This window comes from Paenibacillus sp. GYB006, from assembly GCF_036577645.1.
Classification (GTDB): domain Bacteria; phylum Bacillota; class Bacilli; order Paenibacillales; family Paenibacillaceae; genus Paenibacillus.
Window position 1 is genome coordinate 1 of sequence record NZ_JARBDA010000003.1, and the last position, 230686, is coordinate 230686.

A 230686-nucleotide genomic window follows, 5' to 3' on the forward strand; every position below is an offset into this window, starting at 1 on the left:
GCTCGACTTGCATGTATTAGGCACGCCGCCAGCGTTCGTCCTGAGCCAGGATCAAACTCTCCAATAAAGTTATTGAAAAGAGCGATAAGCTCATTTAGAAAATGCTGACGAGAACTTAAAGTTCTCTTTTAGTTTATCGTCCTTCTATTAAGAAAGACGTTCATCATCCATTTGTTCAGTTTTCAAAGAACTTGTTGTTCCAGTCATTTATTCGCAACTGGATATTCATGATAACATGTCGATCATTTCGTTGTCAACTACTTTTTTCGACATTTTGTTTTAACATGTTACTCAGTTAACTTCTCTACCTCGTAACAGTATCGCTCGGAGCGACAAGAAATAATATATCATGTTAAAATAATTTTGACAAGCTTTTTTCAAAAAAATTATAAAAGTTAAATTCCTACTTTAAAACTTACTTAATAGGTACTTATATATAACTAAAACAGGAGCCGTATCTAATAAAATACGACTCCTGTTCTTCTGTTACTTTACCTATAACTGAAGCAGTCTAATAAGCTCATCTTCATCTTCAATTGTATCAATCCCCAGCTGTTGAGCTTTAGCAAGCTTACTGCCTGCTTTTTCACCCGCAATTACGAGATCCGTTTTCTTAGATACACTTCCCGTTACTTTGGCCCCAAGTGCTTCAAGCCGTTCTGTAGCCTCATCACGTGTCAGTTTATGAAGCGTACCTGTGAGAACGACTGTTTTACCGCTGAAGAAAGAATCGGTGACAACTACTTGTGGTTCTTCCGGTGCTTTGGCTTCTACGCCAAGCGACAGCATTTTTTCTATACTAGCTCTAACGAAAGGATCCTGAAAGAAAGACACGATACTCTCTGCAACAATCTGCCCAACATCAGGGAGCTCTACTAGCTCGTCTACAGAAGCATCCATAATACGATGGAGATCACGGTAATGCTCTGCCAGCATTCTAGTTGTCGATTTTCCTGTGTTCGGTATTCCAAGTGCATAGAGGAAAGAAGCCAGATCTCTGCCCTTGCTGTCTTCAATGGCTTGAAGCAGGTTGTTTGCTTTTTTCTCCCCAAAGCGAGAAAGTCCAATGATATCCTCATAAGTGAGAGAGTATAGATCTGCCGGTTCTTTTAGTCCGACCTCGTCATATAGTTGAATTGCCGTTTTATCGCTAAATGTCTCAATGTCCATGGCATCCCGTGAAGCAAAATGAGAGATACGAGCGACAATCTGCGGCTTACAGTTCGATTTGTTATTACAAAATAGATGTGCCCCCCGCTCTTCAAGCGGATATCCGCAGGCTGGGCATTCTACCGGGTACACGATTTCTTCTCCGTCTGCTTCATCCGTAACTTTTCCAAGAATCTCAGGAATGACATCATTTGATCTGCGGATAAAGACACGGGTGCCGAGTGCATACTTCAAGTTCTTCCGCTCAATATCCCCCACATTGTTAAGTGTACAGTTCGAAACGGTTACCCCTGCTAGTTCAACAGGTTCAACGCGGGCAAGCGGAGTGACCTTTCCAGTTCGACCGACATTCCAGCTTACAGAGTTAAGCACTGTTGTAGTCTCTTCCGCCTCAAATTTATAGGCAACTGCCCATCTAGGGAACTTATCCGTATAACCTAAAACTTCCCGCATCCGCATATTCGTCAGCTTAATGACAGCTCCATCAATCAGATAATCCAGCTTATCTCTGTTTTCCTGAATTTCGGCCAGACGCTCCATGACATCATCAAATTCAGTGAAATAGCTGATATATGGATTCACTTTGAAATGATTATCTCTAAGAAATTGCATCATCTCTTCATGGCTGGAGAAACGGATCTCATCCGAGTATCCAACATTATAAAAGAAGGCGCTTAGTTTGCGTTCTGAAGTCACTTTAGGATTAAGATTGCGCAGGGCACCTGCTGCCGCATTTCGGGCATTTTTGAGCGGTTCAGCTGCTGTTTCGTTATATTTACTCAGCACTGATAAGTTCATAATACCTTCGCCTTGAACTTCTATTGTGCCGTCTGTATAAGGAATGGTTAGTGGAACAGATTTGATTGTCTTAACCTGCGCTAAGATTCCTTCTCCTGTCACACCATTACCACGCGTTGAAGCCTGAACTAACTTACCGTCCGTATAAGTAAGGTTAAGCGTAAGTCCATCAAATTTAAGTTCGATCGCATATTCTGGAGTCGGAAGCGGATTGTCTGGATTCTTTGTATTATAGTCCTGCACCAGACGCTGTACTCTTCCGTTCCAGCTTCGCAGCTGTTCTATATTTTGGGCTTTATCCAAACTCCACAAAGGAGATAGGTGCTTATGAGGTTTAAATCCTTTGAGGATCTCCCCGCCCACACGCTGAGTCGGCGAATCAGGGAGGATGATTCCCCCTTCTTGTTCGAGAGTAACAAGCTCATCATACAGCACATCATATTCTTTATCGCTGATTAGCGGATTGTCGAGCGTATAGTAGTGATAGTTATAGTGATTCAGCTCTTTTACGAGCTCTTCTAATCGATGCATCGGATCCATGCAGGGCAATCCCTCCGTGAATTAATATGTAAGACCGCCAGCAAAAATGAAACGGAACAAGGTTTATAACATGTTAATGTTGAACCTATCCTTTTCACTCATGCCGGCTGTGGCCTTGATCAAAATAAAAGCGTGTATATTTATGTTTACCTTAACTGTATTTCATGATTTGAACACCATCGTACTGTAGATACTTTGAAATCTTTTTCTAACATTAAGACTCCACTTTCGTAATAGGTGCAAATCCTGCAAGCAAACGTTTGAGTCCAACAGGTGCAGGGAATGCAATCTGAAGCTCCGTGTCATTGCCTGTACCTTTAATAGAAACAATCGTTCCTGTCCCCCACTTACCATGCTGCACCTTATCGCCTGCCGCAAAATCCTTGGATGCTCCTGCAGCAGATGTCTGAGAACCTCCTGAACCCGTTGTAACTGTTACACGTGAAGTTGCAGAAGCGGTTGATCCTCCAAGACTAAGGTCCTTACGTGCTCCGCCCCCAAAGTTACTTCCTGTTCCTGTGCTGCTAAACCCTCTGCCGCTGTAGGAACCACCTGTATTGTTCCCAGTTCCGCGGCGATAGCGGTCACGTGCAATCTTGGTATCCTCTTTGAGTTCTTCCGGAATTTCATCAAGGAAGCGGGAAGGCGGGTTAGCTGTCGTACGACCAAATAAAGTACGCATCCGAGCACAGCTCAAGAATAACTGCTGCTCTGCGCGTGTAATCCCTACATAAGCCAAACGACGTTCTTCCTCTAGTTCCTCTTCGTCCATAAAGGCTCTGCTATGCGGGAATACCCCTTCTTCCATACCGATGACAAATACAACGGGGAATTCAAGACCTTTCGCACTGTGCATTGTCATCAGAACAACCGCATCCGCCTGTTCCTCTTCATCATCGTTCATGCTGTCAATATCCGCAATGAGAGCAAGGTCTGTCAGGAAAGAGACAAGGGACTTGTCCTCATTATTTTTCTCAAATTCCATCGTTACAGACAGGAACTCATCAATATTTTCGAGACGTGCTTTGGATTCAAGTGTATTCTCGTTCTGGAACTCAAGGCGATACTGGCTCATCTCGAGAATTTTCTCTGTAAGTTCGGTAACCGAAAGATACTCAACCATCTGGTGCAAGGCAGCAATCATATCATAGAATTCTACTAATGCATTACGTGTACGGCCTGCAAAGCCAAGATCGTCAACAATCTCAAGCACACGGAAAATGGAAATCCCCCGTTCTCCTGCTGCAGCAGCAAGCTTCGCTACCGTCGTATCACCAATTCCCCTCTTCGGTACATTAATAATCCGCGTCAAGCTGATATCATCGTCCGGGTTAGAGAGAAGTTTGAGGTACGCAAGAATGTCCTTAATTTCTTTTCGATCATAGAACTTAATCCCGCCGACAATTTGGTATGGAATATCGGACTTAATGAGAATTTCCTCTATTACCCGGGACTGAGCATTGGTACGATATAAAATAGCATGAGCTTGATAGGATTTCCCATTCTTCACATTTTTACTGATTTCCGAAGCTACAAAATAACCTTCATCATGTTCGGAATCCGCACGGTAGACTTTAATCTTCTCGCCGCCTGTTTTGTCCGTCCAAAGTTTCTTCGGTTTACGGCCAGTATTCAGATTAATCACCGCATTTGCTGCATCTAGGATATTGGAAGTGGAACGGTAGTTCTGCTCCAGCATGATGGTGCTAGCTTCTGGATAATCTTTTTCAAAGTTAAGAATGTTCGTGATATCTGCACCGCGCCAGCGGTAAATCGACTGGTCACTATCCCCTACGACGCAAATCCGGTGATGCTTGTCAGCGAGCATACGGGTGAGCATATACTGCGCACGGTTTGTATCCTGATACTCGTCCACGTGGATGTACTGGAATTTTTTCTGGTAAAAGTCGAGAACCTCTGGTACTTCTTTAAAAAGCTGAATCGTGGTCATGATCAAATCGTCAAAATCAAGCGAATTGTTTGCTCTAAGACGTTGTTGGTACTTGGTGTATACTTTCGCCACAATTCCTTCAAAATAATCGCCTATCTGTGCTTCATATTGTGCCGGTGTGATTAGTTCATTCTTCGCGGCGCTCATTGCAGCCTGAACAGCTTTGGGTTCAAATTTCTTAGTATCAATATTCAGGTCTTTCATACAGTTACGAATGACTGACAATTGATCCGATGAATCCAAAATGCTGAAATTTGAGGTAAAACCGATGCGATCAATATCTTTGCGCAAAATTCGTACACACATAGAGTGGAATGTAGAAACCCAGATATCCCGACCTTGAGAGCCGCCAACGAGCTTCGACACACGATCCTGCATTTCACGTGCTGCTTTATTTGTAAACGTAATAGCTAGAATGCTCCAAGGTGCTGCCTTCTTGGTGGCTACAAGATAAGCAATCCGGTGAGTAAGCACTCGGGTCTTCCCACTTCCTGCTCCAGCCATAATCAGCAGCGGTCCTTCGGTAGTCACTACAGCTTCTCGCTGCGGGGGGTTAAGGCGCGAGATCGCGTCTTGTATGTCAATGGATTGCATAAATGCAAGCCCCTTTCTTCTATTAATATGGTGTTGATATAAGGAAGAACATGCTAGTCAAAAGAAATGACCCACCGACGTTCATGGTTATGCACCGGCTGCTATAAAACAGCCGTGAAATCAGTGAAGTCAAATGGGCAAGATGGACTGGCCTAAAGACCAAATTTGTTTAATTCGAGAAGATGATAGATAAAGATATCATCTTAAGATCTATTTTGGCAGATAAAAAATCAGTTCCTGAGGTATTCATTGTACCCTTAGCTCGTATTCAGACTCAACTTGTAAAGTCTAGACAAATATACTCATTATTCCGGCTCTACTCAGACTTTACGGCTGATACGGTAGAGAGCGCAGCCTTCAGATCACTGTATAAAATATTGCCAACGACAATCGTATCTGAAACCCGGGCAGCTTCCCTCGCTGTCTCCGCATTACAAATTCCGCCGCCATAAAATAACTGTGCACTAGATATCGCTTGGTGGGCTTCTTTCACGGTAGTCATATCACCAAATGTACCGCTGTACTCTACATAAACAATAGGAAGATTCATCAGTTTGTCCGCAACCTGCGCATAGGCCGTAACACTGCTCTCATCGAGATCCGTATGTGCTTCAGTCAGTTTCGCTACAGTGGAGTCGGGATTCAGCACAATGTATCCTTCCGGAACCAACAGTTCCCAGGGAATCATATAGCCGTACTCTTCAATCGCTGCCTGATGAAGTCCCGTGATCCAGCGTGAATGATCTGTATTCAGCACCATGGGGATCATATAAAGGTCGAAGCCTGGCACCACCGCGGATAAATCTGACACCTCTTGCACACAAGGAAGCTCATACCGGCGTACACGGGATAGTAAATCGACTGTGTTCTCATAGGTAATACCAGAGGAACCTCCGATCATAATCGCATCCGTTCCAGACATACATACGGCTTCGAGCGTATTATCTGTCATCTCCCGGTCCGGGTCCAGCTTGAAAATATGCTTCCAATCCTTGATCATTTCCTTCAACAGTTCATTCCTCCATGCTGCATGTTTATACTTAAGATTAGGTGAGTAAATCTAAGATTTATATCATACGAAAAACCTCTACTGCTAAGTCTAAGTCAGGGGGAAGTGAGTGTCAATTTATGTTCGCATTTTAGGGGAACAAAGTTAATTGTTGGAGTTATTGAAGTAATGTGATACAGATTGAATTTTAAATCAATAGTCATATAGAGAACCTTGATTAGAATAATTAGAATACTAGCGTAGAACAGCAATTAACATAAGAAAACCCGCCTGAAAGAAACTAGGTACGGATGAAAAATGTACAAAGTAATCTACAAGCGGGCTTATGTCTTCTCCCTTTAACATTCTCTGATAAGCTGCAGTAGATAGGCACGAGGGAAGACATTCTATCAATTAATAAGCATTTTTGAAACCATTACGTATCGTTTTAAAAATTATTTTAATATCGAATAATAAAGACCAATTCTCAATATAGAAAATATCTTGCTCGATGCGGTCTTCGATCGAAGTATCTCCTCGAAGTCCTTGGCTTTGAGCAAGCCCTGTAATCCCCGGTCTGACGTGGTGCTTGATCATGTACTTTGGAACCTCTTCTTTAAATTGATTTACAAAGTGCGGACGCTCGGGGCGCGGTCCAACCACACTCATGTGACCAAACAGTACATTAAAAAATTGCGGCAATTCATCAAGACTTGTTGCTCTAAGAAAAGAGCCAAACTTTGTTCGTCTTGGATCGTTTTTTGTTGTCCATCCATTGTCTACCGTACCTTCCGGCAATATTTTCATTGAACGGAATTTGTACATATAGAAAGTGCGCCTGTTCAGTCCCACTCGTTCTTGTTTGAAAATGACTGGACCTGGAGAGGTTAACCTCACTCCTACCATGATACATAACATGAGCGGTGAAGTGATGAAAATAGCTGCTAATGAAAAAGAAATATCGAACATTCGCTTGGCAAGGCGATTAACAGAAAGATCAAGCGGAATATCCCTTACATTGATAAGCGGCATCCCTGCAAAGTAATCAAACATTGGTCTTGCTGGTAAATAGTCAAAGAAGTCGGGGATAATCAGCGTACGTACTCCGGCTTTTTCACATGTGTTAATAATCTGAGGATACTTGTCATGGGCATCTAGCGGAAGTGCAAGAACGACCTCATCGATCATTTGTTTTGCAAGGATCGTTTCCAGCTCATTCATAACGCCCATAATCGGTTTATACTGCTTCGCTTCCTCAGCATCCCATTTACGGTAATCATCTAGAAAACCGATTACTTCATATCCCATATCGGCATGCTGCTGTAAATTGTTATAGAATCTCTTACCTAATGAACCCGCCCCAAGAACAAGAACAAACTGACGGTTATAACCTTTTTCTCGTAAAGATTTTAGTAACCTTTTTAGCGCATACCGATAGGTTACTGTGAAAATGATATTTCCCGCCATATAAATGGCTAAGTAAGAACGAGAAATATTAACTTCTTTGAAAAAGAACATTAAGCTTAAAAGTATAAACATACTTACGATGTGGATCTCAATGATTTTCCAAAAGTCATCCGCAAACCGTTTCTTACGCTTCGGTGTATATACGGAGAAAAGGAAACCAGTTAAAATAGCGACCAAACCGTAAACAAGACTCCATAATGTATAAGTCTCTAAAGGAAGCGGGTTCTCATAAGGAATCCAACCACTCTCGAATTTTAGCCACCAAGCGAGTAAAAACGATAATTGGATGATCAGAAAATCAACACATACATAAAGCTGTGTCAGGATTTGCTGATTTCTGCGAATCATGATTTCACCTCGCTTGAAGAATCTTTTATTTGGTTCGTACTAGGGTGTGAGGCGGCTCGTTTAGCTGGGAGCATGTTTTTTATCAGAGATAGGGTTAACTTGAGACCAATTCCCGTGTATACAGCTGCATTTGTAAAAAAGTTGTATTGCTTATGGTAGTGCTTGCGATGAAAGACCCACATCGCTCGGTGAAATTCATAAATAATTTTGCGTGGTCTGCGTTTAGCGCTTCCGCCTTTGTAGTGAACAATATATGTATAAGGGTAATAGTAAATGCCCCATCCTGCTTGCTTGATTCGGTAACACCAGTCAATGTCTTCGCCGTACATAAAGAACGTCTCGTCCAGTCCACCAATCTCCTGAATCACCTCAGATCTGAGCAGCAAAAATGCTCCTACTAGACAATCAACAGGATACGATTCATCGGGATCGAGGTGTCCCAGTTGGTATTGGTTAAATCTTGGATTTTTCGGGAAAAGCTTTGAAATACCAAACGCATAATAGAACGATGCCGAAGGTGTTGGAAAACCTCTCTTGCAAGCCTTATCTAAGGAACCGTCCGGTAAAATGACTTTGCAGCCAGATGCACCTGTCTCAGGATGCTCATCCATATATCGGAGCATCGTTTGAAAAGTATCTGGCTGTACAATGGTATCCGAATTAAGGAGCAGAATGTAACGACCGAATGCGATCTGCATTCCTTGATTATTCGCTTTTGCGAACCCTGTGTTGGTGAGATTGCGTATGATTTTCACATTAGGAAACTGCTGTTCCACGGCTTCTACGGTTGCATCGGATGAATGATTATCTACCATAATAATTTCATAGCTATAGATGGTACTAGAAGCATAGACGGATGCGATACAATCTAGTGTCAGCTGCTTCGTATTATAATTGACGATGATAATGCTGAGATCCATATGAAAACTCCTGACAGAATATACTAATCTATTCGACAATTATAGCATAATCTGATTGATAATCCCCAAAATATCCTGACTTTTACTCTCTAGAACATTAATAGCTTTTTCATCATTCTACTTCATAAAGTAAAAGACGAAAAAGCTATATCTTCCTTTAAAGATTTTCAGTTTGTTTTAAACTGTACAAAAAGCTACGCATTCCCTCTCTCCATGATCTTAAATCTGACAACCCGTTTGTTTGAATAGAAATATGCTTCATTACTGAATTTCTAGGGCGCGGTGCTGGTCTAGGGAATCGCGAAGTATCACATGGTTCTAAAGAAGCTGTAACCTGAATACCTAAGATGTCTATCGCATCCTCTAAAATTGCTTTTGTGAATTCATACCATGTACATTCCCCACTGTTTGAAGCATGATAAATACCGTATTTTTCTGTTTTGATCAACTCAAACAGAAAATATGCTAGATCGACTGTATACGTTGGAGAGCCTTTCTGATCATTTACAACTTGTAAAAGCTCTTTTTCTTGACTTAACCTGAGCATTGTCTTCACAAAATTATTACCGTGCATGCCGTATACCCAAGAAGTACGGACGATAAAATAGCGGGTAGACAATGTCTGAGTTAAGATCTCTCCCGCTCTTTTGGACTTACCATAAATACTCTGCGGGTCCGTATTATCATATTCATGATAAGGTTCCTGAGACTGCCCATTAAAAACATAATCGGTACTAATATAAACTAATTTACATTGAACTCTTTCAGCTGCCACCGCTAGATTACGACTGCCTGTTGCATTGACTTTATAAGCACCTTCTACATCACTCTCAGCGGCATCTACTGCTGTATAAGCAGCTGAATGAATAATTACATCAGGCATAAATTCAGAAACAACCGCCTGACACTGTTCTTCATCTGTAATATCCAAGATGTTTCGATCACAAGCAAGAACTTTACAGTCCTTATTTTGCAGCAATAAAACGATGTCTTTTCCTAGCTGACCTGCTGCGCCGGTAACGAGTACTCTCATTTAATCGTCCCCCAGACGGCTCCCATATTGTTGGGTGTAGTATTCTTGGTAAGCGCCGGACTGAATTCGTGTCCACCAGTCCTTATTTGTTAAATACCACTGGATTGTTTCTTTAATTCCAGTTTCAAACGAGTGTTTTGGTTTCCATCCGAGTTCCTGCATCGTCTTGGTCGGGTCTATTCCATACCTGCGATCATGTCCCGGTCGATCCTGCACATACGTAATCAGTGACTTTGGTTTACCAAGTTCAGCGAGAATGGTCTCAACAATGTGTACATTGGTCCGTTCATTATTGCCTCCAATGTTATATACTTCTCCATTTCGCCCTTGATGAATAACCAGGTCTATTGCACTGCAATGGTCCTCTACATAAAGCCAGTCTCTGACGTTTAGTCCATCTCCATACACAGGAAGAGCTTTATCAGATAAGGCGTGAGAGATCATAAGAGGAATTAGTTTCTCTGGGAACTGGTAAGGACCATAGTTATTAGAGCATCTCGTAATGTTTACGGATAGACCAAAAGTCTCGTGATACGCTCTTACAAGCAAATCTCCACCTGCTTTACTCGCAGAATAAGGACTGTTTGGGGCAAGAGGTGTCTCTTCCGTAAATAATCCTGTTGCTCCAAGGGAACCATATACCTCATCTGTAGAAACCTGTACAAACTTGCCAACGTTATATTTCTTCGCTGCATCTAGTAATACCTGCGTTCCTAGCACGTTTGTTTTAACGAATACGTCGGGTTCCAGGATACTACGATCTACGTGTGATTCTGCTGCGAAATTCACAACCACATCTATATCTTGTTGCATCAGTTGTTCTATCGCTTGTGCATCTGTAATATCTACCTTAACGAAGGTGTGTTTAGGGTTGTGTTCAATGGATTTTAAGTTCTCGAGATTTCCTGCGTAAGTGAGTGCATCGACGTTGATAATTTCATAGTCAGGATGCTGTTGCAGCATGAAGAGAACAAAGTTGCTTCCGATGAATCCGGCTCCCCCGGTGACGAGTAATTTCATATTGGCCTCCTACTCAAAGTTATACTCAGCATTAGCTAATATTGGGTGTTTTTGATCTTTATCTGAAAGAATAGGCTGACTTGTTGGCCAATCAATATTCAGTGCAGGGTCATTCCACAGTATCCCTCTGTCGTTTTCCGGTGAATAATATTCATCTACTTTATAGAGAACTTCTGTATTGGGAACTAGAGTACAGAATCCGTGTGCGAAGCCCTTAGGGACAAGCAGCTGACGTTTGTTATGCTCACTAAGAATGACTCCTACCCACTGTCCGAAAGTGGATGAGTTAGTGCGAATATCTAAGATCACATCATAAATAGCACCCGATATGACACGCACGAGTTTAGTTTGCGCTTTTGGATTTAATTGATAGTGTAATCCACGTATAACTCCCGGCTCTGCAGAGAGCGATTGGTTATCTTGGATAAATTTATAATTAATTCCGCTCTGCTGAAAAATATCTTCATTGTAGCTCTCCATAAAAAAACCTCGGTTGTCCCCATGGACTATGGGTTCAATGATATTTGCACCTTCAAGTTGTAAAGAACTAACCTTCAATGTTAATCCTCCTTTCTATAACTTTAATTTTCCGAATTCTTCACTAAAAACAAGATCTTTCGCCAAGTCGTTAGCTTTTGCTAGTGAGGCATGCGTTCCCGCATCTGTCCACCAGCCTTTGAGTATATCGAACGATAATTCACCTAACTCAATATATGCATTGTTAACGTCTGTGATTTCCAATTCGCCTCGTGCAGAAGGTTTTAACGTTTTCACTATATTAAACACACGATGATCGAACATATAAATGCCTGTTACTGCATAATTACTCTTCGGATTTTTCGGTTTTTCTTCTATGGATATAATGCGATTATTTTCGAGTTCAGCAACACCAAATCGTTGCGGATCAGATACTTCTTGAAGTAGTATTCTGGCTCCAAACTTTTGTTCACGAAAATTATCAACGTATAATCTAATATCATCTTCGAACACGTTGTCACCTAGAATAACAACCATCTGGTCTTCTCCTACGAAATGCTCAGCTAGATCTAGCGCTTGTGCAATACCCCCAGCTTCGTCTTGTACTTTATATGTAAATGAGACATCCATCTCACGACCACTGCCTAAAAGACTTACTACGTCACCCATGTGTTCTTTACCTGTTACGATAAGAATATCTGTAATATCTGATTCTTTAAGTTTGTTAATGCTATAAAAAATCATTGGATACTTACCTACAGGCAATAAATGTTTATTAGTTACTTTAGTTAAAGGATAAAGTCTTGATCCTGTACCTCCAGCTAATATGATGCCTTTCAATGCGAACCCTCCAATATCAATTAAATAAATAATTTTTGCTATACTCTTTTCCAAATAATAAGTCATATTGTATTAATTTATAGTCTTCTTCTGTGATACTATCTATCTCTCGCTTGTTCTCTCCTTCAGCATTAATGTTGATGGTTTTAGAAATTGCAGAGTACTTATTATTTATACTAGATAGGAATTCATAATACTTAGGCTTTTCTAACCCAGTTAGTTCGTATATATAAGGCAATAAAAAAGTGGGGCTAATACCGTTTATATTAATATCTTGATTAACTTCGAGTCCAAAATTTCTCCATATTAGTAGAGGGGTGCTTTTATGCAACCTCTCATTTTCCAAAGAGTCCTCAGCACCAAAATCGAGCTGATTATAAACGTTTGCACCTAAATTCGGTAAATGATCACCGAAATATACCACTAGAGAAGGTTCCTCCAAATTATCCAATAAATATTTAAGTGAATCCTCTGCTTCTTTTATACCTTGAGAATAAATCTCGAGTGCTTCTTTTGCATCTACCCCAATTTCACCCTGAACATTAAAACTAGAATCATATTTTGCATCATAGTTATATGGTGAATGATTTTGCATAGTTATTGCATAGACAAAAGCCGGTTCTTTGCTTTCTTCTATCTCATTAAGTATTTTCCTTGAAACGTCTTTATCAGAAATATATAGTCCTCTTCGTTCAGGCTCTTTGAAATCACCTTCAGAAATAAATTTGTCAAACTGAAAATGACTATAAACATTTTTTCTATTCCAAAACCATTCAACATATGAATGTATTGCTAAAGTTTTATAACCATACTTTTTCAAGTTTGATGGTAAAGAGGGGAAATCTCTATTTATATACTGTTGATAAGGCATAGAACCTTCTGGAAGGTATTTCATTGATAATCCAGTTAAAGCTTCAAATTCTACGTTTGATGTACCACCTCCGAATTGGGGTGAAATAAGCCAACCGGAAAAGTAATTCGTTTTTGAAGAAACAGAGTGAATAAAAGGCAGAGGATCTTGAGAAAATTTTATGTTTTTTATAATAGTTGGATCCCAGAAAGCTTCGTTCATAACATAAATTATATTAGGAGTTATTTTTTCATTATCTATATTGGCATTTTCACTCTGTTGTGGGTTTATCTTATCTACAATACTTAATATTTTTTCTCTATTATAATTCTCTGGTGCCAAAACGATTGAATTAGGTACATTTAAAGTAAAACTCAAAAGAACTCCATTTTTTTCGTAATTTGAAGATTGATCCCAAACCATATTTTCTATTCCTAGATCACTTAAAAGATTTTTCGAAAAATTAAATTTAGTATTAAAGCTTATTGTAAGAATTACAAAACTAGATATGATAATGGTAATTGCTCTAAATATCATTGATAATCTAATCTTCGGAACTAGTTTTATTATAAAAAAGACTGCTAAAAAAAAGATAACCATCATGAAAAATAATAAGGTAACATTAATCTCCTTTATCATGGCTGGGAGCAAATTAGTTAATTGCTTAGCAAATAATAAATCCCAAGGAAAAAAAGGCTCGTTTAGAAACTCTAATTTGTAAAAGTGTATTGAAGTAAAGATTAAAATAAATGGAACATATATTACTATCCCAATTTTGAAAGATGAGATTGATATAATAAATAAGAACAAAGATAAGTGAATTACATAGTTCATAGCTAGTGAAGTTTTGTTTTCAGTCATCCAAGAGAAAAATTCAGCTAGAGTTCCTTTAACTGACCATTCCATTAATAAAAGCGACAAGAACGGAATGATTAACATCACTATAAAAATTATAGCCTTTCCTTTGTTAATTGATCTTATTTTATTGGTGTTAGACATTTGTGTAAACTCCTCTACGATGTTGTATTACCAAAATTTTTTAACGTAGTAAGTAAACAAAATATTATCATTTACTTACAAAAGGATCTTTACATTTTCTCTACAATTTCTTTCACTTTTTGTGATGTTCCCTTTTTAGCAATAAGAAGAGCATCAGAAGTATCGACGATAATTAGATCGTTGATATTAACAGTAGCTATTGTCCTTGATTCAGATAGAATCAAGTTTCCATACGAGTTCAGACCAACATGTTTATCTGATATCGTATTGAGATGCTCGTCCTTAGGCAGTTCTTCATACAGCGCTTCAAAACTGCCTAAGTCAGACCAACCTATATCAGAAGGTACCATCTTCACATTATAGCTATTTTCCATAACTGCATAGTCAATACTATTAGAAGGAATAAGCTCCATGAATTCTCTATTGATCCTTATTGTTTCATGATGCTGATGAGATTCTTCAAAAGCTTTTACCGAACTATTATAGATATCTGCTGCGTGTAGTTTTAATTCGCTGAGGAAGACCCCTGCTTTAAACATAAACATCCCACTGTTCCAATAATAGTTACCTCTACTTAAATACGTTTCCGCAGTACTCTTATCTGGTTTTTCTTTAAAAGAGATAACATCGTTTCCATTAGCCTCAATATATCCATACCCTGTTTCAGGATAATGAGGAGTTATACCAAATGTAACTAGATCACCCTTCTGCGCTAGCGATTTAGCTCTAAGTACACATTTTGAATATTCTATTTCATTTTTAACAATATGGTCAGAAGGTGTTATTAAGACTAATTCATTCTCATCGATTGAAAGACACGCAAGTGCTATAGCAGGTGCAGTATTTCTACCAATAGGCTCTAATATAAATTTTTCTACAGTTACATTGATTTCTCTCATGTGATCTAAAGCCAGAAAATAATGATCCTCGTTTGAGACAACTAAAGTCTTATCACAATGACTTTGGTTTCGTTGTATTGTCTTTTGAAATAATGAGTAATTCGAAGTAATTTTTGTAAATTGCTTCGGGTATGACGCTCGTGACAAGGGCCATAATCTTGTACCATTTCCTCCACATAAAACTACATTTATCATATATTTATCTCCTATTTTCCCATATCAAGTTCAAGAACCCCTTGAGCCGCCTTCACCGTAAAATATTTCTTAATGTATTCTCCCGAGGAAACAGAGTAGGCTCTCCAACTTGACTCATTATTATAAATATCAACAACTGCCTTTCTGAAATCTTCGGAAGATTCAGCGATCGCCATTGTCTCCTTATAATCAAAGAGTCCTTCAGCTCCGATTAAAGTTGTAACCACAGGAACTTGATAATTTAATGCTTCAACTACTTTACCTTTCACCCCTGCACCAAAACGAAGGGGCACTATAACTACGCGACACAACTCGTAGTATCTTTCTAGCTCTTCATCGGAAATATAACCGGTCACAAGTATACTCTCTGAGCTTCTCTGTTTTATATCATCAGGAGGGTTTGAGCCGACAATATGGAGTCTAATATCCGGAATATTTTCTTTTATTTGAGGGAATATCTCATCTATAAACCAGTTGACCGCATCATAGTTTGGCTTATGATTAAACCCTCCTACAAAGAGAAGATCCTTCCTATCTTTATATTCTGGTATCGAGTGACTTTCTCCATACAATTCTTCATACGGATATAGTGGTATATTTCTAATTGTTTTCTCAGGAAATTGTCTTGCTAAAACTTCTTGTTCATAAGAACCAACAACATGTATAACATCTGCTAATTTAAATAATTTGAACTCCATTTCTTTCCATTCCTCTGAAGACCTTAGAAGAGCTGGATTTTGCGTTAATTCATAATTTCTTAGCTCTCGAAGGTAATGAAGGTCATGTCCAAAGTAGATAACTTTGGCTTTAGTATATTTCTTAAATATCTCCATGTATTTAATAGAAATATGAGGACGATTTAAATAAACATAATCAAAATACTTTCCATTTTCTTTAATCCATTGGTTGATATTTTTTGCGTAGAGGTCACCATATATAACCTCTACTCCGAGTTGTTGAAGTGTACAAGTGTACGGCTCATGCCGATAAAAGTTGTCCCCTATAAAAATGACATTATATCCCATCGATACCATTAATTTAATGTAGAAATAAGTACATCTGCCTCCAGCATCTTTATCATAGTGAGGTACATAGTGATCTACCATAACGACAGTTTTCTTGTATCTACTTCGATCTCTGGCCCAAAACACGTGCTCAGAGTTAGAGAAGTTTTCTTGTGTCAGAGTGTTTTTCCATTTGTCCAGGAACTTCTTTTTGTTTTCCACTTGGTACATTTTCACTCCACTATTTGTGTCCGTTCCATGAGAAACACCTTCAAAATGAACGATCACAGATTGTGGTTGAAATATCACTCTATATCCTAATCTCCTTATCTCAAATGCCAAATCTGTATCTTCAAAATAAGCAGGTACATATCGTTCATCAAAACCACCTAGCTGTTCCCATAGGTTCCTCCGAATTAGAATCGCAGCTCCAGAAATATAATCGACTTCTTTCACATAATTAAATTCAGATTGATCAGGATCACCCAATCGTCCATAATTCCAACCACTCGCATCATTCCAAATAATTCCCCCAGCTTCTTGCTGGCGTCCGTCTGGATAAACTAACTTTGATCCCACCATACCAACTGTTTCATCTGTTTCAATTATTCTAAGAAGAGAGTCAAGCCAACCAACTTGTACATTAGTATCATTATTAAGAAAGAAAATGTATTTCCCTTTAGCATGTTTAGCAGCATTATTACAATTCAATAAAAAACCTCTGTTTTCCCCGTCTCGTACTACCCTAATATTAGATATATAATTGTTTACCTTCGTTGTTTCATCCGTCGACATATCATCAGCTATAATTATTTCAAATGGAATATTCTCTGTATTCTCTTTTATGGAAGCTAAACAGGAATAGGTATAATCCCATTGGTTATACACTGGAATAATTATGCTTACTAACGGGTCTTCGGAACTTTCGAATTCTATATGATTAAACTCTTTGTTTTTATACAGTTTCAACTCGGTAGCTTCACCTTCAGAGTGTCTTTCCATATAATTATTAATTCTGTTCTCCAACTGTTTTGAATCTTCTGATTTCATGTAATATTCAAGTTTTTTCACGTTCTCTTTATTTAACTTACTAAACATTAATTTTGGATTTCTTACTGTGTTTGCCAACAATTTAAATAAAACTTTACGTTTACTATTTTCTGGAATTAATTTATCTCTAAAACTATAATAAACTCTTAATAACTTCCATCCCTCTGAATTATAAATTTGATTTAGTCTTCTTTCTTGCTCTAGGAGAAGTTGAACATGTCCATTCAGATTTTGAATTTCCTTTGTATAGGAAAAAATCAAATTTTTGTTTTCATTGATTTCATGCTCACTCTCTTTATTAAATCTTAAGGATTTCTCCTTTTCAGCCTCTAACTTTTGTTTATATAATTTCACCTCGTGTTCTGATTTATCCAAAGATGCTCCCAATCTTTCTAGCTCGGAGTATTTATACCGAAGAAATTTCAACTCCTTATCAAGAACTTTAATATGTTCATTTCTTTCTTGTATCTCATCTTGTAATTTATTGATCCTATCATTCATGAATGTATATTTTCCTGTGTTTGTTTTTATTGAGAAAAGTGTTGGTATACTCGTCTGATCCGTATCAGAGCAAACAGCAATCATATATTTTTCTTGGAGAATATCATTTCCTAAATTCAAATTTATATAGTTATCCTGTGAAACAGAATCAATTATTGAAGCTACTTCAAATCTCTGTGAGTAAACTATCGTATTAATAAAATGTCTATCTAGTAAATTCACGAACTGTTCTTTGTATAACTCATTTTTGTGAAATGGATTAATATAATTATATAGATCACTGTAATAAAGCTTGTTAGGTGTTGAAATAACTAAAATCCCCTCGTCTTTTAACACCCTTTTTATTTCTTTTATAAAGATCTGTTGGGTATCCGCGTCTACATGCTCTAATGTTTCAAACGAGACAACCACATCCATTGATTTATCTTCAAAAGGAAGGTTTTCAATAGAAGATGTAATAAACTTAACCTTCTCATTCCCATACTTATCTACAGCATGCTTTATTGATTTATTATCAATATCAACTCCGACTACAGTTGTTGCTGTCGAGGATAACATATGCGTACCATAACCTTCGCCACAAGCTGCATCTAACACTATCTTATCTTTTACAAGTTCTAAAACAGCTTGATATCTTTGAGTATGTTCTAGTTCGAGTTCTCTATCATCAAAACCTGGTATAAACCTCTCTCCTGTAAATTCCACAATTCTCCCCTACTTTCTATCTAAGGCTGAAAATGTTACGCCCTCGAGACAAATAACACCGCTTAATGTTTCATAACTTTTAGGAAGTACCTCCACTATTAAAGCATCATGCACCCAACTGTGTTGTTTATGATCTTCTTGTGATCCAGAAGCTATTGCCGGTGATATTGTATATTGACCATGATTAAGGCTTGGAAAATCAAATTCGAAACCAAATACATAACCTGATCCTATCTGAATAGTGTCTAATTGCTCACCCAACACAAAACTATTAGTCTGAGTAATAATAGTCCCTAATCTATCTTTAATTGTAAACCCAATTATTGGACTGTTTATTGATTGAAACACATTAAGACGAATTAACACTCTGATCTTATCCCCAGCCTCAACAATGCTTACCTTTCTATTAAATAAAACATCTATGATGGACATTCCTGTTATTAAGGCTGAATCATCTCCCATAATATCTAATTCGGTAGATAGCTCATCAATATCATTTCCATAATTCATATCATTTTCTTTACTGAGAGACTCGTTATAATCATAACTTTTAAAATTAGCACCTATCATAAATGCTTGATATCTCTTGGAAATTTCTTTTGGTGTACCTTCACCGACCAGTCTACCTTCATTAATCCAAATAACTCTGTCGCAATATTTATTAATTACAGACATATCATGAGATACAACAATGATTGTTTTGCTTTTTTTTAATTCATCAATCTTCCGATAACATTTTTGTTGAAATCTTAAATCACCCACACTCAGTGCTTCATCTACTATTAAAATATCCGGTTCTACATTTATTGCTACTGAAAAAGCAAGTCTTACAAACATGCCACTTGAATATGTTTTAACAGGTTGGTGTATAAAATCACCAATGTCCGCAAATTCTAATATTTCTTCTAATCGGGATTCCATCTCTTTATGAGAAAATCCCATAATTGTCCCATTCAAATATATATTCTCTAAGCCAGTTAGATCCGGATTGAATCCTGCACCTAATTCTAGTAAAGCAGATATTTTTCCGTTTATTAGGATATGTCCAGAAGTTGGCGTTAATACACCAGTTATAATTTTTAATAAGGTTGATTTTCCAGATCCATTTTTACCAACGATACCAATGCATTCGTTCTTGCTGACAGAAAATGAGACTCCATTTAACGCATTGAACGAATCATGCAACTTTTTTCTAGTTATCGCTTCCTTAAGACGATCTGTAGGCTTTTTATATAACTTATATTCTTTTGAGATCTGGTCTGCTATTACAGCTAACTTATGATCCATATCAACTACTCCTTATAATACATCCGCGAAATGTGGCTTCAGCTTCTTAAATATTAAATATCCAATAAAACAAGTGAGTAAAGTAACAACCCAAAAGTATATCGTTAACGTCGGTTCCTCCCAGAACCATTGCTTGTATATGAACGCGTTTCTATAACCATTTGTGATATAAAACATTGGGTTCAACTTAAATAGGAAATGTAAGTTTTCCGGAATCATGTCTAAAGAATAAAAAATAGGTGTTAGCCAGAAACCAAATTGCATGAACATAGAGACTATTTGAGATACATCTTTAAGAAACAAAACAAGTGCACTGGTAATCCAAGATATCCCAATTATTAAAACGATACTAGCAAAAAGATAATATATAAACTGTAGATGATATAGACTAAAATCAAAGCCATAAAATGAAAACATAACAAACAGAAAAATTATAAAAAACAAATGAACAAATAAAGCCGAAGCTATCTTCACTAGAGGAAGAATTTCTAGCTTAAATACTATTTTTTTAACTATAAAACTATTTTCTATGATCGAATTAGTAGATGACTGTACACCATCAGAGAAGAAATTCCACGGTATTATTGCACACGAAAGCCATAATATAAAAGGCACGTCACTTACAGGTGTACTCCGAAAACCCACTTGAAAAACAAACCAAAAAAGTAAAAGTGAAATTAATGGTTGAATGAATGCCCATATAATCCCTAAATAAGAACCCAAGTATCTTTTTTTGATATCATTCTTAGTTAGGTCAACAAACAGGCTGTATTTATGTTTGAATTCTATCAGCATAATCTTCCTCAAATCTCTTATATAATATATGAATCTCTGAAGAGTAAGTTTGCAATAACCAAAGTACAAGTTTCAACTGACTGGGTGATATGCTAAAATAATGTCGTATCTACTAGAAAAGGAGAATTCTACCTTGTCAAATCCAGTATACGGCAATACTACTAAAACAAAAGGTAGTATTAAGCCGAAGAATCAACGATCTATGCTTGAATGGCTCCTTGTTGGAGGCCTTGTTTTGTTCCTGATCTGGGCACCGTTCCAGATTGCTTTGTTTAACGGTCAGATGTTGAATTTCGAAAAGCCTCTCTATTGGGCTGTCCTTATCTCCACCCTGCTCATGTTCCTATGGATCGCAAACTATTACAAAGTGATTAAGCTAGAAACGCAGAGAGATTGGCTTCTTGTAGCTGTCTTACTGTTACCTCTGACTTATGTACTTTCTCTTATCTCAGCAGCATCCGAATATCTAGCAATGAATATGATACTTATCCAGTGCATTTATACGGTGATTTTTGCCATTGCAGTGGTTATTCTCCAAAACAAACAAATTAATCATATCATACATTTGGCAATTTTGGGGATTTCGTATGTTATTGTCGGATTTGGTCTAATGAACTGGCTGGGTGCATCCCATTTAGCCGCAAATTTAGTCGGATGGTTTACGGGTGCTGTCCAGAATGGAATATATGTAGATGCTGTTATGGTCGATTCCAACGGACCGCGGCTTACATCGGTATTTCAATACGCAAATACATATGCAGCTTTCCTTATGGCTCTGCTATTTGCATCCATCTTTAGTTTGGTGAAATCAAAGAAATGGATTGGCCAGTTAACTCACAGCTTCATGCTTGTGTCCATTATTATCTCGTTACTACTTACGTTATCGAGAACAGGACTTGTCTTGTTGCCAGTTGTTTTTGTAGTACTTTTGCTCTTCTTAAAACCAGCAAAACAAATTTTATGGATTATATATTGCCTTATAGCTGGAGGGGCTACGATTGCCGTACTTAATCCAATTACGACAGCGGGTCTGAAGCTACACGAAGAATATTCTACCTCCGTTGCTTTAGACGGTTGGATGCGCCTTTTAGTTGCATCTATTATTACAGCGGTCCTTGCGTGGGTTATCCAAAAGTATCTGGCACCTCGCCTGACGAATGGTGTGCAGTACTGGGCAAACCGAAAATATTCAAATTTATGGATTCCGGTAGGTTCTTCTGTAATTGCAGGAGTTGTTGGAGGTTTACTTTTAGGAACTGGAATGAAGAGTATTTTGCCGCAAAGTATTCAGATTAGACTTGAGAACATTAACTTTAACCAGCATAGTGTGCTTGAACGTTTTACTTTTTATAAAGATGCGATGAAACTACTCGGTGATTATCCGATCATTGGTGCGGGCGGGGGAGCTTGGGCTACGCTGTATGAAACATATCAGAATAACCCATACACGAGCCGTCAGGCTCATAACTTTTTCATGCAATATCTTGTGGAAGTCGGTATTATAGGTTTCATCATTTTTATGAGCTTTATGATTTTCATTATTTATAAGTATGTCAAAGGATATATCCGGTCCTCGGAAGAGAATAGAGAGTCACATTTCCTATATTTCATTATTACTTTCTCTATTCTTACTCACAGTATTTTGGACTTTAATATGAGTTATGTATTTATGGGAATCCTCGTATTCCTAGGTTTAGGCGGAATGGCTACGGTTATGGATAATAAACCGGTGAAAAAACTCCGTTTTACAGGTGGTGGATCGCGGTATATGTACCTTGGTGTTGTAGGGGTCTTGTCTATCATCGTAATGTTTACCTCGGTACGTTACTTGCAGTCTAGCTATGCTGCATTAGAAGCACAACAAGTTGCACAAAACAGCCAATCTTTCGAAGAAATTAAATCAGCTTTGGATAAAGATTTATCTATACGTAAAACACATCCTGATTCATTGCAACTTATGGCCGAAATTTATCAGCAAGTCTATATTCAAACTCAAGACGAACAATTTTACAATGAGGGCATAGCTTGGCTGGAACGCGGAATTGCTGCAGAGCCTTATAACAAAAATATGTTGAAGCAACAGATTTCCCTTTATCAGGCTAATGGAGAAAATGAGAAAGCTTTTGCCATTCAAAACGAAAAAGCCAAAAATTTCAACTGGGATATCACCTGGTATGAAACACTGATTAGCCAAGCTCACGATTTTGGATATCAGGCACTCGGGAATCAAGATAATGAGAAAAAGGAAAAGTATTTCAAAGCAGGGCTAGATGCATACGAACATGTGAAACAAGGAATTGAACATTTAAAAACATTGCCTGAAGGACAGTTACAAGGTAGAGCATTTGAAATCACGCCTTCCATCGCCCTAAGTGCAGGTAAAATTGAATTTATGCAGAATCAGCCTGCTGAAGCTGCATCAACACTGAAACAAGGACTCAAAGAAGATATGAGCGACCCAACCAATCAAGAAGTTGCTAGATGGTATCTCGCTTCCTTACAAAAAGCAGGGCAGACAGACGAAGAGATAATGAATCAACTCATTGCTGTTCAGCCCGAAGCAAAACAACAAGTGGATCAATTGGCTAATGTCAATTTCTAAGGAAAATAATTTTATCCTTATATCATCAAAAAGGACGATCTCAGTCAGTAAATGACTATAGATCGTCCTTTTTTAGTTTCTGTAGCAGACGGAGACTTCTCCTCACTTACATGAGAGTCCTCACCTCTGTTTATTAGAGATAACTTATTTATTTCACCAACTGACCGCGAGTTACACCCAGCTGATTCGTTGCTTTAAGTGTCTTCCATACCTGTGTACCGCTGATCTCTCCACACAGGGCACGGTTATATAGATCAATGACTTCGCGTACTTGCTCTGGAGTTTCTTCCAGGAACTCGACACGGTAACGGGATACGCCCAGATCCATGAAGTTGGTCAGGTATTCAGCACCGGACTGTTCAATTGCATTATACACCGTGTTACGGCAGCCTTCATCAACACGAACCGGATGGGACATGCCGATACGGTCTTGCAATGACACACTGTGATCTTCACAAGGACGACCGCAGTTTGTATAGTCTGTTCCTTCACTAAGGAATGTGCAATATACACAATGTTCCGTGTGGAACATTGGCAAATGCTGATGAATAACGACTTCCATTTTATCTGTCTGCGAACGTTCAAGCAGATCGACCATTTGCTGAATATTCAGGTCATAAGATGGTGTAACATAATCGCATCCTGACTCTACGAATAGCTCAACTGCTTTGTGGTTGGCAATGTTCAAAGAGAAATCACCAATCAGTTCCGGATGCTCTGCATCTGGATTCTCCATCCGATGACGAAGGTAGAAGTATAGCGCACCTGTATTACGAACCAGCACAGCATCAGGCTTCAGACGCAGGATATTGTTATGGTACCCATTCTCGCCTGGCATATGAATACGCGGTGTAGCGAGTGCAATTTTTTTACCAGCTGCGTGAACCATCTCAACTGCTGCAGGGAATTGCTTGATGAACTCGAAATCGGCATAAATCATGCCAACGCCTGCTTCAATCGCTGCTTCCACTTGTGGAAGACTGCGGCAAAGTGCGGTAAGTTCCGCCTCGCCACGTTTTACAGGTGCTGCAGGAGTAGCCGCATCGCCATACACTTCCACTTCCCGTTTCACGTAGACAGGAGGTTTCGGACGTTCGCCAACGAGTAAATCCACCGCACGGCGGCGAATACTGTTTAGCTCACGCATGGGTACGATAACGTCTCCGTGAAGCTCTACATCAAGTTTCTCCAGTTGGTACACGGTACCGCCAAGACGTCCAAATTGCTCTTCGAGCAATTCACGGTTCATCGGGCGCTTCTTAGCAATCTCCAGTTCGAGTTCGGAGTTCACATGAACGGTTGTACCTTTCTGCACATCGGTCCAAGTCGTCTCAAGCAAACCACCTGGGCGTCCGACAACACTGACATGTACAGGGAAGACCCGATATGGTTTTTCCGTCTCATAGCTTTGACGCAGACGCTTGTCCAGCGCTGGATCGTTGGTTTTCCAGATCCGATCCCCTTCATGCAAACGACGCAAATCTACATCACTGCGGCCAGGTACGATATCAATAATCCAACCTTCGCCAGCTTCGCCTTCAATCTTCACACCTTGTCTACGGATATCGTATACACGTCCGCCTTCTTCACGTTGTGTTGGATCTCCTGCATCAAATACAATTCCGTCTCCACGTTTCAGCGGAGCTTCAATCTTACATACAACACCATCACGCAAAATCTTCTCTACACGCCCAAGATATACACCGCGGCTTTTTGGGAAGGTACCATCAACCAATTTCTTATTGTTCGTTCCTTCCAGGAAACCATGGGTAAATCCACGAGAGAAACTTTGCTGAAGTTCACGAATTTCTTCTTTACTTACGGGATTCTCAATTCCGTCAAAATATCCATCAATCGCTTTACGGTATTTGCTGACTACGTTTGCCACATATTCAGGCGTCTTGAGTCGTCCTTCGATTTTGAAAGAAGTTACTCCTGCTTCAATCAGTTCAGGCATAATATCAATCGCAGCAAGATCCTTAGGAGATAGCAGATAAGCTACGTCGCCCATCGGTTTTTGCTCTCCATCTACCATCAGATCATAAGGAAGACGGCAAGCCTGGGCACATTCCCCACGGTTGGCGGAACGTCCGCCCCACATCTCAGAAGTCAAACATTGACCTGAGTAGGAGACACAGAGCGCACCATGCACGAATACTTCCATCGGCAAACGCGCTTGCTCCCCAATTTTTTGAATTTGCTTGAGGTTATTTTCCCGTCCAAGTACGACACGTTCTATATCAAAAGGTTTCGTGAATTCAACCGCTTCAGGCGAGGTAATGGTCATCTGTGTTGACCCATGAATCGGGAAGTCCGGAGAAATCTCACGGATCAATTTTACAAGACCGAGATCCTGAACGATAACCGCATCTACCCCTGCATCTACACAAGCGTCCACGAGTTCCTTCGCATCACGAAGTTCATTCTCAAATACCAATATATTAAATGTCAAAAATCCTTTTACGCCGTAGCTGTGCAAATACGCCATAATTTCAGGCAGCTCTTCCATACGGAAGTTATTCGCTCTTGCCCGGGCATTAAATTTCTCAACACCAAAAAATATCGCATCCGCACCATTCGCAACCGCGGAACGCATACAATCCCAATCACCGGCAGGAGCAAGCAGCTCCACATCTTCTCTTCTTAATGCTTTAATATCCATATATCCTCCTAAACCCGTATAAGCCACGGGTTGCAATATAAAACCGAAACCTTGTATTCGTCCTTACTCCATACGATTAGTGTAGCCAATCTATGAAACAACTATAATAGTGTATCAAATCCACTCTCTTTCCTCTACCACTTCCTGAAAAAACCGATAAATAAAATAACTTTTAAAGTCTCATATGGTGCACATAAAAAAAGCAGTAAACAGATTTCTCCGCCTACTGCTCATTCACGAAACAACTTATCTTTATTCGTTAAAAGAGAATGATTTCAGTGCATGATCCAGCGCATTCTTTTGAACCTCTGTACGATTGGCATCATTCATGACGCTTGTTATGGTATACGTAACTCCTTTATGTTCGAACAGAATTTGTTTCCCTTGATGCGGAACTCCATTCTCTACCTCATGATAGGTAAATGATGTGGCGGGTTGTCCTGCAAAGGTGATGCTTTCGGTTCCCACTAAGCGAAAATCCTTCCGGCTTTTCCCTGCCTCTGCATAGGATTCCTTCATCTGACTTACAGCCAGTTCCACTGAGATCTCTTCGTTTGTCTGAATAGAAAAATATCCACCCGTGAATTGATAAGATATTTTAGATTTCTCATATTGGTCTTGAAGCGGTGTCCAAAAGCGTGGAATGTCCAGTGAGTATCCATATTTTTTGGAAGAGCGTGTTACGGACTTGGTTTTATCGATTAAATAAGGATCTTCACCCAATCGTCCAAAATTCTCAGTCACGGTCTCAAAATCAATCTCAAGAGACTTCAAAATCGAATCAAACCGTTCCATCTCTTCTTCTGCTTTTTTCGGGACCGCGTATTCTAGATAATACCGATACCCTTTTTCCTGAATCAGCACGTTATATTCTGTCGTCCATCCATCTCCGAAGTTATACTCAAACTTGTTAATTTGTGCATCTTTCCCTGCCACTTTCACTGTATAGGAATCAATCTCACGGTAAGCATCGGTAACAAACACATCTTTCATCCATTTCGCCAGCTGATCGCTCCAATCTTTGACCGAAGCACCCTGCGGGGCAGAAGTGACTTGCAAAGAAAGATGGGTTCCCTTTTTGCTCTCATACACCATGCTTTGATTATCCTTACTCCACTCAGCAGGCACCGTGAGTCCAATACCATAATCTTGGTTATAGGCTGTTGTCATCCCGTCTTCTACCGTCGATAAATCTTTTACCGAACGATCTGACGTGTTAAATGATGTTTTGAATGAGTTCAGCAAAGGGGCATATTTTTGGAGATCTTTATAGTTGCTTGCTTCGTTATCTGAAAAATATATTTCATATAAGCGCCCATTATCATAGTATTGTCTAACTTCCCAGAATACACCCTCTGTATCCTTTGTAACGATACGGGCATAAGGAGTAGGTGCGTTCGGATAAGCTTCCCGGTCCATGACCGTCTCGCCCATGCTTTTGGCTTCCTGAACCAGCTGCTGCAGCATATCGTCTGCATCAAGCTTCACTTCTTCCGCATTCACAAGAATTTCAAAATAATAGGCACCTTCGGCATCCATAAAGTTGATATAATCTTCACTTTCATCATAAGAACTGCCGACAACAAGTCCAGTTGGGTAATTCATAGACCATCCATAGTAACTGTTTCCTATTTTCGTTTTCCCTACATCAGCGTCAATCCCATCTTCTGATGTTTCTTGATTGGCATCCTCATTATCATTTCCTTTGAGACGAACAACAAGCTCACCGCTTTCGTTCTTCTGAATACTCGCTCCAAGACCTTGCGCAACAGGACGCAGCGGCACCATGAGTACCCCTTGCTTCATTTCCGGAGCAGCGCTCATCTCTACCTTCTTACCATCAATCCAGGCTGTAGAACTGCCAATAGTTAACGCTACGGTATGAGGTCCATCCATAATCTTAACGACATCAGTACCGCTCAGCTTAATTTGACTGTTGAACGTCTTTTTAAAAACACCCAGTGGCACCATCAACGTGCCTTTTTGAATATAAGGTTTGTTAATGCTCTGTTTCTCTCCATTTATAGCCGCAACCGTGCTACCTACTTTTACTCTAAGCTCTTCCGTATGATTAGCTTCAGCAAGCATGGGAACAGCTCCGCCAAAAGCAAGCATCCCTGTAAGCAAAAAGGTAGCCACGATCTGTGCCGATCTTGAATTATTCAATCTATCTTCTCCCCATTCTTCGGTTAAAAATCAGATTCCTCTTCTTCGTTATATACTTCCGTTTCACCTTGGGTAAGAACGACCTGCCTTGACACAATATCTCCGCCCGACTGCATGAGCAGCTTCACTTTTTGCCCGGGTAGGTAACCTTTGAGCAGTTCGTTAATGTCGACCACCGAAGTAACACGTTTACCGGCAATACTGTAGAGTTCATCCCCCTCTTTAATTCCTGCTTTCTTCGCTTCCTTGGTGAGAACACTTGTAATCGTAAGCGGATCTTCTGTCGGGAGGCCCACTATAGCAGACCAGCTTTCTTCGAGTTCTACTCCCAAGCTGGCGCGTTTAACCTCTCCATATGTGAAATAATGTTTAATTACATAATTAACGGTTTCTGCTGGTATAGAGAAACCTGTATTCTCTACGCCCAAAGCTGCAAATTTCATGGAATTAATGCCGACCACTTCACCTTTTAGATTCACGAGCGGACCGCCGCTGTTTCCTGGATTAATCGCCGTGTCACTTTGAATTAGCCGGTACGAACCATTTACTGCTCGGTTTAACCCGCTTACTACTCCGACCGTAGCCGAATTTCGCAATGAAAAAGATACCGGAGTTCCAATCGCAATAACGGTCTCTCCTACACGAGTCTGTTCTGAGGAACTTATGAATTTTGCTGCTTTCAGGGATTTCGCATTGATTTTGATCATAGCGATGTCACTTACAGGATCACTGTAGCTTTTGACAATCTTATAAGACTTCCCGTCTGACGTAACGACTACCGCTTCTGTCAGCCCATCGATCACGTGAGCGTTGGTTACAATCCATCCATTCGATTTAATAATCACGCCTGTCCCATGAGCTAGGTTATAACGTTCAGATCCCCCTGTCTCTCCGCCCTCTACAGCACGACCTATAATTCCCACTACAGAAGGGGATACGTTATCAATGACATCTGGCACCTGATCTTTCGCAGTATATATGTACTTTCCCGTTTTGCTATCGTATTTGCCAGTACCGCCTATTTTGGCAAGAACCTCTTTCGAATTAATATAAATTTGACCACCTTCTTGCTTCGCATCGAATGATACGCTCGCTGCGTTTACTTCTGATGTAAATACAAAGGTGGACGCCAGTAGGCATGCAGCTGCTGCCATACCAGCTGATCTGTATACGGGTTTCAATTCTTTCACCTGTTCCTCTCTCACTTCACTTATTTCTCTATCGACCTCTAGTTCAATGTATGTATGGTAAATCAGAAATCTATCCTTCTATGAAACTACTGAATTGCTGGATTCTATTTAAAATATGGGAATAAAAAACACCTTCCTTATAATTCAACGGAAAGTGTTCTTGAAATAATAAGGCTTTATTTAACTGAATCAATTTCATAACTCATTAAAACGATAAGTTTGTAACTATATATAGACAAATAGAACCATTTTGATCTATATATACTCCTGATTAAAGCAACTAAAGGTACTATGAAATTGATTCAACTAAGCCAATGCTTAATCATGGCATAATCTGTAATCAAAAAGACAAGCAGGCTGACGATCGTAAATCCAATGGCAAATAGGTTTTTCTTAGGTGCTTTTACCAAACGAACCAAGCCAATAAATATAATGATAGTAAACAAGATGACAAAAATATCAAAACCATTAAATTTCGTAGTTGCACCTGCAGCTTCTGCTAACAGCATAAATGCACCTCCTCTAGGTCGATTATCGTACACCGTACAAGCGTTTACACCTTCTTATATGTTATCTTCATAATCCAGGTTACGCAAGCCTTTTCATCCAAATAATTCAAAATAATCCAGTTTTCCATTTTCTCTACTTGCCCCCTGTCTTCTGAATGCACAAAAAAAGCAGAAAAGACGAATGTCTTTCCTGCTAGTTCCTATTATTTACGTGTGATGAAGTTCAAGCTTTTTACTGCGCTCTGTATCCCGTTCAAGAACCGGTTTGAGGTATTTCCCTGTGTACGATTCTTTGATATTCACGATCTCTTCAGGAGTTCCTGTACCAAGCAGCGTTCCTCCACCGCTTCCTCCCTCAGGTCCTAGATCAATAATGTGGTCAACGGTCTTGATTACATCCAGATTATGCTCGATCACAAGGACCGACTCTCCTGAATCCACAAGACGTTGCAACACTTTCAGCAAGCGATCAATATCATCGACATGAAGTCCTGTCGTAGGTTCATCCAAAATGTACATTGTTTTTCCTGTACTGCGGCGATAGAGTTCGGAAGCAAGCTTCACGCGCTGTGCCTCTCCTCCAGACAAGGTGGTAGCTGGTTGACCCAGCTTAACATAACCAAGACCTACATCCATGAGGGTTTGCATCTTCCGATGAATCTTCGGAATGTTTTGGAAAAACTCTGTTGCATCTTCCACTGTCATCTCAAGCACTTCAGAGATGTTCTTTGATTTATATTTTACTTCGAGCGTCTCACGGTTATATCGTTTCCCTTTACATACTTCACATGGGACGTAAACATCTGGCAAGAAGTGCATTTCAATCTTAATAATCCCGTCCCCGCGGCAAGCCTCACAGCGTCCCCCTTTAATGTTAAAGCTGAACCGGCCCTTTTTATATCCACGAAGTTTCGCTTCATTGGTCTGCGAGAACAGATCACGGATATCATCAAATACACCGGTATACGTGGCAGGGTTCGAACGCGGTGTGCGTCCAATCGGTGACTGGTCAATATCAATGACTTTATCAATATGCTCTAGTCCACGAATTTCTTTGTGTTGACCCGGACGTACCTTAGCCCGGTTCAGATCACGCGCTAGTGTCTTATACAGAATTTCATTAACAAGCGTAGACTTACCAGAACCGGATACACCTGTAACTGCCGTAAATACACCAAGTGGTATTTTTACATTAATGTTCTTCAGGTTATTCTCCTTCGCACCGCGGATCTCTAGAAAGCGATTATCGCCTTTGCGTCTCTCTGCTGGAACTGGAATGAACTTGCGTCCACTCAAATAACTGCCTGTCAGGGAGTTAGGATCTTCCATAATTTCTTGCGGTGTTCCTTGAGACATGACTTGTCCACCATGAATCCCGGCACCTGGGCCGATATCAATGATATGGTCGGCTGCCATCATGGTGTCCTCATCATGTTCTACAACGATGAGCGTATTACCAAGGTCACGCATATGAGCGAGTGTAGAAATGAGTCGATCGTTATCTCTTTGGTGCAAACCGATGCTCGGCTCATCAAGAATGTATAGTACGCCCATGAGACTTGAACCGATCTGAGTTGCAAGACGAATCCGCTGCGCTTCTCCGCCGGATAAAGTTCCCGCAGCACGGCTCATTGTCAGGTAGTCGAGACCTACATTGACAAGGAAGCCGAGACGGCTGTTGATTTCTTTTAGAATCAACTTAGCAATGGATTGTTCTTTCTCTGACAACGTTAATGAACCAAAAAAGTTCACTGCCTCTCCAATCGAGAGTTCCGTAACGTAAGCCATGTTGTGATCGTTAATTGTGACAGCCAAAATTTCTTTCTTGAGCCGATGACCTTTACATGTTCCACAAGGCTTTGCACTCATGTAGCCTTCTATAAATTCCCGAACCCCTTCGGAGGCTGTATCCCGATATCGGCGTTCCAGATTTGGAATAATGCCTTCAAATGCGACATGGGCCTCTTTTCGTTGACCAAAATCATTCTCATAACGGAAGCGAATCTTCTCTCCATTCGTTCCATGCAGCAGCTTGTTCATCTGATCAGCGGGAAGCTCGCTGACTGGAACATCCATAGGGATCTTATAATGCTCACATACAGAGCGTAAGAACTGAGGATAATAATTGGAAGTTCCTCCTGCCCAGGCATCAAAAGCTCCTTTTTCAATGGTTTTACTTGGATCAGGAACGAGCAGTTCCGGGTCAACAATCATTTTGACTCCGAGTCCATCACAGTCTGGGCAAGCACCAAACGGACTGTTAAACGAGAACATCCGTGGTGACAACTCTTCCATACTGAAACCACAAATCGGGCAGGCAAAATTCGAACTGAAACGAAGCTCCTCCTGTCCAATAATATCAACCAACAATTGGCCGCCAGAAATTTTGAGAGCTGTTTCTATTGAATCTGCAAGCCGTGCTTGTACATCTTCTTTTACAACAATTCGGTCAACAACCACTTCAATGGTATGCTTTTTGTTTTTCTCCAGCTCAATCGTCTCCGAGAGATCTCTCATCTCTCCATCAATTCTCACACGAACAAAACCTTGTTTTGATATGTCGGCTAAAATATTTTTGTGTTCACCTTTACGGCCTGAAATCACAGGTGCCAAAATTTGAAGTCTGGTTTTCTCTGGATAATTCATAATCCGGTCAACCATTTGCTCCACCGTTTGAGAAGTAATCTCAATCCCGTGTTCCGGACAATGCGGATGGCCAATCCTTGCAAAAAGAAGACGCAAATAGTCGTAAATTTCCGTTACGGTACCTACCGTAGAACGAGGGTTTCTACTCGTCGTTTTCTGGTCAATAGAGATCGCAGGCGATAGACCTTCAATAGAGTCTAGATCCGGTTTTTCCATCTGCCCAAGAAATTGACGCGCATAAGCAGACAACGACTCTACATATCGGCGCTGTCCTTCTGCATAGATGGTATCAAAAGCAAGTGAAGATTTACCGGAACCGCTAAGCCCGGTCAGTACGATAAACTTGTCACGCGGAATGGTGACATCTATATTTTTCAAGTTATGCGCTCTAGCGCCTTTAATTACAATATTCTCGCTTGCCACATGCTCATCTCCTTAGGGGAACTACACCCACCTAAATCCTCCCTGACAGGGAGGACCCCAGAGGACTTCCCTCTGGACTCCCAAACTGGCTGTATGGAATAGGTTGGCGTTGTTATAGTGCTACTTTGGTATAATGGGGGCGCATCCCCCTGATCTATAACACTCCCATCGGAGTGTTATAGATCAGGGATGCTTGCAGGCGCTGGATTGCTGGAGGCTTCGCTCCTCCAGCAGCGGACCATTGCCCTCTGGGCTCGGTCCTTCAAGGGACTTTGGCTGGTGGGCGCTTCGCTCCTCCAGCAGCGGACCATTGCCCTCTGGGCTCGGTCCTTGAAAGGACTGTGGCTGGTGGGCGCTTCGCTCCTCCAGCAGCGGACCATTGCCCTCTGGGCTCGGTCCTTGAAAGACTGTGGCTGGTGGGCGCTTTGCTCCTCCAGCGGCGGACCATTGCCCCCTGGGCTCGGTCCTTGAAGGGACTGTAGCTGGAGGGCGCTTTGCTCCTCCAGCGACGGACCATTGCGCTCTGCGCTCGGTCCTTGAAGGGACTGTAGCTGGTGGACGCTTTGCTCCTCCAGCGGTGGACCATTGCCCTCTGGGCTCGGTCCTTCAAGGGACTATGGCTGGAGGGCGCTTTGCTCCTCCAGCGACGGACCATTGCGCTCTGCGCTCGGTCCTTGAAGGGACTGTGGCTGGAGGGCGCTTGGCTTCTCCAGCGGCGGACCATTGCGCTCTGCGCTCGGTCCTTGAAGGGACGGTGACTGGAGGGCGCTTGGCTTCTCCAGCAAGCGGACCATTGCCCTCTGGGCTCGGTCCTCATTTATATTATTTAAACAGTATATCTACAAGTATAGCCTGTGAACTTTATTTTCAAGCGATATAATTTTATAAGAAAACAAAGAAGAGTACATAAAGATCAAACTCTATATGTACTCTTGAAGAAGAGAACGACCATAAGGCCGTTCTCTACATTATTAATCTGCCTTTAATTCGAGTAGCGCATCACGGAGTTCTGCGGCTCGCTCAAACTGTAGATTCTTAGCTGCATCTTTCATTTCTGCCTCTAGACGCTGAATGAGAGACTGGCGCTCGCGCTTCGACATTTTCTCTGCGCCGCTAACCAGGTAATCACTCTTCGATTCAGCAACTTTCGTCGCTTCAATCACTTCACGTATTTTTTTACGTATCGTCTGAGGTGTGATTCCATGCTTCTCATTATATGCAATTTGTGTAACCCTACGGCGTTCCGTTTCTTTGATCGCTTTATCCATCGAATCGGTAATACGATCACCGTACATAATAACCCGGCCCTCACTATTACGTGCGGCTCGGCCAATCGTCTGGATCAGTGAACGTTCTGAACGTAGGAATCCTTCTTTATCTGCATCAAGGATGGCGACGAGAGAAACTTCTGGTAAATCAAGACCCTCTCTCAGCAAGTTAATCCCAATAAGTACATGGAAGGTACCTAACCGAAGATCCCTGAGAATAGCCATACGTTCCAGTGTCTTGATATCAGAGTGCATATATCTAACCTTAATTCCTACTTCTTTGAAGTAATCAGTGAGATCCTCTGACATCTTCTTCGTCAGCGTGGTAACAAGCACCCTTTCATCCTTCTCAACCCGGTCACGAATCTCATTAATGAGATCATCAATCTGTCCTTTGGTTGGTCTAACTTCAATAATTGGATCAAGGAGTCCTGTTGGACGAATAATCTGCTCTACCATTTCGCCTTCGGTATGCTCCAGTTCATAAGGACCTGGCGTTGCAGATACATAAATAATCTGTTTTGCCTTCTCTTCGAACTCTTCAAACTTGAGCGGCCTATTGTCGAGTGCAGAAGGTAACCGGAACCCGTGCTCTACCAAGACTGTTTTTCTTGCTTGGTCACCATTATACATGGCGCGAATCTGCGGAAGTGTTACATGAGACTCATCGACAACAATTAACATATCATCTGGAAAATAATCGAGTAACGTATAAGGCGTCGCTCCTCTTTCCCGGAAAGTTAAAGGTCCTGAATAGTTCTCAATTCCAGAACAGAAACCTACTTCTTTCATCATCTCTATATCATAACGCGTACGCTGCTCAAGACGCTGTGCTTCGAGAAGTTTCCCCTGCTCTTTGAGCACTGCAAGACGTTCTTCCAGTTCACGTTCTATATTAACGAGCGCAACCTTCATCGTATCCTCATGCGTAACAAAGTGAGATGCCGGGAAGATCGCGACATGATCGCGTTCACCAATCAGTTCGCCAGTAAGCACATCAATCTCTGTAATCCGTTCGATCTCATCTCCAAACAGTTCAACACGAATGGCATGCTCATCTTTGGAGGCTGGGAAAATCTCAACGACATCCCCGCGAACACGAAAAGTACCCCGAACAAAATTAAGATCATTCCGTTGGTACTGAATATCTACAAGCCGAGCTAGAATCTCATTACGCGGCTTCTCCATCCCTACCCGAAGAGATAATAGTAAATTCGAATACTCCATCGGAGAACCGAGACCATATATACAGGATACACTTGCTACGATGATGACATCCCGTCGTTCAAACAAGGAACTCGTCGCCGAGTGTCTTAGTTTATCTATTTCTTCATTTATACTTGAATCCTTCTCGATATACGTATCAGAAGAAGGAATATATGCCTCTGGTTGATAATAATCGTAGTAACTTACAAAGTAATCCACCGAGTTACTCGGGAAAAACTCTTTAAACTCGCTTGCCAGCTGTGCTGCAAGCGTCTTGTTATGTGCAATAACAAGCGTCGGTCTATTCAGTTTCGCTATGGTCTGAGCAATCGTAAACGTCTTACCCGTACCCGTAGCACCAAGCAAAGTCTGGTGCCTCTTGCCTGCACGCACACCTGCGACCAGCTCTTCAATTGCTGCAGGCTGATCTCCCTGGGGCTGAAATTCCGACTCGAGTTGAAACGTCTTCGTGCTCATGACTATATCACTCATTGCCCAACCTCACCCTCATCGTCTAAAATAGATCTTACATTTATGTCGATATTTGCCGAGAAAACTTGTATCGGAAATATTCTTTGAATAGGAATATTTGTTCCCGTTTATTATACTCGGTTCAGATCATGGATGCAAATGTAAGTAACGAACGAGGAGGCGAAATCATTCATGGATATCGCGACCCTAATCGGTCTCATTGCCGGAGCAGTCGCCATTATCGGAGGTTTTTTATGGGAAGGAGGGCAAATTACAGGATTATTTCAGTCTACAGCAGCACTTATTGTATTTGGCGGAACCATAGCAGCAATTCTGATTAGTTACCCCATGTATCGTATTCGGACGATACCTGCAGCTTTACGTATGGCATTTCGTAAGTCTAATCATGAAGCAAGCGAGTGGATAGATGACATTGTGGAAATGTCGATGCTTGCCCGAAGAGAAGGGGTTCTCGCCCTTGAGCATAAAGTAATGGAACACTCTAATGATTTTTTGAAAAATGGAATTCAAATGGTCGTTGACGGAACTGACCAACCCGTGGTCCAGCAAATTATGGAGCTCGAAATTGATGCCATCGAACAGAAGCATGATCATTACGCCAAAATTTTTGAATCTGCCGGTGCTTATGCTCCAACGATGGGAATCATCGGAACCGTAATGGGATTGGTTCAGGTTCTTGGAAGCCTGACAGATCCTACTGAGCTAGGTCCATCCATTGCTGTTGCTTTTATCGCTACTTTATATGGCGTCGCAAGTGCCAATCTTATCTTTCTGCCGATTGCATCAAAAATCAGAGCAAAAAGCGAAGAAGAAACCTCTACTCTGGAAATGCTCTTAGAAGGCATACTATCCGTTCAGAATGGGGAGAATGCTTTACTTGTTCGTAAGAAACTCGAAACTTATGCCCTAAAACACGAGATCCCGGAAATGAACAGAAAGGAAAAAAGTCATGAGACAGCGGAATAAACGCAGTCGCCTCATACGAACAAGACAGGCGCGAGCAAGTAACTCCGGTGCTTCCCATGACCGCTGGATGATTACCTATGCCGATCTAATCACTCTTTTACTTATTTTCTTCATCATGTTATATGCAATGAGCAGACTTGATGCCAATAAATACGAAGATATTACGAGCTCGCTGCAAACTACTTTCCAAAATTCGAATCATATTCTAGAAGGCAATAAAGGGATCACAGGAGACAAACCTTCTCCTGAACAACAGAATCCAGGCGGCGATGCAGCGCAGTCCAATGATAATAAAAACGAAAACCCTGAATCTGAAAAAACAGAATCTGCTCATGAAGTAGCTTTTCGAGCTCAAGAGAAAGAACTCCAGCAATTACTCAGCCAGATTGAGGGATACATAGAAGATCACAATCTGACAGAACTGATTTTTGTAGAGGACAAGCCACAAGGCATATCGATTACGCTGAGTGAACGTTTTTTATTCCGCAGCGGTAATGCTAGACTGATGGATGGATCTTCTCCCGTACTACACCAGTTAGCCAGCTTGTTCAGAGATTTAGGCATGAATATTTCCATTGAAGGTCATACGGATAACATGCCCATTGTTAATAGCTCCACTTATAAAGACAACTGGGAATTATCCGGTGCAAGAGCCCTGTCCGTATTACGTTATTTTATGGATGAAGAAGGTCTGGAATCGGATCATTTCCAGTATGCAGGTTATGCCGATACTCGTCCTGCCGAGGACAACAGCACGAAAGAAGGCAGACAAAAGAACCGCCGGGTTGAAATTACCGTACTACGGCAGCTTCAAGAATAAGGCAGTCCCTTTCATGAGTTACTCGTTACTTTAAACAAAAAGACCTCCAATCTGCATACTGTAGATTTGGAGGTCTTTCACTTATTAAATCATCTTATTATGACGGCTTATGATGACGATTAGCTGTCTTGCTGAAAAGCATCAGCAAATCCTTCGTTCGGATTTACCTTACGCTGTGTCTGAAGCTTCATACCAAATATCTGATAGATTGACGCAGGACTCTCCTTAATTGCTGAACCCGTATCTGGGTCAGGAGCTAGTAAGGCACCGAGCTGATGATGTTCGCCCTCGTAGAGAGCACGCTGCAGAAATTTACTTTCGCCGTTAATATTCCGTATTTCCAGCTTACAAAAAGCCGCGTTCATCCGAAGACAACGATGTAAATCTGCCTCTGAATGAACCATTTGTCCATTCACTTTGTAGATGACTTCACCAGGCATAAATCCAAGTTCGTCTGCCGGGCTTCCCGGAAGAACCGCTAGAATCTGTAAGCCTTGCTTTGGATGAACATAGATCGGGCTTCGATTCTCCTCTTCGTATGAACTAATCCAACTGAGTGCTTCGTGCCCAAGAAATGCGATTAGTACCGCAACAATCGTAGCAGGACTCCACCACATCGACAACAGTCCCAGTATAAGCAGTACGGCACCATATAATAACATCCGCTTTGAGGTTAGGGAAACTTTCTCCTCTGGAAGCATCGTCTTCGTCATCTCACCAAAACCGATAAGTAGCGGAAGTCCGAATAATAAATACGTTCCTGATTCTTGTAAGAATACAGGATTCCAAGGAAGATCGGCCCCAGCTCCTAAACCAGCAGGAACCAGCATCATGAGTGGAATGGGAGTTAAATACTGCAACTGATAACCCCCAACCAATTTCCCTCGTTTCCCCTCAAAATAAACCGGAGATGCAGCTTGTCCCCGCTGCAAGCGAATGACTATAGCATGCATCAGATGGAGCACCGCACAGAGTACAAGAAGGGAAGGGATATTAAGCTGCTCAATCTGAAGAATGATACTCCCCATAAAGCCGCTCGGCTGCCACTGCTCAAAGAACCCTAAGATCCACTGGATGAGTCCAAGAATACTTATCGCATACACCGCATTCAAATAGCGTACGCGGAATAACATGAGAACGAAAGAGGTTACCCAGATCAGCACTACCCCTTGAATTGAAAGCTGAATTCCCAGGAATACATATAGAATAGAGACGATTACTCCGAGCGTTACACCGGTAATCACGGTTCGAGTCGTTAATAACGGCCAAGCGTTAAGACGCACATGCATTAATTTTCGTTCCAGCATCCCTTGCCTGCGAAACCACAGAGCGATGATAACAATGGCAATATAATAAAATGGCTGGCTTAATAGGTCAATCACTGCATCCAATATCAGCCAAAGCCATGAGATGACTTCATTCAAATAGGTTCACGCTCCTTTTTTATGCATTTCTTTTTATAAAGTAACTAAAGTTATTATAAAATTGTTTAATCATTAATCCAATAAAAAAAGAAGGCTGAACAGCAGCCTTCTTCTTGAAATCAGACAGTTATTCAACTATCTGCATTCCTGATTTCAGTTAAGAAAAACTTTTCTGAACGTTACATGTCCACCCTTGTTTTTCTTGTATTAATTCGACGCAGCCGAAGTTATTTCCTTCTTCATTTCAGATACGGCTTTTTTAAGCTGGGTATCATACTGCGGATCACTGATTTTTTCAATGAGCGCCGCTTCCAGTGCTCCTGCCGTTTTCTCATCTAAGATGCCGCTGGCTGTAAGTCCTTTGGAAGCCTGGAATGCCTTAATCGCAGTTTGTGTCTTAGCATCGAAATATCCATCTTTACGGTCCGTTTTAAATCCAAGTCCCTCCAGCATCGTTTGTGCATTCTTCACATCCGTGCTGTTTGAATCAAGTTTAAGCGGTAAGTTATCCTTGGTAATCGGAGCTACTGAGAAGTATTCAGGCTGACTGACCGTAAGATCAGGTTCAATCCCTTTCTCATGAATCCAATCTCCATTCGGTGTAAGCCATTTTGCTATCGTAATCTTCACTAGGCTTCCATCGCCAAGCTGACGTTCAAAACTTGTCTGAACCGTTCCTTTACCAAAAGAGTTCTCTCCGAGCAGGGTTGCTCCTGCGGATTGCTGCAAAGCACCCGCCAGAATCTCGGAAGCACTCGCACTACCTTTATTCATAAGTAGACTTACAGGGTAAGGTTTCGCAGAACCCTTAGATTCATTCTTCTCCCGTTTACCGTTCTTATCTTCTACCTGAACAATGAGCTCGCCTTTTGGAACAAATTGTTCTGCAATATCAATGACAACCGATAACACACCACCGGGGTTGTTCCTTACATCAATGATAAGGCCTTTCATATTCTGGGCTTCGAGCTTGGCTAGCTCTTCTTCAAAACGTTCTGCAGTATTCAGCGAGAATTGGGTAATAGTAATGATACCAACCCCATCTTCCTGCATTTCTGCGTATACTGTTTCCAGGTCGATGTCATCTCTTACAATCGTAAATTCGAGTGGATCCGTGGAACCTGCCCGCTGAACAGAAACCTTAGCTTCGCTGCCCTTTGGACCACGGATTTTGTTAACGGCCTCATTCAGGTCAAGTCCTTGAAGAGATTCTCCATTCACCGATAAAATGACGTCCTTGGATCGTATACCTGCTTTTTCTGCTGGTGACCCTTTAATTGGCGAGACTACAATGACATTTCCATCCTGAGAGGAAACCTCAGCACCAATTCCTGTAAAGGATCCTTCGATCGATTCTTCAAACTGTGCTGCTGTCTCCTGTCCCATATAACTGGAATAAGGATCACCTAGTGCTCCCATCATTCCGTTAATCGCACCATCAATCAGTTCGGTACGATCAATATCCTGATAGTAGTTCTCTTCAATTAGATCAAGCGTTGTTTCGATTTTCGAAAGATCATTCTTCTGACTGCTTCCGGTTACACTCGCAAGTAAACCTTCTCCACCCTGAGTATTCAGAGATTGAAAGTTTACAAATGCCAGTGTCAGCAAACACCCGCCTAGTAGGCCAATGATAACCAGCATGAAAGCAGAACGCTTCTTCATCATGAGCGTCACCGCCCTTTCTATTCCGTCTGACTTACAATTCACCCTGATCTACCAGCAAGAGTATATGATAAGCTTGTACGGAATATGCCCTAAGTATGCCGAATTTTACAAATAATTCATTGGATTCGTATGACTACCGTTCACCCGTACTTCAAAGTGCAAGTGATTTCCCGTTGAGTTACCTGTTGAACCGACTTCTGCTATTTTCTGACCGCGTGTTACACTGTCACCTTCTTTAACCTTGATTCCACCATTACGAATATGTCCATATAACGTCCACAGACCGTCTCCATGATCAACTATGACGGTATTCCCGTAACCGCTTGTCCATTCAGCCACAATGACTACTCCACTCTCAGCTGCCGTAATCGTCGTACCTTCTGGTGCTGCAAAGTCGACTCCAGCATGCATTTTACCTACTACACCGGTAATGGGGTGAACCCTCGGTCCATAACCGGATGAAATATAGGCACCTGAAATTGGCATCGCGAAAACTCCACTGCCGCTGGAAGTGCTGCTGCTCGAAGAACTACTGGAACTTGAGCTAGAACTCGAGCTAGAGCTGGAAGAAGAAACTTTCTGTTGTGCTTTTTTACGAGCTGCTTCTTCTGCTGCTGCTTTGGCTCTCGCTGCTGCCGCAGCTTGTTCTGCTTGCAGTTTATTCTTCTCTTGAAGCAGAGATGAACGTTTGCTTGCAATCTCAACTAGCATGCGGTCTTGTTCTTCACTCAGTTCTTCCTGAGATTCGATCTCCCCATCATACTGAGCGATAAGCTGCTGCTTTTCTACCTCTTTTGCATCAAGTTCCGCTTTGCGCTCTTTCTTATCTGCATATAACTGCTTATGTTCTTTGTATTGTTCTTCAAGCTCTTGCTTCTTCTGAACAACCAATTCTTTGTCTTTCTTATGTTCTTCTAGTAGATTCTGATCTTGATCGACAATCATCTTGAGTGAATCTGCACGTTGAAGGAAATCCGCAAAACTAGTAGATGAAAGTAATACATCAAGGTAAGATACCGATCCATCGGTATACATCAAACGCACACGCGATTCTAGCAATTCTTCACGGGCTGCAATCCGTTCTTCCGCTTCTTTCAACTCTTTTTTGGTAAGTCGTAAATTTTCTTCTGTTAACTCAATCTTATAAGAAATATTAATGAGTTCATTACTTACAATATTAATCTGTTCGATTATTTTATTCAAATAATCTTCCGTTTTTTGCTTGTTATGTTCAGCTTCTTCTTTTTTCTTAGCTGCCTCTTCCCGTTTTGTTTTGGCAGACTGTGATTGTTCCTCGAGCTGTTTAATTTCATTATCGATATCATTCAAGCTGGAAGCAGCATAACCATAACTAGGTGATAGGATTGCAGCGGTGAGTAAACTCATCGCAAGTGCAGTAGCTGTCTTTTTCAAGTTCTCTTCCCCATCCTTCATTTAAAATAAATATATATATCAGTGCAAATTATTTTCTTATTGTGATGAGCAGCTGCCCCTAAACCGGGACAGCCGTCAAATTCAATTATCAATTAGACTTTCAGTGACTTACGAATAGACAATGTGCTGCCTAGAACGCCAACGAGTACTCCCATGATGAGAAGTGAACCTCCGAGCCAAGCCCATAGACTGGATAAAGGTACCAGGTTCAGCATTTTAATAATAATATCTTCCTGTACGGTAATAAGCAGCTGGTTGTAACCAGCAAATAAAATTCCGATCGTAATAAGTGAACCGATAAGACCGATAAGTGCACCTTCCACAAAAAATGGCCAACGAATGAATGCATTCGTGGCACCAACTAGCTTCATAATCCCAATCTCCCGGCGTCTTGCCAGGATCGTCACGCGAATCGTGTTGGAAATCAGGAACATAGACATTAGTGCAAGTCCGGCAACAAATACAAAACCTATTGTTCGGATCAGACGTGTAATCTTGAACAACGTCTCCACCGTCTCTTCACCAAAATTAACTTTCATAATAGGCTTCTCAGTATATTTCTCATTCAGAGCTTCAATCTTCTCCGCTACAAAATCAACGGTACTCGGATCAATAAGCTCAACTCGAATGGTGTCTGGAAGCGGGTTGTTATCTACATCAAAGCCTTCCAAAAGTTCCTGTTGATCTTCACCAAGCTTTTCTTTAAATTCAGCCAATCCTTGATCTTTAGGAACAAACGCGATCGAACTTACCTCTGGCATCGCTGCAATTTCTTCTTGCAATGTTGTACGAAGCTCCTCATCTACATTCAGCTGCAGGTACGTACTGATCTCTACCTGGCTGTCCGCATTATCGGCTATCGAATTGACATTCACGACCAAGAGAACGAACACTCCTAAAATCAATAGAGAAACAACAATAGACGTTATGGAGGCAATAGACATCCAACCGTTGCGGAAAATACTCTTGAATCCTTCCCGCAGATGGCGCAAGAAGGTACTAAAATTCATAGCCGTATTCCCCTCTCAGCTCGTCTCTAACGATATGGCCTTTTTCGATCGCAATAACCCGTTTTCTCATCTTGTTCACGATGTCACGGTTATGCGTAGCCATAACAATGGTCGTTCCCCGGAAATTAATTTCATCAAGAAGCTGCATAATTCCCCAGGATGTCTCGGGATCCAGGTTGCCGGTAGGCTCATCCGCAATAATGACGGAAGGATTGTTTACAATGGCTCTTGCAATCGCAATCCGCTGCTGCTCGCCTCCGGAGAGTTGTGCCGGCTCGCGGTCTGCCTTTTCCTTAAGACCTACCAGATCGAGAACTTCCATTACACGTTTCTTGATATGCTTCTTAGGGGCTTCAATAACCTCCATAGCAAAAGCAACATTCTCATATGCCGTCATCTTGGGCAGCAGTCTGAAATCTTGAAAGACAACCCCGATATTTCGTCTGACATAAGGAATCTTACGATGTTTCAACTTTCCAATATTAAATCCGTTCACTGATATTTGACCTTTAGTCGGTACTTCTTCTCTGTAAATCAATTTCATAAAAGTCGATTTGCCCGCTCCAGAGGGGCCGACGATATAAACAAATTCATTGCGGTCGATCTTCACCGAAACGCCTTGAAGCGCATGCGCACCATTCGGATAGGTCTTCCACACGTCTTGTAACTCAATCACATCATCACTTCCCGTTGCATTAGTAGCTTCTTTTGCTCATTTCGACACTTTCCAATGATTTCCTTTAAAATCTCTCGATTTTCATCAAGATGTCTCTCATTGTAACAAATTTGTTACCTTTTGAGTAGCCGAAAGATTTCCTCTCCTTCCGCATATATTGAAAGAGTGTTCCTAACACCGGGAAAACAGAAGTCTGAGAGGAGTTCTATATGAAAAAAGTTCACATTTCGTTCATTGTTTTCGTGTTTCTTTCTCTCCTATTCGCTTTTATCTTTGGCTGGCTATACATGTACGCTCACCAGTCCAAAATCCCCCCAGGAGTTCATTTGTCCGGGTGGTCTGTAGGAGGGCAGAATAAGGATACGGTGTTGAAGGAGTTAGAACAGAAACTCACAGCACTTGAAAACCTTCCGCTGGGAGTAAAGTCCGAGAACACTCTTATTTCCGAAACGAAACTAACACTGGCTGATGTTGGAGTGACGTACAAAGCCGATCAATTTAAACAAGCCTTACGTACTCTTTCGGAAGGCGGACTCGTTCAAAGAGTAGTAAGTCGCTGGCATTTCGCTGAGGAATGGAAGCTAGAAGTCAACCTAGAGCGTGACCAGCTCAAACAAAAACTCACTCCAGAATGGGAAGAAAAGCATTTCGGAAATCCCGTAAATGCAGTTCGGGAAATTACACCAAACGACGAAGTCGTTTATACACCGGAACAAAATGTACAGCGGATTAAGTGGGATCAAATGGATGCGATTATATCTCAAGTCATACCTGACCATTTTTCATTACTTAATAAGAAAGATAAAGAGCCGCCTAGTATAGTTATCGACCTTCCCCTCCAAGAGTTGAAGCCCTCCGTTACCATTGCTTCTCTAAAAGAAGAAGGGATTGAAAGGAAGATCATTGAAGTGGTGACGTCTCTTGGATCAAGTGGAGAAGGAAGAGCACATAATGTCAGCGCTGCAGCCAGCGCGTTAAACGGGCTTATTTTAAAACCAGGGGACATTTTTGATTATGGCAGTATCGTGGAAAAAGCAGAAAAGGAGAGTGGATTTCAGGAAGCGCCGGTCATAGTAAAAGGTCAGTTAGTACCCGGTGTCGGGGGAGGTATATGCCAGGTATCCAGCACACTATATAATGCAGCCCTGCGAACAGGACTAGAGATTGTCGAGAGAAGAAATCATTCGCTTCCCGTCAGTTATCTTCCTAAGGGTCTTGATGCAACCTTTGCATCGGGGTACATTAATTTCCGTTTTAAAAACACGTCAGATAAATACCTTCTTATTAAAGCAGAGGTAAAAGACCGCGAACTAAATGTCTCCTTCTTCGGAACTTTTCCGGAGAATGTAAGTTACGAACTCGATACCGAACTTCTCGAAACACTATCAGCTCCGCTCACCTATGTATCAGATCATTCTCTTTCCCCAGGAAGCGAGATGGTGCGTCAGGCCGGTTCAACCGGATATGTCGTTGCTTCTTATCAAATCAAGAAGGTAAACGGAGAAGTCGTCTCTCGTAAATTGATATCTAAAGACACCTATCGGCCGCAAGACCGAGTTCTTGCTGTAAACCGAGCTGCTCAGGAGGAAGAACCGCCTCCATCGCCGCCCTCTTCGGAGACCACTCCCGTGGAAGATGGAGTTCGTACGGAAGACGCTGGCTAAATTGCAATAGAAAAAGAGCCCTGCATCAATGCGCGCACAATAATAACCCGGGCTAGTATGGTGCATACGTCCGGGTTTCTTTATTTTCTAAAACCGATTCATGGTGTATTACACCTGCTCATTCATCTATAACGAGCCAATCTGGTTGCAAACCTCTGTCACTGCGTCTGAATGCTTCTTGCAGGACTCACTATATTCGACAAGCCCAATTCGGCACCCAGGACCAATATAAACCTTACGTCCCCTTACTACTTTAGCTTCTGTATGCTCTAGATGCAGCACATCACCTTCTATCGTATCCGCGATCAGATCACTTTGGCGCTTAGGGTTAAACATGTGGAAGAGAGAAGACATCAGCGTTCGTTTAATCTCAATCTTGTGACCGCCGATCTCGGCAACTTTACAGAGCCCATACAATCCAATATCGATATGTTCAGCATTCAGCATCCCCTCTGTCTGAATTGCCCCTTTAATCCTCAATTGTTCTGCACTGCAATCGCCATGAAGGCGAACCGAGCCAAATGCTTTAAAATGCTCACTATGAATGGAACGTTTAACGACCGTATCTCCGTTTAGCTTCACATGCCGGACTTCCAGTTTCCCACCCACTTCGAACTGTCCGCTCGTTTTAATGGAATCTCCGTATACATCGCCCTGGACATGAAGACTCCCCGTAAGCTTAATCTGATTACTCCGGAGATGGCCATTTACCGCCGCTGTACCCGTACATTTAAAATACTGGCTCTCCACATCACTATGAATCACACCTTCTCCTACAACCTTTACGTTTCGAACGGTGCCTCCATTAGAACTTCCGGTGCCTGTTATCTTAATGTCTTTATCCATGTATTCGCTCCTGTATCCTGTTATCATCTATGTTTCCTCCCCACTTCCGCCTTACACCTGGATCTGCCGCCCTACTTGAGATTCTGGATCTTGCTCGTAAGATACGCTATATTCCACTACACCAATCTCGCAACCCGGACCGATGATAATCCGGCTTCCTCTGACTGTACCCGCATGCGTATGTTCTAGATAGATATCGTCCCCTTCTATAATGTGGGTCTTCAGTCTAGGTGTCATAGCAGGTACGAATTGATCCAGTAATCTTACCTTCGATTTACGGCGTACCTGAATTTGTTCCCCGCCAATCTCTTCTACCTCACAACGATGATGAAGCATAATATCCACGGTTCCTGCGTTCAGCATACCCTTGATTTTGAAACCGCCCTGTACTTCGATGGTCTCACATTCCACGTCTTTCCCTACTGTAATCCCACCTGCTACCTCTACACAGCTTCCGATCAATTTCCCATCAATCGTCGCTTTCCCGTTTACAATCAATTTATCGGTTTCCAGATGTTCTTTAATGGATGATACTCCATCAATTCGGGTCTGTTTTGTTTTAACACCGCCTTCAACCTTGCTGCTGCCATTGACTTGATATTCATCCGCAACGACAGTTCCCTGAATATTGGCTGAACCATTCACAACATACCGCTCACAGCGAAGATTTCCTTGCAATCCCGATGTACCATTTACTTCGTAACTCACACAATCGATATCACCAGAAAATTTACCAACCCCATCTACACGAACATGACGATAGGTACCACCCGATGCTTTGCCAACACCTGAAATATTTATGTCTGGTCTGGACTGCTCGTTCCTCATAAGAACCCCTCCGATTCACTCAATTTGACTTTCAACTGCTCCAAATAAGTACCTAGAGATAAACGCAGAACTTCCTTAACACCTGTGTCAAAATATACTTCGCTTCCCGTAGTCAGCATCGTAAATAGGGGGATTCCCATTTTTCGGGTCAAAATGATGTCACAACCTTTATCTTGAAACTTGCTGTAATACGTCTGGAACGTCTGTACAAGTAAAATTCCTTCTTCCCGGTTCATCTGTCCACTGGCAAGAGCCTGATCCAAAACATAGATACACAGCATTTCCTCAAAAGAAAAAGTTTGTTTCTCCTTTTCACTTCCACTTTCTAAAAAAAGATGTATTGAAATCGGTGTTACCAGATGTTTTTGCTCCATTTCTACACGGGTAAGCACCTTGTTACTCACCGAAGGGGAGAACACATCGGCCAATTCATCCAAAGAAAGTTCATCTTTCATGTTTTTTATTCGGTCAATTCGTGTTAAGATGCTTTCCCTAGGAAAAAAAGTCTCCTGTCCTGTAAAAGAAGATTTACGTATAAACCAATCCTCTGGTATTAGGTTTTTTCGCTTCCAACGATAGAGTTGACCATATGATATTCCCGTCTGTTCCAAAAGTTCTTTCTTAGATATTAAGTCTTCAGTCATGTAATTCTAACCCCCTGAAGACAATGTAACATAACATTGTTACGCTGTAAATGTACGTTTCGTTCATTTCTCTGTTTTTATTGATGGGACGCTTGTTTTCTCTTTATTTAAAGAAATTTATGTAGAAAAATATATTTATTATTTAGTTACCAACCTGTTGATAACTTTTTGAAAATCCATTGTTTTTTTGTTTTCTATTCACAAATTGGTATTGGATTCGTGGAAAAACAGGATTGACTGTGGGTAATGTGCATAGAATTGTGCATAAACACGAAATTACTAATATCATTTTGCGATGAGTCTGTGAATAACACAATGTTATGCACAAAATGGGTATAACATTGTGAATGACTTTCTTTTTACTTCTCCATTCTTCCATTCACACCTGTGGATGAAGTCTCTTCGGTGCTTTATTTAGTGGCGATGATCCACCGACTTTCGTTATACTAGATGAGTATCAATGATGCTTTATCTTACATAGGGAGGGATTTGGGATTATGGCACTTATGCAATGTCATTTCTATTCAGAAGTACTCGGTATGAATACGACGATGCACGTTATTTTACCTCAGCAAACCGCTACACAGATTGGTGTCGATACCAAACAAAGCAATGGACTTCATCAAACACTTTATCTTCTTCATGGTCTATCTGACGATGACTCAATTTGGCTTCGCCGTACTTCCATTGAACGATATGCATCGGCTTACGGAATTGCTGTCGTTATGCCTAATGCACATCGCAGCTACTATACAGATATGGCAGAAGGAAGCGCTTATTTTAAGCACATATCCGAAGAACTTCCCAATCTTGCCCGTTCTTTCTTCCCTCTATCTGCAGCACGAGAAGATAACTTTGTAGCTGGCTTGTCCATGGGCGGTTATGGCGCAATGAAGATCGCTTTAAGTAAGCCGGAATCTTATGCAGCAGCGGCAAGCCTGTCAGGAGCACTCGACATGGCAAATCTTCAGGATCGGATGAATGAATCTGCGCAAGCGAATACTGAATTTAGACGAGTTTTTGGTGACCATGTGACAGATACCGAGAATGATTTGATGTGGCTATTAAAACAATGTGAACAAAAGGATGGCCCTAAACCGAAGCTGTTCCAATGTTGCGGAACAGAAGACTTTTTATATGAGGACAATCTTCGTTTCCGCTCAGCCGCGGAACAAACACGACTGGATTTCACTTATATAGAAGGCCCCGGTGAACATGAATGGGGTTATTGGGATGCCCGCATTCAGGATGTGCTGAAGTGGCTTCCTCTCTAATTCTTCTTTATAATTTAATGGACAAACTAGCTTTCTTTTAGTTGTAATTTAGTTATCTCTTAGTAGTTATCTGATAGCTATATTTTTAGCTATCCATAGTGATGTATAAAAAAGAGCAGCCACCGGGCTGCTCTTTATCTTTAGTATTTGTCTATAGCTTACTCTAATGAAATAGTCAGTGAGTTAGATCTATTTTTCGAGAGAGTTAGGTTTACATCACTTATACTTAAGCTTCTGCATGCTCAACAAGCCACTGATCCGTGAGCCGCATGATTGCTTCACTCCGTTTGATCGCATCGCATACTTGTTCAGTGGCAGTTCCCCCGTAAACATTCCGTGCATTCACGACCGCTTCCGGCTGAAGTACGGCGTAAATCTCCTCATCAAACAGCTCTGAAAATTGGGTGAATTCATCTAGAGTCAGATCCAGCAAGTATTTGCCGTTCTGAATACAATAAAGAACCGTTTTGCCAATAACTTCGTGTGCCTGGCGGAAAGGCAGTCCTTTGTTCACCAGAAAATCTGCGATATCTGTAGCATTAGAAAAATCTTTATTCACCGCTTCACGCATACGATCTTTGTTCACCTTCATAGTAGCAATCATTGGAGCAAACAACTGCAATGCCCCTTCGAGTGTCGCTACCGTATCGAACATGCCTTCCTTATCCTCCTGCATATCTTTGTTATAAGCAAGCGGCAAGGATTTAAGAACAGTAAGCAGACCTATGAGATTTCCATAGACACGGCCTGTTTTACCGCGAACCAGTTCCGGTACATCCGGATTTTTCTTCTGCGGCATAATGCTGCTTCCCGTACAGAAGGCATCATCCAGTTCTACGAAACTAAACTCCGTACTGCTCCACAGCACGAGTTCTTCACTAAGACGGGACAAGTGCATCATGATCAGGGAGGCATCTGCAAGGAATTCTACGATAAAATCACGATCACTTACGGCATCAAGACTATTCTCGTATACACGATCAAATTGCAGCTGTTCTGCTACAAAATGACGATCAATGGGAAACGTTGTCCCTGCAAGCGCTCCTGCACCAAGCGGAAGAACATTAATTCGTTTGTAACTGTCCATCAGTCTCTCTGCATCCCGCTGGAACATCGACACATAGGCCATTAGATGATGAGCAAACAGGATCGGCTGCGCTCTTTGCAAATGGGTATAACCTGGCACAATGGTATCCACGTTATCTCTCGCCTGCCCAATAAGTGCTTCTTGCAGCGTATGGAGCATTCCGACAATTTCAATTACCCGGGCACGCAAGTATAAATGCATATCTGTTGCTACCTGATCGTTCCGACTACGACCTGTATGTAATTTGCCGCCTACTGGACCAATCTGATCAATTAAGTTCTTCTCAATATTCATGTGGATATCTTCATCCGATACGGAAAATTCAATCTCACCTGCACGAATTTTACCAAGTACCGTCTGCAACCCTTCTTTAATCGTCTCCACATCTTCCTGAGGTAAAATACCGCACTTTCCTAGCATACTCACATGAGCCAGACTGCCCTGAATGTCCTCTTCTGCTAGTGCTTTGTCAAAGTTAATCGATGCTGTATATTCTTCTACCAGATGATTCGTTTGTTTCGTGAAACGCCCGCCCCATAGTTTACTCATGTCGCTGCCTCCCTTTCACCTCTCATGGACAAAGACCGTCCCTATTACTTATCAAGGAACGGCCTTTCGTCTCCTTACCCTTTATAGCTGCTTTTATTGATTCTGAGCTACTCCAGAACCTACTTTTAGTCTCAACGCGTTCAGACGGATAAAACCTGTAGCATCTCCTTGATCGTACGCTTGTGTTGGATCTGCTTCCATCGTAGCAATGTCAGGATTATATAAGCTGACCGGGCTTTTCACTCCCGCGCCAATCACGTTTCCTTTGTATAACTTCACACGAACCGTTCCGGTTACGTTCTTCTGACTCTCTGTAACAAGCGCTTGAAGAGCAAGACGCTCTGGAGCAAACCAGAAGCCGTTATATACAAGCGTGCTGTAACGAGTAATCAGGCTGTCGCGCAGGTTCATCACTTCACGGTCCATTGTGATGGACTCCATTTTGCGATGTGCTGTAAATAGAATGGTTCCTCCTGGTGTTTCATACACGCCGCGGCTCTTCATTCCGACAAAACGGTTCTCTACCATATCCACACGGCCAATTCCATGTTTGCCGCCCAGTTCATTTAATTTCTCCATCACTTCCAGCGGGCTAAGTTTCTCACCATTCAAAGCAACACAGTCACCTTTATAAAATTCTAGCTCCAAATATTCTGCTTCATTCGGTGCATCCTCAGGATCATTACTCAGTAAGTACATTTCTTTGTTCTCAGGAGTCGTTGCATCAAACCAAGGATCTTCAAGGACGCCACTTTCATAACTGATATGTAGTAAGTTACGGTCTGTAGAGTATGGTTTTGCTGCTGATGCTGTTACAGGAATTCCATGTTTTTCGGCATAGGCAATCATCTCTGCACGTCCAGGGAACTGATTCCGGAACTCTTCTAGACGCCATGGAGCAATAACTGCAATATCCGGTGTAAGTGCAGCCGCGTTCAGCTCAAACCGAACTTGGTCATTACCTTTACCCGTTGCTCCGTGAGCAATGGCGGTTGCTCCTTCAGCAATAGCGATATCCACCATACGTTTTGCAATCAGGGGACGAGCAATACTGGTACCAAGCAGATATTGTCCTTCATACATTGCCCCTGCCTGGAACATCGGGTAGATGAAATCTTTAGCAAACTCTTCGCGAAGATCGTCAATGTATACTTTGGATGCCCCTGTAGCAAGTGCTTTTTCTTCTAGACCATCGAGTTCATCTTTTTGCCCGATATCTGCGGTAAAGGCGATGATTTCTGCGTCATATGTTTCTTTCAGCCATTTCAGAATGACGGATGTATCTAGTCCGCCGGAATAGGCTAATACTATTTTCTCTTTTGCCATGTTGTTTCCTCCTCGTTATACGGTGGCTGGGGGATCTTTAATGTAGTGCGGTGAGCGGGATCGTTATTGGCGGGATCGTTATTGACTGATTCTCTCCGGTTGTTTTGCTTCGCAAAGCCAAAAGTCGTTCATCATCCAATAACTTCACCCTGAGCAGTAGTGCATAACCTCCGACATTAAAAACCGAACCCCTAAGCACAGGCTGCTTTGTTATCACTCGCTCACTGTGCTAAAACCCTGGAACGAATCTCTCTATCAGCTACTCTGTCATGTCTATTCCATATTCTAACATCAAACGCGATTTATTTTGTCATTTTATAAGAAAAAAGTAAGTTACTGTATTCATTAGTGGAAGCATCGCTTACTCGAAGCGTTTTATCCCATTAGTGCGGCCATTAATGCTTTTTGTGCATGCAGGCGATTCTCTGCTTGATCAAAAATGGCGGAGTTCGGACCGTCAATAACTCCCTCACTCACTTCTTCTCCACGGTGCGCTGGTAGGCAGTGCAAGAAGATATAATCTGGTTTTGCACCTTTTACAAGTTCCTCATTTACCTGATAATCAGCAAAAGCCGCTTCACGCTCTTTTTGCTCCTCTTCAAATCCCATACTTGCCCACACATCGGTGTAAATAATATCTGCATCTTGTACTGCTTCTTGCGCGCTGTTTGTTACCACAACCTCAGCACCTGTTTCTGTAGCAATGCTCTTTGCCTGATCCACAATAGCTGCAGACGGTTCATATCCTTTCGGACTTGCCACGGATACGTGAACACCCAGCTTCGCTGCTCCGAGCATTAATGAATGCGCCATGTTGTTGCCATCACCGACATACGCCATCTTTAGACCTTTCAGTTTGCCCTTATGCTCAAGTACGGTCTGGAAGTCAGCGAGTACCTGACAAGGATGTGCATCATCGCTCAGTCCATTAATGACAGGGATATCCGCATACTTCGCCAGCTCCGTTATATTGCTGTGTGCAAAAGTACGAATCATAATTCCATCGAGGTAGCGGGATAGCACCTGAGCCGTATCACCGATCGTCTCGCCGCGACCGAGCTGGATATCATTTTTACTAAGAAACAGCGCATGCCCACCGAGCTGAAACATCCCCACTTCAAAGGATACACGAGTACGTGTGGAAGACTTCTCAAAAATAAGTCCAATGGTTTTGCCCTTCAGCGGCTGATAAACCTCACCATTTTTCTGCTTCTTCTTGATATCAATGGCCAGATCTAGAAGATACTCGATCTCTTCCTTCGTGTAATCTGTAAATTCGATAAAATCCCGTCCGTGCAGATTTAGTTTTGTAATTGCCATACTATTCTCCTCCTAAGGGTCCTTTGGCAGCGACATGTTCTTCAATTAATATTGCAATCAGCGATACCGCAGTATCGATTTCTTCTTTGGTCACATATAAATTCGGAAGGAAACGGATGACGTTTGGTCCTGCTGTCACAAACAAGAATCCTTTTTTCTGTCCCGCAAGAACGATGTCACCTACAGCTTCTTTACACTCAATGCCGACAATCAATCCTTGTCCCCGAATTTCAGTAACAAAATCTTGATCTATCAGCTTCGTCCGCAGTGACTCGATTAAATAATCACCCATCTCCGCCGCGCGAGCAGGGAGATTATCTTCAAGAATGGTCTCCACCGTGGCAAGAACGGCAGACATGGCAAGCGGAGTTCCTCCAAAGGTCGTAGCATGACTGCCCGCTGTGAACGCTTCACGCAGGTATCCTTTACCAAGCATCGCTCCCACAGGGAAGCCGCTCGCAATCCCTTTTGCTACGGTGAAAATATCCGGTTCAATACCGTAATGTTCATGCCCGAACAATTTTCCTGTCCGGCCCATTCCCGTCTGTACTTCATCCATAATAAGCAGCAGTCCATGTTCCTCACACAATGCTTTGACCTCTGCCAAGAAAGCAGGTTCTACGATGTGAATGCCGCCTTCTGCCTGAATCATCTCAAGCATAATGGCTGCTGTATGCGGCCCAATCGCTTCTTTCAGCGCCGGAATATCGTGTAGAGGTACGTGAACAAACCCTTCAGGAAGAGGAAGAAATCCTTCTTTTACCTTGTCTTGGCCCGTTGCCGTCAGCGTAGCCAGTGTGCGTCCGTGGAAAGACTGCTTGAAAGTAACAATTTCATAACGATCGTTACCTAGCACTTTTTGCTGATATCTTCTCGCCAGTTTAATAGCCGCTTCGTTCGCCTCAGCACCGCTGTTGCAGAAAAACACAGCATCTGCACAAGTGTTCGCCGTAAGCAGCGCAGCCGCTTTCTCTTGAGCAGGGATATGAAACAGATTCGATACATGCCACAATTCATCCAGCTGATCTTTTACTTTGGCAATAACTCGATCTGGCGCATGACCGAGATTCGTAACGGCGAGTCCGCTCATGAAATCAAGATATTGATTCCCCTTATCATCCCACAAATAACTTCCTTTTCCTTTCACAAGGCTTATCGGATAACGAGCATAGGTTGGAAAAAGGGAACTCTCTGTATTCGCTGTCTCTATCGTCTGCTGTTCCGTGTGTGATTCCTTTACAGGCTGCTGAGATGAATTGGTAATCGTCAATTATTTCACTCTCCTATCCATGAATACGCGTATACTGCGTCCACTTACTTATTTAGAAGTTCTATGAATTACATCCGTACAATTCGAGTGCCGATCACTTCACCTTGAAGTACTCTGCTGAGCACGCTTGGCTCACTTCCATCGACGATAATAACTTCCTTCACTTTCCCCTGAATACATTCAATGGCTGCTTTTACTTTGGGAATCATGCCTCCATAAATTTCGCCGGTCTGAATCATATCCTGTATCTCTTGCACCGCTACGGTACCTAGCACTTTTTTCACACCATTCACATTCTTCATAATTCCCGGCACATCGGTTACCACAATTAATCGGCTCGCCCCAAGGTGTGAAGCTACTGCTCCTGCTGCTGTATCTGCGTTGATGTTATAGCGCTGTCCATCCCCATCTATTCCAATCGGAGCAATAATCGGCATATATCCCATATCTAGCACCCCTTGAATAATTGATGCTTCTATTCGGGTGACATCTCCTACATGACCTACTTCTGCATGGTTACTGACGGGTTTCGCCTGAATGAGTCCTCCATCCACACCGGAGAGGCCCAGCGCTTTACCACCAGAAGACTGGATTCGCCGTACGATCTGCTTGTTAATGCTGCCGGCAAGTACCATCTCTACAACATCAAGAACGGGTTCAGTCGTTTTACGAAGTCCATTCACAAATTCGGTCTCAATCCCCAGCTTTGCCAGGTTCTCAGATATTGCAGGTCCGCCGCCATGAACAATGACAGGCTGCATCCCTTCTGCTTGGAGCTTCTGCAGGTCTTCAAAAAAAGCATCCGGAAGCGCAGCAAGTGTGCTGCCTCCGCATTTCATAACAAAGGTGCGGATATCTTTTTGCGCCTCGTTCTTCTTTTTCAAAGTGTCTTGTGTTATCGTCATGCCTCTATCCCCTTCCTCGTAACAAACGTAGCGGACAGCCCTCTCTTACGTCCGGTAGGCCGCATTAATTCGAACATAATCGTAAGTCAGATCACAGCCCCACGCGGTTGCGTTCCCGCTTCCTCCATGCAGATCCACATGGATCTGAACTGAATCTCCTTGCAGATAACGCAGAGCTTCTTCTTCATCAAAAGCAACCGGACGTGATCCCGATAACACTAAAATAGATCCAAGCTTCACATCCACCTGATCGGGCTGAACGGGTTCTCCTGCACGACCTACAGCTGCAATGATCCGTCCCCAGTTCGCATCCGCTCCAAACATCGCCGATTTTACGAGACTCGAACCAATGACCGTCTTAGCTATCGCTCTTGCTGAATCATCCGATACCGCACCCGCAATATTTACTTCAACGAGTTTGGTTGCTCCTTCTCCGTCTCTTGCAATCGCCTTAGCAAGCACTTCACACACATAATTGAATGCTGCTGCGAAGTTCTCCCAATCCTTATGTCCCGGGTGTAAAGTTTCATTACCTGCAAGACCGCTTGCCATCGCAATAAGCATGTCATTTGTACTTGTATCACCATCTACAGTGATCATGTTAAATGTAGCATCAGTTGATTTTCCGAGCAGACCTTGAAGCGCAGCCTGATCCACCTGTGCATCGCATGTCACAAAGGCCAGCATCGTCGCCATATTCGGATGAATCATCCCGGAACCTTTTGCAGCCCCTGCAATCATCACTTCTTTTCCATCTATATAAGTACGGACGCAGATTTCCTTCTTCACTAGATCCGTTGTCAGTATCGCTTGGGAAAAATCACTTGCTTCTTGTTTCCCTGAACCTACTCTTGCAGGTAATCCCTTAATCCCTGCATGCACCTTTTCCATATTAAGCAGCTCACCGATCACGCCTGTCGATGCCACGGCTACATTCTCTACTGCAATACCTAGCTCTTTTGCCGTAGCGAACCGCATGGCATAAGCGTCTTTTTCACCTTGCTGACCTGTTACTGCATTGGCATTCCCGCTGTTTATGACAATCGCCTGCAGCTTACCGTTCTGCATACTCTCTCTGGTAACTTGAAGCGGTGCGGCTTGAAATACATTCGTCGTATACACTGCCGCTGCATCTGCTAGAACTTCACAGGTAATGACACCGAGATCATTACGATCTGTCTTTTTGAGTCCACAATGCAGTCCCCCTGCTGCGAAACCTTGCGGTGATACGATTGATCCTTCGGGTATAACTTGAAACGCTTGATATGCAACCTGTGCCATAACCTCTCCCCACTTCCATCCAGGTAAATAAAATCGACTGCAATACGGCTATCTCATTCGAATTACGGGTATACTGGTAAAAAATTCAGTCCGGTCTGTTCATCCCAGCCCATCATCAAGTTCAAATTCTGTATCGCTTGGCCTGCAGCACCTTTTACGATGTTGTCAATGACGGATATAATCGTAACTCGGCCTGTTCGTTCATCCACTGCAAAACCAATATCGCAATAATTAGATGCGAATACTTCCTTTGTAGCCGGCCAAATCCCCTTTTCACGGATTCTTACAAAAGACCGGTTCTCATAATACTGCTTATAAACATCTATAAAATCTTGATCAGTATATTCGCCCTTTAGCGGAGCGTACATTGTACTCATAATTCCTCTTGTCATCGGAACCAGATGCGTCGTAAACGTAACGGTAACCGGCTCTCCTGCTTGGTCGCTGAGGACCTGTTCAATCTCAGGAATATGCTGATGCTTATTCACTTTGTAGGCTTTAAAATTCTCATTCATCTCTGCGTAATGGGAAGATAGACTCGTTCCTCTCCCAGCACCGGATACTCCCGACTTCGCATCAATGATAATACCGCGGTGATCGATCAGCCCTGCCTTGATTGCGGGAATTAGTCCAAGCAGCGTCGCTGTTGGATAACATCCTGGATTGGATATAAAGGAAGCACCTGCCGCGTTCTCTCCATAGATTTCGCTTAGACCATATACCGCCTGATCCAAATAGATATCTTCTGCCGGACTATGTTTATACCACGCTTCGTATTCCGCGCCATCGGTCAGTCTAAAGTCACCCGAAAGATCAATCACTTTTAAACCTGCATCAATTAATTGAGGAACTAGCTTCGTACTTACTCCCGATGGAGTTGCTGTGAATACGAGATCGACCTCTTCTGCCATCTTCACGATATCAATCCCATCCAGCTTCTGATCCACAATCCCTGTCAGATGAGGAAACCCATCAGCGATCGACACACCGCTTGTCGAAGACGAAATTACAGAATTAATCTCTACATGGGGATGAAGATATAAAAATCGAATGAGTTCCACACCGCCATATCCAGTGGAACCTACGATTGCAACTTTGCATTTCTGAGTCATTGGGGTTGCCTCCATCTCATGAATAGTCTATTTTCTATGTATGTAATCCATTTATAGGTTGATCATGCTAAAATATACTTTTTTATTCATCGATGTGCATTATTATACATTGATGTTTATATAAATACAACACTTTATACATTATTCTATACAAATCAAATCATTCATTATTATTTAGCACCCAGGGATTCAGTGAAAAATGAAATATCTATTTCCGATGTTTCCAACAGAGTGTTATGATGCATAATAGGGTTTAAATAAATCTATATATCATATTTAAAGGAGCTATCGCTTTGGATATTAATCACATCAGCTCTATTATCATCCTGGTGATCAATATGCTGCTCGCGGCAGCTGTTGTTTTCCTGGAACGAAAGGACGCTACCTCAACGTGGGCTTGGCTGCTTGTGCTCACCTTCATTCCGATTCTCGGATTTGTTCTCTACCTGCTGCTTGGTCAGAACCTCACTCGCTATCGCCTCTTTCAATGGAAGGAACGTGCTAAACTTAATATCGACCAGATGGTCATTGATCAAGTTCATCTTTTGCAGGAAAAAGATTTCCCGTTTCGCAAACCAGACACTTTAGAGTACAAAGACTTCATCTATATGCATCTTATACAAAATGGAGCTCTATTCACCGAAGATAACAAGGTTGATATCTTTGTAGACGGTCATCAGAAGTTTGATAAACTGCTTGAAGATATTAATAACGCGAAAGACCATATTCACATTCAGTACTACATCTATCGTTCTGATGGACTTGGGAAACAAATTCGGGATGCACTGATCAAGAAGGCTAAGGAAGGCATTTATGTACGAGTTCTATATGATGCGCTTGGTTCTAGAACGCTGAGAAAACGTTTCTTTAAGGAACTGACTGCAGCTGGAGGAAAAGTAGAAGTGTTTTTCCCATCCAAACTAAGTCCCATTAACCTTCGACTGAACTACCGAAATCACCGAAAACTCGTCATTATTGATGGACAGATTGGATATACGGGTGGATTTAATGTAGGAGATGAGTATCTCGGACTCGACAAAAAGTTTGGGTACTGGCGTGACACGCATCTGCGAATTCAAGGCACCGCGGTTGCGACCCTTCAAGCTCGCTTTATCATGGACTGGAACGAAGCTTCTCGGTATCATGACATCACGTTTGTACCTGCACATTTCCCTGAACCAGAAAAGACGGGCCATGTAGGGATGCAGATCGTTACCAGCGGACCTGATGCAGAAATCGAACATATCAAGAACGGGTACATAAAAATGATATCGGCGGCCAAAAAATCAATCCTGATTCAAACCCCGTATTTTATTCCGGATGCTAGTATGCTCGATGCAGTTCGTATCGCTTGTTTGTCGGGAATTGATGTACGTATCATGATTCCGAATAAGCCGGACCATATGTTTGTATACTGGGCAACCACTTCCTATGTTGGTGAACTGATTAAAGTGGGCGCAAAAATCTTTGTTTATGACAATGGCTTCCTCCATACCAAAATGATTGTCGTCGATAATAAAATAGCAACCATCGGGTCAGCTAATTTCGATGTGCGCAGCTCCCGTCTGAACTTTGAAATCAATGCTTTTATCTATGATTCTGATATTGCACAGCAGCTGACCGATGCTTTCGAAAAAGACTTACAGCTCTCAGCCGAGCTGACAGAAGAACATTACAAGCAGCGTTCCCTCTGGATTCGCTTTAAGGAATCCATCTCCAGATTACTTTCACCTATCTTGTAAGCTAATACTTAAAGGTATAAATACAAAAATGGACAGACCGATGAAGGTCTGTCCATTTTTGTATTGTTTACGATCTAGTTAGCCGTTTTCTACCCCTGACCTACCATATGCTCAGCAGTTTAAGCTCTACTAAATCCTTCACCTAATACTTCGTGTGCATTCGTAATCGTCACAAAGGCATTCGGGTCAACCGAACGTACGAGGGCTTTTAAACGGGTAATTTCATTTTGTGCAACGACGACCATCAGCACCGTCCGATCATCATCTGTGTAACCGCCTTGTGCAGAGAGTTTCGTTAGACCGCGGTCCAGATCATCGAGAATTGCTTTTGAGATCGATTCCGTCTGCTCAGAGATAATATAAGCAACTTTTGAGGTACCAAAGCCCATTTCAACCGAATCAATTACTTTTCCGGTGACATACAAACTGATTAAAGCGAACAAAGAGTTCTCCAGTGACAGTACCCATCCCGCAAGAATAATGACGGTTCCATCAAGCAGCATGACGCACAAAGAAAGACGCAAACCGCTAAATTTCTGAATAATCTGTGCAAGAATCGTAAGACCACCTGTTGAACCGCGGCCCCGATATACAATCCCAATTCCTAGACCTACTCCGATCCCGCCGAAAATGGATGCCAAAAGCGGATTGCTTGTCGGAACTGCCCAGGTATCCGTCAGATAAACAAAGAAGGGAAGCATAAAACTTCCGAGCAGCGAACGAATTCCATATTGCCTGCCGAGAATGAGATAACCGGCAATAAATAGAGGGATATTCAGCGCCCACTGGGTATACGCAGGTTCCACGCCCCACGCTTCCTGCACGAGGATTGATATTCCCGATACACCCCCTGATGCAATCTGATTGGGAACTAGAAATAAATTAAAGGCAATCGCCATAACAAACGATCCAAATATAATCAGAAATGTATCTAGTGCAATCCTTAGCGGTCCATCAATCGGAATGATGGAGTTCCATCTTTTGTTTTTGGGTTGTTGTGCTTGCTGCATTACGTTCTAATCTCCCCTTAAAATAATATCGCTATATATTTATTTCATAATTCACGCCACAAGGATGAAACTGACTTAAGCATGAAAGATGTATCCAATATTTCAACCAGCAAAAAAATTCCTACATGGTTATACTTCCCCTTTACCATGTAGGAATTCCCTATAAATTATTCAGACTCCACCTTAATTTGCTTGCGGAGATATCCGTCAATAAACGGATCCAGGTCGCCATCCATGACAGCACCTACGTTCCCTGACTCCACACTTGTACGGTGATCCTTTACCATACTATAGGGATGGAACACGTAGGAGCGAATCTGGCTGCCCCATGCAATATCCGACTGTTCTCCTCGGATTTCATCCAGTTGCTTTCTTTGTTCTTCTATTTTACGTTCATAGAGTTTAGAACGAAGCATTGTCATCGCACGCTCACGGTTCTTGATCTGAGAACGTTCATTCTGACACGTTACGACTACACCTGAAGGTAAATGGGTAATACGAACTGCAGAATCCGTCGTATTGATATGCTGACCACCGGCGCCACTTGCCCGGTACGTATCAATCTTCAAATCTTCCGTCCGGATATCAACTTCTACATCTTCCGTAATTTCCGGTACCACATCGCAAGATACAAAAGAAGTGTGTCTACGGCCAGAAGAATCAAAAGGTGAGATCCGAACAAGTCGGTGTACTCCTTTTTCCGCTTTTAGATACCCGTAGGCATTATATCCTTTGATGGAGAGGGTTACACTTTTAATGCCCGCCTCATCTCCCGCTAGATAGTCGAGCACTTCCACTTTAAAGCCATGTTTCTCGGCCCAGCGGGTATACATACGAAGCAGCATCTCGCCCCAATCTTGGGATTCCGTTCCGCCTGCCCCTGGGTGAAGTTCAAGAATTGCATTCATTTTGTCATAAGGCTGATCAAGAAGTAACTGCAATTCGAACTCATCCAGCTTATTCACAAGCGATTTGATGGTCTCTCCTACTTCAGCAGCGACATCTTCATCGCCCTCTTCATCGGCAAGTTCGATCATCATCGTGGCATCATCATATTCTCGTTGTAACTTCAAATAATCATCCACAGATCCTTTTACCGCGTTCATCTCGGCAATAATTGCCTGTGCTTTATCACTATCGTCCCAAAAATCAGGAGCAGACATTTTCTCTTCAAAGTTAGCAATCATTTCATTCTTGAGGTCTAAGTCAAAGAGACCCCCTAAGGTTGGTTAATTTCTTGCTAATTTCGCGCAAATCTTGTTTTACGGACGGATCGATCATACTGCAAATTCCTCTCTTTACTGTAGATAAAGCCCCATCAGAGCCTGCCAGGTATACTAGCAAGCTCCAAGGAGCCGTATAGGTTGTTACATGTTTAAATTATTGTATGGCTGGATGATTAATTTTGTCCATGGCATTGTTTATATTTCTTGCCGCTGCCGCATGGACAAGGATCGTTACGTCCGATCTGGTCATCCACTTTCACAGGACGTTTCTCCGCAGGTTCGCCGCTGGTAGAAATCTTGTTCTCATCGACTACCGCTTGACGTTCCTGGTTGCTCTCGATTTGAGCTCTCATGACATAGGTAGCAACTTCTTCCTGGATGGTAGCGATCATCTCATGGAACATCGCAAACCCTTCAAACTGGTATTCACGAAGCGGATCAGTACCGCCGTATGCTCTAAGGTGAATCCCTTGACGGAGTTGATCCATTGCGTCGATGTGATCCATCCATTTACTGTCCACAGAACGAAGCACGATAACTTTCTCGAATTCACGAACCATATCTTCCCCGATTCGTTCTTCTCGCTCGTCATATTTCTTCTGAACTTTAGCGAAAATAAATTCGACAATCTCTTCGATTTCTTTGCCCCATAGATCGTCGCGTGTAATGGCGCCTTCTTCAAGCATTTTGCTGTTGATATAGTCTGCCACTTCTTGCAGTTCCCAGTTCTCAGGAATGTCATCTACACAGTGTGCTTCCACATTACGCTGAATGGTTCCGCGAATCATCTCCATAACAATGGTTTTGATGTTCTCGGACTCGAGCACTTCACGACGCTGTTTATAGATAACTTCACGCTGCTGATTCATAACATCATCGTACTGGAGTACGACTTTACGCATATCAAAGTTATTGCCCTCTACCCGTTTCTGAGCAGATTCTACAGCACGTGTAATCATTTTGCTCTCAATGGGTTGATCTTCTTCAAATCCAAGGCGCTCCATCATGTTCAGTACATTATCTGCACCAAAACGCTTCATCAGCTCATCTCCAAGAGAGAGATAGAACTGTGTTGAACCTGGATCACCTTGACGTCCTGCACGGCCGCGCAGCTGGTTATCAATCCGGCGGGATTCGTGACGTTCCGTACCAATGATATGAAGGCCGCCTAATTCAGCTACGCCATCACCCAAAATAATATCTGTACCCCGTCCAGCCATGTTCGTTGCAATCGTAACTGCACCCGCTTGGCCAGCACCGGAGATAATCTGTGCTTCTTCTGCATGGTACTTCGCATTCAGTACCTGATGCTTCACACCTTTGCGTTTGAGCATTTCGGAGAGAAGTTCAGAGTTCTCGATGGAAATCGTACCTACGAGTACCGGCTGGTTCTTCGCATGACGTTCTACGATCTCATTCACAACTGCTTTAAACTTACCTTCCACACTCTTGTACACAATATCCGCCATATCATCACGCTGATTCGGACGGTTGGTTGGTACTTGGAGTACTTCAAGTCCATAAATTTTCTTGAACTCTTCTTCCTCTGTCTTCGCCGTACCTGTCATACCTGCCAGCTTCTTGTACATCCGGAAATAGTTCTGGAATGTAATCGTAGCAAGTGTCATGCTCTCGTTCTGAACCTCAATTGCCTCTTTTGCTTCAATCGCTTGGTGAAGACCATCACTATAACGACGTCCGGCCATAAGGCGTCCGGTAAATTCATCAACAATCACAACTTCATCATCGGTTACTACATAATCCACGTCACGGCGCATGATCACATTTGCTTTGAGGGCCTGTACGACATGGTGATTCAGTGTAACGTTCGCTTGGTCATACAAGTTCTCAATGCCAAAAGCACGTTCTGCTTTTGCAACCCCTGCTTCGGTAAGGGCCACGGATTTCACTTTAATATCTACCGTGTAATCTTCTTCTGCAACCAGACGTTTTACAAAACGATCTGCTGCAAAATAAAGTTCGGTCGATTTTTGAGCTTGTCCTGAGATGATTAGCGGTGTACGAGCTTCATCGACCAAGATTGAATCGACTTCATCAATAATACAGTAGTAAAGCGGACGCTGTACCATTTGCTCTTTATAAAGGACCATGTTATCGCGGAGATAATCAAATCCGAATTCATTGTTTGTACCGTACGTAATATCGCAAGCATAAGCTGCCTGTTTTGCCGCATGATCCATACCGTTCAAGTTAATCCCAACGCTCATGCCGAGGAATTCATAGATCTGTCCCATCTCCTGGCTATCCCGCTGAGCAAGATAATCGTTGACGGTAACGACATGGACTCCTTTACCTAATAATGCATTCAGATACACAGGAAGGGTACCTACGAGGGTCTTACCTTCACCTGTCTTCATCTCTGCAATACGGCCTTCATGAAGGGCAATACCACCGATCAGCTGTACATCATAATGACGTTTGTTCAGGACACGTTTAGATGCTTCCCGCACCGTAGCAAAAGCTTCAGGCAATAGATCGTCGAGCGTAGCTCCCTTTTCAATACGAGAACGGAATTCCTCCGTTTTACCTTGCAGCTGAGCGTCGGAAAGCGCGGTAAATTCCGGTTCCATTTTATTAATTACATCGACCGTCTTCATCAGACGTTTGACATCACGCTCATTGGTGTCGCCGAAGATCTTCTTCACTAGTCCTAGCATGGTTAACCCCTTTCGTGCAAACAGATAATATAATCAAGCTCGGCATACTAAGGGTAGTGTTAGAAAACTCCAATGTGAAATACATTAACAGTTCTTACATGCACAAGCTGACGTTATTAAAATCATATATATATAGAAACATATCCATTATAAATTAAACCCAAACTCGGGCTTCAATTGAAAAATGGTTTTGCCTAAATTGTAACAGTTTGTAAAGACTGCCGCAACACGGAGAACCCTTTATTTTACTTGATTTACCATCGATCTTATAAGTTTTATGGCAAAAAGCTGACTCTCACCCCGTGTATATATTAGACGCAGGTCCTACCCGATAAGTTTCGCTTCATCTGTATGCAATTAATGGAAATCAAAAAGGACCCCCTTTTCCGCAGAAGTGGGGGCCCTTCACTATCATCATATAATAATATTCTCATTCAACACTTAAGTAATTCATAAAGAAAATATCAGATATCCTTCGCTTCCGAGTGGAAGGTTCCTATTCTTTCTCAATTAAACCATATTTACCGTCTTTACGTTTGTAAACGACGTTAACTTCATTATTCTCAATGTTGGAGAATACGAAGAAATTATGGCCGATCATGTTCATCTGCAGAATCGCTTCTTCAACATCCATCGGTTTGAGTAAGAAACGTTTCGTACGCACCACTTCAAAATCATCATTCTCCATATCCAGTTCATCATCGGTTGTAGGAGATGCACTAGCAGGCACATTTTCTACAAAGAGAGTCTTCAGATTGCCTTCTTGGCGGAATTTACGATTGATCTTTGTTTTGTGCTTGCGAATCTGACGTTCAAGCTTGTCTACTACAGCATCGATGGAGCCATACATATCATTGCTTTCATCTTCTGCGCGGAGTACTAGACCTTTCATAGGAATGGTTACCTCTACGGTGTGCAGGCCTCGATTAACACTTAGCGTAACATTGCCATCAGAGGTAAGAGGTTCGTCGAAATACTTTTCCAGTTTATTCAGCTTCTTATCTACGTAATCTTTCAAAGCATCAGTAACCTCGATTTGTTGTCCTCGAATACTCAAATTCATAGGGCAGTCCTCCTTTTCCTTTACACCTCGATTATAGCATGAATGTTATGGGAAAGTAAAAAAATAAAGCGGTTACTTCGTTCGTACGAAAAGAGATGTGACAATTTTATTAAGTCCGTTTGAAAAGGGTTGCATTAGGTTAATACTAGAGTTAATTCTTCCTAATAAAACATAAAAAACCTCGAGACCGAAGTCTCAAGGTTTGAAGCTAACTACTATACAATTGTTAACCATCTAACCGTATATGTAGGTCGGACTATGCCGGATGATTATAATTTGATTACGTTAGCTGCTTGTGGTCCACGCGCGCCTTCAACGATCTCGAATTCTACGGATTGACCTTCTTCCAAAGTTTTGAATCCTTCGGATTGAATTGCGGAAAAGTGAACGAATACATCGCCGCCATCCTCAGTTTCGATAAAACCATAACCTTTTTCTGCGTTAAACCATTTAACTTTACCTTGCATGCACGAACATTCCCTTCGTCTTCAAATGAAGTGAGCCTAGCTCACAATTCAGACTATAACATCCAAACTTATCCATTGTCAATTGGAAAAGAAAATGATTACCTGCAAATATCTAACATATGAATGTTAATAATTTGAGAGTTGAAATTGTTCTAATATTAGATGGTTATTCGAGATAAGGTAACCCTATACCTAAAGAACTATGATAAATACGGGGTCTTCTCCAGCTGCACTACTTCATTTATATTACTTTCCTCATGAATATAATAAATAAAAGCTTCGGAAGTCATAAACTGTACCCTTTGTAAAGGATACTTTAAAAAAAGCTAAGCCACTTGAAGGAGATGCTGTCTGTATTTTGCAGGCGGCATCTTCTTTAGGTTCCACTGTCCACGATAATGATTGTAATAGAGCATATAACTTCTCACTTCACGTTTCACATCGTGTAAGGTCTCACAGGTCTTTAAATCGATCTCATCTTTTAAATGTCCAAAGAAAGATTCTTGTGGTGCATTATCCCAACAGTTTCCCCGGCGTGACATAGATTGTCCTAATTTCATTTTCTTTACCAACTTTTGAAACTGGGGATTTGTGTAGTGGAATCCTTGATCTGAATGAATAAATGCATCTTTCACAAAGTGCGAATGATTGCGTTTTAATTGGCGTAGCGTATTTAAAGCAATATCTAGAGTGATCTTATCAGATACTTCATAGGCTAAAATCTCATTCGTTTCGGCATCTTTTATCGTCGACAAATACGCACGTTTACCGTGAGCGTAGGATAAGTAAGTGATGTCCGTTAATAATACCTTGCCTGCAATACCTTGTTTAAACTGGCGCTGCAAGAGGTTTGGACATGTACGATGTTCGTGCGTCGCTTTCGCCATCCGACGATAAGGATTCGCTTTTCGGATCGGACAAAATATATTGAACTTCTTCATGATGCGACGAATTCGTTTTAAGTTGTAAATGATATGATATTGATTTTTTAATGTCATTTTAATTTGACGAGCACCTTTCTTTCTTCGACGGAAATGATAGGCTTTTAAAATAATATCTCTTACTTTTTCATCTGCTATATTGCGTACTGTACGCTTTCGTACTGATTTTTGGTGGAAATAATTATAGTAGCCAGAACGAGACACACCGATCGTTTCACACAAATAGTGTACCAAGCGATTTAGCTGATATTTTTCAATGGTCTGACGAATTAATTCAAACTTCTGTTTTGTTACGAGTTTAATTTCTTCTTCAACATCTGCCTTTCGAGTAGATCGAGCTTTTTTAAAAGTTCATTCTCAGCCTGTAATAATCGATTTTTTGCTTCTAGTCGTAAAACCTTTTCTTCTAAACTTAATTCTCGCTCTAAGGGGCGACCAGAGTTTGTTTTTCTTGTATCCTGTAGTCCTTCATCTCCATGTTCACGATAAGCTCCACGCCAACGCTTTCCTGCAGAATGGATGCGTTTTATGCCAATTAGCTCAGCGTCTAAGCCAGCTTCTTCAAAAATAGTTCTGGGTAACTTTCCTTTCTTATTTTCATTAATAAATAGTCGTTTAAACTCATCTGTATATGTGATCGCTTTGTTGCTAACAGATCGGACATGAGGATTACGCTTTAGTTGGGCTTGTTCTTTTTCCGTAAATAATCGTTTGGTCATCTTTATTCGCTCCGATGTTTTTTTCTTATTATAAACAAAAGTACCCCACAGGATAGACTTTTTTCAAAGTGTCTACTCTGTAGGGTACAGTTTATCACCCTCCAAAACTTTTATTTTCATTTCTTATAGTCCATCAAAATACTTTCCCCATAGAAGCTATTCTCGTAAGCGCCACGCTGTACCTTCGAGTTTTGACGCTGATTCAGCCAGTCACTTGCCTCTTGCTTAAGGAATATCATTTTCTTCTCGATTAAATCATCCGCTTTTACTACTTCTCTCAAACGCTCTATATCCTGATGACTTAAAGCATTGGTGTGGGATAGCTCAGTAATAGCATCCACAAGGAATTGACGCTGTTCGACAAAAGCAGAAAGCTCACTATAATCACTTGCTTCCAGTTCCTGAATCATATTATAGGTTAACTGCTCTAAAGAACATATGAGTTCATCCATACTAACTTCCACTGGCTGCGCTCAACCTGCTTGCCTGCTCCCAAGTAGCTCTTAAATCTTGTAAGTATACGAGTGCTTCTTTTGCAGGAGCTTCATCTTTATTGATATTTGATTGCGTCAGCAGGTGTGTAACATACTCATAGATTGCTTCCAAATTAGCGGAGACAGGAATGGAACGATTCAACGTTGAATTCAGCTCGCTGACAATAGATTGTGCTTTTCCTAAATTCAGATTCGCCTTCTGATAATCGGAAGAAGTGATCCCCTCAATCCCTGCCAAGACAAATCGAATCGCACCATCATATAACATCATAAGAAGTTTAGATGGGGAAGCGGTCTGAACGGCGGAGTTTCTGTATTGATTATGAGCTGTTGTATACATAGTGATCTCCTTTTACTTTTTAGCTGCCTGAGCTAAATAGGTTTGCTAAACTGTTGGACTGATTATTTAGTTGGCTGAGTGCCTTCTCCATAGCTGTGAACTGATTATAGTAACGTTCTTCCAGATTATTGAGTTTTGTCGTCATAGCTGAAATCCGCTTATCGTAATCTTTTAGCGTTTTATACATCGTGTTGGTCGTGTTAAAAGCTGCAGTTACGTCAGCCGAATATTTAGATGTACCTGCTTTGGTTGCAAGTTTATCCAAGGAATCTCCAAGCTTGTCATACATCTTATCGAACAAGCCTTTGTCGCTAGAGTCGACAGCCGAGCCTTGAAATAGCTGCAGAACTCCTTCTGGGTTAGAAAGTACAGCCGCTTTTAACTTCGCTTCATCCAGATAGAGCTTTCCACCTTCACTGTAGGTTCCGGTTGTGATTCCGAGGCTTCCTAAACTCACGGAAGAACCAGTTCCTAAATATTCGGTAATCACACTTCTCATCGATGAGACTGTAGATTTTAGAATATCATCATTTTTAAGCAGACCGCTTTTTGCCTTTTCCGTCCACTTTTCGATATCATCTTCGCTCATTGCTTCCTTTTGGTCATCGGTCAAAGGCTGAAAAGTTCTGTATTTCTCTTCGGATGTTTTTGAGTTGAGTAAACTAAGCAGGTCATTATATTGCTGTATGAATGCTTTTACTGTGTCAAGCACATTAGAACTATTTACTTCAGTTGTAATAACGGTTGGATTAATTGAACCAGTTGAGTCCTTTGAAATCCCATTAAACGTCAACTGTACACCATTCACTTCAACTGTGTTTGAATCATACTCTTTATCTACACCATTGATTTTCACAAGTGCCTTCTGACCTTTCACTTCTGTTGAATGAGTTAATTTCATAAAGTTGGAACTATCTGAATCAACACTAATACCCTTTCCAAACTCGCTAGACGTAATAGATAGCCTACCTGTCACTTCATCGAAAATAGCGGTTGCTTTAGCATCTTTATTACCGTTAATTTTACTTACCACAGAAGCAATTGTATCCGTGCCGCTAAACTCAAACTTTTGTTGGTTAATCTCTATTGTATAAGTACTTGATGAATTCCCAGATTCTAATGAGCCAAGCGTAGTTTTAGAGTTTGCTACCCCTGTTGATGTTTTCAATTCACCCTCAATACCACTTTTAGTAGCAAGCCGTTCTACAACTACATTCATGGAAATACCATTAGCATTATTTTTGGCTACAGCGGTTACTGCGTTAGTATTACCTGAGACGACTGCTGTTTGGGTGTTCATCGTTTGAGCTAACCGATAGTTACTTAGTTTGTTGTTACGAAAATCAACGAGTTTACTATTCACTTCCCGATACGATTCCCGCTGCCACTCTACAATTTGTTTTTTCTGATTCAGTGTATTCAGTGGCGTTTTCGCAGCTGTCATTAACGCTTTTACCATTGAATCTGTATCAATGCCTGAAGCTAGTCCACTAATTCTCAAGAATGAAGCCCTCCTATCTAATTACATTTTTTTATCTACGATAATTCCTGATATCTCCATCATTGTCGCTACTAGATCAACTAACTTTTCCGGAGGAACTTCTCGTATAACTTTGCCGGTTTCTTTATCTAAAACTTTGACCATTATTCGATGTGTCTTTTCATGAACATTAATATCTAGAATTGTTTCTGGTCCTGCTAATGTTTTAAAGACCTTCTCTAACTTTTCCTTTTCGAATTGATTAGAGAGATTTAACACATCTTCTTCTGCAGATTGGATTTCTTTATATATACTCGGCTGATTACTTCCCTGATTTAGGACGGTTTTCTGATAATTATTTCCTGATAAAGAGAACTGGATATTCATCGAACAGAATCCTCCATCCTTCAATCTATGTTACTAGTTATATCGGTAGCTTCCCTACTCTATTGAAGATATATTTATGAAATTAGAACTAAAGAATCATTCAAAAAGAGCACTTCTTTGTATTTGCATAAAAAAACTAGCCATCAAAGATGATGGCTAGTCAGAGTTATAAACTATAAATTAACGAAGCAATTGAAGAACTGCTTGTGGTTGTTGGTTAGCTTGTGCAAGCATAGCTTGAGCAGCTTGAGAAAGGATAGAATTCTTCGTTTGTTCAACCATTTCTTTCGCCATATCCACATCACGCACACGGGACTCAGCTGCAGTGAGGTTCTCAGAAGAAGTTCCCAGGTTGTTAATTGTATGCTCTAGACGGTTTTGATTAGCACCGAGCTTAGAACGTTCAGCAGATACTTTTTCAATTGCTGAGTTAATTGTTTCAATAGCTTTTGTAGCTGTCGCTGAATCCTTGCTAATATCAAGTCCGCCTGAAGTTGTAGCTGCTGTACCGGCAACATCATCAGCTGTTCCTAATACTCCATCAGCACCAGCTGCTGGGGCAGTTGCTGCTGCATTATCAGTTGCTGTAGTTGTTGTTGCTGCTACTCCAAGTGATTTTGCATCCATTGGGCCGATACCAATTTCTACAGTTTGGCCATTATTAGCACCAATTTGGAAAGTTAATTTTTTTGCGCCTTGACCATCAAGTAATTTCTGAGTATTGAACTCAGTTGTGTTAGCAATACGAGTGATTTCTTTTGCTAACTCATCTACTTCTTTTTGAAGTTCCCCACGGTCAGTTGCTGTATTCGTATCGTTACCAGATTGAACAGCAAGTTCACGCATACGTTGCAAAATGCTATGTGTTTCGCTCAGTGCACCTTCAGCAGTTTGGATCAATGAGATACCGTCTTGAGCGTTACGAGAAGCCTGATCAAGACCACGAATTTGTCCACGCATTTTTTCGGAGATTGCAAGACCTGCTGCGTCATCACCAGCCCGGTTGATCCTAAGACCAGAAGACAATTTCTCCATAGATTTACCTTGTGCGTTAGATGCAGAGTTCAGTGAACGAGAAGTATTAATTGCCGCAATATTGTGATTGATAATCATGTTAACATTTCCTCCCTGAAATAAGTAGATATCCACGTCCTTGTGGAACGCCTCAGGCGAAAGGTCGGCCGCCCTTGCCTTCAGCGCCTACAACATATATCGACCACAATCACTTCAATATTTATAGCAAAACCAAAAAGTTTTTCTATTATTTTTCATTTTTTACTGACTGTTGATATTGCGCCATTAAGGCTTGGATATGGTCCTTCGTTGAAGCGGCAGATTGTTTATTTGCTTCCTGTATCGCGAGATGAACCTCTTTACGGAAAATATCAACTTCCGCAGGCGCGGAAATGCCAATTCGGACCGTCTCTCCTTCGACGCCGAGCACGGTAATCTCAATATGATCATCGATCACGATGGACTCTCCCTTTTTCCTGGATAGTACTAGCATCTTTATTCACCATCCTTTGCAAAAAGGGTTCTCGCTGCAGATAGTTCCTTGATGGCATGCCGTGTCTGGTAACCGGATTGTTGCAGCACGATCTGTTTCGCCGCAGCATTCTCTGGATTCATGACAATGGGGGCTAACAAATTGATACTTGATTCTTCTATAGATGCCTGAAGGGTTACGATACAGCGTACGAGCACCTTCTCTTTAATCCCTAGTTCCATGGTATCGTGATCTGGTAATTCAAATTCATAACCCGGCTCAAATAGAAATGGGTCGGCTAAGAGAAAGGATAGGCTTGGCTCACATAGCGATTGCATCATACTAAATGGACTATCCTCATAAGGAAGAATGGCAAACTCTTTCTCTTCTTCAAATCCAGGAATTCCTCTATTAAAATGAAATATTTGATCGTCCTCTACTTCCACACTGCCCCAAGAGGCGGTTTCAATGATCAATGTAATCTCTCCTTTATACTTGTGAGTCTACTATTCTATATAAAAAAAGCTACAGATTTGGCGATTGCCTCTCTATAGCTTCTATGTTACACCGTCTGATCTACTTCAGGGGGAATAAATTGTATGGACGGATACTGCATCATATAGATCTGCAGCTTACCCCGCTGATAGTCAATCTCCGGCTTGTTTACTTTTACATCGATATCTACGGAACCTCTTTCAATCTCGATGTCCGTCTTTCGAACATTAAAGTGGATATCTACATTATCTATGGAGGCTTCGCCTCTATGTTCCCCTATAGTCGGGAGAGCTTGCTCTTTCCCATATACCTCAGCAATTGTATTCCCCGGCTTATGAAAATCCGTCATCCGGTTACCTTGCTCAACTCGTTTGGCAATCCCCTCAAGGAAAATTTGCTTAACGTTTGAATACAACCGCTGTGTCATTTCTAGCTGAGGACCTCCTGTAATTGCCGCATTCGCACGCGACGAATCGACAACAAGCTCAGGCTGATGCTGATCGATTTGAAGGGTTGCTGGGTTACTCTTGATCTGAAGATCTGCTTTCGGTTGTCTTATGGAATACTGCCCTACATCTGCATCAATGCCAATACGTCCATTCTGTTGCCTGATCTGAAGCATAGGAATCGTGCTCATGATAATAAAAGCCTCCTCTCGTCTTACTTATCTAAGAAAGTCAACTAAGGAAGAGGAGATGATTTTCGCACCAACAGATAACGTTGCGTTATAGATATTTTCTTGAATCTGCGAACGAACAGCTAGCTCAGCGTAATCCGCATCTTCTGTTTTCGCTTGCAGACTCGTTAAGTTATATTCCATATCACCGAGTCTATTTTGCATTAGTTCAATCCTATTCATTTTTGCGCCAATACCAGCCTGTGCAGCCGTTAGTTTCTCTACACGAGTGTCCATCTGAGCCAGTTCAGCAGAGATCGCATCTAAATCTCCAGCTTTCAGTGCTTCACTCAAACGATCCGCTATCGCAAATACATTGTCCTTATCATCTGCGGAGCCCATTACATCGTTACCGCTCACATTAATAGCTAACTGTATTCCGCTGCCGACAGCATAATTTACATTTCCAGTATCAATCATGTCTTTTGTAAATCCGGTAGTATCTGATACATTCTCAGCGTTTTTCGCAAAATCATATGGCTTCTGGTTATAATTCTCACCGTTAAAGACATATTTCCCATTAAGCTGACTATTGCCGATATCAATAAACTGTTCTTTCAGCTGATTCACTTCAAGACGAATACTCTCCAGGGCACTTTGTGGGTTGGTTCCGCTTGATGCAGTAACCGTTAGTTCCCTCATTCTCTGCAAAACTTCATTGGTCTGTGATACAACGGTATCTGAATAATCCAGCCAAGAAATGGCCGAATCCACATTGCTCTGATATTCCGCATTTGAATTGAGTTCTGTACGGTATCGTAAGGCATATGTAATACCTACTGGGTCATCTGAAGGCTTGTTAATCTTCATTCCCGTGGACATTTGAAGCTGCGTATCATTTAACTGCTTCGCGTTACGGTTAATGTTCATCATGAGCTGGTTGCTCATCATATTCGAGGTTACTCGGATCATCGTATTACCCTCCTACTACCTTATCTTCCTACAGTCCCGGTTCCATTAATTAATTTCTCTAATAGCTCATCAAACGTCGTCATAAATCTAGCAGCTGCGCTATAGGCATGCTGGAACTTAATCATGTTGCTCATCTCTTCATCCAGCGAAACTCCGCTGACGGATTGCCGAGAGTTCTCCACCTGAGTCACCAAAGAGGCAGAGTTCGTCATTTTACGATAAGCTTCCTGTGTCTGAACCCCAAGTTCTCCAACCATCGATTTATATAAATCATTAAGTGTCGTCTTATCTGTTCCACCTGGTGTAGTAAAGGAAGTGCCTTTCAGACTTCCCATGAGTGAGGCTAGGGTATTATTCCCCTTCACTGCATTACCTGAACCATCAAGGCGTAAGGAAGAAGCGATCTTATTGGGATCGAGTTGGATCTCTTTATTAAGCGTAATGTTACCTGCGGTAATCGTTCCGCCATCTGCTCCTGTGAAAAAAGGAATGCCGGCACTTGCAGAGCCATCTAATGAAAAACCAAGCTCATGAAGTCCGTTGAGGCCCTTCACCGTTAAAGGCGTCTCATTCTTGAGAACAGCTCCCGCGGGAAATGCTTGTCCTGCCAGAACGGTAGACGCCACACCATTTACCGTAATATCGGTATCTTGATCTGCCACCGTACCTTCACGAACAGAGGAACCGGCAGGTAACGTAATGGTTACATCACCATTCGCAATGGTATTTGCCAGCTGATTCAGATCATTCTGAAAGCTCGTTACAAAGCTGTCTCTCGAAATGACCATTCCATAAACTTCGCCGCCCGTAAGATCTCCAGATGCATAAGCGTCCGTAAGGAGAGCACTCGTCACTTCTGTAACTGCCGTACCATTCACCAGATTCGTTCCACCAATGGAAATATTGTATCCTTGTTCATTTTCCGTAACAGTTACGTTCGCAATTCTGGATAACTTATCGGTAAGGAGATCACGCTGATCACGAAGATCATTTGCGTTGTCGCCCAAAGATTCAATTCTTGAGATCGTATTATTCAAATCGGCAATAGACGTAAGATACGTTTGCATCTCTTGTGCCTTAACACCGATATTTGCGGTAAGGTCCTGATTTAATCCATCTAGCTGCTTACTCATAAGGTTCATAGCATCTGTCAGAGCAAGAGCGGATTCTTTTACAATATTACGGGCTGTGAGATTCTCTGGATCTTTACTTAAATCAGACCAGGAGGACCAGAAATTATCTAATACGGTCTGTAGACCGGTATCGGAAGGTTCAGTCATGATCCCCTGAATTTTATCCAGTGCATCATATTGAATCTCCCAATTTCCGAGACTCGAATTCTCACTGCGGAACTGACTGTCGAGGAACCCTTGTCGGATTCGTTCAATGGCTGAGAACTCCACCCCCGAACCGAGTTGGCCCGGGTTAGTAGATCTTAAGTAAGCAAGCGGATCCATGGGAGAAGAAGCGGTCATTTTTACCGTTTGTCTCGTGTAACCCTCTGTATTGGCATTTGATATGTTGTGACCTGTTGTATTGAGTGCTGCCGTTTGTGTAAACAAACTGCGCTTCGCAGTCTCTATCGAATGAAAAGTGGAAACCATCGTATTACTCCTCCTAACTTAAGCTCGTGAGTCGAAATATCCGAATTGACCTACCGCTCCCTGGCGTTGATCTGGATGTTTATACACCGGCTCCATTGTTGGCTTATCGATCAGCACGTCCAATGAATAATCAATAAATGCGAGTGAATGTTCCAGCAATTTTTGATTGATTTCATTCATTTCTTTGAGCTGCAATAAGGTAGTGCTTAGCGCCATTTGAGCCTGTTGCAATCTTTCCTTATCCTCTACATCAAATACGAGACGAGAGATTTCCGTAATGGTCAGATTTAATTTGGACTTAATTCCACGCTCGAGTAAGAAGGAGACAATCGCTTCATTTTTCATAACTTCCTGACTTTGAATGCGCTTCAATATAACTGACTCTTGGTTTAACAAACGGATTAATGTATCCGTATCGTTCTTAATAATGGATTCTTTTTTCACTTCTGCTGTACGAAGCATCTCACGATGCGTTGTCTCAAGTTCATACATGGCATCAATTAATTGATTTAGGGACATAACTCTCTCCTACTTCTCGGAACTTGATTTAAAATACGGCATCATCTTCTCGGCAAGTTTATCTGTATCGACTCTATAGGTGCCTGAAGCAACTTGTTGTTTCAGTTCCTGAATACGCTGTGTGCGTTCACTGTTATGGACTTGTTCTTGTTTTTGAAGCATTTCCATCGCTTCTGGTGAGATCGTAATCTCATCCTTGCGGTTTGTTTTCTTTCCTTCGGTCTGCTGAGCAGACTCTATGTTTTTGGAATAAGAATGAATTGCTCCAATGCGTCCAGATTCATTAATTTTCATATACGAAGCACCTGCCCTTTCCCTTATATCGGAATGATCTATTGTATCATCAAGTCATCTAAAATAAAAAAACCGATAATCTTTACTAAAGTTATCGGTAGAGGTTGAAACATTGTTTATAGTGTTACAGCGAATTAAGCCCTGTCTCCTAGGAACGTCCTGATTTGTCGATTGCACGATAGGCACCAGCTCCTAGAGAACGTCCTTCCCCCTGACTAACCTCCCGGGCTGCACTGCTCAAATCCTTGGACAAACGCGAACGACAGCTTTCGCACATATGTCCTTCACGAATGAAAGTTCCGCAAACTTCACAAGGCAACATCAGATTCGGCGCATCCACTACAGAGATCCGGCCTTCCTTAATAAAACGTGTAATCTGCTTAATGGATACACCAGTCTCATCGGACAGTTCTTGGACGTTCGCGCCCCTATGTTTACGTAAATATTCGGCACAGTCAACATACTGCTGTTCGATTTCTCTGAGACAAGTTGGACAACAGCCCATTACGTTAAGCGCGTAAAGCTTGCCGCAGTGAGGACAGTTACCTACATTCATCCTCTTCAGCCTCCTTCTGGGATCATTTCCGAATGCTTTTCCTCATTATACCTACGATATTTAGCCTTGTCATGTTTGGTAGTTATGAGAAACAGTGGAAAGCCAGTGCTTGCATAACTGTGAAAAATAGAGCTCTCATCCGCTTATTCTCACACGATGATTTGACTCGTTTATTTCTATATCGGAGAAACGCCACCGAAATCTTACTAGGATCTGGCCCAAGTGAGCGTATAAATTTTAAAAAGGATGCCGCGCTCTTCTCCCCACCGCTTCATTGCCTGGCTGCAAGCTTCGAGTGTACTGCCCGTTGTATAAACATCATCTACCAGAATGAGGTGAATCGGTTGATGCTTTTCATTTTGTGGCAGATTCATTAGTAACTTCTTCATATAAATGGGAGCTTCCTCGTGAACAGCAAAAATGTTTCGCATCGATTCTACACGCTCTTTACGAGACTTATAACTTTGTTTCTCCGTGTGCTGTGTACGCATCAGCATGGGAATGACCGGAAGACGCACCTCATGACTAAGTACTTCAGCAAGTCTCTCGGCTTGATTAAACCCCCGCTCTATATATCGCTCCCTGCTCACCGGAACAAACGTAACCGCCTGTGCCTGCCAGATCATATGAGGAGAAAGCGTCATCTCACGCCGTAAAGCACGGTAAGCTGTGCCCAGCATGATCCCGAGAAGCGGAGCCATCCTTTCTTTGCCCCGATATTTATATACCGCCAGCCACTCTCGCATGAGAGGATCATACCTTACCGCACTTCGATTCATCTCAAAAGAACGGCCGAGGTTCTCAGCTCTTGCACAGTCTGGACAGCCGATCGCTCTACCGCAGCGATGGCAGCGGATGTTCCGAATCCACGGAATACTAGAAACACAGCGTGGGCATAGCCCCGGAAGCGCAGTAGATAGAGCGCCCCGGTTACCACAAGCAACGCAGATTTGTCCCGGCGGTGCAGCCAGCCCATGCAAAAAGGATCGTACCCAATCAAGCCTAATCACCTGCAGTCTCCTTTCCCACCAAGTACCCTTGACGCCTTGCGATTGTATTCATGCGTTTGATTTGCTTTACGGCTTCTTTCTGACCGAGACTGCGCTCGGGTGCTGCAAAAACGACGTTTCCGGCAGGATCATCTTTCGACCTTCCTGCTCGTCCTGCCATCTGCACAAGGGAGGCAGCATCGAATAGCCGGTTGTTGGCATCAAGAATATACACATCACTTTTGGGTACGGTGACTCCGCGTTCGAGAATCGTGGTGGTAACGAGTAAACGAATGGTCCGGTCCCGAAAAGCCATGACCTTCTCAGCACGCAGCGGGTCCTCAGATGAAGTTCCTTCGATTCTTAGATCAGGCAATGTACGCCTGAGCAAATGTAATAAGGCATCAATCTGAGCGATCCGAGTGACAAACATAAAGATTTGCGCTCCTCGCTCTATGGAAAACGTGAGTCTTCTGAGTAATTCTACAGGCAACTTATGTTGCTTCAATAACTGCTGGACAGAAGGGACTTTTAGCAGCAGCGGTACGGGCAGAGGATGCCGATGAAAACGAACCGGCACTCTCGCATGGGCAAGCTTGCCGCTGGCTGCTTGCTTCTGCAGTTCCCTTGGCGGGGTGGCAGATAAATAGATAAAGCTGCCGCCCGGCTTACAACATACTTCCGCTGCATAAGCGAGCATGGGATCGTTGTGGTATGGGAAGGCATCGAGCTCATCGATGATGACCAGGTCAAAAGCGTGGCGGAAGCGAAGCAGCTGGTGCGTTGTGGCGAGCGTAAGCTCGCCTCGCCGCCAGCGGTCACTGCTTCCGCCATAGAGGGTGGCGCACGTCACCTCAGGAAACGCGCGGGCCACCCGGGGAGCGAGCTCCAGCACCACATCGCGCCGCGGTGTGGCTACGAGCACGCTCCCTCCGCTGCTGAGTATCGCATCCAGCAGCGGGAAGGTCATCTCGGTCTTGCCGGCGCCGGTTACGGCCCATAGCAAGAACCGGCCTTTGGCCGCAGCGGAGCTGGCATGGCGCTGCTCCGCCAAGTACGCAAGCGCCGCGCCTGTGGCTGCGCTTTGCGCTGGGCTAAGTCCCCACCGGCTGTCTGCCGCGGTGGGGAATCCTCCGGCCGCTCCCTTTACGGCCGGAGGCGCTGCACCTTGCAACAACAGCGCACAAGCCCGGCTGCGCCCGAGCGCGAGGCAAGCCTCGCAGTAAGCGCATGCCGAACTGCCGCATGCCGCGCACGGACTTTGCTCGGCTGCAACACTACCACACCGCCGGCAGTGCAGATGCGCACCCCGGCCAAGAAGCCAATGCCCCAAACGGTGCCGCTGCTTATGAATCGGCTGTTCAGCTACGGCTGCTTCATAAGTAATCCGTCCCGCCAAATATCCAAGCTGCACTGCGGCTTTATATTCGGTTTGCATACTCGGAACGTTCTCCACTAGCAGTGCTTCCGCTTCCGGGAGCAGCAGCTGTCTGCCTGTCAGCTGCCCCGCGGCCTCTACTGCATCATCATATAGGGAATGAATCACCTCCTCTGCATGGCTAATTCCCCTGAGCGGCACGATTTTAATATCTAAACAATCACGAAGTAACTTCATGCCATCCTTATCCGGCTCCCTTGATACCTTCTCTTGTAAAATAGACTCCGTCCATCTTCTCCAGCCCTGAATCGATGTCTTCTCTCTAATCATTGCATTCTGCTTACGGAAATTTTCTCTCAGATGACATGCCCAAGAAAAAGGCATTTGGGATGAAATCCAGATGATAGACCAAGGCTCATTAATCTTTTGCCTTCTAGCTTCCCACCATAACTGGTCGGCTTCTGGACAGATCGATATATATAAATTCAGCTCATCTGATTTTGTATGATCTCCTTCTTCTTCCCTTGCCAAATATACAGCTACTTTCACAGCCTTCCCTCCTGAATCACGCAAAAAAGCACATACCTCGGTAAATCTACCGAAGTATGTGCTTCATACTCAATGATAATATAGAAAAAAATAACATATAAGTTCTATATATACAATATTAATGACAATACCGCAACTTTTTCAAAGCTCATTCGTTTTATAATATATCTACAGTTTGCTTACGAATGGAATTCCTTGAAGCGTGCCTTCTTGACGAAGATCGATATATTTCGTATCATCCCATTCCTGTATACCGCTTACGTTAATATAAGACAAGGATTCGTCGCCAGCCATAATATCTAGTTCGATTCCAGCTATGTCAAACAGCCGATTTAGCAAAAGCAGGGTTTCATCGCTTGAGCCATAATCCACTACGGTAACATGATGGGTTTTCCCTCGTAAAGATGCATCTAAAGACAGTGCTCGGATAATCCACTCCAGTATAAATCCATGGTTACTTGTAATCAAAACATAACGTGTTTGCTCGGCTTGTTTCTGATTTGATTGCAGCGTTCGATAAACAAAACGTACGGTTGCAGCAGATAGGCCATAAACAAGCGCAATCCATAACAAATGTTCGATCATGGCGACTGCACCTCCCTTTACGACAATATATGCCGTAAATATGGACGTTGACACAATGAACGTTTATAAAAATTTTATTTATTTAGCTGCTGATTCGCATCAAAAAACTCCGAATAGCACAAACCCTAGTCATATTTTATACTTCATCACAAGAAACCGACTTGCGCCATATGTATGCCTATGGGGCGGCAAAAGGCTGCTTACGATAGCTTGTACGTTCTAACTTCAGCATTTCCCCCGAAAAGTTACACCCCTATTTTCCTTCTCATGCTAAAGTTTATCCTACGTTATAGAGTAACCCAACCATATTTAATGGAATTAATTACGGCTTGTGTCCGGTCATCAACTTCCATCTTCTGCAAAATACTGCTGACATGGTTCTTCACTGTTTTCTCACTGATGAACAAGAACTCACCAATCATTTTGTTGCTCTTACCTTCTGCCATAAGACGAAGTACTTCTGCTTCACGGCGAGTCAGTGGATTATTATCTCCAGCAACAAACTTCACGCCTGCTTCTTTTACGCCGCCTTCACTCATGGTACCTGTTTCATTCAGATAAGTCATCCGGCGGAGCTGCATAATCAGTTTCCCTGTAACTTTTGGATGAATAAATGCGTACCCTTCGTGCACGGAACGAATGGCATTGATCAGAGACTCTGCCTCCATATCCTTCAGCAAATATCCACTTGCTCCTTTACGAAGCGTTTCAAATACATAACTTTCGTCATCATGAATAGACAAAATAATAACTTTCACATCTGGGAACATTTCTCTCAGCTTTTCTGTCGCTTCCACACCGTTTTCAATCGGCATGTTGATGTCCATAAGAACGATATCTGGCTTGATCTGATTACAGAATTCAAGTACCTGGATTCCATCGCCGCATTCGCCGATGACCTCAATATCGTCCTCCATGTTCAGTATGCGTTTCAATCCTTCACGAAACAGCTGATGGTCATCAGCTAGTAATACTTTGATATCTGCCTTATTCATGTTCTGGTTTTCCATCCTGTTACTCCTTTCCCTTCTCCACGTTTGTCGGGATATGAATCACGATCTTAGTGCCTTGATTTTCTCCTGATTCAATCTCCATTCGGCCTTCGAGCAGTTCTACCCTTTCCCGCATACCTATGAGTCCAAAATGAGAGTGATCCTTACTTTTCTCCTCTAATTTCTCCGGTTTAAATCCAAGGCCGTTATCCTGCACAACAATCTTGACCAGCTGAGCCTGGAAAGTAATCTCGACCACCACATAAGTTGGATAAGCATGCTTGGCTGCATTCGACAAACCTTCTTGCACTAATCGATAAATCGCTGCCTCCATAGCGGAAGACAAACGGTGTTCTTTCCCTCTAGTTTCAAACAGTGAACGAATTTTGGTTTTTTCCTCAAAATCCTGCACGTATTTACGAAGTGTGGGAATTAAGCCCAGGTCATCCAGGGCCATTGGACGCAAATTGAAAATAACTTTTCGCATTTCCCCAAGGCTAGAACGAACTTGTTTTTTCAAATCTACTATTTCGGCCTGTACCATCTTAAAATCCTGCTTGGCCAGCATTCTTTCTACAATTTCCGTCCTAAGCACTAGGTTGGCAAGCATTTGTGCGGGTCCATCGTGAATTTCACGAGCGATTCTTTTCCGCTCTTCCTCCTGGGCCAAGATGATCTTGAGACCGATCATTTGTCGATTTTTGGCGGACTCAATAATCCGTGTAACCTGACCCAATTCACCAGACAGATACTCCATGACAACATTCATCTGTGAACCAATGGTCTCGGCTCTTTCCACAGATGCCTCGATACTGCGCGCACGTTTCTGCAAATCATCACGGCGAGCTTTGAGGTACATTTCTTTTTCTCTGTAAATCATCAAATCCAGCTGCAACTGCGTAGCCTTTTCATAGGCTTGCTTGATATCATGTTCAGAGAAACGGACAAAATCGCGGCTGACTTCAGTCAGCCGGATTCGAGACCTGCGGAAATTGAGTTCCAGTTGATCTACCTTTTCAATCGTTTCGGCCGTCTCTTTCAGGATGGATTGAACCTCCTGATTCAGTGCTTTAAGCTCGGTACGAGACGAGTCCATGATTTCAAAAATTTGATATTTACTACTTTCCATGACCTGCATGGCGTTTTTTATAACGCGATCGAGAGCATCTGCTTGAAAGTCCACGTATTTTCGACTCCATTCCTAACGTTTCCAGGATATATCATACCATATCACGAGTCGATGGTGACGGTCTTCGTTTTCTGTTCCCATTTTACAGTCAGTCCAAGCTGTTCAGAAACAAGCCTTAGAGGGACTAAAGTCCTACCACCTGATATATAAGGTGCCACGCTCGCGTTTTGACGTAGCCCATTGATTACAAATTCCTTCTGACCAACCGTCAAATCTATTAACTTACCACCGCGTAGTATGGTCACTCGCTGGTTTTTACTATCCCAGGTTGCCTGTCCTCCAAACACATCAAGCACATGCTTAATAGGAATGTAGGTAGCATTATTTTTCAGTACGGGCGCTGCATCAATGGTTCTCTTTTGACCGTTAAATAACATCGATTTTTGTCCTAAAACAAGCTTGGCGACTCCCTCAGGCAGACCGGCCTCACTTGATAGTGATGGCATTGTAAATGCTATATTATCAAATGCTACGGTTCCTGTCATGGCTCGCTCGTCCTGTCCTTCATCCAAATTCACGACATAAACCCGTTTTAATTTGGCTGGATATGAGATATCCGAACTACTTAAGTCCACATTCAGCTTCTTCCATCCCGACCAGTCTATATTTCTTGCCAGATCCACATACACTGTTTTTCCCTTCGCATCGGTAAGTTCTGCCCGCAGCCAGTTCAGGCTGTGATCTCCAAGAACATCTACCGATAGAGCAGTGGCTGCAGATTCAATCGTTTTGCCGGATGTTCCATTCAGCTGAGCGTAAGCATACATTTTACCACTTCCGCCCGTCATATCATAGCTGAGCTGAAGCACTTTGGATCCTGCTTTTTCCTCGGTTCCATTTACTACTTCTGCTGTTCCCGTTACCCCCGCTGCGTTTGTTGTAAACTGGACTCCGTAATTCACATTCTCGAAGTCTTCCCACATACTTTCTCCTGCTGCAGACAGGACTACTACCGTACTGAATCCATCATAACGGCCAATCGCGTAACCGACAGTTGCCCCTGTATTAATCGAAGAAACCGTTAATTTATCTCCCTTCACGCTGCCTTTAAAGCCAATAAACTCCCATTTCAGTGCATCCGCGCTGAGCGAAACGGTTTGACCATCTTTGGTCGTTGCCGTCACCGGGATATCGATGCTGGTTCCTGCTTGTAGTGAGCCCGTCCCTGAACCGGCTTTCAGTGCAGTCAGATTGCTTCCGCCTACTACCGTCACTTTCATCTTGCTGCTTGCTGACCCACTTACCGCAGTAAGTGTAGCTGTTCCGCCGCCCACTGCTTTGATCTTCCCGCCGCTTGTGCTGATTACCTTGCCATTACTTGATTTCCAGGTAACTGAGGTTGTTCCCACATCGTAAGGGTTGTAGTACGTGTCATAACCTTTCAGGCTGTACTCTGCCTCCTGACCTACAAGAAGAGAAGAAGAACCGCTGATAGCAAGCCCCTTTAATTTTCCTGCGGGAGCGAGAGAATACACACCAAGACCATTAACAACCGCACGCTGTTCAGTCCCATATTCTGTTGAAAAAGCAAGAACGGTAGCCGTCATTCCAAGGGGTCTCGTAATCATGGTAGTGGAACCCCCGCCATCCAGGTTCATCCCTTTCCAGATCCCGATACTCGTCATAAAGGATTGCATTTCTTTTAAGGACATCCCGCTGCTTGCACTATTATCCTGTACAGCGATCAAATAAGCATACCGATTATCTTTGGAATAACCCACAGCTGTCCGAGCACGGTAACCTCCGATGCTTGATGTATCACGGGAGAAAGAAGTTGCTTTCCCGCTGTTAACTAGAATCGTGTGCCCGCCGATCATCATTTGCAGCGTATCTGGGTTCACCTTTTGACCCGTCGTCTTCGCTACTAACTTGTAATCCGTATTTACTGCCTGTCCTACTGTGAGGTTTGCAACCAACCAATCCGCTGCTTTGCCATGAGCACGCAAAATGTAACCATCTTCCGGAATTGATGTGCTTAACGCACTTTTGTCTGATATTTCTTTGACAACGCCATTCTGTACAAGCACTTCGGTCGGTGTTGTAGAAGGGTCGTTCGGACGTTTAGGAGAGGTCCATGCCGAGGTATATATGTATATCGAATTGGCGTGGCTGTATTTCACACTTCCTGACTCCAGATAATAATCTTCCTTATTCATACCCCGTAAAGGATGAGTAGCTCCACTGGATGCCTGGACAGAACCTTCAAAGCTGTACTCGTCAATCATCGGCTTACCCTCTTTGCTTACCGTCATCGCATACATCCCGGTTAGCTCGGACGGAGTAGACATCAGTGTACCACTAGTAATCTGACCGCCGATCGGTGCAAGTTCACCGCTCACGTTAAAATAATCTCCGTTCACACCCGCAACGGCTCCTGTTTCCTTTACCATGCCGCCTGTACTTTGTTTACTATTAAATGTACCTCCCTTGCCTGTCATCACATCAAGTTTGACATATGGATTATTCAGATCCACCTCAATGACATTTGCAAGAATATTTGTTTTGGCGTTTGAGCGTGTTGTAGTGAACTGGTAATTTATCATTTTGGCACCGGACGTAATCATCTCTTCAGATAGCTTTGTTGTACTCACTGCTGCTTGCGCTACACTCGTTATAGGAAGTCCCATATTCCAGGTTCCACTCGATCCAAGAACCGGAGTGACCCACAGAACGCCTGCGACCGTAATAATAAACCATTTCTTCTTCCTGCTATCCTTTTGTTGTTTCCCCTTTTGCATTCGGTTTGTTCCCATAGAAAAGCGACTCTCCCATCTTGTTTTGCATGATCTAATAGATTCAGCCCCGATACTCGTCAGGAGAGTACGGAGCTGAAGACATTTTTATCCTCTACTTAATAGACTGCAAAAAATGGAAAAAGTTACGCTCTTTTTGAAGATTCATGAATTCGATTATCCCTTATCATGATCCTCGTTCTCCAGGAGAAGGATATCTGGCATCTTCCTTGGGGAAAATAAAGCGAACATCAAAAAAACCTTCGATGATAACCATCATCGAAGGTTTGATGTGTAAAACTTCATAGAATGAAGTTATGATCTATTAAATGCCTGCTTGCGACTGCAAAGCTTCCACCTTGTCAACGCGTTCCCAAGGTACATCCAAATCTGTACGGCCAAAATGTCCGTAAGCAGCAGTTTGTTTGTAAATCGGACGACGCAGGTCTAACATGCGAATGATGCCCGCTGGGCGAAGATCGAAGTTATTGCGAACGAGTTCTACAAGCTTTTCATCACTAACTTTACCAGTGCCGTATGTATCGACATTGATCGATACTGGGTTTGCTACACCAATTGCGTAAGCAAGCTGAATTTCTACTTTGTCTGCAAGTCCAGCAGCTACAAGGTTTTTAGCCACATAACGTGCTGCATAAGCTGCAGAACGGTCCACTTTTGTAGGATCCTTACCGGAAAAAGCACCGCCGCCATGACGAGCATAACCGCCATACGTATCTACAATAATTTTACGTCCTGTAAGACCTGCATCACCTTGAGGTCCACCGATAACGAAACGACCTGTTGGGTTGATGAAGTACTTGGTTTCATCGTCAAGCAGATTAGCTGGTACTACAGGAAGAATAACCTTCTCTTTAATGTCAGCTTGAATTTGCTCAAGTGTGATTTCTTCCGCATGCTGTGTGGATACAACGATCGTATCTACACGAACAGGCTTGTCTCCATCATATTCTATAGTAACTTGTGTTTTACCATCTGGACGAAGGTATTCAAGCGTACCATTCTTACGTACTTCAGCCAAACGACGAGCGATTCGGTGAGACAAAGCAATCGGAAGCGGCATCAGTTCTTCAGTCTCGTTGGTTGCAAAACCAAACATAAGACCTTGATCCCCTGCACCAATATTTTCAGTCTCTTTATCCATTTGATCTGGATCACGATTCTCAAGTGCTGCGTTAACGCCTTGCGCGATATCTTTCGATTGTTCGTTCAGAGATGTTAATACTGCAGACGTTTGATAGTCGAAACCATATTTTGCACGAGTATAGCCGATTTCTTTTACCGTATTACGTACGATTGCCGGAATATCGATATAATCAGCAGAGGAGCTGATTTCTCCGATGACAAGTACGAGTCCAGTAGCTACAGATACTTCACATGCAACACGTGCATTGGGATCAGCTTCAAGAAACGCATCAAGAACGGCGTCGGAAATTTGGTCACAAATTTTATCTGGATGTCCTTCAGTTACGGACTCAGAAGTGAATAAGTGGCGCCCTTTAACAGACATAGTAGTTTCAACCTCCCACGTATATGGATTTGTATGGTATAAGCCATCAATTCTATCCAATACAAAAAATGAACCTTTCCCGAAACGGAAAAGGTTGCAATACATCCTCATACGACATATTAACGTATTTGTCAATCGGTGTCAATCAATGACAAACGTGATCATTTCCACAATTTCTTAAAGAATTTCTGAACTTTTTTGGTGATTTTATTGAGTCTGCTCATGATTTATTCACCTCACAGTTTGTGTCCGGCTGCATGTAGCTCTGCAGAACGAACCAATCGTTTTGTCATTTCTCCACCAATCGAGCCATTCTCGCGGGAAGTCAGATGTCCCCATCCGGAGTAAGAAGGGCTGCTGCCACCAATTGACCCCAGTTCATCGCCAAACTCTGCATTTAGATCTTTACCGGTGTATCCACCTACTTGGATGCCGAACTCTGCGGCGATCTCATATTTCATCTGGTCCAACATCTGGCGGCTCTCCGGGACAAGCTTTTGATTATTTCTTGGCATAATATGATTGCACCTCCTGCTTATGATCTTGCAGGTATAGTGTCTGCAATTGGGATGAATATAGACTGGTGAAGTATTGTTACTTTTGGGAAAATGAAGTGAATCGGTCTTTGAAGTATAAATCTACAGAGGGATACATATACGAATGCAAAAAGATCTCTTCCTATATATAAGGTGAAATTGGGAATGGTTTTTCTAATGATGAGGAACGGTTTATGAAAACAAAAAAAATGTTCCGCTCCATATATAAAATGAAGCGAAACATCACATACTAATGATGATTAGGAAGAACATCCTTTTTATAAGTGCTGCTTGATTACTACTGGAGCTTGTAAGATCCGCGAACCATTACGGTTAGGTTATACTTATTCCCTTGCACAACTTCAATTCCACGACCTTCACGAGGGAAGGATAATAAGTGGTTATTCGTAATCGATGTTCCATTACCAAGGTCTGCACCTTGAGTTAGATCTGCCACACCGTTGCTGTCTGCAGAGTAGATGACTGCTTTACCGCTGCGGACAATAAACTCAGTACCTGCACCTGCAATCAGACGCTGTCCTGGTTTCACGACCACGATCTTGAGTTCATCTTCAGCACTTGTACTTGGTGTACTTGTACCTGGTGTGGAAGGAACGGAAGGAGTCGTACTTATGCTTCCTCCGCTGCCTTGTCCTGCATTTTTAATGGCTTGATCTACATAACTCTTCGTAACGACAGGGTCATCGGCTGTACCTGGCTGGGACGCAACCGATGCGCCTTCAGCTGAGATATTCATAATTGAACCAATCCATATGCCTCCGCCTACGGCGATGGTTGCCATTCCTACTTTCCACATGCGTTTCATGATGTTCTTCCTCCTTAAAATCTTTCATCCTTTGTTTCTGTAACTCTAATGATAGAGGGTATCAAGCTAGTTCACAAGAAAAAGTTACCAAATTAATATAATCCCTTGTATCGATCTTTATCTGCAGTTGAAGTTTGTTGTTTGTATACTACTCACCAGTTGGAAGTTGCACCGGAATTCGGTTTGGATTATAGTACATCGATTGACCTGCTATCTTATACTTTTCTCCTTGGAATAGATCATAGATCGAGATTTGATAGGTTCCTCCTCTGCGATCTTCAAATACACGATCATCAATAGCCCAAGAAAGCAGCTGATTCGTACCCATCTTAAGATCTGTTGCAGGTACTAGCTCCTTCGCGAACACACGCCCAGTCGCATCTGTAATTTCCACGACGAGCTTATGCTCACTTTCCGGCAGATCGTATGCATCATCTACAGTTAACGTATAATACCACTCAACCGCAACACTGCTGCCGCCAGATAAATAAGCATCAAATGTGTGCGTTTTGATCTGATAAGGGTACAGCTCTACTTGTTCAATCTTCGTAAGCGGCGTGAGCTGTTCTGGTGCAATTTCAAGTGATGCTGCATTCACATAACCCGTAGGCTCTTCCTTGATGGCAGTCAGTTTATCTTCCGTTACGCCTTCTCCAACAATCAGTCTCATATCTGAGACAGTGACACGTTTCGGGATTTTCGCCCACATGGTGACAATACTCTTATCTTCCGGACCTGCTGGATATTCAATTTGTTTCACATTTGTTTTAAAATAAAGCCCGCTTGAAGACTGATAATATCCGCTAAGCTGAGATAACTCCGTCTGACGGTTTTCTAGATTCGTCACTTCAAGCTCGGTATACACAAGGTCCGTACTCGTACCTGGATATACAACCGTTTTTCTGGTTTTCACTTCTGCTTTTTTACCAAGCGTAGTAAGGGTAAATTCTTTATTTTTCTCAATCTTCGGAACGTCAGGGATGGCCCCAATATTCGTCAGCTTCAACCATTCAAAAGATTCTTCTCCTACCTTCTCTTCTAAAGATACTTGTAACTGCGCAATATCTAGAGATGTCGGTACTTTCGTTAATAGATACAAGTCAATCGACTGACCTGGACCGAGCAAGGATGCGGCCTGGCTTTTAATCAGCTTGGTACTTGTCATGTCTTTCGCAGAATCCACTGTAAAGGCTCCCTGCAGTTCAGGAAGGCGCAGCGTTTTGACTGAAGTATTCTTCAAGGTCAGCTTCGCAGACAAAAGATCTCCGTCTGTCCATGGCAAACGTTGAATAGATGACCAGATCACTCCATACGTGCCATTATCGCTCTTCACGGTTGTTTCCGATCCTAATGTATTCTGCAATGAGGATGGTGTAGGTAAGATGTAGACCCCTGCTGGGTAACTGAAAGATGGTTCTTTTTTCTCCGGATCTTTAGGTACATTCATTTGCAATTTGAGTGCACCTTGGGCAACAGCATAGGATACCGAGATATCCAGCTTAATTGTCTTCTCTTCATCTGGCTTCAGCGTCACGTTCTCAAGTGCCTTTGTCGTAATGGGATAAGATTTACCCGTTCCACTCAGCAATACGAACTCATACTTAGGTACCGTGATCGTCTGCTTCCCTGTATTTTGCAAATGAAAACGTATGGATAGATCGTTCTTGTCATAACTTTGGTTCACTGTTGCTCCTTCAAGCGTGGTTTGCAGTTTTTGACCATCCACATCGACTTCCCTTGCCTTAAAAGGAGCCGTCGCAACGATCTTCGTTGTACTTGCTTTAGGCAGTTCTAATGTGGCTAGAGGCAGTACCGTCTTCGCCTCGCCTTCTTCCTCCACAAGCACTAACTCTGCTCCGGTCAGTTTTACAGCAATAGGAATGGTGGCGTTCAGTTTGATCGTTTTGTTCTCCTGTGGCTGAATATTAAAAGGTGCCGCTTCGGTGCTTACCGTTTCCGCTATAAGCGGATAATTACTTCCTCCTGCTGTTCTCAGCACCCATTTCGCCGTTGGGTTCTCTAGCATTTTATAACCGACATTATGCAGATTTACCGTCACTTCTGCATAGTTATATTCATTCACGGGGTGTACTTCTAGCTTGGTTACTTTGACTTTAACAGGGGTGTCTCCCAAACGAATGGATTTAGACTTATTGACAGGTGTAGATAGGGTATAGGATGCCGGTACATTGAACTGTCCCAGGCTGCTTTCATAATTTGGCTTACTGAAATCCCACTTCACAATTTGAAATAAAAGATCGCTAACGTTTACGCTCTTCCCTACTTTTACAAGGTACGTCACATCAAGGGTGGAGCCTGCCGCTACGCTTTTCTTGTCCTTGTCACGTGTAATTAGGCTAGGAGAATATAACGTTCCGCCCTTAGTTTTTACCTTTGTCCAGTAGTCGATAAGCATGAGATTCTTGCTGTCATTGTTCTGATAGGTGAGGGTATACGAGATGGTCTTGCCATCTTCTTGTGTGAGTACATTGAGGTCGGTTAGTTTTACAACACTTTTTGAGGTTAATTTGACTGATTTTAGGTTAGACAGAGTATGTAGGGTTTTGTTTGTTTTTGTTGTGGTGGATTTGGTGCTCTGAGTAGTTGTGGCTTTCTTGGTAGTGGTTGTCTTGGAAGTAGTGTTACCTGCTGAAGCAGCAACGGTTTGAAGATTGGATTCTATATTCGAACCTGCGCCGAATATCTGTGTTCGAGCTCCCTGTCCATTGTATAGCACGTCTGATGGAGTTGATATGGAAGCATTTTGCAAGATAGAAGTAAGTACCTGCTTACTGTTCGATTGTAGATCTTGGATGGTTTGTATTGATCTTGTTTCTTCGGGTTCCGCACCTACTGAGGTGCCTTGTCCAAGAATGAGAGTTGCTGCAGCGATCCATAATATTGTTTTTTTATTATATATATAATTCACTTAGTACCTCCATTTTTCTTTTTGAAGTTACTATATAGACGCAAATTTTATTAGAAAAGTTTCTATAATATAAAAAAAGGATTCGGAGCTTAACTCCGAATCCCTGCCTTTAAAACTAATTAATATTAGTTAGTTCTAACTGCATCTTTACCTTTGATTACATTTCCACCAAGATCTTGGATGTATTTAGCATCACTCTTCACTTCAATGGAGTAACCAGCTGGTTTTCCGTTTTTATCTACAATTTGAACTACAAAATATGGAAGTGCAGTTTCAGTACCAGCTGTAACAGAATTAACTGTATAGTAGAAATCAGTTTGAGTTGATTGAGCTGGAACTACTTTTCCATCAGACAAACGCGTTACGATCAGATCTTGAGCATACAGAGAAACAAGAGCTGTGTCAGTTTTCAAGTTCTCAGTTACTTTAACTTGTGCTTTATAAGTAGCATCAGTAACTGTGTCAATATCAGCATATGCACTTTGATTTGGAGCTACTTCTGGTGCAACTTCATCTTTAACATCTGATCCACTGATAGTTGGAGCAGTTGTTGAATTAAAGGAAATTTCGTTTTGAGCAGCACCGATGAATTTAGTTCCATTGAATGTGATATTCAGATCAGCTGGAGAGTAAACATCACGATCCAATTTAATAGTAATTGTGTTGCTATCGTTAGCCACAACGTCAGTTACTCCATAAGTAGAAACTCCAACTGAACTCTTGTTGATAACACGAGAAACAGTTTGGTTTAGTTTCACTTGGATTTCTCTCTTACCAGTAAGGGATGCTTTATCGCCTTGATCGTTGTAATTAGCTAAGCTGATATAACGGTAGTCTGCCAATGTTAAAATTTTGTTGAAATCAGCAAGGTAGTTCCCCGCCACGTCTTTAACACCTTGAACTCTAATTTGAGTCAACAAAGCACTCGTTACATCTTTATCATTGATAGTTACAGGCAGTTCAATTACAACTGCTTTACCATCTTGAGTTACAGATAGGTAAGCATCACTTGGCAACCCGATTTCTCTACCATCGAATGTAATCGAGTAGTTCGCACGATTCAACAAAGATGCTGGATCCATCTTCTCATTGAATACGATAACTGCACGACGTGCATTGTCTGATACATTAAAGGATACTGAACCAACTTCAGGTGCCTTTGTATCTCCTACATTAAATGTAGTTGTGTACTCAAGCATTACATTTCCAAGTACTGTGTTATCCTTGATACCAGAAACAGTCAATGTACTAGTACCCTCTGGAAGTTCAGAGAAGAAGTTAACCAAGAGAATATTTCTTGTATCAGAATCTTTGAAAGTAGCATTCTCAATTTGACGCACTTTGCCATCTTTATCTTTTATTGTGATTAGTTTAGTCCAATCTTGGCCAGAAGCAAGTGGTTTACTGAAAGTCAAAGCCAATTGTTTCTTATTGCCAGCTGTTACACGTGCGTCTAGAACTTGTGGACGCTCTGTATCGATTTCAGCTTTAATCAGCTTAGAAGTTTGAGTGATTTCATTACCAGAGAAATCTTTAACTTTCTCTACGTAGATAGTTGTTTCGTAAGAAGGTAGCGCTTTATCTGTAGCAAAGTAGAATTCATATTTGTTAGCAGACAGTCTTACGATTCTTTCAGGATTAATCTTAGAGTCTCCACGTTTATGGTAAACATTAGCTTTATCCAATGTAGAGTCGTCAATATCTTCGCTGAAAGTAACTGTTAATTTTTCCAATGTTGCTGTAGCTTCTGCAATAGTTGGAGCTGTATTATCTTCAGTTACAGTAAATTTAGTGTCAGATTTCAGAGATTTAAATCCTGCAAAATCCTCTACTCCTGTTACTGTCAGTGTGTGTTCACCAACTGTAAGTGCAGATGAAGACTTCAGAATAACTTCGCGTCCTTCAACATTTGGAGAACTGTAGAATCCTTGGCCATCTACTTGGAAGTTATTTGTGTAGGATTGTTTAACTGGCTCACTGAAAACTATTTTAATTGCTTTAGTTCCCAGACCTGTTACGCTAACAACTTCAGGAAGTTTGTTATCTACCGGAGTAAATTCGATGTTACTTCCTTCAATTGTTTTAGTACCAGCTTTAACACCTGTTACAGTAAGAGTGTATTTTTGTTGGTTTCTGAAAGCCTGATCTTCTTCAAGTGTAAGTGTTACTGCATTTTTAGCATCGTTCAGAACAGCTGATTTAACTTTCAGATTAGAATTCAATCTGTAGTTATCTTTTAGTTCTGCAGTTGCTTTATCAACTTCACCATCAAACTTAACAGTTACTTCTTTTAAGTTATCAGCAGATACTGCATCAAGTTTATTTGCTGTAGTTACTACATAAGTTACTTTTACAGAGAAATCTCTGTCTTGATGTTTAAATTTCACTTCAGTTTCTACATTAGGTAAAAGCTCCTTGTCAGGAGTTACTTTAAGTACTTCACCATCAGTCATAGTTACTTCAACTGTTTTGGAGTCAATAACTTTAGCTTCTTTAACTTGAAGGCTAAGCTCTTGATCAACTGCGTAAGCAGCGCCTACAAGAAGAGAACGGCTAGCATTGGATTGGAAGTTAGCGTTAGCATCTACCAAACCAGCGTTGATTGCTGCTTGAACATATCCTTTAGCCCATTGTGTTGCGGAGTTGTTAGTTTCAGTTGGCACTTCAAGATCAAGCGCACGTACAAGTACAGTTGCCATTTCTTGAACTGTTACAGGACCGGAAAGGTCAAAGATTTTCTTAGTTGTGTTTTTACCTTCCATGATACCCGCAGCGGATACAGCTTCTACGAAAGGAGCTGCCCAGTGTTTAGCACCGTAGTTTTTGTCTTTGAAAGAGTAAACGCCATTGATCTCTTTCAGACCCAGTGTTTTCGTAATTACTTTCGCGAACTCAGCGCGAGTCATTTGTCTGTCAAGGTGAGCTTGACCGTCTGGGAATCCAGAGAAAATACCTTTATCTTTCAAATAACTGTATTGTGCATTTACATCAGTAAGACCTGCTTGACCGAATGCTACAGATGCAAACATGGAGAATGCCATTGCTGTAGACAAAGCCACGGATAAAATTTTCTTCATAAACTTTTTTTCTCCTCCTCGAGAAATCATCACATGATTAATATTATTTTTATAATTGCTGTTGCTAGTTATTGGGTTGCTCGTGTTACTCATATTTGTTACACCCCCTTCCCAGAGTTAGAGCAAGTATTCAATATAAAATGATGTCTGTGAAATTTCACAGAAACTTGTAAATTAAACCAAGTATAAAGAAAAATAGAGTAGTTACCTAATCCTACCTTTCGTATTATACATTGTGGTAATTAAGCCGTAAAGAAATTTTTTCTAATTAATAGACAATTTTCTCCATTAAATTCATTTTTCTTCCTCATTGTTTTCGGCTATACATCTTAAACGCAGTAGTTTCAAAAAAGTTGCGAGTTCCACAAAAAAATTTTTCTTTAATTTAAAAATAGTGGAAACCAAACTTTATATTTGAATACAAACAACTTATAACAAAGATTTAGTGCATGTTTTGAACTATACAATACATAACCATAATTTTCTATTTTATATCATACAAAATTAACTTTTTAAAAAAATTCTTCCTTTCTCAGAAAACAGAACAAAAAAAGAAGACACCACATGGGTATCTTCTTCGTTTCCTTATTACTTAATCTTCATTGCCAGATCAATAATACGAGCTCTCATCTGAGGATCTGTATTCAGGTTCGCATACATTTGTTCGATGGGCTCCTTATTCTCTTTGTATGTTTTCTCGTGCTTAATCGTTACATGGGACCAATCAATAAGTTCATTCTCGGAAGCAACCAAATTATTATATGCATCGTGGAAACCTGTCTTCATCACAAGGTCTTCCATAACTTCTTGCGTGATTTCTCTAGTTTTCTTCGTTTTCTCAATTTCCATTTCCAAAATAGCAGCTTGTTTCTCGAATTGTGTCTTCGTTTTCATATAGCCAAGTTGTGCCTTCGAATAAATCGGTTTCATTAGATAATTTCACCCTTTAGAAAAATGTGTATTTTAAGTTATTGTATATCAAATACTACCAAATTACAAAAACTAGCGAAACATGTAATTACCAAAAAGAAGAAACTGCCCCCGTATAGGAGCAGTCCAAAGTTGTTATATGCTACTAACTCAAATTATTTGGGAATAATTTTGTGCTTTTCTTAAACAATTCTACAGCTATTTTAGCTGCTTCTGCGCGTGTCAGAAGACCCGTTGCATTAAAGTTATACTGCGGTTTCTTTTGTCCAGGAAGTGTAATTGCATTTCCTGTCATAATTTTCGCCTTATTAACAGCGAGTACAGCGGGCCTTGCATATACGTTAATGCGACCAGAGTCTACATATAGTTTAGCTAAGTTGTCCGTAAGCTTGCTGTCATTCGCGGCGAGCTTCAACTTCATTGCACGTGCAATCATTACTGCCGCCTGCTCTCTGGTAAGTGGCTGACTTGCCGCAAATACACCTTCTGTCAGACCCGTAACAATCCCAGCTCTTGCTGCCGTTTCAATATGAGCATAATCCCATGTTGTACTTCGAGCGCCTGGAACGAGATCTACAAATGTCTGATTATTGTCATAATTCAGCGGAATATTAAGTCCTTTTACAAGTAATGTGGCAAACTCTCCACGAGATGTTTGATCATCTGTTCCGAACTGATCAAAACGAACATTATTCATAAGTCCCTTAGCATACATCGCATTCAGTACATTACGTGCCCAGTTATGGTTCGTAATATCTGTGTAGCTGCGACTAAGTTTCATAACTACATAATAACCAAATTCATCAAAAGGTACGGTAACCGTATGTTTCTTGCTATCTACTATTCCTCCGATATTTACCCATTCTCGGCTAGAGGTATACTTAAATACCGTAATCGTTGAACCCACTTCATCCACAACATTATTGTTAAAAGTAAGCGTTAATTCTCCTCTTTGAGATGGAGTAACTTGTCTTTCTGCCGAAATCGTTGGATCTCCATATAATCCTTCTATAGAGTAAGGTGCAAGACCATTCGTTGGCGACAGATAATCTGCTGATCCTTGATTCCCTTTTTCACCAAGCCCACCACTGATCCAATACACATTAGATACGGTAGAGAAATTCTGTTTCGCAGAAGATGAATTAAATCTCAAGAAGTACTCATCAGGAATACTCCAAGCTGGAATCCCAGTCTCCTCCGATGTGAGCCCGTTATTAGGGAAACCTATAATATTTCCATAATCATTTCTACGTTCTACGACACCATCCTTGGGATCGGCAATTCCAAAGAGCAGTTGTGTGTTTGGATAATACTTATTAATCCCTCGTGAATCGGTCGACTGCATAATGGTGCCTTTAGGGAACTCTAATTCAAGGCCTTTGTTGAACACACTGTATTTAGCAGCTACTTTTGGTGCCATATATTGTGAGTCTACTGCTACTGCGCCCGTGTAAAATACCGAAATCGTATCTGATGTTGTTGTACTGCCACGCACAATATCAATTTTTATTGTATTTGCTTTATCCTGTTTTAGTCCTACATAATCTAGCAGGAAACGGTCATCACCAAGATCCGTTCTTTTAATCGCAGGAACTTTATCAATTAGAACCTGAGTAGCGCCTTCGGCCTCGATATCAAAGCGGACAAAGTTTTTATTAACCACATATCCGCCGTCCACAGTGGGCTGTGGTGCAAGCAGGCGATATGGTTTTACTTCACGCACGAGTTCGAGTTGCTGACTTGTTTTGGCACCTGTGCTATTAATAAGCTCAAGATTATACACATAGGTGCCGGCTGTTGTTGCTGGTAGATTATGAACTCGAATTGCAAAAGAAGTTTGACTTCCAAAATACTCATATGCATACTGCGTATTATTGTAACTGAATTGCCCTGTCAATTTTGACTCACTGGCCGAAATATCTAAAGAGAATAGATTCTGAGATCCAAGATTCAGATTTACTTTGTTAGCTCCGTTACCTCGAATGACAATATCATGACTTTGAAGACTCGTTGTGTATTTTCCATTGTTATAAATAAAATCAGGTGTTAAGTTGAAAATTTTGGCCCACTGATCATCATCTTTATAAACAAATGGGAATGTTATACGGTTCTTACCTGTAGCAGGTTGAAACTTATCTATATTAGATACATTTTCATCCAATATATATATACGAATTTCTTTACGTACTTCTCTTACTTGGTTGTTACTGTCCGCTACTGTTCCTGTAAAAATAATTCGGTTCTCACCATAAACCAAGGGACCCTTTTCCGCGGATACCTTTAGTTCTACGTCAATTCTACCTGTATCTTTATTAAGCCAATCTTCATCTAGCCCTTCCGGTTTCACACCGTTAACAAACATCTCTCCATTAAACGCACCTTTATTCAAATCAAAACCAATATACTGACCTTCCACCTGCAAGGTTGAAGCTTTATTTGAATTAATTGTTACTGTCTGTCCGTCTGACAGATTCGCAATATATATATACGTTTTTGATATAAAAGAAATCACTGCATCTTTATACTGTGATGATCCGCTATATTGGAAACGAACCGTCTGATTCCCATTTTGAAAGCCAGATACTTTATAAATATATTCTGTTTCTGTTTCTGATATTTTCCCGATATATTCCGTTGTAATCGCACTACCAATCGGCAGATACTTCGCTGTCAGTTTGGAATTTTCTTTTATGCTTGAATTTGTTTTCACAGATATATAAAAATCACCTGAATCTACCTTTGCACCATTCAAGTTTTCTTTCGAATACTTACCTGATCCATCATATCCTTTTAAATAGTAAAGTTGATTAATTACCACTTGGTCTTTAGCATAAATAAAATTGGCTGTTTTGCTTACTGTTGTTGAACCATAAGTAAATTGAAGATTATAATCCTGTTCACTTACTGCTTCACCATTTTCCTTAATGAACGCAAAGTTCTTAATGGCAAAGGTCACTAGCCTATAGGCAGAGTTTGTACCATCCATCCCTTGTATTACAACATCATCGCCTGATTTAGTCGAAAGTTTACCAGTCGCATCAAAAGAGATGGATTCAAAATATTCAACGTTCCCACCCATATTCGTACCATTTACTTTCAATTCGACTTTTTTATTTACATCGCTACCTTGATCAGGGACAAGGGCTTGTACATAGAGATAAGCAGCATCTTTATCCCCGGTCCAGGTTGGTTTCCCAGAGAGCATGTCATTTACGTTACCGTCTGCATCTGCTAAATACATGCTAACAATCGGACTACTGGCATCGTAATAATATAAAGAGTGTTTCACCGTAATTTTATCTGACCCATTCTCAATCACTAAGATAAGTGAATTGAGACCGGGATTTAATTGTAATTGAGGAGAAAAGAAAGTTCCATCCGATAAAAGGGTCGTTGCGAGTGCAGCTCCTCCGTTTAGAGAGACGGTAGCTTTCGTTGCATTTTGAATTTTACCTTCTAATGTAATCTCTTTTTTAGGAATAACTACTTGGGTTCCTTCATTCAGAGTTACCGGTTGAGATAATCCAAGTACCTTCAAACTTTCTACGTAAGGCACTTGATCAAAAAGAACATAAAAACTTTCAGAACGAGTCATACTTCCCTGGGTTCCTGATAACGTAACCTCATTCATTCCAGGATATAAGGAAATCGTTGATGTAAAGCGATTATCTGGGCTATCCAAATCCAATTGAATGGTTCCTGGAGTTGTTTTGGAATCCTCTCGTTCCCATATTCCCTTTTGCGGATTCCAGGTAAGTTGCTGAACTTTGGCATTAAGTGTTGAACCTGTTACTTTGGTATATGTTCCCGTAACCGTCATTTTGGAATCCGTTACCTGATAAACGTTCTCTCTAGTAATCAGGTTGTCACCTTCAAGTTTCAACTGAACCGTATTTTTCAATGACGTAATATCTGGTGTAAAATAGCTGGTTGATATAAAATCAGCAGCTTGTGCTGTTCTTACCAAACCTGGTGGAAACATAGAGATAACTAACGAGACTAACAGCAGCCATACCATCGGCCGTTTGATGCGCTGCATAAAATCGCTCCTTTATTTTTAATTACCTTCTATATCGGACAGCTATGTAGAAATATGAACCCAAAAACATAAAAAAACCTTATTCCCGTAAAAGAGAATAAGGTTTATGAAATATTGAAAAATAAGATAATAGCAGTTTCATAGTATAACATGAGTATAGATTATGACTTCGTTTTTGCCTCTGCTGCTTTCATTCGAAGCTTGTTAAAGAAGTTAAGAACCGGACGTTTTGTCTTATCAATCAGACCAATGACTTCTGCCCCAATCTGCAGGAAGAACATCATGACACAGATCACCACAAAGGTTACCCAGTTGGCCTCATGAATCGCAGCAGCGGACTGGATGACAGCCAGCACTCCGAAAAATGCAGCAATTCCGTAAATAATCAGTACGGTTTGACGATGACTGAATCCAAGATCACGCAAGCGATGATGCAAATGACCTTTATCCGGTGCAAAAATCGGTTTCTTATTAAGGAAACGACGAATGATGGCAAACAGTGTATCCGAGAGCGGAACCGCGATAATAATCAGCGGTGTGATCAAGGTTACGACTGCAATCTGCTTAAATCCAAGTAGAGATAACATGGCAAGGCTGAATCCGAGGAACAGCGACCCTGTATCTCCCATAAAGATTTTCGCAGGGTGAAAGTTAAAGAACAAGAATCCAATGATACTGCCCAAAAGAACCATGCAGACCATAGCTGTCACGATATTCCCCATGATAAAGGACATCACCGCAATCGTACCGATGGCAATCGCAGATACGCCTGCCGCAAGACCATCGAGTCCATCAATCAGGTTGATTGCATTGGTTACGCCCACAATCCAGAAGATCGTTACCGGAATGGAAATCCAAAGTTCCAGTGAAGAATACGCATCAACAAATGGAATATTAACAAAATCTATTCGAATATCAAAGGCAAATACCACTACACACGCCGTAATAATCTGAGCTAAAAATTTAACTTTGGCCGATAACTGAAATTTATCATCCATAGCACCAATGAGGGCAATCATAGTTCCTCCAATGATGAAAGCATAGATGAAGCGGTTATCTCGAGCAGTAAAGTACTCCGAAACAAACGGAAGTAATGCCAGCAATGTGACCATAAAAGCAAGAAATATCCCGAGACCGCCAAGTCTTGGCATAATCTTGGTGTGGACCTTACGTGCATCTGGCACGTCAACAGCTCCCACCTTTATCGCAAACTTCTTTACAAGCGGAGTAAGTAGAACCGCTAGTCCAAGAGCTACGATAAATCCCAAGATATAGAACATTAACATGTGCTCATTCGACCCCCAATTTATCAAAACTAACTCCATGCATTATACTCCCTAGATTCTTGAATTACTATCCCTGTTTTCTAGCAAAAATCAAAGATTTTAGCAATTCTTCCTCCATTTACACCGATTTTGTCACGTTTTCTTTTTCACGCACGACTTTCGCAACAAACTGTGGTAGAGCCAGCATTCTTTTTGCCCGGGTCGGTTCACGCAGTAAACGATAGAGCCATTCCGCTCGCATTTTTTGAAACAGAGCGGGAGCTCTCTTTGATTTCCCTGAAATGACATCAAAACTGCCGCCGACGCCCATAACAAGGGGTACTCCTAATTTATGTTTATGTTCACCGATCCACGGCTCTTGGTTATTAACCGCACGTGCTACGAACAATAGGTCTGGAGCAGCTTCCCTTATCTCGGCAATCACTTCATCATCTTGATCCGAATCAAAAAAGCCATCGCGATATCCACAGATCACGACACCAGGATACTGTTTTTGTAACCTGCTTGCTGTCTCTTGAATCACCTCAGGTGTAGATCCCAGAAGGAATACTCTCCATCTATAAGTTTCTCCAACCCGCATTAATTCATGTAGGAGATCAAAACCGGCCACTCGTTCCGCAACAGGGGTACCGCAGTAATTGGCTGCCCATACCACTCCTGTACCATCAGGGACAACCAGTTCAGCCGATTTCATGACCTCCATATACTTTGGATCTTCCAGCGCCGTCATCACCATAATTGGATTACCCGTGATAACTTGGTGGATCTGCCTTGTACGGACGACTTCTTCAAGATAGGCTACCGTGTCTTTCATATCCATGCGTGAAAACGGAATTCCAAAGATGGGCACGGTCGGTACAGACCCTGTCTGTACTTGCTCCATATGCTCATTCATGACTCATTCATCCTTTGCCGCTTAGAAATTTTAAAATATGGACCGCAGGCTCCTGTGCTTGCTCTTTAAGCGAAGCAATTGCTTCTTCCCTAGTCTCAAGCCATTCCTTACGGTTTGTTAGGATCTTCTCGAGTTCTTCTGCCAGCTTGTCTGCTTGCAGCGAAGACGTCGTGCCGATCGCTTGAGAATCCAGTCGATGAAGAAAAGCATCAATCTTCGGATCATACGATACACCAATCAGCGGTACACGCTGGGAAGCTGCATAGATCAAACTGTGTAATCTCATACCGAGAACGAGTTCACAGCGAGATACTTCTAACAACATCATTTGCGGATCCGTTACGTTTGAACAAATGCTTACTTTACTGCCTGTACCATGTAGAGGCCCTATTCGCTGCTTCACATACGTAGACGCTTCTTCATCAGAAGGCAAATGGAAGGGAAGCAGACGAATATGCACTTTATGTTTGGAAGCAAGCTGTTTGAGCCCTTCGGCAATTTGGTTCAGTTCTGTACGATCTTTCTCCCAGAAACGCACCGAAACTCCAATCACCGGCAGCTCTTCTTCTTGTTCTGATTTTGGAGTAGTTCTTCTTGCACTTCCTTCCCCATAAGATGCTTGTTGCACCTTCGTTAGTTCAGGGAGCGGAAGTCCCATAACAGGGTCAGGAACGATGTGCACATCATTCCATCTTATTCCGAAATCCTGAATTAGCTTAGCTGATTCTTCATCACGAACAGAGACATATTCACAGTGCTTAAAAATACCGCGAATCATCGTTTTGAAAACACCACGTTTTACAGGCCCAATCCCCTGGGAATAAATAAACGTTGGTTTCTTCATGTTCTGTGCGATTTTAATAACGCCAAGGTAATAAGGGATGGATTTCCAGCCTGTTGCATCTTGCAGCAAGCTGCCTCCTCCGCTAATCAGTCCATCACTCTCTTTGATAGCCCGGCGAACTTCGCCAAGCTTCATACGATGCACAGCACGAACACCATAGGTTTGCTTCGTCCATTCGGGATCGCCTGAGAGCACGATGGGTTCTACCTGCACGTTCGTGCGCTGACTTTCTGACTCCAGTGCAGTCAGTATCGATTTAAGAACGGCTTCATCCCCGCTGTTATGAAAACCATAATATCCTGAGATAACTATTTTCTTAGTAGTGGTGACCATTTTTTCCAACATCCTTCCAAAACTTGCCACACCACAATTGCAATCAATCCAACGATGAGACCAAGTCCGAGACCTAACACCCCACGAATAAGGGAAAGATGCGCTGGTGTATGAATATGAGCGAACGTATCCACCATAGACAACTGAGCAATCGATGCAATAATCATTAAATAAATTCCATTACGATATTTAAGAGCAATAAACGCTCCTAAGATAAACATTGGGTGCCCCAGTAAAAATTCCTTGTTACGAGGACGAACGCCAAAGGTATCTTCCAAGAATGTCCGGAGTACCATTTCAATTGGAGTTACACTGCCCGAGTTTCCTGTACGGGTCAGATAATAATAGCCTACCATACCTATGATACCTGCTGCCAGTATCCACAAAAGAGTGATCGGCTCATTTAGCAGTTTGCGGAAAAATGCCATACTTAGTGCCTTGCGGTAGAACAGAACATAGAATGCCGTAAGTGCAATCGGAGCTAAGTGCAATAGACTTACGCCTCTAAACTGCTCGATTACAAGTGCATACGTAATGTTGTTCAGCAGCGCAATCATGAACGGAACAGCAAGGAAGGACAACAGCGATGTTCGAACAAATAAAACAAGCGCTTGTGTCACGCGATCCTTCACCGAAAGATCAGAATTTCTCAGCTGCATTGCATTAATACGGCGTACCGCAAGCACCATCGCAATCGTTGGAGCGCTGATCGCAACGAGTAGAGCGATACCCTGTTCCATAAGAGACGGTCTAAGTACATATAATCCGCCGCTTCCGAGTATTCCTAGCACAAAGGCTGGCAAAGTCAGGAATGGAATGAAGTAGGATACCATTAATGCGATCATCGCAATGCTACCAACCACAACAACGGCTTTGTAATATTTTTGACCTGGTGTTTCATGTACTTTAAATGGCTCGGCTTGTCCCATCGTAAAGCCATTCTCTTTCATTCGTTCTACTGCATTTCCTTCTTCCCCCAGTGCATCCAGCAAGTTATCCAGTGGATCTGTCACTGCTGCTTGCAGTGCACTACGCGAAGGTGATGCGTTCAGGTAGATCATCCGAATATTACGATCTTTTGTAGCCAGTGTAAATCGATCTGCAATTACTTTCGGAGAAAGATTCGCATCGTGTTCGCTTAGAGAGATAAGACGAACTACATTGTAGTCTGTAAGATAAGCAAGGGTACTGAAACCATGCTGTGGCACTTTCAAGTTCTCGATCGCAGCAAGTCCGATACCATGCTGATTCAGAAGCTCTGCAAAAGATGACAAGCTTCTCAGCTCTCCATTATCGTTATATCCCTTAACCTTATCTCCTTCAAACAGAATTCGTTTGACACCGAAACTCTCAAACAAATCCATTAACTGAGCTACGGACTGCTGATCATAAGGAAGTGAATCACCTAGCCGGGGCATAATACTGAAACCACGATCCACTAGATCACTCATTGTAATTGGATCTGGAGTCATTGGCTTTAGGTTGGCATTTTCTACAGGTGTTTCAATAACCAAACCTTCTTTACCCTCATGAGTCCATGTACGAACTGGAATTTCCAGTCTGCGGAATGTGTCCGCAATAATAGGAGCTAAGACTTCTTTATTCTCTTCATTCGTAAATAGAATATAAGTATAATTCTCATTCTCCGGTAAAATTTCACCTGACATATTCGCTACATCTAGACTGTTATAGATCATGATGCGACGAGATTTACGGAATTCATCCAGCGTACTCTCATACATCGCCATTGTTGTAACGCCTGCATTTTTGAGTTCCGTTAATTTTTCATCAATAAAGTCTTGCGGGTGAACCTGATATGCCGCTACATCCACAAGATCCCGATAATCGAATACCAATTCTACATTTTTGGAACTGGATTCTGTTGTGACACGGTCGTAGATGACAGGAATGGAAGCAATAAGTCCAATAATTACAATAATCCATAGCCACTTACGAGAGACCGTGTTCCAATATTGCCATTTTTGACGCACCGATGTGTACCTCCTAAATTTTATACCTTTTACAATCCATATCATGCCCAGCACGCAAATATTTAGCAACTCAGCATTTAAACGATTCCTGTATATTCCTGTTACTTCATTCCAACACAAAAGCCTCTCCGCCAAACAACCCGTAACGGTGCGGAAAGGCTCTTGAATTAACTTAACATTTCTTATAAAAAGAAATCAAACTTGCTCTTAAATCAGCGATCAATACGACTCATAACCGCATCCGTAAGACGCTGAATTCGTGCATGAGCATCTTCATTATTTTCGCCTTGAACGGCAAAGTATATTTTAATCTTCGGTTCTGTACCTGAAGGGCGCAAGCAGAACCATGAGCCATCTTCCAGAATGAATTTAAGTACATTCTCTTTAGGAAGATCATCAATACCTGTGGAATAGTCCAGCATTTCTCGAACCTTAATGTCAGCAACCTCTTCTGGAGCAGAAGTACGCCACTCGGTCATAATGGCCTGAATTTGTGCCACGCCATCTTTCCCTTTTAAGGTACGGGACTCCAAGTTCTCTAAGAAATAACCAAACTGCTCATACAGTTCTTGAAGAACATCATATAAAGTTTTGCCTACACTCTTATAATAAGCAGCCGCTTCGCAAATCAGCATCGCAGCGAGAACGGCGTCTTTATCCCTTGCATAATTGCCTGCGAGATAGCCGTAGCTTTCTTCGTATCCAAATAGATAAGTATGACTGCCTGTCTCTTCAAAAGCATTCATCTTCTCACCAATATATTTAAAGCCCGTTAGTGTATTAAACACTTCCGCACCGTAATGTTTCGCAATTACAGCACCCATTTCACTCGTTACAATGGTTTTTACCACTGCGCCGTTCGTAGGAAGCTGTCCGCGCTCTTTCAACTGGCCGAGGAGATAATTCGTCATAATGGCACCGGACTGGTTACCTGAGAGCACGAAATATTTACCTTCTTTATCTTTTACAACTGCACCCATACGGTCCGCATCCGGATCGGTACCAATAATAATATCTGCATCCACTTTTTCACCAAGCTTCATCGCAAGTGTGAATGCTTCACGTTCTTCTGGATTAGGTGACTTCACCGTAGTGAAATTCGCATCCGGCTCTGCTTGTTCAGGAACGACATGCACATTCGTAAATCCAATACGCTCCAGCACTTTTGTCACAGGCATGTTTCCTGTACCATGCAGCGGTGTAAAGACGATATTGAAATCTTTGCTATACTCAGCAGCAATTCGGTCCCGGTTCAAACTTTCGGCAGCAACGGTTTCAATGAATGCTTCATCTTCCGCATCACCAAGCCATACAAGCAGTCCTTGTGCTTCTGCATCCGCCTGCGTAAGCTTTTTCACGTCAGCAAGGGAAGCCACATCCTGAATATACTGAATCACTCGTTCTGCTTCATCCGGCACAAGTTGTCCGCCCGAAGCATTATATACTTTGTATCCATTATATTCGGGAGGGTTATGACTCGCTGTGATAACGATTCCACCTGTTGCCTGCAAATGACGTACACTATAAGACAACTGTGGTGTCGGACGCAGTGATGTAAACAATTTAGCCACAATACCGTTCGCAGCGAGTACTAAAGCAGCCTCAAGAGCAAACTCCGGCGAAAAATGGCGAGAGTCATGAGCGATTACAACAGAAGGTTTTCCTTCTCCTTTATGACCTTCATTAATGTAGCGTGCAAAACCTTGTGTTGCTTTTCCTACCGTATAACGGTTGATTCGGTTACTCCCTGCTCCAATGACACCGCGCAGTCCTCCTGTACCGAATTCAAGCTCCCGGTAAAAACGATCCTCAAGTTCATTCGTATCTTCAGATAAATCCGTTAGCTCCTGTTTGGTTTCCTCATCAATAGATGGATCCTTAAGCCATTGTTCCAATGTTTGCTTCGCAGTTTCACTTAACATGTCGTCACCATTCTCCTTTATCCCATATGTAACTATGGTTCTCTATGTGGTTATTTCATGATTGTAAGCTAATCGATAATTCATTGCAGTTCATTCCGTAACATTCGCCCTACTGCGGATCAGATAGAGCAAACATAATCTCGCCTTCTGCGACTACTTTATCGCCGACACGAGCGGTTGCTTTTCCTTTTCCAATAGAGCCTTTCAGACGTGTGATCTCAACCTCAAGCTCCAGCGTATCACCTGGTACCACTTGTCCGCGGAATCGGAAATTATCAAGACCAGCAAGGAAACCAATCTTACCTCGGTTACTTTCCACTTTAAGAATAGCCACTGCGCCTACTTGAGCAAGTGCCTCTGTAATAAGTACGCCCGGCATTACCGGATAGCCTGGAAAATGACCTGTGAAGAAGGGTTCATTGATGGTTACATTCTTAATTCCAACTGCTCGTTTGCCCTCCTCGATCTCCACGATCTTATCGACCAATAAAAAGGGAGGTCTGTGAGGAATGATTTCCTGAATTTGATTAATATCTAGCATATGTTTATAACCCCTTCCGTACGATGCATAAACAACCTATTCTTAGTCCATACTAATTATATCCTTCATTAACTGCAGTAGTGAAGGTTGAGATAAGGGGCTTGTTCCTTTGTGCCGCACAGTTCGTACTGACGGTCTAAGGGAATCAGCCCTTTTTGTGTTTGCAGTATACACCGCAAAGTCCCCCATCATTATACATTTTTCGGGAACAAAAAGAAAACTCCTGCTTCACAGGAGTTCCGTTTTTATAACGATCCACATTACTACGCTCTGCCTACCCGATTAAGGTGCAAAAACAAGATCAAATATATGTTTCCATGTTCGATAGTCAAAGGCAGATCCGATATCTCTCCCGCCAACGACCACATAACCGACTAACATACCGCCGATTAAAGCAATTAACAAAAGCAGCGGAATCAGAAGCCGGCGTAAGATCTTCCGTGAAGATCCCTTCTTCTTCTCTACTTTTTCTTCTTCAGTCATAACCTTCACCTATGCCCTCATTGTATTCGCAAGATTCATCATCGTGTCACTTGAACTCAGTGCGCGGGCAGCCAGCTGGTAAGTGCGCTGTACTTCAAGCATTTGCGTCATCTCACTCGTTAGATCTACATTGGAATTCTCTAAATAACCTGCTCGAATGGTCGCTTCAGGCACCGTAGTTGCCGCATTTTCTCCAAAAACCATGTTTTCACTGGCTCCCGAAATTAAGCTGAACAAGTTATCTGAGCTAGCTGCGAGCCCTTCAGGGCGCATGGGTTCAACGAGTTGAAGTTGCCCTGCAATTCTTGCACTCATGGAGCCGCTGTCCCGCACTAATAAGTTACCGCTCGAATCAAATGCTACCGTAGCATTTGCCGGTGCAGTAATAGGCTGATTATCTCTGCCGAGCACGGCATAACCATCACTCGTTACGAGTCTCATACGCGGTGCTGCATTTGGGTCCTGAACCGATTCATCCGGTACAAAACGGAAATCGCCTGCTCTTGTCCATGCTTTTTGACCATTCACTTCTACAGCAAACAGCGCATTTCCTTCAATAGCCAAATCTGTGGGATTCCCTGTCTCGTTCAATTCCCCTTGTGCCATATCTTGAGTAATCGATGTCATCTTCACACCATAGCCTACATTAAAACCGAGCGGAGTTGCTCTGCCATCCCGCGACAATGAGGAAGCCTGCTGCTGAACACCTGTCAGTACATCTTCAAATGAAGCTTGTTTGCTCTTGTAACCTGCCGTGTCTACATTCGCAACGTTATTCGCGATCAGATCTAATCGCTGCTGCATGCTCGTCATGGATACGAGAGCACTGATCATTGAATTATTCATATAATCCCCCAAACTTCAAAAATATGTAGTACCTCTACACACGCCCGATTTCATTTACGGCTTTTTCCAAGCTTTTATCGTAAAATTGAATTACTTTCTGATTGGCTTCATAGGCTCGAAGAGCTGCTGTTAAATCAACCATCGACTGAGCTGAATCCACTGTCGAACGTTCCAAGAATCCCTGCTTCACTTGAACCCGGTCTTCTGCACCAAGCAAACGCGCTGATCCCGCACGATCCGAGCTTAGTACATAATTCCCATTACCTTCTCTGACTAGCTGATAAGGGTCATCCACGATGGTAATACCAAGTCTCTCACCAGTGATTGCTCCTGTAAGAGGATTCACTAGCTGTCCTTGCTCGTCCACTTTAAATTGATTCATGGCGCCTGTCAATCGAATAGGTTCACCATTATCTGACAATACCTCAAAGCCCGTTGAACTTAGCAGTCTGCCTTCCGCATCCACTTGAAAACTGCCATCCCGGGTATATTTTACGTTGCCTTCCTCATCTTGTACGGTAAAATAAGCCTGCGGCTTATATATTACATCCCCATTATCACTGATGTACTTACCTGAAGCATCAAAAGGAATCGCTTCGCCTGTATTCGGATTGGTAACCCTAAGATCTGAATATAACGCAAAATCTGTTATTTTATCGGAGGGTATAAGATCCCCCTGAACATTCATAGACATGCTTTCTTCAGCAAATACGCCTGTATTTAAGCTGCCAATCACCTTACTGCCGAGACTAGAGGAGTCGCCGCTTCTGCTAAGCTGCATTTCCGGAAAGGAACGAACTAGACTCTCCACCTGTTTATAACCGTTCGTATTAAGATTAGCAATATTCTGTGTTACCGTATCATGTTTACGCTGTTGAGCAACCATTCCCGCAGCTGCCGTATAAAGACCTCGAATCACACCAGGTCCCTCCTTATTATTACAACTACTACCTATATCGGTGCTTTAGAACTTTTTCTTAAGAGAACGATCCAAATGATTAAGCATCAGTCCCGTTCCCTTGACAACGCAGTGCATCGGATCATCAGCAACGAGTACAGGTACCCGCAGTTCTTCGGTTAAGAGCTCGTCCAGTCCTTTAAGTAAAGCGCCCCCGCCTGTTAAAATCACACCTCGATCAATAATATCAGCGGATAATTCCGGCGGTGTCTGTTCGAGGACAAACTTAGCCGAAGCTACAATGGAAGCTACCGAATCAGCGAGTGCCTCTTGCACTTCACTTGAAGTGACCGTCACAGTTTTAGGTAAGCCGCTTACCATATCACGTCCACGAATATCGAGCTCTTCCTGCTGACCTCCCGGTTTTACAGTTCCAATGGATACTTTAATATGTTCCGAAGTCCGCTCCCCAATCAATAGCTTGTACTTATTTTTTATATATTTCAAAATCGCTTTGTCAAACTTGTCCCCTGCCATTTTAATAGAAGAAGCTGTAACAATCTCGCCCATAGATAATACGGCCACATCGGTGGTTCCTCCGCCAATATCGATGACCATATTCCCACTCGGTTCATAAATATCCATTCCCGCTCCAATCGCTGCGGCTTTGGGCTCTTCTTCAAGAAATACCTCTTTGGCACCACTGCGCTCTGCTGCTTCACGAATGGCTTTTTGTTCTACGGAGGTGATATTTGTCGGTGCACAAATTAAAATACGGGGACGGCTGTACCAACTTTTGCCGCCAACCCGGTTAATAAAATATTTAAGCATCATTTCTGTAATATCAAAATCGGCAATGACGCCGTCCCGCAAAGGTCTAATTGCAATAATGTTACCTGGCGTTCTGCCGACCATGCGGCGTGCATCTTCTCCCACAGCAAGTACTTTCTTCGATCCACTCTCAATTGCAACTACCGAAGGTTCGTCGAGAACGACGCCACTCCCTTTTACGTGAATGAGCACGTTGGCCGTACCAAGATCAATACCGATGTCCTTGCTTAGCATATAAAAGAGCCCCCAAAGAGATATTTTTGATCGTATAATGATTCCTTATTTCTTACCTATGTATTTCATACATTGCTCGCTATTAGCTACATTTTGTGTCGGATCATGCAGATAAGAAGTCTTGTGCTTAAGCTTATACCATCTTTTAACATATCATACTTCAGGGGAGGTCTTCAACGTATTTGTATGCTTTTTGACCTACGTGAGCTTTATGGTCACTACGACTTCCCGGAAGCGAGCACCTCTCGATTTTTTCCGTTCGTTTTTTTATATTTAATCTTGGTTGCCTCGCCTCCTCGTAAATGGCGAATCGATTTATGGTACTCAAGAATGTGTTTTACCTGATCGGCAAGATCAGGGTTGATTTCCGGCAGTCGTTCGGTCAAATCCTTATGCACCGTGCTCTTTGAAACGCCAAATTCCTTGGCAATGGTACGGACCGTATTCCTCGTCTCAACGATACAGCGTCCGATTTTTATGGTCCGTTCTTTAATGTAATCGTGCACGCTCCCGCCTCCCTACTGTGGATAGTTTGGTACATTATATGAGAGGCATGCTTAGATATTCACGGTTTCACAGGGTGACAAGCTTTACAGCGATCAATTATTTTTGGTTTTGTTATCCACAGGTTTGTCCTAAAATGAATTCCTTCTATAAAACAAAAGAAACAGCGGGCATGTCCCACTGCTTCTTTGTTCTTACTTAAATATTTTATTTTTTCAGGAATTGTTCTGGATTAACAGGTTTTCCTGCTTCGTACACTTCAAAGTGTACGTGGTTGCCGAGATCCTTGCCAAGTTCACTCTTGCCTGAGATGGCAATGGTGTCACCTTGTTTTACTTCATCATTTTGTTTTACTTTTACATCAGCAATACTTTGATATACCGTTTTGAGATCATTGTCATGAGTAATCTCGACAACCATTCCATTCAGCGGATGTTGTTCTACACGCGTCACTTTACCGCTCAGTGCAGCTTTGACTTCAAAAGTTTGATCATCGGCTCTTGCTAAATCAATTCCGGCATTAGCAATAAAAGTTTGATCGTACTCTAGTAAAGCAAGTGCTTTCTCATCTGTCGTCGCTGCAGCGTCATAAAAAGGTTTCACTACATTCACTTCCGATGCTACTGCCACCGGCCATGCTAGATTCTCAGACTTGCCTTCTACTTCACTTGTAACGGGTTCTTCTTCCAAAACTCCAGTGGTAGGAACCGCATCGCCATTCTCAGACACTTGCTTTGTCGTTTCTTTCACAGCAGACTGCATGCTAGCGTCCTGGTAGGCCCACACTAAAGTTAGTATAATAGCTGCTGCGGCGATGTAAGCTGCCGGGTATACCCACCGTTTGGACAACAGCTTTTTCCAGGATGAAGATTGTGATTCAGGTGCTCCATTACTTGTTTTTGGAGCATTTTCTTGGTTTTGATTTTTGTTTTGTTCATTCATTTTCTATCACCTCAGTAACAAGTGTTACCGGGTGCAACTCTTTTATACTCGTACTATTAAATTTATTTGCAAGATTTTTAAGGAGACTATGAATTCCCTTTATATAATAACTTGGAAGCTTGGCCAAAAGCGACTCCGTTATAGTAGTGTTTTAGAATCTGGGTTGCGGTATAACCTTCTTGCGCCATTCCATTGGCTCCCCACTGGCTCATGCCTACTCCGTGACCATATCCATGCGTTGTAATCGTAATCTTGTCCCCACTCGTTTCCCACGTAAATTCACTAGATCGCAGCCCGAGCTTCTCTCTTATCTCTTTTCCCGTAAACACTTTCTTTCCGATCTGAATCTCTTTAATCCGTTTTCCCGCAGTTGTAGACAGAACTTGAATAAAGGGCTTTGCCGGTTTGCCGCTCACAGATACAGGAATCGCTTCCGGTGTAACATTCAATTTATTAAGAAAATCAACACGGGACATTGTCACGCTCTCCTCATAGACCGGAGCAATCTTGGCATCCCAAGGACTTTCTACACTTCGTAGATACGGTACAGCTTGCTGCCATACATCTTCCGAGTTCTCGGTATATCCGTTGCTAGTCGAGAAAAAGGCGGCGATTATCGGCTCCCCTTTATAAGTCATTATCGTATCCTTGCTCTCCCGCACAGCTTGCTGGAGCTTGGCCCATTCTTTTTCTTTCCCTGCGTCTTTAAAATGAGCTTCGAGCTTATTGTAAGGAATGTATACCTGATGCTCGACCGTATCCTTCACGTCCGCACCATCGACGGGTATGCCGCTGCGATCTCCCGCAGCCATCCGCTTCGTTACATACGTGCGCGCTGCAATAGCCTGCGCCTTGAGGGCTTCGATGCCGAAGTCCGAAGGCATTTCGGCTGCCACAACCCCGGTGACGTACTGTTCCATCGTCACCGTATCAATGGTGTGCGTTTTCGTTAGATAGACGCGCACCTCGGGTTCGGGATACACCACTGCCGGCTTTGGTGCCGGTGTGGTGTCAGGGACAAGGGCAGGCGGCTCTGCTGCGGCAGGATTCTGCGCAGCGGGGGCCGTCTGCCCTTGCACCGCCGGCGCAGGGCTCGGCGGTGCTTCCTCGCGGGGCCAGGCAAGCACTGCTGGAATCAGCAGTGCCGCAATGGCTAGTCCCGCGAGGGCGGCGGCAGGGCCGGGCCGCCGGGGGCGCCGCGGTGCGGAGCCGCGGCGCCAGGAGCGGGCGGCTTTATAGGTGCCGCCCGCCGGGTTTGGTGCATGCATCTGTGGTGCATGCACGGGCTGGCTGTGCCCGGTAAGAGGCACAGCGGGTTCAGCAGCAGGGGATAGCGAAGCCTCTCCCCGCCCCCGTCTTTCTTTTATACCGCCCAGCTGCTCTTTGCTGCCTACTCCATTTACTATAGAAAGAGACGTTTGTTTTGAGTTTCTAACTTTTAAGATTCCCTGTTCATCCCGCTCTATTAAAATCTCCGCTGGGCCGTAGGAAGTTTCAGTTACCTCTTGCCAAGGAATGCTTACAATCTTCTTTCTTTTCATTCGGACTCTTCTATTATTAAGCTCTTCTTTAGGCTTGGAAGAACCTCGTGTCGCCTTCATTTATACTCCTCCCAACATCTCATTTGATAGCTGCTCTAGCTCGGTAGATCAGATAGACCTTATAAGTCATACATATGGAGATCTCGCTTCTGATAGAACCAAATTAAGAGAATATAAATGAGAGGTTGCCTAGTATTAAGACCACACTATAGTAGTAACTAATGATGTATTTCCTCTATTTTATAAGAAAGATAGCGACGCCTCTTCTACCATCTTCATTTAAATAGACCAAAGACCATGCATTATAAAAAGGGACTATAAATAAAAAAAAGACTGTAGACATACTAGTATAGGCTAGTTGTCTACAGTCTCACCAAGCCTATAAAGGCTTGGTTTCTTATTCTTTCTTACACAATGTTGCATCGGGTTCCATTCTATCCGTTAGCTTACGCTAAAGTAGGCTGAACCTTAAATCTTGCTGTTTCTGTTTCCGTTACAGCGGATTCTGTCGATTTCGCTTCACGCTTCGGCTCTTCTACCGATACACGATAGATGTCTGCTCCAAGACCGTTCAGCTTCTCTGCAAGGTGCACATAACCGCGGTCAATATGATGAACACCGCCTACTTCTGTTGTGCCGTCAGCGATCAATCCAGCAAGAATCAAAGCAGCACCTGCACGCAAGTCCGTAGCTGTTACTTTGGCTCCGGTAAGTTTAGCTCCTCCAGTAATAATCGAGGAACGACCTTCTACTTTGATCTCTGCATTCATCAGGTTGAACTCATCCACATGCATAAATCGATTTTCGAATACCGTTTCCGTTACAACACTTGTTCCTTGGGATTTGAGCAGCAATGCCATCATTTGAGATTGCATGTCTGTCGGGAATCCTGGGTATGGAAGCGTCTTGATATCCACAGCTTTCAGAGGACCGTCAGCAATGACACGTACTCCGTTTTCGTCAGGGACAATCTTCACTCCCATTTCTTCCATCTTAGAGATAACAGGGCCAAGATGATCGGAAATTGCTCCTTCGACATAAACGTCTCCGCCTGTAATCGCTGCAGCAGCCATATACGTCCCTGCTTCAATTCGATCTGGAATTACAGCATGTTGTACACCGTGAAGTTTTTCTACTCCTTCAATGCGAATCACGCCTGTGCCAGCACCGCGTACTTTTGCACCCATCCCATTCAGGTAGTTTGCAAGATCCACAATTTCCGGTTCTTTTGCTGCATTCTCAAGAATTGTTGTTCCTTCTGCAAGTACAGCAGCCATCATAATATTTTCAGTTGCACCAACACTCGCAACATCCAAATAAATTTTGGCTCCGCGCAATTTTCCATTTGACCTTGCTTCTATATAACCATGTCCTAGGCTGATTTCTGCACCCATTGCTTCAAAACCTTTAAGGTGTTGATCAATCGGGCGTGTACCAATCGCACATCCGCCTGGAAGAGATATTTTTGTATAACCCATACGTGTTAGCAGAGGACCCATAACCAAGAAAGACGCCCGCATTTTTGTAACCCATTCGTAAGGGGCTTCGCACGAAGTAAGATTCGTTGCGTCTACGGTGATTACTTCATTTTGGTATGTAACTTCCGCTCCTAGCGATTCCAGTACTTTGTTAATTGTCATCACATCGTCTAAAGGAGGTGCATCTGTAATAATGCTTACTCCTTCTTCCCCTAAGAGAGAGGCGGCGATGATCGGAAGAACTGAATTTTTAGCGCCGCTGACTTTGACACTTCCGGTCAATCTCTTGCCTCCGCGGACGATAAATTTGCTCATCTTGTTTCCCTCCGCGCGTTATTTTTCTTTTTCTGCTTACGAGTGGAGTTTCCTCTTTCACTTGTCGTCCGATCCCGTCGGAAAATTCGACATCATTATTCAACATTCGTCAAGATGTCGTATTTCAGAAAAGAATAGTTTGCACTTTTCATTTTTTAAATTCGTTAGTGATTGAAGACATGATTTCCATCATATAAGACCATTTCTATTCGAAATCATTTGAAACTGTGATTAAAAACAAAGAAATAGCAGTCATTCCGCTAATCCCCTAACTTACATCATAACATTAAAAGTTCATGGGAGACAAGCGATTTTTCATTTTACATTGTTTTTTACCATTTCATACGGATCAACGTATAAAACGACCGACATTGCATTGTTATCAAATGAATATCTTTAATTTCATTGTTCACATAAAAACATAATGTTATTCGACAAAAGCTGTCTTAAGGTATTCTGGCCTAAGAGTGATATAACCAGCCTGGAAAGCTTTAAAACAGATATTTAAGCATTTGTGTCCAAGAGAGATACTCAAGCACGAAATCAGACACAAAATGTCCCAGCACAATAGCTAAAAGCAGCTGCAGCATTCTAGCTTGAGCACTCTTTGGGTGTTTTACAATCAAGTCGAGCTTCAAGTGCTGTAAAGACCACCAAGCGATCGCAATACAGGAAAGTGAGATAATCATAGCTACAAGACTATTTGTACTAATGGCCTGATTAACTTGATCATTCAACAGTTGATCCATGTCCAGCCTCCGTCTTTCTTGTTAATGATTAATTTCACATACTGTGAAATCATATTCGGATCATTGTTTATTGTCAACCAATCTTACAACATTGGAACCCAGAAACCTTAATTTAACTCTGAATTGTTATACTTTTGACAAAAACATGTCTAATCCGCATTCTTTCTGTCATTTCCTCGGAAATAATCTCAAAAACAAAAAGAACCTGACGAATGGTCAGGTTCTATGTTCTATAGGTTGCCGGATACTTTAAGTCGGTTCATTGCTTTTTGTAATGCAATTTCAGCACGACGGTGATCGTATTGATCTCTGCTTCCGCTAGATGTTAGACGCGTTTCAGCACGCTCAAGAGCAGCTTTCGCACGAATTACATCAATCTCAGAAGCGAGTTCAGCACTTTCAGCCAAAATGACTACCTTCTCTTTGCGAACCTCTACAAAACCGCCTGCAACAGCGATTTTCAGTTCCTTTCCATCCGTTTTAATGGACACAGGTGCAATTTGCAAGGGAGTTACGAAGGGAACGTGACCAGGAAGGATTCCCAGATCACCTTCCACTCCGCGTACAACCAGGCTATTTACCTGTTCAGAGAAGATGAGTCGCTCCGGAGTTACAATTTCCAATAAAAAGGTACTCATTGTCATCCCTCCTGAACTCTATCCGAAGGATAGTTAACTCATCTTTGGGTCATTAATCCTTAGGATTAATTGACTATTCCATTGATTTTGCTTTTTCTACCGCTTCTTCAATTGTTCCTACGTACAGGAATGCTGCTTCTGGAAGATGGTCATACTTACCATCTAAGATTTCTCTGAAACTGCGAACTGTATCTTTAACAGGAACATATTTACCCGGGAATCCGTTAAATGCTTCTGCTACGTGGAACGGTTGGGATAAGAAACGTTGGATTTTACGAGCACGAGCTACGAGCATTTTATCTTCTTCGCTCAGCTCATCCATACCCAAGATCGCAATGATATCTTGAAGTTCGTTGTAACGAGCAAGAATACGTTTAACCCCTTGAGCTACGTTATAATGCTCTTCCCCTACTACATCTGGAGTAAGGATACGGGAACTGGATGCAAGTGGATCTACCGCAGGGTAGATACCCATCTCAGAGATTTTACGCTCGAGGTTCGTTGTTGCATCCAAGTGAGCAAATGTAGTTGCCGGCGCAGGGTCAGTGTAGTCATCCGCAGGAACATAGATTGCCTGAATCGAAGTTACTGAACCTGATTTCGTCGAAGTAATACGTTCTTGAAGTTGACCCATCTCCGTTGCAAGTGTAGGTTGGTAACCTACCGCTGATGGCATACGTCCCATAAGGGCAGAAACCTCAGAACCTGCTTGAGTAAAGCGGAAGATGTTATCAATGAAGAGAAGAACGTCTTTACCTTCTTGATCACGGAAATACTCAGCCATAGTAAGACCCGTCAAGGCAACGCGAAGACGTGCACCTGGAGGCTCATTCATTTGACCGAATACCATTGCTGTTTTGTTGATAACACCAGAGTCCGTCATCTCATGGTACAAGTCATTACCTTCACGAGTACGCTCACCAACACCGGCAAATACAGAGATACCGCCATGTTCTTGAGCAATGTTGTTGATAAGTTCCTGAATAGTTACCGTTTTACCTACACCCGCACCACCGAAAAGACCAATTTTACCGCCTTTTGCGTATGGAGCAAGCAAATCAATAACTTTAATTCCTGTCTCCAGCATTTCTGCTTGTGTAGACAACTCATCGAAAGTAGGTGCTAAACGGTGAATCGGATTACGAACAGCCGTTTCAATTGCACCGCCATTATCGATTGGATTACCAAGTACGTTAAATACCCGGCCCAAAGTTGCTTCCCCTACGGGTACAGAAATAGGTGCACCTGTATTGATTGCTTCTGCACCACGAACGAGACCATCTGTAGAAGACATTGCAATACAGCGTACACGGTTATCGCCTAGATGTTTCGCTGTTTCAAGCGTAAGGTTAATTTCTTTACCATCGCTTGTCTTTGTGTTGATTGTAACTGCATTATTAATATCGGGAAGTCCGTCACGGTCGAACTCAACGTCAACAACCGCACCCGTAATGCTGACAACGCGTCCTTTGTTCATCTTCAGTTCCCTCCTACAAGCTATAGCAGTAATAATCTCCTGTCACCATTCATATAAATGTGAGCGAGCATTATTCTGACCAGCTTCATTGTTTATCCGTACTTAATTAAATTAAGACTGCGCGCTTGCTCCAGCCACAATTTCTGTAATTTCCTGCGTAATCGCAGCTTGACGTGCTCTGTTATAAGTAAGCGATAATTCTCCAATGAGCTTGGATGCATTTTTCGTTGCACTGCCCATTGCTGTCATTTTCGCTCCAAGTTCACTTGCTTTACCATTCAGAAGTGCACCATAGATCAAAGTCTCGGCATAGCGAGGCAAAAGAGCTTCCAGTACTGCCTCTGCTGAAGGTTCGTACTCATATTGAGCAGAAGCTTCCGTCTTCTTATTCTCCGGTCTCTCCATCGGAAGAAGTTTTTCAACCGTAGGAATCTGGGTAATTGCATTTACAAATTGGCTGTAACAGATATAGATCTCATCATATTTTCCTGCTTCAAATCCAGAAACGGTTTCGTTCGCAATGGATTTAATATCAGCAAATGTTGGGGAGTCCGACAAATCTGTAACATCCATACCAATCGGTTGCTCACGGCGTCTGAAGAAATCGCGACCTTTCCGTCCAATTACAAACAGAACATATTCGTCTTTAGAGGTGTGGCGTTCCTTAAGAGTCAGGGTTACCTGACGAAGAACGTTGGCATTGTATCCACCTGCAAGACCACGATCTGAAGTAATTACGAGGTAAGCCGTCTTTTTGACAGGACGAGTCACCAGCATGGGATGGGTAACCTCTGAAGAAGAGGATGCAATGCTAGTTACCACTTCCTTCAACTTCTCGGAATATGGTTTTGCAGCTTCTGCTTTCTCCTGCGCTTTTCTAAGCTTGGAGGCAGCAACCATCTCCATTGCCTTGGTAATTTGCTTCGTGCTCTGAACACTTTTGATTTGACGCTTGATTTCGCGCATACCTTTTGCCATGTTTTCACCACCTTAAAGTTTTGACGAAGTCAAAACTAACTTCGAGAGCATTACTTAAAGTTTTGACGAAGTCAAAACGATCTTCGAGAGCGTTACTTAAAGTTTTGACGAAGTCAAAACGATCTTCGAGAGCGTTACTTAAGTTTTGACGAAATCAAAACGATCTTCGTAAGCATTTACTTCATATAAGAAAGAGGGACTGCGGCGTACGTTGTGTTCGCGCAGCCCTTCTTTGGTTCTTTGATATGGAATACGATGCGGCTTAGTTCGATGATTTAGAGAAGCTGTTTCTGAATTTCTCGATAGAGTTTTTCAGAGCGGCTTCATTATCTGCAGTAAGCTCTTTCGTTGTACGGATGGATTCAAGAATCTCAGGGTGATTACTTTCCATGAATGAGAGATATTCTCTCTCAAAACGAGTTACATCACCTACTGGGATTTCATCCAGATATCCTTTAGTCGCTGTATACAAGCTGACAACCTGTTGTTCAACAGGAAGTGGCTTATGCACATCTTGCTTCAGAATTTCCATCATCCGCGCACCACGGTTCAGACGAGCTTGTGTTGATTTATCAAGATCGGATCCGAATTGGGAGAACGCTTGAAGCTCACGATATTGAGCTAGATCCAGACGCAGGGAACCTGCTACCTTTTTCATTGCTTTAATCTGAGCGGAACCACCAACACGGGATACCGAGATACCTACGTTGATCGCTGGACGTTGACCTGAGTTAAACAAGTCTGCTTCCAGGAAGATCTGACCATCGGTAATTGAGATTACGTTCGTTGGGATGTATGCAGAAACGTCAGATGCCTGCGTTTCAATAAATGGCAGAGCGGTTAATGAACCACCACCAAGTTCGTCATTCAGTTTAGCTGCACGTTCGAGCAAACGGGAATGCAGATAGAAAACGTCACCTGGGTAAGCTTCCCGACCCGGAGGACGACGAAGCAGCAAGGAAAGTTCACGGTATGCAGATGCTTGTTTAGTCAAGTCATCATACACTACGAGCACATGCTCACCTTTGTACATAAAGTACTCACCCATTGCACAACCAGCATAAGGAGCTATGTAGAGAAGTGGTGAAGGCTCAGAAGCAGATGCAGTTACAACCGTTGTATACTCCATTGCACCATTACGACGAAGTGTTTCAACTACTTGTGCAACGGTGGATTGTTTCTGTCCAATAGCAACGTAGATACATTTCATTCCGCTGCCTTTTTGGTTAAGGATCGCATCAATCGCAATCGCTGTTTTACCTGTTTGACGGTCACCGATGATAAGCTCACGTTGTCCGCGGCCGATCGGTACCATTGCGTCAATCGCTTTAATTCCTGTTTGCATTGGCTCATGAACCGATTTACGGGCCATAACGCCAGGTGCCTGGTTTTCTACCGGGCGGAATTCATCTGTTGCAAGCGGACCCTTGCCATCAACGGGTTGTCCCATTGCATTAACGACACGGCCGATCAAAGCTTCCCCTACCGGAACTTGCATGATTTGTCCTGTACGTTTTACTTGGTCTCCTTCACGAATGTCTGTGTAAGGTCCCATGATAACGATACCTACGTTGCTTTCTTCAACGTTAAGCGCTAGGCCTAATACGCCTGTAGAAAACTCTACGAGCTCACCGGACATTACGTTCTCGAGTCCATAAACACGGGCAATCCCGTCACCGACTTCGATTACAGAACCAACTTCGCTGACTTCGATGTCCGTTTTGTATTGTTCGATCTGATTTTTAATGATAGTACTAATTTCCTCAGGTCTGATACTCAAGCGTCCTCACCCCTCACTACTTTACTCGTCTTGTAAAAGACTGTTCTAGACGTTTCAGCTGGCCTGCCAGACTTCCGTCATAAATTGTATCGCCGATGGCAACTTTAAGTCCGCCAATCAAGCTTTTATCAATCACATTTTCAATGCGAATTTGTTTACCAATACGAGCACTAAAATCTTTAGCAACTGTATCTTTCTCTTCCTGGCTAAGCTCATATGTCGAATACACACGCGCATTAACCATTCCAAGTGAATCGGATTCGAATTTCATGTAACTTTCCACGACGGATTCCAGTGCATGGATTCGGTTACGTTCGATAAGCAGTTTAATTGTATTTAAGATCGGCTCCGATACTTTGCCTTGCAGACTGTTGTCTACAACACTCAGTTTCGAAGCAACACTGACGTTTGGAGAAGAGATAAATTTAACGATGTCGCGATCTCCTGTAATAGAGGTTGCAACCGCGTGAAGCTCGGCTTCGACTTCCAGTACGGATTGATTTTTGATCGCCACTTCAAACAACGCTTTTGCATATCTCTTGGCGATTACCGAATCCCTACTCATGGTCTGCCTCCTACTTCATTCAGATACTTTTCAACAAGCTCTTCCTGAACGTTGTCTTGCTTAACTTCTTTATCCAAAATCTTGGATGCGATCTGTACAGATACTGCTCCAAGTTCACTGCGGAGGGATTCAACCGCTTTATTCTTCTCACTCTCAATCGCACGAACAGCTTCCAGTTTCAGACGCTCTGCTTCTTGTTTTGCTTCATTCAGCATTTGTTCTGTTTGGTTTACACTTGTTTTGCGAGATTGTTCAATAATACTTTGAGCTTCATTACGCGCTTCTTGCAAAGCCGCTTTTTGCTCTTCTACATATTGGGTAGCCTGCTCACGAGTTTGTTTTGCTTCATTAAGCTGGGAAGCAACTAACTCACGACGCTGCTCCATAATAGCGAACAATTTGTTAAATGCATACTTGGACAAAAGCCAATAAAGGATCAAGAACGCAACAATGGTAATAGCAATGTTTTCCCATAAAATGTGCACTCACGTCACTCCTTTCCGTTCATTCCTGTATCGTAACAAAAACGAAGGCGCGGATGGCATCGCCCTCCCCGCCAAACCGTTACTTCTGATATTATGAAAACATAATCAAGAACGCGATAACTGTAGCTGCCAAAGGTACTACCTCTACGATACCAACACCGATAAACATAGTTGTTTGCAATGGTCCACGAGCTTCTGGTTGACGAGCGATAGACTCAACTGTTCTACTTACGATCATACCGTTACCAAGACCTGCACCAAGTGCACCCAAACCTACTGCGATAGCTGCTGCTAACATTTCCATTTTTAAATTTCCTCCTCGAAATATATATACATTTTTTGTTAACCTAACTTAATATAATAATCTCCTTACTTACAAACAGTTTTGGAGTTACTATTATTGTGGAAAAGATATCTAGTGTTCTTCGTGAATTGTCGTCTGAGCGATGTACACCATCGACAAGATCGTGAAGATGAAGGCCTGCAATGCACCTACAAAAATACTGAATCCTTGCCATGCCATCATGGCTGGAATACCAAGCCATCCCATTTTGAGAATGGTAGAGATCAGAATCTCTCCCGCAAAGATATTGGCAAACAAACGAATCGCAAGGGCGATCGGCTTCGCCAAGTTCTCAATAATGTTCAGCGGCAGAAACACAGGAAACGGTTCGATGTAGTGTTTCAGGTAATGCTTACGGTTGTATCTCAATCCAAGATAATTCATCAGAATGAAGATAATAATCGCAAGCCCTGCGGTAATCGAAATATCTGCGGTAGGAGATTTCCACCATAGAATTTCTGAATGTTCTCCATTACCAAGACTTCTGGTCGCTTCAATTACGTGTCCGAATATACTTGCTGGCTCATCATGTTCCGAGATAATAGAGAACGGCAAACCAAGCATGTTGGATACGAAAATAAACAGAATCAGTGTTAACCCCAAAGTTATGTAAGGCTTACCTTTACTTAAAGGCATGGCACTTGCCACAATGTTCTGAACGAATTCAACGACCCATTCCATGAAATTTTGTACTTTAGAAGGATTCTCTACAGATAGATTCCGAACACACAAACGAACAAGTATGAACACGAATAGCACCGTCACTGTGAGCATTAAAACAGCGGAAAGGTCAATGTTCAATCCTCCGAGTTCGATAATCGGTGAGTCATGCATATTGATTTATTCACCCCTTTCCCCATAGTAATGTTATTTTCTTGATCTAGCGTTTACCATAATGCTAATTGGAATTGCCAAAATCTGCACCGTGAAAAGACCCATCACTGTAAAACCCACTGATATCTGGTCAAATCTCACAGCCAGCATGATAGCCAGAAGAGAGATACACATCCGTGACAAGAAACCAAAACTCACATATTTGCTTCCAGGAGTTACTACACTCTCTGAAACCTGGTGAATTTTGATATACAGATATCTAAAGTTAAACAACCCTGCTGCAAGACCAATGATGAGGCCTAAAAACAAAGGACGTTGTTCAGGGAATATCACCCATACGAGAAGTGATCCCGATAAAAGAAGAAACGTCGCTCTTGTAACAGCATTTACAATGGAAGACAAATCATTCATTTTGTTCCCCCAAAAACTTCTTAATAAAAAGGGCTATATTTAGAACACCTAAAACAAGACCTAATAGACAGCCAATAGCAATCCAGAAACTCGGTCCATTCACAGCATTCATGAGCCACTTTCCTATAAAGTATCCGATCGTTATGTAAGCAGCCAGCAGGATGCCTGAACCACCGATACTCAAAGCAATCAACCACGGTTTATCCTGATTCATAATTAGACACAACCCATCCCTAGAAAGCACTGTATATGGAAAATGAGTTAATAATTCTTTTTCCTCTGAAATCGAGAGAAAAAGATGAAAAATGTGTCAAGTTTGTCCAATCCCAATTATCTTACTGAATGGTTAAAGCGTTTGTCAATCGGTAGAACAACCTGTTCTGGCTGTAAGAAACACTGAAAAATCCTGAAAGAAAATCAGAAAATCTTTCAAACCCTTATAAACCGTACAGTTTAACTGTACGCTCTACTGTCTATACTAGACATTGAAAGGGTGAATTATTTTTTGAACTTTCTGTGAAAAGTCTCAGGACGTTCTTCTTTTTTACCGAAATAGTGCAAAATCGCACTGACAATACGCTCGGAAGCATGTCCATCGCCGTAAGGATTTGCTGCTTCGCTCATTGAAGCGTACAGTTCTGAATCTGTTAATAATGCTTTTGTTCTTGCATATACATTTTCCTCGTCTGTACCAACCAGTTCCAGTGTTCCAGCCTCAATCCCCTCTGGTCTTTCCGTTGTATCACGAAGAACAAGAACAGGCACTCCGAATGAAGGAGCCTCTTCCTGCATTCCACCGGAATCCGTTAGGATTAGATGTGTGTGTGGATAAATGTTATGGAAATCCACTACGTCCAGCGGATCAATCAGCTTAATGCGCGGATGGTTTCCAAGCAGCTCATAAGCTGGTTCTTTAACAGCTGGGCTTGGATGTACAGGATATACAATTGCAATATCCTCGAATTCATCTGCAATGCGTTTTACCGCCTTGAATATGTTTCGATGCGGTTCACCTTGTGATTCTCTGCGATGCGCCGTCATCAAAATCAATCTTTTTCCCTTAGCAAATTCCAGCACAGGGTGGTTGTAATCTTCGCGTACTGTATATTGAAACACATCTGTAACGGTGTTGCCTGTGACAAATACACTTGATTCCGATTTATTTTCACGCAGTAAATTGCTTCCGGACATATCTGTTGGAGCAAAGTGTAAATCTGCCAAAACCCCTGTTAGTTGTCTGTTCATTTCTTCTGGATATGGAGAAAGTTTATTCCAGGTACGAAGCCCAGCTTCTACATGACCTACCTTAATTTGCTGTAAAAAGGCAGCATAACTTGCTAGGAACGTAGTCAGGGTATCTCCATGAACCAGAACGATGTCAGGCTTCGCTTCCCGCAGGACGGGTTCAAGACCTTCCAGTACACGAACAGTAACTTCATTCAGCGTCTGGCGCTCTTTCATGACATCCAGATCGTAATCCGGTGTAATGTTAAAAACTTCAAGTACTTGGTCCAGCATCTGACGATGCTGGGCCGTTACACATACAATGGATTCGATATCTTCGGAGTGACGTTCCAGCTCCAAAATGAGTGGAGCCATCTTGATTGCTTCAGGGCGCACTCCGAATACCGTCATTACTTTAATTTTAGACATTGCTCAAGAGCCCCTTTTTATACCAATTTTGTTTATTTGGTGCCGTACAGTCTGTCTCCCGCATCTCCAAGACCCGGAATGATGTAACCATGCTCATCCAGGCGCTCGTCCATTGCCGCAACATAAATGTCTACGTCAGGATGTGCCTCTTGAACTGCTTTCACGCCTTCTGGCGCAGCAATCAGGTTCATCATCTTAATCTGAGTACAGCCGCGTTTCTTAAGTACGTTGATCGCTTCAATAGCAGATCCGCCAGTTGCCAGCATCGGATCAATCACGATGAGTTCGCGCTCTGTTACGTCTGTTGGAAGCTTCGTATAGTATTCAACAGGCTGCAATGTTTCAGGGTCACGGAATAGTCCTACGTGTCCTACTTTTGCCGCCGGAATGAGTTTCACTACCCCATCAAGCATACCCAGCCCTGCACGAAGAATCGGAATAAGTCCAAGCATACGGCCCGAAATTACTTTTCCTTCTGTCTCTGCAACAGGAGTTTGTACTGTTATTGTTTCGAGTGGAATATCACGTGTAATTTCGTAAGCCATTAAAGTTGCTACTTCATCTACAAGTTCGCGAAAATCCTTTGTGTTCGTGCGCATGTCACGAATAATTGTCAATTTGTGTTGAATCAACGGGTGATCACATACCACCAATTTTCCCATTGTTTGTCCCTCCGGTAGTTTCATCTTCCATTATCAACTCCGGGCAGTTCCTGCTCACAGAAACAAAACCTGTCGATAAATCCTGTATATTATATCATTCCCTATCCTCAAATTACACTATAAACCGTGACAGCTTCGGGACATCGATCAAAAAAAACCGAAACTACAAAAAGCAGCTTCGGTCTACTTGAATAAACAGCTTACGAAAGCTATTTATTAGTATGGGTAAAATTACTCATTTTTAGTACTTCAAATCAGGGTAAAGCGGGAATTTATCGGTAAGCGCTGTAACTTGACGTTTTGCTTCTTCAAGAACAGCCGCATCTTTCGTGTTTTTCAGCGTCTTCGCGATGATCTTGCCAATCTCGACCATAGCTGCTTCATCCATACCGCGGGAAGTAGCCGCTGGTGTACCAATACGGATACCGCTGGTTACGAAAGGACTGGTTGGATCAAATGGAATTGCATTTTTGTTTACTGTAATACCGATGGAATCAAGGACATGTTCTGCCTCTTTTCCCGTAATGTTTACACTGCGTGTATCGATAAGCATCAAGTGGTTGTCTGTTCCGCCAGAAACGATATTGAGACCTTCAGCGATCAGAGTTTCTGCCAATACTTGAGCATTCTTCACCACGTTCTCGGCATAAGTTTTAAATGATGGCTGTAATGCCTCACCCAAAGCTACTGCTTTTGCCGCGATCACATGCATCAAAGGACCGCCTTGTGAACCTGGGAATACGGCTTTATCAATGGCTGCTGCCCATGCTTTCGTTGTCATAATCATACCGCCGCGTGGTCCGCGAAGCGTTTTGTGTGTTGTTGTAGTAACAAAGTGCGCATGTGGAACTGGACTTGGGTGAAGGCCAGCTGCTACTAGACCAGCGATGTGAGCCATATCGACCATGAACAACGCACCCACATCGTGTGCAATTTTAGCAATTGCTTCAAAATCAATCGTACGCGGGTAAGCACTCGCACCTGCAACAATCATTTTAGGGCGATGTTTAAATGCCGCTTTGCGGAGATCATCATAATCAATACGGAACGTGTCTTCTTGTACACCGTAAGAAACAAAGTTATACAAAAGACCGGAAGCATTCACCGGGCTGCCGTGCGTTAAATGACCGCCATGTGCCAGGTTCATACCAAGAACGGTATCGCCTGGTTTCAGTGCTGCAAGATAAACTGCCATGTTGGCTTGTGCACCAGAGTGAGGCTGAACATTGACATGTTCTGCTCCGAACAATTCTTTTGCACGATCGCGAGCAATATCTTCTACGATATCCACATGTTCACAACCACCATAATAGCGTTTACCTGGGTATCCTTCTGCATACTTGTTAGTAAGAACAGAGCCCATAGCTTCGATAACCGCTTCAGATACGATGTTCTCGGATGCAATTAATTCGATGTTATTTTGCTGACGTTTCAGTTCCAAATTCATAGCTTCCAGTACAGCAGGGTCACTTTTACGCAATTGTTCCATAATGATAATTCCTCCTAAGAAATAAAATAATATGAAAAAAAGTTAATCACATGTTGAGGTATTACTTGATGTCTCCATCTGATACACTGCGCGCTGACCCCCGATAAGTTTCGGTCTTGTTATCGCTGTTGTCACACGAGCCTCGCCAATATACCGTCTTTTTGTACGATAGGGTACGGCTACTCTGCGAAGATGCATCCCTATGAGCGTCTCTCCAATATCCATCCCTGCATGAGCTTCGATCGTCTCCGCGAGACAAGGCTCTGTCAAAGAACGATAAGCTGCTGCTGCCATAGAGCCGCCGGCGGTTGGAATGGGTACCGCAGAAACCTCGGTCAGACCTAAGCGTTCTAGTAAATGCCTTTCCATTACGAGTGCGCGGTTGAGGTGCTCACAACATTGAAACACAACTTCAAAACCAAAGGATTCCTTTACCTCGTTGATCCCATTAAGTAAGGACTGGGCAATTTCTAAAGCACCGCCTGTACCAATATGTTTGCCGGCTACTTCGCTTGTGCTCGTTCCGACAACAACGACTTTTCCAGGGCCTAAATCCCCAGCTTCAGCAAGTTCTCTTAGAATCTCTGCCGTATGCTGGACAAGCTCATGCCATTCTGAAGCAGACTTCTGTTGTTCCATTGCCTTCTATCCTTCCCTTCTATGACGAGCATAATCAAAAGGTAAGGGCATGACTCAAGTGAACAAACATCAATGATGGTGTTCGCCTCGCCCTTTTTTCATTTATTATAACGAAAAAAATGACGAAAGACGAAAAAAGAGCAGTCTGCACGTATAGATACGCACAGAAATGCTCTTTTGCCCAGGCGACCGGCCGATATTTCCAGTGCTCCATCGTGGTTTAATCCACACTTGTCGCCAGTTACACTGGAATCTATTTTTACATTCCATCTCATCATAGAACATCAGATGGCAGAAATCAACCATTTATGATTGCTTACTGTAATTTTTTTATATTGTATATCACAGCTTATCCAGAAGTCGCTCTATTGCTAAACGAATTTCTGCCGCAGTGACATCGTAATCTTCCTTACTGCCGCCAAACGGATCAGATATATCAAAACTTGGGATACGCTGCTGGATCTCTATCATTCGCTGACGCTCGGCTGCTTCAATCTCTTGACCAAGTGACAGTTTCATTTCCAGCTCTGCATACAAGCGGTCTCTCTCTTTAAGATCCTCAAGGATTTGTACATTATCCTCCGTATATTCCTTCAGCGTGTAGATTCGGTCTGCTGCATTCGGGAAGAAGTGAAGCACATGCTGCTTATGAGAACCGGTTAATGTCAAAATAAGATCTGCCCACTCTACGTGTTCCGATGTAAGTGAGGAAGATGTAATCGAGTCATGGATATCGTGATCCTGAAGCACCGCTTTTGCATGACGAGAAATCATACTCCCCTCTGTTGCAGCAACACCAGCGGACCGAACCTTTAGATCAACTCCACGTTCTGCTGCGGCTTTGCGAAGTAACCCTTCTGCCATCGGACTTCGGCATGTATTGCCTGTACAAACAAATAAAATATGTTTCATATCCTTCACCTCCATCAGGGCCTGTAAAGCCGATATCAATCTTTTCCCCATCCGCAGGAGATCATTTCTATTGTAAATTGCTTTGACCTAATACGCAAAATTATACAGCAAGCTGCCTTGTACTAGAAAATAAACAAGAGACCAAAGGCAAGCAAAATCGCGCCTCCTACTGCCTCTCCATATTCACCCATATTGCGATTTACTCTTCTGCCAATAAGTAATCCCACAACCGACATTAAAAATCCACACAGCCCAAAAGCAAATAACGTGAGCCATAAGTCAGTGCGGAACATACCGAGAGTCACCCCAACGGAAAAGGAGTCAATACTCACACTAAAAGCAAACATCAGTGTACCCGTAAACGTGCGGTGATCCATGAAACTAGACTCTCCCGAACGAAACGCATTAAAAATCATATGAGCTCCCAGCAGAAGTAACAGCCCCCCAGCTACATAGGAGGTAACTTGTCCAAGCAAGGAACTAAAATACTCACCTGCATAAAATCCCACGAGCGGCATGAGGACATGAAATATTGCAATTAAAATACTCATTCGAAGTATATGCAATAATCGAATTCCCTTCATACCAATCCCTATTCCTAGAGAAAATGCATCCAAACCCAGTGCTACCGCCATTATCAGAATGGTAATAAGCTGGCCCCACTGCGCAGAAGCCTCCAGCATTGTTCATACCCCCATGTACACAGCATTCTTGTACACCATATGCGGACAAGAATGGAAACATGACGAGTAAGTTTATTCAGTTACATGAATGATCTGATGGCCGGCTGCTTTCAGTAAGCGGTTCATGATCGCATCGCCGAGGCCATCCCGGGGACACGCCTCGGCGTAAAGTACTGAGGCGCCGATCTCGTCACAGCTACGCAGTGCAGCGTATAGACGGTGAGCTCCCTCGGCAAGCCGCTCCAGGCTGCCGAGAGAATAGACAGCGTCTGCGCGGTACAGATGCAGGTGCTCGCTGAAAGCAAGCACCGCAGTTCGTTCTCCGCGCGCAGCCGCTGCGAAGAGCGCACCATTCACATATGCGGCTACCGCATCGGGTGCGCCTTGCACTACACGAAGCTCTCCCTTAGGAGCGTAGTGCGTGTACTTCATCCCTGGCGAGCGAGGTGCAGGAGAGGAAGCATCTGCCTTGACTGAATCTATGGAGAGGCCTGGATCGAGACGTACCTCGGCAGCTACCTCGGCAAGCTGCTCGGCTGTAATGCCGCCAGGTCTAAGAATCGTCACGGTCCCGTCATCATGAGCCTCTACCACAGTAGATTCCACCCCTACTCCTGTAGGTCCGCCATCTACAATTCCGGCAATTCGGCCCATAAGATCTTCTCTCACATGAGAAGCTGTCGTCGGACTTGGACGTCCCGAACGATTTGCGCTTGGTGCTGCAATCGGGCAATCGGCAGCGGCAATCAGCTCAAGCGCAACCGGATGATCCGGCATACGCACACCAACGGTATCCAGTCCTGCTGAGACTTTCTCTGACAAGCTCTTTTGTTTTAGCGGAAGGATTAAAGTAAGCGGTCCAGGCCAAAATGTATCCATTAACCTGCTGGACAATTCATTAACCGGTTCCGTAAATCCGTCCAGCTGTGCTCTACTTGCGACATGGACAATAAGCGGGTTATCAGAAGGTCTGCCTTTTGCAGCAAATACAGACTCTACAGCTGCCGTATTTCTGGCATCTGCACCAAGTCCATATACCGTTTCCGTGGGAAACGCAACAATGGAACCGTCTTGAAGCAAGGCTGCCGCTTCCTTCAAGTGTTCCATTGTCTCCTCTTTATTCATATCCCCTGTTACATCCCAGATGTGAGTCACCATATCTGGTCTAATCTCCGTATTAACGTCCGCTATATTCTCTATCGAATTCTTCTCATTACACATGTTGTTATCATCCAGTCTCATATATTAATTATCGTACATTATATCACAATTCATGCATTCTTCGGGCTGAGAGTAAAGACTAATATCCTAAGAGGAAATCGAACTCCATCAGTACCAGGATATCTCAAACTACGGTTATCTCGAACCATGTTTATCTCAGAGGAACTACCTTTTTAATTATGCCACTATATTCCCTACAAAATCCCAAGCTTTAACCAACATATCCCATAGGAAAAATCGGACTTCTGGCTCAGCGATGCCCTCATTTTCTAAACCCTGCCCCGCTTGTTCAGTATTTGCCGTCACATTCTTCTCGGCTACATCTCCATTTTTACCGCCAACGAAACATAGAGGAGGAAATAACACGCACCACCAGTTCTGTCCTTCCCCTTTACCCAGGGTCACTCGAACTGCTTCATAATCTCCGGCAGGATAGATCAGTTTGCCGTACATTTTTGTTGGAAAAGGTACCGTCGCAAGCTCTACGTTATATTCATAAGTCAATCCACGGTTTTTGAGTTCCTGTCCTACCAGTTCATTCAGCTCTGGCAAATGTCCGCGAACCATGGTTCTAGCTTCTTCTAGATTATGCGGATCAGCAAGAGCCGGCACCCACTCATTCATCTGCTCAACAACGGCATCCCGAATCTCTCTTTTGACTAACTGATCGTGAGGCATATCTGAATTTGCCAGAATACGTAACCGGATCGAATCATGCGGAATGACAGCTTGATGTATGGCTGCATCTGATTTCTGACCTTCCCAGCTCATCATAACAATCATCATACACACCACAATCATGAAAAACTGTTTTATACTCTTCCGCATGTTCTTCTCCCCCTCGAACTCTTCATGTCTATCAGTATGTCCGCGAGTTGGTAGAGTTAAACCTAGCAAACTTATTTTTATTAAAAAGAACTCATAGTTTCATAGAATGAGCTTCGCCTGTACAAAAAAAAGCATCCTCACGATCCTTCTTCAAAAAGAGGGTAACCGTGATGATGCTTCATTTTATCGACGTATCCTTGGTATTCATTATTGAATTTTCTAATTAAAGATTAAAATTTACGCCTTAGCTTGTTTACGACCAAACATGCGTTTCTTGTTCTGACCGTTTGCCCCTGGAGCAAGAATATCATCATCGACTTCTTGTCCATGTACTTTGATGCTCATAATGAGTCCGATACTCGCCATATTAATGAGCAGTGATGTTCCTCCGTAACTGATAAACGGTAGTGTAATCCCGGTCAGCGGCATAATTCCAATAAATGCACCTATATTCTCAAACACCTGGTACAAATACATCGCGACAACCCCGACAATGATATAGGGCCCCGATCGCTCCTTTGATTCCAGTGCAATCAGGATCATCCTATGGATTAATATGAAATATAACAGTAACACGACCGAAGAACCTACAAATCCAAACTCTTCTGCAATCAGTACAAAAATGGAGTCAGAGTAGGTGTAGGGAACACGACCGGATTGCACGGAAGTTCCCTGCATAAATCCTTTGCCTGTAATCCCGCCTGAACCAATCGCAAGTTTCGCATTATCTGTATGCCAGGAAGCTTTGGCAGTTGCCTTTTCGGGCACAAGCCATGGATCAAGTCGTTCTACCCAGTGAGTACGTCCGAGCTTATCCAAATAATCATAGATGTTATCATGATATACCGTATAAAGCTTAATCCCGCCGCCCACGAGTACGGCAATAACGACAAATCCGATTAAAGCGTGGGATGCTTTAATATTCCCGATCCAGAGCAGTCCGATCAAAATCACGACATAAGCCATCGCATTACCAAGGTCATTCTGAAGCATAACAAAGGCAAATGGAACAAAGGTCATAAGTCCAATCGGAACGACATCCCTCCAAAACTCCAGTTTCGCCTTACCTCTTTTGATAAGTACTGAAGCCAGGAAAATAACCAGGATCAGCTTAAATAACTCGGCTGGCTGAATGGAGATCGGACCAAGATAAATCCAGCCTGAAGCGTTATTGATATTTCCTCCAAAGAAATTGGCAGCTAAAAGAGTAAGCAGCCCAAAGAAATAAATATAAAGTGCATATTTCACTAGCAGTTTGTAGTCTACCAGTGTTATGGCGAACACAGCGCCAAATCCAAGTACATAAAAGACAAGCATTCGCATGTGATGCCCTTCGAGCTTTGGATTACCGTGAGTTGCACTATACAGACATACAATACTGATGATCATCAGCATAAAAATGATCATCAGTATGGGTACATCCATCTTTTTAAACTTTTGCAGCATGAACCGTCCCCCTAAAGGCGAGACTGGGCATTAATCTAACCAGCCTTACATAATAATTAGCTTTGTAACACAATAAGGGAGGTTTAGAACCCCTATATTTCCTACGATCTATACCGACACGAAACGACACTACCCTCTATTGTAAAGGATGAAATCGTAAAAAGAAAATGTTCTGCAGCTTACAATTTCGTCACCTTTGTATGAATGCCAATGACATGTCTTTCGATGCCGGCTAGATCGGACACGATCTCAATTTGATCCCAGTGACCGGCCTGCCTTAACAGCTCTGCCACATCTTGCGCCTGCCCTTGACCAAGCTCAAATCCAACCAGTGCTGGCGGCGCAGCAAGCAAGCCAAGCTGCGCCATCATGATCCGGTACGGAGCCAGCCCGTCCGGCCCTCCGTCAAGAGCTGTGCGCGGCTCATGCTCGCGCACTTCGCGCTGTAGTCCCGCGATATCTCCCGCCGGGATGTAAGGCGGGTTCGACACCAAAATGTCGAACCTTTCTCCCGCGAAGGGCGTGAGCAAGTCGCCCTCACGAAAGGATACAGCTGCGCCGTTTGTCGCTGCATTCTTCGCGGCAACTTCCAGCGCATCTGGGCTGATGTCACTGGCTGCGACGTCCCAGCGCGGGCGCTCGGTTTTCAGCGTCACCGCAATAGCGCCGCTGCCAGTACCAATATCAATGACCCGCGGAGTTCCGCTTGGCCACAGTACATCGCCGTGCTTCATAATCGCCTCGACCAATAGCTCGGTCTCGGGTCTTGGAATGAGCACAGCTGGACTTACTTCAAACTGCAGTCCGTAAAATTCCTGCTGTCCAATTATATATTGAACGGGTTCTCCGCGGCCTTTCCGATTCACAGCATCCGTGAAAGCTGTGATCCGCTGCGCCGGAAATGGTTCCGGCTGTGCCATATAATAAGCAGCTCCTTCGAGGCCAAGCACGTGCATCAGCAGAAGCCGTGCATTGTTTTGCGGCTCCAGCACACCGCAATCCTCTAAAAAAGAGGAAGCCTTCACAAAGGCTTCCCGATTGCTGCTTCCCTGCGGTAAGTTAAATTCTTGCCGCATCAAGCATTATTCCCCTTTTTCCATTAGCTCTGCTTGTTGTGCAACCGTGAGAGCAGACAGAATATCTTCAATATCACCGTTCATCACCTGATCGAGTCTATGCACGGTTAAACCGATGCGGTGATCTGTTACACGGCTTTGCGGGAAATTATACGTACGAATCCGCTCACTGCGGTCTCCTGTTCCCACTTTACTCTTCCGTTCGCCGGAAATTTTTGCTTCTTCCTCTTGACGCATCATATCAAAAATACGTGTACGAAGAACTTGCAATGCCTTTTCCTTATTCGAGTTCTGGGATTTTCCGTCCTGACAAGTTGCTACGATTCCCGTTGGAACGTGAGTTACACGAACCGCTGATTTGGTCGTATTAACGGACTGTCCGCCAGCGCCGCTGGAGCAGAACGTATCTACACGAATATCTTTATCATGAATGACGATGTCCAAGTCTTCTGCTTCCGGCATTACTGCTACTGTAGAAGTAGAGGTATGAATCCGTCCGCCGGATTCTGTTGCAGGAATCCGCTGAACACGGTGGGCACCACTCTCATATTTCATTTTGCTGTAGGCACCGCGTCCGTTAATCATGAAGATCACCTCTTTGAATCCGCCGAGGTCATTCTCATTTACGTCCATCAGTTCCACTTTCCAGCCCTGAGATTCCGCATAACGTGTATACATCCGGTACAAATCAGCTGCAAATAGAGCCGCTTCATCTCCACCAGCCGCGCCGCGAATCTCGACAATTACGTTCTTATCATCATTCGGGTCTTTTGGCAGCAGAAGAATATGAATCTTATCTTCCAGCTCTTTCTGGCGCGTGCTCAGTTCATCAATTTCCATTTTGACCATTTCACGCATCTCATCGTCCAGTTTCTCTGCTTGCATCTGCTTAGCTGCTTCCAGTTCTTCCATTACGGTCTTGTATTCCATGTAAGCTTCATAAGCGGGCTGCAGATCGGACTGCTCTTTAGAGTAATCTCTCAGCTTCTTATTATCACTGACTACATCCGGGTCACACAAAAGTTCGCTCAGTTTCTCATATCGATCAACCAATGCTTGTAAACGATCCAGCATAAGTAAAATCACCTCTCCATATTCAATGTTTGTCTATATATGATGAAAGCTTCCAACTGTTGATATTCAAATGAATTGTGCCTTGTTATTGATGATTTGTATCGCTACAATGTCATCCATCCTTTTAGTATAGAATAAACACTCGTCGCAGTTTACTCTGGCGACTCTTTATTATATCATACGGCAAAGCCCTTGAGAAGATACGACTGGCGCCCAGAATCATACAGATCACTCCATGCCGAATTCATGAAGAAAGCCCCAGGCTCATCCCGTGAGGAGGAGTCTGAGGCTTCACTGTCAGAAGCTATTTCTATACTTATTTCTATACATTAAAACGGAAGTGCATTACGTCGCCGTCTTGTACTACATACTCTTTACCTTCAAGACGAAGCTGACCGCGTTCTTTGGCACCGTTCATTGAACCTGCAGCCACAAGGTCATCGTATGACACAACTTCTGCACGAATAAATCCGCGTTCAAAGTCCGTATGGATTACTCCCGCAGCACCCGGTGCTTTTGTGCCTTTACGAATGGTCCATGCACGAACTTCTTGTACACCTGCTGTGAAATAAGTGTACAGACCAAGTAAACGGTAAGCTGCTTTAATCAGACGGTTTAGACCAGACTCTGCAAGTCCGAGCTCTTCAAGGAACATTGCTTTGTCTTCGCCTTCAAGCTCAGCAATCTCAGACTCTACCTTCGCACTGATTGGAACAACCTCTGCATTCTCATCGGCTGCAAATTCTTTTACTTTCAGTACATAAGGGTTACTGTCTGCAGAAGAAACTTCATCTTCGCTAACGTTCGCTGCATAAAGAACCGGCTTCATCGTCAGCAAGTGTAGATCGCGAAGAATCAAATGCTCATCATCTGTCAGCTCGATACTGCGAGCTGGTTTATCATCGTAAAGTACCGCTTTTACTTTTTCTAGAACTTCCACTTCTTGAGCGTGCTGCTTATTGCCGCCCTTCATATTCTTACGCGCACGTTCAATTCGTTTCTCAACACTTTCAATGTCTGCAAGAATGAGTTCCAGGTTAATTGTCTGGATGTCGGAGATTGGATCCACTTTGCCATCCACATGGGTTACGTTCTCATCTTCAAAGCAGCGAACCACATGTACAATGGCATCCACTTCACGAATATGAGCAAGGAACTTGTTGCCTAGCCCTTCACCTTTACTTGCACCGCGCACGAGTCCCGCGATATCCACAAATTCAAAAGCCGTTGGTACTGTTTTTTTCGGTACTACAAGTTCTGTCAATTTATCAAGACGCTCATCCGGAACTTCAACGATCCCCACGTTCGGATCAATCGTACAGAATGGGTAGTTGGCGCTTTCTGCGCCCGCTTGTGTAATTGCATTAAAAAGGGTTGATTTCCCTACGTTCGGTAACCCTACAATCCCTGCTTTCAAAGCCATTTATATAAACACTCCTCAAATGTATTTGGTGTATATTACGATTTCCATCAAACAATCTTTCTAATTATATATGAGAACAAGAAGGGCATCAAGGATATTACCTATGGCAGCTTTCCCCTCTTGCTACTTTTCTTAAGTCACATATTCCCCTGCGGTGAATTTGTTATGTACCTTTTTCCCCTACTAATCAATAAGGAATCATGACAACTCTTTATAAAGCGTAATACTTCTAGCATCATATCCCATTTTCTGATACAAATGCAAAGCCCGCTCATTGTGTCCAAAAACATGCAGTCCCATGAGATCTGCCTTGAGTTTTCTAGCCTCTTCTTCCAGAAGGAACATCGTCTTTGTACCATATCCTTGGTCCTGGTATTCATCCAGAATGGTAATGTCGTATAAGAATAATTCATTCTTATTATTTCTTCTATAGAGATTAAACCAAATAAATCCGATGACAGCAGGAGTGGGGAGCGCCATATCAATAACCCGGTAAAAATAAGCATTTTCCGTGGAGTACCCTTTTGGTAGAATCCTGCTCATATCCTCCAGCGCTCGACTTTCTGCATGTTCTGGAATCCAGGTGCCTGCCTTTATCTTCTCTTTCATATAGGACACAAGTGTAAACGCCATAAAGTCTTCATATTGTTCTTTATCCATTGCTATTAGTTCAAGTTGCATGGTGACACCGTCCTTACTTGATCGTTCTGATCAAACGCTTCGTACCTTGCAATTCAATAGGACGCGGGGCGCCTACCCCGAACATCGCTGTTCGCAGTTCAAATTCAACTTGGTGAAGTCGATGATGAAGGGCTTCTTCCGATTCAACAGCTGCTCCAAGAAGTGATCTTCCGAAACCAACAAGATCAGCACCGAGTGCAATCGCTTTGGCCGCATCTACACCGGAAGCGAGCCCGCCGCTACCAATCACTGCTTTCCGGGGATTCATTTGCCGCACCTCTGTTATACATTCGGCTGTAGAGATTCCCCAATCTACAAATGCTTCTGCCGCTGCTTTTTTCATCTTGTCTTCATTTCTAAACTTCTCTACTTGAACCCAGCTTGTCCCGCCGGCCCCTGCAACGTCAATAAAAGAAACTCCCGCATCATAAAGTTTTGCTGCTGTCTCTCCATCAATTCCCCAGCCTACTTCTTTGACCCCAACAGGTACAGAGAGTTCCCCGCAGAGCTTTTCTATCTTCTTCAGCAGCCCGCTGAAATTCGTGTTTCCTTCCGGCTGAAAAATTTCCTGCAGACCGTTTAAATGAAGCACAAGCATCGACGCACCTGCGATATCAACCGCCCGCTGACACGCTTCTCTACCAAACCCATAGTTCAGCTGAACGGCGCCGAGGTTCGCAATAATGGGAATCGTGGGCGCAAACTTTCTCATAGAGAAAGAAGCTGCCAGTTCTTCTTTTTCGACTGCTGCTCTTACGGAACCAACGCCAAAAGCCCAGCCTCTTGCTTCAGCAACCGCTGCCAGGCGTTCATTAATCTTTCCTGTCGCCCCACTTCCGCCTGTCATAGAACTGATAAGAAACGGTGTGCGGAGCTCTTGTCCGAGAAACATCGTATTCAGCTGAACATCAGCGAAATCAAGCTCAGGCAGTGCTGCATGCCGAAACCGGTAAGATTCAAATCCAGCTGTGATCCCCTGTGCATTCACGTCTTCATTAAGACAGAGCCGGACATGTTCTATTTTCCGTTCGCCGGTCGGCACTTCAGGCAGCAAATGCTCGCTAACCCCCTGAAAATCTTGATCCTTATGTAATTGATTATCTCGTCCTGCTTCCCGCATATCCCGTCTCCTTTACCCATTCCATTTCAAGCTAGATAGAGTCATTATACCTTATAAATAAGGTTCCCGCCTTGTTTTACAGCGCAGCTTGCTCCACCTGTCCCTGTGTTTACCTTATGTTACTTTGTGTTTACCTAGATATGCTCTAACGAGCAATCTCCTCCGCCACGAGCCTTCCCGAGCGGGTGACAATAGGAGTTCCCCCTCCTGGATGTGTAGTCCCTCCTACAAACCATAACCCTTCTATATCTTTGGAACGATTGGACGGTCTTGTGAATGTCTGCTTCGGATTGTTGGAAGAGATGCCATAGATACTGCCCCGATAAGCAAGGGTATCACGCTGAATATCTTCTGGAGTGTAGTGACTCATCACATCGGCTCGTTCCAAACCCGTCACACCAAGCTCCCCAAGCCGGCGGATCAATTTATTCTGATAAGCAGACGACTCAAGCTCCCAATTCCATTCCTTTGATACATAAGGTGCATTGGCAAGAATGAAAAGGTTGCTGCCCCCTTCTGGTGCCATGCCCTGCTCTGAATACCCAGAGTAGCAAAGATATAGCGTCGGATCTTCAGGAGCTCTCTTTTTACCAAAAATATCCGTAAATTCCGCTTGATAATTATCTGGAAAAAAGACGGTATGATGAAGAAGTTTGTCATACTGCTGCTGTATGCCTGCAAGTGTGACAAACCCTGATAAGGAGGGCTCATACTGCTCAATCTTTCGATTGTTCATCGATGGACGTTCCGATTCAGGAATTAGCAGCTGATGAAAACGAAGTACATCCCCGTTAGCAATAACAACGTCTGCCGTATATTCGTCCCTGTCCGTCTCTACTCCAGTAATCTTGTTGTGGTGGGTCTTAATTCTCTTCACTTCTTCTCCGGTCCGAAAGATAACCCCTTTCTCCCGCGCGAGCTTCTCCATTCCAGACACCAGGGAGTACGTGCCTCCTTCTACGCCATATACTCCAAGCTCTGCTTCCACATGAGCCAGCATGGCGAAGATCGAAGGTGCTTCATAAGGCGAAGAACCAACGTAAGTTGCGTATCTGCCGAACATTTGGAGCGTATTTAGATGCGTGAAATAACGCTGAAGCAGTGTATTCAGCTTCGTCACGGGTCGGACACGCAGTAAGCTTTTTAACATTGATATATTATATTTATCCTGAGGACGAATCATCAGCTGCCCAAGGAATTTCTGATTTGCTTCCCTATAAAGCGCTTTTGATTCATCCATAAAGGCATCGTAGTTTTGTGCGTCTTTTTCGCTGTATGCGGCAATCTGCTCTTTCATAAAGGCACGATCGCTAGACAGGTCTACCGTTGTCCCGTCAGCAAATACATTTCTTGTCCTTGGCTCGAGATCATACATTTTCACATAGTCTTCCATCTGTACACCAGCTAGTTCGAACACTTCCCGAAAGACATGGGGCATCGTAATGGTGCTCGGCCCCCGGTCAAAATGGTAATCGCCAAGCTGAATTCGCTGCAGTTTCCCGCCCGCATGTTGCTGCCGCTCAATGATCGTCACATCTCTGCCTAGTGTGGCAAGACGTATAGCAGAAGACAACCCACCGAATCCGGCTCCAATAATAACTACCTTTTGATTGTTCAATGATAGTGCCTCCCTTTCCACACATAACCTTTACCGGTCACAGCTCCAAGCCAGGATGAGATACCAATGGCAATGACAAAAAGAATGCTGACTGGGTGCAGTAAACTTAACCAGAATGGATGGCTTCCAGTAAGATCGGCCACTCTTTTCACTAGCATTCCAAGTAAAGTCCCTGCCGCTCCCAAAGCCACTACTTTAAAGTCGCCAGTGAACATTCCAATCAGAAAACTGATCGGCGGGAGAAGATAGAGAGCAGCATACATCACAAGAACGCCCGCTAAAAGAAAACCACTGCGCCCGAGGCCCTCGTACATATTTTTCTTATATCCGTTCCATACCTCGACTGCATTCTGGTACATCCTTGTGCGTGTATGGCGATGAACATCAGCGAGCGTAACCGGATGACCTGCTTTTTTCACTGCACGGGCAAGCTGCATATCATCCAGCAAATCTGCCTTGATTGCTTCATGCCCTCCCGTTGCTTTATAGGTATCCCGGTGAATAAACATAAAGGCACCGGTAGCCGCAACAAAACGAGGATTCTGTGAACCTCTCACTAGCACAATCGGCAGATGACTGATAATCGTAAATTTCATCATAGGTACGACCAGCTTCTCAAGCCATGTTGCTGTTATTTGGCGGGGGAAACCCGTAACAAGTCCTTTTTGTTGAGCTTGCGCGGTGGTAAGCACCGCATTCAGTGCCGTTTTTTCTAATCTGACGTCCGCATCCATATACAGCCACCACTCTCCGGTTGCCTGCTGAGCAAGCTCATGGCATGCGTATGATTTGCCCATCCATCCTGAGGGAAGTTCCTTACCTTCAAGAATTCGCAGACGGTGGTCTTTTGTCGCTAGTTGTTCTAGAATCTCACCGGTTTTATCTTCGGATCGGTCATTAAGAACAATGACCTCTAGCTGTATGCCCTCTGTATCCGCAGCCAGCACACTTTCCACACAATCTTTAATATGAATCTGTTCATTCCGCGCAGGAATTAGAACAGAGATCTTCGTCTTTGTCGTCTTTGCGTCCCTATTTATGTGAGAGATGCGAGTGCCTTTCGTGCGATCTACGGTGTGACCTGGGGTGTGATCTGCAGTGCAATCTTTGTTACCATCCGGCACACCAAGGAGTGGAAGCTTTGTCCGGTTCCAGAGGGAGAAGAGCAGCTGAACAGCAAGAATACCGCAGAGGATCAGCAGCAGAGTGTGAACAATATTCATGATTCATCCCCGCTTCCGTACAAATACATGATCAAAATGTTCGCTTGTGGAACGTCCTGATTTCGTTAGAGGTTGGTATCGCTCGGGACGATTATTTACAGCCTTCATTACCTCTACTTTTTGACTGTCTAGTTGTTCTTCCATTACAGTTTCAAGCCTGCTCGTAATCATTCTGCTATCCATCATTCCCCAATTGTCCAGCAGCGGAGAGCCAGCCATCAGCAGTGCTTCCGGCTTGTCCTGCCCATACATCCCGTGTACTAGAGTTACTGGGATTACAACAGCATCTGGCACCCGTCTTAGCAAAACTCCAATCCCGCGCTGAAACGTGAGTGGACGCAGATCTTGATGCATGATTTTTCCCTGGGGATACATCCATACCCGTTTGCCAGCACGTAATAACTGCGTTGTATATTCAAAGGAAGCCTTCACATCAGAGGCAGACTCTTTGTTGATCGAAAAGGCTCCTAATTTGCGAAAAAAGGTGAACTTTTTGAGCTGTTTCTCCTCCATCATGACGTAGTGATCATGGGTCGTAAGTTTACGAAAAGCTTGATAAGCCAGCAGACCATCCCACCACGAACTGTGATTCATGATATATAACACAGGTCTGCCCTCTACGAGCGAAGGGTCTAAATCACCGGTAAAACCGACATATCTAAACCGCCGCTCGAGCAGGTATTTTTGGTGATAATGAAAAAATATCTGATCAAAAAGCCGAGACTTGTTTGCGGACAGCATACTGATGTCTCCCTTCAGCAAGCAGAATACCGAGTGCAGCAATCATGGCACTGCCATAGAGTCCGGCTTGAACCGCAAGTAATCCAAACAGCAATATGAACAGTTGGTATAGAACTTTTGCTTTTCGCTGAACTACGGGATCATTCGGGATCGGCGGAATAAAGAGTGACAACAGGCCTCCCATGACAAACCAACTTACAAAATTTGTCCTCGGAACCCCGTAAAATCCACCAACAGCTTCCCAGCTCCAAAATTCTCGGTGATGAGCTACCGGATCAAGTACCAAGTCCATCATAAGTGCCCATGCTCCTGTTTTTATAGCTCTTATTCCTTTACTCTTCCAGCCGGCTCCTCCCCCGCTGAGAAGAGCTGAATTTCCAACCACGGCAATCCAGGCAAATCCGAGCGTAAATGGAACGGCAAACAAATGAGGTCCAAATAGATAGGAATAATGATAGGATCCAAACGGCCAACCCGTATGGACCCCCACCCATTCTACACCCATTCCTCCCGTCCAAATGACGACTGCCATCACCCAGAATCTTGGTTTCTTCCACCAACTGACTGACTGGTCGGACAGTTGGTTTTTCTCGTCGTTACTAAAAATAAGATCAACAGCACATAGTGCATATAAAATGAGAAACATGCCATTTGAGAACGAAAGCGCATCGGGGACGCCGATCGTTAATAACAAAACCGCTCCAATACTGTACCAAATCCAGTAAATAAGCTGAACCATTAGGATACCGCTGCTTTCGGTCCTTCTCCTAATAGAGCAGGATATCTAGAAGCTACTTCTAAAAACAGGTGCATTTTCGTTTCATCATCAACGTAGGCCCGCTTTGTGAACACATCATACTCATTACTCTCCACTGCATGTAAGATCGAGGCATAATATGATGACGCGAGTTCAATGGCAAAGCCGCTTACTTGAGGATAAGTCCCTATATCCGATAATCCGATTTCAAACCACCTTAGTGCCATCTTTCTTAATTCGGTAAGCAAAGATACAAACCGTTCATCTATAATTTCGTTATGAAAGTCTTCTTCTGTATAGCCATGGGCTTTCATCATCTCTAGCGGAAGATAGCGGCGACCTCTCCTTAGGTCTTCTCCAACATCCCGAATGATGTTCACAATCTGCATTGCTTTGCCTAGTGCAATCCCTGATTCCATGACCTTTATTCCGCTGTCATCGCGAAGCACGGGAAGCAGCATCTCACCAACCGTCCCTGCAACCAGATAGCAGTAGTGCTCAAGCTCATCTACCGTAGAATACTGAGTCAGGGTTAAGTCTGATAATTGTCCATCCATTTGTCTGAAAAATGGGGCTTTTGACAACATGGGAAACGTATCAAATAACCAGCGCAGTGCCGGCCATATAAAGTGACCCTCGGCCTTTTCAAGCTCATGTAATTGTTCTCGAAGCTCATGAATAGAATAAGGGGCCTTCTCTGGCTCATCTACACTGTCATCGATAATCCGGCAGAATGCATATATCACAAATACGGCTTCACGCCTGGGACTCGGTAAACCATAAAAAGCATGATAAAAAGAAGTCGAACCTTTTTTGATCATTTCCTCACAACGTTCGAATATCATTTCGTTCATGATCTCAACTCCTTTATTAGTTGATTAACTGCCAGCTTCGCGCCCTGCATCACGATGGGCACGCCCCCGCCTGGATGAATCGAAGCGCCTGCCGCATACAAACCCTGGATATTTGGATAAGGTTTCGGCTGAGGACGATAAACTCCGGATTGAGTAAGTATCGGCGCGATGCCAAAGCTTCCTCCTCCATACAATCCTTCCCGCTTGGCGTCGTTTGGTGTACGTACTTTTTGCCAGCGGATATTTTCCCTGAGGGCTGGGAATGCTTTTTTCTCTGCCTCTTCAAGCACTTTCTCTACCAGCTTATCCGTTTCCTCCCCATGAGAGAATCTTTCGGCGTTGGGTACAGGTATTAAAAAATAGAGAACACTATGACCTTCTGGTGCCGCAGATGCATCAGCATGAACGGGATTAAATACATAGAAGGAAGGATGTTCAGGAAGCCTATGCTTCTGAAATACTTCTTTCATGTTAGAGACAAAAGCGCTTGGAAGGAAAAACTGATGCGTCGTTGCTTCCTCAAACCTTTTTTCTACGCCCAAATATACTAGCAAACAACCAGAAGATGCTTTGTATGGACGCCTTTTTCGTCTGTGCTTCGGAGCCAGAAGCTCTGTAATCTGCGGAAAATCGCCATTAAATAGGGTAGCATCATAATGAGCTGTTCCTTGTGAAGTCACGATTCCTTTGCAGCTTCCTTCTTCGATCACCAGCGACGTAACCTCTTCACCGAAATGAAAGATTACCCCTCGATTCTTTAGTTCCTCTTCCAGTATGGAAGCTAGCGAAGCATATCCGCCTTTGAGAATCCATACTCCATACTCATGTTCTGCATAAGGTAGTAAGGTATAAATACCGGGTGTCGACAGCGGTGACCCGCCGATGTATAAACTTTGCAAAGAATAAGCATCTTTTAGTTGATCACTGTGGAAGTAACGGCTCATCGCAGAACGCAGACTCGTATAAGCTCTCATCTGTTTTAGTAGGCCCGTCATCTCGCGAGTATAGAAATCCCTTTGCTTCGGAAAAGGCCTCTCAAGAATAGCACTTACCCCTCTGGGAAACAGCGGGTCCATATCGGCCATAAACTGCTCAAACCCTTTGCCTTCACCTGGGAATACACGGTTAATCTCGTCTACCTGTTCTTCCCTTCTTGACCACTTATTCAGTACTCTTCCATCTTCAAAATAAAAACGGTGCATCGGATCGCAGCGAATCAGTTCCACTTTGGAACGATCCACGCCGGCTTCTTCCAGAATACTCAGGAGCATATCCGGCAATAAAACAATCGTCGGCCCCTGATCAATTCGATATATCCCTTCTTCTTCGTAAGCAAGCCGGCCGCCTGTACGATGGGATTTTTCATAGATCGTCACTTGATATCCTTGTTTCGTTAATAGCAGAGCGGATGTCAGCCCACCAATGCCGGAGCCTACAATGGCAATCTGTTTCTTGTTCATGTCCATTGCCCTGCTTCCTTCCCTTTTTTAAAGAGGGGACGTGCAGCTTGTTTTTTAGCGTCATCCTCTTGAATTAATCCCACAGATATTTTGGCGGATTCAAAAATGGTAGGCAGGCCGCTGCCGGGATGGGTTCCACCTCCGACGAGATAGACACCTTCCACTTCCTCGAATCGGTTATGCGGTCTTAAATACATCATCTGGCCAAGCTTATGTGAGAGATTAAAGAGCGCTCCATTATAAATATCCAGCTCTTTTTCCCACTGAAGCGGGGTGAAAAACATCTCTTCTTCGATACATTCAGACAAACCTGCAAGTTCCGGAATCTGTTCCAGACGATCCATCATTCTCTGCCGGATCTCTGCTCGCTGTCCATCCCAATCTATATCCGCTGTCGTATTCGGTGTTGGCATCAGCACATACAGGGATGACTTGCCTTCCGGCGCCAGAGTCGGGTCAAGCACAGACGGATTATGAACATAAATGGAAGGGTCTTCTGATAAAACCTTATGCAGCGTCATCTCATCCACATTTTTACGATAATCGGCGGCAAAATGAACGGAATGATGAGCAAGGTCAATTTTCTTATTCACGCCGAGATAAAGCATGGCACCAGAGCAGGAATACTTCATATCCTTGATTCGCTCGGGCGTGTATTTCTTCAGCACCCCAGGCTCAAACAGTTTGTTCATCGAAGCAGCGAAGTCTACATTTAGCACAACATGATCTGCCTTCACTTCTTCACCATTCTCAAGTAATAGACCTTGCGCTCTACCTTGCTTCACTTGAATCTTCTGCACAGCCGTATTTGTGTGGATGGTTCCTCCATACTCCCGAATAACGTCGGCCATCGCTTGGAAGATTTGATTCACTCCGCCTTTCGGGTGATGTAATCCAAAATGATGTTCTATGTAGGAAAGAATCGTAAACGTTCCTGGGCAATCCCAAGCCGACATCCCTAAATACTTAGCCTGGAAAGTAAATCCCCACCTGAGCCGTTCATCTTGAAAATACCGAGAGAGTCTGCCGTAAACCGTATCTTGTAGATGAAGATAGGGAAGTGCCTTGATCGCATCTTGCTTTATGTAATCAGATAGCTTGCCAAAAGGTCTGCGTAGAAGCGGCTCTACCTTTTGGTATTTAACAGATTCATCGTGCATAAAATTTCTGTAGTTCTGTTCATCTCCCGGAAACACGCGTGCAATCTCTGCCGCTGTCTTCTCTTCATCACTGGAGGGTCTGAATACGGTATCCCCAAAATGGAGAGAATAGAGCGGGTCGAGCTGCTGCATATCCACATAATCATATAGAGACCTGCCTACCTTCTGGAACATTTCTTCAAGCAGATGGGGCATCATCAAAAAGGTAGCTCCGCGATCGAAACGATAGTCTCCAAGCTCAAGTCTCGCAGATCGTCCTCCTATCACTGCTTGTTTTTCATATATATCAACTTTATATCCTTGGCCGGCAAGCAGCATCCCTGCCGCCAACCCCCCAGGCCCAGCTCCAATGACAACAGCTTGTCTCTTCTTCTGATTTTGGTTCATTGCAGACTCACCTTTCTATAATTACGGTTAGGTTTAGTGGATATGATAGACAATATTCACAATCTTCCCAATATATTCATCTCTAACGTTATACAAATATAATACAAATCATCGCAAGTAAAGTAAAGTTAAGGCAAACATTATACAAACTTTTTACACTAACTTCTTCTCCTGAACACAAAAACAGCATTCAAAAAACAAAAAAAGCACCCTCTTTTCATATCAAAGAGCGTGCTAGTATATTATTTATCGCTACTGTTTCACTGTATTCTGTATCTATCTTTTAAAATATAGATCTCCCGGATGGAATTTCGCCATATACGTTTCTGTAAACCAGCCCTGCCAATCATGAGCACTTCCCGTCATGATCCACTGCGGATACTTGGGATTTTTTGCTTTTTCATACCCTTGTCCACCGAGCGCAAACTGTATATCTGGAGCATGCTTCAGAATCGTTGTTATCACATTGTCCGCTGTTTCAGCCATCTCTTCATTCGTCACCGAAATACATACAAGATCAATCTTCTGATCCTTGAGAATGGGAAGTACTCCCTCGGTAGGTGTATTTGCACCTAGATAAAGTACCTCTGCTCCATTCTTTCTTAAGAATAAACTAAAGAGCATTAGACCGACCTGATGATGTTCTCCTTCTGGACACATGGCCAGCACTTTTGGTAAGTGAGGATAAATCGGGAATAAATGAAAGAACTGATAAAACCGCTGAGAGATCAGCTGCGTCATATAGTGTTCTTGAGCAACCGAAGCTCGTCCGTTCTCCCACGCATCCCCTACCCGAATCAGTATAGGCACCAGCACTTGATAAAACATCGCATCATATCCGTACATCGTAAATCCAAAATCAATAAGAGCGTTTGCTCGTTCTCCCTGGAATTGAAACAAAGACTGGTAAATTTGATCTTCCATCTTTCGGAATGCATCATCATTTCCACTCTGCGGCATAGGTTCTGCAAGTATTGCATCTGCTTTGCTTTGTTCATCCTTATGGGTTTTTAACAATCGTACCGCATGGGAAATGCTCATATGGTTAGAATCGACCTGCTCTTTGAGCCAGCGCAAATCCTCTACATTTTCTTCCGTATAGATTCGGTATCCGGAATCTGTTCGCAGGGGTTCCACCGCATGATATCTGTTCTCCCACGCCCGCAGGGTTACGGCAGGAATCCCCAACATTTCAGTAACCTGTTTAATTGAATACAAAAGGCATTCACTCACTCTCTTCTATCATCCGGTCCGTGCCTTAAGGAGAAGTCTCCTTAAACATTCTACAAAAATAGTACATTCATTATACACAAACCAAAATTCACTGTCGATAACCCTTGTTCCTCTACTCTTGTATATAGGATAAGAGGACCATGCTTCAACAGGTGTATGTTGGTGTTAATAGTGTTCAGGCTGCCTGCTTACCTGCTTGAATAGGCCTGTATACAAATATCAACTATTTACTTGAAGGGATGTTTCGTATGAACAAGCATTCTAAAAATAATCCAGTAATACAGTATTCCCCGTCCTCTTACCCTATAAAATCAGCGACCAAAAAAAAGAGGCCGGTAAAGAAATTTATCTTCTGGTTTTTACTTGTTAATATCGTTTGGCTTGCTGCCGTTGTCATCTATCAAATGAATAAACCGCTGCCTGATGGTGTTGCTTTTGAAGGTCAGGTCCATCAAGTAGAGGATGTTGACTTCATAACAGACCTTACCTACCCTTCCTCAAATGGAAAGATGGAACATGAGCAGCAGATTATTAAACGCATGGAGAAGATTGTGAACGAAGCGCAACAGTTTCTAGTCATTGATCTATTTTTATTTAACAATTACCAGCATACCGATCAGAAATTTCCCGAAGCGAGTGAACGATTTACGAATCTGCTTGTGAACAAAAAGAAAGAGAACCCGGAAATGGACATTGTCTTCATTACAGATGAAGTAAATACCAATTATAATTCTCATCCAAATGCACTGCTTGAGCGAATGAAGCAACATGGAATACGGGTTGTTATCACCGATGTGGATTCACTTCGCGACTCTACACCGCTGTATTCAGCGGTATGGCGTACCTATTTTCAGTGGTTTGGACAGTCCGGTAACGGATGGCTCCCCAATCTCATGGCAAGCGATGGTCCCGATGTTACATTACGGTCCTATCTTAAACTCATGAATGTAAAAGCCAATCACCGAAAACTGGTAGCCAGTGAGAAAAACGCGATTGTGGCCTCGGCTAATGTACATGACCCTAGTATTTATCACTCTAATATTGCCTTTGAAGTCAGCGGGAATATCATAGGGGATATGCTCAAAGCCGAACAAGCGGTACTGGATATTTCAGGCGGAGGACAACTCCCGGTCTTTACTCCTTCTCATGAAGACGAGTTAGGTCCCATCAGAGTTCGTTACCTGACCGAAGGGAAAGTTGCGGAATACGCAGTTAACCTTATCAATGAAGCGAAAAAAGGAGACACCCTCTGGATGGGCATGTTCTATCTCGCGGACCGTGATATCAAATCAGCACTGCTAGAGGCGGCTTCACGCGGAGCTGCGGTAAAACTGATTCTAGACCCGAATGAAAATGCGTTTGGTCAGAAAAAAATAGGGATTCCCAATCGGCCCGTTGCCCAGGAACTCACAGACGAGTCAGAGGGGAACATTGAAATCAGGTGGTACAATACCACCAAAGAACAGTACCATACAAAACTTCTGTATCTCTCACGCAGTAACGGACCTCAGCTGATTTTGGGAGGCTCAACTAATTTTACGCCGCGTAATCTGAATAATTATAATCTGGAGAATGATCTCTATATGGAAGCTCCCGAAGACAGTAAACTGGTAACCCAAATGAATCAATACTTCGAGCGTTTGTGGACCAATGAAGATGCCGAATTTACACTCGATCTAGCCGAATATAAAGATGACATCCCGTTTTTCAAAGACATTCTATATAAACTGCAATACTCTCTTGGTTTCACTACGTTCTAACTTAATCATAGGGACGGCCGAAAACCCGCTGCAGAAGCGGGTTTTCGTCATGAACTTTCGGTGGTTATGAGCTAAAGAGAAGGTTGACATCGGAATTCGATTATGAAAAAATACATGAGGCTAACGATCGTTAGGTAGGTGATAGAAAATGAGTTCAACCTCTATTAAACAAGTGGCTCTGACCCAGTTCGCTCGTGAAGGTTATGAAGGAGCTTCGCTTCGTAAGATTGCCGAGGAAGTCGGGATTAAGAAGCCTTCCATCTATGCGCACTATAAAAATAAGGAGGATTTATTCCTTCATGTCGTACGCTATGTATTTGGGCTGGAACGCAGGAGAATTCTCACCTTTTTTCAGGAGCAAAAAAATCTTGGATCACCACTGGAGCTCAGGCTGCGAGGATTACTCGACTGGATTCAAGAAGAATTTGAATCTCAGGATGCGGGCAGATTCCTGTTGCGAACGTCTTACTTCCCTCCTCAAGCTTTATATAGGGAAGTCATGGATATTGTATATCCCTTCTTAGACGGGCTAGAGAGAACACTAGCCAAGTTTATTGCATCAGAAGCTTGGGACGGTGAGCTTTCTCAAGAAGAAGCCATGCAATTTGCCGTTGCTTATATGACATTGATTGACGGAGTATCCGTAGAGCTGCTCTATGGGGACTCGGCTCGTTATCAAAAGAGGCTTCAGGCAGCCTGGCCTATATTTTGGCAAGGAATTATACATCAATTCGAGAAAAAGGAGTCTACATCATGAATCGCTACTGGTTATTTGTTGTGCTCGGAGGGGTCATTGAGATCCTATGGGTATCTGGTCTTAAGCACGCCTCCACTCCGCTGGAATGGATTGGAACCGTACTATCCATTGCGGCTAGCTTCTGGCTTATCATTGAAGCGTCCAGAAAACTTCCAGTCGGCACCGTATATGCCGTATTTACTGGTCTCGGTACAGCAGGGACTGTTATCACTGAAATGCTCCTGTTTGGGGAACCCTTCCGTATTACAAAAGTTTTGCTGATCGCACTCTTACTTGTAGGGGTAATCGGACTCAAGCTAGTTACGGACGAGTCTTCCAAGGCAGAGTCTTCGTCTTCACAAGGAGGTGCTGTCTAGATGGCATGGTTAGCAGTCGTTCTCGCAGGAATGAGTGAAATCCTTGGAGTCATAGGGATTAAGGGGCTCACGACAGGTAAAGGCAAAAAATATTTTCTGCTCATGGGGCTTAGTTTCCTCCTCAGTTTCTCTCTTCTTTCTTATGCTATGCAATCCCTCTCCATGGGTACAGCTTACGCCGTGTGGACAGGGATTGGTACCGTAGGAAGTACACTTGTCGGTATGTTCGTATTTGGTGAACCGAAAGAAGCGAAACGTTTATTATTTATTTCCATGATTCTCTGTTCCGCTGTCGGCCTGAAACTTATTGGCTGATATTTCGTATCATAGTAAGGCTCTAAAGCCAAAGTGAAAAGGAAGCCTCCTGCTGACTTTTCATTCTTGGCTTTTCTTTATATTCCCCCTGTTATCCTCGTTATCTCCCCCCTGCTTACCTATAGCGTGAAGTTGTATCGCCCCTTTAATTAAGCTATAATTTTCATGACTTCTTAGTCAAAATGAGAACCGTGGAGTTCTAGAGAGGGGTGATCTTGGATGATGAACTCAACCACGGATAAAAAGAAACATATTGTAGTCACTGCACTCGGATTATTTTCTACCAAAGGAACTGCGGCAACCTCCATGCAAGAAATCGCAGAAACCTGCGGCATCTCTAAAGGAAGTCTGTATCTTCACTTTAAATCTAAAGAAGAATTACAGCAGAGTGTGATTCATTATTGCATTCAGTCTATTTATGACAAAGTAGTGCTTGTGGAGAGTGAAAAGTACTTATCACCGAAAGAGATTTTCTGCAGGCAGATCGAAATTTTGCTCGAAAATTTTCTTGAACTCAAAGAATTTTTTCTCGCCCAATTTCAAGATGCCATCAGTCAAGGTAACAATGGTCTAACGCAGAAGAATTGCCCTGAAGATATGTTCAAACTCATCTTAAAAAAATTCAATCAGAAAATGATTGATGTGTATGGACCACAGATTCATCCTTATACTCTTGATTTGGCGCTTCAAGTACAAAGTTTGATGGGTTCCTACATAAAAATTATGTTTTCAAAAATACTGCCTATATCCATTAAGCGAATGGCAGAATATCTCGTGGAAACGCTTGATGATCTAGCGGAAGCAAAACTGCGTCTAGGACGAGAACCGTTTATTCCACAGGAACTGTTGCTCCCTTGGATTGAAGAGGGAATACCACAAAGCCCTGCTAAAAAACACCCTTTGCTATTACTGAAGGAAATACGTCAGCGCATTGAAGAAAATGCCGAGTTGTCTGAGCTCATTCGCTCCGAAGCGCTCGAGTCCATTCTTGTACTAGAACATGAGCTTACTGAAATGAAGCCCCGCCGCGTGATTCTATCCGGTATGCTTAGTAATTTAAGTTCAGTACCTGGTACGGAAGAACAAGTTATACAATTGGGTCATTTGTTTGATACGTATTTATCTTGGCGCAAATAAATAAGCGCTATTATATAAGATGAATATTTTTTGTGAATGAGAGAGGAGAAGAAACCTACGGATGAAAGGGATAATTAATTTCTCACTAAGAAACAAGCTAGCGATTTGGATTCTGACCATTATCTTGACCTTTGGCGGACTGTACAGCGGTTTGACCATGAAGCAAGAAACGATTCCAGATATCAACATTCCGTTCCTAAACATCACTGCGGTATATCCAGGGGCAGCCCCGGAAGGTGTCGTTGAGGATGTAACCAAGCCTCTCGAAGAAACCCTGCGAAATGTAGATGGCATTAAGAGTATTACGTCTACATCAATGGAGAATGTTTCTTCTGTCATGATTGAATTTGATTATGGCACAAATTTGGACAATGCGACGGCTGCGGTACGCGAAGTGCTAAACGACGTTCCGCTTCCCGATGATGCTCAGAAGCCTACCATCTCCAAGTTCAGTATGAACTCTTTCCCGGTAGCTTCCATAAGCTTATCTGGTAAAGATGGCGAATCTCTCGAAGACCTAACTCGTCTTGCAGAGAATGAGATTGCACCTGCCTTTGAAGATGTGGATGGTGTGGCATCCGTTCAAGTTTCCGGTCAATACACTAGAGAAGTCTCTCTGAAATTCGACCAAAAGAAAATGGATGAACTTGGTTTAACAGAAGAAACCGTACAAAATATGGTTCAAGCCTCTTCTTTGCGTGTTCCTCTAGGTCTGTTCACGATGGAAGATTCAGAGAAAGCTGTTGTTGTAGACGGCAATGTTATTAACGTAGATGATCTGAAGAACCTGGAGATCCCTGTCGTTCCTTCCGGTTCAGGTGAAGGCAATGCTGCGGGTAGTGCTGATGCGAGCAGCGCAGCTGGTGGAAACACATCTGGTCCCGAGCAAGGAAACGGCTCTGCAACGATGCCAGATGCTGGCGCTGCTGCAGCACAAATGACAGGCATACCTACGGTTAAACTTTCCGATATTGCTTCTATTGAAGTCATCGGTAAAGCAGAGTCAATCTCCCGCACAAACGGTGCAGAATCAATCGGATTCTCCATTGTAAAAGCAAATGATGCCAACACGGTTGATGTTGTTAACGGAGTAAAAGAGGCTTCCGCTGAACTGGAAGAACTATACGATCATATTAATGTCGATATTCTTCTTGATCAGGGACAACCGATTGAAGACTCCGTCCATACGATGTTATCCAAAGCTTTATTTGGTGCCATCTTTGCGGTACTTATCATTCTACTCTTCCTGCGAGACTGGAGATCGACGATTATTTCCGTTATTTCGATCCCTCTTTCTCTATTGATTGCCTTAACCGTACTCTATCTAATGGATATTACGCTTAACGTAATGACGCTCGGAGCAATGACGGTTGCGATTGGCCGGGTAGTCGATGACTCTATTGTTGTTATTGAAAATATTTATCGACGTCTCTCTCTACCAGGAGAGAAACTGAAAGGCAGAGAATTGATCGGTGCGGCTACGCGTGAGATGTTTGTACCGATTATGTCCTCAACCATTGTTACCATTGCGGTATTCCTTCCGCTCGCACTAGTTAGTGGTATGGTTGGTGAACTCTTTATGCCGTTCGCACTTACGATGGTCTTTGCACTTCTCGCTTCCCTTGTTGTAGCGATCACGATCGTACCTGCCATGGCTCACTCCCTCTTTAGAGGCGGACTGAAAAACAAAAAGAACCATGAGCATAAGCCAAGCCGACTGGCAGGCGGTTATACTCGAATTTTGAAATGGACACTGAATCATAAGCTCATCACAGTAGGGGCAGCAGTAGTTCTGCTCGTGGGCAGCTTGTTCCTTACTCGCTTTATCGGCATTAGTTTCTTGCCAGAGCAAGGAACCAACTATACTCTTGTTACTTACAGCCCTGAACCAGGGGCAACACAAGAAACGGTGGAAGAACGTACACAAAGCGTTGAGAAATTCATTCTTGATGCAAGCGGTGTTGAAAGTATGCAATACTCTGTTGGCGGCGGTAATCCGATGAGTATGGGTTCCTCCAACTCGGGTCTGTTCTATGTCATCTTTAAAGATGGTGTCAACGTGAGTGAGGAAAGCGAAAAGATACTGACTGGACTTCAAGAACGTGTACCAGAAGGTGAATGGGCAACACTGGATATGGCTGCTGGGGCTATGGGCGGCAGCACACTGACAGTCAGCGTCTTCGGTGACAATCTCGATCAAATTAAACCTGTTGCTGATGATATTCTAAAAGTGGTACAAGACGACACAGCAAACTTTGAAGATGCGGAATCTTCTCTAGCAGAAGGATATGAGCAATATACCCTCGTAGCTGATCAAGAAAAACTCAGCTCTCTCGGACTTACTGCTGGACAACTCGCGATGGCACTTAGTCCAGAAAGAGAACGTCCGGTACTAACTGAAGTCGAAGTGGACGGTAAGTCCTACAAAGTCTACATTGAAACAGACAGTAAAGAATATGGAAGCATTGAAGCGATTGAAAAAGAAACGATCACTTCTCCGCTTGGTATTGAAGTTCCAATTGGAGAGGTAGCAACCGTGGAAAAAGGAACGACTCCTGACTCCATCATGCGTATTGACGGTGATATGGTCGTACAGGTAACGGCCAGCATCCTCGCTTCCGATGTCGGTTCTGCTTCATCTTCCATTGAAAAAGCGGTTGATGCGATGGATTTACCTGAAGGGGTTCATGTTGAATTTGGCGGGGTAACCGAACAAATTAACGAGACCTTTACTCAGCTCGGTCTTGCTATGCTGGCTGCGATCGCGATCGTGTACTTTGTACTTGTCGTAACATTTGGCGGCGGACTTGCTCCATTTGCCATTCTGTTCTCCCTGCCATTTACGGTGATTGGTGCATTAATCGGTTTGCTTGTTACTGGGGAAACATTAAACGTATCCTCTTTGATGGGCGCGCTGATGCTGATCGGTATCGTTGTCACGAATGCGATCGTGCTCATTGACCGCGTTATTCACAAGGAAAACGAAGGCATGTCTACAAGAGACGCCTTGCTTGAAGCAGGTTCAACTCGTCTTCGTCCGATTCTCATGACAGCCCTGGCTACCATTGGAGCTCTTCTCCCGCTTGTCTTTGGATGGGAGAACAGTGCAGGTATTATTTCCAAAGGTCTTGGCGTTACGGTAATTGGCGGACTCATCAGTTCTACACTGCTCACGCTCGTTATTGTACCGATCGTGTACGAATTCTTAATGAAATTTAAGAAAAAACGGATTGAAGATTAGATTAATTACCTTCCTTAAAGGGCCTTGTTAATTGAATCGTTTGTAAAGTGTAAGAGCACTGAATACCCCGCGTATTCAGTGCTCTTTTTTACGTTTAAGAAGAAGCATAGCGGAATCTTTTCAAGCCTTCCTGTATGATAAAAGAATCCATATCGATTAAGGAGTTGCCTACACTGATGATTACCACCGTTACCTTAAATGCTGCACTAGACAAAGTGTACATCCTGCCAAATTTTGAGCTCGATCAGGTTCACCGCCCTGAACATGCGATTACTGTCCCAGGCGGCAAAGGCATTAATGCCGCCCGGGTACTGCGCCTACTAGGAGCCCCTGTAGGCGCCACGGGTATCGTTGCCGGACACACGGGCCGGCAAGTGCTGGATGGGCTGCGCAGCGAAGGCATCGCAGCCGACTTTGTAGAAGCCGCGCACGGAGAAACGCGGCTGGCCATTACGGTGCTGGGGTCATCACCCAGCACCCAGACCGAGCTCATCGAGGCGGGGCCGCCGGTCACCCGCGATGAGCTTGCGGCGCTGCGCCGCAAAGTAATGACCTTGGCGCGAAGCTCCGCCTGGGTCGTGTTCTCGGGCAGCCTGCCGCAAGGCTGCCCTGCTGGGCTGTACGCCGAGCTGATCGCTCTGGCGAAGGCGCAAGGTGCGCGCACCGCGCTCGATGCAAGCGGCGAGGCGCTCGCACAAGGGCTGCAAGGCGGGCCGGACCTGGTGAAGCCCAACGCAGAAGAGGCGGCCCGCTATGCCGGGGTACCCACGCTCACCCCGGATACGGCAAAGATGGCTGCTGCACAGCTAGTAAAAGCCGGTGCGAAGCTTGCCGTTATCTCTCTCGGTGCGGATGGAGCTGTAGCTGCGTCAGCAGATACCTTATTCCGCGTAGAGGTTCCTGCCGTCTCCATCGTAAGTCCGCTCGGCAGCGGAGATGCTATGGTAGCAGGCATGGTGGCAGCTGCTCTGAAACACCCAAATGACATTCAGGCGATTCTAAGGCAAGGTGCCGCATGCGGCACTTCAGCAGCGCTTCAACCTATGGCCGGTGTCCTATCAACAGAAGATGTAACCAAACTGGAGCAGCAAATATCTGTTCATCAGGAATGAACATGTAAACCTGATTCAGTAACCTTTATTCCTATCCGTAACCTTTCTATCTTTGGTCTCGTTTATTACAGTGTAACGACGTCAATACAGGAAAGGGTAGTGATTTCATTGATTAATCAAAAAAAGGGGTGGCGTTCTCGGGCGCTGACTTTATCACTTGCCGCCATTATGGTGTTTCCTATCGCAGCCTATATATCCACAGACGACGCTTCAGCAGCTGTTAAAAAATACCCGGTTATCTCCCAGCCCTTTAAGATTAAAGGGGAAAGTTCTCGCATTGGCACGATCAACAAAAATGGATCGACGTACATTGCACTACGGAGTCTAAACACCTCGTTAGGATTAAAAACGAAGTACGTTCCTTCTACCCGACTCGTTCAAGTGACGGGAAGAGAACGAACGATGGATATTAGTCTCCAAAATAGTTCTTACGTTCTGAATGGCCAGCCCGTTTTAGGCCCCGAGGTTATCCTGCAAGGCGGCACAACGTACCTTCCGCTTCGTTTCTTGTCAGAGAGCTTTGGTTACGAGGTGACATACGAAAATAAATCAAAGACCATCGGACTCAAAGCCATATCGGAAAATGCGCTCTCCATTACTGCGGAAACGATCGGGGCAGATGGTGAGGAGAAATCTCTGCTTGTGTTCTACCCCATCCTGTCTGGGTATAAAAATGCCGAGGTACAGCAAAAAATCAACAAGTTCCTGAAAAAAGAAGCCGATCGGTTCGTTTCAGCTGGATCCAAACAAATGGACCCCGTCGTCAAAGAAAATAACTCCCTGTTGGCTAAAGATCCGAATGCTTCGATTCGGCGTCCGAGCTTCGACGGACGATTTACCGTCACATATAACGAAAAGGGACTGCTAAGCATCTATGCAGATTACTCCGTCTACTTAGGAGGGGCGCACAGTGATACCGTTCGCGAAGCATATACCTTCGACCTCTCGACAGGCGATCTGCTCACATTGAAAGAAGCCGCAGGCGGCGGGTTGGATTATGTTTCGATCATCAATCAGCAAATAAAGAAACAAATTGCTGATCGTAAACTGCCTCTGATTGCTCCGTTCAAGACGATTGAACCAGATCGTGATTTTTTCCTAAGCCGTGATGGGATCGTTATCTACTTCACGCAATACGAGTACACTTCCTTTGCGGAAGGTATGCCTAAGTTTGTTATTCCCTATTCTGCCTTTACAAAACGCTGAGGCTGAGGGATTAGATTAAGAACCTTGATCTACCCGTAGTTTTCAAAACAGCAGCATTCAAATCCCTATACTTTCTAACACAAACAAAAGGCCTCCAGGGGCCTTTTGTTTGCGTATGAAGTGTGAACTAGCTTGCTTTCACTTAACCTAAAGTCTAAAATAAACAGGAAACTATATGCATGCGCATGAAAGTAAAGGTTAAAAGACGCTGCGTTGCTTAATCCATATAGGTGTAATAATAGTAAGAATCTATTAACGGAGGGATTATCTATGACCATTACTCACTTGCAAGATACAGTTACCCTTAACAACGGTGTGAAAATGCCTCAGCTCGGTCTTGGGGTATGGAAAGCGAAAGACGGAGAAGAAACTTACGCTGCCGTTAAACATGCCATTCAGCACGGATATCGTGCAATTGATACAGCTGCTGCATACAAGAATGAAGAGAGTGTCGGAAAAGCGATTAAAGATTCCGGTGTACCTCGCGAGGAACTTTTCATTACAACCAAAGTATGGAACGCAGACCATGGCTATGATGCTACCATTCGTGCTTTTGAAACCAGTTTAGAAAAGCTCGGTCTTGAATATCTCGATTTATATTTGATCCACTGGCCGGTAAAAGATAAATATAAAGATACGTGGAAAGCGCTCGAACGCCTATACAGCGATGGTAAAGTCCGGGCGATCGGGGTATGTAATTTCAATATTCATCATCTGGAAGATCTGCTGAGCGAAGCCAAAACGGTTCCTGCGGTCAATCAGTCCGAATTCCACCCGTATCTTACACAAGAACCACTCCGCGAATTCTGCAAATCCAAAGGAATTCATTTCGAAGGCTGGTCACCACTTGGTAATGGTAAACTGCTGGATAATACTTTGATTCAGGAGATTGCAAAAAAATATAACAAAACAGCAGCTCAAGTCATCCTTCGCTGGCATTTGCAGAATGATGCGATTACAATTCCTAAATCCGTTACACCAAGCCGTATCGAAGAAAATGCAGCGATTTTTGACTTCGAATTGACTGCAGAAGACATGAATACAATAAACAGCCTGAACAAAGATGAAAGAACAGGCCCAGACCCAGATAACTTTAATTTCTAAGTAACTGCATCTATTCATCAGATTCCATTTTTAGGACTGCAATAAAATAGAGAATCTAACATAGAAAATGCACTTCGATGGTTAGAATAATAAAAGAAGCTTCTCTCCTGCAAATTTTATATTTGCTAGAGAAAGCTTCTTTTTTACACTACAAACTTTGTACAAAGGAATACATCATATAAACAGCCAGCCCAGCCATCATAAGCGAAGAGCCTTTGCCAAGCCACTTGGATACCTTCCCTGTCTGATCCCATCTCCCCATACTTCTTCCTGCCGCAGCAAGCAGAACAAACCACACCCATGATACACATATAGTGACTGCTGTATAGGCGATAAGCTCCTTACTCTCATACTGCAAAGAGTTCGTTCCGATGACTCCTACAATATCCAAAATGGCATGCGGATTAAGCACCGACACAGATAGAGCAAAAAGAATCTGCTGACGACTTGTCAGTGGTTGCTGCTTTCCTTTTGCCCCATCCCCCGATTGCCAAAGTGTCCAGGCCATATATAACAGGAAAATACAACCTGCCGCATATATTCCTTGGGTCACCACGCTTTTGTCCGACAGAAAGAGAGACAGCCCTCCAACAGCAAGTACAATGAGAACCGTATCACATAGAGCTGCCATAATCACCGCTGGTAAAGACCCTGTCCAGTGTTTGTGAGTTGCTCCCTGATTAAATATAAATACATTTTGTGCCCCGAGCGGTAAAATAAGACCTGTTGCCAAAATGAGTGCATGAATAATTGCTCCGTGCATTTCACGACCTATCCTCTCTACTCCCAGAATGTAATGAACTTCTTCCTTGCTCCATCCTATCTCATATAGAACAACCTGTACCCAACCATTTGGTTGTATAGCATACCAACCAAATGGTATATTACAGTCCATATCACCCTTATGGAAGGATGTGCCATGTCCTATGAAACCTGCTCTAGAGATCCGTTTCACTCCTGATCCGCTGCTGCCTGAACCCCTCTATCACCAGATTAAAGAATACATCAAGCAAAAAATAATGCAGGGAGAATGGACCCCCGGGATGCGTCTTCCTTCTCAGCGTGCATTAGCAGCCGCTTTTAAAGTCAATCGAAGTACAATCATTGCAGCACTGGACGGGCTTCATTCTGAAGGGCTCATCGATACAAACTACGGCGGAGGAACCAAAGTTTCTCGTGCGGGATAGAATAGTATGTCCACTCCTCTTCTTAACTGGGAAGATTATGTGGAAAGCGGGCATCATTATCCGAATCTCCCAGAGGTTCAGATCATTAATCAGTCGGAATACCGCTGTGACATCATTCGTCTCGGTACAGGTGAATTGGCACAAGGTTTGCTCCCTCAATCCTATTTTCAGAAGATCTATGAAAAGTTAGCTCAGCATGCACCGAGTCTTGGCTATTTGGAACCTTTAGGGTCTTACAAACTCAGACAAGCTATATCTAGCTATTTGGCAGATCAGCAAATACAGGCTTCACCAGAATCGATTATTATCGTTTCAGGCTCATTACAAGCGATGCAGTTGATAGCCATGGGACTCTTACCCAGAAAATCGTCTGTACTTGTAGAAAAACCATCCTATCTCTATTCAATTCACGCCTTTCAGGCTGCAGGAGTTCGAATGATCGGCATGCCTATGGACAAGGAAGGTCTAATTACCGCAGAACTGGGGCGCTATATTCGCGAAAACCGCCCATCCTTGCTTTACACGATACCCACGTTTCAGAATCCGAGCGGAGTAGTGATGAGTGACAAGAGAAGAACCGAACTCATTCAGACTGCTGAGGCTACCGGACTAGCTATTCTCGAAGATCATGCCTATGCAGAGTTATGGCTTGACGAGAAACCTCCTCTATCTCTGAAAGCTCGTGATCCAGGAAGTTATGTATTACATATGGGCACTCTGTCCAAAAGTGTAAGTCCAGGTCTTCGTATTGGCTGGGTTGCGGGACCAGAAACCGTCATACAGCGTCTTGCAGATATTAAGATGCAAACCGATTATGGTGCGAGCAGTCTTGCACAGGAAGCGGCTGCACTTTGGTTTACAGAAGGATATCACGATGTTCACTTGGCTGAGGTTCGAGAAGCATTAATCCGTAAAAGAAATCTGGTCCTGGATCTACTAGCCCGAAATCTGGCAGGTGCAGCGGAGTGGAATGTGCCGCAAGGCGGGTTTTATATTTGGTTAAAGTTACCAAATGGGACTCGGCCAGAAATCTTGTTCAGGAGAGCCCTTGCCGAAGGAGTTCTGCTGAACCCAGGATCTATCTATGACCGGTTTGATCAGGATCACATCCGCTTATCATTTGCTTATGCATCTGAAACAGAATTGGAACTTGGAATCATGACGCTGGCACGTCTCATTCTATCCAAATGATTTTACTTGGAAAAGCACAGACAAACTTGCTTACATCCTAGCCTGAGTCTACAATAAATGAGAAACTATATGTATGTGCATGAAAGTATAAGAAGTGCTGTGTTAACTTCCCCTTCTAGGTGTAATACTAGCAAAAACTGATTCTTATTAACGGAGGGAACATCCATGACCATTAATCAATTACAAAATACAGTAACCCTTAATAACGGTGTGAAGATGCCACAGCTTGGTTTAGGCGTCTATAAAGCTCAGGAAGGCAAAGAAGCGGAATCAGCTGTTTCTCATGCGATCAAGATAGGTTACCGAAGCATCGATACCGCCGCAGTATACCAGAACGAAGAAAGTGTAGGAAAAGCAGTTCGTGAATCTGGCATTCCTAGAGAAGATCTATTTATCACGACAAAGGTATGGAATTCGGATCAAGGATATGACTCTACCTTGCAAGCTTTTGAGACAAGCCTCACCAAACTCGGTCTTGACTATGTAGATCTTTATCTCGTTCACTGGCCAGTCCCTGGAAAATACAAAGAGACATATAAAGCTCTTGAGAAGCTTTATAAAGATGGACATGTTCGCGCGATTGGCGTAAGCAATTTCCAGCCGCATCATCTTGATGATTTGCTTGCGGATGCAGAGATTGTTCCTGCGGTGAATCAGGTGGAACTTCATCCACTGCTTAGTCAACAACCGCTTCGTGAATACTGTTCATCGAAGGGAATTTATGTAGAAGCTTGGTCGCCACTTGCTAGAGGAGGTTTCTTCGACGATCCGGTACTTCAGGAAATCGCAGCGAAATACGGAAAATCCCCGGCTCAAGTTATTTTACGTTGGGATATTCAGCACAACATTATAACCATCCCTAAGTCAGTAACGCCAAGCCGGATTGAAGAAAACATGCAAATTTTCGATTTCGAATTAACCCCGGATGAAATGGTGATGATTGATGCGATGAACAAAGATGAAAGAACAGGAGCAGACCCAGATCACTTTAATTTCTAAAAAAACGGCAGCTACGCAGAAGAATCTTTACAGCACATGTCCTTAAAGTAATGAATTTGTCCTTTTAACCTCGGGATATAATTTCATGTCTTAAGGGCATGTTTTTTATCTGCTTACTGATTCTGACCTCTAGAGCCGTATATTTTTTTTACCCGCTCATAGTCTTCTTTCTCGTTCATATTGATAAACATCTCTTCAATCCGCGCAGCAGGAATGCCCGTGATCGCTTCCAGCTCAGATTCGGTTACATAACGAACGGAAAGCTTAGAGAGCACATCTCTTACCCTGCGATTATCTTCCCTAAGCTGAGCCTCGAGCGTATCTATCATGCTATGATGATACACTGCTGCCAGGGGATGAATTTGGCCTTTAATCTGGGGTACCAGCGCCTGAATCCCCGAATCAAGAATGACCTCCAATACCTCCACCATTGCAGATAATAATTCTGCACGAATCAAAGGAATATCACAGGACACAACCACATACAGATCGGCTTCTCCCCGAAGCATCCCTGCTTGAATCCCTGCTAGCGGGCCGCTTCCCGGATAAATATCGTTTACCTTTATATACTCAGAAGCCATTTCTTCTCTACATACGGATCCTGTTGCAATATAGACTTGGGATGTAATGCTGGACAGCTCTCCCGCTATGATGTCTAAGACACTGCTGCTTCCAAGCTCAAGTGCAGCTTTATCCGTTCCCATACGCCGGGATGCCCCGCCAGCCAAAACAATGCCTGCAATCTTCATCTGCCAAACCTCTCCGTTCTTAATAAAATATAAGGACTACGTTCCTTCTTAAAGATACTATATAACGAACATTGGGCCACCTACTGTTCACCTATTATCCACATCATTAACATCTTAGAATAAAAATAAATTGTATCCCCTTACAATTACGTGCTAAAGTGTAAACAAAACATGAATTTATGCCAAAATATATGATTCTACCGAAAGGAATGGCTTACCTTTGCGTACGTCCTCTTTTTCGCAGCTGAAGCTGTATAATTTCTTTGTCTATGGAGCCATTGCAGTCTTTACCAGCTTCTTTCAAATCTATCTTCAAGATATCGGTCTGACGAAAATCGAGATCGGCAGCCTGATGGCAATTGGTCCTTTTGTTTCTCTGTTTGCCAACCCTTTCTGGGGGTATATGAGTGATCGTACACAGAACATCCGTAAGACTGTACTTATTATGGTGGCAGGTACTCTGTTGTTTGTACAAGCGGTATTCCTTGCGCAGAGCTACAGTCTTATTTTTACAGCAATGATCTTCTACTATTTCTTTCAGAGTCCCTTATTTGCACAGACGAACAGTATGATTCTGACCTATATTGATGGAACAGACTATAAATTTGGTTCCTTTCGTATATGGGGTTCCATGGGCTGGGCGTTCACTGCCATTATAGCAGGGCCGATCATGGACAGGCTCGGAGATTCGCAAATGTCCCTGGTCTTTAGTGTTCTGCTCATCGTAGCCTTTGGATTTGCGCTTCTTCTGCCTCGTCTTAAGCGATCATCCGATGCACCGATTGTTACGATGCGCGGATTCTCTCAGGTTATCATGAATCCCTATTTCATGACATTTGTGATCCTTGGAATTCTTGTGTCCATTCCAAATGCAATGAATAGTTCGTTTATTTCCTTGTACATTACCGAACTTGGCGGAAGCAAACAAATGGTAGGTCTCGCTGTATTTATGTCTTCTATTCTGGAGATTGTTGTCTTTCTATTATTCGACCGTTTTCTGAAACGGAAAATGACCATCATGCTCGCTTGTCTCACGATCGTCAGTCTGCTCTTTGCGCTGCGATGGGAACTGATGGCACTGGCAACCACTCCGATGCAGATTGCCTTTATCCAGCTGCTACATGCGGTTACATTTGGCGGATATTTTTATGTAGGAACTCAGCTGACCATGCTCTTTATTCCAAAACCATATCGGTCCTCTGGACAAGCGCTCTACACGCTTTCCTGGAGTGGAATTTCAGGTGTGATCGCCGGCATATTTGGCGGTTTTATGTTCCAGAACTTTGGAGCGTCCGTTATGTACCAGGTTGGCGTATTCATGGCTGCTGTGGGAACCGTTGGTTTTGGTATAATGTACTATATTGTACGCAGATACGGTTACCAGCCTCCGCTTCCATCGAGCTACAATGTCAAATCTAGTTGATAACATAGCATCGACCTATAAAACAAAATGAAAAACAAAAGCCCCTTCTCTGTCAAAAACAGAAAGGGGGCTTATTTTTATTTTCTTATGCTTTTGGAAGGTGGAAGGAACTCTTCAGAGATACTACCCGGTTAAATACCGGTTTACCTGGCTCTGAATATTTAGGATCCACATTAAAGTATCCATGACGGAAGAATTGGAACTTATCTTGTGGTTTTGCATCTTTCATGTTCGGCTCCACAAAACCTTGAACAATCGTAAGCGAATTCGGGTTCAGTTCATCAAGGAATGATTTCTCCACAGGTTCCCCTGCTTCCTTCTCTTCCTCAAACTCATCATCGCTTTCCGGTTCTTCTTTGTTAATGAGTGGTTCGAACAAACGGAATTCCGCAGGAATTGCTTGAGTCGCTTCTACCCAGTGAATCGTTCCTTTTACTTTACGGCCGGTAAATCCAGAGCCGCTCTTCGTTTCAGGATCATAGGTACAGTGGATCTCCACAATGTTACCTTCTTCGTCTTTAATCACATCGTTACACTTAATAAAGTAAGCATGCTTCAGGCGAACTTCGTTCCCTGGGAACAAGCGGAAGTATTTATTCGGCGGATTCTCCATGAAATCTTCACGCTCAATATAAATGTCACGGGAGAAAGGAATCTCGCGTTTGCCCATCTCTTCATTCTCTTGGTTATTCTCTGCTTCAAGCATTTCGACTTGTCCCTCTGGGTAGTTGGTAATCACCACTTTGATCGGATCAAGTACTGCCATCGTACGCGGTGCCTTCAGTTTCAAGTCTTCTCTGATAAAATGCTCCAGCATTCCGAGATCAACCAGTCCTTGGCTCTTCGAGATTCCAGTCTCATAGACAAACTCGCGCAGCGCTTCTGGTGTATAACCACGGCGACGCAGACCAGAAATCGTCGGCATCCGCGGATCATCCCATCCGTCTACATGTTTCTCATCGACGAGAAGCTTCAGCTTCCGTTTGCTCGTTACAGTTTGAGCGAGATTCAAACGGCCAAACTCATATTGATGCGGCTTCGCTTCAAGTTCACAATGCTCAATCACCCAGTCATAAAATGGACGTTGGTCCTCAAACTCTAGAGAGCAAAGGGAATGAGTGATTCCTTCAATTGCATCTTCTATAGGATGAGCAAAGGTATACATCGGATAGATACACCACTTATCCCCTGTGTTATGATGCGGGATATGAGCGATACGGTAAATAATAGGATCGCGAAGATTGATATTCGGCGAAGCCATGTTGATTTTGGCACGAAGCACACGCTCTCCGTCTTTAAACTCTCCGTTACGCATACGAGTGAATAGATCAAGGTTCTCTTCCACACTGCGATCCCGGTAAGGGCTGTTTGTACCCGGTTCTTTCAAAGTTCCGCGCATTTCACGGATTTGATCTGGACTGGAATCATCCACATAAGCAAGTCCCTTTTTGATAAGGATTACGGCGCGGTTGTACATTTCTTCAAAATAGTTGGATGCAAATGGATTCTCTTTCCATTCATATCCAAGCCATTTTACATCCTCACGGATTGAGTTTACATACTCCGTATCTTCTTTAGCTGGGTTCGTATCGTCAAAACGCAGATTTGTCGTCCCGCCAAATTCCTCAGCGAGGGCAAAATTAATCCAAATCGCTTTGGCATGTCCAATATGAAGGTAACCATTGGGTTCCGGAGGAAACCGGGTCACCACTTCTTTTACTTTTCCTGTACGAAGATCCTCAGAGATCACATTTTTTATGAAATTGGAGGGTGTTAACGGCTTCTCCATGATGATCAACCTTTCTTTACGTAATAAGTTCTGTAGTTCAAAAAATACCTTCTATTAAATATACCTTTTCAGGCGTTATTCAGCAATAATATAGGATAACGAGGAACGGCAAGCTGCGTTCATATCCATTATAGATGAGACCCTTGAACAGCAGTTTACCCCTTATGATCAGCATTCCCAAGTTATCAGGTACAGATAACCTGAAGCAAGCGAATTGTTCATAAATCGATTGAACTTCCATCTCTTAAAATAGGTATAACTACAGCATCTCTCGCCTTTTGACGACAAGCTTAATATAAGGTAGCATGAAGGAAATGAGGTGTTAAAGGAGTATTAGTTATGAAAGCGATGAAGCTGCCCAAAGAACAGAAGGATCAAATGATACGATTAATTCAAGCTTATTTTGAAACAGAACGCGGAGAAACCATCGGTGATTTGGCGGCAGATGGAGTTCTTGATTTTTTCATGACACAGCTCTCACCCTATGTATACAATCAAGCCCTAAGCGACTGCCGAGTATTATTGAATCAGCGAATGATCTCCTTAGAAGAGGATGTTTATGCTCTAGAGAAAAGCATCAAATTATCTCGTTGATTCTTGTTTTTTAAGTTAGCCTTTGTCTCATATATGTTCTTTTACTTTGATTTCTATGATCTTAATTAGAAGGAAGGTTTGATCATGTTTGCGTACAAGTTAGACGATGATATTGAACTAAAACCCCTGTCCATGGAGCATACCGGAGCCTTGTATAGTTTGACAGATAAATCTCGTGAGCGGCTTCGGGAATGGCTTCCGTGGGTGGATAATGTAACAGAAGAAACACACACCGTTCAGTTTATCAAAAATGCGATTCGCCAAGCGGCGGATAACGGCGGCTTTACTGCAGGAATCTGGGTAAAAGGTGAACTTGCCGGTGTCATCGGGTTTCATGAGATCGATTGGCATAATCGTACCGTAGGTATTGGTTATTGGCTTGGTAAAGTTCATGAGGGGCAAGGGATCATGAGCTCAGCTTGCCGCGCTCTGGTTGATTATGCACTGCTGGATCTGGATCTGAACCGAGTGGAGATTCGCTGTGCTACGAGTAACCATCGCAGCCGCGGGGTTCCAGAAAGACTCGGATTTGTTCTTGAAGGTATTATCCGTCAAGCAGAGAAATTACCGCTCGGCTATGTAAACCATGCTGTATACGGCATGCTCCAGAGTGAGTGGAAATTACTTCGTTAATCAGCAACGCTTACGTTTCCTACATATAAAGATGAATTATGATGTATACAGGCATTTTGCTAACCCGCTCGGTTACGCAGAATGCTTTTTATATTTTATCTAGTCTTAAGGCTGCATTCATGCCTCACTCATTCTATTGGGTTATCTTTAAATAGCCGCGAATGAAGGGAAGGTATTATTAATGAATGACAAAGTATCGAATTGGGTCATGTCAAGCTCGTTTGCCATGATGTTAACCATTGGGATGGCTGTCAGCACCAGTCCTTATGCCAGCAGCGGTCAACCCGCTTCAAACACAGAGAAATCACAGCACTCCATTATCGATAACCGAAGTACAGCAGGTCGACAACAAAACATAGCTATAACCCGGCAGAAAACAGATCATTCAGACCATTCAAATAAGCAAAATAACAATTAAGATGTTCCAGTATGTCTCTTTGAACTAGAACAAGACTTCATACAAATGAGAAAGAGGCTGACCTTGGCAATTAGGTTAGCCTCTTTTGGTTGGCGGTTATAGCATATACCGCATTAAGATGTCGTCAACATACGCTCCTGCGATGTAGAACTCTGAGCTGAGCCTTCCCTCTTCCACAAACCCACACTGTTTATAGAAAGCAAGTGCAGCAAGGTTGCTGGATAAAACACGCAGACGAAGTTTACGGATCCCTTCACGTTTCGCATGTTCGATCATCGAGTCCATAAGTGACTTGCCGATCCTCTGCCTCTGATAAGCCGGATGTACCGCAATATGAATCTCATATACATGATTGTTGCTGATCAAGGAGGTAGGCGGTCTATATCCAATATATCCACAAAGCTTGTTATCCTTCAGAGCAATGAACTGATTTCCTGGCGGCGATGCCAGTAAATATTCTTCTTTCGATTTCCAAAGTACGGGTGCAGGTGCATTATGCTCGTTCCATATTAGAGCATCCAGTTCCATCAGCTGCGCTGCATCCTGTAGGTTCGATCTGCGCACCGTCAGAGCTTCTCTGGTTAATACCATCTGCGATCTACCTTTCTTCTTGCAAGTGAATCAATTTCATAACGTTGATTCAATTAAATGTATTTTTCCTATTCTACCACATGCTATACATCACTAGACAATACAGCACAAAATCCGAGACATAAGGTGTTAAAAGATGACATTTTCCGACTCTTGTCCGATAGCCGCATCTCTACCGTAATAGGTTTAGCACAAGTGGTTTATAAAAACTAAAAAGTAGTATGCTGCTCTCCCTGCTCATAAGCAAGCACTCTGGCAGCATTCATACGAGCATGAATTATAAACATAATAATGCTGATTCCTGCCGTAATCGTTGCAAAAAAGGCAACGGGAGCTAGTCCCCCGGCATCAAACATGACGCCCATTGCATAAGGACCAACGACTCTTCCTATCGCACCAATACCACCGGAGACACCCAAATAAAAAGGTGCCGCCTTTCCCGCATGATCAGAGATGAAAGCAGGTGTAGCAGGAGAGATCAGCATTTCACCAAGCGTTATGAGGATCATGGCCAGAATCATACCCGGATAATGTTGAAATAGAGCAATGACAGCAAAACCCGCAGTATAAAGCACGGCACTGACTGTCATTTGGGCAGTGGACGTAGAAGCAATCGTCTTTTTAAGAAAGGAAGTCACAGGTTGAGCGACAAATATAAGAATTCCATTTAATGTCCATAGCAAGCTGTAAGCTTTCTTCTCCATACCTTCGGAGATGATATACGGCGACACCCCTGTATTCCAGATCGAATTACCGAGCAGAATGAAAAGCGTACCCAAACTGAGAAATAAATACAGCCGCAGATTAAGCAGTAACTGCCAGGTGCTTTCCTTTTTTATCTGGGAAGAAATCTGTTTCTTAGGCACATAAACTTCGCCTTGCTGATGATCGACCTTACTTAGATAAGAAAAGAAATATAGCCCGAATCCGGCTGAAGTAATTCCGTTCGCAATAAAGCTCAGATGATACGAGATGTCTGCCAAAAAACCGCTGAGTCCCGTCCCTAGCGCAACCCCGATATTCTGTGCCACATAAATGACATTAAACAGTTCTCCGCGCCGCTCAGCAAATCGAAAACCGACAAATGCTTGAATCGCCGGCAGCGACATCGAGTTAAATAGTCCAATCAGCCCCATCATGGTGACGAACAGCCACCAAGTCTGACTAATGACAGGCAGTGTAAAGAGTCCTAGCGCATTAAATAGAAGTGCTCCTACAATCAATTTCTTCACACCAACCCGGTGATACAGCGCCCCTCCAAGAAGCTGACCGGCAATACCGCCGATGGATTGAATCAGAATAACAAAACCAGCCTGTGTCATGCTCCGGCCCAGCTCATCGAATACATACATTGTAGTCAGCGGCCACATGAGCGAACTGCCTGTTGAATTAACCAGACTAGCAATCAAAAAAACTTTTATTTCCTTTGGATACGTATCGAGCCATCTCATGTCAGGTTCTCCTATGAAGTCTATTTGGCATATGAATTTAGATCATTATCTTTCTGCATTTTTCTGCATCTTTCTACATTTTTCTAGTTTGTTCCAAACATATCCTTTATGATAATTCTGTCATGAGATTTCGTAAAGCAAAGTTTCTGCGTACGCTGGCATAATCGATGTGCAAAAAAGTAAAAAAAAACACCAGTGAACAGATTTGAACCGTTCACTGATGCTTAGAAGGTATCATGAGAAAATTTTTAATCTCTGATGTTTCACCCTATATAAGGGCGGGTAATGAAGATCAAGGCATTATGAGACAGGCAAAAGACCTCCTCCACATGCCATATCATGGACCACTCCCGAAAATCCGTCATGAACAGGTTTCGTTCCCCCGAATCTGGCCATGGCGGATTTTTTTTAGTCCTGAATTAATTTCATATTATGAAATTAATTTCCTGCGTTTATTTTTTGTAATGTAAGACATTATTCAGTAATGGACTGCATTGCTGCTGGACTCGAACTCACAGGAGGCTCTGCCTCTTCTTTCGTTACTGAAGTACTAGCTGGTTTGTGGAGATAAACAGCATAATATGCTGCAGCTACAAAGATGGCTCCGCCCGTCAGATTTCCAAGCCAGACAGGAATAAAGTTCATGAAATACTGCCCCCAAGTAAAGTGCCCTTCAAAAATCGCTGCGGGAATAAGGAACATATTAGCTACAACGTGCTGAAATCCTAAAGCGACAAAAGCGGTTGTCGGAATCCAGATTCCAACAATCTTAGCACTCATTGAATCCGCAGCATAAGAAAGCCAAACGGCTAGAGCAACCAGCCAGTTACAGCCAATACCAGAAACAAAAGCTTGCAGAAAAGACTCCTCAATTTTATGTCCTGCCAAATCCACCACTTTATCAAGGTATATACCTTGGCCTGTCAATCCCAGTACGTGACCAAACAAGTACGCTACAAAAACAGCCCCTACAAAGTTCGAAATTGTAACCAGTGTTAAATTCCAAAATACTTCTCGCGATGTAATTTTACGCGCCAACCGAGCAAGCGATAATGCCATCATATTCCCAGTGAGCAACTCTCCGCCTGCAATCAAGACCAGCGTAAGTCCGATGGGGAAAACAAGCGCTCCAATGAGTCCATTCATACTCCCCCATGCTTCAGGGGCCGCAGCAATCACTCGTATATACAATAGATATCCTAGGGCAATGTAAGCACCTGCTAAAAAACCTAATATTAAAACCACTATAGCGGGATTATGTGCTTTATGCTCACCCGTATCCGCCGTTAACTCAGCAACTGTTGCCGGTTTTAATGCTGCCATAGTCGGGATAACTTCCTTTCACCTATAGATTAAGTATCTTAGGTTTATTGTAAATCTTCTCCCAACTCAAGTTTGTTACTAAAATCACACGTGCAATATTTTCATAACTCCTGGACATATTTCAGCATAAAAAAAACCATCCGTACAATGATGTACGGACGGTTCTTGTTATACAGATACTGTCTCTCTAGTTGGTACCGGCTCTAGTGCTGCTTGCCCTACTGTATTAAGGAAATTCCAAGGTTTATTGTAGTGAGGCTGGAAGAAAAAGTCGATAAAGGCCAGCTGATCTACCGTCATTTCATTCTGAATGCATACGGAAATTGTATTGATTGACTGTGTTAAATCGACTTCACTCATAATCTGAGCACCCACAATTCGGCGGGATTCTGTCTCATAGATGACTTTTATAAGAACTTTCTCCGCAGTAGGCATAAACTCAGGACGATAACTATCTTCAATCGTAACCGCTTGGACCGCCATGCCTGCCGCTTTTGCCGCAGCTTCTGTTACTCCCGTTCCTGCAATATTCTGTTCATAAATTTTAATTCCTGATGTCCCTTGTGTACCCATATATGGCATTGTAGGGTTTACCAGATTTCGAGCTATAAGCATGCCCATACGAACCGCATTCGTTGCTAGTGGAATATAAGCATTCTGACGAATTGGATTATAATAGATGGCTGCGCTGTCCCCTGCTGCGAAAATATCAGGGTTGCTTGTGCGCATATAACGATCTACAAGGATCGCTCCATTTGGCATCATATCCACTTTACCCTTGAGTAATGCTGTATTCGGACGGAATCCGATACAAAGGATAACTAGATCCGTAGGGTATTCTCCTTTATCGGTTACGACCGCAGTGACCTTTCCATCTTGCCCTTCAAATCGGCTTACTTTCTCACCGAGAACGAGTTCAATTCCTTTATCCGTAAGTGATTTTTGGATACGATCCGTAAATTCAGTATCAAGATATTTATTTAGAATTCGATCTTCTGCATCGATTAAAGTAACTTCTTTCCCATTCATTTGGAATGCTTCGACGAGTTCAATACCGATGTATCCTGCACCGACGACGGTCACATGACGTACATCTTTTGATTTCTCGATAATCTTGTTGGAATGGTTATAATTTTTGCACAGGAGTACGTTCTCTAGTCCAACCCCCTCAAAGTTTGGAATAATGGGCCAAGAACCTGTTGTCATAATCAGTTTATCGTACGTGTCTGTGATTTCCTCGCCTGTTTCTAGGTTGCGTGCCGTCAGCTTACGACCCTCTGTGTCAATGTCTGTAACTTCGTGCAGCATTTTTGTTTCGACTCCCAGTTCTTTCAGCTGCTCTGGAGAAGAGTAAAACAAACCATCTGGGTCCTTCACTACCCCGCCAACATAGAGCGCAATACCGCAAGATAGAAAAGAAATATTATCATTACGCTCGTATACCGTAATCTGAGCATCGGGGTAAAGTTTAGCCGTATTCACAATAGCAGCCGTACCTGCGTGTGTACATCCAACAACAGCAATTTTCATAATAGAGTTCCTCCTAGAGATAAATGATATAAAAGCACATTGATTTTAAATTGTGAAAACTTTCACTAAATAAGCTATAAAAAATTCATGGATATGTGTTCGCTTCCGCCTGACGATCTTCTATAGATTCTCAGGCATTGGTTTTAAATTGTGATTTAATTCACTAATGTTTATATCCTGATTATAATGTGATCTTTTTCACATTGCAAGCCCCTTTTTATTATTTTTCCAAGATTTTTTGGCTATTCTGCACTCACTGAGCTCCTTATGAGCAATATTTAAATTGTTTTTACAAATATTAGGAGTAGAATAAAGGCTAACTTATTGATTATACGACCTCGCATTTTATTGTCATGCAAATTGGCCGGGAGGGTCGTTCAAGCGAAAGGACGTGTCTCGATGGATTTCCCTTGGAAACGAAATCTCGCTGTACTCTGGATCGGTGTCTTTTTTTGCAGTACAGCCTATTCGATTTCTATCCCCTTCTTACCTATCTTTATGAATACAGAACTTGGCATCGGAGAAAATAGGCTCGAATTATGGTCTGGCGTAGCCTTTGGGATTACCTTCCTTGCCAGTGCACTCATTTCTCCCTTTTGGGGCTCCTTAGCTGATAAATATGGGCGGAAACCGATGCTGATAAGGTCTGGTTTCGCCCTTTCCCTTCTTTACCTGATCAACTACTTCGTACATGACCCTTACCTGTTTATTATTGTACGAATCTTTCAAGGGTTGCTGGCTGGATTTGTTCCCGCATCCATTGCTCTTGTCGCTACCAATACTCCAGAAGCAAAGACAGGATATGCGCTTGGGATTATGTCCACTGCTGGTGCGACAGGCAGTATCATTGGTCCACTCATCGGGGGTGTGGTTAGTCACTATTATGGCAACCGGAACGCCTTCTTATTTTCTGCAATCATTGTGCTTGTCTCCGCTCTGATTGCTACCTTTTTTGTGAAGGAGCATAATTTTGATCGTTCCGCACCCCGTTCCAGAGTAAGAGATGACATTAAGCAAGCGTCTGCCAACAAACCCTTTATGGCACTGCTTGGTGTTATGGCAGTAACTACGTTCTCTGTCATGATTTTAGAACCGCTGCTTACCGTGTACGTCATGGAGATGGGTGTCGACAAAAGCAGTGCTTCCCTGACTTCGGGCATCATCTTCTCTTCAGTCGGGATCGCTACAATTATCATGGCTCCTCGCTGGGGTAAAATCGGGAGAAAAATCGGCTACGCCAAAGTACTTATTATTGGGCTAATCGGCGGTGGACTGGGAAACATCGCTCAATTCTTTGTGAGTGACTATATCGGTTTTGGAGCCCTTCGTTTCGGATATGGTTTGTTTTTTGCAGCTGTATATCCCACGATTAATGCACTTATTGTAGAAACTACAGACTCTTCTTTTCGAGGAAGGGCGTTTAGTTTGAATCAATCGGCCTCACAGCTGGCTACAATGGCAGGACCCATTGTAGGTGGATTACTCGGCATCTGGCTGCCAATCCGCTGGATCTTCATTTTAAATGGCTTGACACTGCTTGTAGCCGCATGGCTTATTATTCGCAACAGTAACCTCCATCTCATGATCAAATCTGCAAAACCGAAACGAATCACGGTGAGGCAGCAGACTCATCTCAAGCAGAGGTCGTAATTGTAAACCAAAAAGCATCATGGACAAACCCATGATGCTTTCCTTATATCTTTTTTCAAGGGAATCATTGATGAAATCTAAAAGCAGCCATTATAATAATTTTTCAATAAGTCCTGTCATCTCTTCCGGAGATTGCTTAGGTTCAAAACGCTCCACAACTTCCCCATTACGATCTATTACAAACTTTGTAAAGTTCCACTGAATGTCGCTGCTCTCTCCGCTGCCAGGTTTTTGCTCTTTCAGGTATTGGAAGATTGGGTGTGTATTCTCTCCGTTTACATCAACCTTAGCAAAGACGGGGAAACTGACACCATAGTTAATTTGGCAAAATTCTTCAGCTTCTTCGCTCGAACCCGGTTCTTGTCCACCAAACTGATTGCATGGGAACGCAAGAACGACCAACCCTTGGTCTTTATAACGATCATATAACTTTTGTAATTCCCCATACTGCGGAGTCAGTCCACACTTACTGGCTGTATTAGCGATAACAACTACCTTGCCTGTATACATCTCTAGTGAAACTTCCTGATTTGTCGGTGTCACTGCTTGATACGAATAAAAAGACATATTTTATTCCTCCTCTTTTCTTACTAAGTGCTTCTGGTAAACTATACTATACCCTTTTTCCTTCCCTTCAAAAATTCTCTATGTAACCCCACACTCCCTGCTATAACAAAAAAAACAAAGACCAAGGATATCTCCTTGGCCAATATACTCACCCCACCTGGGCTTACCTCATCCCATCGTCCTGCTAAACACCATTTTCATAGATGAATTTGCCGTCCATCAGTGTAGCGAAGATCGAAATATCCTTAATTCGCATCGGATCCACCTCGGTCGGATCTTCCTCTAGAATGACGAAGTCTGCTCTTTTTCCGCTTTCAATCGTTCCTGTCTCTGCTTCTTCAAAATTCAGTTCTGCACCATAACTCGTCATCGCCCGCAGAGCGGTCAGCGCATCAATTCTTTGCTCCGCACCTAATACTTTGCCGCTGCTTGTTACCCGATTCACCGCGACCCATACTAAGAATAAAGGGGAGATTGGAGTTACTGGGCAATCGGAATGAAGAGTGAACAGAACCTTAAACTCTTTTGCCTCTGCAAGCGGACTAATTCTAGCCGCACGCTGCGGTCCAAGAAACAGCTTCTCGTGGCGATCCCCCCAGTAATAAACATGATTGATAAAAAAGGAACCTGCTACCCCGAGTTTTTGCATACGCTCCAGATCTTCTGTGGTAGCTGTCTGAACATGCTCGATCCGGTGCCGATGATCACTGCGTGGATTCAATGTCAATGCATATTCGAATGCATCTAATATGGAACCAATAGCCCGATCTCCGTTCCCATGTATTGCGATACGGAATCCTTTATCATGCCATTCCTTCACTTCCCTATTTAATTGTTCCTGTGATTTAATGAGTTCACCATACCGCTCGACATCACAGAAGTACGGCTCCCGAAGGGCACCGGTCAGTCCTTGAATGGACCCATCTTGAAACAGTTTCACGCTGTCGAGCGAAGCTCTGCCTCCGGATCGCTCACGGAGGTAAGCATCCACCTCCTCAGCTGTCATCGATTGCAATTTTTTATCCTGATTTAGCTTATCGCTGGATATCATCAGCTTCATGCGAAATGGAATGGCTTCTTGTTCAATTGCCTTCATACATAAATCAATATCATCTATATCCATACTCACACCCATTTTGGCATCCGTAGAAGTCGTAATTCCCTGAGCAGCATAAGTATAAGCCTCATCTCGAAGCAGGGAGAGGACTTCTTCTTCGCTTGGTCCCGGCAGATGGGAGCCGACAAGCATTGTCGCCCCTTCATAGAGAATGCCATTTAATTGTCCGCTGGCATCCCTCCCGAGACGACCTCCCTTTGGATCCTGCATTTGATCACCAATTCCCGCTAAGGATAAAGCAACTGAGTTCGCTACACATAAATGTCCCGAAATGTGATAAACCACAACCGGATGATCCGGAGCAGCTGTGTCGAGATCTGCTTTCGTCGGATGCCTCATATCGAGTAAAGATGTATCGTCATACCCGAAACCTACAATCCAGGTATCTTTTCCAACTTCCGATGCCTTTTCAGAAATTCGCTTTTGAATATCAGCGATCGTTTGATTCAGCGGGCTTTTGCAATCAATGAATCGTTTCATCATAATAGCGCTGATTAAGTGATTGTGTGTTTCAATAAACCCAGGAAGTACCGTTTTCCCTTGGAGATCAATAACCGCATTGTCGTCAGACAGCGTGATTTCTTCCCGTGCAGGGTTCTTCTCCTTCCACAAGGTGCTGATTTTACCATTCTTCACACCAATCGCCCCTGCTTTATTGTTATCGCCATCTAAGGTCAGCACATTTGCATTAATTAACAACAGATCAAGTTCTATCATTGTAAAAAATCCTCCTGCCTATAAGCTCGAGATATCTGCAAAATCCAGTCCACTTAATATGCCCAAAATAAAACAACTAATGATTTTGCTTGAATCTTCCAAATATTGAGATATAATATAAAAAATCATGAGATGAGGAGCCATGGATATGCAGCCTACATTCGTAACCGAAAGACTAATACTAAGACCTCTTCAACTAGCTGATGCACCGTTAATACAGACACTCGCTGGGGAGAAAGACATAGCAAGTACTACTTTATCTATTCCTCATCCTTATCCGGATGGTGCAGCAGAATCTTTCATTGCGGCTACTCACGAAAGGTACAGTAAGAACCTCGGGAGCACCTTTGCCTTGATCTCGAAGGAAACGAATGAACTTCTCGGCTGTGCAGGAATGCATATTGTCAGCGATTATAACAGAGCGGAACTAGCTTACTGGATCGGCAAGCCTTATTGGGGACACGGCTACGCGACAGAGGCGGTACAGCGTATGATGGAGTATGGATTTGATGAGCTGAAGCTAAACCGGATCTGGGCAGCTGCCTTGGCTCGAAATCCTGCTTCTTCTGCGGTTATGCAGAAGAATGGAATGAAGTATGAAGGAAAGCTTGTACAACATATCAAGAAGTGGGGAGAATACGAAGATCTCGTCTATTACGGTATAACGATAAGCGAATATGAAACGGCCCTGCGTTAAAAATAAAAAGAGGCAGATACCAATGTATCTGCCTCTTTTCTATATATGTTTTTTAGAATGTAATTGTTAGATCTATCATTAGTCCACCCTTAGATCCTTACTGTACCCCGCATTTCCTCTGCTCGTGCGTTTCGTTCCTCAGCTGTCATTCTAGGGCATGTAAAACATTTGCGATTCTTCCCATCTGATACTCGGTAGAACTCGCAGCATGCATCCTTCATTCGAAACGGTTCTTCTGCATTTAGCGGATTCTCTATGTATACAGGCTCCAGATCGAATGGATTCTTTTTGCCATTAAATACGTCAGAACTAAAACTTTGCACGGCCTCTAAGTCTGCTGTCAGATATTCCGCAAGATCCTGCTCCCCGCAGGAGAGTCCTCCCTTAAATAGATTAACATAATAAACGAGGACACCTGGTAACTGCTTCCATAATGCTAAAACAGGTACTCTGCCCGCCGCTGCCAATCCCTCTATTATTGGACCAAGCGTTCTAACATAGAACTGCTCCAGCATCTGTCTGCGTTCAGCTGCATCCGCGTGGTTCACAAGTTCACGTTCTTCTGTCTTGTGAAGTACAAAAGATAACTGAGGAGCACCGGAATCATTCAATTGCATCTGTATACTTAAGTTTGTGAGAGAAAGATCCACATATGTACCGCATCTCGATACCATATAATGAGCTGCTGCAAGAAGTCCGCGAACCGTATGCATTACATACACCGCAGCTACTCCTGTCGTCTCTGCCTGAAGATGGCGCTGATAAATCTCAAGCCATGGTTTACCATATTCCGGACGGATCAGCTCAAGTAAGCTAATGTCTCTTACCGATTCAGAGGAGGGCTTTGTGTGAATTCCCCCATATTGAGCAAGTACAGCATAATCTAGTGCCATCTTCATCTCCCCACTTTCCTATTCAGATTCATTCCTATCTATTAAGTCTATACACCAGCAACCTGACGTACTTGAGTTTCTATTGAACTTTCCACACCGAGAAGTCCTCTGTTCTCCTTACCTGCAAGTGCATATGGCAGACAGAGCGGAACCCCTGTCCGAGGATCCGTTACAATGTCAGCCTCAATCCCGAATACTTCTCTAAGTACATCTGGAGTCATCACTTGATTCGGGGATCCTGTTGCAGCTGCCTTTCCTTGCTTGATCGCAATCATATGGTGTGCGTAACGGGATGCATGATTCAAATCATGAACAACCATGACAATTGTGCGTTTTGCCGTAATATTCAGCTCCTCGAGTAACTGCAGCACTTCAAGCTGATGTGCCATATCAAGGAACGTTGTTGGTTCATCCAGAAAAAGAATGTCTGTGTCTTGTGCCAGCGCCATAGCAATCCAGGCACGCTGACGTTGACCACCTGACAGTTGGTCAATAGGACGATCATGGAATTCGCTAAGACGAGTAGATTCAATAGCCCACTCAATCATTTTCTTATCCTCTGCTTTCAGTGAGCCAAAGCCTTTCTGATAAGGAAAACGTCCGTAAGATACCAGCTCAGTTACAGTAAGACCTTCCGGCGCAGTCGGATTTTGCGGAAGAATTGCTAGTTGTTTCGCCACTTCCCGAGTGGACTGCTTATGAATGGATTTACCGTCGAGCAATACTTGGCCTTTTTTCGGCTGCATTAGACGAGCCATTGTTTTAAGAATCGTAGACTTCCCAGAGCCGTTCGCACCCACAAGTGCTGTAATCTTGCCTTGAGGAATTTGTATATTCAGATCATCAACGATCAAACGGTCTTCATAAGCGATGCTTAGTCCTGCAGTTTCCAGACGAAACATAAAATCATCTCCTCCACTTGATTGGCTATCTACGTAAAAAGCTGGCATATCATGGTGTATGTATGTGTAATATGAAGTTCAGACGAACAATAAATGAAAAATTCATGATGATTTTTTAATCTATTTAAAGATACTGATAATCATTATCACTTGTCAAGTCATGCTGTGTTAGTTTTTACTGCTAATTCACTAAATAAACACAAAAAAAGACTGTAGGCTAAACTAGGTTAGGCTAGTTTGTCTACAGTCTGAACACGCCTTCTCTTCAAAGGCGTGTTTTGAACTTTGAACCACTTATAATCGAATTAACGTCCTCTTCGTCCGCCAGAGCGACCTCGATCGCTGCTGCTCGAGGAACGACGGTTATCTCTGCTTTGAGATGATGAGCCGCTCCGACTGCTGCTTTGTGAGCTTCTTCCACTGCCATAGCTGCCGCTGCTTGAACGTGATTTACTGCCAGTGCCGGTTGCTCCTTCTGAAGCACGCCATGGGCGATCGCTGTCCGCTCTCTTCTGGCCAGTACTGCCTCCAGAGCGTCCACTACTGCGTGGTTTGTCCGAAACTTGACGCACAGATTCGCTGCTTCGCTTGCTTCCGCCGCGCTCTAGATCATAGAAGGCACTCTGCTGTCCGCGGCTTCTGCCTCGGCCATTACCAGATGAATCCTCACTCTTACGTGATCCGCTGCGACCGCCGCTTCTTCCGCCGCCAGCACGGCTGGCATCTCGTTTCGCATCCGGACGAACTCTGCGTGTTTCGCCTCCGCTGCCCCATGAACTTGTACCGTGAGCCAGCTTCTCGATCGTTCCCGGCTCATCAGCTACACCACTTTGCCATACAGCACGGTCAAGACGCTGCTCTGTTCCTTCTTCAATCTTTGCGATCTCCGGCTTGTCTTTCTGGGCAGCAAATGTAATTGCCAGCCCTTTGCCTCCCGCTCGGCCTGTTCTTCCGATTCGGTGAATATAGCTTTCCGCATCATGAGGAATATCGTAATTGAATACATGCGTTACGCCTTCCACATCAAGACCTCGGGCTGCTACATCCGTAGCTACAAGAAGCTGCAGCTTCGCATTACGAAATGCTTTCATTACCGTCTCGCGCTTCGCTTGAGAGAGATCTCCATGCAGCTCGTCACTCGCATATCCAAGATCCTGCAGCGCCTCATTAAGAACCGATGCACGACGTTTCGTACGGCAAAAAATAATGCCGAGATATGGACGATATTGCTCAATTGCCCCGATCAGTGCTGCTTGCTTTGTACGATCCGTTACTTCCACCACTAACTGACGGATTTGTTTTACAGGTATTACATTGCTGGACTGTACTTTAACATCAACAGGTTCTTTCATGTAAGCACGAGCCAGTTTACGAATACCCGCAGGCATCGTTGCTGAGAACAGCATCGTTTGACGTTTATAAGGGAGTGCCTTAATGAGCATTTCCACATCATTCAGGAATCCCATATGAAGCATTTGGTCTGCTTCATCCAGAACCAGCATTTTCACTTTATCAAGCACAAGCGTTCCGCGGCCTAAATGATCCAGCAGTCTTCCCGGCGTACCAATGATGATCTGTGCTCCGCCTTTAAGTTTGTGCAATTGTTTCTCAACATCTTGTCCACCGTAAACAGCGAGAACCCGGATATCTTCTCTTGATTCCGTCAGCTTCTTCGCTTCTGTTGTAATTTGTAGAGCAAGTTCCCTTGTAGGGGCTACAATTAGTGCTTGCGGAGAACGATCTTCCGCGTTAAGACGCTGCAAGATCGGCAGCATAAAAGCGAACGTCTTTCCTGTTCCTGTCTGTGCCTCCGCAATAATATCCGATCCTTGGAGCAAAATCGGAATTGATTTTTCTTGTACCGGAGTCGGTACCGCAATTCCCTGCAAACGCAGAGCTTCATTCCATTCGGGCAGAATGCCCAACTTATCAAAACCTACCAAATTTTTCACCTCATGGTTTTATTTCGAGCTATTTTATATTCGTCTACCTTAAGCAACATGATAAGCAATTATTCTACTTCATGAACCGGCGCATCATAACAGACCCGGTCTTGGAAGGATAACGAAATTTAATATCAAAAGCATTGGTTTGCTTCAGGATACTTTTCATATGTGAGAATGCAGTGAAGCTGTACTCTCCGTGATAATTGCCCATGCCGCTTTCCCCTACGCCGCCAAATGGCAAATATGGTGTAGCTATATGCATAAGTGTATCATTAATGGACCCTCCACCAAAAGGTATTTGTTCAACAATTCGGTCTTGAACAGACTGATTGACCGTAAAGAGATACAAAGCGAGTGGTTTTGGCCTAGCATTTACTACCTCTATAACTTCGTCCAGGTGCTTATAGGTCATCATTGGTAAAATGGGGCCGAATATTTCTTCCTGCATAACAGGACTTTCCCAAGACACTTCATCCAATAAGGTTGGTGCTATTTTTAGCGATTCCGGGTCTGTCTCTCCGCCAAGAACAATGGAGCCACTCGTGAGAAAAGATTGTAACCTTTCAAAATGTCTAGGAGTAACAATTCTTCCATAATAATCACTTAGCAGCGGATCCTTACCGTAGAATTGTTTGATCGCTTTTTCATATTCCGTGACAAATGCGTCTCTTACACTCTCATGAACCAGTAAATAATCAGGAGCGATACATGTTTGCCCGCTGTTTGTCAGTTTCCCAAAAGCAATACGCTTTGCAGCAAGCTTCATGTTGGCGTCATGGTGAACGATACATGGACTTTTTCCGCCGAGCTCCAGCGTCACAGGAATAAGACGCTCGGACGCGGCTTTCATGACCACCTTACCAACGGCAACACTGCCTGTGAAAAATATTTTATCAAAAGGTTCAGCAAGCAGCATCTCGCTTGCCTCTACACCGCCCTCTACAACCGTTACATAAGCAGGATCAAATACTTCACCGATCATCGAAGTGATGACAGCAGATACATGCGGCGTCAGCTCCGATGGCTTGATCACAGCCGTATTGCCGGCTGCAATCGCTCCGATCAGGGGAGAGATAGCAAGCTGAAATGGATAATTCCAGGGAGCAATAATCAGTACGCTGCCATAAGGTTCAGGGACAATATGCCCCTTACTGCCAATATGGGTTTTTGCCGTTTTTACTTTTCGAGGCTTCATCCACCCTTTCAAACGTTTAGAAACGAATGAAATTTCCTCAAATAAAATACCGATCTCGGTCATATATGCTTCTTGGTCGCTTTTGCTTAGATCAATCTTCAGTGCTTCCAAGATTTCAGATTCTCTGCGCCGAATGGCCTCTTTCAGTAAATCTAGTTGCTTTATTCTTGCTTCGTAACGCCGGGTTGCGCCCGTTCTATAGTAAAGTTTCTGTTTATGTACAATTTCGCTTGCGTTCATTATGGACTTACCCCCTGTCATTACACTAATCATTACCAAACTAGGATCTTATATGGATTCGTTTCTTGTTCCTGATTATACATGGATTCCCCTTAACTACAAAGCTCCCCGCCCTGATCTAGGGAAGAGGAGCTTTGTCTTCATGCCTGTTTTATTGTTTTCTTGATCGAATAATAGAAATAATAAGCCATAACACCATGAAAGCAGCGATAATCATGCCAATTTCGAGCAGCGGTACATGCCAGACCTGCTCCATCTTTGAAGCTCCGATAAACAAACCTACCATGAGAATACAGAAAGAAAGCAATACGATACTGAGTGATAATTTATTGGTGATTTGGTCCAGCTTGTGTTCAAATTGCTCAATTTCGGGAATGCTGATTTCGACCTTTAGTTTACCTTTACTGATAATGGAAGACAGCAGCCGTGCTTGTCCCGGCAAGTCGATCAACGTCTCAAAAAGCTCTGTCATACCGCCCAGCACTTTCCCCTTAATCCGTCTTGAGCTGAACTTTTCACGCATCAGCTTCCGGCCAAAAGGCTCTGCCATATCAATAATACTAATGGAAGGATCTAGATTTTCAATAACTCCTTCGAGAGTCACCAATGCTTTGCCTAGTAAGATTACATCCGAAGGCATGGTTACTTGGTGTCTTTGCGCCACGCCAAATAAATCATTCAACGCTTGCCCGATACTGATACTGGAAAAAGGGAGATCATAATAATCGTCCCGAATCCGGTCGAGGTCTCTGCGAAGGGAAGCCATGTTGGTTCCATCCGGAATCATGCCAAGACGTTCAATAGCACGTACCATTCCTTCGGTATTCTTTCGCATCAACGATATGATCAGGGAAGAAAGCTGCTCTTTTAAATCCTCATTAAGACGTCCGACCATTCCGAAATCAAGGTAAGCCAGCGCCCCATTCTTCATGACCATTAGATTGCCTGGATGGGGATCTGCATGAAAGAATCCTTCAATAAAAATTTGGTGCAGCATGGAATCTACTAATCGCTGCGCTATATTTTTTAGATCATACCCTTTCGCGATGAGTACATCCCGCTGATTCAGCATGATCCCGTCCATATACTCCATCGTCAGTACCCTTGCAGTCGTGTGGTCCCAATAAATAACAGGGACATGAACCTCTGGGTTCTCTGCAAACTGCAGCCCTACCTTTTCTGTATTTCTTCCTTCATAGCTGTAATCCAGCTCTGCAAGTAAAGATACAGCGAATTCATTCACCATCTCCTGCAATTGGTACCTGGTTACCCATTCCCACCTGCGCTCAGCAAGAGCAACAAAATCTTTAAGAATGTTCAGATCACGCTGAATTACAGGTGATATTCCAGGTCTCTGAATCTTGATCGCCACCTGTTCCCCGCTCCGCAGTCTACCGATATGTACCTGACCGATACTCGCAGCTGCAAGAGGGGTATCATCAAATTCAGTGAGGATTTCTTCAAGTGGACTGTTCAGCTCCTGTTCAAGTAACCCTCTTGCAATCTCTGGTGAAAAAGGAGGGACCTGATCTTGAAGTTTGGTCAGCTCCGATATAATCCCTGGAGGCAGCAGATCGGACCTGGTACTTGCAAGTTGTCCTAATTTAACAAAAGTCGGCCCCAGATCCTCCAATACGTGTCTTATCCGCTCACCAAGGGTTTTGGCTTCCGGACCTGTCTCATGGGTAATCCACCTTCTGGGTAAAGACAACACCTGAAAGAAGCTGATCTCTTCCACAATATAGCCGAAGCCATGACGCATCAGCGCCATGGCAATTTCTCTATATCGTCCGGCATTTTTAATATGCACTACCATTTATTCAATCTCGTTTCCTTTAGGAGGCTGCTCTATTTCAGGCGTTGACGTAAGAATCGGAGTTTCTGGTTGTTTCGCAGGCTGACTCGCTTCGAGTGCAGACAGTTTCTGTTCCAGTTCTTCGATTCGCATGTTTAATCGGTTTACATCTGTTTTGGTGGGTACACCCAGATCAATTAGCACTTTCTCCACTTGACCTTCAATCATTTTCTTAAAGCTTGTTTGTTCTTCATTTCCACGTTCCATAAGCTTATCAATGAGTGCCTTAGATTCGGATGGAGCCAATTCTCCGCGTTTGACGAGGTCACCTACAACACTCTCCACTTTCTCTTTACTAACCAGAGTAAGTCCCAATCCTAGAGAAACCGCCTTTTTAAACAAATCGCTCATGCCGCTTTTCCTCCTTCTGAAAAAATCTGCTTCTATACTAGTATATACCTATATTACCCACTTAAGCGAAAGTACGTCCGATCTCTAATTACGTTTTGGTTTCGTACGTGTAGCCCACATTGCCGACTGTAAGAGAAGTCGTCTGAATGATTCATTATTGAAAGAAGGAACCGAATGTCCTGGCATAAGATATACAACACGCCCCATGCCATAGTTATGAGCCCAAGCTGCAGGCCACGATTTCCCATCTTCATTCATATACTCAAGAAGAACCGTGATATCAGCGAAATTATCGAATTCAATCTCGTAAGGCTCCTCTTCCATTGAAAAATTCTCTATCCCCGACACAATGGGATGAAGTGGATCTGTGACTTGAAACCTCAGTTCACGCGGAGCCGGATGACCTGTGAATCTGCCGCCGAGTAATTGAGCTATTTCATAACGATTATGCATGGATATACCGTTATGAAGCACCAGGAGAGCGCCTCCTCCGCTGACGTAACTAAGTAATCCTGCTGCCTGCTGCGGGGCAATTGCTCCCTTCCAATCATCCAAATAAGAAATTAGCAGATCATAACCAGCCAAGTTTTCCATTAACATCAAATTGCGATTTTCACTGCACTGTACGGTCATTTCATCTTGCAAGATACGGCTGACTTCCGCGTCAACTCCTTGCAAGGGGTGATACATGGGATGTGTATAATCTCCCAATAGTAATGCTTTTTTTCGACTCATTAACCATTTCTCCTTTGCTCTGCTTTTGTCTGATTCATTTCGTTTCATTTGCTTACGCAAAGCAAGAAAGTTCGCAGGCCCTTTCCTCGCTTATATGATCATATCTACCCTTACCGCCCTAGAGAGGTAAAATTAGAAACGAATTAACTTCATGGTCTGTTGACTTGCCTAGTATAGCCGCAATCGTTCTTCTAAATCCATAAGTTACATAACAGACAAAAAGCTTTGTATTTACTACTTTTGAATTCGGCGCTATTCGAAAATACCCTTTATTCATTCTGTGAGTTTACCATATTCGTCATATCATTCCGTATAAAAACAAACAAATCACAGAAAAAAATCTCTGCGATTTGTTTTATTACTAACTTTATACTTCAGGAGGCAATTCCTCACCGTCTTGATAAAGTGATCTTTCCTCTTCGGGCAGCCTTGTCATTTGAATTCGGCGAATCCGCTGTTTTCCAACTTCCAACACTTTATACCGGAAACCTCGGAATTCAAATTCGGGGCGTTCTTGTTTTGTGGGAATGCGGCCGATGGTACCCACCATAAATCCACTAAGAGTATCGTACTCTTCTTCCGGCAAACTTGCTTTTGTAATCTGGCTTACTTCATCCAAATGGGCGATCCCTGTAAAAATGTAGGTATCTTCATCCACTTGTTCAAAGATCGACTCTTCTTCATCATACTCATCATAAATAGAGCCTACAATCTCCTCAATTAAATCTTCAATTGTAATGAGACCTGCCGTACCTCCGTATTCATCGACCACGATCGCCATATGCACCCGGTTTTGTTGCAGTTCTTCGAGAAGGTCGTCCCCTTTTTTCGACTCAGATACAAAATAAGCCGGACGGATTATATCAAGGATGCTCTTCGGTCTTGTGGTATCTTTTCTAAATTGAACAATCAAGTCTTTTACGTGCAAGATTCCAATGATATTATCGACACGTTCTTCGAATACAGGGAACCGGGTATACTGCTCAGATTGCACAATCTCCAGCACGTCTTCTAGCGGAGTGTCCGCAGAAATGGCGATCATATCCGTACGATGAGTCATCATATCCGATACATCTTTATTATCAAAATCGAATATGTTGTGGATAATCATCTTTTCGCTTTGCTGAATGGTTCCTCTCTCAAGCCCTGTATCTACAAGCATCCGAATCTCTTCTTCGGAAGCTTCCTCATCTTCCGCGTTGGGATCAATACCAAACAAACGGACGGTAAGATTTGTCGATACCGTAAGCAGTTTTACAAAAGGATTGACGACCTTAGACAACACACTCAGCGGACTTGATACCGCGAGTGCAATCGCCTCCGCTTTTTTCATCGCAATCCTTTTCGGAACAAGCTCCCCAAATACCAACGTAAAGTAGGAAAGAATCAAGGTAATAACAATGACCGATACGGAAGATAGCACAGATGGTGAAATATCAACACCTAGCGACAACACATAATCCACAAGCAGGGACGCAAATTTATCTGCCGCAAAAGCACTGTTTAGAAATCCAGCAAGTGTGATTCCGATCTGGATGGTGGATAGAAAGCCTGTTGGTTCCTCCAGTAACTTCTCCAGCTTCTGTGCACGTTTATTTCCTTCGAGCGATAAAATGCGAATTCGGTTGTCATTAATGGAGATCAGTGCCATCTCAGAAGCTGCGAAGAAAGCATTAACTACAAGTAAGATGAGAATGACTAAAATATCAAACCCCAATGGTTGTTGCACCTCCTAATTCATCAGTCCACTCCAGGAACTCCTGTGAGTGTTGAAATATGTACAATATAAATAATAAGTCTCTTACCTATCTAAACACAAATTGGAGTAACGACACGCTTAGTCATACACCTTCTGTCTAAATAACGCAAAAACACCTCACCTCTCCTGGTCAGGTGTTCTTGCCCTATAGGTTGTAACAAGATTGTCCTTCTTATACTCGCTCTTTCTCAGCAAAATACTTACCTAATGAAACGATCATACTTCCCATCCGCTCTTCCTCGGGAATCACCTTAGGGGTAACCCCTTCCTCTACCATGGCTTGTGCAGTTACCCTGCCAACCGCAGCAGCAACCACATCCTTTTCAAAGCGTTGTTTCATAACTGCTAGCTTCCCATGCTTTTCTGCATAAGCTGTAAGAAAGCGAATCTGCGGAGCACTCGTAAAAGTAACCGCATCAATTCTTTGCTGAAGAATATCTTCAAGCAGTTCTTCGAGATCCGTATCTTGAGGAGGCACATGACGATAAGGAAGGACTTCCTTGATCTCTGATGTTCCTCTCTCTTTCAGCCATGCCATAAGGCGCGGAGCAGATTCTCCATGGAGCTGAACGAGAATACGTTTTCCCTGAAGATCATAATTCATAAGCTCACGAATGAGTCCTGATGTACTTCCATCATCGTCTCTAACAGCAGGTGTCAAGTTCCGCTTACGAAGCGCATTCACTGTCTTATAACCACGTGCTGCAATATGTGATTGCTTTAAAGCCTCAAGTAGCTCTTCCTCAAGTTCAAGCTGTTCAGCTGCCTGAAATATTGCATCAAGCCCCATCCCTGTCGTAAGGATCGTCCAATCGGGTGGACTCTTCACCCAAGCTTCTATACTGCTTTTCAAATGTTCATCATCCACAAAAACGGTTCCTTGTGCAGGTCGCAGCAGCGGAGTACCGCCTAACTTTCTCACGATCATGGACATCTCTTCCGACTTCCTTGGTCCAGCGAGTGCCACTTTTTTCCCAAGTAAATTTTGTGCCATTTCTTATGAATCCCCCTCTATGCTTGTTGTCCTGCTCTTCTGTTATCTGCGGTTTCTTCGGAATAAACGATCTACTGCCACATATCGGCTGCCTGCTACAGCAAGCGTGACTCCCATTCCAATCAGTGCAACATCGAGCTCATAGCCGCCAATAAACCCACTCTCTGCCTTCGCAGTAAAGATAGCTACAAATAGAATAGCAACAAATAGAAGACTAACGATTCGTGTAAACAAACCAATAATTAAAAACACCCCGCCAAAGAACTCTACCAAACCTACAATGGTTGCCATCGAGCCCGGTAGACCCAAACTAATAAAATAGCTTTGTGTATCCTCCATGCCTTGGAATTTGGTAATGCCATGGATTAAAAAAATGGCCCCAAGTACGAGTCTAGTAATTAGAAGTCCAAGCTCCATGTTTCGAGTCTGGCTTTGATTTCGGTTGCTATACATTTTCTCATTCCTCCTGCGAATTCATGTGTTTTTTATTTTCTTTATTCCATTCATCTATCAATGAGGAACTACGTTAAATACAGCAAACAATGCAATCAGAATGAAGACGGAGCATAGCAAGCTTGAGCCGGATATTCGTAAAGGCAGTTCCTTCTCCGGTTCTAAAATCCAGGCAATTCGATCATTTACTGTACTTTCCGCAGCAAAAGAAGAAACCACACCGCTCTGAAAGCCAGAATTCACTGATATACCCAGAAGCTTAAGAAGGGCTCCACCCAAGCCGACAGGTGTACCTGCTTTGGTAATGGCATCGTGGTCTGCCATAATCTCACGAACCATTTTGTAATTGAATAGTATCGATTTTAATATAGGTATATAACCAATGGTAGACACACCGAGTGTAAGAAGAAACGTCTTAAGCGGGTCGTAATGTCGTAGATGATAGTGTTCATGATAGAGTACAGCTTCCAATTCTTTCTCATCTAACAGCTGAATCAGTCCCGATGAGATCACAATTCGCCGGCGGAACAATCCACAAGCAAGGGCAACCGGTTCATCAGTATGGATGACCACCAGTTCCTTGCGAAGTGAGAGGTTCGGATAACGCTCCACATAATACGTCGTGAGGTTGAAATCAGTTAATTTGTATATGTATTTTAAGGCACGAGCCCCGCCAATCAGCTGGGTACATATATAGTAAATAATCAGTAGAAATGTTCCTGCAACGAATACGTTTAGTAAGTGAATAACAGACAACAACCCAAACTCTCTCATCCAGTGAGTACACCATGTAAATAGATTAAACGTAGATTGCCAGCCCCAGATCATATGAACTATATATAATCCCATTTGAATATATACTGCCCCGCAAATTAGAATCCCGCAGCCAAATAACATCCTGGAACGCAGCGCCCACTTCACGGTAGATCCTTCTTCCACTGCTTAATTCGGAGCTCAAGTTGTTTAATTAACTCAGGATCAGCAACTTCAACCGCATCGAGCATATGGGTGACCGCAATGGAACCAAACTGGTCCATCAGCTCATGTGTCAGTTCTTTCGACTGCGTATCCATAAACACCTCCCTTGATTGAACCGGGCGATACTTTGAGGTCCTGCCTTGAAGTGTTTTGACGAGTATCCCTTTTTCAACAAGCCTGTTCATCACGGTCATAACCGTATTGAAACTCAGAGCTTTATCTTCTTCCAGTTTTAATTGAACCTCTTTAATGCTTACCTCTTCCTCATTCCAGAGGACGTCCATAATTTTTGCCTCCAGAGGACCAAAAAAACGGTTAAGACCTTGCTCTCCCACCTTAAAGTGACTAATCCTCATCAGCACCCCTCCACACTACCCATTGTATTGTCTCTCTTTCCTTTGTCAACATATGATTCCACTCGCATCCAGTTTTTCATAAGAAAAAAACCGAGCAGACAGAATAATTCTGACAGCTCGGTTTCTTGTGAAATTTAGAAATTAATTATTGAGTTGGCGGCATAAACTCACGAATATCTACACCAAGACCTTCTGCTAGAATCATACCTAATCTGTGATCTGCACGAATGAAGTTGCAAATTGCACGAAGCTGCGTTTGCTGTGGTGTCTGCTTCAGATCATTAATCAGATTTTTGTGAAGATTCTCCCGCTCCTGCTCGGTGAAGCTGCGATACGTATCACCAGCTTGTTTGAAATCATCTTCTGTTTTTTCAATCGGTTCACGGGTAATATGCCCGCTGATCGCTACTTTAGAATCCCGATATTTCGGGTCTTCCTTCGGACTGTCAGTAGAGCTGTTTGGCTCATAATTATATTCCGAAGGATTCTGGTTCATCTGCATAAGACCATCGCGCTGATAATTGTTCACTTTTGCATAAGGGCAGTTAATTGGAATCTGTGTATAATTCGCTCCCAGACGGTGACGCTGTGTATCTGGATAAGAGAACAAACGACCTTGAAGCAGCTTATCTTCCGAAGCTTCGATTCCCGGTACAAGAACACTTGGAGAGAAAGCAACCTGCTCCGTTTCCGCAAAGAAATTCTCTGGGTTTCGGTTAAGTGTCATGCGTCCAACCGTATGGAACGGATACTTATCTTCTGGCCAAATCTTGGTTGGGTCAAGCGGATCAAACGTAAGTGCATCAATATCTTCTGGATTCATGATTTGTACTTTAAGAACCCACTCTGGATAATCACCACTTTCAATTGCATCATACAGATCACGAGTGGCATGGTTAAAGTCTTTTCCTTGGGTCTCTGATGACTCTTCTGAACTGAAGTTACGAACGCCTTGCTGTGTTTCCCATTTATATTTAATGTATACTACTTCATCTTGATCATTGATCCATTTATAGGCATGAACACTGAATCCATCCATCTGGCGGTAATTAGCTGGCGTACCGTAATCCGATAACAACCATGTCATCATGTGAGTAGACTCGGGTGTTAGTGTCATGAAATCCCAATATCTAGCCGGGTCTTGAATATTGGTTTTAGGTGATGGCTTTAAGGAGTGAACCATGTCCGGGAATTTAATCGCATCACGGATAAAGAATACCGGCAGGTGGTTGCCGACCAGATCATAATTGCCTTCCTCAGTATAGAATTTAACCGCAAAGCCGCGAGGGTCACGAGCCGTCTCTGGAGATCCCTGTCCATGAATTACGGTAGAGAAACGTACAAAAACGGGTGTCTCTGCTCCTTCTTTCTGTAGAAAAGCAGCTTTTGTGTACTTAGACATTGATTTTTCCACTTTAAAAACACCATGTGCTCCTGATCCGCGTGCATGAACAACGCGCTCTGGAATCCGTTCACGGTCAAAGTGAGCGATCTTCTCGATTAAATGATAATCTTCTAATAAAGTTGGACCTCTTCTTCCTGCAGTTCTAGAGTTCTGATTATCACCTACAGGTGTGCCTTGATTGGTAGTTAAACGTTCTGTCATATAGGGGTCACCCTTTCCATTTATCTATATTTATATGTGTAGTTAGATTTAATCTAAATTCATGTATTGATTGTACCATGGTCCTCTGCCTTTTTTCATGAACATAATATGAATGATTTGTGATTACAAAATGAACTCACTCTTACATATTATGAAGAAATGAAACTCTTTATGAACAAAACGAAAGCCCCTAAATGTTTGCACATTTAAGGGCTTTATTTTAGTCGGCAAGACGATAACCTACACCGCGGACTGTAATAATATATTTAGGGTCAGAAGCCTGATCTCCCAGCTTTTTACGAAGGCTTTTGATATGAACATCTACCACATTGCTCCCGCCGGTAAAATCAGTTTCCCATACTCGGCTGAGCATCTCTTCACGCGATATAACAGAACCTTTCGCATTCATGAGGATGAGCAGAAGATCATATTCCGTCTTGGTAAGGTGAACTTGTTCCTCCTGTTTAAGGACCAACATTCGCTCCAAATCCACTCTTAAATCCTTAAAGATTAAGGAGTCATTGCTGGTTGTTTGAACCGTTTGTTCTTGTCTTGGTACGGCACGGCTGATAATACGCTGCACATGATACAGCGCTTCATGAGGTCTTCCCGGCCAAACCAGCAATTCTTCCTGGAGCATCTCGGGTGCTGCACCGCGAATAAATTTCTCACTCACAAGAAACAAGTTCTGCGAAGAAGTCGATTCCTTTAGCTTCATCTGAAGTTCAAGTGCATCCTGATCATCATAAGAAGTCACATCATAAATCAGTAGGTCATGCGGAATGTTGTTGTACAGTTCAGGCTCAAGCCTATGAAACATCATGACATCAAAGCATCGATCTGTTAGAACTTTAACCAGGTCATGTACTTGATTCAGAGTAGGACTGATTAAGAGAATTCGCTTTGTCACCGCACAAAAAGGAACCGTATCTTCTTCTGGTTTATTTAGCCATTGTGAAGACTTATCCTGTGAAATACGAACAGACGCATAAGGATATTGATTTTTATTCACTAATTCTTCCGCTTGCTTTGGCATTCTGGACATACACCCCCAAAAACTACATGCACATGGCCAATCTCATATTCTGTTTCTTTTGCAACAGATTCCGTCCAAGGTCCGGGTACTTCGGTCATTACCTCATCTACCTTGCCGCAAACTTCACAAATGATGTGTTGATGGTCATCTGTTCTCGCGTCATATCTGCTGGCTGTCTCACCAAGCTTAAGTTCAACGATTAATTCTTTCTCAACCAGATAACGTAATGAATTATATACCGTACCATAAGCTAAGTTATACCCTTGTTGAGCAAGCATTGTCATTACCTCTGCTGCTGTTGGGTGGTTGTGAGCGTTCTTGACTACATCATAAACGGCTTGACGCTGTGTTGTTAAATTTAATGTTCTAGGCATAAGATCATCAGATCTCCTTTTATTATAAAATGATTCCGCATCATTAGTATTTATTTTTAGATTAAGTATAAATCTTAATTCATAACCAGTCAATCCCTGTATAAACGGTGTACCGATCACAGAAGATACGGGGATAGGAGCGTGATTACATTGATTAGAGCTATTTTTGCATTTATTATGATCGGGATCACTGTCATTATATTTGACTGGACTACCGATATTTTATTCGGCAGAGGTTTTGCGGATTCTGGATTTAATATTAATAACTACATACTTCGAACTTCCGAAAAATACATACTCAAGATCTTTGGGTGCTTCGTGTTGCTTTATTTTTTTCACAAACCAGTAGGAAAAGCGTTATTGAACCTTTTTATGTTTCTCAAAAAACCGCTAAACTCGGGTCCTCCTCTTTCTTCGCTTATGAATCCAAGCGGCCCCCAGAAGAAGAAAGGGAAAGTAAAACACAAATAAGGGATGGATATAATAAAGTGCCAACCTGCCATATTCCAAGTGATAAATAAAATTTCTAGCCATGCCCGTAGTCCATACCAACATGATAAAGGCAATGGGTAAAATCAGCTTGCGATATGAGACATTAAAAATATCGGATGCACCGATAAGCGCAGCACTAAAATATAAAGAAATTCGAAAAAAATCTCCAATAATAAGACTCATTACCACAAGAATATCTACCCGCTGCACAAACTCAGAAATCTCGACCAAACTGATGGTGGACAAGAGAGGGAATGCAGACCTTTTGGATATGTTAAGACCCAAACAAGCAACATTTAGGAACATCGTTTGGCTAAGGATGAGTCCCCCAATAATGATGGAGATAACTCCGATATACCCTCCTTTTTCAGGGCGCCGCATATAAGGAAGCAGCATCAAAAAACAAACCATTTCCCCAAAAGGAATAATTAAGTTTTCAGTAAAAATGCCTTTCAGTACCGGTTTAATTCCGTCCTCAAAAAGAGGCAGAATGAGATCCACTTGCACTGCATTTGAAGATATGAGTAAAATATTACTCAGTAGTCCTACAAACAACAAAAAAACAAGCAGAAGGACAGCTGTTCTTGCCAACACTTCAAACCCTAAGTAGACCACATAGGAGATGCATAACAGCATCAAGGTTGTTGTGACTACCAAAGGCGTTGTATTCAATGTGCTGATGTTAATTAAGTTTGCCCCATCACGCAGATTTCGACATCCAATATAAATAAAATAAGCAATGTATAACATACCTACGATATTTCCAATAACCTTACCGAGTAGTATACGACTATACGCTGTAAGGGGCATTTTAGGAAATTGTTTAGAAAGACAGGAGTAAATCCAGAATAGTCCGGCCCCTAGTACCATGCATACTAAGATCGTTATCCATGTATCCTTACCCGATGTATATCCCATGTTAATCACAATGGCCGTCCCAATCTGAAACATTACCATGAGTGATAACATTTGACCGGAACTAATCTGATTTTTATTCACTCTAGTCTTCTCCTCCCGTACTATAAGGGTTCGTTCTCGTCTGGGTATGAATAATGATGGATTGAACGTTCACTTCTACCTTACTTCGTGAGAAGAATTCACCCCAATCTTCCGCTTCCTTCCATTGTTTATACTGTGAAGAACGGTCTTTTTCCAGTACACGACCAAACTCAAGTACGTCCGTACCTGACTTCTGGGCCTTATCAATCGTAGAAAGTATAATCTCCTTCGTCTTCTCGTTCCATGTCTTCTCATAGGTTTGAATGACATCTCCCGAATTCAGTATCACCGGGCAACCCGCCTCACTAATCACTCCTTTCTGCTTTATATCAATAGAAAAGCTTGGCCTGCCATCTTCAATCTTCCCCTTTACTTTGCTTTTGGAAAAGTTCATGTTTATGGCTATAGTCCCTGTTCCATCCTCAGGACAAGTTATATTGATAGCCGAACCCTTCGCTTTGTTACGGATCATGGAAAGTCCAAGACCTTCATTCCCTTCGGTCCATCCTACAAGCTTATCTCCTTTAAATAAGGCCACTCCATCAATGGAAACAAAGGTTGGAACGAGTACTGTACTCACGTTTTCCTTCGAACTTCCGCTCTCTGCCATGTTTCCGTTATCTATCTCATTCTCCGCTGCTTTATTTGTTTTAATCACAGCTCCACTAATGGTTGGACCTCCTCCTGGAACAACCATACCCCGAATCACATCATCGATTTGACTGGGGAAATTATGTGAATAATCACGATTCGTAAAGTTCATTTTTTGCACCAAGTTATTAGCTGTAAGTGAAGAAATAGGACTTGTTACCGTTAGAATATTTTTCGCTGAAGTCTCTCTTGCGATCAGCACTTGCATCGTTATCCGAGTTTTCGGATCCCGCTCAACAAAATCGATGAACTCTCCAATCCCTACTTGCTCAGCCAAAGCATCGCTAATAATGAGTACGGATACATGGGAAAGCGATATAATTTTGGGTACACCTTGGGACATTTTACTGAGTACTTCCTGTAAAGTTCTTCCCTCTCCTGAAAAAACGAATACAGGCGTTGCCCCTTGACCTCCTCCACCCGAAATCTCAGATGAAACGGCCCCCTGAAAAGAGATGTGGTAAACGCCGGGCTCTTCTCCTGGGTCAAAAGCCAGACCTGTGATGATGAGACGTTCATTTAGTTCTATTGCATCCCAGCAGCCAGAAAGCATAGACGTCAGGAATACTAAAATGAGTACCTTACTAATTTTATGCTTCATCTCTTTATGACCCTTTCTTGTTCTGGTCATTCTGGACCTCTTGCTTATTCTCCTTAGCTGCGTGGGACACCGTAGTATACTCACCGCTAACCGCCTTAGGGTGATGCTTCATTAATGAAAATGGGAAGCGTAGAATTGAATCTCTTTGTTGATCCAGCACAAAGGGGCTGAACGGTGTCATATATGGAATACCAAATGAACGCAAACTGTTCATATGGGCCAAGAGTGCAATAAGGCCCAGTACGATTCCGTATAGACCAAAGGCAGCGGCCAGCAAAATAAATCCGAAGCGAAATAACCGTCCCGCAATCGCCATCGAGTACGTAGGGATCGCAAAACTTGCTGTACCTGAAATTGCAATGACAATCGTGAGCAAAGGGCTTACGATTCCAGCTTGGACAGCGGCCTGCCCAAGCACGAGTCCACCGACAATATTGGCAGCTTGTCCAACAACTCGCGGCATTCGGACCCCTGCTTCCCGTAGAAGCTCAAAGATCAGTTCCAGAATGATGGCTTCGACAACAGCAGGAAATGGAACATTCTCACGCTGAGATACGAGGTTATACAGCAGTGCACTTGGAATCAACTGATAATGATAGGTTGTCATCGCAATGTATAGAGAGGGTCCAAGAAGCAGCACCAGGAAACTGACATAGCGAAGCAAACGAAGAAAAATTGCGATATCAAACCGGTCTGAATAATCAGCTGCACTATGAAAAAAGTGGGCAAATATCGTAGGAACAATGAGCACAAAAGGGCTGCCGTCCACAATAATAATGACCCTTCCTTCCATCAATCTTACAGCTGAGGTATCGGGACGCTCCGTAGCATATACAGTTGGAAAGATCGTGAATGCCTCATCTTGAATCAGTTCTTCAATATAAGTGGAATCAAAGACAGCATCTATTTGAATCTGGTCAAGGCGTCTGTGGACCTCTTCTACTATTTCTTTCTCTGCTATACCGCTCATATAGATTACAGCGAGATTTGTTTGGGACTTGCTTCCCACTGTTCTTGTTTCCACGCGCAATTCAGAACTATGAATTCGTCTGCGCAACAGCGACACGTTAACATTCATAGATTCTACAAAACCCTCTTTTGGTCCCCGCACAACGGACTCTGTCTGTGATTCGGTTATCGACCTGAACTCTCCGCCCGTCGTTACAATCTGAATGACCTTAGAGCTGCCTTCGATCATAACAAGCGTGCTTCCAAGCAGCAGTTTGTCTATCATGTCATCCCAGTCTTCGCAATATTTCACAGAGCCCAAACTAAACACTTTTTGAATGAATCTATCGTTAATCAGGGAAGCGCCATTCTCCTCTTCAACCATGTCATCGATCTTAAATTCAATATCCAGTAACGAACGAATAATAAAGTTATTCACTAAATCTACTTGAACAAGAGACTCTATATACACGACCGCGATGGGCACTCCTGGATTTTCGCCAATCATAAGTTCCCTTACCACAATATCGCTGCTGTTTCCGTTCTGAATACGTATTCCGTCAATCATCTGCTGGATCGAATTAGACATCTGAAATAGCGGAAGAGCAGATTGCTCCGCGTGTGGAGTATCTGGTGACTTAGCAGGTTTTTGAGTCAGGTTCTTCATGAACTGACCTCTGTGATGTCGCCTCATCCTTTTTCCTCCATTTCCAAAATACGTATATGTTGATTCTAACCATCCGCTTGTTCCTTTATGTATGGAAATAAAAAGGAGCCAAGTGAAATCCGGTTGTACACTGGATTTCACTTGGCTCTCTTGCTAATGGTTTATTCCGAAAGTATGGACTCAATCTTATCTTGTATTTCTTCGCTGAGTTCTATACCTGAAGCCCCTATATTCTCTTGCATCTGTTCAGGCCTGCTTGCACCCACAAGAGCACTGGAAACATTCTTTTGTCTTAAGATCCAAGCCAGTGCAAGCTGTCCCACCTTCACATCCAGTTCATTTGCAATGCCGGTAAGCTTGCGTACCTTTTCAAGTTTTTCCTGGCTTATTTTCTTATCATCCCATCCAAGCTTCGCCGCCCGGCTATCTTCTGGTATGCGAGAGACATCATTATATTTACCTGTCAGCAGGCCTTGTGCAAGCGGAGAATAGACGACTTGTCCGATGCCTTTTTGCTCCCCAAGCGGAATAATCTCGTCTTCAATATAACGTTCGAACATATTATATATAGGTTGGTTAACCACGATCCGGTCCAGCAGATAACGATCTGCAATTCCCAGCGCTTCTTCCATCTGAGCTGCTGTCCACTGGCTTACACCAACATAGAGTACTTTCCCTTGACGCACGAGGTCGTCTAGTGCACGGAGTGTCTCCAGCAGAGGAGTACCCGTATGAAAACGATGGCAGTAATAGATATCTACATAATCTGTGCCCAGTCGCTTCAGAGAAGCATCGCACTGTTCCATAATATGTTTACGGGATAAACCTTGGTCATTCGGACCATCGCCCATTTTACCGAATACTTTTGTTGCCAGAACGTAAGACTCACGTTTATAATTCTGAAGTGTTTTGCCTAGAAGCTCCTCTGCTGCTCCACGTTCATACACATTAGCTGTATCAAAGAAGTTAACACCTGCATCGTAAGCCGTCTCAATGGAACGTACTGCGTTCTCCTGCTCGACATACCCACCATAGGTCAGCCAGCTCCCAAGGCTAATTTCACTCACTTGTAAGCCGCTTCCGCCTAATCTTCGGTACTTCATCTCTTCTGATAACCTCCCATTCAAAAATATGTAATAATTCCCATTATACATTACCCTTCCAGGATAAGGATGAAAAAGAGGAGTCTTAACGAATCATTGACCGTTTATTTTTAAAAGTGTAAAATTACACTAATCATAATAACCAAATGTTACCTATTGTTAATGAGGTACAGGCGGGAAGGAGCTTAATCATAATGACAAAAGAGCAGCTCATTCAGCTCTTATCCAGTAAAATCAAGCTAGTACGTAAGGAAATGGGATACACTCAAGAGCAAATGGCGGAAGTGCTGGGCATCTCTAAGAAAACACTTGTCCAAATTGAAAAAGGCCGCTCCAAAGCAAGTTGGACTGCTGTTGTTGCTCTTGTAGCTTTGCACTCTGAAAGTTTGACGGTCCAATCTATTCTCGGTGAAGAACCGATGGAGATTATCGAAATGGCAGCACATAGTATTCTGGAAAGACCGAAAGGCAGAACGCTTGGGGGTAAACTTTGGTGGAATGAAATTGAACGAGATGGCGATTATATTTTGCAGCAAAATATGATCAGTATGCACTACCGGATTCTCGATACCACTCATATTCGCTGGTATAGCACATTTGATCAGGATGAGGCGCATGCAAGACTTACAGATCTAGCTAATTCTGTAGACTGGGATCGCCGCGTAAGTCATGATCCTAAGAAAAGTCTCAGTTTATGAAAATCTTGCGCTCCCTTTACATAAGACGAACCGGTAAAGAAAAGTATGGCTTCAGCGGCCTCTTCTTTACCGGTTTTTTATATACATTATAGAAGGGCTTCCCTGCTATACGCTCTGGACGATGCGTTCAGCTCGGATCTGCACATCCCGAAGAAGAACCTTCTCATCTATCGTTAGTAACTTCCGGTTTCGCATCAGTATCTTTCCATTCACAATGGTCGTGTCCACATCGGCACCGCTTACGCCATAAGCCAGCAGTGACTCAAGCTGATGCAGCGGTGTCAGATGGGGTTTATTCAGGTTGATCAGGATAAGATCCGCTTTCTTACCTGGAGATAAGGTGCCAATCTCATGATCAAGCCGCAATAACTTTGCACCATGAATCGTTGCCATCTTAAGCACCTCTTTTGCAGGTAGGATCGTGGGGTCGCCATATTGTAATTTCTGCATCCATGTGGCTGCTTTCATCTCTTCAAACATATCAAGTGTTGTTGCGCTGCCCGCTCCATCCGTACCGAGTCCCACAATTACACCTTCTTGTTGCAGCTTATAAACAGGAGCAATCCCGCAGCCCAGCTTCAGATTACTTACCGGATTATAGGATACCCCGCCTTTCATCCCTTTAAGTAGCTGAATATCCGATTCGCTGAGATGCACACCATGAGCCAATAGAACATGACACTGATCAAAAAGCCCAAGGGCGTGCAAATATTCCGTAGGAGTCTGTCCATATTTCTGACGTATGGTTGATACTTCCTCCACCGTTTCTGCTAGATGAATATGAATGGGGATATCCCGTTCCTCAGCAAGTCTAATTACCTGGCTTAGAGCGTCTGGCGGACAGGTGTAAGGGGCATGCGGGCCGAACATCGTCGTTATTCGTCCTTCCGCTTTTCCATGCCACTGATCGATCAGATCCAGCGCTTCTGCCATTCTTACTCCACCATCCGGTTCATGAAATACGAGTCCCCTTGTCAAGGAAGCCCTCATTCCTACTTCCTCCACCGTTTCTGCAATCGCACTCATATGAATGTACATATCTGCAAAAGTCGTTGTTCCTGATTTAATCATCTCTGCCATAGCCAGCCGTGCACCTGCCCGAATATCTTCTTCTGTCATATTCGCTTCGGCGGGCAGTATTTTCTGATCGAGCCAGTCCATCAGTTTCAGATCATCAGAATAAGCCCTAAGTAAGCTCATTGGACTATGCTGATGAGTGTTAATGAGTCCCGGCAGCACCGCAAATCCAGTCCCATCGATTACTTCATCTGCCTCATCCGCTGAGCAGTCTCCCCGTTTTATAATCCGATCATGCTCAATAAAGAGATCTCCCTTATAAGGAGAATCTTCTCCTTCCATCGTAACAAGCCAAGCATTCTCAATCTTTAGTCTCATCATCATGACCTCCTTTGTAATACAAAGAAGCGTAAAGGATCACGCGGCGTGAAGGTCAACACCTAGACTTATAAATATCCTCTGACCGGGACCGCGTAGATAAAATGAAGTCTTTTCTGGATTTCTTCCGTCTTGGTCACATATCCCTGTTCTTCTAAAAAGCCAGTTAACCGAGAACGATCGGCATAATAGGATTTTTCAATGTCTGCAATGACATCGTCTCTCCCTTCTTCTCTGAGCATATGCAGATACTCTTCTCTCGCCTGATGATCCTCAAACATAAAATCGACGATACCCATACGTCCGTGGGGCTTCAAAATTCGCTTGATCTCAAGGAGCGCAAGCCGTTTCTGGTCTTCTGTAAGGTGATGCAGAGCATAGCTCATTACCGCAAAATCAAATTGATAATCATCATAAGGAATCGCCAAAAAATTACCGAGCCTCACCTCATACCCTGGATGTTTGCGCTCTGCCTCTCTCAGCATGGCAATGGATTGATCCATCCCTTTCATCTCTGTCCCGTTCTTCATAAATAAGGCAGCTAGATTGCCTGTCCCTGTTCCAAGATCGACCCCTTTTTCCCCTTTCTGCGGATGAACCGCTTCAAGCACCCTTCGTAAGGCAGTACGGTAACTTGGATAGGCCCCATATTGTTGCTGCGTGCTCTCTACCCGTTCGTCATGATGTACGGCATATGAATCATAATTCCAGTGGTCCCGCCAGGTAGACCGCAGCTTTTTCGCATGCCGCAGGCTCGCCGTCCATTCATAGATATCGTCCCACTCCAGCTTCGCCTGCTCCTTTCCTTTTGCAATGATTCGGTCTGTCGTTTCAATGGAGTGCCTGATCTCTACCATCTGAGAAAACAGAACCGCTCTTTGCAGCTCCAAATGATGAAGAACATCCTCACTGTCCCCTGCCTCCATCTCAGCAAGTACACAGCCGATCTCTTCTAAAGACATTCCTACCTCTCTCAAAGAAACAATCGTTTGGAGTCTCGCTGCATCCTGTTCTGTAAACATCCGATAGCCGCTGCTCTCCTGCTTTGCAGGCGCGATCAGGCCTTTCTCCTCATAATAACGAATCGTTCTTGCCGATATTTGAAGCCGCTCTGAAATATCCTTAATCAGCAACAAATTCATATCACTGCCCCCTTATAAATTCAGTATAAACCTTCACGTTACGTGAAGGTACAGAGGTAGGCTTGGCAAGATTTTTACCGAGAAGGAACTTACCTTTTTTTGTTCAATGAAATTCCATTTTATTTGTGTTTGTAATCACAAGGCAGGCAGCAGGGAGGTGGTAACTTTAAAGATGTAAACAAGAACAAAGTGAAGCTTTTATATATAGATTGAATCAATTTCATAATACCTTTAGTTGCTTTAATCAGGAGTATATGAAATTGATTTAGACAGGGGTGAAATCATGAGTGAATTAATTAATAACCGTGAAAATGGAGTTTCTGCTGATCGAGCTCTTCGTATAAATGTACTCAAGGATATCATTAAAGAGCTGCACCATGGGAAAAGCGTGGAGGAAGTAAAGGAAAAATTCAATCAAGCCGTTGGAGAAATCTCCGTTGATGAAATTTCGGAGCTGGAGCAAGTTCTCATGCAGGAAGAAGGAATACCGGTAACGGAAGTACAAAGGCTGTGCAGTGTGCATGCGGCGGTATTCAAAGGCTCTATCCAAGATATTCACAGATCTAACAAGCCTGAAGAGCAGCCCGGACATCCTGTTCATACCTTTAAAATGGAGAATAAGGAAATTGATCAACTTGCCAATTTCAAAATCGCCCTGCATCTGGATCGTTTTCTTAAGGACCAAGGGGAAGCAAATCGCCTTCAACTACTGGAGGATTTCAGTCTCCTGTATGATGTAGACAAACATTACAGCCGGAAAGAAAATTTACTGTTTCCATTCCTCGAAAAATACGGAATCTATGGACCGACGAAAGTAATGTGGGCGGTTGATGACGGTATTCGAATTGGAATCAAAGAAGTGAAACAGAAACTCACTACTTTTGATGGAGATGCCAAAGCATTAGTGGACCTGGCAAAACGTGTCTTAACCGAAGTCACAGAAATGATCTATAAAGAGGAACATATTTTATTACCTATGGCTCTCGATAAATTGACAGAAGATGAATGGCTTCAGATCGCTGCCCAAAGTGAAGAAGTCGGGTATTGCCTGACTGCACCCGATCAAGTGTGGATTCCCGAAAGAGCAGCGGAACCTGGCACAGATGCGGGAGTGGAATCTTCTCCGCTGCAAGAAGGATTTGTCCGAATGAGCACCGGCATTTTATCAGTTAAACAGCTCGAAACGATTCTCAATCATTTACCGGTCGATCTCACTTTTATTGATGAGAATGACATCGTACGGTACTTCTCACAGGGGCCAGAAAGAATCTTCGTTCGGACCAAGGCGGTCATCGGCAGAAGTGTTCAGAACTGCCATCCTCCGCAAAGTGTTCATGTCGTAAATCAGCTGCTTGCTGATTTCAAAGCAGGTGTCAAAGACTCGGAAGATTTCTGGATTCCTTTTAAAGATAAATTTGTCTATATCCGCTATTTCGCAGTAAGAGATGAAGAAGGGACTTATTTAGGTACACTTGAATTTACGCAAAATATTAAACCGATTCAGGAACTGACAGGTCAAAAACGGATACTCTCTGAGTAAGTAAGAGTGGAACCCGACCAATTGAGCATTTCCTGGACCGCAGATAAAATAAGCCCATGAGCTCCTGATCAGGAACTCTGGGCTTATTCGTTTTATACCTTATTCATGATTTCAAGCTGTCTAACCTCATTACATTAGAAACGTTCCTATCACAAAGGATACCCCAATAATGATGGAGCGCAGCAATTGGGCTACCGCCATATTCCCCTTTTCAATCTCTTCACACACTTTAATATTTGGCGTAACGAAATCGAAAATGAGATAAACCACAATAAGAACAGCGATGCCTACAACAGACCAAATGATCATATCGATCCAAGAATGAGAGCTTAGTGACACCATCCCTACGATAATACAGAGACCGAGCAGTTTACTCCCCATATAAAGGCCCGCAGCTTCATTGCCGCCCCTGATTTCCTTCCCATCATCAAAGCGGGTTACCTTGCTGAAAAGAAAATAGCCTGCCAGTAAAATAGCGAGTATAAGTACGATTCCAATTAACACATTCAGTAGATCGATTCCCAGGGTATTCATTAACGATCATCCTCCTCTTTACCTGTACCAGAAACGGAAACCGCAGCTGGGCAATAATAAGCCATGTCACCCGTAATCCGGCCGCCCACACGGGGCAGCAGTCCACTGTAACGACCACCAATAACATAAACACCTGTCAGTAAATATCCCGTATACAGGCCCTCTTCTCTATGTACTTTTACTTCCTCCATCATGCAGCGCTGCTGATAAATCACAGGTTGCTGGCCGTAGTAGGATTGTACTTCTTCTAAGTTCCCATCCTCACTTTGCCCCCACTCCCTCTCCTGAAGTGTTCCATTTGAATGGTAGAGAGAGGTTCCTTTTCCTTCACGGCCCCAATAACTTTTAGCTACATAAGGCACCTCATTCTGGTGAAACAGGACAGGGTCGTAATAGGTGGGAAGCATAAAATCAGTGATTGCCTGCAGTTCTTCTTCCGTAAACAAAGGCTCCTCCAGCAGGTCGCTTGCTTCCTCATGACGCTCAAACAAAGACCAAATTAAAGCCATAAATCCTTTACTCTGAGTAATTATACTTTGGGCAGGATTTATGAGCCCAAGCTTCTCTTGTGTAACGAGATCAAGCAGCCACTCTCCTACCTGTGCTCCTGTATCTTCAGCTTCATCATAAACCAGATATTCGAGCGGATAGAGCCTGTATAGCACAGAAATACGCTCTCCTTGATAGTACAGTCCATCATTCCTGGTGATCTCAAGTTCTGACAGAGGGGCATACAACACCTTATATCCTAATTCCCGAACGATCTCCATGAGGTACGACGTATTACATTTGTCCTCAAGATGCCCATCATAACAGGTAAAAGCGACGCTGCCGGAAAGACCAACCTGTTCATAATGTGTAAGTAAACTGCTAAACGCCTGCTTAATATGTGAACGCATCTCCGAAGACGTAGCCCTGTATCCATCTGTATGTGCAGCGATAAGTTTGGGAGCAAGATAAGAGGTCTCTGGAATACCTGTTGGCGTATCCGTATTATTCTCTATGCACTTCATGGAGCCGTCTGGCTGAATAATATAATCTTGCCTAGAAACTCCGTGACCCGGCACTTCCATTCGTGCAGCAGGAATCAGTGCAGCAGGGATACCAAGCTGCTCTTGTAAAAAGGTGTCTGGCAAATAACGCTGGGTAAACCGCAATGTTTTGGTGTACACCGAATCTAACAACTCCGATGCATATTTCAACTGTAAAGCTTCTTCTTCGGAATAAAGAGTAACGGACGGTAAGCAGTATTCTTTACCATACATCCGATGGTACGGGACAATTTTTTCAATCTCTTCTGTAAAAATGTCATGACGTGCTTTCTTTAGTTGTATCATTCGATCCACTTACATCAACCTCCAGAACTGAAAAAGCCGCCGCTTCCAAACCCTTTGGAACTGGAATTCGACTTATAAGAAGAGGAGTTTTTGGAAGATGTACTTTTGCCGCCCCCGTAGTAACCGCCGCTTGATCCCCCGCTGGAATCATCACAGTAGCCATCGTTATTGTTATCCACGCAATCATTTGAACTACTGCATCCCGCAAGTGCAACCGGCAAGGTCAGCATCAATGAGAAGGTCACCCATTTCTGTGCACTCTTCTTCTTCCGTTCATGTTGTTCAGCCGGCTGCTGTTCATTATGCTGCTGATCCATACTAAAAATCACCTCGCTTTAGATAGAGCATGACTTTTCCCCGGTCTGAATCAAGCGCCGAATAAACCATTTCGAAGGTGTCATCCTGAATTACGATGAGATGATCCAAGAGTAACCTTGCAATTTCTATGGGAGATGACACGGACAGCGAGAACTCTGCCTTTTTAAAAGCATTGCCATTCCATAGCACATATTCACACTCAAGATAACTGGACACCCTACAAGCATCAAAAGTAGCGTCATGTAATGCTTTTCCATACGTATATTGATCCGTATCAAATGGCTGTACATAGATAAGATGACGATAGCCATCTTCTGATTCATTTGCTGTATGTTCGTATAAATGTCCTCTTATCACCGTGGCATTTACGAGCTTCCTTACAAATAACTCTTCCTGCGGCACTTGATCTTGAGTTAATGTTCTTACCACTCGCTTCTCTGACTCCGACCATTCTTCATACTGAAGTGGCACATGCATACTTTTTACAAACCCCTTCCTCGTACTTCATGCTTCCATAAACCATATTATAAGAAAATGTTTCTACTCGGTTCACTAAAGATTAACGTACGAGAAACGAATAAGTTCCAGAACAAAAGAAAAAAATTAGATCATGATCCTCTCTAGGAAACCTTTATTACTTATGGAGCAAGGCTAAAAAGGTAGAAGCCAGTTCTCCCGCAGGCAGGGGACGGCTGAAATAGTACCCTTGAATTTCACTGCAATTACTCGCAACTAATATATCAAGTTGATCTTTTGTTTCAATTCCTTCTGCAATAACGTCCATCTTTAAATGCTGGGCCATGGAAATAATGGAGGCTACAATGGCTTTATCATTGTCACTTACAGCGATATCTTGGATAAAAGAACGATCAATTTTCAGTTTGTTAATCGGGAACATTTTCAAGTAACTAAGAGAGCTGTATCCTGTCCCGAAATCATCGAGACTAATCCGTATTCCAAGACTTGATAACTCCTTAAGAATCTCACTCGATGTTTCGGCATCCATCATCATACTTTCCGTAATCTCGAGTTCCAGATACGCCGGCTGAAGTCCAGTCTCTTCTAATATTTTCTTAATATCTCTCGCAAGTTGCGGCTGATAGAATTGTTGTGATGATAGGTTTACAGATACGGGAATTAAAGGCCCTCCTTCTTCATGCCATTTATGCATCTGACGGCAAGCTTCACGAAGAACCCAAGTTCCAAGGCTCGTTATGAGACCAATCTCTTCTGCAACAGGAATAAATAGAGCAGGCGACAGTATTCCCTTCTCTGGATGGTTCCATCTCACCAGCGCTTCTACTCCGATCAGTTTTGCTTCCCCTGCGTGGAATTGAGGCTGATAATAAAGTTCGAACTCTTCTCTCTCAATAGACTTCCGGAGCTCCCCTTCAAGTTCGACTCGTTCCGTAATTTGAGCATTAAGCTCATTAGAGAAAAAATGAAAATTGTTTTTCCCCTGCTTCTTTACTTCATACATTGCCATGTCTGCATTTCGTTGCAGCTGTACGGCATTGACCCCATGATGCGGATAAATCGCAATCCCAATGCTGGCGGTAACATAATATTCGTTATCCTTAAGCTGATAAGGCAGCCCCAATTCCTTAATGATCCGTTCAGCCAACAGGACTGCTTTTTCTTCGTTCCTAACCTCTTTCAGCAAAATAGCAAACTCATCTCCACCCATACGTGAGATGACGGCATTCTCACCAGCTAAACACTGCTTAATACGCTTACTCATCTGCTGTAAGAACAAATCACCATATGCGTGTCCAAGAGAGTCATTAATGACTTTGAAACGATCCATATCCATGACCATTACAACAAAGGAATTGCCGCTGCCCTGCTGCTCTATAATCATGTCTGATAAATCCTGATTGAACATCCGCCGATTGGGAAGTCCGGTAAGCTCATCATGGAAGGCAAGAAAATGGTTTCTTTCCTTCGTTCTCTTTTCCTCCGTTACGTCTCTTGCAATAATGTAGTTCCCCATCACGGTTCCATCGACAAGAACAGGGGCATTCACCATACTCAGGTCTATTTGTTCTCCGCTGTGATGGTGGATAGCTGATTCATATCTGAGAATTTCTCCTTTCGATGAGCGACGATACATTTCTTTCAAATATTCATGCTGAGCGAACACAAAGATCGGAAGAATCGAACTGATGGGTTTACTTTTATAACTTTCTTCTTTAATTCCCAAGATCTTTTCGGCGGCGGGATTAAATCCGATAATAATATGTTCCGAATTAATAGAAATAATGCCGTCCTGATTACTTTCATATAAGGACTTATACCATTTCTCGCTTTCCTGTTTCGCCATCTCCTGACGTGCAAACCGTCTCGTTATATACAACCCTAGAAGAGAAAGCACAAGTGTAAGTAATGAGCCTATAGTAATAAAATAAGCGAGCCATTCCTGCTGAATCATCATTACTGCGGGTTCACGCTCAAGACTTTCTTCATAGTGGGCTCCTGCCATCCCCGTGTAGTGCATCCCAGCAATACCGGTCCCCATTAACAAAGCACTTCCAAATTTCTTCCCTCGTTCTAAATACTTTTGATCACCAAGGAAATAAAAAGTGAGTCCTAAAGCAGTAATCGATGCAGCGAAGGCAATTACAATGGATAATATGAAAAATAAAGGATCATACGTTATCTTAAGTTCGACTGCCTCCATCCCAATGTAGTGCATTGCAGAGATACCTAACGCAAACAGGGAAGCTCCCGCCAGTAATCTTCTTCTGGACACATTCTTATGCACAACAATATAGAGGGCGATAAATGAAGCAACAATAGCAACGATGACAGATGCGATAATAATCTCAAAATTGTAGGAAACGGGAATCGGAAAATGGTTTGCAAGCATGCCGACAAAGTGCATCGACCATATACCCATCCCCATAACAACAGCACCATATAGCAGCCAAAGTCCGTAACTTTTCCCTCTGGAGCTGCTAATGGTCTTAGCTAGATTTAGAACATTATACGAAGCGAATACAGCAATAACTAAAGAGAAAAAAACAAAAATCTGATCATAAGAATTATGTATATGTTCAATTTCCATGGACAACCTCTTCCACAAGTGGCGATCGCCACCAAAAATTACGTACCTGGATAATATATCGACCTTAGGAGCCTAAAATGTAACATTTCAGATCCCGTGTGATGACAATTTATACGAAAGAATTCGTTTATGTAAAAAAAGAGCATTGTCTGCCTGGCAAATGTGCCAGACAAGACAATGCTCAACTATTTCGATCAACAACAGCGAAGGCAAATTCCCTTCCTAGGCAATCGTAAATCGACTCATTCGAACGCCTTTTGGAAGAATAATATAAACATCCTGCACTCCTGCTGCTTCAGTAAGTGTCGTAAATACCGTCTGCCAGCCCTGTACTCCTTTGGCCGCCACTTGCACCGTACCCGCAAGCGTTCCGTTTGGCGTGCCAAGACGAATCTCAATCTCTGCATCTGTAAATTCGCTGGATAAACGTCCGGTAAAGCCCACGCTTCCTTCTCCAAAATCAGCCCCTTGGTAAAGTACCCAGCTAGTTTCTTCTAAGGATCGTACGCAGCTTCCGCTTTCTTTACACTCATCCAGATCTACCCCGCTGTAATCATCGTAATTCTCGGCGCGTGTTTCGAGTGCCAAATTCCGGGCAGGGATGACTTCACCCTCCACCTGAATGTCAGCAGAAACCTGAATATCTGCAGATGATCTTCCAATAAGAATACGATAGCTGCCTGTCTCTACACAGTATTTGTTTCGCGTTACATCCCAGAATGCAAGCTCAGAGGCCGGCAATTCAAAAGTAACGGTCTTCGTCTCCCCTGGTGCCAAGTGAATGCGGCGGAATCCTTTCAGCGTTTTGAGCGGACGCTTCACACGGGACTCATTCGCACGGATGTAGAATTGAACCACTTCATCACTTGAAACTTGACTAACATTCGTAATATCTACACTTACTGTAATACGATCTTCTTCACTGATCTCACTCGCACTCAGTGTAAGATTGTCATACTTGAACGAAGCATACGTTAAGCCATGTCCAAATGGATACAGCACATCACCTTTGAAATACTGATACGTTCTTTCTGATTTGATAATGTCATAATCTTTGATATGAGTCAGTTGATCTTCGGATTTGTACCAAGTCATATTCAGTCTGCCTGCCGGAGCATAATCACCGAATAAGACATCAGCAATCGCATTTCCTATCTCCTGTCCTGCATGAGATGTATATACAATCGCAGGGATGTTCTCTTCTACCCAGTTCATTGTAAAAGGATACGCTCCAACGACAACGACAACTGTATTTGGATTCACCGCGTAAACTGCTTCGAGTAGACGCTGCTGTGATTCAGGAAGCTCAAGACTCGGACGGTCAATCTCTTCTTTTCCGTTAATCAGCGGATTATTCCCTACAAAAACAATCGCTGTATCAGCCGATTTAGCTGCTTCCACTGCTTCAGCTATACCATCAGATACCACTTCAAGTTTAAATTTCTCTTCCGTTCCTACTTCAGTAATCGTTTCGTTCACAGCAAGAGCCGCAGTGCCGCCATTCGGGGCTGTCACTTTTTTGCCGTTCCAGGTACTCATTCCTACCGTACCATCTTCTTGCGGCAAAAGATGAAGGATTTCTTTTACGAACCAGCCGTACGCTTCATCCGCCGATGCAGTTAACTGCTCCTCATCAGATGTAAGTAATTTACCGCTCGATTCCGCACGCAGAGTTACACTCCCAAATCCCCAATCCGATAAAATAAACGTCTCTGCTGTGCCATTCGCTGCTACAGGTGGATTCTCCCCATCTAGTACACCTATTGCTTTGCCACTCGCAACAGAAGTAAGAGTTATGCGATCATTCCCATCACAGTATTGTACTTGTTTACCTGCAAGCTTTTTCTGAATGGCCTCAAGCGGAGTCACTTTATACGGAAGGGTACCTGCATACCAATCTCGAAGAACCACACTGCTAAGTTCACCGATAACGGCCACACTTTGCAGCTTCTCTTTGCTCAGCGGCAGCGTATTCTTTTCATTTTTCAAAAGAACCATTTGTTTCTTCGCTGCCTTCAATGATAATGCTTTAGCTTCCTCCGTCATTAATGCTTCCTCACCAATAGAGGCATATGGATTCATCTCGGCTGGATCAAATTCTCCTAGACGGAAGCGCACACGGAATGTATTAAACAGCGCCTCATCAAGATCTGATTCCATCAGTGTCCCTATCAGGAGTCCTTCTCTTATGGCTTTTTTAGACAATTCCGCATCATCTGTAATACTGTCAATGCCGGCATGGATTGATTCTACTACTCCCGGCGTATGAGAATCATAATATTTGTGGTCATTGTGAATTCCCATCACATCACCTGCATCGCTGACGATAAAGCCATCCATTCCCCATTCACCTTTGACTACTTCTTTGACAAAAGGATGCAGCAGTGCCGGCGTTCCATTAATGGAGTTGTAAGCTGTCATCATGGACTGCGCTCCGCCTTTTAAGAAAGGCTTCTCAAAAGCTTTTAAATAATATTCACGCATATTCCTAGGATCAATACTTGAAGACCCGCTGCCGCGATCGACTTCATTATTGTTAGCCAGGAAATGCTTCAATGTCGCTATCGATTTATAATATTTAGGGTGATCTCCTTGCATCCCTTTGACAAGGCTCGTTGTCAGTTCACCTGTAAGCTCAGGGTCTTCTCCGTATGCTTCTTCATTACGTCCCCATCTTGGGTCCCGCTCCATATCCACCGTGGGTGCCCACAAGGTCAGCCCGTTCACTTCTGGATTCCGTTTGTAGAACACCCTTGCTTCATCCCCAATAACAGAACCGATCTCTTCCATCAGTTCCGTATCCCAAGTATGAGCGAGACCTACCGGCTGCGGAAAGCTCGTCGCTTCACCCAGCCAAGCGAGACCATGTGCCGCTTCAGTCCCATGCTTGTAAGCGCCTACACCAAGCCGCTCGATAGCAGGTTGGTATTGCAGCATCGATTCTATTTTTTCATCAAGCGTAAATCTTGAAATCAGGTCTTTTACACGCAGATCTAAATCAAGCTCTATATCTTGAAAAGGAAATTGCACCGCTTTTGTCATGTTCTCTTCTCCTTTGATTACCAAATTGGTCTATTTACCAATATTACCAAAAGTGAACCGCTTACAATACCATTATTTTATTATCTAAAACGTTTTATATATTTTCTAGTATAAGTTCTTGCCTGCAAAAATAATAGGAAAAAAAGCACACTGCTGGATTTATTTCTAAAATATATCCATACGCAGAGTTTCTATTTATATGCTGGTGGTAATAATTGAAAAATAGACTCGTGTGTACAATGAACGACTACAAATAGGAGGTTTTTTTGCTGTGAATAACCATATTGAACCTTGGTCCGCTACCGAATTGCCCAAAACCCCAGAATCCATGTGGCGCGATACCACTCCTCTGCCTACGTTTCCTAAACTGCAGGAAAATCTAGTAACGGATGTTACGATTGTCGGAGCTGGCATCACCGGTATAACTACCGCTTATCTTCTTGCCAAAGAAGGATACAAAGTAACCCTGATTGAGGCTGGAATGATCCTTAATGGAACGACAGGACACACCACCGCTAAAATCACTTCCCAGCATGGTCTGATCTATAACGAACTTTTGCAGCATTTTGGCCATGAAAAAGCTCGGCTGTATTATGAAGCAAATGAAGAAGCCCTTCGTTTTATCCGCAGTGTCGTTACAGAGATGGAGATCGACTGCCAATTAAGTGAAGAAAATGCGTATATCTATCTTCAAGCAGAAGATGAGAAAGAACAAAAGAAAATGGAGGATGAATTTGAGGCTTATAAACAGCTTAGCATCCCCGGTGTATGGCATGACCGCCTAACGATTCCCGTACCTGCGGTGTGCGGTATCAGTCTGCCAAATCAGGCACGATTCCATCCACTGCAGTATCTTAAGCGATTAACAGAGGAACTTGTCAGCCTCGGCGTTCAAATCTATGAAAAAACGACAGCAGCAAACCTGGAAGAAAACGATGATCATGTAAAAGTCTTTTTAGAAAATGGAGACCATCATATCACGAGTAAATATGTAGTGTCCGCAAGCCACTTCCCTTTTCATGATCCGAGACTATATTTAGCCCGTATGCATGCGGAACGTTCTTATGCGATTGCCATCGAACCGGAAACCTCTTATGAAGGGGATATGTACATTAGCATCGATAAACCGGAACGATCCCTGCGCTCTGTACAGTATGATGATAAAAAACTGCTTATTGTTGGCGGTGAGAATCACAAAACGGGACAAGGCATCAGTACACACGAGCATTATGAGGAACTTCTCAAGTTTGCCGGCGAACATTTTGGTGTCAAAAAGGTATATTTCCGCTGGTCAGCACAGGACCTGATTACGATAGATAAGTTGCCTTTTATCGGCCCTATTGGAGGAGCCTACAATCGAGTATTCGTTGGAACTGGATATGCCAAATGGGGTATGACAACAGGAACCGTTGCAGGAAGACTTCTTACCGATCTCATCATGAAAAGAAGTAATCCTTGCGCAGAACTATATGATCCTGGCCGTTTCAAAGCAGATCCATCGATCAAAAATATGATCAAAGAAAACTTGAATGTAGTTAAAGAATTGATTACAGGAAAAGTAGATCTTTCCCATCCTAAATTAGGTGATCTAGGGACCGACGAAGGCTCCGTGGTGTGGCATGAAGGCAAGCGAGCCGGAGCTTATAAAGATCCAGAAGGCAAAGTACATCTTGTAGACCGGACCTGTACTCATCTGGGCTGTGAAGTCGAATGGAATTCGGGGGAACGTTCCTGGGATTGTCCGTGCCATGGGTCCCGTTATTCCTATGATGGAACGGTCATGGAAGGTCCTGCTTCCGAACCGCTTAAAAAGCTAGACGCTTAAGATTTAGTCTTACTATGCTGGAGGATATCATTGCCCACCATAAATTACTTGTTTCTTATTTATAAAATTATGGTATTGAAAAGAACAGAATGTTGACCCTATACCATAAAATAGAACAGAAATAAGGGAGGCTCCCGCTATGGATCTACAAAGCGGTACACTATACTGGCCAACAACAGTGGGCAATGCTCCGGAGTATCCTAAATTAACGGAGGATATTTCTTGTGATGCACTAATTATTGGAGGCGGCAGTTCCGGCGCGCAAAGTGCTTACAGGCTTGCTAAGCAGGGTTTACGTGTCGTTGTGGTTGATAAACGCACCATCGGCGGCGGAAGCTCTAGTACAAATACGGCACTCATTCAATATGCGGGTGACAAAAGTTTAGCTGAGCTGTCGGCAAGTTTCGGAGAAGAAACAGCCGTACGCCATCTAAAACTTTGTGAACAAGCGATTACAGATATTGAAGAGGCTTGTGCCAACATAGAGGATCAAGCTGATTTTATTAGGCGTGACAGCCTGTACTATGCTTCTACTGCTGAAGATATCCCTGCTTTAAAAGAGGAGTATGCACTGCTGTCCAAACATGGATTTAACGTGGATTATTGGAACGAGAAACAGATTGCCGGCCTCTATCCTTTCCGCAAGGCAGGAGCTATATTCTATTCCAATGATGCAGAAATGAATCCGCTCAAATACATTTACGGGTTATTCCGGCAAGTGGAACAACTTGGAGGCAGAATATACTGTAATACGGAGATTACCGGGAAAACTTTTGAGAAAGATACGGCTGTTTTTAAGACAAAGAACGGTCACACCATTACAGCTAAGTATGTCATCATGGCTGCAGGTTACGAGCAAGCAGAGATCACACCCAGCGAAAATGCGACGATTACAAGCTCGTATGTTGTGATTACAAAACCTGTTTCTGATTTTACAAGCTGGTACAAACGAAGCCTCATCTGGGAAACAGCCAGACCATATCTGTACATGCGAACTACCAAGGACAATCGGATTATTATTGGCGGAATGGATCAGGATACGGATCAGACGCTAAACCGAGATGCTAAAATCGGACAGGGCCGAGATAAGTTGATGAATGTTCTTCATCGCATGTTCCCTGAGATGGATACAGAACCGGAATTCGCACAGGGAGCTTTTTTTGCCGGTACGGTTGATGGTCTCCCGATGATTGGAAGGAACGAAGAGTATCCCCATTGTTTTTATATTATGGCTTATGGCGATAATGGAACCGTCTATAATATGAATCTTTCGAAAATCGTCACCGACGTAATTACAAAGGGGAAAAGTCCCGATCTTGACTTGTACCTGCATACCAAACCTAAGGCACTTGCATAACACCCTCACTATATAAAAATAAAAAGGTCTTAACTTAAGTTCGAAAGAGATACCGAACCTTAGGTTATGACCTTTTTTCTACTGGATAATTTGAATTTATTTGAGTTCTGAATTAAGATAGGCCTCTTCCTCAGTTTGTGCTTGTCCTTCTACCGAAGAATGCCGATCCCTATAATCCCACTTTTTTAGCTTTATGAGGTAGGACATGCGGATCAAAGAACGCACGAGCATTTGAATACTCCCTAGGATAAACATAATAGAACCGATCACTTTTAAATCTGGATAGAAGAGAAAAAAACTACCGACCAAATACAAAATGGCCGTTACGATCTCACTCGCCATATGGGCTGTTTCATAACGATTTCTTATTTCAATTCTTTTTTTAACAAGTGAATTTTTCTTTCGGTGTAAATGTACACGAAACCCTCTTTTCTTCCCTGAGGGATTGCGTGAAGTTTCCTCTTTATGAATATCAGTATGAATTTTACCTTTCACGTTCCATCCCTCCTTCTGCAAATTTACCCGAATGGCACAGGATCAAACGATTTTCACGATGTTTTCACAGTTGGTAATTTATGGATAGTGGATAAATTTACTATTTTTTATATTATGAGGTAGCAAATTATGTACAGTAGTGTATAATAAACAGTACATAGTATAGAACATTAGTTAACGTTATTTCATAACATGAAAGGAACCAATAGGATGAATGTGAATACTCAGTTTAAAAAGGGCGTACTCGAGCTGTGTGTCCTCGTCCTAATCCACCGAAGAGACCGTTATGGATATGAACTGGCTCAAGCTGTATCTAAGCATATTGAAATTGCAGAAGGTGCCTTATATCCCCTCCTCAGACGGCTTGTATCCGATGGATACTGTACAACTTATCTTCAAGAATCTACTGAAGGGCCTCCAAGAAAATATTACCGACTTACAGAGACGGGCGTACACTATATGCGTGTACTACAGTCTGAATGGAATGAATTTGTAGACAGCGTCAGCTCCCTGCTGAAGGAAGGAGAAGCTAATGAATAGGCTTCAGTTTATGAACAGAATGAAAGAAGGACTAAGTCCCCTTGAGGCTCAGGAACGAGCAGAACTACTCAGTGACTACGAGCAGCATTTTGAAATGGGACTGTCCGAAGGTAAAAGCGAAAAAGAGATTGCCGTTGAACTAGGAAATCCAGAGGATTTAATAAAGGAGGCGCTGGGTGACCGTTATTTTCAAGATAGAAAAAATCTGTCACAGGATAGAGTGCATGATGAAGAGCAGACCACATACAATAAGTCACCACAAGGATCCCCTTCTTTTCCAAAAGAAACATCTAACCAAAGAACGACTTCGCGCTTTTTAAGAGCAACTGGATTGGTATTCTTGAATCTTCTTCTTGCCTTGCCGATCCTTGCAACGATTTGGGCTCTGTGGGTCTCATTAGCTGGAATATCAATATCAGGAATCCTCGCTCCCGCACTTGCTATCCTAGACTTTATTTTTGTACAGAAACAAGTAGTGCTCCCTGAACTTTTTGTCAGTCTTGTTTTTTTTGGTATAGGTATTCTGGTTGGGATCTTCGCTCTTTGGCTTATGAAAAGAATAGGTCGATGGACTGCAGGATATTTCAAGTGGAACCAAACAGTATTGAAAGAAAAGGAGAATTGATATGAAAAATGCCATAAGGCTTGCCATTCTTTGCATTGTGGTCGGTCTCGTCGGAGTTACCTTCTTCGGATATGAATTCGGTGACAAACGTGAAGACTATGACCAAAAGCTAAGCTTCGATGCTGCGAACGTTAATTCCCTGCTAGTCCAAACAGAAGATAGCACTAACATCGTATTTACTTCAACAGACGAGGATCAGGTTTCCGTTCATTTTAAAGGAAAATGGAACCCAGATACCATAGAGCAGCTAAACCAACTTCAGCCAGAAAACGAACTTCTAACGATTAACACCCGCTCGAAAGATTCTTTCTCCTTCTTTAGCTTTTCCACCGATTTTAGTAGAAATGTAATGGAGATTTCTGTTCCCAAACAAAAAAGACTTACGGAATTCACTCTTGAAATTGTCTCAAGTGATCAGGATATCACCGGTCTTAATGCAGAGCGAATTACGCTTACGTCTACCTCAGGTAATCTGAATTTGAACAATATCAATGCCAATGCGTTTTCTGCAAAACTCACTTCCGGCGAGGTGAAGGCAAATCAGGTGAAGGTGGCTGAAGCTGCCAGCTTTGAACTCACTTCTGGAAACGTAAAGCTCAGCTCCATAGAGGCTGAGGAAATTACGATGAGGCTGCAGTCAGGCGATGTTAAAGTCGAAGATATCCATGGGGATCTAAAGGCGAACCTTACTTCTGGAAATCTGAAAATAAATGGACTATCTGGTGAAGGAACGATTCGCATGAAATCGGGTGATATTCATCTTGTCCAAAACACAGCAGCAGGCTTAGATATTGAAACGATCTCAGGAAATATCAATGTCGTCGCTGCTAGTGACTTTGCTGGATTCTTTGATGCACAAACTGTATCAGGTAATGTGCGTACCCCAGACTCTTTGCGAACAGGAACGGAACTCATAAAGATACGTGCCACTTCAGGCAATATCAACATTACACAGCCCTAATATCCCCTACTCTACCATCTTTGTATGCATAAGCCCTTGTTCATCCATACTAAAGCCAATCTGAGCTAAAGAAGGAGGTTTTACGTCCTAATGGATTTACTAAGCGGCAAACTGTACTGGCCGACTACCGTGACTAATCCTAAATCTTACCCGCCACTGACCGAGGATATCGTATGTGATGTACTCGTAATTGGCGGGGGGAGTTCGGGAGCACAAGCTGCCTATCTTCTTGCCAAGGAAGGTTTACAAGTTGTGGTGGTAGACCAGCGACGAATTGGTGAGGGAAGTTCCAGCACGAACACAGCGCTGATCCAATATGCAGGCGATAAAAGTTTCGTTTCCCTTGCCAATACGTTCGGCGAAGAAATAGCAGCCAGGCATCTAAAGCTATGTGAGCAGGCTATTCATGATATTGAAATGACATGCAGTCAACTGCCGGTAGATGCTGATTTTGTTCGCAGGGACAGCCTGTATTATGCTAGTTACGAGGAAGATATCCCCGCTCTCGAACAGGAGCATAAACTGCTTAGCAAATACGGGTTTCATGTGGATCGCTGGGATGAAGAGAAAATTAGCAGCCACTTTCCTTTTCGTAAACAAGCAGCACTATACTACTATGACGATGCAGAGATGAATCCGCTAAAATTCATTTATGGGCTCCTTGAAGCAGTAGAAAAGGTGGGCGGTAAAGTATGGGCCGAGACTCAGGTTACCGGACATCGTTTTGAAGAAGATTCTGCTGTCTTTTATACGAAGAATCGTCATCAGATCAAAGCAAAGCATGTGATTATTGCTGCTGGATATGAGAATCAAGAATTTAAAGTAGAAAAAAATGCAGTTATAAGCAGTTCCTATGCTGTCATTACAACGCCTGTACCCGATTTATCCAGTTGGTATAAACGGACGCTTATATGGGAAACAGCCCGCCCGTATATATACCTCCGAACTACACCAGACGATCGGGTTATTATTGGCGGAATGGATAAGGATACTGCCTATGCCTCCACTCGAGACTCGAAGATTCTTCACACCCGCGATAAGCTGATGAATGAACTTTTTAAGCTTTTCCCTGATCTTCAGGCTGAACCTGAATTTTATCTGGGCGCTTTTTATGGCGGAACTCATGACGGACTGCCAATCATAGGACAATACGAGGAGTATCCTCACTGTTATGTCATTATGGGTTATGGAGATAACGGAACGGTGTACAATGCCGTGCTGTCTCGTATTTTGCGTGATGTCATTGTTAAAGGTTCTAATCCGGATCTTGGAATCTATCTTCAAAATAGACCCCAAGTAAATTGACCTTGATTTACTTGGGCTTTTACCTCCCTCTGGCTAGTTAGTCAGAGGTTCTTCTGATTTCCACAGATTTATTTTGTATAATTTGTCTTATATATAACTATAGGGAGGCGAAAGAAATTGACGAATCACACAAAACTCGGTAAATCAGATCTTTATGTAAATCCAATCGGACTTGGAGCAAACGCTGTGGGAGGGCATAACTTATACCCTAACCTCAGTGAGGAGCAGGGTAAGGAAGTCGTTCGCACAGCCATTCAGAATGGAGTGAATCTCCTGGATACCGCATTTATTTATGGTCCTGGACGCTCTGAAGAACTGACTGGTCAGGTTATAAAGGAGCTCAAAGCTCGGGATCAGGTGGTGATCGCCACAAAAGGTGCCCATGATGAGAATAATGATTATAAACCAAACAACAAACCAGAATTTCTAAAAAAACAAGTCGAAGACAGCCTTAAACGATTACAGACAGATTACATAGACCTCTACTATATTCATTTCCCAGATGAGCATACACCCAAAGACGAAGCTGTAGGTATGTTACGGCGTCTAAAAGACGAGGGAAAAATCCGCGCCATCGGTGTATCTAACTTCTCAATTGACCAGCTTAAAGAAGCAAATAAGGATGGTTATGTTGATGTACTTCAATCCGAATATAATCTATTAAATCGGGAAGTAGAGAAAGAGATTCTCCCTTATACAGCAGCAAACCAAATTACCTTTATTCCATATTTCCCACTGGTATCTGGACTTCTGGCAGGTAAATATAATAAAGACACCACATTTGATGATCTCAGAAAAAACAATCCACAGTTCCAAGGTGAGCAGTTTGTGAGAAACTTGGACAAAGTCGAGCAGCTTCGTACGATTGCAGATGCTAAACAGGTAGAAGTGGCTCATCTTGTTCTCGCCTGGTATCTTACTCAGCCGTCTGTAGATGCACTCATTCCAGGTGCGAAACGTCCAGAACAAGTGATTAATAATTTAAAAGCCCTTGATGTGAAACTATCCCAGTCAGAAATTACGGAGATTGGTCGTATCTTCTCCTAATGATCCTCTTCTTATCGCGTGTTAATAATGAAAACAGTGCGGTGCAGTGCATCGCGCTGTTTTTTTACGTGTCATAAAGCGATAGAGAAGTAATATAATAGAAAATATTTACATTTTGTTTATGAGATGTTTATAATGACTCCCTTCCTCACCTCTTCATCAAATGTAAAAGGAGTGTTATCTATGTCCCAGCGGATCGGTACTGTTGACAATCTTTTCACCTATGCCTGCAGAAAGTTATTCTCACGCTACAAAATCCAGCTTTATGCCTCTCATAATGAAGAGGATTTCCATAAGAAAATCTTAAATCTCAATGCCCACTATATTGATTACAAGACTAATATTGCGGGCACAGGCAAACAAAAGACCAGTTCAGAAGCAAGCACCGTATACGAGATTTATGTCAAAAAAAAGGATCATACACTTGCAGAGCTCGCCATGAATACAGCAGCACACCGGTAACAAATAAAAAAGGATGAATTCGTAGTTCTGATAAGAAACTACCATTCATCCTTTTTTTATTCAGGCCATCGAATTCCAAGTCACAAATTCATCTACCGGCTTGCGGTAGCCCCGGGGTCTCACTTTGCTCTCATCCGCTTTCCCCATGGTCATCATCATGACAGGAATATGATGTGCAGGGAGCTGTAATAGTGAAGCTATTTGTGCTTCATCATATCCGATCATCGGGCAGGTATCCCATCCCATGTCCTTTGCAATCAGCATGAACTGCATGGCAGACAGGCTCGCATTACGAATTGCTTCCTCGCGCTGAAATGCAGGTCCTCTTGATTCATACATCTCCGTCACACTGCTAATCTCCAAATCATATTCAATTTGAGACATCATCCCTAGTGTCAGCATTCCCTCATTAATCCGTCCTACTTGCTTGTATGCCTTCGTGTCACCGAGCACGATAATGACAGCAGATGCTGTCTGTACTTTATATTGACCTGAAGCTTCATAAGCTAATGCTTTTTCTTCCGGCGTAGTTAAAACAACATAGTGAGCGTGCTGTAAATTAAACGCAGAGGGAGCATATTTGTTAACTGCAAATATTTGGCTTAGTTCCTCTTTACTAATCTTCACTTCTTTTTGAAATTTCATCGCCGAACGCCGTTCTTTAATTACGGATTGTAATTCTCCCATCCTGATCTTCCTCTCTTTTTGGTCTGAAGTGGATCTCTACATTTTGTTTCTATAAACCTGATATGTATGTGTTATATATCACTTTTACTAACTTTAAGTAAGTATATATAATTTCAGTATATAACATTTATCATTTAATTGAAAGATGCCAAAGGAATTCGGGTGGTTGAATGTCTGGTTCAAAAACCAAAAAACCTTATCCACATGTGGATAAGGTTTTTTGACTATCTATATATTCACAGGTTATCCCCATTATTCACTTCGGGTGCATTTTGAAGATGAGGAACAGATCATTGTAATGAGCAAGCATTCGTTTGCCAAGGTTATCATAAACCTCGAGCTTTTCCGTCAGTTCCTCATTTGGATAGAAACGTTCATCACTTGAAACTTCTTCAGGGAGAAGTTCTAGTGCCCCAGCATTTGGTGTCGAGTAACCAACATACTCTGCATTACGTGCAGCATGCTCTGGATCTAACATAAAGTTAATAAACTGATGTGCACCTTCTAAATTCTTCGCTGTCTTAGGAATGACCATGTTGTCAAACCACAGATTCGATCCTTCTTCCGGTACCACATAATCGAGTTTCTCATTCTCATCCATAATCTCCGAAGCATCACCCGACCAAACTAGACCGACTGCACCTTCTTCACCTGCAAGCAGCATCTTAATCTCATCTCCGACGATCGCTTTCACGTTAGGTGTGAGCTTAGACAACTTCGTAAGTGCTTCTTGCAGATGCTCTTCGTTTGTATCATTTAGAGAGTAATGCAGACTATTTAGGCCCATTCCGATAACTTCACGTGCTCCGTCCACGAGCAGTATCTGATTCTTCAGACTTGGGTCCCACAGATCGTCCCAACTCTTAAATGTAAGGTCCGTTAATTCTGGATTAAATACAATCCCGACCGTACCCCAGAAGTAAGGAATCGAATACTTGTTACCTTCATCGAAAGAGAGATTCAGGAACCTTTCATCGATATATTTAAGGTTCGGGAGTTTTGAATGATCGAGAGGGATCAGCAGATCCTCCTCTTTCATTTTACTGATTGCATATTCCGAAGGAATCACGACATCATACGTCGTTCCTCCTTGCTGAATTTTGGTCATCATCGCCTCATTGGAGTCAAACGTCTGGTAAACGACCTTCATCCCGCTTTCTTCCTCAAACTCAGCGATCAGTTCGGGGTCAATGTAATCACCCCAGTTATAGATGGTAAGTGTATTACCTCCAGAATATCCTTCACTAGAATTCAGTACCGAGGTAAAATACATGAGGCCAAAAGCCACGATCAGCACAAGACTAAATGTCTGTACCAGCTGCTTCATGGTCTCAGCCCCTTTCCTTGAAGCTTGTTGTTACGTGTATTGATAAAGTAGTAACCTACTACCAGGATAATGGTCAGTAAGAACAACAGCGTCGATAATGCATTAATGGACAGTGATACCCCTTGTCTTGCTCTCGAGTAGATCTCTATCGATAGCGTTGAGAATCCATTCCCGGTAACAAAGAAAGTAACCGCAAAATCGTCCAGTGAATAGGTTAGGGCCATAAAGAAACCAGCGAAAATTCCTGGCTTAACAAACGGTAAAATAACTTTTGTCAGCACCTGCCAACTCGATGCACCGAGGTCACGTGCCGCATCAATAAGTGTAGGACTCATCTCTTGCAGCTTAGGCAGTACCATGATCACGACAATAGGTACACTAAACGCAATATGTGATAAGAGTACCGAGGTAAATCCTAATTGAATCCCCAGCATTGTAAAGAAGATGAGGAAGGAAGCACCAATAATCACATCAGGACTCACAATGAGTACATTGTTTAAAGACAATAGAGTATTCTTGTTACGTTTGCGGCGAACCTGATGAATCGCTAGAGCACCTGCCACGCCCAAAATGGTAGAAGCCACCGCAGACAGAAGTGCGATCACAAAGGTATTCAGCACAATAATCAGCAGCCGCGTATCCGCAAATACTTCTTCGTACCATTCCAGAGTGAAGCCTTCAAAGTTCTGCATTGTTCCGCCACTATTGAATGAATAGTAGATCAAGTAAAGAATCGGCATGTACAAAATGGCAAAAACAATAAACAGATATACATTTGACAGCTTACTATTTCTTCCCATGAGGCACACCCCGCTTTCCACGCCCACTAATAAACATAATGGCAATCATAATAATGATGAGGAAGACGGCGATCGTTGCTCCCATTCCCCAATCTTGTGTTACTAAGAAATGCTGTTCAATTGCGGTACCTAAGGTAATTACCCGGTTACCGGCAATAAGTCTTGTAATCATAAACAGGGACAAAGCTGGAATAAATACAGCCTGAATTCCCGAGCGCACTCCGCTTAGTGTCAGTGGAAAAATAACGCGCCGGAATGTTGTCCATGAAGAAGCCCCCAGATCTCGAGCTGCATAGATAAGGGAAGGATTCAGCTCTTCAAGCGCATTAAAGATCGGCAGAATCATAAACGGAATGAAGATATATACGGATACGAAAACAAAGCTAAAATCCGTAAATAGAATCTGCTGCGTACCGATTCCAATCGTTTCGAGTATCGCATTAGCAAATCCGTACGTGCCAAACAGGCCGATAAATGCGTAAGCTTTAAGCAAAAGATTAATCCAGCTCGGCAAAATAACGAGTAACAACCATAACTGTTTATGTTTTGTTTTCGTAAGTAAATAAGCTGTTGGATACGAAATGAGCAATGCAAACACAGTAATCAACAGTGCATACCAAAATGAGCTGAGTGTCATTTTCAGATATACAGGTGTAAAGAATTTCACGTAATTCTCAAACGTAAATTGACCTTCTACATTGAAGAAGGAGTAATACACAATTAACAGAATCGGAGCAACGACGAAGAAAATGATCCAAAACATGTAGGGGATCAGGTAGAAGTTGCGGTTCTTTAAACTACGATTCATGATTTACCTCTTGAACCTTACCCTCTGAAGTCTTCTGTGTATCCTCAAGATTGGATTCATAAGATTCCAGACGTTTATCAAATTCTTCTTCTGTTTCACCAAAGCGCATAACATGAATGGCTTCTGGATCAAAATAAAGACCGATTCTTTCACCAACGGTAGCGCGTTTTGTAGAATGTACAAGCCATTCGTTGCCCATATCATCGTAACTTGAAATTTCATAATGCACGCCGCGGAATAGCTGAGAGTCTACCCGCACCTGGAGTTTTCCTCGCTCAGGTGTTGTAATCTCTAGATCCTCTGGGCGAATTACAATCTCAATCGGTTCGTCCGGTCTAAGCCCTTGGTCAACACACTCATACGTCTTCCCTGCAAACTCAACTAAGAAATCTTGTTTCATCTTACCTGAGACAATGTTGGATTCCCCGATAAAATCAGCTACAAATCGGTTAATCGGTTCATCGTAGATATCAAGTGGTGTTCCGCTTTGCTGAATGACCCCTTCATTGAGTACGAAGATTTCATCTGACATAGCAAGTGCTTCTTCCTGATCATGAGTTACAAAAATAAAGGTGATACCCAGACGTTGCTGAAGTTCGCGCAGCTCATACTGCATCTCTGTACGTAATTTGAGGTCAAGCGCAGACAAAGGCTCGTCTAGCAAAATGATCTCTGGTTCATTAACAATTGCCCGAGCAATCGCTACCCGCTGACGTTGGCCGCCAGACATTTCAGTAATCTCCCGGTTTCCGTACCCAGCCAGATTGACAAAACGAAGAGCGTTCTCCACTTTCTCTTTGATCTCTGCATTCTTCATCTTTTTGATCCGCAGACCAAATGCCACGTTCTCAAATACATTCAGATGCGGGAATAATGCATAGTCCTGAAATACGGTGTTTACTTGACGTTCATGTGCAGGAACACGGTTAATAATTTTACCATTAAAATAAATATTTCCTTCGGAAGGCTCCGTAAAGCCAGCAATCAGCCGAAGGATCGTAGTTTTGCCGCATCCAGATGGACCCAGCAGCGTATAAAATTTACCGCGTTCGATTTCAAAGCTGACCGATTTAAGGATGGGATCATCCTCATCATATCGTTTCGTCACGCTTTCGAACCGGATAATGGAGTCTTGGTTTATCATATGATAGAAAAACCTCCTTTTTCAGGGGATTACCTTGCGCCTTCTAGTTCATTTAAGCATATTACTGCTGATCCGTTCGGGCACATGTCGCAACTTATTATATAGAAATCATCTAATTGCGCAACCCATTTTTTTATCATTCTATGAAGTTTACTTCTTTCTTCGATATTTTATCCCGAGTACATTTCCAAAAATGAGTGTGCCACCCAATAAACGGAATAAAAACCGTGTCTATAAACTTCAAATTTGTCTTTACTCCCGCAAAAAAGCATCTCCTAAAGGTTTTTTGAACCTCCGAGATGCTCTGGTCCCTGCTCTATATATTGTACCATTTCGTATTCACTTAGCCTACGATTCTATGAATTTACCAAAAAAACAATAACATATTCTATCCATGAAAAGGGCATGTAGCGATAGCAGGATTTGCTTCTTCCTTCTGATCGAACTTTTTCTCCGGAAGGTTATCATCCTGATTTTTCGTGTAAGGTGCTGGTTGATGAAAGAAATTCGGCTTTTTCACTTGATTCGAATAGGACTTATGAAAAATATGTGTCGTTGCCGGTGACATCGGCGGAATAAGCCAGGTCCAGTTACCGGTCACTTCTCTTCCGGCTTCTGCTTCCCTCTCTTCAAACTTTGCCAGTTGATTCGCTGCTGTGTGATGGTCTACCATACTGACGCCATTCTTTCGATAAGAATGAAGCACCGCTACATTCAGCTCCACGAGTGCCTTATCCCGCCACAAACTTGCTTCACTCGTGGTTTCAAGGCCCATAACCTTTGCCACAGCAGGAAGCTTGTTATAACGGAAAGGGTCCGCTAGATTTCTTGCTCCGATCTCCGTTCCCATATACCATCCATTAAAAGGAGCTGCCGGATACTGAATTCCCCCGATCTCTAGTCTCATATCGGAAATCATAGGTACCGCATACCATCTCAGACCAAGCGACTCCATCTCAGGATAATCAGGATGTTCTATGTCCACTTCCATGATTAGATCCTTCGGTATCGGTACATACACAGGCTTTTGGCCTGCTATTTCTATGACGAGCGGAAGGACATCGTAATCTGTGCCATTGCCTTCCCAGCCGAGTTTCATTGCTTCTTTGGTGAAGGCGACAGAAGCCGGATCCCCCACAATACCGCTGCTCGTTTCATACCCGGCATAACGAATGAGCTGATGGTTCCAAATGCGGACTGGATCGACTCCTTCTGGTGTTCTTGGAGCAAAAAGAGTAAGCAGCGGAATCACTTTGCCGTGATTGGTAGCTGTACGGATATGCTGAAATAAACACTCCGCTACCTCTTCTGCACTCCCTGCATCTCTTGCATCTACAAGCCGTATGGATTGCCAGGATAGTCGCCCTATACAGCGATTACTGTTGCGCCAAGCCAGCTTGATTCCGTACTCCAGCTCCTGCTGGGTATGTCCATACGTGCCTGAATCCTCAATTTCCCGCTGAATGTCAAGAAGCCGGGCTTCTGCCGCTTCACGGCAAAGACCCAGCTCCTCATAACAAGTGTATATAAATGTGCTTGCTTCTTCCCACATATCATTTGTATTTGTCATACCGATAATCTCCTCATGTCTACGCGTCATACCAGAGAATTCACTCTAACCTCAGCAGGACTAATGGAATAGTCTCATTATACGGTTCGACTGCATACAAAACCATCATTTGGGTAATATGTTCACTTTATATTCACCTAATCGCTAGAAAGTAAATTATTTTCCAAGAAAAGAATTAAGCATCCAAATATGTTTTTGCAGTGTTTCTTGGTTGCCAATCATCACATCAGCTGTGCTGTCATCGCCCAGTTCTTCTGCTGCTTCTTTTCCTTCTTCGAGTACTTCAACCATGGTAGTGAAGTCTTCGACCAAAGCTTGAACCATTTGTTCTGCTGTTTTGCTGCCCTCTGCTTCTTGGATTGGAGAAAGACTCAGATGTTCTTTCAGTGTAGCAACCGGAGATCCGCCAATAGCAAGCAAGCGTTCTGCTACAACGTCCATATGTTCCGTTACTTCATTGTAAAACTCTTCGAATTTCTCGTGCAGGGTAAAGAAGTGAGTTCCTTTTACATACCAATGGAAGTTATGCAGTTTTGTATATAGCACAGACCATCCAGCGATTTGTCGATTTAATGCATCATGCAATTTTTGTACACCTTGTGATTGGTTTGTTTGATTGGTTTGAGTTGTCATATTTAGATCTCCTTTTTATTTTAAATGTAAGTAATAAACAATGTTGGTACAGTGATACTTGTCACAGACTTTTAATTTAGACTTAATCTAAATCCTAATATTATTATAGCATGGTTTTCGAAAAAGGGAAGCTTACTCCCTCTATTTGATAGATGAAGATTTGATGAACAGTCAGAGCAGCGGCTTCTTTTGCACTGACAAGAATAGAATGCCCCATTTGGATATAAAAAAACATGGAAGAGCGATCAGGGAATCATTGTGATCGCTCTTCCATGTTTTTAATTCACACCTTTTGCAGTCCAGCTATCGAAAGCAAGGTGTCTGTGATTTCTTGATAATTATGAACTGTAAAATGCGGACGATGGTTAGATTCAGCTTCAGCGTTCCGGTGATTGTACCAAAGTACGGTCCAGCCTGCTTTTATTGCTCCAACCACATCATTTCGCCATGAATCGCCAATATAGTAACTGTGCTCAGGAGAAGTCTTTGTGATCGCATTAACATGCTCAAACAGTCTGACATCAGGTTTGGCATAACCAACTCCTCCGGATACAAAGATCATATTCTCCGGAATGAATCGCTCCACTTGCAGTGCCTTCAGCTTCTTCTGTTGGTGTTCCGCTGGTCCATTCGTAATGAGTCCTACCTTTATCCCTGAGTAGGTCAGTGTCTCGATCAGTTCCATAGCGCCTTGGAAGGGCTGAATCTGAAACTGTCTATTTACATAAGCTGTCTGTGCAGCTTCCGCTTCTATTTCATTGAGGAAGACCCCGAATTCTGCTAAAGCCAGCATAAAGCGGCGTCTGCGCATGTCGGCTAACGCCTCTTCTTCAGGTACGGCAGATAAATTCTTCTCTTCTGATAACAAATCGCTGTAATAACGGAACCGGTAATAAATATCCTCATAAGGCATATCGTCCGCTAAACCTACAGCCTCCTGCAAGGCTTCTCGAAGTGGTGATAAATGATCATAGAGTGTGTCGTCGACGTCAAAGAACACTGCTTTTTGTACATTATCAGCCAAAAGGTTTCCTCCTCTTCCTATATCTGAGTTAACACATAAATGCCGTATGGATTGTTTATAGAAGAGCTCTCTTCTTGAAAGAAACCTTCCTGATGATGATATTGATACGTGGTCCCATACAATTTAAACTCATTTAATTTATCTTTCGTTCCTTCACTTGCATTCATCATAAGGTACAAAAACTGGGACATTACCTGCAAGGAGGCATCCGGATCTGTTTCTTTGCTTAGAGCTACATCAGGCAAACCAAACATTTGCATCCCGCAAGAGTAAAAATAATGTTCGTCCTGCATATAGCTGATCATCGTATTCAGCAATTGATCAAGGCGCGCTTCTTCACCGATCATATTCCACTCTTCCGGAGTAAATGCTTTATCACAATTCTCGATTTTGACGGCAACTCCCCCGCATGCCAGCAGCATCTGTACAGGAGCAATCATACGCTGGACCGCTTCCGCGGAACCCATATAGCCAGACAGATAAATGACCATTGTATGTTTTTCTACCTTTTGCATCGTCTTGTCTGAGAAATCACCTTTAGAGGATAAATAAAAAGCTTCCGCGAGTTTTGGATCCTGCTCTTCAATCCTTATTTCAAAAGCACGGTTTCGCTTCGTATCGAGCAAGAGACCGCCAGTAAGAGAATATTCCCCGCTGCTCTTTCTTGTCAGTTTTCGTATCAGTTTGTCTTCATCTTTCCACTGTCCTGGAATACATAGGACGAGCTTATCATTCATCTGTAAATTCCCTTCTTCCTCGCCTAACCTTACTATAAAAACAAACCACTGCCCTTCTTCTAAGCGCTCAGCAGCAACTTGAATGAACGGCAGTGGTTGATATTGCAAAGGTTATTTTTTATAATCCCTTGCTTCTATAGATGAAGCTTAATATCTTTTTGGTGCTGCTTTTTTGGCTAACTCTGTGAGATAAGAGAAAAATGCATCTGGGTCGGTATCATAGACAAGATTAACTGGTTTTCCATCTGGATCTATAATGGTGCGCCCCTGGCTTGGTCCATCTGGAATCACGCTGCACTGCACAACTTTGCGCTTCACAAGCTCTTCTCGTCCCAGCGCTGCTGTGGTAAGTACATCCCACAAATAATAGGTTGAATTGGTCTCGCTGTATACAAGCGGAGGTACTCCCGAATAACAGTTACCAAGGAAGTCTACGCCTTCATAGCAGCGTTCTTTCGCCCAGCGATTACGAACTGCCGGCGTGAGCGGTACTTTGTTCGTACTTTCAAGCGCAACAAGGTCAATCTCAATCCCTGTCTGCCAAACTTGGTAAGCTGCTTCTGGATCCCAATATACATTCCATTCTGCCGTTCCATCGTGCTCTGGTTCCTGGACATTCCCTTTTTCAAAGGTTCCTCCCATCCATACCAGCTTCTCAATCTTCTCTTCAATCTCTGGTGCTTCTTCCAGAGCTCGGGACAGGTCTGTGAGTGGTCCGGTGAATACGAGAATAGTTTTTTCTTCCGTCTTGCGTATGGTCTCAATAAGATGCTTATGTGCAGGTAATTCAGACAATGGAGCTTCCATCGTTCCGGATTCATTCAATATAGGAAGTGCATCAACATAAAAAGAATGGATGCGCCAATCGCTTGGAAACGGGTTTTTACCACGAGAATTCGATTTCGATACTTCGACTTGATACGTGCTGAAACGATCGATAATTTTACGACTTGCATCCGTGGCTGGTTCCAGATAACCATCTGCCGGAATAATAGACACTCCTGTCACTTCCACGTCATCCATCTGCAGAAGCATAAACAGTGATACAAGATCATCTACTCCGCCATCATGATTAAAATATACTTTTCTCTTCGTCATGTTTGAAAAATCCCCCTGCTAGTCTTATCTATTAGGTGTGAAACCTTACCTCATATGTTCTCATCTTAAGTCTTTACAAAGTGCAAATGCAACCATCCTCCTCTGAAAATCAACAGGAAATAGAAAAAAGGGGTATGTCAGCAAATTCAATATCTGCTAACACCCCCCTTACTATCGTTATTATCCAATATTAATGGAAGGTTTGAACTTGTTCTTCTTTACCGGCAACTTTTCTTTTACCTGGCCAAAAAGCAACTTCTCCAAGCACCATGGTAATGGAAGGTACAAGGAACGGTCTCACAATAAACGTATCGAGCAATACTCCAATCGCTGTGATAATACCAAACTGAACAAGTACCTGAATCGGTAAAGTAGCAAGAACGGCAAAGGTACCCGCAAGGATGAGTCCAGCAGAGGTAATGACAGAACTCGTCTCTCCTACTCCTTCTTTAATCGCTTGTTTCAGCGGCATCGTTTTACTCTTCTGCCAAATGCTCGAGATCATAAAGATATTATAATCCTCACCTAATGCTACTAGGAACACAAAGGAATACAGCGGAATTGCTCCTTGAATTGCATCTGCACCGAGTCCGTAATGAATAATGAGCCATCCAAGACCGAGTGCCGAGAAATACGACAAGATTACGGTAGCAACCAAATATACCATCGCCACCAAAGAACGCAGGTAAAGCAGCAACAGCAAGCTGATCAGACCCACCACGACCGGAATAATGAGTCTTGAATCATGCTTTCCGGCAAGTTCCGTATCATACTGTGTAGCCGTTTGACCGCTAATCCACACTTTATCACCGGAAGCATTCACACCTGCACTCTCAAGAGCAGTCTCTGCTTCAGAACGAAGATCGGGA

The 230686-nt window shown here is 43.1% G+C and carries 197 protein-coding genes, 1 rRNA gene and 1 riboswitch (1 of these 199 cut by a window edge); of the genes, 35 read left to right on the forward strand and 163 right to left on the reverse strand.

What is annotated here, in order from left to right:
• From PV403_RS08845 to PV403_RS08915, 15 genes are all read right to left on the reverse strand, one after another.
• Positions 1-67 (reverse strand): 16S ribosomal RNA (locus PV403_RS08845); the annotation flags it as partial.
• A 428-nt stretch (positions 68-495) separates the two neighbouring features.
• Positions 496-2508 carry an NAD-dependent DNA ligase LigA gene (gene ligA, locus PV403_RS08850; RefSeq protein ID WP_332084303.1) on the reverse strand — a complete coding sequence of 671 codons (2013 nt, stop codon included), beginning with the start codon at positions 2506-2508 and terminating at the stop codon, positions 496-498.
• Between the two features lie 214 nt (positions 2509-2722).
• Positions 2723-5053 carry a DNA helicase PcrA gene (gene pcrA, locus PV403_RS08855; protein WP_332084305.1) on the reverse strand — a complete coding sequence of 777 codons (2331 nt, stop codon included), beginning with the start codon at positions 5051-5053 and terminating at the stop codon, positions 2723-2725.
• A gap of 316 nt (positions 5054-5369) precedes the next feature.
• The gene (locus tag PV403_RS08860) at positions 5370-6062 is read right to left on the reverse strand and encodes a heptaprenylglyceryl phosphate synthase (protein ID WP_332084307.1); all 693 of its coding nucleotides are present in this window, start codon (positions 6060-6062) and stop codon (positions 5370-5372) included.
• 393 nt (positions 6063-6455) lie between these two features.
• Positions 6456-7856: an undecaprenyl-phosphate glucose phosphotransferase gene (locus tag PV403_RS08865; protein ID WP_332084308.1), complete on the reverse strand. Its 1401-nt coding sequence runs from the start codon at positions 7854-7856 to the stop codon at positions 6456-6458.
• Positions 7853-8776, reverse strand: coding sequence for a glycosyltransferase family 2 protein (locus tag PV403_RS08870; RefSeq protein ID WP_332084310.1), 924 nt, complete (start codon positions 8774-8776; stop codon positions 7853-7855). Before PV403_RS08870 ends, PV403_RS08865 begins: the two co-directional genes overlap by 4 nt.
• Positions 8777-8933: 157 nt before the next feature.
• Positions 8934-9809 (reverse strand): dTDP-4-dehydrorhamnose reductase, encoded by an 876-nt coding sequence (rfbD, locus tag PV403_RS08875; RefSeq protein WP_332084311.1) that lies wholly within the window; start codon positions 9807-9809, stop codon positions 8934-8936.
• Positions 9810-10829, reverse strand: a complete 1020-nt coding sequence (gene rfbB / locus PV403_RS08880) for a dTDP-glucose 4,6-dehydratase (protein ID WP_332084313.1) — start codon at positions 10827-10829, stop codon at positions 9810-9812.
• 9 nt (positions 10830-10838) lie between these two features.
• Positions 10839-11387: a dTDP-4-dehydrorhamnose 3,5-epimerase gene (gene rfbC, locus PV403_RS08885; RefSeq protein WP_332084314.1), complete on the reverse strand. Its 549-nt coding sequence runs from the start codon at positions 11385-11387 to the stop codon at positions 10839-10841.
• Between the two features lie 15 nt (positions 11388-11402).
• Positions 11403-12146: a sugar phosphate nucleotidyltransferase gene (locus tag PV403_RS08890; RefSeq protein ID WP_332084315.1), complete on the reverse strand. Its 744-nt coding sequence runs from the start codon at positions 12144-12146 to the stop codon at positions 11403-11405.
• A gap of 16 nt (positions 12147-12162) precedes the next feature.
• Complete coding sequence (locus PV403_RS08895) at positions 12163-13995, reverse strand: LTA synthase family protein (protein ID WP_332084316.1); 1833 nt, start codon at positions 13993-13995, stop codon at positions 12163-12165.
• Between the two features lie 89 nt (positions 13996-14084).
• Positions 14085-15089, reverse strand: coding sequence for a mannose-1-phosphate guanylyltransferase/mannose-6-phosphate isomerase (locus tag PV403_RS08900; RefSeq protein ID WP_332084317.1), 1005 nt, complete (start codon positions 15087-15089; stop codon positions 14085-14087).
• 11 nt (positions 15090-15100) lie between these two features.
• Positions 15101-18349 carry a glycosyltransferase gene (locus tag PV403_RS08905; protein WP_332084318.1) on the reverse strand — a complete coding sequence of 1083 codons (3249 nt, stop codon included), beginning with the start codon at positions 18347-18349 and terminating at the stop codon, positions 15101-15103.
• 9 nt (positions 18350-18358) lie between these two features.
• Entirely contained in the window at positions 18359-19636 is a 1278-nt protein-coding gene (locus tag PV403_RS08910; RefSeq protein WP_332084319.1) for an ABC transporter ATP-binding protein, read from the reverse strand.
• A 12-nt stretch (positions 19637-19648) separates the two neighbouring features.
• On the reverse strand, positions 19649-20431 hold the full coding sequence (locus PV403_RS08915; protein WP_332084320.1) for an ABC transporter permease: 783 nt from the start codon (positions 20429-20431) through the stop codon (positions 19649-19651).
• A 133-nt stretch (positions 20432-20564) separates the two neighbouring features.
• On the opposite strand from PV403_RS08915, the gene PV403_RS08920 reads away from it, so the two are divergent.
• Positions 20565-23033, forward strand: coding sequence for an O-antigen ligase family protein (locus tag PV403_RS08920; protein ID WP_285744544.1), 2469 nt, complete (start codon positions 20565-20567; stop codon positions 23031-23033).
• A 148-nt stretch (positions 23034-23181) separates the two neighbouring features.
• Here the strand turns inward: PV403_RS08920 and PV403_RS08925 are convergent, their stop codons facing one another.
• From PV403_RS08925 to uvrA, 5 genes are all read right to left on the reverse strand, one after another.
• Complete coding sequence (locus PV403_RS08925; protein WP_332084321.1) at positions 23182-25695, reverse strand: U32 family peptidase; 2514 nt, start codon at positions 25693-25695, stop codon at positions 23182-23184.
• A gap of 252 nt (positions 25696-25947) precedes the next feature.
• On the reverse strand, positions 25948-27861 hold the full coding sequence (locus tag PV403_RS08930; RefSeq protein ID WP_332084322.1) for a stalk domain-containing protein: 1914 nt from the start codon (positions 27859-27861) through the stop codon (positions 25948-25950).
• A 23-nt stretch (positions 27862-27884) separates the two neighbouring features.
• Positions 27885-29015 (reverse strand): S1C family serine protease, encoded by a 1131-nt coding sequence (locus PV403_RS08935; protein WP_442951754.1) that lies wholly within the window; start codon positions 29013-29015, stop codon positions 27885-27887.
• 338 nt (positions 29016-29353) lie between these two features.
• Positions 29354-29560: a hypothetical protein gene (locus PV403_RS08940; protein WP_332084324.1), complete on the reverse strand. Its 207-nt coding sequence runs from the start codon at positions 29558-29560 to the stop codon at positions 29354-29356.
• Between the two features lie 207 nt (positions 29561-29767).
• Positions 29768-32629: an excinuclease ABC subunit UvrA gene (uvrA, locus tag PV403_RS08945; protein ID WP_332084326.1), complete on the reverse strand. Its 2862-nt coding sequence runs from the start codon at positions 32627-32629 to the stop codon at positions 29768-29770.
• A gap of 409 nt (positions 32630-33038) precedes the next feature.
• Between uvrA and PV403_RS08950 the strand changes: the two genes are divergently transcribed.
• The gene (locus PV403_RS08950; protein WP_332084327.1) at positions 33039-33509 is read left to right on the forward strand and encodes a hypothetical protein; all 471 of its coding nucleotides are present in this window, start codon (positions 33039-33041) and stop codon (positions 33507-33509) included.
• A gap of 91 nt (positions 33510-33600) precedes the next feature.
• Here the strand turns inward: PV403_RS08950 and uvrB are convergent, their stop codons facing one another.
• Positions 33601-35595, reverse strand: coding sequence for an excinuclease ABC subunit UvrB (uvrB, locus tag PV403_RS08955; protein ID WP_332084328.1), 1995 nt, complete (start codon positions 35593-35595; stop codon positions 33601-33603).
• Between the two features lie 171 nt (positions 35596-35766).
• Between uvrB and PV403_RS08960 the strand changes: the two genes are divergently transcribed.
• Positions 35767-36561, forward strand: a complete 795-nt coding sequence (locus tag PV403_RS08960) for a flagellar motor protein (RefSeq protein ID WP_332084330.1) — start codon at positions 35767-35769, stop codon at positions 36559-36561.
• Positions 36545-37381, forward strand: a complete 837-nt coding sequence (locus PV403_RS08965; protein WP_332084331.1) for a flagellar motor protein MotB — start codon at positions 36545-36547, stop codon at positions 37379-37381. The genes PV403_RS08960 and PV403_RS08965 overlap by 17 nt, the downstream gene beginning before the upstream one ends.
• Before the next feature lie 119 nt (positions 37382-37500).
• Here PV403_RS08965 and PV403_RS08970 read toward each other — a convergent pair whose 3' ends face one another.
• The 5 genes from PV403_RS08970 to ftsE all read right to left on the reverse strand — a co-directional run bounded on the left by PV403_RS08970 (position 37501) and on the right by ftsE (position 43593).
• Positions 37501-38805 (reverse strand): PDZ domain-containing protein, encoded by a 1305-nt coding sequence (locus tag PV403_RS08970; protein ID WP_332084334.1) that lies wholly within the window; start codon positions 38803-38805, stop codon positions 37501-37503.
• Between the two features lie 207 nt (positions 38806-39012).
• Positions 39013-40473, reverse strand: a complete 1461-nt coding sequence (locus tag PV403_RS08975) for a S41 family peptidase (protein WP_332084336.1) — start codon at positions 40471-40473, stop codon at positions 39013-39015.
• Positions 40474-40578: 105 nt separating this feature from the next.
• Positions 40579-41886, reverse strand: coding sequence for a murein hydrolase activator EnvC family protein (locus PV403_RS08980; protein ID WP_332084337.1), 1308 nt, complete (start codon positions 41884-41886; stop codon positions 40579-40581).
• 113 nt (positions 41887-41999) lie between these two features.
• Positions 42000-42917 (reverse strand): permease-like cell division protein FtsX, encoded by a 918-nt coding sequence (ftsX, locus tag PV403_RS08985; RefSeq protein ID WP_213530338.1) that lies wholly within the window; start codon positions 42915-42917, stop codon positions 42000-42002.
• Entirely contained in the window at positions 42907-43593 is a 687-nt protein-coding gene (gene ftsE / locus PV403_RS08990) for a cell division ATP-binding protein FtsE (protein ID WP_160032769.1), read from the reverse strand. The genes ftsX and ftsE overlap by 11 nt, the downstream gene beginning before the upstream one ends.
• A 209-nt stretch (positions 43594-43802) precedes the next feature.
• On the opposite strand from ftsE, the gene PV403_RS08995 reads away from it, so the two are divergent.
• A complete protein-coding gene (locus tag PV403_RS08995; RefSeq protein WP_332084338.1) occupies positions 43803-45257 on the forward strand; it encodes a VanW family protein in 1455 nt (484 codons plus the stop codon).
• A gap of 126 nt (positions 45258-45383) precedes the next feature.
• Here the strand turns inward: PV403_RS08995 and PV403_RS09000 are convergent, their stop codons facing one another.
• From PV403_RS09000 to PV403_RS09010, 3 genes are read right to left on the reverse strand one after another with little or no spacing between them, the layout of a single operon-like run.
• Positions 45384-46103: a hypothetical protein gene (locus PV403_RS09000; RefSeq protein WP_332084339.1), complete on the reverse strand. Its 720-nt coding sequence runs from the start codon at positions 46101-46103 to the stop codon at positions 45384-45386.
• 51 nt (positions 46104-46154) lie between these two features.
• Positions 46155-46931 carry a polymer-forming cytoskeletal protein gene (locus tag PV403_RS09005; RefSeq protein ID WP_332084340.1) on the reverse strand — a complete coding sequence of 259 codons (777 nt, stop codon included), beginning with the start codon at positions 46929-46931 and terminating at the stop codon, positions 46155-46157.
• On the reverse strand, positions 46928-47575 hold the full coding sequence (locus tag PV403_RS09010; protein ID WP_213530346.1) for a YhbD family protein: 648 nt from the start codon (positions 47573-47575) through the stop codon (positions 46928-46930). The genes PV403_RS09005 and PV403_RS09010 overlap by 4 nt, the downstream gene beginning before the upstream one ends.
• 497 nt (positions 47576-48072) lie before the next feature.
• Here PV403_RS09010 and PV403_RS09015 point away from each other — a divergent pair, with 497 nt between their 5' ends.
• A complete protein-coding gene (locus tag PV403_RS09015) occupies positions 48073-48849 on the forward strand; it encodes an alpha/beta hydrolase (RefSeq protein WP_285744576.1) in 777 nt (258 codons plus the stop codon).
• A 226-nt stretch (positions 48850-49075) separates the two neighbouring features.
• On the opposite strand, the gene argH is transcribed toward PV403_RS09015, so the two are convergent.
• From argH to argC, 7 genes are all read right to left on the reverse strand, one after another.
• Positions 49076-50485 carry an argininosuccinate lyase gene (argH, locus tag PV403_RS09020; protein ID WP_285744578.1) on the reverse strand — a complete coding sequence of 470 codons (1410 nt, stop codon included), beginning with the start codon at positions 50483-50485 and terminating at the stop codon, positions 49076-49078.
• Positions 50486-50578: 93 nt separating this feature from the next.
• Entirely contained in the window at positions 50579-51811 is a 1233-nt protein-coding gene (locus PV403_RS09025) for an argininosuccinate synthase (RefSeq protein ID WP_191800454.1), read from the reverse strand.
• Positions 51812-52186: 375 nt separating this feature from the next.
• On the reverse strand, positions 52187-53131 hold the full coding sequence (gene argF, locus PV403_RS09030) for an ornithine carbamoyltransferase (RefSeq protein ID WP_213530352.1): 945 nt from the start codon (positions 53129-53131) through the stop codon (positions 52187-52189).
• Position 53132: 1 nt separating this feature from the next.
• A complete protein-coding gene (locus PV403_RS09035) occupies positions 53133-54341 on the reverse strand; it encodes an acetylornithine transaminase (protein WP_285749488.1) in 1209 nt (402 codons plus the stop codon).
• Between the two features lie 128 nt (positions 54342-54469).
• Positions 54470-55306 (reverse strand): acetylglutamate kinase, encoded by an 837-nt coding sequence (argB, locus tag PV403_RS09040; protein ID WP_332084341.1) that lies wholly within the window; start codon positions 55304-55306, stop codon positions 54470-54472.
• A gap of 45 nt (positions 55307-55351) precedes the next feature.
• On the reverse strand, positions 55352-56587 hold the full coding sequence (gene argJ, locus PV403_RS09045) for a bifunctional glutamate N-acetyltransferase/amino-acid acetyltransferase ArgJ (RefSeq protein ID WP_332084342.1): 1236 nt from the start codon (positions 56585-56587) through the stop codon (positions 55352-55354).
• Positions 56588-56649: 62 nt separating this feature from the next.
• Positions 56650-57699: an N-acetyl-gamma-glutamyl-phosphate reductase gene (gene argC / locus PV403_RS09050; protein WP_332084344.1), complete on the reverse strand. Its 1050-nt coding sequence runs from the start codon at positions 57697-57699 to the stop codon at positions 56650-56652.
• Between the two features lie 293 nt (positions 57700-57992).
• Between argC and cls the strand changes: the two genes are divergently transcribed.
• Complete coding sequence (cls, locus tag PV403_RS09055) at positions 57993-59441, forward strand: cardiolipin synthase (RefSeq protein WP_332084345.1); 1449 nt, start codon at positions 57993-57995, stop codon at positions 59439-59441.
• 119 nt (positions 59442-59560) lie between these two features.
• On the opposite strand, the gene PV403_RS09060 is transcribed toward cls, so the two are convergent.
• The 79 genes from PV403_RS09060 to PV403_RS09450 form a co-directional block, all read right to left on the reverse strand.
• Positions 59561-60451 carry a YitT family protein gene (locus tag PV403_RS09060; RefSeq protein ID WP_332084346.1) on the reverse strand — a complete coding sequence of 297 codons (891 nt, stop codon included), beginning with the start codon at positions 60449-60451 and terminating at the stop codon, positions 59561-59563.
• A 167-nt stretch (positions 60452-60618) separates the two neighbouring features.
• A protein-coding gene (gene prfB / locus PV403_RS09065) for a peptide chain release factor 2 (protein WP_332084347.1) occupies positions 60619-61732 on the reverse strand; the annotation gives its coding sequence in 2 pieces (ribosomal slippage) (positions 60619-61659 and positions 61661-61732; 1113 coding nt in all).
• Positions 61733-61850: 118 nt separating this feature from the next.
• Complete coding sequence (gene secA / locus PV403_RS09070; protein ID WP_213530365.1) at positions 61851-64355, reverse strand: preprotein translocase subunit SecA; 2505 nt, start codon at positions 64353-64355, stop codon at positions 61851-61853.
• Between the two features lie 496 nt (positions 64356-64851).
• On the reverse strand, positions 64852-65418 hold the full coding sequence (gene hpf / locus PV403_RS09075; RefSeq protein WP_332084349.1) for a ribosome hibernation-promoting factor, HPF/YfiA family: 567 nt from the start codon (positions 65416-65418) through the stop codon (positions 64852-64854).
• A 269-nt stretch (positions 65419-65687) separates the two neighbouring features.
• Entirely contained in the window at positions 65688-65885 is a 198-nt protein-coding gene (locus tag PV403_RS09080) for a cold shock domain-containing protein (RefSeq protein WP_009594275.1), read from the reverse strand.
• 326 nt (positions 65886-66211) lie between these two features.
• A protein-coding gene (locus PV403_RS09085; protein ID WP_332084351.1) for an IS3 family transposase occupies positions 66212-67545 on the reverse strand; the annotation gives its coding sequence in 2 pieces (ribosomal slippage) (positions 66212-67161 and positions 67161-67545; 1335 coding nt in all).
• 116 nt (positions 67546-67661) lie between these two features.
• Entirely contained in the window at positions 67662-67997 is a 336-nt protein-coding gene (locus tag PV403_RS09090; protein WP_332084352.1) for a flagellar protein FliT, read from the reverse strand.
• A 1-nt stretch (position 67998) separates the two neighbouring features.
• Positions 67999-68379 (reverse strand): flagellar export chaperone FliS, encoded by a 381-nt coding sequence (fliS, locus tag PV403_RS09095; RefSeq protein ID WP_332084353.1) that lies wholly within the window; start codon positions 68377-68379, stop codon positions 67999-68001.
• Between the two features lie 19 nt (positions 68380-68398).
• Positions 68399-69880: a flagellar filament capping protein FliD gene (gene fliD / locus PV403_RS09100; RefSeq protein WP_332084354.1), complete on the reverse strand. Its 1482-nt coding sequence runs from the start codon at positions 69878-69880 to the stop codon at positions 68399-68401.
• Between the two features lie 21 nt (positions 69881-69901).
• Entirely contained in the window at positions 69902-70246 is a 345-nt protein-coding gene (locus PV403_RS09105) for a flagellar protein FlaG (protein ID WP_332084355.1), read from the reverse strand.
• A 180-nt stretch (positions 70247-70426) separates the two neighbouring features.
• Positions 70427-71359 carry a flagellin Hag gene (gene hag / locus PV403_RS09110; protein WP_332084356.1) on the reverse strand — a complete coding sequence of 311 codons (933 nt, stop codon included), beginning with the start codon at positions 71357-71359 and terminating at the stop codon, positions 70427-70429.
• 148 nt (positions 71360-71507) lie between these two features.
• On the reverse strand, positions 71508-71753 hold the full coding sequence (gene csrA / locus PV403_RS09115; RefSeq protein WP_332084357.1) for a carbon storage regulator CsrA: 246 nt from the start codon (positions 71751-71753) through the stop codon (positions 71508-71510).
• Between the two features lie 2 nt (positions 71754-71755).
• Positions 71756-72208: a flagellar assembly protein FliW gene (locus PV403_RS09120; RefSeq protein WP_332084358.1), complete on the reverse strand. Its 453-nt coding sequence runs from the start codon at positions 72206-72208 to the stop codon at positions 71756-71758.
• An 86-nt stretch (positions 72209-72294) separates the two neighbouring features.
• Positions 72295-72864 (reverse strand): DUF6470 family protein, encoded by a 570-nt coding sequence (locus PV403_RS09125; RefSeq protein ID WP_332084359.1) that lies wholly within the window; start codon positions 72862-72864, stop codon positions 72295-72297.
• Positions 72865-72891: 27 nt separating this feature from the next.
• Entirely contained in the window at positions 72892-73815 is a 924-nt protein-coding gene (flgL, locus tag PV403_RS09130; protein WP_332084360.1) for a flagellar hook-associated protein FlgL, read from the reverse strand.
• Between the two features lie 20 nt (positions 73816-73835).
• A complete protein-coding gene (gene flgK / locus PV403_RS09135) occupies positions 73836-75419 on the reverse strand; it encodes a flagellar hook-associated protein FlgK (protein ID WP_332084361.1) in 1584 nt (527 codons plus the stop codon).
• A gap of 18 nt (positions 75420-75437) precedes the next feature.
• A complete protein-coding gene (locus PV403_RS09140; protein ID WP_332084362.1) occupies positions 75438-75938 on the reverse strand; it encodes a flagellar protein FlgN in 501 nt (166 codons plus the stop codon).
• 9 nt (positions 75939-75947) lie between these two features.
• Entirely contained in the window at positions 75948-76232 is a 285-nt protein-coding gene (flgM, locus tag PV403_RS09145; RefSeq protein ID WP_332084363.1) for a flagellar biosynthesis anti-sigma factor FlgM, read from the reverse strand.
• A gap of 148 nt (positions 76233-76380) precedes the next feature.
• A complete protein-coding gene (locus PV403_RS09150) occupies positions 76381-76788 on the reverse strand; it encodes a flagellar protein (RefSeq protein WP_332084364.1) in 408 nt (135 codons plus the stop codon).
• Positions 76789-76994: 206 nt separating this feature from the next.
• Positions 76995-77798 carry a ComF family protein gene (locus PV403_RS09155; protein WP_332084365.1) on the reverse strand — a complete coding sequence of 268 codons (804 nt, stop codon included), beginning with the start codon at positions 77796-77798 and terminating at the stop codon, positions 76995-76997.
• Positions 77791-79704 carry a DEAD/DEAH box helicase gene (locus PV403_RS09160; RefSeq protein ID WP_332084366.1) on the reverse strand — a complete coding sequence of 638 codons (1914 nt, stop codon included), beginning with the start codon at positions 79702-79704 and terminating at the stop codon, positions 77791-77793. The genes PV403_RS09155 and PV403_RS09160 overlap by 8 nt, the downstream gene beginning before the upstream one ends.
• Positions 79705-79872: 168 nt before the next feature.
• Positions 79873-80289 (reverse strand): hypothetical protein, encoded by a 417-nt coding sequence (locus PV403_RS09165; protein WP_332084367.1) that lies wholly within the window; start codon positions 80287-80289, stop codon positions 79873-79875.
• A gap of 287 nt (positions 80290-80576) precedes the next feature.
• Positions 80577-81299, reverse strand: coding sequence for a response regulator transcription factor (locus PV403_RS09170; RefSeq protein ID WP_213530394.1), 723 nt, complete (start codon positions 81297-81299; stop codon positions 80577-80579).
• Between the two features lie 4 nt (positions 81300-81303).
• Positions 81304-82464, reverse strand: a complete 1161-nt coding sequence (locus PV403_RS09175; RefSeq protein WP_213530395.1) for a sensor histidine kinase — start codon at positions 82462-82464, stop codon at positions 81304-81306.
• A 47-nt stretch (positions 82465-82511) separates the two neighbouring features.
• On the reverse strand, positions 82512-85223 hold the full coding sequence (locus PV403_RS09180) for a stalk domain-containing protein (protein WP_332084368.1): 2712 nt from the start codon (positions 85221-85223) through the stop codon (positions 82512-82514).
• A 304-nt stretch (positions 85224-85527) separates the two neighbouring features.
• Positions 85528-86730, reverse strand: coding sequence for a methionine adenosyltransferase (gene metK / locus PV403_RS09185; protein WP_332084369.1), 1203 nt, complete (start codon positions 86728-86730; stop codon positions 85528-85530).
• Between the two features lie 236 nt (positions 86731-86966).
• Positions 86967-87245: an alpha/beta-type small acid-soluble spore protein gene (locus PV403_RS09190; RefSeq protein WP_332084370.1), complete on the reverse strand. Its 279-nt coding sequence runs from the start codon at positions 87243-87245 to the stop codon at positions 86967-86969.
• 319 nt (positions 87246-87564) lie between these two features.
• Positions 87565-88092: a hypothetical protein gene (locus PV403_RS09195; protein ID WP_332084371.1), complete on the reverse strand. Its 528-nt coding sequence runs from the start codon at positions 88090-88092 to the stop codon at positions 87565-87567.
• A 148-nt stretch (positions 88093-88240) separates the two neighbouring features.
• The gene (locus tag PV403_RS09200) at positions 88241-91021 is read right to left on the reverse strand and encodes a hypothetical protein (RefSeq protein ID WP_332084372.1); all 2781 of its coding nucleotides are present in this window, start codon (positions 91019-91021) and stop codon (positions 88241-88243) included.
• Positions 91022-91146: 125 nt separating this feature from the next.
• Positions 91147-94191 carry a hypothetical protein gene (locus tag PV403_RS09205; protein ID WP_332084373.1) on the reverse strand — a complete coding sequence of 1015 codons (3045 nt, stop codon included), beginning with the start codon at positions 94189-94191 and terminating at the stop codon, positions 91147-91149.
• Between the two features lie 495 nt (positions 94192-94686).
• Positions 94687-95028 (reverse strand): hypothetical protein, encoded by a 342-nt coding sequence (locus tag PV403_RS09210; RefSeq protein ID WP_160032731.1) that lies wholly within the window; start codon positions 95026-95028, stop codon positions 94687-94689.
• Positions 95029-95173: 145 nt separating this feature from the next.
• The gene (locus PV403_RS09215; protein ID WP_332084374.1) at positions 95174-99067 is read right to left on the reverse strand and encodes an S-layer homology domain-containing protein; all 3894 of its coding nucleotides are present in this window, start codon (positions 99065-99067) and stop codon (positions 95174-95176) included.
• A gap of 161 nt (positions 99068-99228) precedes the next feature.
• Entirely contained in the window at positions 99229-100353 is a 1125-nt protein-coding gene (locus PV403_RS09220; protein WP_332084597.1) for a glycosyltransferase family 4 protein, read from the reverse strand.
• Positions 100354-100471: 118 nt separating this feature from the next.
• Positions 100472-101248: a WecB/TagA/CpsF family glycosyltransferase gene (locus tag PV403_RS09225; protein WP_442951751.1), complete on the reverse strand. Its 777-nt coding sequence runs from the start codon at positions 101246-101248 to the stop codon at positions 100472-100474.
• A gap of 7 nt (positions 101249-101255) precedes the next feature.
• Positions 101256-102425 carry a polysaccharide pyruvyl transferase CsaB gene (gene csaB, locus PV403_RS09230; RefSeq protein WP_332084375.1) on the reverse strand — a complete coding sequence of 390 codons (1170 nt, stop codon included), beginning with the start codon at positions 102423-102425 and terminating at the stop codon, positions 101256-101258.
• The gene (locus tag PV403_RS09235; protein ID WP_332084377.1) at positions 102401-104416 is read right to left on the reverse strand and encodes a DUF5693 family protein; all 2016 of its coding nucleotides are present in this window, start codon (positions 104414-104416) and stop codon (positions 102401-102403) included. The genes csaB and PV403_RS09235 overlap by 25 nt, the downstream gene beginning before the upstream one ends.
• A gap of 212 nt (positions 104417-104628) precedes the next feature.
• Positions 104629-106338 (reverse strand): phospho-sugar mutase, encoded by a 1710-nt coding sequence (locus tag PV403_RS09240; protein ID WP_332084379.1) that lies wholly within the window; start codon positions 106336-106338, stop codon positions 104629-104631.
• A gap of 109 nt (positions 106339-106447) precedes the next feature.
• Positions 106448-106879: a 3-hydroxyacyl-ACP dehydratase FabZ gene (gene fabZ / locus PV403_RS09245; RefSeq protein ID WP_160032726.1), complete on the reverse strand. Its 432-nt coding sequence runs from the start codon at positions 106877-106879 to the stop codon at positions 106448-106450.
• A gap of 282 nt (positions 106880-107161) precedes the next feature.
• Positions 107162-107362: a DNA-directed RNA polymerase subunit beta gene (locus PV403_RS09250; protein WP_332084599.1), complete on the reverse strand. Its 201-nt coding sequence runs from the start codon at positions 107360-107362 to the stop codon at positions 107162-107164.
• A gap of 9 nt (positions 107363-107371) precedes the next feature.
• Positions 107372-108208, reverse strand: a complete 837-nt coding sequence (locus PV403_RS09255) for a flagellar hook-basal body protein (protein ID WP_332084380.1) — start codon at positions 108206-108208, stop codon at positions 107372-107374.
• 34 nt (positions 108209-108242) lie between these two features.
• Entirely contained in the window at positions 108243-109127 is an 885-nt protein-coding gene (locus PV403_RS09260) for a flagellar hook-basal body protein (protein ID WP_213530409.1), read from the reverse strand.
• 45 nt (positions 109128-109172) lie between these two features.
• The gene (locus PV403_RS09265; RefSeq protein WP_213530411.1) at positions 109173-110171 is read right to left on the reverse strand and encodes a rod shape-determining protein; all 999 of its coding nucleotides are present in this window, start codon (positions 110169-110171) and stop codon (positions 109173-109175) included.
• Between the two features lie 218 nt (positions 110172-110389).
• Positions 110390-110677 carry a sporulation transcriptional regulator SpoIIID gene (gene spoIIID / locus PV403_RS09270; protein WP_160032722.1) on the reverse strand — a complete coding sequence of 96 codons (288 nt, stop codon included), beginning with the start codon at positions 110675-110677 and terminating at the stop codon, positions 110390-110392.
• Between the two features lie 205 nt (positions 110678-110882).
• Positions 110883-111617 (reverse strand): M23 family metallopeptidase, encoded by a 735-nt coding sequence (locus tag PV403_RS09275; protein ID WP_213530412.1) that lies wholly within the window; start codon positions 111615-111617, stop codon positions 110883-110885.
• A gap of 86 nt (positions 111618-111703) precedes the next feature.
• Positions 111704-113218, reverse strand: coding sequence for a stage II sporulation protein D (spoIID, locus tag PV403_RS09280; RefSeq protein WP_332084382.1), 1515 nt, complete (start codon positions 113216-113218; stop codon positions 111704-111706).
• A 386-nt stretch (positions 113219-113604) separates the two neighbouring features.
• Entirely contained in the window at positions 113605-114951 is a 1347-nt protein-coding gene (gene murA, locus PV403_RS09285) for a UDP-N-acetylglucosamine 1-carboxyvinyltransferase (protein WP_213530413.1), read from the reverse strand.
• A gap of 491 nt (positions 114952-115442) precedes the next feature.
• A complete protein-coding gene (locus PV403_RS09290; protein ID WP_213530415.1) occupies positions 115443-115700 on the reverse strand; it encodes a DUF1146 family protein in 258 nt (85 codons plus the stop codon).
• Between the two features lie 230 nt (positions 115701-115930).
• Positions 115931-116338, reverse strand: coding sequence for a F0F1 ATP synthase subunit epsilon (locus PV403_RS09295; RefSeq protein WP_213530416.1), 408 nt, complete (start codon positions 116336-116338; stop codon positions 115931-115933).
• 73 nt (positions 116339-116411) lie between these two features.
• Positions 116412-117815: a F0F1 ATP synthase subunit beta gene (gene atpD / locus PV403_RS09300; protein ID WP_213530417.1), complete on the reverse strand. Its 1404-nt coding sequence runs from the start codon at positions 117813-117815 to the stop codon at positions 116412-116414.
• A 111-nt stretch (positions 117816-117926) separates the two neighbouring features.
• Positions 117927-118793 (reverse strand): ATP synthase F1 subunit gamma, encoded by an 867-nt coding sequence (gene atpG / locus PV403_RS09305; RefSeq protein ID WP_191800555.1) that lies wholly within the window; start codon positions 118791-118793, stop codon positions 117927-117929.
• Positions 118794-119055: 262 nt separating this feature from the next.
• Complete coding sequence (gene atpA, locus PV403_RS09310) at positions 119056-120573, reverse strand: F0F1 ATP synthase subunit alpha (RefSeq protein WP_160032716.1); 1518 nt, start codon at positions 120571-120573, stop codon at positions 119056-119058.
• A gap of 16 nt (positions 120574-120589) precedes the next feature.
• Positions 120590-121138 carry a F0F1 ATP synthase subunit delta gene (locus PV403_RS09315; protein WP_332084383.1) on the reverse strand — a complete coding sequence of 183 codons (549 nt, stop codon included), beginning with the start codon at positions 121136-121138 and terminating at the stop codon, positions 120590-120592.
• Positions 121135-121623 (reverse strand): F0F1 ATP synthase subunit B, encoded by a 489-nt coding sequence (gene atpF, locus PV403_RS09320; protein ID WP_160032714.1) that lies wholly within the window; start codon positions 121621-121623, stop codon positions 121135-121137. Before atpF ends, PV403_RS09315 begins: the two co-directional genes overlap by 4 nt.
• A 91-nt stretch (positions 121624-121714) precedes the next feature.
• Complete coding sequence (gene atpE / locus PV403_RS09325) at positions 121715-121927, reverse strand: F0F1 ATP synthase subunit C (RefSeq protein WP_091160819.1); 213 nt, start codon at positions 121925-121927, stop codon at positions 121715-121717.
• Between the two features lie 111 nt (positions 121928-122038).
• Positions 122039-122800: a F0F1 ATP synthase subunit A gene (gene atpB, locus PV403_RS09330; RefSeq protein WP_213530420.1), complete on the reverse strand. Its 762-nt coding sequence runs from the start codon at positions 122798-122800 to the stop codon at positions 122039-122041.
• 33 nt (positions 122801-122833) lie between these two features.
• Positions 122834-123211: an ATP synthase subunit I gene (locus tag PV403_RS09335; protein WP_213530422.1), complete on the reverse strand. Its 378-nt coding sequence runs from the start codon at positions 123209-123211 to the stop codon at positions 122834-122836.
• On the reverse strand, positions 123204-123425 hold the full coding sequence (locus tag PV403_RS09340; RefSeq protein ID WP_213530425.1) for an AtpZ/AtpI family protein: 222 nt from the start codon (positions 123423-123425) through the stop codon (positions 123204-123206). Before PV403_RS09340 ends, PV403_RS09335 begins: the two co-directional genes overlap by 8 nt.
• A 284-nt stretch (positions 123426-123709) precedes the next feature.
• Positions 123710-124864: a non-hydrolyzing UDP-N-acetylglucosamine 2-epimerase gene (gene wecB, locus PV403_RS09345; RefSeq protein WP_213530427.1), complete on the reverse strand. Its 1155-nt coding sequence runs from the start codon at positions 124862-124864 to the stop codon at positions 123710-123712.
• Between the two features lie 32 nt (positions 124865-124896).
• Positions 124897-125526, reverse strand: a complete 630-nt coding sequence (gene upp, locus PV403_RS09350) for a uracil phosphoribosyltransferase (RefSeq protein ID WP_160032709.1) — start codon at positions 125524-125526, stop codon at positions 124897-124899.
• 241 nt (positions 125527-125767) lie between these two features.
• Complete coding sequence (glyA, locus tag PV403_RS09355; RefSeq protein WP_332084600.1) at positions 125768-127018, reverse strand: serine hydroxymethyltransferase; 1251 nt, start codon at positions 127016-127018, stop codon at positions 125768-125770.
• Positions 127019-127057: 39 nt separating this feature from the next.
• Entirely contained in the window at positions 127058-127654 is a 597-nt protein-coding gene (locus PV403_RS09360) for a TIGR01440 family protein (RefSeq protein WP_213530431.1), read from the reverse strand.
• Between the two features lie 172 nt (positions 127655-127826).
• A riboswitch (ZMP/ZTP riboswitch) is annotated at positions 127827-127909 on the reverse strand.
• Positions 127910-127996: 87 nt separating this feature from the next.
• Positions 127997-128566, reverse strand: coding sequence for a low molecular weight protein arginine phosphatase (locus PV403_RS09365; protein ID WP_332084384.1), 570 nt, complete (start codon positions 128564-128566; stop codon positions 127997-127999).
• 122 nt (positions 128567-128688) lie between these two features.
• Positions 128689-129249, reverse strand: coding sequence for a manganese efflux pump MntP (locus PV403_RS09370; protein WP_332084385.1), 561 nt, complete (start codon positions 129247-129249; stop codon positions 128689-128691).
• Between the two features lie 72 nt (positions 129250-129321).
• Positions 129322-130470 (reverse strand): L-threonylcarbamoyladenylate synthase, encoded by a 1149-nt coding sequence (locus PV403_RS09375; protein WP_442951752.1) that lies wholly within the window; start codon positions 130468-130470, stop codon positions 129322-129324.
• A 177-nt stretch (positions 130471-130647) separates the two neighbouring features.
• Entirely contained in the window at positions 130648-131298 is a 651-nt protein-coding gene (gene spoIIR / locus PV403_RS09380) for a stage II sporulation protein R (RefSeq protein ID WP_332084387.1), read from the reverse strand.
• A 237-nt stretch (positions 131299-131535) separates the two neighbouring features.
• Positions 131536-132744 carry an FtsW/RodA/SpoVE family cell cycle protein gene (locus PV403_RS09385; RefSeq protein WP_332084388.1) on the reverse strand — a complete coding sequence of 403 codons (1209 nt, stop codon included), beginning with the start codon at positions 132742-132744 and terminating at the stop codon, positions 131536-131538.
• A 179-nt stretch (positions 132745-132923) separates the two neighbouring features.
• A complete protein-coding gene (gene prmC / locus PV403_RS09390; protein WP_332084602.1) occupies positions 132924-133820 on the reverse strand; it encodes a peptide chain release factor N(5)-glutamine methyltransferase in 897 nt (298 codons plus the stop codon).
• Positions 133821-133826: 6 nt separating this feature from the next.
• On the reverse strand, positions 133827-134894 hold the full coding sequence (gene prfA / locus PV403_RS09395) for a peptide chain release factor 1 (RefSeq protein ID WP_213530441.1): 1068 nt from the start codon (positions 134892-134894) through the stop codon (positions 133827-133829).
• Between the two features lie 322 nt (positions 134895-135216).
• On the reverse strand, positions 135217-136317 hold the full coding sequence (gene ychF, locus PV403_RS09400) for a redox-regulated ATPase YchF (protein WP_332084389.1): 1101 nt from the start codon (positions 136315-136317) through the stop codon (positions 135217-135219).
• A 198-nt stretch (positions 136318-136515) separates the two neighbouring features.
• Entirely contained in the window at positions 136516-136998 is a 483-nt protein-coding gene (locus tag PV403_RS09405; protein ID WP_332084390.1) for a GNAT family N-acetyltransferase, read from the reverse strand.
• Between the two features lie 13 nt (positions 136999-137011).
• On the reverse strand, positions 137012-138118 hold the full coding sequence (gene fni, locus PV403_RS09410) for a type 2 isopentenyl-diphosphate Delta-isomerase (RefSeq protein WP_332084391.1): 1107 nt from the start codon (positions 138116-138118) through the stop codon (positions 137012-137014).
• 145 nt (positions 138119-138263) lie between these two features.
• Positions 138264-139736 (reverse strand): phytoene desaturase family protein, encoded by a 1473-nt coding sequence (locus PV403_RS09415; protein WP_332084392.1) that lies wholly within the window; start codon positions 139734-139736, stop codon positions 138264-138266.
• Positions 139733-140959: a glycosyltransferase gene (locus tag PV403_RS09420; protein ID WP_332084393.1), complete on the reverse strand. Its 1227-nt coding sequence runs from the start codon at positions 140957-140959 to the stop codon at positions 139733-139735. The genes PV403_RS09415 and PV403_RS09420 overlap by 4 nt, the downstream gene beginning before the upstream one ends.
• A gap of 3 nt (positions 140960-140962) precedes the next feature.
• Positions 140963-141700 (reverse strand): lysophospholipid acyltransferase family protein, encoded by a 738-nt coding sequence (locus tag PV403_RS09425; RefSeq protein ID WP_332084394.1) that lies wholly within the window; start codon positions 141698-141700, stop codon positions 140963-140965.
• Positions 141669-142439, reverse strand: a complete 771-nt coding sequence (locus PV403_RS09430; protein ID WP_332084395.1) for a carotenoid biosynthesis protein — start codon at positions 142437-142439, stop codon at positions 141669-141671. The genes PV403_RS09425 and PV403_RS09430 overlap by 32 nt, the downstream gene beginning before the upstream one ends.
• A complete protein-coding gene (locus PV403_RS09435) occupies positions 142439-143311 on the reverse strand; it encodes a phytoene/squalene synthase family protein (RefSeq protein WP_332084396.1) in 873 nt (290 codons plus the stop codon). Before PV403_RS09435 ends, PV403_RS09430 begins: the two co-directional genes overlap by 1 nt.
• Positions 143308-144777 carry a phytoene desaturase family protein gene (locus tag PV403_RS09440; protein WP_332084397.1) on the reverse strand — a complete coding sequence of 490 codons (1470 nt, stop codon included), beginning with the start codon at positions 144775-144777 and terminating at the stop codon, positions 143308-143310. The genes PV403_RS09435 and PV403_RS09440 overlap by 4 nt, the downstream gene beginning before the upstream one ends.
• Entirely contained in the window at positions 144768-146318 is a 1551-nt protein-coding gene (locus tag PV403_RS09445) for a phytoene desaturase family protein (RefSeq protein WP_332084398.1), read from the reverse strand. Before PV403_RS09445 ends, PV403_RS09440 begins: the two co-directional genes overlap by 10 nt.
• A 276-nt stretch (positions 146319-146594) precedes the next feature.
• The gene (locus PV403_RS09450; RefSeq protein ID WP_332084399.1) at positions 146595-147536 is read right to left on the reverse strand and encodes a MerR family transcriptional regulator; all 942 of its coding nucleotides are present in this window, start codon (positions 147534-147536) and stop codon (positions 146595-146597) included.
• Between the two features lie 263 nt (positions 147537-147799).
• Here PV403_RS09450 and PV403_RS09455 point away from each other — a divergent pair, with 263 nt between their 5' ends.
• The 9 genes from PV403_RS09455 to PV403_RS09495 all read left to right on the forward strand — a co-directional run bounded on the left by PV403_RS09455 (position 147800) and on the right by PV403_RS09495 (position 158539).
• A complete protein-coding gene (locus PV403_RS09455) occupies positions 147800-149311 on the forward strand; it encodes a phospholipase D family protein (RefSeq protein WP_332084400.1) in 1512 nt (503 codons plus the stop codon).
• A 148-nt stretch (positions 149312-149459) separates the two neighbouring features.
• Positions 149460-150068 carry a TetR/AcrR family transcriptional regulator gene (locus PV403_RS09460; RefSeq protein WP_332084401.1) on the forward strand — a complete coding sequence of 203 codons (609 nt, stop codon included), beginning with the start codon at positions 149460-149462 and terminating at the stop codon, positions 150066-150068.
• The gene (locus PV403_RS09465) at positions 150065-150424 is read left to right on the forward strand and encodes a DMT family transporter (RefSeq protein WP_332084402.1); all 360 of its coding nucleotides are present in this window, start codon (positions 150065-150067) and stop codon (positions 150422-150424) included. Before PV403_RS09460 ends, PV403_RS09465 begins: the two co-directional genes overlap by 4 nt.
• On the forward strand, positions 150425-150739 hold the full coding sequence (locus PV403_RS09470; RefSeq protein WP_213530470.1) for a DMT family transporter: 315 nt from the start codon (positions 150425-150427) through the stop codon (positions 150737-150739).
• 219 nt (positions 150740-150958) lie between these two features.
• On the forward strand, positions 150959-151876 hold the full coding sequence (locus tag PV403_RS09475) for a TetR/AcrR family transcriptional regulator (protein WP_332084404.1): 918 nt from the start codon (positions 150959-150961) through the stop codon (positions 151874-151876).
• A 61-nt stretch (positions 151877-151937) separates the two neighbouring features.
• The gene (locus PV403_RS09480; protein ID WP_332084405.1) at positions 151938-155117 is read left to right on the forward strand and encodes an efflux RND transporter permease subunit; all 3180 of its coding nucleotides are present in this window, start codon (positions 151938-151940) and stop codon (positions 155115-155117) included.
• Positions 155118-155293: 176 nt separating this feature from the next.
• Positions 155294-156229, forward strand: a complete 936-nt coding sequence (locus PV403_RS09485) for a 1-phosphofructokinase family hexose kinase (RefSeq protein WP_332084406.1) — start codon at positions 155294-155296, stop codon at positions 156227-156229.
• Between the two features lie 108 nt (positions 156230-156337).
• Complete coding sequence (locus tag PV403_RS09490; RefSeq protein WP_332084407.1) at positions 156338-157435, forward strand: stalk domain-containing protein; 1098 nt, start codon at positions 156338-156340, stop codon at positions 157433-157435.
• 276 nt (positions 157436-157711) lie between these two features.
• Positions 157712-158539 carry an aldo/keto reductase gene (locus PV403_RS09495; protein ID WP_332084603.1) on the forward strand — a complete coding sequence of 276 codons (828 nt, stop codon included), beginning with the start codon at positions 157712-157714 and terminating at the stop codon, positions 158537-158539.
• A 148-nt stretch (positions 158540-158687) separates the two neighbouring features.
• Here PV403_RS09495 and PV403_RS09500 read toward each other — a convergent pair whose 3' ends face one another.
• Positions 158688-159302 carry a LysE/ArgO family amino acid transporter gene (locus PV403_RS09500; RefSeq protein ID WP_332084604.1) on the reverse strand — a complete coding sequence of 205 codons (615 nt, stop codon included), beginning with the start codon at positions 159300-159302 and terminating at the stop codon, positions 158688-158690.
• Positions 159303-159465: 163 nt separating this feature from the next.
• On the opposite strand from PV403_RS09500, the gene PV403_RS09505 reads away from it, so the two are divergent.
• The 3 genes from PV403_RS09505 to PV403_RS09515 all read left to right on the forward strand — a co-directional run bounded on the left by PV403_RS09505 (position 159466) and on the right by PV403_RS09515 (position 161916).
• Positions 159466-159726, forward strand: coding sequence for a winged helix-turn-helix domain-containing protein (locus tag PV403_RS09505; RefSeq protein WP_332084408.1), 261 nt, complete (start codon positions 159466-159468; stop codon positions 159724-159726).
• A gap of 6 nt (positions 159727-159732) precedes the next feature.
• Positions 159733-160917, forward strand: coding sequence for an aminotransferase-like domain-containing protein (locus PV403_RS09510; RefSeq protein WP_332084409.1), 1185 nt, complete (start codon positions 159733-159735; stop codon positions 160915-160917).
• Positions 160918-161088: 171 nt separating this feature from the next.
• A complete protein-coding gene (locus tag PV403_RS09515; RefSeq protein WP_332084605.1) occupies positions 161089-161916 on the forward strand; it encodes an aldo/keto reductase in 828 nt (275 codons plus the stop codon).
• Positions 161917-162029: 113 nt separating this feature from the next.
• Here the strand turns inward: PV403_RS09515 and mobA are convergent, their stop codons facing one another.
• Complete coding sequence (gene mobA, locus PV403_RS09520; protein WP_332084410.1) at positions 162030-162665, reverse strand: molybdenum cofactor guanylyltransferase; 636 nt, start codon at positions 162663-162665, stop codon at positions 162030-162032.
• Between the two features lie 220 nt (positions 162666-162885).
• Here mobA and PV403_RS09525 point away from each other — a divergent pair, with 220 nt between their 5' ends.
• Positions 162886-164088 carry an MFS transporter gene (locus PV403_RS09525; protein WP_332084411.1) on the forward strand — a complete coding sequence of 401 codons (1203 nt, stop codon included), beginning with the start codon at positions 162886-162888 and terminating at the stop codon, positions 164086-164088.
• A gap of 85 nt (positions 164089-164173) precedes the next feature.
• Here PV403_RS09525 and PV403_RS09530 read toward each other — a convergent pair whose 3' ends face one another.
• Positions 164174-165877, reverse strand: coding sequence for a glutamine--tRNA ligase/YqeY domain fusion protein (locus tag PV403_RS09530; RefSeq protein WP_332084412.1), 1704 nt, complete (start codon positions 165875-165877; stop codon positions 164174-164176).
• Positions 165878-166216: 339 nt separating this feature from the next.
• Between PV403_RS09530 and PV403_RS09535 the strand changes: the two genes are divergently transcribed.
• The 3 genes from PV403_RS09535 to PV403_RS09545 all read left to right on the forward strand — a co-directional run bounded on the left by PV403_RS09535 (position 166217) and on the right by PV403_RS09545 (position 167522).
• A complete protein-coding gene (locus PV403_RS09535; protein WP_160032678.1) occupies positions 166217-166471 on the forward strand; it encodes a DUF2164 domain-containing protein in 255 nt (84 codons plus the stop codon).
• Between the two features lie 84 nt (positions 166472-166555).
• Positions 166556-167104 (forward strand): GNAT family N-acetyltransferase, encoded by a 549-nt coding sequence (locus PV403_RS09540; protein WP_191800635.1) that lies wholly within the window; start codon positions 166556-166558, stop codon positions 167102-167104.
• Positions 167105-167285: 181 nt separating this feature from the next.
• On the forward strand, positions 167286-167522 hold the full coding sequence (locus PV403_RS09545; RefSeq protein ID WP_332084414.1) for a hypothetical protein: 237 nt from the start codon (positions 167286-167288) through the stop codon (positions 167520-167522).
• A 96-nt stretch (positions 167523-167618) separates the two neighbouring features.
• Here the strand turns inward: PV403_RS09545 and PV403_RS09550 are convergent, their stop codons facing one another.
• The 4 genes from PV403_RS09550 to PV403_RS09565 form a co-directional block, all read right to left on the reverse strand.
• Positions 167619-168113 carry a GNAT family N-acetyltransferase gene (locus PV403_RS09550; protein ID WP_332084416.1) on the reverse strand — a complete coding sequence of 165 codons (495 nt, stop codon included), beginning with the start codon at positions 168111-168113 and terminating at the stop codon, positions 167619-167621.
• 209 nt (positions 168114-168322) lie between these two features.
• Positions 168323-169564 (reverse strand): MFS transporter, encoded by a 1242-nt coding sequence (locus tag PV403_RS09555; protein ID WP_332084417.1) that lies wholly within the window; start codon positions 169562-169564, stop codon positions 168323-168325.
• A 474-nt stretch (positions 169565-170038) separates the two neighbouring features.
• Positions 170039-170887, reverse strand: a complete 849-nt coding sequence (locus PV403_RS09560; RefSeq protein ID WP_332084418.1) for a formate/nitrite transporter family protein — start codon at positions 170885-170887, stop codon at positions 170039-170041.
• A 168-nt stretch (positions 170888-171055) separates the two neighbouring features.
• A complete protein-coding gene (locus PV403_RS09565) occupies positions 171056-172417 on the reverse strand; it encodes an FAD-dependent oxidoreductase (protein WP_332084419.1) in 1362 nt (453 codons plus the stop codon).
• A gap of 399 nt (positions 172418-172816) precedes the next feature.
• On the opposite strand from PV403_RS09565, the gene PV403_RS09570 reads away from it, so the two are divergent.
• On the forward strand, positions 172817-174067 hold the full coding sequence (locus tag PV403_RS09570) for an MFS transporter (protein ID WP_332084420.1): 1251 nt from the start codon (positions 172817-172819) through the stop codon (positions 174065-174067).
• 90 nt (positions 174068-174157) lie between these two features.
• On the opposite strand, the gene PV403_RS09575 is transcribed toward PV403_RS09570, so the two are convergent.
• The gene (locus PV403_RS09575) at positions 174158-174634 is read right to left on the reverse strand and encodes a glutathione peroxidase (RefSeq protein WP_332084421.1); all 477 of its coding nucleotides are present in this window, start codon (positions 174632-174634) and stop codon (positions 174158-174160) included.
• A 184-nt stretch (positions 174635-174818) separates the two neighbouring features.
• Positions 174819-176468, reverse strand: a complete 1650-nt coding sequence (locus tag PV403_RS09580; RefSeq protein ID WP_332084422.1) for an amidohydrolase — start codon at positions 176466-176468, stop codon at positions 174819-174821.
• 148 nt (positions 176469-176616) lie between these two features.
• Here PV403_RS09580 and PV403_RS09585 point away from each other — a divergent pair, with 148 nt between their 5' ends.
• Positions 176617-177165, forward strand: coding sequence for a GNAT family N-acetyltransferase (locus tag PV403_RS09585; RefSeq protein ID WP_332084423.1), 549 nt, complete (start codon positions 176617-176619; stop codon positions 177163-177165).
• Between the two features lie 89 nt (positions 177166-177254).
• Here the strand turns inward: PV403_RS09585 and PV403_RS09590 are convergent, their stop codons facing one another.
• The 19 genes from PV403_RS09590 to PV403_RS09680 all read right to left on the reverse strand — a co-directional run bounded on the left by PV403_RS09590 (position 177255) and on the right by PV403_RS09680 (position 198299).
• Positions 177255-178064 carry a hypothetical protein gene (locus PV403_RS09590; RefSeq protein ID WP_332084424.1) on the reverse strand — a complete coding sequence of 270 codons (810 nt, stop codon included), beginning with the start codon at positions 178062-178064 and terminating at the stop codon, positions 177255-177257.
• A 41-nt stretch (positions 178065-178105) separates the two neighbouring features.
• Complete coding sequence (locus tag PV403_RS09595; RefSeq protein WP_213530503.1) at positions 178106-178960, reverse strand: ABC transporter ATP-binding protein; 855 nt, start codon at positions 178958-178960, stop codon at positions 178106-178108.
• A gap of 305 nt (positions 178961-179265) precedes the next feature.
• A complete protein-coding gene (locus PV403_RS09600; RefSeq protein ID WP_213531033.1) occupies positions 179266-180903 on the reverse strand; it encodes a DEAD/DEAH box helicase in 1638 nt (545 codons plus the stop codon).
• A 73-nt stretch (positions 180904-180976) separates the two neighbouring features.
• Positions 180977-182341: an aldehyde dehydrogenase gene (locus tag PV403_RS09605; RefSeq protein WP_332084425.1), complete on the reverse strand. Its 1365-nt coding sequence runs from the start codon at positions 182339-182341 to the stop codon at positions 180977-180979.
• A 151-nt stretch (positions 182342-182492) separates the two neighbouring features.
• Positions 182493-184157 carry an ABC1 kinase family protein gene (locus PV403_RS09610; protein WP_332084426.1) on the reverse strand — a complete coding sequence of 555 codons (1665 nt, stop codon included), beginning with the start codon at positions 184155-184157 and terminating at the stop codon, positions 182493-182495.
• On the reverse strand, positions 184158-184583 hold the full coding sequence (locus tag PV403_RS09615; RefSeq protein ID WP_283771244.1) for a phasin family protein: 426 nt from the start codon (positions 184581-184583) through the stop codon (positions 184158-184160).
• Between the two features lie 48 nt (positions 184584-184631).
• Positions 184632-185282, reverse strand: a complete 651-nt coding sequence (locus PV403_RS09620; protein WP_332084427.1) for a ThuA domain-containing protein — start codon at positions 185280-185282, stop codon at positions 184632-184634.
• Positions 185283-185649: 367 nt separating this feature from the next.
• On the reverse strand, positions 185650-186999 hold the full coding sequence (locus PV403_RS09625) for a hemolysin family protein (protein WP_213530513.1): 1350 nt from the start codon (positions 186997-186999) through the stop codon (positions 185650-185652).
• Between the two features lie 214 nt (positions 187000-187213).
• On the reverse strand, positions 187214-188035 hold the full coding sequence (locus tag PV403_RS09630) for a uroporphyrinogen-III synthase (protein ID WP_332084429.1): 822 nt from the start codon (positions 188033-188035) through the stop codon (positions 187214-187216).
• 42 nt (positions 188036-188077) lie between these two features.
• Entirely contained in the window at positions 188078-188488 is a 411-nt protein-coding gene (locus PV403_RS09635; protein WP_332084430.1) for a DoxX family protein, read from the reverse strand.
• 57 nt (positions 188489-188545) lie between these two features.
• Positions 188546-189409, reverse strand: a complete 864-nt coding sequence (locus PV403_RS09640; protein WP_332084431.1) for a M56 family metallopeptidase — start codon at positions 189407-189409, stop codon at positions 188546-188548.
• The gene (locus PV403_RS09645) at positions 189406-189822 is read right to left on the reverse strand and encodes a BlaI/MecI/CopY family transcriptional regulator (RefSeq protein WP_213530521.1); all 417 of its coding nucleotides are present in this window, start codon (positions 189820-189822) and stop codon (positions 189406-189408) included. The genes PV403_RS09640 and PV403_RS09645 overlap by 4 nt, the downstream gene beginning before the upstream one ends.
• 145 nt (positions 189823-189967) lie before the next feature.
• The gene (locus PV403_RS09650) at positions 189968-191428 is read right to left on the reverse strand and encodes a catalase (protein WP_332084432.1); all 1461 of its coding nucleotides are present in this window, start codon (positions 191426-191428) and stop codon (positions 189968-189970) included.
• Positions 191429-191648: 220 nt separating this feature from the next.
• On the reverse strand, positions 191649-192464 hold the full coding sequence (locus PV403_RS09655) for a winged helix-turn-helix transcriptional regulator (RefSeq protein ID WP_191800677.1): 816 nt from the start codon (positions 192462-192464) through the stop codon (positions 191649-191651).
• Entirely contained in the window at positions 192440-192838 is a 399-nt protein-coding gene (locus tag PV403_RS09660; RefSeq protein WP_213530525.1) for a Fur family transcriptional regulator, read from the reverse strand. Before PV403_RS09660 ends, PV403_RS09655 begins: the two co-directional genes overlap by 25 nt.
• Before the next feature lie 390 nt (positions 192839-193228).
• Entirely contained in the window at positions 193229-194329 is a 1101-nt protein-coding gene (locus tag PV403_RS09665; RefSeq protein ID WP_332084434.1) for a GerAB/ArcD/ProY family transporter, read from the reverse strand.
• Position 194330: 1 nt separating this feature from the next.
• On the reverse strand, positions 194331-195611 hold the full coding sequence (locus tag PV403_RS09670; RefSeq protein ID WP_332084435.1) for a Ger(x)C family spore germination protein: 1281 nt from the start codon (positions 195609-195611) through the stop codon (positions 194331-194333).
• Positions 195586-197223, reverse strand: a complete 1638-nt coding sequence (locus PV403_RS09675) for a spore germination protein (protein WP_332084436.1) — start codon at positions 197221-197223, stop codon at positions 195586-195588. Before PV403_RS09675 ends, PV403_RS09670 begins: the two co-directional genes overlap by 26 nt.
• Positions 197224-197357: 134 nt before the next feature.
• Positions 197358-198299: an aldo/keto reductase family protein gene (locus tag PV403_RS09680; RefSeq protein WP_332084437.1), complete on the reverse strand. Its 942-nt coding sequence runs from the start codon at positions 198297-198299 to the stop codon at positions 197358-197360.
• A gap of 194 nt (positions 198300-198493) precedes the next feature.
• Here PV403_RS09680 and PV403_RS09685 point away from each other — a divergent pair, with 194 nt between their 5' ends.
• A complete protein-coding gene (locus PV403_RS09685) occupies positions 198494-198997 on the forward strand; it encodes a helix-turn-helix transcriptional regulator (RefSeq protein ID WP_332084438.1) in 504 nt (167 codons plus the stop codon).
• A gap of 105 nt (positions 198998-199102) precedes the next feature.
• Here PV403_RS09685 and PV403_RS09690 read toward each other — a convergent pair whose 3' ends face one another.
• Together PV403_RS09690 and PV403_RS09695 are read right to left on the reverse strand one after the other, a co-directional pair.
• Positions 199103-200395, reverse strand: a complete 1293-nt coding sequence (locus PV403_RS09690) for an amidohydrolase (RefSeq protein WP_332084606.1) — start codon at positions 200393-200395, stop codon at positions 199103-199105.
• Between the two features lie 65 nt (positions 200396-200460).
• Positions 200461-201534 (reverse strand): MerR family transcriptional regulator, encoded by a 1074-nt coding sequence (locus PV403_RS09695; protein WP_332084439.1) that lies wholly within the window; start codon positions 201532-201534, stop codon positions 200461-200463.
• Between the two features lie 283 nt (positions 201535-201817).
• Here PV403_RS09695 and PV403_RS09700 point away from each other — a divergent pair, with 283 nt between their 5' ends.
• The gene (locus tag PV403_RS09700) at positions 201818-203074 is read left to right on the forward strand and encodes a DUF438 domain-containing protein (RefSeq protein ID WP_332084440.1); all 1257 of its coding nucleotides are present in this window, start codon (positions 201818-201820) and stop codon (positions 203072-203074) included.
• A gap of 129 nt (positions 203075-203203) precedes the next feature.
• On the opposite strand, the gene PV403_RS09705 is transcribed toward PV403_RS09700, so the two are convergent.
• From PV403_RS09705 to PV403_RS09730, 6 genes are all read right to left on the reverse strand, one after another.
• Entirely contained in the window at positions 203204-203608 is a 405-nt protein-coding gene (locus tag PV403_RS09705; RefSeq protein ID WP_213530537.1) for a DUF350 domain-containing protein, read from the reverse strand.
• On the reverse strand, positions 203608-204945 hold the full coding sequence (locus PV403_RS09710; protein ID WP_332084607.1) for a glutathionylspermidine synthase family protein: 1338 nt from the start codon (positions 204943-204945) through the stop codon (positions 203608-203610). Before PV403_RS09710 ends, PV403_RS09705 begins: the two co-directional genes overlap by 1 nt.
• Positions 204946-204959: 14 nt before the next feature.
• Positions 204960-205262 (reverse strand): hypothetical protein, encoded by a 303-nt coding sequence (locus PV403_RS09715; protein ID WP_332084441.1) that lies wholly within the window; start codon positions 205260-205262, stop codon positions 204960-204962.
• A 1-nt stretch (position 205263) separates the two neighbouring features.
• Positions 205264-205740, reverse strand: coding sequence for a hypothetical protein (locus PV403_RS09720; protein ID WP_332084442.1), 477 nt, complete (start codon positions 205738-205740; stop codon positions 205264-205266).
• Positions 205741-205897: 157 nt separating this feature from the next.
• The gene (locus PV403_RS09725) at positions 205898-208330 is read right to left on the reverse strand and encodes a bifunctional diguanylate cyclase/phosphodiesterase (protein ID WP_332084443.1); all 2433 of its coding nucleotides are present in this window, start codon (positions 208328-208330) and stop codon (positions 205898-205900) included.
• Between the two features lie 222 nt (positions 208331-208552).
• On the reverse strand, positions 208553-211372 hold the full coding sequence (locus PV403_RS09730) for a glycoside hydrolase family 3 protein (protein ID WP_332084444.1): 2820 nt from the start codon (positions 211370-211372) through the stop codon (positions 208553-208555).
• A gap of 328 nt (positions 211373-211700) precedes the next feature.
• Here PV403_RS09730 and PV403_RS09735 point away from each other — a divergent pair, with 328 nt between their 5' ends.
• Together PV403_RS09735 and PV403_RS09740 are read left to right on the forward strand one after the other, a co-directional pair.
• On the forward strand, positions 211701-213197 hold the full coding sequence (locus PV403_RS09735) for an FAD-dependent oxidoreductase (protein WP_332084608.1): 1497 nt from the start codon (positions 211701-211703) through the stop codon (positions 213195-213197).
• A 139-nt stretch (positions 213198-213336) separates the two neighbouring features.
• A complete protein-coding gene (locus PV403_RS09740; RefSeq protein ID WP_213530543.1) occupies positions 213337-214554 on the forward strand; it encodes an NAD(P)/FAD-dependent oxidoreductase in 1218 nt (405 codons plus the stop codon).
• Between the two features lie 96 nt (positions 214555-214650).
• Here PV403_RS09740 and PV403_RS09745 read toward each other — a convergent pair whose 3' ends face one another.
• Positions 214651-215049 carry a YrhK family protein gene (locus tag PV403_RS09745; protein ID WP_213530545.1) on the reverse strand — a complete coding sequence of 133 codons (399 nt, stop codon included), beginning with the start codon at positions 215047-215049 and terminating at the stop codon, positions 214651-214653.
• Positions 215050-215259: 210 nt separating this feature from the next.
• Here PV403_RS09745 and PV403_RS09750 point away from each other — a divergent pair, with 210 nt between their 5' ends.
• The 6 genes from PV403_RS09750 (at position 215260) to PV403_RS09775 (ending at position 219989) form a co-directional block, all read left to right on the forward strand.
• Positions 215260-215589: a PadR family transcriptional regulator gene (locus tag PV403_RS09750; protein ID WP_213530547.1), complete on the forward strand. Its 330-nt coding sequence runs from the start codon at positions 215260-215262 to the stop codon at positions 215587-215589.
• Positions 215582-216214 carry a DUF1700 domain-containing protein gene (locus PV403_RS09755; protein WP_332084446.1) on the forward strand — a complete coding sequence of 211 codons (633 nt, stop codon included), beginning with the start codon at positions 215582-215584 and terminating at the stop codon, positions 216212-216214. The genes PV403_RS09750 and PV403_RS09755 overlap by 8 nt, the downstream gene beginning before the upstream one ends.
• A 1-nt stretch (position 216215) precedes the next feature.
• A complete protein-coding gene (locus PV403_RS09760) occupies positions 216216-217175 on the forward strand; it encodes a DUF4097 family beta strand repeat-containing protein (protein WP_332084447.1) in 960 nt (319 codons plus the stop codon).
• A gap of 90 nt (positions 217176-217265) precedes the next feature.
• On the forward strand, positions 217266-218480 hold the full coding sequence (locus PV403_RS09765) for an NAD(P)/FAD-dependent oxidoreductase (protein WP_332084448.1): 1215 nt from the start codon (positions 217266-217268) through the stop codon (positions 218478-218480).
• A 117-nt stretch (positions 218481-218597) separates the two neighbouring features.
• The gene (locus PV403_RS09770) at positions 218598-219527 is read left to right on the forward strand and encodes an aldo/keto reductase (RefSeq protein WP_332084449.1); all 930 of its coding nucleotides are present in this window, start codon (positions 218598-218600) and stop codon (positions 219525-219527) included.
• Between the two features lie 183 nt (positions 219528-219710).
• Positions 219711-219989 (forward strand): hypothetical protein, encoded by a 279-nt coding sequence (locus tag PV403_RS09775; protein ID WP_332084450.1) that lies wholly within the window; start codon positions 219711-219713, stop codon positions 219987-219989.
• Positions 219990-220049: 60 nt separating this feature from the next.
• On the opposite strand, the gene PV403_RS09780 is transcribed toward PV403_RS09775, so the two are convergent.
• The 11 genes from PV403_RS09780 to PV403_RS09830 all read right to left on the reverse strand — a co-directional run.
• Entirely contained in the window at positions 220050-220676 is a 627-nt protein-coding gene (locus PV403_RS09780; RefSeq protein ID WP_213530559.1) for a nitroreductase family protein, read from the reverse strand.
• A 256-nt stretch (positions 220677-220932) separates the two neighbouring features.
• Positions 220933-222003: an ABC transporter substrate-binding protein gene (locus PV403_RS09785; RefSeq protein WP_213530561.1), complete on the reverse strand. Its 1071-nt coding sequence runs from the start codon at positions 222001-222003 to the stop codon at positions 220933-220935.
• On the reverse strand, positions 222000-222803 hold the full coding sequence (locus PV403_RS09790; RefSeq protein ID WP_213530563.1) for an ABC transporter permease: 804 nt from the start codon (positions 222801-222803) through the stop codon (positions 222000-222002). The genes PV403_RS09785 and PV403_RS09790 overlap by 4 nt, the downstream gene beginning before the upstream one ends.
• Positions 222790-223611, reverse strand: a complete 822-nt coding sequence (locus PV403_RS09795) for an ABC transporter permease (RefSeq protein ID WP_160032636.1) — start codon at positions 223609-223611, stop codon at positions 222790-222792. The genes PV403_RS09790 and PV403_RS09795 overlap by 14 nt, the downstream gene beginning before the upstream one ends.
• Positions 223601-224755: an ABC transporter ATP-binding protein gene (locus tag PV403_RS09800; RefSeq protein ID WP_442951753.1), complete on the reverse strand. Its 1155-nt coding sequence runs from the start codon at positions 224753-224755 to the stop codon at positions 223601-223603. Before PV403_RS09800 ends, PV403_RS09795 begins: the two co-directional genes overlap by 11 nt.
• A 388-nt stretch (positions 224756-225143) precedes the next feature.
• A complete protein-coding gene (locus tag PV403_RS09805) occupies positions 225144-226325 on the reverse strand; it encodes a nitric oxide synthase oxygenase (RefSeq protein ID WP_332084451.1) in 1182 nt (393 codons plus the stop codon).
• A gap of 156 nt (positions 226326-226481) precedes the next feature.
• A complete protein-coding gene (locus tag PV403_RS09810) occupies positions 226482-226958 on the reverse strand; it encodes a Dps family protein (protein WP_332084452.1) in 477 nt (158 codons plus the stop codon).
• A gap of 283 nt (positions 226959-227241) precedes the next feature.
• Positions 227242-227982 carry an HAD family hydrolase gene (locus tag PV403_RS09815; protein WP_332084453.1) on the reverse strand — a complete coding sequence of 247 codons (741 nt, stop codon included), beginning with the start codon at positions 227980-227982 and terminating at the stop codon, positions 227242-227244.
• A gap of 17 nt (positions 227983-227999) precedes the next feature.
• The gene (locus tag PV403_RS09820; RefSeq protein WP_213530571.1) at positions 228000-228827 is read right to left on the reverse strand and encodes a hypothetical protein; all 828 of its coding nucleotides are present in this window, start codon (positions 228825-228827) and stop codon (positions 228000-228002) included.
• A gap of 39 nt (positions 228828-228866) precedes the next feature.
• Positions 228867-229817, reverse strand: a complete 951-nt coding sequence (locus PV403_RS09825) for a nucleoside hydrolase (RefSeq protein WP_332084454.1) — start codon at positions 229815-229817, stop codon at positions 228867-228869.
• A gap of 190 nt (positions 229818-230007) precedes the next feature.
• Positions 230008-230686, reverse strand: the 3' portion of a protein-coding gene (locus PV403_RS09830) for an MMPL family transporter (RefSeq protein WP_332084455.1). Its footprint extends 1553 nt past the window's final position; only the last 679 of its 2232 coding nucleotides appear in the window; the start codon falls outside the window, past its right edge; its stop codon occupies positions 230008-230010.

What these genes read in the sequence shown, in the direction of transcription:
- ligA (WP_332084303.1), bottom strand. Translation starts at nt 2,508, where the DNA reads ATGGATCCGATGCATCGATTAGAAGAGCTCGTAAAAGAGCTGAATCAC.
- pcrA (WP_332084305.1), bottom strand. Translation starts at nt 5,053, where the DNA reads ATGCAATCCATTGACATACAAGACGCGATCTCGCGCCTTAACCCCCCG.
- PV403_RS08865 (WP_332084308.1), bottom strand. Translation starts at nt 7,856, where the DNA reads ATGATTCGCAGAAATCAGCAAATCCTGACACAGCTTTATGTATGTGTT.
- PV403_RS08870 (WP_332084310.1), bottom strand. Translation starts at nt 8,776, where the DNA reads ATGGATCTCAGCATTATCATCGTCAATTATAATACGAAGCAGCTGACA.
- rfbD (WP_332084311.1), bottom strand. Translation starts at nt 9,809, where the DNA reads ATGAGAGTACTCGTTACCGGCGCAGCAGGTCAGCTAGGAAAAGACATC.
- rfbB (WP_332084313.1), bottom strand. Translation starts at nt 10,829, where the DNA reads ATGAAATTACTCGTCACCGGGGGAGCCGGATTCATCGGAAGCAACTTT.
- PV403_RS08895 (WP_332084316.1), bottom strand. Translation starts at nt 13,995, where the DNA reads ATGTCTAACACCAATAAAATAAGATCAATTAACAAAGGAAAGGCTATA.
- PV403_RS08900 (WP_332084317.1), bottom strand. Translation starts at nt 15,089, where the DNA reads ATGATAAATGTAGTTTTATGTGGAGGAAATGGTACAAGATTATGGCCC.
- PV403_RS08910 (WP_332084319.1), bottom strand. Translation starts at nt 19,636, where the DNA reads ATGGATCATAAGTTAGCTGTAATAGCAGACCAGATCTCAAAAGAATAT.
- PV403_RS08915 (WP_332084320.1), bottom strand. Translation starts at nt 20,431, where the DNA reads ATGCTGATAGAATTCAAACATAAATACAGCCTGTTTGTTGACCTAACT.
- PV403_RS08925 (WP_332084321.1), bottom strand. Translation starts at nt 25,695, where the DNA reads ATGGATATTAAAGCATTAAGAAGAGAAGATGTGGAGCTGCTTGCTCCT.
- PV403_RS08935 (WP_442951754.1), bottom strand. Translation starts at nt 29,015, where the DNA reads ATGGCAGCAGCTGCATGCCTACTGGCGTCCACCTTTGTATTTACATCA.
- PV403_RS08940 (WP_332084324.1), bottom strand. Translation starts at nt 29,560, where the DNA reads ATGCTGTTAGCAGAAGCTGCAGGTGCAACTACGAAATTTAATGGTTTT.
- uvrB (WP_332084328.1), bottom strand. Translation starts at nt 35,595, where the DNA reads ATGAGTGATATAGTCATGAGCACGAAGACGTTTCAACTCGAGTCGGAA.
- PV403_RS08960 (WP_332084330.1), top strand. Translation starts at nt 35,767, where the DNA reads ATGGATATCGCGACCCTAATCGGTCTCATTGCCGGAGCAGTCGCCATT.
- PV403_RS08965 (WP_332084331.1), top strand. Translation starts at nt 36,545, where the DNA reads ATGAGACAGCGGAATAAACGCAGTCGCCTCATACGAACAAGACAGGCG.
- PV403_RS08975 (WP_332084336.1), bottom strand. Translation starts at nt 40,473, where the DNA reads ATGATGAAGAAGCGTTCTGCTTTCATGCTGGTTATCATTGGCCTACTA.
- ftsX (WP_213530338.1), bottom strand. Translation starts at nt 42,917, where the DNA reads ATGAATTTTAGTACCTTCTTGCGCCATCTGCGGGAAGGATTCAAGAGT.
- PV403_RS08995 (WP_332084338.1), top strand. Translation starts at nt 43,803, where the DNA reads ATGAAAAAAGTTCACATTTCGTTCATTGTTTTCGTGTTTCTTTCTCTC.
- PV403_RS09000 (WP_332084339.1), bottom strand. Translation starts at nt 46,103, where the DNA reads ATGGATAAAGACATTAAGATAACAGGCACCGGAAGTTCTAATGGAGGC.
- PV403_RS09005 (WP_332084340.1), bottom strand. Translation starts at nt 46,931, where the DNA reads ATGAGGAACGAGCAGTCCAGACCAGACATAAATATTTCAGGTGTTGGC.
- PV403_RS09010 (WP_213530346.1), bottom strand. Translation starts at nt 47,575, where the DNA reads ATGACTGAAGACTTAATATCTAAGAAAGAACTTTTGGAACAGACGGGA.
- PV403_RS09015 (WP_285744576.1), top strand. Translation starts at nt 48,073, where the DNA reads ATGGCACTTATGCAATGTCATTTCTATTCAGAAGTACTCGGTATGAAT.
- argH (WP_285744578.1), bottom strand. Translation starts at nt 50,485, where the DNA reads ATGAGTAAACTATGGGGCGGGCGTTTCACGAAACAAACGAATCATCTG.
- PV403_RS09025 (WP_191800454.1), bottom strand. Translation starts at nt 51,811, where the DNA reads ATGGCAAAAGAGAAAATAGTATTAGCCTATTCCGGCGGACTAGATACA.
- argF (WP_213530352.1), bottom strand. Translation starts at nt 53,131, where the DNA reads ATGGCAATTACAAAACTAAATCTGCACGGACGGGATTTTATCGAATTT.
- argB (WP_332084341.1), bottom strand. Translation starts at nt 55,306, where the DNA reads ATGACGATAACACAAGACACTTTGAAAAAGAAGAACGAGGCGCAAAAA.
- argJ (WP_332084342.1), bottom strand. Translation starts at nt 56,587, where the DNA reads ATGGCACAGGTTGCATATCAAGCGTTTCAAGTTATACCCGAAGGATCA.
- argC (WP_332084344.1), bottom strand. Translation starts at nt 57,699, where the DNA reads ATGACTCAGAAATGCAAAGTTGCAATCGTAGGTTCCACTGGATATGGC.
- PV403_RS09060 (WP_332084346.1), bottom strand. Translation starts at nt 60,451, where the DNA reads ATGCAGCAAGCACAACAACCCAAAAACAAAAGATGGAACTCCATCATT.
- secA (WP_213530365.1), bottom strand. Translation starts at nt 64,355, where the DNA reads ATGCTAGGACTAGTGAAGAAGATCTTCGGCGACACCAATGAGCGTGAT.
- hpf (WP_332084349.1), bottom strand. Translation starts at nt 65,418, where the DNA reads ATGAATTTGAGTATTCGAGGACAACAAATCGAGGTTACTGATGCTTTG.
- PV403_RS09080 (WP_009594275.1), bottom strand. Translation starts at nt 65,885, where the DNA reads ATGCAAGGTAAAGTTAAATGGTTTAACGCAGAAAAAGGTTATGGTTTT.
- PV403_RS09090 (WP_332084352.1), bottom strand. Translation starts at nt 67,997, where the DNA reads ATGGATGAACTCATATGTTCTTTAGAGCAGTTAACCTATAATATGATT.
- fliS (WP_332084353.1), bottom strand. Translation starts at nt 68,379, where the DNA reads ATGTATACAACAGCTCATAATCAATACAGAAACTCCGCCGTTCAGACC.
- PV403_RS09105 (WP_332084355.1), bottom strand. Translation starts at nt 70,246, where the DNA reads ATGAATATCCAGTTCTCTTTATCAGGAAATAATTATCAGAAAACCGTC.
- hag (WP_332084356.1), bottom strand. Translation starts at nt 71,359, where the DNA reads ATGATTATCAATCACAATATTGCGGCAATTAATACTTCTCGTTCACTG.
- csrA (WP_332084357.1), bottom strand. Translation starts at nt 71,753, where the DNA reads ATGCTAGTACTATCCAGGAAAAAGGGAGAGTCCATCGTGATCGATGAT.
- PV403_RS09125 (WP_332084359.1), bottom strand. Translation starts at nt 72,864, where the DNA reads ATGAGCACGATTCCTATGCTTCAGATCAGGCAACAGAATGGACGTATT.
- flgL (WP_332084360.1), bottom strand. Translation starts at nt 73,815, where the DNA reads ATGATCCGAGTAACCTCGAATATGATGAGCAACCAGCTCATGATGAAC.
- flgK (WP_332084361.1), bottom strand. Translation starts at nt 75,419, where the DNA reads ATGGTTTCCACTTTTCATTCGATAGAGACTGCGAAGCGCAGTTTGTTT.
- PV403_RS09140 (WP_332084362.1), bottom strand. Translation starts at nt 75,938, where the DNA reads ATGTCCCTAAATCAATTAATTGATGCCATGTATGAACTTGAGACAACG.
- flgM (WP_332084363.1), bottom strand. Translation starts at nt 76,232, where the DNA reads ATGAAAATTAATGAATCTGGACGCATTGGAGCAATTCATTCTTATTCC.
- PV403_RS09150 (WP_332084364.1), bottom strand. Translation starts at nt 76,788, where the DNA reads ATGAATGTAGGTAACTGTCCTCACTGCGGCAAGCTTTACGCGCTTAAC.
- PV403_RS09165 (WP_332084367.1), bottom strand. Translation starts at nt 80,289, where the DNA reads ATGATCGAACATTTGTTATGGATTGCGCTTGTTTATGGCCTATCTGCT.
- PV403_RS09170 (WP_213530394.1), bottom strand. Translation starts at nt 81,299, where the DNA reads ATGGAAAACCAGAACATGAATAAGGCAGATATCAAAGTATTACTAGCT.
- PV403_RS09180 (WP_332084368.1), bottom strand. Translation starts at nt 85,223, where the DNA reads ATGGGAACAAACCGAATGCAAAAGGGGAAACAACAAAAGGATAGCAGG.
- metK (WP_332084369.1), bottom strand. Translation starts at nt 86,730, where the DNA reads ATGTCTGTTAAAGGGCGCCACTTATTCACTTCTGAGTCCGTAACTGAA.
- PV403_RS09190 (WP_332084370.1), bottom strand. Translation starts at nt 87,245, where the DNA reads ATGCCAAGAAATAATCAAAAGCTTGTCCCGGAGAGCCGCCAGATGTTG.
- PV403_RS09195 (WP_332084371.1), bottom strand. Translation starts at nt 88,092, where the DNA reads ATGAAACGCATGTGGAAAGTAGGAATGGCAACCATCGCCGTAGGCGGA.
- PV403_RS09205 (WP_332084373.1), bottom strand. Translation starts at nt 94,191, where the DNA reads ATGAGTAACACGAGCAACCCAATAACTAGCAACAGCAATTATAAAAAT.
- PV403_RS09210 (WP_160032731.1), bottom strand. Translation starts at nt 95,028, where the DNA reads ATGAAACCGATTTATTCGAAGGCACAACTTGGCTATATGAAAACGAAG.
- PV403_RS09215 (WP_332084374.1), bottom strand. Translation starts at nt 99,067, where the DNA reads ATGCAGCGCATCAAACGGCCGATGGTATGGCTGCTGTTAGTCTCGTTA.
- PV403_RS09220 (WP_332084597.1), bottom strand. Translation starts at nt 100,353, where the DNA reads ATGTTAATGTTCTATATCTTGGGATTTATCGTAGCTCTTGGACTAGCG.
- PV403_RS09225 (WP_442951751.1), bottom strand. Translation starts at nt 101,248, where the DNA reads ATGAATGAGCATATGGAGCAAGTACAGACAGGGTCTGTACCGACCGTG.
- csaB (WP_332084375.1), bottom strand. Translation starts at nt 102,425, where the DNA reads ATGGTCACCACTACTAAGAAAATAGTTATCTCAGGATATTATGGTTTT.
- PV403_RS09240 (WP_332084379.1), bottom strand. Translation starts at nt 106,338, where the DNA reads ATGTTAAGTGAAACTGCGAAGCAAACATTGGAACAATGGCTTAAGGAT.
- fabZ (WP_160032726.1), bottom strand. Translation starts at nt 106,879, where the DNA reads ATGCTAGATATTAATCAAATTCAGGAAATCATTCCTCACAGACCTCCC.
- PV403_RS09250 (WP_332084599.1), bottom strand. Translation starts at nt 107,362, where the DNA reads ATGACTGAAGAAGAAAAAGTAGAGAAGAAGAAGGGATCTTCACGGAAG.
- PV403_RS09255 (WP_332084380.1), bottom strand. Translation starts at nt 108,208, where the DNA reads ATGAATAATTCAATGATCAGTGCTCTCGTATCCATGACGAGCATGCAG.
- PV403_RS09265 (WP_213530411.1), bottom strand. Translation starts at nt 110,171, where the DNA reads ATGCTAAGCAAGGACATCGGTATTGATCTTGGTACGGCCAACGTGCTC.
- PV403_RS09275 (WP_213530412.1), bottom strand. Translation starts at nt 111,617, where the DNA reads ATGAATGAACAAAACAAAAATCAAAACCAAGAAAATGCTCCAAAAACA.
- spoIID (WP_332084382.1), bottom strand. Translation starts at nt 113,218, where the DNA reads ATGAAGGCGACACGAGGTTCTTCCAAGCCTAAAGAAGAGCTTAATAAT.
- murA (WP_213530413.1), bottom strand. Translation starts at nt 114,951, where the DNA reads ATGAGCAAATTTATCGTCCGCGGAGGCAAGAGATTGACCGGAAGTGTC.
- PV403_RS09290 (WP_213530415.1), bottom strand. Translation starts at nt 115,700, where the DNA reads ATGGATCAACTGTTGAATGATCAAGTTAATCAGGCCATTAGTACAAAT.
- PV403_RS09295 (WP_213530416.1), bottom strand. Translation starts at nt 116,338, where the DNA reads ATGAGTACCTTTTTATTGGAAATTGTAACTCCGGAGCGACTCATCTTC.
- atpD (WP_213530417.1), bottom strand. Translation starts at nt 117,815, where the DNA reads ATGAACAAAGGACGCGTTGTCAGCATTACGGGTGCGGTTGTTGACGTT.
- atpG (WP_191800555.1), bottom strand. Translation starts at nt 118,793, where the DNA reads ATGGCAAAAGGTATGCGCGAAATCAAGCGTCAAATCAAAAGTGTTCAG.
- PV403_RS09315 (WP_332084383.1), bottom strand. Translation starts at nt 121,138, where the DNA reads ATGAGTAGGGATTCGGTAATCGCCAAGAGATATGCAAAAGCGTTGTTT.
- atpE (WP_091160819.1), bottom strand. Translation starts at nt 121,927, where the DNA reads ATGGAAATGTTAGCAGCAGCTATCGCAGTAGGTTTGGGTGCACTTGGT.
- atpB (WP_213530420.1), bottom strand. Translation starts at nt 122,800, where the DNA reads ATGCATGACTCACCGATTATCGAACTCGGAGGATTGAACATTGACCTT.
- PV403_RS09335 (WP_213530422.1), bottom strand. Translation starts at nt 123,211, where the DNA reads ATGAATGATTTGTCTTCCATTGTAAATGCTGTTACAAGAGCGACGTTT.
- PV403_RS09340 (WP_213530425.1), bottom strand. Translation starts at nt 123,425, where the DNA reads ATGAATCAGGATAAACCGTGGTTGATTGCTTTGAGTATCGGTGGTTCA.
- wecB (WP_213530427.1), bottom strand. Translation starts at nt 124,864, where the DNA reads ATGTCTAAAATTAAAGTAATGACGGTATTCGGAGTGCGCCCTGAAGCA.
- upp (WP_160032709.1), bottom strand. Translation starts at nt 125,526, where the DNA reads ATGGGAAAATTGGTGGTATGTGATCACCCGTTGATTCAACACAAATTG.
- PV403_RS09360 (WP_213530431.1), bottom strand. Translation starts at nt 127,654, where the DNA reads ATGGAACAACAGAAGTCTGCTTCAGAATGGCATGAGCTTGTCCAGCAT.
- PV403_RS09365 (WP_332084384.1), bottom strand. Translation starts at nt 128,566, where the DNA reads ATGAAACATATTTTATTTGTTTGTACAGGCAATACATGCCGAAGTCCG.
- PV403_RS09370 (WP_332084385.1), bottom strand. Translation starts at nt 129,249, where the DNA reads ATGCTGGAGGCTTCTGCGCAGTGGGGCCAGCTTATTACCATTCTGATA.
- PV403_RS09375 (WP_442951752.1), bottom strand. Translation starts at nt 130,470, where the DNA reads ATGTGTAATGAGAAGAATTCGATAGAGAATATAGCGGACGTTAATACG.
- spoIIR (WP_332084387.1), bottom strand. Translation starts at nt 131,298, where the DNA reads ATGCGGAAGAGTATAAAACAGTTTTTCATGATTGTGGTGTGTATGATG.
- PV403_RS09385 (WP_332084388.1), bottom strand. Translation starts at nt 132,744, where the DNA reads ATGCTGCAAAAGTTTAAAAAGATGGATGTACCCATACTGATGATCATT.
- prmC (WP_332084602.1), bottom strand. Translation starts at nt 133,820, where the DNA reads ATGCGGCAAGAATTTAACTTACCGCAGGGAAGCAGCAATCGGGAAGCC.
- prfA (WP_213530441.1), bottom strand. Translation starts at nt 134,894, where the DNA reads ATGCTGGATCGTTTACAAGCATTGGTTGATCGATATGAGAAACTGAGC.
- ychF (WP_332084389.1), bottom strand. Translation starts at nt 136,317, where the DNA reads ATGGCTTTGAAAGCAGGGATTGTAGGGTTACCGAACGTAGGGAAATCA.
- PV403_RS09405 (WP_332084390.1), bottom strand. Translation starts at nt 136,998, where the DNA reads ATGCAACTTGAACTAATAGCAATGGATAAAGAACAATATGAAGACTTT.
- fni (WP_332084391.1), bottom strand. Translation starts at nt 138,118, where the DNA reads ATGCGGGAAGCAGGACGAGATAATCAATTACATAAGGATCAAGATTTT.
- PV403_RS09420 (WP_332084393.1), bottom strand. Translation starts at nt 140,959, where the DNA reads ATGAATATTGTTCACACTCTGCTGCTGATCCTCTGCGGTATTCTTGCT.
- PV403_RS09425 (WP_332084394.1), bottom strand. Translation starts at nt 141,700, where the DNA reads ATGCTGTCCGCAAACAAGTCTCGGCTTTTTGATCAGATATTTTTTCAT.
- PV403_RS09430 (WP_332084395.1), bottom strand. Translation starts at nt 142,439, where the DNA reads ATGGTTCAGCTTATTTACTGGATTTGGTACAGTATTGGAGCGGTTTTG.
- PV403_RS09435 (WP_332084396.1), bottom strand. Translation starts at nt 143,311, where the DNA reads ATGAACGAAATGATATTCGAACGTTGTGAGGAAATGATCAAAAAAGGT.
- PV403_RS09440 (WP_332084397.1), bottom strand. Translation starts at nt 144,777, where the DNA reads ATGGACATGAACAAGAAACAGATTGCCATTGTAGGCTCCGGCATTGGT.
- PV403_RS09445 (WP_332084398.1), bottom strand. Translation starts at nt 146,318, where the DNA reads ATGAACCAAAATCAGAAGAAGAGACAAGCTGTTGTCATTGGAGCTGGG.
- PV403_RS09455 (WP_332084400.1), top strand. Translation starts at nt 147,800, where the DNA reads ATGAACAAGCATTCTAAAAATAATCCAGTAATACAGTATTCCCCGTCC.
- PV403_RS09460 (WP_332084401.1), top strand. Translation starts at nt 149,460, where the DNA reads ATGAGTTCAACCTCTATTAAACAAGTGGCTCTGACCCAGTTCGCTCGT.
- PV403_RS09465 (WP_332084402.1), top strand. Translation starts at nt 150,065, where the DNA reads ATGAATCGCTACTGGTTATTTGTTGTGCTCGGAGGGGTCATTGAGATC.
- PV403_RS09470 (WP_213530470.1), top strand. Translation starts at nt 150,425, where the DNA reads ATGGCATGGTTAGCAGTCGTTCTCGCAGGAATGAGTGAAATCCTTGGA.
- PV403_RS09475 (WP_332084404.1), top strand. Translation starts at nt 150,959, where the DNA reads ATGATGAACTCAACCACGGATAAAAAGAAACATATTGTAGTCACTGCA.
- PV403_RS09480 (WP_332084405.1), top strand. Translation starts at nt 151,938, where the DNA reads ATGAAAGGGATAATTAATTTCTCACTAAGAAACAAGCTAGCGATTTGG.
- PV403_RS09485 (WP_332084406.1), top strand. Translation starts at nt 155,294, where the DNA reads ATGATTACCACCGTTACCTTAAATGCTGCACTAGACAAAGTGTACATC.
- PV403_RS09500 (WP_332084604.1), bottom strand. Translation starts at nt 159,302, where the DNA reads ATGCACGGAGCAATTATTCATGCACTCATTTTGGCAACAGGTCTTATT.
- PV403_RS09505 (WP_332084408.1), top strand. Translation starts at nt 159,466, where the DNA reads ATGAAACCTGCTCTAGAGATCCGTTTCACTCCTGATCCGCTGCTGCCT.
- PV403_RS09510 (WP_332084409.1), top strand. Translation starts at nt 159,733, where the DNA reads ATGTCCACTCCTCTTCTTAACTGGGAAGATTATGTGGAAAGCGGGCAT.
- mobA (WP_332084410.1), bottom strand. Translation starts at nt 162,665, where the DNA reads ATGAAGATTGCAGGCATTGTTTTGGCTGGCGGGGCATCCCGGCGTATG.
- PV403_RS09530 (WP_332084412.1), bottom strand. Translation starts at nt 165,877, where the DNA reads ATGGAGAAGCCGTTAACACCCTCCAATTTCATAAAAAATGTGATCTCT.
- PV403_RS09535 (WP_160032678.1), top strand. Translation starts at nt 166,217, where the DNA reads ATGAAAGCGATGAAGCTGCCCAAAGAACAGAAGGATCAAATGATACGA.
- PV403_RS09540 (WP_191800635.1), top strand. Translation starts at nt 166,556, where the DNA reads ATGTTTGCGTACAAGTTAGACGATGATATTGAACTAAAACCCCTGTCC.
- PV403_RS09545 (WP_332084414.1), top strand. Translation starts at nt 167,286, where the DNA reads ATGAATGACAAAGTATCGAATTGGGTCATGTCAAGCTCGTTTGCCATG.
- PV403_RS09550 (WP_332084416.1), bottom strand. Translation starts at nt 168,113, where the DNA reads ATGGTATTAACCAGAGAAGCTCTGACGGTGCGCAGATCGAACCTACAG.
- PV403_RS09555 (WP_332084417.1), bottom strand. Translation starts at nt 169,564, where the DNA reads ATGAGATGGCTCGATACGTATCCAAAGGAAATAAAAGTTTTTTTGATT.
- PV403_RS09560 (WP_332084418.1), bottom strand. Translation starts at nt 170,887, where the DNA reads ATGGCAGCATTAAAACCGGCAACAGTTGCTGAGTTAACGGCGGATACG.
- PV403_RS09565 (WP_332084419.1), bottom strand. Translation starts at nt 172,417, where the DNA reads ATGAAAATTGCTGTTGTTGGATGTACACACGCAGGTACGGCTGCTATT.
- PV403_RS09570 (WP_332084420.1), top strand. Translation starts at nt 172,817, where the DNA reads ATGGATTTCCCTTGGAAACGAAATCTCGCTGTACTCTGGATCGGTGTC.
- PV403_RS09575 (WP_332084421.1), bottom strand. Translation starts at nt 174,634, where the DNA reads ATGTCTTTTTATTCGTATCAAGCAGTGACACCGACAAATCAGGAAGTT.
- PV403_RS09580 (WP_332084422.1), bottom strand. Translation starts at nt 176,468, where the DNA reads ATGATAGAACTTGATCTGTTGTTAATTAATGCAAATGTGCTGACCTTA.
- PV403_RS09585 (WP_332084423.1), top strand. Translation starts at nt 176,617, where the DNA reads ATGCAGCCTACATTCGTAACCGAAAGACTAATACTAAGACCTCTTCAA.
- PV403_RS09590 (WP_332084424.1), bottom strand. Translation starts at nt 178,064, where the DNA reads ATGAAGATGGCACTAGATTATGCTGTACTTGCTCAATATGGGGGAATT.
- PV403_RS09595 (WP_213530503.1), bottom strand. Translation starts at nt 178,960, where the DNA reads ATGTTTCGTCTGGAAACTGCAGGACTAAGCATCGCTTATGAAGACCGT.
- PV403_RS09605 (WP_332084425.1), bottom strand. Translation starts at nt 182,341, where the DNA reads ATGAACGCAAGCGAAATTGTACATAAACAGAAACTTTACTATAGAACG.
- PV403_RS09610 (WP_332084426.1), bottom strand. Translation starts at nt 184,157, where the DNA reads ATGGTAGTGCATATTAAAAATGCCGGACGATATAGAGAAATTGCCATG.
- PV403_RS09620 (WP_332084427.1), bottom strand. Translation starts at nt 185,282, where the DNA reads ATGAGTCGAAAAAAAGCATTACTATTGGGAGATTATACACATCCCATG.
- PV403_RS09630 (WP_332084429.1), bottom strand. Translation starts at nt 188,035, where the DNA reads ATGGCACAAAATTTACTTGGGAAAAAAGTGGCACTCGCTGGACCAAGG.
- PV403_RS09635 (WP_332084430.1), bottom strand. Translation starts at nt 188,488, where the DNA reads ATGTATAGCAACCGAAATCAAAGCCAGACTCGAAACATGGAGCTTGGA.
- PV403_RS09645 (WP_213530521.1), bottom strand. Translation starts at nt 189,822, where the DNA reads ATGAGGATTAGTCACTTTAAGGTGGGAGAGCAAGGTCTTAACCGTTTT.
- PV403_RS09650 (WP_332084432.1), bottom strand. Translation starts at nt 191,428, where the DNA reads ATGACAGAACGTTTAACTACCAATCAAGGCACACCTGTAGGTGATAAT.
- PV403_RS09655 (WP_191800677.1), bottom strand. Translation starts at nt 192,464, where the DNA reads ATGCCAAAGCAAGCGGAAGAATTAGTGAATAAAAATCAATATCCTTAT.
- PV403_RS09660 (WP_213530525.1), bottom strand. Translation starts at nt 192,838, where the DNA reads ATGCCTAGAACATTAAATTTAACAACACAGCGTCAAGCCGTTTATGAT.
- PV403_RS09670 (WP_332084435.1), bottom strand. Translation starts at nt 195,611, where the DNA reads ATGACCAGAACAAGAAAGGGTCATAAAGAGATGAAGCATAAAATTAGT.
- PV403_RS09675 (WP_332084436.1), bottom strand. Translation starts at nt 197,223, where the DNA reads ATGAGGCGACATCACAGAGGTCAGTTCATGAAGAACCTGACTCAAAAA.
- PV403_RS09680 (WP_332084437.1), bottom strand. Translation starts at nt 198,299, where the DNA reads ATGAAGTACCGAAGATTAGGCGGAAGCGGCTTACAAGTGAGTGAAATT.
- PV403_RS09685 (WP_332084438.1), top strand. Translation starts at nt 198,494, where the DNA reads ATGACAAAAGAGCAGCTCATTCAGCTCTTATCCAGTAAAATCAAGCTA.
- PV403_RS09690 (WP_332084606.1), bottom strand. Translation starts at nt 200,395, where the DNA reads ATGATGAGACTAAAGATTGAGAATGCTTGGCTTGTTACGATGGAAGGA.
- PV403_RS09695 (WP_332084439.1), bottom strand. Translation starts at nt 201,534, where the DNA reads ATGAATTTGTTGCTGATTAAGGATATTTCAGAGCGGCTTCAAATATCG.
- PV403_RS09700 (WP_332084440.1), top strand. Translation starts at nt 201,818, where the DNA reads ATGAGTGAATTAATTAATAACCGTGAAAATGGAGTTTCTGCTGATCGA.
- PV403_RS09705 (WP_213530537.1), bottom strand. Translation starts at nt 203,608, where the DNA reads ATGAATACCCTGGGAATCGATCTACTGAATGTGTTAATTGGAATCGTA.
- PV403_RS09710 (WP_332084607.1), bottom strand. Translation starts at nt 204,945, where the DNA reads ATGATACAACTAAAGAAAGCACGTCATGACATTTTTACAGAAGAGATT.
- PV403_RS09715 (WP_332084441.1), bottom strand. Translation starts at nt 205,262, where the DNA reads ATGGATCAGCAGCATAATGAACAGCAGCCGGCTGAACAACATGAACGG.
- PV403_RS09720 (WP_332084442.1), bottom strand. Translation starts at nt 205,740, where the DNA reads ATGCATGTGCCACTTCAGTATGAAGAATGGTCGGAGTCAGAGAAGCGA.
- PV403_RS09725 (WP_332084443.1), bottom strand. Translation starts at nt 208,330, where the DNA reads ATGGAAATTGAACATATACATAATTCTTATGATCAGATTTTTGTTTTT.
- PV403_RS09730 (WP_332084444.1), bottom strand. Translation starts at nt 211,372, where the DNA reads ATGACAAAAGCGGTGCAATTTCCTTTTCAAGATATAGAGCTTGATTTA.
- PV403_RS09735 (WP_332084608.1), top strand. Translation starts at nt 211,701, where the DNA reads ATGTGGCGCGATACCACTCCTCTGCCTACGTTTCCTAAACTGCAGGAA.
- PV403_RS09740 (WP_213530543.1), top strand. Translation starts at nt 213,337, where the DNA reads ATGGATCTACAAAGCGGTACACTATACTGGCCAACAACAGTGGGCAAT.
- PV403_RS09750 (WP_213530547.1), top strand. Translation starts at nt 215,260, where the DNA reads ATGAATGTGAATACTCAGTTTAAAAAGGGCGTACTCGAGCTGTGTGTC.
- PV403_RS09755 (WP_332084446.1), top strand. Translation starts at nt 215,582, where the DNA reads ATGAATAGGCTTCAGTTTATGAACAGAATGAAAGAAGGACTAAGTCCC.
- PV403_RS09760 (WP_332084447.1), top strand. Translation starts at nt 216,216, where the DNA reads ATGAAAAATGCCATAAGGCTTGCCATTCTTTGCATTGTGGTCGGTCTC.
- PV403_RS09765 (WP_332084448.1), top strand. Translation starts at nt 217,266, where the DNA reads ATGGATTTACTAAGCGGCAAACTGTACTGGCCGACTACCGTGACTAAT.
- PV403_RS09775 (WP_332084450.1), top strand. Translation starts at nt 219,711, where the DNA reads ATGTCCCAGCGGATCGGTACTGTTGACAATCTTTTCACCTATGCCTGC.
- PV403_RS09780 (WP_213530559.1), bottom strand. Translation starts at nt 220,676, where the DNA reads ATGGGAGAATTACAATCCGTAATTAAAGAACGGCGTTCGGCGATGAAA.
- PV403_RS09785 (WP_213530561.1), bottom strand. Translation starts at nt 222,003, where the DNA reads ATGAAGCAGCTGGTACAGACATTTAGTCTTGTGCTGATCGTGGCTTTT.
- PV403_RS09790 (WP_213530563.1), bottom strand. Translation starts at nt 222,803, where the DNA reads ATGGGAAGAAATAGTAAGCTGTCAAATGTATATCTGTTTATTGTTTTT.
- PV403_RS09795 (WP_160032636.1), bottom strand. Translation starts at nt 223,611, where the DNA reads ATGAATCGTAGTTTAAAGAACCGCAACTTCTACCTGATCCCCTACATG.
- PV403_RS09800 (WP_442951753.1), bottom strand. Translation starts at nt 224,755, where the DNA reads ATGATAAACCAAGACTCCATTATCCGGTTCGAAAGCGTGACGAAACGA.
- PV403_RS09805 (WP_332084451.1), bottom strand. Translation starts at nt 226,325, where the DNA reads ATGACAAATACAAATGATATGTGGGAAGAAGCAAGCACATTTATATAC.
- PV403_RS09810 (WP_332084452.1), bottom strand. Translation starts at nt 226,958, where the DNA reads ATGACAACTCAAACCAATCAAACAAACCAATCACAAGGTGTACAAAAA.
- PV403_RS09825 (WP_332084454.1), bottom strand. Translation starts at nt 229,817, where the DNA reads ATGACGAAGAGAAAAGTATATTTTAATCATGATGGCGGAGTAGATGAT.